Raw genomic sequence first — 227164 nt, 5'->3', positions numbered from 1 at the left:
TCGATACCTTCGATCCCGAACAGTGCCTGAGGTCGCAGCCATGCAATACCAAATGGTCCGTTCAGCAACACACTCTCGGGCATCCACGCAGCCCCCATTCCGGGAAGAAGCAGCGTGTAGATCCACAGCACAAAACCCACGGTCAAACCTGCCAGGGCACCGGTTCTGGTGGCTCCGCGCCAGAACAATCCGCCGACCATCGCGGGCAGGATTTGCGAAATACCGCTAAAGGCCACCAACCCGATCGAGGCCAACGCCGCGCCGCCGCCAGACAGACTGTAGTAGAAATAGCCCAACGCCATGATTGCAGCGATCGAGATACGCCGCGCCATCAATACGATGTTGCGCACGTCACCGGGTACAGCCCCAACTCGCTCATGCGTGTTCAGCCAGATCGGCATCACGACGTGGTTTGACACCATCGTCGACAGCGCCATGGCCGTTACGATCACCATCGAAGTTGCTGACGAGAACCCCCCTATAAAAGACAGCATCGCCAAACCGTCCTTACCCTGCGACAACGGTACAGTCAGAACGAACAGATCCGGGTTGGACCCTTCCGGCAGCATATCAAGCCCGACGACGGCGATTGGGACAACAAACAGGCTCATCAACAGAAGATAGAGCGGAAAAGCCCAGGCGGCGGTGCGAAGATGGCCTTCGTCATCATTCTCAACCACCATCACCTGGAACATGCGCGGCAAGCACACAAAGGCGGCGGCGGACAAGAAAATAAAGGTCGTCCAGCGACCGGCATCCACTTGCCATTTACCAATTTCGGAGGCGTCGATCCGCTCCATCATCGGGCCAAAGCCACCGGCAACGCCCCAGACCACGAAGATACCGACAGCCACCAGCGCAAAAAGTTTGACCACCGACTCGACCGCAATGGCTGTGACCACACCGTGGTGGCGTTCATTGGCATCCAGATTGCGGGTGCCGAACAGGATCGCAAACATCGCCAGCCCAGCCGCCACCCAGAACACGCTGGAGCCTTCGCGATAGAGGCCCGAGGGGTCGGCCTCGGCAAAGATCGAGAAAGACAGGGTAATCGACTGCAATTGCAGCGCGATATAAGGCGTGCCGCCAATCACGGCCAAAATCGTGACGCACACAGCAAGCGTGTTCGACTTACCATAGCGCGAAGACAACAGGTCCGCGATCGAGGTTACGCGCTGGCTGCGTCCGACGCGCACCAGTTTGCGTAGCCCCCACCACCAACTGATCATCACCAAAGTCGGCCCGAGGTAGATTGTCACGAACTCCAAACCCGACCGCGCCGCATTGCCGACCGCGCCGTAAAAGGTCCAAGCCGTGCAGTAGATCGACAGGGACAGCGTGTAGATCAAAGGGGAGCGCAGCCATTTGCCCCGTCCGGCCGCCGCCATCCTGTCTGCGGCAAATGCCACGCCGAACAGCAGAACGACATAGCCCAGACAGACCAGAATGAGGACGTTCAGCGTTGCCATCAGCCCGCGTCCGACTCAGAGCTGTCATCCGCGCCGGTGCGCCGGGCGACGAAGCCAAAAATCAGGCTGATCAGAATCAGACCGATCCAACAGGCGAAGATGTAGAAGATCGCCGACGACAGAGGCACACCGCCAGATTCAGAATCGGCAGCTGGCCACAGCAGCGGCAAGACCAGCAGCGCACCGCCCAGAAATGGCAATAGCCGAGCCGAATCCGCCAACCTGCGCCGACGATAGCTTTGCCGTTCCAGAAACAAAGAGGGCCGCGCACCGCGCGACGTGCGGTCCTGACCCTCGGGCGACGTCATAACTGCGTCGCCTGCGCATGCAGATCGCGTACAGCGGTCAGCACCTCGGCGTTGGAAAACGGTTTGGTCATGAAGCGGCTGACGCCCGCATTCTCGGCCATCTCACGATCTCTGGACTGCCCGCGCGCAGTCAGCATCAAAACCGGCAGGTCCTTCATGTCTTCCAAGGCGCGCAGATCGCGCAGAATGTCCATCCCACTCTTGCCCGGCAGCATTACGTCCAGAATCACCAGATCAGGCTGCGCGCCCTGAATGACCTGAAGCGCATCCGCACCATCGCCATGTGTCTCGACCTGCCACCCCTCGCGAGTCAGCAAGAACCGGATGGCCTCGGCGATGTTGGGCTCATCCTCAATTAACAGAACCTTACGGCTCATTTGTGTATATCCTCCCGATGACTGGCCTCCACCCCGGAACCGGTCTTCGCCAGACTAAGCGGTTGTTCGGGAACCTGTCAAAAGCCTTCGCTGAGAATTGACGGCTCGCGACGAGAACCGCAATCACCGCTTGGGCAAATCCGGCAGCTTGGCCCGACCCGTGTCGCCTCTGGGTTCGGTTCGACTACGACCAGCGGCCGTATCAGCATGGCTGCGCGATACGAAGGTTCCTGATCGTATCCGGACACGCCGTGCGGCCAGGCATAGGCGTGACATTCGAACATTGCGGCGGCACGCCCCTGCTGCGCGACCTGCCGTCTGATCGGAACCAGAGGCCGGTTCAGCGCAGAAAATAACGGCCAATGCGGACATGCCTCGCCGTGGCGTGGCAGTGACAGGCCGGGGACAGGCTTCAGAAACAGGATACTGCCCGAGCCGTCGCAGATCACCAGCCCTACTGGGCGGCTCAACACCCCTTCGGGCAGACTCGCGAGGCGTCGGAACACTGTCGGTAGATCGACCGAGAATCGCTGCGCGAGTTCCAAAGGGTTCGGATCACCATCTGCCAGCGTGATTTTTAGGGCATCAAGCGGCATGGCCTTGGCATCAGCCTCACTCTGCTTAAGCCATTCCCCTGCAAGGTTACGTGCAGCCGAGGTATTCAAGCCCTCTAGATCAATAACCTCTGCCCCTTGCCCGGCGTCGAGTTCTGGAAAGCTATAGCCGCGCGCTTCAAGAAACACCTCAACCTCTTCCAGCGGTGCGCCACGCGGGTCTTTCGACTTGTCGCTTTCGTCCAGGTAGGTCACCAGCGCTTTAGAGCTGTCGGCCAGTCGTTCGGCATCCTGATGAAGGTTCTGGTGAAACCGATCCTGCCACTCGGCGTCGATATCCTGCGGGTCTGCCAGAATCGCTGCTGTCGACCGAATCGCCGCTGCAGTCGACAGCACTTCGTGCATTGAGGCTGCCAGATGCGGGTCATGGGTCAACCGATCCGAAAGCGTTGCAACCGTCCGTTCCAGCGACACCACACGACGATGCATCTGCGCCAAAACCCCGGACCAACCGGGAAAGCGGCCTGCGAATTCCTCAAGCGTATCAATCTCGGCTTGCTGGCCCACCGCATCGGCCGCCGCTTCGCGCAAAGCCGATATCAAGGTTGCTTCGATCCCTTGCGTCAACACGGATGGCTCAACCGCCAGCGCCCCAGCGATATCGACCAGCAATTTGCCCCCAATCCGGCGGCGGTTGTGTTCGATCAGGTTCAGATAAGAGGCCGAGATCCCCACCTGACGCGCAAGCTCTGCCTGCCTCAGACCCGCGATCTGCCGTCTTTCGCGGATCCGGCTACCGGTCAGCAAATCCCGCATGATCAAGGTCCTCAGTCACGTTTAGTTATCTTCGGTTGGCCGTTTTTTCAGTTTATCCTATCATTTTCGTGATGTTATGCATCACTTTTCAGGTTGAGTTGACAAGATTGACAACTTCCGGTCCTCCGCCGCATCACCAGACGCGCTTCGCCCCTTCTCATTTCCTGCATTTACCGCCACCATATGGGTATGAGCGATCCAGCTTTTGAATATGCACCCATCGGCCTTGTCGAATTGGAAAACCGCATCATTCGACGGTGCAATTTGCAATTTGCGCGCACCTTTGGCGGGGATGAAGCCGAATACAACAACATGCCCTTGCTGCATCTTTACCCCTCGGTCGCGGATTGGGAGAGAATCGGGCAACGAAGCCTGCAGGTGATGCGCGATACCGGCTACTACACCGATGAACGGGTGATGCGCCGCCGGAACGGAGACCTGTTCTGGTGCCGCGCGCGTGGACGCTCGCTTACACCTGATGATCCGTTTCGCCATGGAATCTGGAGCTTTTCCGACATCTCGGAGGAGCGGCCGCTGGTGGAACTGACCGTGCGCGAGCGCGAAGTGGCGATCCTATCTTGCCGCGGCCTGTCTGCTAAGGAAATCGGGATGGAACTGGGCCTGAGCTACCGCACGATCGAGGCCTACCGCGCCCGGCTGCTAGAAAAATTCGGCGCCCGCAAACTGCCGGAACTGGTTGCAAAGCTCTCTGGTATGCCCCTGTAGGCACAACTGCCCGTCACAAACCATCCAAACCCCCTATTTTCAGGCATAAACGGCGCTTTCCATGGCTGCTCGCTTGGCTTATAACGCTGCGTAATCAGATCGAAGCCCGCGTAGATACAGACGGGCCAAAGGGGAACCTTCGAGGATACTCATGACAGATACCAAACACGAAGCGGATGTGGCGTTCATCAAAGCCTTGGCCGAACTGCTGCGCGAAAATGACCTGACCGAGTTGCAGGTCAAACGCGAATATGGCGAGGAAGACAGCCTGAACGTACGCGTCAGTCGCGCAACGCAAGCCGTTGCCGCTCCGGTTCAGGTCGCCGTTCCGGCCGCAGCCGCAGCTGCAGTCGCCGCCGCGCCGGCCCCTGCAGCAGCCCCCTCAGCCCCGGCCGCAGACGTGGAAGACCCGGCCAGCCATCCCGGCGCTGTGACCTCGCCCATGGTCGGCACGGTCTACATGCAGCCCGAGCCCGGCGCACCCTCTTTCGTTTCGGTCGGTTCGTCTGTTTCGGAAGGAGACACGCTGCTGATCGTCGAAGCGATGAAAACCATGAACCACATCCACGCGCCCAAATCGGGCACCGTGAAACGCATTCTGGTCGGCGATGGCGACGCTGTGGAATTCGGCACCCCTCTGGTCATCATCGAGTAAGGCGGGCCCATGTTCGACAAGATCCTGATTGCCAACCGAGGCGAGATCGCCCTGCGCGTCATCCGCGCCGCGCGCGAGATGGGGATTAAGACGGTCGCCGTCCATTCCACCGCCGACAGCGACGCGATGCATGTGCGCATGGCGGACGAATCGGTCTGCATTGGCCCCCCGCCCAGCCCGCAAAGCTATCTGTCCGTCCCCGCCATTATCTCGGCCTGTGAGATCACCGGCGCGCAGGCGATCCATCCCGGCTATGGCTTCCTATCCGAGAATGCCGAGTTCGTGCAGATCGTCGAAGACCACGACATCTCCTTCATCGGCCCCACCGCGGAACATATCCGTGTCATGGGTGACAAGATCACCGCCAAGGACACGATGAAGGCGCTGGGTGTGCCATGTGTGCCCGGCTCCGACGGTGGCGTTCCAACGTTGGAAGACGCCAGGCGTATCGGTGAGGAATTCGGCTATCCTGTTATCATCAAAGCCACCGCCGGTGGCGGCGGTCGCGGCATGAAAGTCGCGATGAGCGCGGATGAGATGGAAAGCGCCTTCATGACCGCGCGGGCCGAGGGCAAGGCCGCTTTTGGCAACGATGAGGTCTATATCGAGAAGTACCTCACCACACCGCGCCATATAGAGATTCAGGTCTTCGGTGACGGCAAAGGCAACGCGGTCCATCTGGGCGAGCGCGACTGTTCGCTTCAGCGTCGTCACCAGAAAGTGTTCGAAGAGGCCCCCGGTCCCTGCATCACCCCCGAAGAACGCGCCAAGATCGGCAAAATCTGCGCCGACGCGGTGGCCAAGATAAACTATATCGGCGCGGGCACCATCGAGTTCCTTTACGAAAAAGGCGAGTTCTATTTCATCGAGATGAACACCCGCCTGCAGGTGGAACACCCGGTGACCGAGGGCATCTTCGGCGTCGATCTGGTGCGCGAACAAATCCGCGTGGCCTCAGGCTTGTCGATGTCGTTCGGACAGGATGACCTTGAGATCAATGGTCACGCCATCGAGGTTCGGATCAACGCAGAAAAGCTGCCCAACTTCTCGCCCTGCCCCGGTAAGATCAGCGCGTATCACGCACCTGGTGGCCTGGGCGTGCGGATGGATTCGGCGCTTTACGATGGTTATTCAATCCCGCCCTATTACGACTCGCTGATTGCCAAGCTGATCGTTCAGGGCCGCGACCGCGCCGAGGCTCTGGCCCGCCTGGAACGCGCCTTGGGTGAGTTGATCGTTGACGGTATCGACACCACAGTGCCTCTGTTCCACGCGCTGTTGCAGGAGCCGGACATCCATAGCGGCGACTACAATATCCACTGGCTGGAGCATTGGCTTGCGGAGAATATGGCCGACTAACCCCACAGGGCCGGTTGGCATGCGCCGCCCGGCCCTTGGATGTTCCTCATGAGCCTGTCACCAGAACTTTTGCTGCATGGCTATTCGATCGGCATCTTCCCGATGGCCGAGCATCGCGATGACCCGGACCTGTTCTGGGTCGACCCCAAATTCCGCGGGGTTTTCCCGCTGGACGGTTTCCACATCTCGCGCAGCCTTGCAAGGCGGATACGGAGATGCGGCTTTTCCATCTCGATCAATCAGGATTTTGAAGGCGTCGTCGATGGGTGTGCCGATCGTGCGGACACATGGATTAACGCCGAGCTGCGCGACCTGTATCGACAGGTGTACAACGCAGGCCAAGCACATTCTCTGGAAGTATGGGAAGATGACCAGCTTGTCGGAGGCGTTTTCGGAGTGGTTCTGGGCGCGGCGTTCTTTGGTGAGAGCATGTTCTCACGTCGCACCGACGCCTCGAAAATTGCGCTTGCTTATCTGGTGGACCGCCTGCGACAGACCGGTTTTCAGCTGTTCGATACACAGTTTCTGACCGCCCATCTAGCCTCACTCGGCGCGATCGAAATCCCTCGCAGTGACTACAGAAAAGCGCTGGAAGAAGCGATTGGCGATAGCGCTGACTTTGCAGCTGAGGTGCCTCAGTCCGCCGATGGGGTGATACAGCGGATCACCCAAACGTCATAACGCGAATGATCCAAGGCGTTCAGTGCCGGAGAGGTCGCGATCATCCAGCCGTCAAACAACTGCTCCGCCTTGCCCTGTTCCCAGATTGTCAGGAAGGCAAAGGCATCCCCGGTCGGGTTGTCGACGGGATAGCGGCAATCCCCCAAAGCGACATCCAGACCAAAGATGGCCTGTGTCTGACCAGTCTGCAGCTCAACATCCACGGTCTGACCGTTGACCTTATCCAAGCCGCGCAACATCGCTCCGGGTCCGGACTGAACCGTTTGCTGAGCTGTCGCGGATGTCGCGGCCAGCGCCAACACAAATGCCAAAGCGCGCATCATTCGCTGCCGTCTCCGGCGACGAACTTCACCAGCAACGAGATCAGGCTGACCGCGCCCTGCGTATCTTCGATCTGATCGCCGGGCTCAAAATAGAACGGAGAACCGCCGGGCATCACCTCAACAAAATTGCCCCCCAATAAGCCTTCGGAGGAAATCACGATGGCACTGTCATCGGGCACGAGAACACCATCCGCGACCGAAAAAGTCGTATCAGCGCGGTAGGTCTCAGGGTTCAGGGTCACGTCGGTAACGGTCCCGATTTTGACACCCGCAAGGCGCACATCCGTGCCGACGTTGACCCCTTCCAGCGACCGGAAGGACGCGCCCATCTCATATCCGGCACTGCCTTGCGACAGGCCGGTGGATTGGCTGGCATAAACACCAAACGCGACGGCGCCGGCCAAGACGGCACCGCCGACGAATACTTCGGTCCAGTTGTGGGTCGACATTGCTCGCCTCGTCTTATTCCGGGCTCCAGGCCTCGTAGTCCTTACGCTCAACAGGCTCTGCCCGGCGCAACGACCCTGCAGGGGTGTAAGCAAGCGCGGTACCTGTTAGGTTCTCCTGATGGGGTTTTTCCCAAGCCTTATGAGCCAGCGGTTTGTCTGTAGGCGGCTCATCCCAGGTGCGGTGAAGCCACCCATGCCAATCGGGATCAACCCTGCTGGCTTCGGCTTCACCATTGAAAATCACCCAGCGTTTGCTGTCATCGGCGGTTCTATAGAAGACGTTGCCTTCATTGTCCTCGCCAACTTTAACACCTTTACGAGCAGTGAAAATCTGTGTGTTCAGGGTTGCCCCGTTCCACCAGGTTACAGCCCGCAAAAGAGTGTTCAGGATGCCCATGATCTGCCTCCGGCAATTCGGTCCTGAGAAGGTATGACCCAAAGGCGCGCCAAGGTCCAGTACCCGCCGCGTGACTGCGTCACTGCGGCAATAAAGCGGTCACTTCAATTTCGATCCGGTATTTGGGGTCGATCAAACCGCATTCAATCATCGTCGCGGCTGGAGGATTGGCTCCAAAAACCTCGGATAACACGGGCCAGCAAGGCTCGAACTCGGTCCGGTCGGGCAGCATGTAGGTCACACGAACAACATCGGCGAAACCTGCGCCAGCCTCTACCAATGCTTTCCCAATGACGTCCAAGGCTGATCTGCATTGATCTACAACGCTCTCACCCTGTCCAACAGTGCCGGAAACGTGAACCCACCCTCCGGCCACCACGGCGCGGCAATAGCCCACCTTGCCTTCAAATTCACCACCTGAAGAGATACGCTTGATTGCGGTCACGGCTCATTTCTCCGAGTATTTGAATGTCATGAGATTTTGCGAGGCTCTGCCTCGCGCTCCGGGATATTTTTGGCCAGATGAAGTAAAGGATCCCCTGTTAATCTGGCTGGAAATACCTCGCGGGAGGCGCCTGAAGGGCGGCGGGGGCAGCGCCCCCTTACCCCTTAACCAGCTGACGCAGATTCCGGCACGGCATCCGCATAGATGATCAAGGGCTGCGATTCAGAGGTCACGGCTTCTTCATTTACCACCACTTCGGTCACATTTTTGAGGCCCGGAAGTTCGAACATCGTATCCAGCAGGATATCTTCGAGGATCGAACGCAGCCCCCGAGCGCCGGTTTTACGCTCGATCGCTTTCTTAGCGATCGATTTCAGCGCCTCATCGGTAAAGGACAGTTCCGCGTCCTCCAGCTCGAACAAACGCTGGTATTGTTTGACCAGAGCATTCTTGGGTTTGGTCAGGATGGTGACCAGAGCGTCCTCGTCCAGATCCTCCAACGTCGCCAGAACCGGCAGACGACCGACGAATTCCGGGATCAACCCGAATTTCAACAAATCTTCCGGCTCGAGGTCCTGGAAGATTTCGCCAACGCCACGCTCGTCATTGTCGCGTACGTCAGCGCCAAAGCCCATTGCCGAGCCTTTGCCGCGCTGCGCGATGATCCTATCCAGACCGGCAAACGCGCCGCCACAGATGAACAGGATATTAGTGGTGTCCACCTGCAGGAACTCCTGCTGCGGATGTTTACGTCCACCCTGAGGTGGAACCGAGGCGACGGTGCCTTCCATCAGTTTCAGCAGCGCCTGCTGAACACCCTCACCCGAGACGTCACGAGTGATCGATGGGTTTTCAGACTTGCGCGTAATCTTGTCGACTTCGTCGATGTAAACGATGCCACGCTGCGCGCGTTCGACATTGTATTCGCTGGCCTGAAGCAGCTTCAGGATGATGTTCTCAACATCCTCACCCACATAGCCAGCTTCGGTCAGCGTTGTTGCATCGGCCATAGTGAACGGCACATCCAGAATACGCGCCAGCGTCTGGGCCAGCAGCGTCTTGCCGCAACCGGTCGGACCGATCAGCAGGATGTTCGACTTGGCCAGTTCAATATCGCTGCCCGCTTTCTGGGCGTGGTTCAGACGTTTGTAGTGGTTATGGACCGCAACCGACAAAACCCGCTTGGCGGTGGCCTGACCGATCACGTAATCGTCCAGAACCTCGCAGATATCCTTGGGTGTCGGTACCCCGTCCGAGGACTTCAGACCGCTGGCCTTTGTTTCCTCGCGAATGATGTCCATGCACAGCTCGACGCATTCATCACAGATGAAAACGGTCGGGCCTGCGATCAGCTTGCGCACCTCATGCTGGCTTTTTCCACAAAAGCTGCAGTAGAGCGTGTTTTTGCCGTCACCGCCTGAATTCGTCGCCATGATCTACCTTTCGGGCTTCGTCTCTGCGCCCCTACCTTTGGGGCGCGCTTGCGCATGTTCGTGCAGCTTAGGCCAGCGCTCTGGCGGCTACAATCTCAAAATGGGCCCGCACTTGGCGCGCGGGACGCGTTTCTTAGGCCTCTTCCGTGTCCATCTTGGCACGGTTTTCGACGATCTCGTCGATGTGACCCCAATCCTTGGCCTCTTCGGGACTCATGAAATTGTCACGATCCAGAGCCTTTTCAACGGACTTCTTGGTCTGACCGGTGTGACGTACGTAGATGTCATACAAGCGATCTTTCAGCTTCTGTGTCTCGGCGGCATGGATCATGATATCGCTGGCCTGACCCTGATATCCGCCGCTGGGCTGGTGAACCATGATCCGGCTGTTGGGCAACGAAAAGCGCATGCCCGTCTCACCGCCAGCCAGCAGAACCGAGCCCATTGAGGCCGCCTGACCGATGACCAATGTGGAACATTTAGGCTTGATGTACTGCATTGTGTCGTAAATCGACAAACCGCTGGTCACCACGCCGCCGGGCGAGTTGATGTAGATCGATATTTCCTTGTTCGGGTTTTCCGCCTCAAGATGCAGCAACTGCGCGACGATCAAATGGCTCATCCCGTCGTGAATCGGACCGTTGATGAAGATGATCCGCTCTTTGAGCAGGCGCGAGAAAATGTCATAGGCGCGCTCCCCCCGGCTGGTCTGCTCAACGACCATGGGCACGAGCGTATTCATATAGGTATCTACTGGATCGAACATTCGGAACCTGCCTGCTTTGCTATGGATCGGGACATTATCCCAACAAGAGTTACCCGAGTCTTAGTGTCGCCACTGGGGGGCTGCAAGGGGGGCCGACAAGAACGACCTTGCAAACTGTTCGCAAGATACGGCGGCCCTTGTCTTCGGCTCCCACCACACAGGGGCCGAAAACGGCGCTTTTTTGTTCACCGCTACTCTGATCACAGTATTTTGATGCGTGCATATGGGCGTAAAAGTGCAAAACAAGTAAATTGGATGTACTTATCCGGAAAGCAGTATATGGCTGGCTCCACCCACAGCGGGATAGTAAGGAACAAAGTTTAGATGGCACTCCCCCAAGTAACCCAGGACACCCCTTCAGCAGAGCTTGACGACATGGTCGAAAACGCGGCTAGGGCGGCGAATTTTCTGAAGGCAATTAGCCACGAAGGGCGTCTTATGATCCTGTGCCATCTGGCGTCGGGCGAGAAATCTGTTACCGAGCTTGAGACCTTGTTGTCCGCACGCCAGGCCGCCGTGTCGCAGCAATTGTCGCGCTTGCGGCTGGAGGGGCTGGTGACGCCCCGCCGCGACGGCAAAGCGATCTATTACCGACTGGCCGATGACAAGCCCCGTCGGATGCTGGAAACCGTCTATGAGCTGTTCTGCAGCGAAAACACAGGGCACTAACAGTTTGCCCGGCAGGCCGGAGACGTAGACCCAGCGCGACCCCCGGTAAACCGCAAAAGTGCTAGCCTCCTCAGTAAGATACTGCTACCGAAGGCCTAATCGAGCATGAAGGAGAAAAACATGATCCGCGCAATTCTGATTGGCCTGAGCCTGTTTGCACTGACCGCCTGCGAAACCGCCAAAGGCGCGGGCAAAGACATCGAAAAAGCGGGCGATGCGATCCAAAACGCAGCCTCGGACGTGCAGGAAAACCTCTGATTTACGCCTTCATCTTGCGGATCGCAGGATGACGCACGCAATATGTTGTTGATGCCGTAGGTTGAACTGGCTATTATGCAAGGACAGGTGCATAGACGCGGCATTGCATCGTCTGACGTTAATACGGGGCTCTTTTGCACATGCGAAAGAGCCCCGTTCCCATTCTGACGAGGGGTGGGTGGTAGCCTGCATGAAGCCAGCAAGGGAAAAGGCGTCAGGTGCGCAGACGCGGTCTTTGCATGCGCCCTTGCGGGCAACCCCTGACGCCTTACCCGGACGAAGTTTGTCCTAAGACCACTTCGATCCAGTTGCCCCGGCCCCCGAGGGAACCGCAGCCGCCGCCACAAACTCGAAAGTCGCCGCGACGCACAAAGCCCATTTGAGAAGATGATCCGTCGACCCAAGACACGAAGCCCTAACTCGATGCACCACCCACTGGTAAGCCCTTGCAAAAAAACGTCAATCCTAAGATCAAACTTCCCTGCGTAGACCCCCTTGGCCTTTGCATCCCGCCTTCTGATCCGAGGAACTCCAGCGGTAATACCAATCTTGCATTGCACCCGTAATCGGGCAAGAAAATAGCACTGCAGCATGGAAATCAGACGGGGATAAGTTGTTGATATCTGCCGGGAGGGTATTGTGGATAACTCCGGATTTCTCGAAAACCACGCAGGGTTAGAATTGCAAAACTCTTTTCGCCAAACTCTGACCGGAATATTGCGATTTGCTGCAGGTGCAAACGGCAACCTACGACAAACTGATCGCAAATTGCAGGAACTGACAATGCCGCACCGTCCGCAGAACCGAATCGTTCGGACTGAAACAGGACTAAATACCCTACTTACTTACCTGCGCTGTCGAACATTTGTACGAGACGGTTTTCAGAGCGAGGCCTGCGCCCGGTATTGATCCCTAGGCGACGGTCTAAAAACGCAGGCCCTGTTAAAGTCAGTCGCGGAAGCAGAGCAGGTATGTTCGCAAATGATCGACTGGACAAACCCTCCCAGCAGAGTCTTCGGCATGCTGCGGAAAGGATCCGACATTTCTGAAATGGAGCTTGGACCGGACGGCGAATTTTTCACCGCACGCGACTCCGCGCTGAAGGTTCGCGAGATCCGAATAACCCGGGCCGAGGAACACCGCGTGTTAACCCGGCCTATACTGGATCCTGTCGCGCGCGGCGAAATCACCGTCCGGTCCGCCTCCTCCCTGTGGAGACGAGTTTTCCGATATTGAGAAGCGTTCCGGCCCAGACGGTTTACCTACTATTCTGTCGCATTCAAAATCGTGCGACAGTCTGTACCCCCTACAGTCCGGCCGGGCCGGAAACGCTTCAGTTCACCTGACGTTCCAGAACGGTGCTGTAGGTTGTTCCAGTCCGCAGGCTACGGAAATCCGCGTAAATTCGACCATCCTCGTAGCGCGCGTCGATCAAAGCGTTTACACCAATCGCCGGCTCGGCCGAGCTTTCGACGATCCCGATTTTTCCCGAGCCATCCTGGCTGATGGAACCGGTGGCCTCGTACATCGTCCAGTCATCCATGGCATTGCGACGCCACATACTCGGCCCCCAGAACACATTGTCGTTCTGAGCCTGAATTTCGAGCACCCATTCCGACTGGTTAAATCGTGGAGCATCGCCGGTAGCCGAATTCGACGGCGAAACTGTAGTCTGGCTGGCCGTCCAAATACCGCGCAGATCAGGCGTGGTTTCGGCACCAGCGGCAGTACCAAGGGCTAGGCTCGTGGCCAGAGCGGCTGCTCCGACAGTCATAAATCTGGTCATGGTCTCTTTCTCCCTGAAATCGGTGCCATCTCTGGCTGTGTTCAACAGATTGGGAGGAGTGCGACGGGTTACAACTTTCCTGAAGGAACCTTCATCAAGCGTTCATGCTGTGTTTGATCGTGCAGCCCGCTTTCCGCTCTATACATCCGGCGCCTCACTCGGTAAGGAGTGCCCTTCGACGATCATCCGCGTAATAGACGCTCTGAGGGTGACCGCAGCATCCCAAAGAGCCGAGCCATGAAACAGACACTTCAAGACGCCCTTGATCGCAAAGGGTATGACACGCTGACCCCTGTCCAAACCGCCGTATCCGCGCCCGGCTTGGAAGGCCGAGACATGTTGGTTTCGGCACAGACCGGGTCGGGGAAAACCATTGGCTTCGGCCTTGCCATCGCCCCGACCGTTCTGGGCGACGTGGATGTATTCGATGCGGCTGGCGCGCCTTTGGCGCTGGTTATCGCGCCGACGCGCGAATTGGCGATGCAGGTCAAACGCGAATTGGCATGGCTGTATGCGGATGCAGGCGCGTTCATCGCGTCCTGTGTCGGCGGCATGGATATGCGAGATGAGCGGCGGGCGCTGGCCCGCGGTGCGCATATCGTGGTCGCTACGCCGGGCCGCCTACGCGACCATATCATGCGCGAGTCGATTGACCTGACCGCCGTTCGCGCCGTGGTTCTGGATGAAGCCGACGAAATGCTCGACCTGGGCTTCCGCGAAGATCTTGAGTTCATTCTGGAACAGACCCCGTCTGAGCGTCAGACACTGTTGTTTTCCGCCACGGTTCCCCGCGCCATCGCCTCCCTCGCCGCCCGCTACCAGCGCGATGCCGAGCGGGTCAGCACCGTCAGCGAGCGCACCCAACATGCCGATATCGAATACCGCGCAATGAATGTGGCCCCGCGAGATGGCGAGAATGCAATAATCAACGTGCTGCGCTTCTATGAGGCCCCCAACGCCATCATCTTCTGCAACACCCGCGCCATGGTCAGCCGCCTGACGGCGCGGCTGTCGAATCGTGGATTCTCGGTCGTGGCCCTGTCCGGAGAGCTGACGCAGAGCGAACGTTCGAACGCGTTGCAAGCCATGCGCGACGGACGCGCCCGGGTTTGTGTGGCGACCGATGTAGCCGCGCGCGGGATCGACCTGCCGAACCTTGATCTGGTGATCCATGCAGAACTGCCGAACAGCCATGAAACGCTGTTGCACCGCTCGGGCCGAACCGGGCGCGCCGGACGGAAAGGCGTCAGCGCGCTGATCGTGCCGCCCGCGTCGTTCAAAAAGGCGCAACGCCTGCTGAAATTCGCCAAGCTGACTGCCGATTGGGGGTCTGCGCCCTCGGCCTATGAGGTTCAGGCGCAGGACATGCAGCGGATGTTCAGCTCGGACGACTGGACCCTGGATGTGACCGAGGGCGAAAGTGCTCTGGTCGATGATCTGGTCTCGCGCTTTTCACCGCAGCAACTGGCGGCGGCCTATCTGCGTCAATACGGGCGCAAGCACTCCGCCCCCGAAGAGCTGAGCGAGACGCCGGATGTCGCGCCAAAGCCGAACGTTCCCTTCGGCCCAAGCGTGTGGTTTTCGCTGTCAGAGGGACACAACGAAAACGCCTCGCCCCGCTATCTGCTGCCCATGTTGTGCAAAGCGGGTAAGATCACCAAGGCCGATATCGGCGCGATCCGCGTTGCTGACACCGAAAGCTATATCGAGATTCGCGAAAGCAGTGTCGAAGGTTTCCTGAAGGCCATCGGCCCCGAGATGACGGTCGAAGGCACCAAAACCCTGGTGCAACTGGACGCGCCGCCCGCCCTTTCCAGTGGTGGCCGCAAGGGTCCCAAGCGCGACTTCAAAGACAAGAAGCGCCACGAACGCCCGGCCCGCGCGGCTGAGCCACAGCCCGCAAAACCACGCCGGAAACCGGCCGAGAAACCCAAGCCCGAAACGCGGCCCAAACGGGATGAGACTCCCTCGGGCGATCAGCACAAGAAACCCGCGCGCCGTCCGAAAGGCCCGCCTCCACCCAAAGGCAAGCCAAGCAGCAAGAAAAACCGCGCACGTGCGGCTGCGATGAAGGGTGGCAACGCGATGCCCAAGCGGAAAAAGTAGACCGCCTTAGCGCACGTGGCTGGTTGTGCAAGCGAAGAAATTTGTTTTCTTCGCTACACCATATATTGACAACATGCCACCACCAACCCCAATATGGTGTTGCTTCGGTTCTTTCGATTCCTGTTGAAAGCTAAGAGGGAAACCGGTGAAAAACCGGCGCTGCCCCCGCAACTGTAAGCGGATAGTTCGGCTGAATACGCCACTGAAAGCGAGCTTTTGGGAAGGCCAGTCCGAACATCAATCCGCGAGCCAGGAGACCTGCCGTAAGCAAAGAAAGAAAACCGCGAACGGAGGGTTCGGGGGCGTGTTCAGGGTTCATTTTGCCCGCAGCGTCCTCGGCATTCATTAAAAGGACAGAGGACGACATGAGCATTACCGTATATTCCAAACCCGCATGCGTACAATGCACCGCCACCACCCGCGCGCTGGATGCAAAAGGCATCACCTATGACGTCATCGATCTGACCCAGGACGACAGCGCCATGACCCATGTGACCGAGCTGGGCTATCGTCAGGCCCCTGTCGTTGTGGCGGGCAGTGATCACTGGTCGGGTTTCCGCCCGGACATGATCGCCCAACTGGCCTGATCCATGGCCGCGCCGATCCCGGCGCTGGTCTATTTCTCATCGAAATCCGGAAACACCCACCGCTTTGTCTCGCGGCTGGGCCTGAGTTCTTTCCGCATTCCGAACGGGATGGACCCGCTGCCTGACCCCGGACACCCATACGTGCTGATCAGCCCCACCTATGCCGATGGCGAAGGGCGCGGGGCGGTTCCTAAACAGGTGATCCGGTTTCTGAACGACCCGGACAGACGCACCGGGATCCTTGGAGTGATCGGCACAGGCAACCGCAATTTCGGTGCGACCTACGCTTTGGCCGGTCGCATCATCGCCCAGAAATGCAACGTACCGCTGCTCTACACGTTTGAGCTGGCCGGCACAGAGACCGACATCGCCCGCGTCCGCGCCGGGCTGGAAAAACTAGGGAGAAACCTATGCTCGACAGCAGCGTAAACGAGCAGGACTATCACGCGTTGAACGCGATGCTAAACCTCTACGATGGTGAGGGAAAGATCCGGTTCGATGCCGATCGTATGGCCGCGCGGCAGTATTTCCTGCAGCACGTGAACCAGAATACCGTGTTCTTCCACTCGCTGGACGAAAAGCTTGGGTATCTGGTGTCCGAGGGCTACTACGAAGAGGCCGTTCTGGACCAGTATTCCAAGAACTTCATGCGCAAGATCTGGGACGCGGCCTATGCCAAGAAGTTCCGGTTCCCGACCTTTCTGGGCGCGTTCAAATATTACACCTCTTATACGCTGAAAACCCGTGATGGGCAGCGTTTCCTGGAACGCTATGAGGACCGCGTCGTCATGACCGCGCTAGCGCTGGCGCGCGGCGATGAGGCACTGGCCCTGTCCTTTATGGAGGAAATCCTCGACGGTCGCTTCCAGCCCGCCACCCCCACCTTCCTGAACGCCGGTAAAGCCTCGCGCGGAGAGCTGATCTCGTGCTTCCTGCTGCGGCTTGAGGACAACATGGAGAGCATCGGGCGCGGCATCAACTCGGCCCTGCAACTGTCCAAACGCGGTGGAGGTGTAGCGCTGCTGCTGACCAACATCCGCGAGCACGGCGCGCCGATAAAAGGCATTGAGAACCAGTCCTCCGGCGTGATCCCAGTGATGAAACTGCTAGAGGACAGCTTCTCCTACGCCAACCAGCTGGGTGCGCGGCAAGGCGCGGGTGCGGTGTATCTGAACGCGCACCACCCGGACATCATGCGCTTCCTCGACACCAAGCGCGAAAACGCGGATGAGAAGATCCGGATCAAAACGCTGAGCCTCGGTGTGGTGATCCCTGATATCACTTTCGAGTTGGCGAAAAAGAACGCCGATATGTACCTGTTCTCGCCCCATGACGTGGAAAAGTTCTACGGCGTGCCGTTCTCGGAAATCTCGGTGACCGAGAAATATCACGAGATGGTCGATGACAAGCGCATCCGTAAATCCAAAGTCAACGCGCGTGAATTCTTCCAGACCATCGCCGAGATTCAGTTCGAATCCGGCTATCCCTACGTGATGTTCGAAGACACGGTGAACCGGATGAACCCCATTGCGGGCCGGATCAACATGTCGAACCTGTGCTCCGAGATTTTGCAGGTCAATGAAGCTTCCGAGTTCAACGATGACCTCAGCTATTCCCATCTGGGCACGGATATCTCCTGCAACCTCGGCTCGCTGAATATTGCCAAGACGATGGATGGCGGTGATCTGGGCCGCACTGTCGGCGCTGCGATCCGCGCGCTGACAGCGGTGTCCGAGATGTCGGCGATTGACTCGGTGCCGTCGGTACGTCGGGGCAATGATGAAAGCCACGCAATCGGACTGGGACAGATGAACCTGCACGGGTTTCTGGCACGCGAACATATCCACTATGGCTCGCCAGAGGGGGTCGAGTTCACGTCCGTATACTTCGCGACCGTGGCCTATCACGCGATCCGCACCTCCTGTGATCTGGCACAGGAACGCAAGACATCTTTCAAAGGGTTCGAAGACTCCGAATATGCTTCGGGCATATTCTTCGACAAATACACCACCCGTGACTGGCTGCCTGAAAGCGACAAGGTGAAAGGGCTGTTCGATGGCATGACCCTGCCCACGCGCGGCGATTGGGAAGCGTTGAAGGCAGATGTGATGAAACACGGCCTCTATAACCGCAACCTTCAGGCGGTGCCGCCCACCGGGTCGATCAGCTATATCAACAACTCGACCTCTTCGATCCACCCCATCGTCTCGAAGATCGAAATCCGCAAAGAGGGCAAGATCGGCCGCGTCTACTACCCGGCGGCTTTCATGAGCAATGAAAACCTCGAATACTACCGCGATGCCTATGAGATCGGCCCCGAGGCGCTGATCGACACCTATGCAGCGGCGACCGAGCATGTGGATCAAGGCCTGTCGCTAACCCTGTTCTTCCCGGCCGAGGCCACGACCCGAGATATCAACCGCGCGCAGATCTACGCGTGGAAAAAAGGCATCAAAACCATTTATTACGTACGTCTGCGCCAGGAGGCCCTGGAAGGGACCGAGGTGCAGGGCTGCGTATCCTGCTCGCTGTAAGGGGAAACGATATGAAAGACATGATCCAAACCAAAATCCCCCGCGCCATCAACTGGAACCGGCTGGAGGATGACAAGGACCTTGAGGTCTGGAACCGCCTGACGGTCAATTTCTGGCTTCCCGAAAAGGTGCCGCTGTCCAATGACATCCAAAGCTGGGCCACGCTGACGGATCATGAAAAGCAGCTGACCATCCGCGTCTTTACCGGCCTGACCCTGCTGGACACGATCCAGAACACGGTCGGGGCCCCTGCCCTGATGCCTGATGCCGTAACCCCGCATGAAGAGGCCGTGCTGACCAACATCGCCTTTATGGAGGCGGTTCATGCGCGCAGCTATTCCTCGATCTTCTCGACGCTCTGTTCAACCAAAGAGATCGACGAGGCCTTCCGCTGGTCCGAAGAAAACCCGCATCTGCGGGCCAAGGCCGAGGCGATCCTGAACACATACGCTCCGGGCAACGATCCGCTGAAACGCAAGGTCGCGTCGGTGTTTCTGGAAAGTTTCCTGTTCTATTCCGGCTTCTACCTGCCCATGTACTGGTCTAGCCGCGCCAAGCTGACCAACACCGCCGACCTAATACGCCTGATCATTCGGGATGAAGCCGTTCATGGCTATTACATCGGCTACAAATTCCAGCGCGGCTACGAGAAGCTCTCCGAGGCGGAACAGCAGAAGTTGAAGGACTATGCCTTTGGCTTGATGTTCGAACTTTACGGGATCGAGAACCAGTACACCGAGGAGCTCTATGACGAACTCGGCCTGACCGAGGATGTGAAGGTCTTCCTCCACTACAACGCCAACAAAGCGTTGCAGAACCTCGGGTTCGAGGCCCTGTTCCCACCAGAAGTGTCCGAAGTGAATCCGGCGATTCTGGCCGCCCTCAGCCCGGACAGCGAGAACCACGACTTCTTCTCGGGCTCTGGCTCCTCTTATGTCATCGGCAAGGCCGTAGCGACCGAGGACGAAGATTGGGATTTCTGATGGCAAAGGACACTCTGACCATCGTTCGGGACTGGCACGAAGCCTTCGAAGTGCCGGTCGTGGAAGCACCCGCAATCCCCGAGACGCGCGCACAGATGCGGTTGGCGATCCTCGAAGAGGAAGTCGCGGAGCTGCGCGCAGCGGTGGAGGATGGCAATCTGGTCGAGGTGCTAGATGCCCTGTGTGACATCCAATACGTGCTGGACGGCACCTTTCTGGAATTCGGCCTACACAGTGTCAAACAAGCGGCGATGGAGGAGGTCCATGCCTCGAACATGTCCAAGCTGGGCGCCGATGGGAAACCGGTTCTGCGCGAAGATGGCAAAGTGCTGAAAGGTCCGGCCTTCCGCCGGCCCGACCTCGCCCGCATCCTTGAGGATGGCTAACACCGCCTTGATTGGGACGAAAAGCGATCGGTGAAAATGAACAGGGCGGGGAAATCCCCGCCTTTTTTCACTTCAACTGATTTTCAACCGGATCAGCTGCAGTTCAACGGCACCGCAAAGCCTGAGCTGCGATCGGATGAGCCCTTGCTGTAGACATCTCCTGCAGGCAGGCAACCGGTAAAGCGTTCGGTCTCTCTGCCAAACGCCGCCCCCACAGAGTTATCGACCCGAGTGCTGTTTGAGCGAGTCCGAACAACTCCGAACAGGGTGCCGTTCACATTCACTGTGCTCAGATACAGGTTCTGGCTGCTTCCCGATAGCTCCACCGCGTTTGCAGGCGACTGACCGCCGTTTTCGATCGCCACACCGGCAATCTTATCGATCCCGACCTTGTCGGATAGGACTGAGACAGTCGGCAATTCCGCAAGCTCGGCCGGGACATTGGTCGCTGGCGGTAAGAAGGCGACGGCTCCCGGAACATCGGACACCGTGCGCGGTTCACCATCAATCCCGGTGAACCCGACACCTTGGCGATTGAAGGGGTCTTCACAAGCCGCGAGGGTCAAAACGGCGATTGTCGGTAGCAAGATTTTTTTCATGACGGTCAACATTTTGTGGCGATTTGCTAAACCGTAGCGGTAGCGAGATGCAAAAAGCAAGCCGCGGCAGGTGCGAAGGGGCGTGGCGCTGATGCGTCCCTGCAACGGACCTGTTCCTGTCACACGGCGAAGCCAGCGTTCGCGTCACAAAGAAAAAGGGCTCTGACAATTCAGAGCCCTTTTCAAAATGTCCAATTGGAACGGCAGATTACTTAATCTTGCCTTCCTTGTACTCGACATGTTTCCGAACGACCGGGTCGTATTTACGAATGGTCATTTTCTCGGTCATCGTACGCGCGTTTTTCTTGGTCACGTAGAAGTGGCCCGTGCCCGCGGTCGAGTTCAGGCGGATCTTGATTGTCGTCGGCTTCGCCATGGTTATCTCCTGCGTCCGAAAAGGCAGGGCCTTCCGGTTGAATTCCTATGAGCGTGCGCTTTTACCCCGTCGCGCGCCCGAGTCAACCGGATTCCGCAAGTGAGGCGCACAAAAGCTTAGTTGCTAACTCGCACCGGATTTGGCGCGATCACGCTTTCGTGATATGGTCGCTCAATTCGGAAGACCCAAAAGTCGGCGCCAAGCCCGGCCTTCGAGGCATCCATATCAGGCTCGACCCTAAAACGGCAGATTACGTTTAAGCGTGTTTGGGGGTTAATCATGACAGAATGGAAACTGCAGGCCGAAGAGCTGGCCAATTGTAACTGCAACTTCGGCTGCCCATGCCAGTTCAGTGTTCTACCCACCCATGGCAATTGCGAGGCCGTCGTCGTGTTCGATATTGAATCCGGCCACTATGGCGACACGGATCTTGCCGGTGTGCGGGCAGCGGGCGTGTATCACTGGCCCGGCCCAATCCATGAAGGCAATGGCCAGATGCAGTTGATCATCGACGAAAGCGCCAATGCCGATCAGCGCGCTGCGTTGCAGGCGATCATGTCCGGCGAAGACACCGATGAAATGGCGACCATGTGGTACGTCTTCAGTGCAATGGCGCCCAAGAAACACGAAACTCTGTACGTTCCGATCGAACTGGACTGGAGCCGCGAGGACCGGACCGGCTATGCGAAAGTGACAGGTGTGTTCGATGTTAAAGTCAGACCGATCCCCAATATCGTAACAGGCGATCCACATCGAGCGGCGTTCCATCTGCCCAACGGGTTCGAATATCGCACCGCCGAGGCGGCCTCGGGCTCGGCCCAAACCACGGGTGCGGCGATCAGCCTGGCCTTTGATGCGACCCACGCGCATCTGGCGCATCTCAACATCTCGGGACACGGGGTTCTGGGCGCTTAGGCCGGGTGTCCAATGACTGAATCCCCACCACCGAGCCATTTGGTTGATCGGGTGCTTCGGCATGACCGTAGCGTTGTTCTGGTCTGTGTCGCGCTGATCATTCTTGCGGCGTCATGGTACACGATTGCCGGGGTTGGCATGAACATGACCGCCGTGGACATGACCCGGATGGCCCGCCCGATTGGCAACCCAATGCAGATGGCGACCGAGGTAGATTGGACGGCGCCTTATGCCGTGCTGATCTTCCTAATGTGGTGGGTGATGATGATCGCGATGATGACACCCAGCGCCGCCCCTACTGTTCTGCTGTTCATGGCGTTGAAACGGGTCGGGCCGGACAAGGCCAATACGGCGCGGCTGAGCCTGTTTTTTCTGGCCGGCTATCTGGTGGCCTGGGCCTTGTTCAGCGTGCTGGCAACCGGCGCACAATGGCAGTTGGAAGTTGTTGGACTGTCCGATGGCCCGATGATGACCATCCGCTCTCGGACGGCGGCCGGGTGCGTTATGATCGCAGCGGGGCTGTACCAACTGTCTAGCCTCAAAACCGCCTGTCTACGCCATTGCCGCAGCCCGGCGCGTTTTCTGGCCGACCATAACAGACCCTACGCCTATGGCGCATTCCGCACCGGCGCGCTGCACGGAGCCTATTGTCTGGGCTGCTGCTGGGCCCTGATGCTGCTGCTGTTCGTGGGCGGAGTGATGAACCTCTATTGGATCGTCGGCGTCGCCATTTACGTCGCGTTGGAGAAACTGATGCCGCGCGCCATGTGGCTGGTGCCTGCAACCGGTGCGGCGCTGATCATTCTTGGCGTCTGGCTGGTGGCCGTGCCTTAGCGCACGCCTCGGATCGGATTTCAGGCCAAAGGACCGGCCCAATCAAGGGTCCCTAAACTTCAGTCAGGAGGCATCCATGCCTATTTTTATCACCTATGCATCCTATTCACAGAAAGGCGCGAAGGGGATGGTCGGCAAACCATCCGATCGGACGGACGCCGTCAAAGCGCTGTTGAAAAAGGTCGGTGCCAAGCTTTTGGCCTTCTACATCACGACGGGGGAGAACGACGTGGTTGTCATCAGCGAAGCACCGGACGAGACGGACGCAGTTGCAGTTGGCATGGCGGTCGCCGCCTCTGGCGCGGTATCCAAAATAGAAACCGTAAGAGCTTGGAAAGCGAAGGACTTCGTGGCGGTCCAGAAAAAGGCCGCGAAACTGGTCGGGGCCTATACGCCCCCCGGCAACTGACAATAGGATACGCGCGGAGGGCCTGTAAGCCGGATCTTGTTCCGGGGTTGCCCCCTTCGATGACCATTCCTCTAGGCCGCGCATTGCTGCGCGGCTCAAGCTGCCAACCCGGTCCCTCTCGGCCAAGACGCGCTTAGCGGTGGTATCGGCGGACGCCGACCATCCCGCGCGGGGACCCTATTTGGCATTGCTCCCGGTGGGGCTTGCCGTGCCGCCGCTGTTGCCAGCGGCGCGGTGGGCTCTTACCCCACCGTTTCACCCTTACCTTTGACCGAAGTCGCAGGCGGTCTGATTTCTGTGGCGCTTTCCGTCGGGTTGCCCCGCCCGGGCGTTACCCGGCACCGTTGTCTTGTGGAGTCCGGACTTTCCTCTCGGGTCTTGCGACCCCAGCGGCCATCCGGCCCTCCGCGCAGAGGGGTGGGTATGCTGTGTTCCCGGTCGCGTCAAGGGTGGATGGGGTGGAGGAAGGGGCCAGCCCCTTCTTGGCCTTTGGCCAATTCATCCCCGAGATATTTTTGGCCAGATGAAGAGCGGATCAGGTTGTGCGTGGGGTCGACCTGAGCGCCTTGAAATCGGCAAGTGAGAGCGGACCTGTACCCCAGGGGCGGTATCGTAGGCGGATGGCAGCCAGAAGCGTCTCGTTCGGGACATCGGCAGTGAAACCTGCGGCGCGGGCCAGTGTGCGGAAGTTGTCGCACGTGATGTCTGCCGGGGCGGTTTGGGTTCCGCGTGCGGCGGCCAAACCCTGACGTTCGAGCCGCTGCCAGTCGAACTTTGATCCGGGGTCGCTTTTTCGGCCGGGGGCCATGTCAGAATGGCCAATCACGCCCTCGGGAGGAATCGCCCAGCGCGACATGATCTGAGGCAGGAGGGTTTCCAGTGTTGCCAATTGCAAATTCGAGAAAGGGTGTGCTCCGGTGTTATCCAGTTCGATCCCGATGGAGCGCGAGTTGATGTCGGTCTGACCGTGCCACTCGCCCGCACCGGCGTGCCATGCACGGTCTTCTTCGCGCACCATCTGCCAGAGCATACCGTCGGAACCAATCAGGTAATGCGCCGATACCTCGGCTTGTGGGTCACAGAGGCGCTCCAGCGCAGCCTGAGCGCTATCCATCGCGGTGTAGTGCAGGACAATCAGCGCCGGTGTCAGGCCGTCGCGGCGGGGGCCGAAATTCGGCGAAGCGTGCCAGACCGGCGCAGGCTTAGTTGTTGATGGCACTGCGGAACGGGCTCGGGTCCCAGCTACAGGCATAGCCGTCGCCATCCGGGTCCAGTCCTTTGCGGTCGCGCTGTGGCCCTCCGTTCGATAGGAAAGCGATCTGGGCCTGATCTGGCGAGGGGAATTGCGCGCAGTTGCGCTGTGCTTTGGCCTGCAGGTTGAACCCCGCGCGGCTGTAAAGCTGCGTTCCAACCGGGTTCGATGTACTCAGCGCGTATTGCACGATGTTAGGTTGACCGTCGGTGCCGCGTTCCGGCACGGCCGTGGGTGCGACCACTTCGTAGGTCTGGCGGTTCTGTTCGATTCGAGCGGCATCGGATTCGATGCTGCGGCGTTCGGACACTGCCCCAAAATCCTGTTCGTCCGAGATGCCCGTGTTACTTGGCAAGGGAGTTTGAACGCCTGCGTCGGATGTGCTTGCAAGGGCTGCCGCCGTCTGGTTGGCGATATCGGCGTTCGCGCCAGTGGCAGCAGGCAGCGTCGAGACCGTTCCCGGACTGCCCAAGGTCTGCTCAGAGACATCGACCGGTGCCAGAAGCGGGTTGACGACAGCCCCTTGGCCGGACAGCTGCGCCTCGCGCTGTGCCTGATATTGTGGCGTGTTGAATCCCGGGTTCGAGATGGGCGCGACCGTGTTGCAGGCCGCGAACAGGGCGAAAGCCGGGATCAATGGCAAACAGCGCATCAGGTGACTCCGTTTCTGCTGGCGTCGCGGCTGGAAAGTTACCACCATTGTGCCGGTTTTGCCACAAAGCCTGCCGCGCTTTCCAAAGCATAGGCGGTGTTGAGCAGGTCGCCTTCATCCCAGGGTCGACCGATCAGTTGCAGACCCAGCGGCAGCCCTTGTTTATCAAGGCCTGCAGGCACCGAAATACCCGGCAATCCAGCCAGGTTCACGGTCACGGTGAAGACGTCGTTCAAGTACATTTGAACGGGATCAGCCTCGGTCATCTCGCCCAGACCGAAGGACGCAGACGGGGTCGCCGGGGTCAGAATCGCGTCGACACCCGCAGCAAAGACATCCTCGAAGTCCTTCTTGATCAGGGTACGGACCTTGCGCGCGCGATTGTAGTAGGCATCGTAGAAACCTGCCGACAACACGTAGGTTCCGATCATCACGCGACGCTGGACCTCGTGGCCGAACCCTTCCGCGCGGGTTTTCTCGTACATCTCGGTGATGCCATCGCCCTGCGCCAGTTGCGCGCGCCGGCCATAGCGAACACCGTCGTAACGGGCGAGGTTCGAGGACGCCTCGGCCGGGGCAATCACGTAGTAGGCAGGCAGCGCGTATTTGGTGTGCGGTAGCGAGATATCGACGATCTCGGCCCCTGCAGCCTTCAGCATCTCGGCGCCATCTGCCCAGAGCTTTTCGATCTCGGCAGGCATACCGTCCATGCGGTATTCCTTGGGGATACCGATCTTTTTGCCTTTGATGTCGCCGGTCAGCATCGCCTCGAAATTAGGCACGGCCAGTTCGGCGCTAGTGGAATCCTTGGGATCGTGACCACACATCGTCTCAAGCATGATCGCTGCGTCGCGCACGCTCTTGGTCATCGGGCCCGCTTGGTCCAGCGAGGAGGCGAAGGCCACGATGCCCCAACGCGAACAACGGCCATAAGTTGGCTTGATGCCAGTGATGCCGACAAAGGCGGCGGGCTGTCGGATCGATCCGCCCGTGTCGGTTCCGGTTGCGGCCAGACACAAGTCGGCGGAGACAGCCGAGGCAGACCCACCCGACGAACCACCCGGTGTCAGCGGCGCATCGTCATTGCCGCGACGCCATGGGCTGACTGCGTTGCCGTAGGTTGAGGTTTCGTTGGACGAACCCATCGCGAATTCATCCATGTTCAGCTTGCCCAGCATTACCGCTCCGGCATCTGCCAGTTGCTGCGACACGGTGGATTCATATTCCGGCTTGAAGCCTTCCAAGATCTTCGAGGCCGCCTGCGAGGGCACGCCCTTGGTGCAGAACAGATCCTTGATGCCGATCGGCAGACCGCACATCGAGGGCGCATCGCCCCCCTTGATCCGCTCGTCAGCAGCCTTGGCGCGCGCCAGCGCAAGCTCGGGCGTTTTGTGGACAAAGGCGTTCAGCGCGCCGGCCTCATCGATGGCCGCAAGGCAAGCTTCGGTCAGCTCAACCGAAGTCACATCCCCCTTGCGCAACGCGTCGCGAGCCTCTGCCAGGCCCAGTTTGTTCAGATCGCTCATGTCTTACTCCACCACTTTGGGGACTGCGAAAAAGCCTTCGCGCGCATCGGGGGCGTTGGCCAGAACCTTGTCCTGCTGGTTTCCGTCGGTGACCACATCCTCACGACGTTTCAGGCGCATAGGCTCGACCGAGACCATCGGCTCGACGCCTTCGACATCCACTTCGTTCAGTTGCTCGATGAACCCAAGGATGGTGTTGAACTCGGACGCCAGCGCGGGCAGCGCGTCATCCTCGACCTTGATCCGGGCCAGTTTGGCCACCTTGGCGGCGGTGCTTTGGTCAATCGACATCGGAAAACCTCATATGCGTTAGGGGGCATTTACCCGTCCGGGGTCCGGGTCGCAAGAGCGCGATAGGGTCTGCCCTGGCATCATCTGACATGGCCTCTTTTCCATTTTGCATACCTCCCATGCAAAAAAGTAAACCGTTTAGTTCATTTTTACTCTTGAAAGACTGAACTGAACTGTTCATTTCTATTTCACGGCACAGCCAAAACCCGGAGTAGAGACATGAAACCCTTCCTGATTGCATTTGTAGTGGCCACCACTGTTGTAGCGTCGCAAGCACAGGCTTTTGGCCCAACAATGAATACCCTGACACCTGATCTGACCTTCCCCACTCCTGCCCCCGAGGTTGTCAGCCAGGATCAGGTCAAGACGAACAAGTGATAGACCCCCTGCCCCGGGTCGGGTGATAACTGCCCGGCCCGGACGGCAACAATTGACTGCTGCTCTTTTCGACGCGACCCGCTACGGTAGACCGAGTGATGCGCCGAACCGTAAGGTTGGTTCGGCAAGAACCAACGGAGCAGAAGATGAGCGCGCGCAAGCAAGCCGTTCTGGACGCGATTGATGCGGCCAACAGGCAAGACCCCAACATCGAAGACGGCCAACCGGTCGAGCTGATCTATGGTCAGCGCATGAGCACTGAGATGGACAGGCTGTTCCCTGACGCCTCGGACATGTTGCAGATTGCCGCCCGTGGGCAACACGTTGAACGCTGGAAGCTGGCGCGCAACGAATATCCCGAAGGTCGTGCCGGATATCTGGCCTGGCGCAAGGCGCAGGGTGTCCATCACGCTGAGGTTGTCATGGGCCTGATGCAGCAGGCCGGATACGACGCGGATGACGTCGACGCGACTGGGCGCATGCTACGCAAGCAAGGCATCAAGCGCGATGATGAGGTTCAGGCGCTTGAGGATGTCATCTGCTTTGTATTCCTGAAATGGTATTTTGCGCCTTTCGCCGCAAAACACTCGGCCGAAAAGATTCAGAGCATTGTCGAAAAGACCGCCCGGAAGATGTCAGCCGAGGGTCGCGCGCGGGTTCTGCAGGAGTTCGATCTGCCCGAAAACCTGGCTGCTGCGTTTCAGGACTGAGACGCGCGGGTCAGGTGCCTGCGATAGACCTCGATCATCCAGCCCAGCATGGTTGCGTTCAGGATGTGCCACATGAAATGTGTACCCAGAGGAAGCTGCATGCATAGTGGCTCATCCAAAGCGCGGAAGGTGATCGAGGCGATCAGGATAAACGCGCCAATCGCTAGCCCTCGGGCCGTTTCCGGTGTGCGATTGCGCAGCAGAAACGCATAGATCAGGATCAGCAGCGGCACCGGCGCGTATGCGGCGGACCCTCCCAACCCGGGCACCAGTTGAAACAAAGGCAGGGTCGCGGCGGCATAGGGAATGAAAAGCGCGGTCACCATCGTGGCGGGCAGAGGACGCATCTGCCAGACGTGCCGATTGATCGCAAAGATATAGACCAGAATATACAGAAGGATCGGCGCGACATCGGCCAACGCTGCCCAGACCTGCGCGTGGGTGTGAAACAGATAGCTGCCGATCCCGATCGTGGCGAGGATCACAACCAGCAGCATCGCCAGAGGCATCCCCTGCCCGCGCACCCTGCGCCACATGATGAAAGCCGCGATCAGAAACGCAGCGTTGGTCACCGCGTTGATCGGCTCGGCCCAATAGGCGGGGGTAAGGCGTTCGCAATACCCATCAATTTCCTGAAACCAATCCATGAACTTTTACATAACGGATGCTAGTGTGATGCCAATAGGCATCGCAGGAGGATTTCTCATGAACATCATTTGGTTGGGCCATGGCAGCTTTCGCATTGAAACGGAAGGTCAGGTGCTGCTGGTCGACCCATGGCTGACCGGCAACCCGTCTCTGCCCGAGGATCAGCATGATGCAGCCGTCGAAGGTGCCACGCATATCCTTCTGACCCACACGCATTTCGACCATGTCGTCGACATCCTGCCTTTGGCCAAACACCTGAAGGTGCCGGTGGTCGGTCAGTACGACCTCATGGGTTATTGGGCCGAGGCCGAAGGGATCGAGACCATCGGCTTCAACAAAGGCGGAACTGTCAATCTGAACGGCATCAAGGTCACGATGGTGCCTGCCTCGCACAGCTCGACCTTCTCGACCCCGGACGGGCTGCGCACCGGCGGCAGTGAGGTTGGGTTCATGATCGCAGCCGAGGGGCGTATGCTCTATGTCTCGGGTGATACCGATGTGATGGCGGATATGGATTGGATGGCGGATTACTACAAACCCGATATCGGCATTTTGTCGGCGGGCGGACATTTCACCATGGACATGAAAGCCACCGCCTATGCCGCCAAGCGGTACTTCAACTTTAAAACGGTGATTCCCTGCCACTACAAAACCTTCCCCATTCTTGAGCAATCCGCGCAGACTCTGATCGACAGTCTGCCCGGTGTGGACGTGATCGAACCTGAAGTCATGAAAGCGATCTCTCTCTGATGCCTGCGTCAGATTTCAGCGCGCAGGAATACGCGGACCGTCTGAGCAAGACCCGCGCGGCGATGAACGCGCGCGGGATTGAGACTCTGCTGGTCACCGACCCATCCAACATGGCCTGGCTTACCGGGTATGACGGCTGGAGCTTCTACGTCCCGCAGATGGTGATCCTACCCGCACAAGGCGCGCCTCTGTGGTGGGGGCGCACGCAGGACAAGGCCGGTGCCGCGCAGACCACCTGGCTTGACCGGTCCGACTTGTTGGACTGGCCGGAAGAACACGTCCAACACCCCGATCACCATCCCGTCGACGCTCTGGTTCTCGCGCTGCGTGACCGGGACTGGACCCGAGGGCTGGGCGTCGAGATGGACAATTACTACTACTCCGCCGCCAGCCACCGCATTCTTGAGCGCGCGTTCGGTGAAACGATCGATGCCACGGGTCTGGTGAACTGGCAGCGTGCGGTCAAAAGCGACGCCGAGATCGACATGATGCGCAAGGCGGGCCAGTTGACCGCGCATATGCATGGGGTGCTGCGCGAGGCATTTTGCGAAGGCCTGCCCAAGAACCAACTGGTCGCCCAAGTGCAGGCCGCAGGCATTGCGGGCCTGCCCGGTTTGGCGGGCGACTACTCTGCTATTGTGCCGATTGCTCCTTCAGGGCGTGAGGCCTCGGCGTCGCATATCACCTGGAATGACAGGCCTTTGGCGCGCGGAGAGGCCACCTATTTCGAGATCTCCGGCTGCTACCGGCGCTACCACTGTCCCGCCAGTCGCAGTCTGTTTCTGGGCGATCCACCGGATGACGTCCGCCGGGCCGAAGCAGCGGTTCTGACGGCGATTGAGGCCACTCTGGCAGCCGCCCGACCCGGCACTACATGCGAGGAAATCGCCACTTGCGTCTACGTCAGTTTCGCCCGCGCCGGATATGAAAAAGCCAACCGCACCGGCTATCCCATCGGCCTCAGCTACCCGCCCGACTGGGGAGAACGCACGATGAGTCTACGCCCCGGCGACACCACGGTACTGCAGGAAAACATGACGTTTCACTTGATGCCGGGACTGTGGACTCCGGACTGGGGCCTGGCGATAACCGAAAGCTTTGTGGTGACGCCGGAGGGCGGCCAACCGCTGGCCGATATCCCGCGAGAGATGGTGGTTAAATCCTAATCGCGTTGGCTCGCGAAAAAGCGCCTGAGTAGATCGGCGGCCTCGTCAGCGGCGATGCCGTCATAGACCTCGGGCTTGTGATGGGCCTGCGGGTGCGCAAAAACCCGTGCGCCATGGGCGACCCCACCTGATTTCGGGTCGGACGCGCCGTAGTAGATGCGGCGGATGCGTGCTGCCGCCAAAGCCGCTGCGCACATCGCGCAAGGCTCCAACGTCACATAAAGGTCATGATCGGGCAGCCGTTCCGAGCCCGCCTCGGCACAGGCCGCGCGCAGCGCCAGTATCTCGGCATGAGCGGTTGGGTCGTTCAGCTCTCGCGTGCGATTCCCGGCAGAGGCAACGACCCGTCCGTCGGACGCGACGATCACCGCGCCGACCGGAACCTCCCCCCGTTCGGCGGCCGCGCGGGCCTCGGCCAGTGCCTCGTCCATATGTGATTTGAACACCATGCCCCTGACTGCCTCAGAAACCTGCCTTTCGCAAGCGGGCGGGATGGGGTATGGCCCTGCCATGAGCAACACCCCTCCTCCCGGCGACCGGATCGCCAAAGTCCTGGCCCGTGCTGGCGTTGCCTCGCGGCGCGAGGCGGAACGCATGATCGAAGCAGGCCGCGTCAGTGTGAACGGCAAGGCTATCAAAAGCCCCGCCCTGAACGTGACCGGCAAAGACAGGATCACCGTCGACGGCAAACCGGTGTCGGAACCCGAACCCTCACGCCTGTGGCTGTATCACAAGCCGACCGGTCTGGTGACCACGACCAAGGACGAAAAAGGCCGCGCGACGATCTTTGACGAACTGCCCGAAGGCATGCCTCGGGTGATGTCCGTTGGCCGGCTGGACCTGAATTCCGAAGGGCTGTTGCTGCTGACCAATGATGGCGGCATCAAACGCAAGCTGGAGCTTCCCTCAACCGGTTGGCTGCGCAAATACCGCGTTCGGGTGAACGGACGCCCCAAGGACGAAGACTTCGCCCCCCTGCGCAAAGGTCTTGTGATCAAGGGCGAAAGGTTCCAGCCCATGACCGTCTCGCTGGATCGTCAGCAGGGCGCAAATGCCTGGCTGACCATCGGCCTGCGCGAAGGCAAAAACCGCGAGATCCGCCGCGCAATCGAGGATATCGGCTTTACCGTGAACCGCCTGTTGCGTGTGTCTTACGGGCCGTTCCAACTGGGCGACCTGAAACCGGGTGAGGTTGAAGAGGTCCGCCGCCGCGTGATGCGCGATCAACTTGGTCTGGATGGGGGTGAAAAACCCGAAGGTACGGCGAAACGCGCGACCCGACCGCAGCGCAAACGCCCTCCGATCGGCAAGAAACCCCGCAAGTGATGCGGGTTTAGCAACCTTCCCCCTAGCGCCAAGCCCTCGTATCCCCTAAATTTTCTGTGAGTGCTGCTATTTGGGGGGCTGAATGTCCGGGAGCGGAGTGCAAAAACTGGCCTATGCGGCCCTTCTGGTGCTGCTATTTGGCGTCTGCACTGGCCTGCTTGGGGGTCTGTAGCCATGGCCAAACGGTTCGGTGGCAAATACAGCCCTCAGGGTCAGGACTCGCCAGACAGCCCGCTGCCGCGCGGCCAGTTTGACAATGCTCGGGTTGAACCAGCAGGCGCGCGGGCGAATATCCTGTTCATTCCCGCCATCCCTCTGGTCTTTTTGTCGCTGAACGATGGCGCGATTGGCATGACCATGGGCCTTGTTGCCGCTGGCCTTCTGACCGCTGCCGCGTTTTTGCTGCGCGAGGGGTTGCGGGCCGAGGCCGCCTATAACGCCCGCAAAACCGCGCGTCGCCCGGCCTTCCCTCGCAAGATCTTTGCCAGCGTTCTGACCGGGTTGGGGGCTGCGCTCGCGTCCTACCGTAGCGAGTTTCTGGACGCCGAGACCGCATCACAAGCAAGCCTTGTAGCCCCGATCCTGTTCGGTGCCGCCGCCGCGACCCTGCATTCTGTGTCTTTCGGCCTAGATCCCATGAAAAATAAGGGGATGGAGGGTATCGACACGTTCCAGCAAGACCGTGTCGCCCGCGTTGTCGATGACGCTGAAAAGCATCTGGCCGAGATGACCGATGCTATCAAACGCGCCGGAGATCGCCGGATCGAGGCGCGTGTCGAACGGTTTCAGGATACCGCCCGCGATCTGTTTCGCACGGTCGAAGAAGATCCACGCGATCTGGCGGGCGCACGGAAGTATCTGACCGTCTATCTGCAGGGCGCACGTGATGCGACCGTCAAGTTCGCGGATGTCTACGCCCGCACCCGCGACGGACAGGCCTTGGCAGATTACTCCGCCCTGTTGGATGATCTGGAACAAAATTTCGCCGCGCGTACGCGCAAAATGCTATTGGATGACCGTAGTGATTTGACGGTCGAAATCGACGTGCTGCGTGAAAGACTGCAGCGCGAAGGTGTCCGGCTGGACTGACCGGCCCTTTATATTTGAGCGAGGAACTCCCCTATGTCCGACGAGATCAAGAACAAAGCGGTTGAGGCCGAAACACTGGTACAAGAGGTCACCGCGGTGGCCCTGCCCGAACCGCAGGCCGAGGTCGTCTCGCTTGAAGAGGCCGACGAACCCGTCAGCGCCGAGATCCGCAAGCGGATGGATGAGATCGACATGGGCAACACCAATTCGATCGTCGCCTTCGGCTCTTCCGCGCAGGCCGAATTGCAAGAGATCAGCCAAGCCATGCTGGCGGATGTGCGCAACAAGGATGTTGGCCCCGCAGGTGACAGCCTGCGCAACATCGTCACCACGATCCGGGGGTTCTCGGTCAGTGAGTTGGACGTACGCCGCGAACGCAGCTGGTGGGAAAAACTGCTAGGCCGTGCAGCCCCATTCGCCAAATTCACCGCGCAATACGAAGAGGTTCAGGGGCAGATCGACCGCATCACAGACGATTTGCTGTCTCACGAACATACTTTGCTGAAAGACATCAAATCGCTGGACCTGCTCTATGAAAAGACGCTGGGGTTCTATGACGAGCTGGCGCTCTATATTGCTGCAGGCGAGGAAAAGCTGACCGAGTTGGATAGCCACGACATCCCCGAGAAAGAGGCCGAGGTTCAGGCAGCGCCCGAAGACCAGCAAGTCATGAAAGCGCAGGAGCTGCGCGACATGCGCGCCGCGCGTGACGATCTGGAACGCCGTGTGCATGACCTGAAACTGACCCGGCAGGTGACGATGCAGTCACTGCCCTCGATCAGGTTGGTTCAGGAAAACGACAAGTCTCTGGTGACGAAGATCAACTCAACCTTGGTCAACACCGTGCCACTGTGGGAAACCCAGTTGGCGCAGGCCGTTACCATCCAGCGCAGCGCCGAAGCCGCCGCTGCAGTGCGCGACGCCAACGATCTGACCAACGAGCTGCTGACCTCGAACGCGGCCAATCTGCGCGAGTCGAACAAGATGATCCGCGAAGAGATGGAGCGTGGCGTGTTCGACATCGAAGCCGTCAAACAGGCCAACGCTGATCTGATCGGCACGATCAATGAAAGCCTGGCGATCGCGGACGAAGGCAAAGCCAAACGCGCAGCTGCCGAGCAAGAGCTTCAGAAGATGGAGGCCGAATTGCGCGACACGCTGGCCGCCGCCAAGGCACGGCGTGACGGGACCGGCGACAATGCCGGAACGGCTGTTCCGGGATAAGGTGGGCTGGGCGTGCGGCCTTTGACCTGTCTCAAAACGGGCCTTGGTGCTCTGGGGCTTCTAGCGCTTGCGGGGTGCGAAGAGGCGCTGACCTCTTCGGTCGTTCCGCAGGTGCGGCCTTCGGCTCCGCCGACTGCGGCGAACGCCTATGTGCCACCATCGGCCGCCAGTCAGGACCTCGCGCGGTTCTATCAACGCATCGAGCGGGACCTGCTTACCCGCGGCCTGCTGCGCACCGATGGTGGCGGGCCAGACACCCCTTATGACGCCGACGACCTGAGCCGGAACTTTGTGGCCATCGCCTTCTATAGCGAATATCCTGATCACACTGTCTCGCTCGGGTCGCGGCAAACGGATGGGCAACTCAGCCGCTGGTCGGGGCCCGTTCGTATTCAGACCGAGTTTGGACCCTCGGTCCTGCCTGCGACCCGCACCAGTGACGCGGATCAGGTCCAGTCCTATGCCGCAAGGCTGGCCAAACTGACCGGCCATCCGATCTCGACCGTCAGTCGCAAAGCCAATTTCCACGTGTTTTTCGCCGGCAAGGATGACAGCGCTTATGTTGTTACACGCCTCAAGGAACTGGTACCCAATATCAGTCAGGCCTCACTGGATCTTGTCGCCAACCCGCGCGCGAGTTTCGACTGTTTTGTGTTTGCTTCGGCCACCCGCAACGATCCGAACAAATACGTGCGCGCAGTGACGCTGATCCGGTCGGAACTGCCCGATCTGGTGCGGCGCAGCTGTATTCACGAAGAGATTGCGCAAGGGCTGGGCCTGTCCAATGACAGCCCCGCCGCGCGGCCTTCGATCTTCAACGATGATGACGAGTTTGCTTTGCTGACAAGTCATGATGAGAAACTACTGACAATGCTCTATGACCCGCGTCTTTCGCCCGGAGTGACGGTCGATCAGGCCCGCCCCGTGGTACGGATCATTGCGCGCGAATTGATGGGGCAGCCGCTCTGACCCCAAGGACAGGAGAACCCAAATGGGAATTTTCGATTTTCTGACCGGCGAATTTATCGACGTCATTCACTGGGTCGATGACACCCGAGACACCATGGTCTGGCGGTTCGAACGCGAAGGGCACGAGATCAAGTATGGTGCCAAGCTTACAGTTCGCGAAGGCCAGGCAGCGGTGTTTGTGCATGAAGGGCAGTTGGCGGATGTATTCACACCAGGTCTCTATATGCTTGAGACCAACAACATGCCGATCCTGACGACTTTGCAGCACTGGGATCACGGCTTTCAGTCTCCGTTCAAGTCAGAGATTTATTTCGTCAACACGACGCGGTTCAATGATCTGAAATGGGGTACAAAGAACCCGATCATGCTGCGTGATCCGGAATTCGGACCAACCCGCATTCGGGCCTATGGCACCTATACGGTGCGTGTGAAAGACCCGGCGAAATTCCTGGTTGAGATCGTCGGAACCGATGGTGAATTCACCATGGATGAGATCAGCTTTCAGGTTCGTAACATCATCGTGCAAGAGTTCAGCCGCGTGATCGCTGGATCCGGCATTCCGGTTCTGGACATGGCTGCAAACACCGCCGATCTGGGCAAACTGATCGCGGCCGAGGTTTCGCCCGTGTTGGATGGCTATGGGCTGGAGATGCCTGAGTTCTACATCGAAAACATCTCGCTTCCGCCTGCGGTAGAGGCCGCGTTGGACAAGCGCACCTCGATGGGGCTGGCGGGCGATCTGGGCAAGTTCACCCAGTATTCGGCAGCCGAGGCGATGACCGCTGCGGCCAACAACCCCGGTCAGGGCGGCGGCATGGGCGCGGGTCTTGGCATGGGAATGGGCATGGCGATGGCCAATCAGATGGCGAACATGGCAGCGGGCCAACCGAGCGGCCCGTGGGGATCGCCCGCTCCCGCTGCCCATCAACCATCCGCCCATGCGGCCCCGCCGCCCCCTCCGCCTGTTGAGCATGTTTGGCATATCGCGGTGGATGGGCAGACCAGCGGGCCGTTCTCGAAGGCCAAGATGGGGCGTATGGCGTCGGACGGAGAGCTGACGCGAGACACCCATGTCTGGACCGCTGGTCAGGATGGCTGGAAGAAAGCAGGCGAGGTGCAGGAGTTGGCGCAGCTGTTCACGATCCTGCCTCCACCTCCGCCGGGTGCGTAAGCGGTAGCAGGCGGACGGATGACTGAAGAACACCGCTTTCCCTGCGACCAATGTGGCGCGGACTACCGGTTCAATCCCGGCGATGGCACGTTGACCTGTGACCATTGCGGCCACTCCGAACCCATTGGCTCAGGCCCATGGGGCGGCGCAAGCCTGCGCGAGCTGGATTTTGACGCCGCCATCGCGGACCGTCTGCCCGACAGCGAGATTGAGGAAACGCGGGTTCTGTCCTGTCCGAACTGTGCCGCTCAGGTCGAGTTCGACCCGAATACCCACGCAGCGGAATGTCCGTTCTGTGCCACTCCTGTGGTGACGGATACAGGCGTCAACAGGCATATCAAACCCAAAGGCGTCCTGCCTTTTGCGCTGGATGAACGGTCCGCCCATAAGGCGATGGAGGATTGGCTGGGTCGGCTTTGGTTCGCGCCGAACGGGCTGAAGGACTATGCTCGCAAGGGGCGAAAAATGCAGGGCATATATGTGCCCTACTGGACCTTCGACGCGGACACCAAATCCAGTTATCGCGGCGAACGCGGCACCGTCTACTACGAAACGCGCACCGTCATGCGCGACGGGAAGCGGGTGCAACAACAGGTGGCCAAAGTGCGCTGGAGCCCGAAATCCGGTCGTGTCGCTCGGTTTTTTGATGACGTTCTGGTGTTGGCGTCACGCTCTCTGCCCAAGAAATATACAGACGCGTTGGAGCCCTGGGATCTGCCCGCACTTGAACCCTACCAGCCGCAATACCTGGCGGGGTTCCGGGCCGAGGCTTATTCGGTCGAGTTGCCCGATGGGTACTCCGAGGCGCGTGCGCATATGGCGCGGGTGATCGAACGTGACGTGCGCTTTGACATCGGCGGCGACCGGCAACGTATTCACGCGGTGGACACGGATGTACGCGATGTGACGTTCAAGCATATCCTGCTGCCCATCTGGATGGCTGCCTATAAGTATCGCGGGCAAACCTATCGGTTTGTGGTCAACGGGCGCACTGGCCGGGTGCAGGGGGAACGACCGTGGTCTGCGATCAAGATAACCATTGCGGTGGTCCTCAGCCTGCTGGTGGCGGCGGGCGTGGGGTACGTGATGGCGACGTCGCAGGGGTGAGCCCACCAAAATCACACAGGCAGACGTTTTCCCGAATACTGGCAAGACGCTGGATGACAAGTGGGCCTCCGGCGGCTAAACCGACTGCTGAACGCATGCGATTTTGGGAGAGCGATGCGCGCAATCTTACAACGGATCTCTAGGGCGTCAGTCTCGGTGGATGGAACTGTTGTCGGTCAATCGGGACCGGGACTGATGATTCTCGTATGCGCGATGCAGGGCGACAGCGAAGAGAACGCCTCGAAACTGGCGACCAAAATCTCCAAGCTGCGGATCTTCAAGGATGAGGCCGGTAAAATGAACCGATCTGTTGTGGACATTGGCGGCTCGGCTCTGGTTGTCAGCCAGTTCACCCTTGCTGCGGATACCGCCAGCGGTAACCGGCCCGGATTTTCGCAGGCCGCTGCGCCGGATATCGGAAAACACCTTTATGAAAGTTTTGCCAAGAACCTCGCCGCGTGCGGAATCGCGGTTGAGACAGGGCAATTTGGGGCCGACATGGCCGTTGAGCTGGTCAATGATGGGCCAGTGACAATCTGGATGGAGAATTGATGACCCGCGCTGAACAGGCAATCGCACTCTGGCAAGCCGGAGTCGCGGCGGTAGACGGATACACGGCGACCCGAAAAGCACTATCCGATGTTGCAAAACCGGATCGAATATTGGCCGTGGGCAAACCTGCGGCGGCGATGGCCCGAGCGGCATTGGATCATTTCGGAGACATCCCAACGCTGGTGGTCACCAAGGACGATCATGGGCGCGACCTGCCGGAGGGCGTCGAGGTGATCGAGGCCTCACATCCAGTCCCGGACAGCCGCAGCCTTGCAGGCGGCAGGGCACTGCGCCTCGCGGTCGAGGCAATGCCGCCCGAGGCGCATTTGCTGCTGTTGGTGTCGGGCGGCGCGTCCTCGCTGGCCGAAGACTTGATAGGTGGCAAAACGCTTGAGGATCTGGAGGCGTTGAACAAAAAGCTGCTGTCCGAGGGACTTGATATCGGGGCGATGAATGTGGAACGACGCAAGATTTCGCAGGTCAAAGGCGGAGGATTGCTGTCCCGGCTCAAAGGCCGACAGGTCACGGTTCTAGCGATCTCGGACGTGCCGGGGGATGACCTGAACGTTATCGGCTCGGGCATCGGTGCGCTGCCTGAACAGGTCTCCTACGAGGCCGAAGCGCAGATCATTGCCTCGAACGCCCATGCTCGTGCGGCGGCTGCCGAAGCGGCCGAGGATGCGGGTCTGTCGGTGCTGGCCAATGAAGAGGCCTTGCATGACGATTATCAGGCCGTCGCCACCGCAATCGGTGAGAAGCTAAGGCAGATGGGATCAGGCGTCATGGTTTTCGGCGGCGAACCGACTGTTGTTCTGCCCCCAAACCCCGGACAGGGTGGGCGCAATCAGGCACTGGCACTGGCACTGGCGCACGAGATTTCCGGCCTTGAAGATATCACGGTCGTGGTCGGAGGAACCGACGGAACAGATGGCCCAACCAACGCAGCGGGCGGGGTCGTTTCTGGCGCCACTTGGGCCAAAGGCGCGGATGAAGCGCTGGCCGCCGCCAATAGTGGGGCCTTCCTGGAAAACGCGGGCGCTTTGCTGGTGACCGGGCCGACAGGAACCAATGTCATGGACCTGATTGTCGCAATTCGGGATTAGAATGACGTATTCTCCCGATACCGACCAAAGCAACCAATAGATCATTTTCGGCATAGCGGAGGACGCAAAGACACGGCGCTATGACGGCTTTGATAAACACGGTATTGTCAGGCAAGGCACATTTGCGACACGGAATTCCACTTGCCCGACCCGCTGAAATGCGTCAACGTTGACTCACGCGTCAATAAAAAGCCCGAAAACGGGCGAACACAACCAACTGGGAGCTTCTGAATGAACGAACAACTCACTCACATGTCCAAACAGGTGACGGCAGGCAAACTGACCCGTCGCGAGTTCATGGGCAAAGCCGCCGCTCTTGGCGTTTCGGCAGCCATGGCCAGCACGATTTTTGCCGACGCGGCCCGTGCAGCCGGCCCGAAAAAGGGTGGCGATCTGAAATTCGGCCTGCAGGGCGGCGAATCGACCAACTCGCTGGACCCGGCGACCTATGCAAGCTCGGTCCCGTTCCAGAACGGCAAACAGTTTGGCGACCAACTTGTCGAAGTTGCACCCGACGGCACGATCGAGCCACGCCTAGCCGAAAGCGTCGAAGGCAGTGCAGACGCGAAGGTCTGGACCTTCAAGCTGCGTCAAGGGGTCGAGTTCCACAACGGCAAGACCATGACCAGCGAAGACGTGCTGAAAACCATGCAGCGCCATTCGAACGAAGACTCCAAGTCCGGTGCATTGGGCATCATGAAGGGCATCGAGTCGATGAAGGCCGATGGCGACAATTTCCAGGTCACCCTGTCCGAGCCCAACGCCGACCTTCCCTATCTGATGGCCGACTATCACCTGATCATTCAGCCGGATGGCGGTATGGAGAACCCGGCAGCCGGTATCGGTACAGGTCCCTACAAGCTGGAAGTTGATGAGCCCGGCGTCCGTCACCTGTTCACCAAGAACGAAAACCACTGGAACAGCGATTTCGGCAACTTCGACAGCGTCGAAGTGGTTGTTATCAACGACGCAACCGCCCGGACAGCCGCGCTGCAATCGGGTCAGGTTCACGCCGTGAACCGCGTCGAGCCCAAAGTTGCCGACTTGCTGGGTCGCGCACCTAACCTGACTGTTCATTCGACTGCCGGTCGTGGCCACTACGTGTTCATCATGCATTGTGACACGGCTCCGTTCGACAACAACGAACTGCGCACCGCGCTGAAATACGCGATCAACCGCGCGGATCTGGTGGACAAAGTTCTGCGTGGCTATGGCTCAATCGGGAATGACATGCCGATCAACGCGGCCTACCCCTTGTTCGACGAGACTATCGAACAGCGTGAGTTCAGCGTTGAAAAAGCAGCCGAGCACTACAAGAAATCCGGTCACGATGGATCGCCGATCATTCTGCGCGTTGCAGATGGCGCCTTCCCCGGTGCTGTGGATGCGGCGGCGCTGTTCCAGCAAACCGCAGCTCAGGCAGGTATCCCGCTGGAAATCAAGCGTGAACCCAATGATGGCTACTGGTCGGAAGTGTGGAACGTTCAGCCGTTCTGTGCCTCGTACTGGGGTGGTCGTCCGGTCCAGGACCAGATGTACTCGACCGCGTATCTGTCGAGCGCAGACTGGAACGACACGCGCTTCAAGGTTCAGGCCTTCGACGACTTGCTGTTCGCAGCGCGCGCCGAACTGGACGCCGAGAAACGCAAGGGTATCTACAGCCAGATGGGTCAAATGGTCCGCGACGAAGGCGGCCTGATTTGCCCGATGTTCAACGACTTTGTTGAAGGCATCAGCAACCAGCTGGACGGTTGGGAATCTGATCCTACGCAAGAGATGATGAACGGCAACATCTCGCGCAAGATGTGGTTCGTGTAACTCGGGCAACGGATAATGCATCCTATCATCAAACTGGTTTCCCAGCGCCTTGCGCTGGGACTCCTATTGCTGCTCGGCGCTTCGGCTCTGATTTTTGGCCTGACCGAAGCCCTTCCCGGAGACGCCGCGCAAGCCGTCCTGGGGCAGTCCGCAACCCCTGAGGCCCTTGCAAACCTACGAGAAGAGATGGGCCTGAACCGCCCTGCCCTAACCCGCTATTTCGAATGGTTGGGTGGCATCGCGCAAGGCGATCTGGGGCAATCCCTCACCAATAAACTCGATATCTCCGAGAGTATCGGCAAACGCCTCGGTAATACACTATTCCTTGCTTGCGTCGCTGCGATCGTTTCTGTTCCGCTTGCGATCTTCTTGGGCCTTCTGGCCGTCCGGTTCCGCAATCGCTGGCCCGACAAGTTGATCTCGGCGATCACGCTGACGACAGTCTCAATCCCCGAGTTTCTGATCGGCTACGTGGTGATCTACTTTATCTCGGTTAAACTGGGCTGGTTTTCATCCCTGGCGATGATCAACGATTCCATGACCTTCGGGCAGAAGCTGAATGCAATTGCCCTGCCGGCCTTCGTTCTGACGCTGGTGGTTCTGGCGCAAATGATGCGCATGACCCGCGCAGCAATTCTGAACCTCATGCAATCGGCCTATATCGAAACCGCCGAACTTAAGGGCCTCAGCACTTTTCAGGTCATTGCACGCCATGCCTTCCCCAACGCGATTTCCCCGATCGTAAACGTTGTGATGCTGAACCTGGCCTATCTGGTCGTCGGCGTCGTCGTGGTCGAGGTTGTATTCGTCTATCCCGGCATGGGGCAGTATCTGGTGGATGCGGTGACCAAACGCGACGTGCCCGTCGTTTTGGCCTGTGGCGTTGTATTCGCGGCCGTCTATATCGGCCTGAACATGGTTGCCGATATCGTGTCGATCCTTGCCAACCCAAGACTGAGGCATCCGAAATGATAAAGAACATTCCTCTTTCGGCACTGATTGGCCTCTTGTTCACTGGCGCATATTTCTTTGTGGCCATCGCGGCCCCCCTGATTGCGCCCTATGGAATGGCAGAAGTTGTTGGTGATGTGTGGGAGCCAGCCAGCGCCGAACATCTGCTGGGTACAGACAATATTGGGCGGGACCTACTGACCCGCATGATCTATGGCGGGCGCACGACGATCTTCATCGCCGCCGCAGCCACGTTGCTCAGCTTTCTGACCGGTACGTCTCTGGGTTTGCTGGCCGCTGTTCTGGGCGGATGGGCGGATCAGGCACTCAGCCGGACTGTTGACCTGATCATGTCGATCCCGACCCTGATCCTTGCGCTGGTTATTCTGGCCATCGTTCCGGTGACCGTTCCGATACTGATCCTTGTGATGGGCCTGCTGGACGCAACCCGCCCCTATCGACTGTCGCGCTCGGTCGCGGTGGACATCAATGTGATGGACTACGTCGAAGCCGCGAAACTGCGCGGTGAAGGGCGCGCGTGGGTTATCTTCCGGGAAATCCTGCCCAATGCTCTGTCACCGTTGGTGGCCGAGTTTGGTCTGCGGTTCATCTTCATGGTTCTGTTCATCTCGACCCTATCCTTCCTGGGCCTGGGCGTGCAGCCGCCGCTGGCGGACTGGGGCGGCATTGTGAAGGAAAACAAGGACGGTATCGTCTATGGCATCGGTGCTGCCCTGTGGCCCGCCGTCGCCATCGCGACGCTGGCCATCTCAGTCAACCTTGTGGCTGACTGGGTTCTGAACCGCACCACATCGCTGAAAGGAGGCCGGGGATGAGCGACGATATCCTTCTCAAGGTCCGCGACCTCAAGATCGGCGCGACCGTCTATCCGCCGGGCGAAAAGCCCCATGACATCGAAATCGTGCACGGGGTCAGCTTTGACCTCGAACGCGGCAAGGTACTGGGGCTGATCGGTGAATCTGGTGCCGGTAAATCCACCATCGGTCTGGCCTCGATGGCCTATGGCCGGGGTGGCGTAAAGATTACCGGTGGCGAGGTTTGGGTAAACGGGCGCGATATCCTCAAGACATCTCATGGGGATATCCGCAAGCTGCGTGGAGGTGAGGTCACCTATGTGTCCCAATCCGCCGCCGCGTCGTTCAACCCTGCCAAAAAGATCATGGATCAGGTCGTCGAAGCGGCGGTCGAGCAGAAGAAATTCACCCGCAAACAGGCCGAGGCCCGTGCGCGTGAACTCTTCGCCAAGCTGGGCCTGCCCGATCCGGACAATATCGGCAGTCGCTACCCGCACCAGGTTTCCGGTGGTCAGCTGCAACGCTGCATGACCGCGCTGGCCTTGTGCCCTGAGCCTGATCTGGTGGTGTTCGACGAACCCACCACGGCCTTGGATGTGACCACCCAAATCGACGTTCTGATGGCGATCAAGGAAGCCATTGCAGATACCGGCGTCGCTGCGCTGTATATCACCCACGACCTTGCGGTTGTGGCGCAGGTTAGCGACGACATCATGGTTCTGCGGATGGGCGACACTGTCGAGTACGGCAATACCGATCAGATCATCAACAACCCTCAGGAAGACTACACCAAGGCCCTGGTCTCGGTCCGGTCTATCGAACATGAAGAGAAAAAGCCGACCTCTGAGCCGGTTCTTCAGGTCGACGGAATTACCGCACGCTACAAGGGTCTGAACTTCGATGTTCTGCACAACGTCAATGTTGAGCTTCATCCGGGGCAGACTTTGGCGGTCGTGGGCGAATCCGGGTCGGGTAAGTCCACGTTGGCGCGTGTGATCACCGGCCTGCTGCCTGCACGTGAGGGTGAGATCACCTTCAACGGGCGCAAGCTGAGCTCGGATCTGAAGGGGCGCACGCGCGAAGACTTGCGTGAGCTGCAGATGATCTATCAGATGGCGGACACGGCGATGAACCCGCGTCAGACCGTCGGCACGATCATCGGCCGCCCGTTGGAGTTCTACTTCAACATGCGTGGGGCCGAGAAACGCAAGCGCGTTGTCGAGCTGCTAGATGAGATCGAACTGGGTGAGAAGTTCATCGATCGCTACCCGGCGGAACTCTCCGGTGGGCAGAAACAGCGTGTCTGTATCGCGCGGTCGCTGGCGGCCAAGCCCAAGATGATCATCTGTGATGAGGTCACCTCGGCCCTTGATCCGCTCGTAGCTGACGGCATCCTGAAGCTGCTGCTGGACCTGCAGAAGATCGAGGATGTAGCCTACCTGTTCATCACTCATGATCTGGCGACGGTCCGCGCGATCAGCGACAGCATCGCGGTTATGTATCAGGGTCGCGTCGCGCGCTATGGCTCGAAGTCTCAAGTGCTTAGCCCACCGTTCGACGACTACACCGACTTGCTGCTCAGCTCGGTTCCCGAGATGGAGCTTGGCTGGCTGGAAAAAGTGGTTGCAAACCGCAAGATGGAGGCGGCAGGGAACTGACCCTTGCCCCAACCAACGCTATGAAATCCCGGCACGTGTTACAAACAGGTGTCGGGATTTTGCTATTCGGGGCGGGAATAGGCAGCCCAAGCGCAACGAATCTTCTAGGGTCGCCTGAAACACTCTCGAAAAGGGTCGGATCATGGACCGCAAACTCCTCCTCATCATTCTGGACGGCGTCCCGTGGCGCAACTTCCGCCGGTTGTTCGGCAACCTCGAAGGTTGGGTCGACAGCGGTGAGGCCCGCGTGTGGAAACTCCGCTCGGTCCTGCCATCGACATCGGCCAGTTGCTATGCCTCGATCCACACGGGCGTAACCCCGCAGGAACATGGCTGCACCGGCAACGGCAATGTCTTCCGCCTAAGCCACAAGGACGTGTTCAGCCAGGTCCGCGAGGCCGGAGGCGTGACCGGAGCCGTGACGCACAGTTATTGGTCGCAATTCTTCAACCGCCATCCGTTCGACTATGTGCGCGACGTGGAATACGACGAGCCGGAGAGCCAAACCATCAACCATGGCCGGTTCCACAGCATGACCGGCTATGGCAAGGCCAACCAGATGACGCCCTGCGATGTCGATCTGTTTGCCACTCTGACGAACCTGTGCCTACGCCATGGGTTGGACTATGGCATCCTGCACACCTGCACCTTGGACAGCATGGGCCATCGCTTCTTCCATGATTGCGAGGAAATGGACCACGCCTGCTTCGTGATGGATGAGATGCTGGCCCCCTTCATCCCGAACTGGCGCAAGCTGGGCTATGAGGTCATCGTCACCGCCGATCACGGGCAGGACGAACGCGGCCACCACGGCGGGCGGAGCCCGTTACAGCAGGAAACCGCGCTCTACTACTTTGGCGACGCGGAAGGCCCAGAGGCTGATACCGTGATCGACCAGCTACAGCTTGCCCCTACCATCCTGACCCGAATGGGCGCTCCGCTGGCAGACACGATGAAGGCCAAGCCGTTCTTGAGCTGATCTGGATGCTTTGCTGCCTCAGTCGAAGGCAGGAATGTCCTAAACTTGGAAGGGTATTTCTGCTCTCAACTAGACCCGCGATGGGTTAGTCGTAGGACCAGATCCCCTGCCCCAGCGCCTCAATGGCGATGGAAATCCGTTCAAAACTATCGGCAGCGCGCTTGACCGAGGTTCGAGCGCGAAGATATCCATGGACCAGGCCGGGTTCGTTGATCCATTCTGCCCGTCCTCCGGCGGATTGGATCGTAGCGCAATAATCTGATCCATCATCCCTGAGAGGGTCGCAATCGGCGGTGATGACAACGGTCGGTGGCAAGCTCGAGAAGTTGGTGTCCTGAAGCGGTGCAAAAGTTGGATCGCCGCTCGGGGCTGGCCCCCCGCATCTAACTGTTTCGTAGAACTTGATATCCTGAAGCGTTAGCAACGGCGCATGCGCGTGTTCGATATACGAGCCTTTGGACGTATCACCGCCCAGCCCGGGGTAGATCAGGACCTGCCCCAAGATGTTCTCTAGCCGACCCCGCGCGTGGTGAGCGACAGATGCGGCCAGATTGCCTCCTGCACTGTCACCCGCCAGAATCATCGGGTCGCCAAACTCTTCCGCCGCCCAGTTTGTAGCAGTCCAACAGTCCTGAAATTGCGCCGGATGCACATGCTCGGGGCACAGGCGGTAGTCTACGGCGACAACTCGGTATCCGGTCTGTGCGCAAATCTCGGCGCAGACATCATCGTGGCTATCCAGCCCCCCAACGACGAAACCGCCGCCATGGAAGTAGACGGCGGTTCGTGTCGGTTGCCCTGCGGTATAAAGGCGGACCGGAACGCCATTGGCAGACATGTCCTGCACAGCCACCCCTTCGGGTCGCGGCTGGCGAAAGTCCTGACACATCGCGTCATAAACCTTGCGCTGGTCTTCGATTGACAGATCCACCGCATCGTCAGGATAGCTTTCCGCCGTGCGTTTTATGAACGCCCAAGTTTCCTCATCAATCAGACGTTCATAATCCATGTTCCCTCCCGGTTAGGCTGCCCACTCCCACGGCCGGGTGTACGCGCCCAGCACTTTGCTGACATCGTCCTCGGATGTGCCGTTCGCGTCAAGCTGCGCGACAAGGCCACGCTTCTTGTCGTCGATGACCGAGACGACACGGGCATCAACGCCAGCTTGCTCAAGCGCGCCATTGTAGATCCGGGTGATCGCGTGTTTGCGCAGATCAGGTTTGAACACCTTACCAACGGCAGTCTTGGGCAATTCGGTCAGAATTGTCATGTGCTTGGGCTGAGCCGCGCGTTCATGAACATGGACCTTACAGAACTCCATCAACGCCTCTTCGGTCACCGAAGCTCCCTCCACCAGTTCTACGAATGCGCAAGGCACCTCACCGGAATGGGCGTCGGGCTGACCAATGGCACCGGCAAAAGCCACCGCCTCATGCCCCAGCAGGGCCTCTTCGATCTCGGCAGGGTCAATATTGTGGCCGCCACGAATGATCAGGTCCTTGGCACGGCCAGTGATCCAAAGGTACCCGTCCTCGTCAAAGCGCCCCAGATCGCCTGTGCGCAGATACTTGTCGTAGTGGTACAGGTTCTCGTTCTTTTCCGTTTCGGTGTAGGTATTGCCTGCAAAGACACCGGGGTTTGAAACGCAGATTTCGCCGATCTCATCCACCGCGCATTCCTTTGGACCGTCCGGGCTATCCTGCAGGATTTTGACATCGGTGTAGGGGAAGGGAATCCCGATCGAGCCGATCTTTTTCTCACCATCCACCGGGTTGCACGAGACAAGGCAAGTGGCCTCGGTCAGGCCGTAGCCTTCGACGATGGTCACACCTGTTGCCTCTTCGAACCGCCGGAAAAGTTCGACCGGCAGCGGGGCCGAGCCGGAGAACGCCGTTTTCACCGAGGAAATATCAGCATCCACGGGTCGTTGCATCTTGGCCGAGATCGCGGTGGGCACGGTGATGATGAAACTGACCTTCCAACGTTCGATCAGCTTCCAGAAATTGTCGAACACGCCATCGCCACGATATCCCTGAGGTGTCGGGAAAATTACATGCGCGCCCGAGGACACGGCCGCCATCCAGATCACATGCACGGCAAAGACGTGGAACATCGGCAGCGGGCACATGATGACGTCGTTTTCGTCGAACAACAACGTATTGCCCAGCCAGCCATTGTAGATCAGGCCCGAATATTTGTGCTGCGCCACCTTCGGCATGCCGGTCGTGCCGCCCGTGTGGAAGTAACAGGCCACCCGGTCGTCGGTGCTGTCTGCGAAGGTCAGGGTCGTGGGCTGTTTGGCCAATTCCTGATTAAAGTTCTTATAGTCCGCATGCGCGAGCTTTGCCTTGTCGCCCATTTTTGGCCGCAGGAACGGGACGATCCAGGATTTCGGCGGTGTCAGGTAGCGGTTCAGGTCAATCTCGAGAATGGTGTTGACCTTGGGCGCATGGCGCACGGCCTCTTCCACCTTCTGCGCCACATCCGTTTTCGGGAAGGACTTGAGCGTGACGACAACCTTGGCACTTGTCTCGCGCAGAATGGCGGCGATCTGCTCCGGCTCGAGCAGCGGGTTGATCGGGTTCACGATGCCAGCGACGGCTCCGCCCATCAGGGTCACTAGCGTCTCGTTACAATTGGGCAAGACATAAGCCACCACGTCGTTTTCGCCGATCCCGAGCGAGCGAAATAGGTTGGCCGCCTGATTGACCCGCCCTAGAAGGTTGGACCATGTCAGCGTCTCGGCCTTGTCATTCGGACCTGAAAACAGCTGAAAACTGACCGCGTTGTGGTTTGGAAATTTCTCTGCCGTGCGCGATAGCAGCTGGTGGAACGTCACCGGCAGGTCGCGGTCCTCCCATGCCATTTCCTGTTCAATACGCGCTTTGTCTTCCTTGCCAACAAAGGCCATGTGGCTCCTCCCCGTGTTTTATTCTCCCGCGCGCCACACGCGGAGTGATCTTACCTCAGATGGGATCACAACCTTGGCGGCGCAAGCAAGGGCTTAGCGAGGGAAAAGTTGAAAATGTAGAATGACGCTACGGCGAAACGGCGATTGCCGGAGCGTCACTTTATTCTGCAGCGACGCCGTCAGTGAACTGAAGACGGGCCAAACGGGCGTAAAGACCCCCTTGCGCCACCAGATCGTCATGCGTGCCTTGGGCGACGATGCGGCCGGCCTCCAGCACCACGATGCGGTCTGCCTTCTTCACGGTTGCCAGCCGGTGCGCCACTATCAGGGTCGTGCGTCCGGCGCGCATCTGATCCACCGCGCCCTGCACGGCCCGCTCGCTTTCCGCATCCAGCGCCGAGGTCGCCTCGTCCAGCAACAGAACAGGCGCATCACGTAGAATGGCGCGGGCAATGGCGATCCGCTGTTTCTGCCCACCGGACAGCATCACTCCCCGTTCGCCAACGAAACTGTCATAGCCTTCAGGCAGTGCCGCGATGAAGTCATGCGCGGCAGCGGCGCGCGCGGCGGCTTCGACCTCGGCGCCCGAGGCATCCAGACGACCAAAGCGGATATTGTCACGGGCCGAGGCGGCAAAAATCACCGGATCCTGCGGGACCAGCGCCATATGCTGGCGGAAATCTGCCCGGTTCAGGTTTTGCAGATCCATCCCATCCAGCATCACGCGCCCCGAGTTCGGGTCGTAGAACCGCTGAAGCAACTGAACCACCGTTGTTTTTCCCGCGCCCGAGGGGCCAACGAAGGCAACCGTCTCGCCGGGACTAACCTGCAGGCTGAGCTTGTCCAGCGCCACCACATCGGGCCGCGCAGGATAGCGGAAGGTGACCTCTTCGAACTTGATCTCTCCGCGCACCGGTTGCGGCAACGGTTTTGCTTGGGACGGGTCGATCACCGTGTCTTCGGCATTCAACAGCTCAACCAACCGTTCAGTGGCCCCTGCGGCACGCTGAAGTTCGCTCCAGATCTCGGACAAGGCAGCGACAGAGCCTGCCATGATGACCGAGTAGATGACGAATTGGATCAGAACCCCTTCGGTCATCACCCCGTTGCGCACGTCGTTGGCCCCCATCCACAGCACTCCAACGATGCCTGAGAAGACCAGAAAGATTACGATGACCGTCAGAACGGCCCGCGTCTGGATGCGGCGTAGCGAAACGACATACGAGGTCTCAGTCATGTCGCCGAATTGCTGGCGGCTTGCGCGTTCGTGGGTGAAGGCCTGCACGGTCTGTACCGCCCCCAGCGCTTCTCCCGCGTTGCCTGAAGAGGCCGCGATCCAGTCCTGATTCTCGCGGCTGATGGCTCGGAGCCTGCGGCCCAGCACCAGAATTGGCACCACAACAACGGGGATCAGCAGCAGAACCAGCGCTGTCAGCTTGGCCGAGGTTAACAGCATCAACACCAACCCTCCGACAAACATCAGCAGGTTGCGCAGGGCAATCGAGACAGATGACCCGATCACCGATTGAATCAGCGTCGTGTCGGTGGTGATCCGGCTCAGGACCTCTCCGGTCATGATGCGTTCGTAGAACTCGGGGCTCATACCGATGACGCGGTCAAAGACGGCCTTTCGAATATCGGCGACCACGCGTTCCCCCAGACGGGTGACAAGCGCGTAGCGGATGCCGGTGCCCACGGCGAGAATACCGGCGATACCCAGCGCGGCCAGGAAATACCAGTCCAGCAGCTCTCCGTCCTGAATGCGGAAGTTGTCCACCACGCGACGCACGGCCAAGGGCAAGGTCAGCGTCATACCAGCCGTCAGGACCAGCGCCAGTGTCGCTCCTAGCATCAACAGGCGATACGGCTTCATGAACGGCCAAAGCGATGCCAAGACGCCCAGCTTTTTCGAGCCTGCTCTTTCTTCGCTGGCGCCCGGCGCGGATGCGGTGGTCGTGCTGGCTATCTGTCTCGCCATGTGCGGCCCTTGTGTCTTCACTGTGTCTTCGATGCTGAGTTGCTGTTTCTTGGCGGTACTGGCCCGCAGGGTCAAGGCCGCGCGCAAAATGCCCTGAGGACCGGGCCATTTGACGCAGAGATGTAGGGCTGAGTTGGAGCGGGTAGACGGAATCGAACCGACATAGCCTGCTTGGAAGGCAGGGGCTTTACCATTAAGCTATACCCGCTCAGCGTTTGGGTTGAGTAATCCAAGCATCTGGGGGCGTCAAGAACCGAAATAACGCCGGGGGTGCATTTCCTAGGGGCGGCGCGTCTGTCAGATATCCTCGCCCGGCGGCTCCAGCGCGCCGCCCGGTTCCAGCAAGGCCCGCTCGGACAGCCACGGGTTCAGCTCAAGGGCCGCAGTCAGGGCAGAACGGGCCTCGTCTACCCGTCGCAGGCCCAGCAACGTCAGAGCACGGCCGCTCATGGCCGCGATGTGATTTGGGGATAGCTCCAGCGCCCGATCCAGATCAACCAAAGCTGAAGGGAAGTCTTGCCGCAGGAAATTGACGAAGGCACGTTGGTTGTACCCTTCGGCATATTCCGGGCAGTAGACCACCAGTTCATCTAGCTCTTGCAAAGCGCCCAGAAGATCCGATGCCTCGCGCCGCGCCATGCCACGATCCAACAGCGTCTGAGCGCGCAGATCGGGGGCGTCGGTCCAAAACTCCCACATCTGGTTGGAAATCCCGCGCGCCTCAGACTGCGACTCGGCTTGTTGGATTTGTGCAATCAGCGCGCCCATTCCTTCCGAATGGTCCGGCGCCGACGGGCAGGATTGCGCCAAAGCGGGAGTTGTGAGCCAAAGGGCAATGACAGGGCCTATGAACGTGCGGGTCATAGACCAAGTGTGACGCGCAATCCGCTTTGGTCAAGTTTCGCGGTCGAGGCCGCCCAGCAAACCGGTTTCCTTTACGGCCTCCATCGCAACGAAGGTCGAGGTATTGGCGACATGTGGAAGGGACGAGATTTTCTCGGCGAGTACCGCGCGGTATTCCGACATCGACCCGGTGCGCACTTTCAGCAGATAGTCGAAATTCGACGCGATCATATGGGCTTGCTCGATTTCCGCGATCTTGCGGACGGCGGCGTTGAACTCGGCCAGCGCTTTTTCCCGTGTGTCGGTCATTCGCACCTCGACAAAGGCCACGTGATCTAGCCCCAACCGGATCGGATCCAACATTGCTCGGTATCCTGTAATCACCCCATCTGCCTCAAGCCGCTTCAACCGCGCCTGGGTTGGAGATTTCGACAACCCGATCCGCCGCGCCAGATCCGCGACTGAGATGCGCCCATCTTCGGCTAGAGCCTGCAGAATCGTGCGATCAAAGCGGTCGAGGTTCGGAAAGTCCATTTGCATCGCAACACCGTTAGAAATCAGTTCATTTGACGTGTGTATGTTAAAACTCGGTCCATTGTCCCGGAAAAATACACGTATATTGACAAAAACGCCCGGAGGAACCATGTCTCACAGCCTGCGCACATCCATCGACACCCACACCTATGCGGATCAATCCACCGTTTTGCAGGCGTTGACCGAACAGGCCGCCCTGTCCCAGGCGGACCGTCGCGCCATCTGCAACGCGGCCGCTCAGTTGGTCCGCGATATCCGGTCCAGCACCTCGCCCGGCATGATGGAGGTGTTTCTGGCCGAATACGGCCTGTCCACCGACGAAGGCGTGGCGCTGATGTGTCTGGCCGAGGCGCTGCTGCGGGTACCCGATGCAGATACGATTGATGCGCTGATCGAAGACAAGATCGCGCCCTCGGACTGGGGCAAACACTTGGGGCAGTCCTCATCCTCGCTGGTCAACGCCTCGACCTGGGCCTTGATGCTGACCGGCAAGGTGTTGGATGAAGGCAAAGCCTCGCCCGTCAGCGCCATCCGCGGGGCGATCAAGCGGCTGGGTGAGCCGGTCATCCGCACCGCCGTTGGACGCGCGATGAAGGAGATGGGGCGTCAGTTCGTTCTGGGCGAGACCATTCAATCAGCCATGGATCGCGCCAGCGGGATGGAGACCAAGGGCTACACCTACTCCTACGACATGCTGGGCGAAGCGGCGCGGACCGAGGCCGACGCCGCCCGCTATCACCTGTCCTATTCGCGCGCCATCGCCGCCATTGCCGAGGCGTGTACCCATGACGATATCCGCGCCAATCCCGGCATCTCGGTCAAGCTGTCCGCCCTGCATCCGCGGTATGAACTGGCGCAAGAGGCGCGGGTCATGGATGAGCTTGTCCCCCGCCTGCGCGCGCTGGCCCTGCTGGCCAAGGCCGCTGGCATGGGCCTGAACGTGGATGCCGAGGAAGCCGACCGGCTGTCCCTTTCCCTGCAAGTCATTGAGGAGGTTATGGCCGAGCCCGCCTTGGCCGGTTGGGATGGGTTCGGCATCGTGGTTCAGGCTTACGGCCCGCGTGCCGGTTTGGTTCTGGATACGCTTTACGACATGGCCCAGCGTCATGATCGCAAGCTGATGGTGCGGCTGGTCAAAGGCGCCTATTGGGATACAGAGATCAAGCGCGCGCAGGTCGAAGGGGTCGATGGCTTTCCGGTCTTTACTCAAAAGGCCGCGACCGATGTCTCGTATATCGCCAATGCCCGCAAGCTGCTGGGCATGACTGACCGGATCTATCCGCAATTTGCCACGCATAACGCTCATACTGTCAGCGCGATCCTGCATATGGCCGAGGGGCAGCCGTTCGAGTTCCAGCGCCTGCATGGGATGGGCGAAACGCTGCACGGGCTGGTATTGGACAAACACAAAACCCGCTGCCGTATCTACGCGCCGGTCGGGGCGCATCGCGATTTACTGGCCTATCTGGTCCGGCGTCTGTTGGAGAACGGTGCGAACTCATCCTTCGTGAACCAGATTGTGGATGAGGCCGTGCCACCCGAAGAGGTCGCCACTGATCCGTTCACCGCAGTTGGGACACCGCCCTCGCCTCTGCCCACCGGGCCAGAGCTGTTTTTGCCCGAGCGTCCCAACTCCAAGGGCTTTGATCTGCACCATACGCCAACGCTCGACCAGATCGACGAAGCGCGGGATCAGTTTCGAGAAACCGAGTGGCGTGCGGGGCCGCTCTTGTCCGAGGACGCGAAACCCATGGCTGAAGAGCCGGTGATTAACCCGGCCAAACCACTGGACAAGCCCGGCACAGTTGCACCGACCAGTACTGCGGATGTGGAGCTTGCCCTGGCCTCGGCTAGCCCATGGCAAGCCCCGGCAGAGCAACGCGCCAAAGCTCTGAACGCAGCCGCCGACCTGTATGAGGCCCATTTCGGAGAACTCTTCGCCCTTCTGGCACGCGAGGCGGGGAAATCCCTGCCCGATGCCGTTGCCGAGCTGCGCGAAGCGGTGGATTTCCTGCGCTACTACGCGGCGAACATCCCCGATGCCAAACCGGCTGGGGTCTTCACCTGTATCAGCCCGTGGAACTTCCCCCTGGCGATTTTCACCGGACAGATTTCGGCGGCTCTGGCAACCGGCAACGCCGTCCTCGCGAAACCCGCGCCGCAGACGCCTCTGATCGCGCATCGGGCGGTGCAACTTTTGCATGAAGCCGGAGTTCCTTGCGATGCATTGCAACTGCTGCCCGGCGGACCGGAGGTCGGAGCGGCCCTAACCTCGGATGCGCGCGTTTCGGGCGTGGCATTCACCGGATCAACGGCGACGGCGTTGAAAATCCGCTCGGCCATGGCACAGAACATGCGACCCGGCACACCGCTGATCGCTGAGACAGGTGGTTTGAACGCGATGATCGTGGACAGCACGGCGCTGCCGGAACAGGCAGTGCAATCCATCATCGAAAGCGCTTTTCAATCAGCCGGTCAGCGCTGCTCGGCCCTGCGCTGCCTCTATCTGCAAGAGGATATTGCCGAGGATGTGCTGACCATGCTCAAAGGCGCGATGGACGCGCTGCGGGTCGGTGATCCATGGCTGATCTCAACCGATTGCGGGCCGGTCATTGATGAGACCGCGCGTCAGGGGATCGCAGATCACGTCGCGAAAGCCCGTGCAGAAGGGCGCGTTCTGAAAGAACTCAACACGCCGCCCGAGGGTACATTCATTGCCCCCACCCTGATCGAAATCGGCGGCATCGCCGATTTGGAACGTGAAATATTCGGCCCGGTTCTGCATGTCGCTCGCTTCAAAGGGCAAGAGATCGACGCGGTAATCGCCGACATCAATGCCACTGGCTACGGGCTGACCTTCGGCCTGCACACTCGCATCGACGACCGGGTTCAGCATGTGACCGAGGCGATCCACGCGGGCAATGTCTATGTGAACCGCAACCAGATCGGCGCCATCGTGGGATCTCAGCCTTTCGGAGGCGAGGGGCTTTCAGGCACTGGCCCCAAAGCGGGTGGGCCGAACTACATGGCCCGGTTCTGCGCGCCGGATAGTCAGAGCACCTCTGAGACGTGGCAGACGACTGCAGAGCTGCCCGCGCCGAAAGGGCAGTACGCATCGGTCCGCACCCAAACCCTGCCCGGACCAACAGGGGAATCGAACCGGTTGTCTGAATTTGCGCGGCCTCCGCTGTTGTGTCTCGGCCCCGGCGAGACCGCCGCGCGCGCTCAGGCAGATGCGGTTCTGGCTTTGGGTGGGACGGCGATAGAGGCGACGGGCATGCTCGACCTGCATCGTCTGGAAAACCTCACCGGCTTTGCGGGCGTTCTGTGGTGGGGAGACGAGGAAACTGCCCGTCAGATCGAACAGCATCTGGCGCGGCGCGACGGACCGATCCTGCCTTTGATCCCTGGCCTGCCGGATCGCACGCGGGTCTTGGCGGAACGTCATGTCTGCGTCGACACGACGGCGGCGGGCGGCAATGCGGCGCTGTTGGGTGGTGCGGCATAACCTGACCTTGACGCTGGGCGCGGAAAAGCCCAGCGTCGCGCCATGTTTCCGATCCGAGATCACAACCCCTCGGGGCGCACGCCCTATGTTGTCTACGCCCTGATGGCGGCGAATATCCTGATCTTCATCAGCTATGTCGGGATCATGGACAACGCACGGGTGCTTCAGCAATTCTATTTCGACTACGCGATCATTCCCGCCCGTAGCGCCGAAGGGGTCGCACTCGAGACCTTCGTGACCTCGATGTTCCTGCATGGCGGCTGGATGCATCTGGCGGGCAACATGCTGTTTCTGTGGATTTTCGGCGACAATCTTGAGGACGAAATGGGCCACCTGCCCTTTCTGCTGTTCTACCTTGTCGCTGGGATCGGAGCTGGACTAATCCACGTGATCACCGCACCCGGCTCGGTGGTGCCCACAATCGGCGCATCCGGGGCGATTGCTGGCGTCATGGGCGGGTACCTGCTGCTTTTCCCCAAAGCCCGCGTGGATATTCTGCTGATACTGATCGTCTATTTCCGGGTCTTTAGCATCCCGGCCTTCGTGATGCTCGGGGTTTGGCTGGCCCTGCAGTTTTTTGGCAGTCTCTCTAGCAACCCCGACGAGGGCGGAGTTGCCTATTGGGCGCATACCGGTGGGTTCTTCGTGGGGCTGATCCTGTGCATCCCGCTCTGGCTGAAACGCGGAGGACCAGCGTACTGGGACCGCACGCACGGTCACCCGCCTCACCCCGAGACGAAATATAAGCTGTCGCAATCTCGCATTCCGCGCGTGCCGCGCAAATAAAGGCGTTTAGCCCCGGATTACCTTGGCAAAGTTGTCAAAGATTGGCTCGTTGGCGCAGATGACCTCGCCATCTTCCAGAATGCTGCCTTCAGGGTTCAAGGGCTGAACCAGACCACCGGCCTCTTTCACGATGATGATCCCGGCGGCCAAGTCCCATGCGTTCAAGCGGCGCTCCCAAAAGCCCTCGTAACGACCAGCTGCCACATAAGCCATGTCGAGCGCGGCTGCGCCCCAGCGGCGCACACCAGCACATGTGGGCATCAGGCGCGCCAGATCTTGCAGCGTGGCCGGCAGATCCGAGCGACCGCCAAAGGGCAGACCGGTCGAGAAAACAGACTCGATCATGCGGTGACGGCCCGAGACGCGGATGCGCATATCGTTCATCCAGGCGCCCTCACCCTTTTCGGCAAAGAACATCTCATCCTTGGCGGCGTCGTAGATCACACCGGCGACGATCTTGCCCTTGTGCTCAAGCGCGATCGAAATCGCCCAGTGCGGCAACCCGTGCAGGAAGTTGGTGGTGCCGTCCAGCGGGTCGACGATCCAGCGGCGGGTCGGGTCCTCTCCGTCAATCGCGCCGCCTTCTTCGGCCAGCCAGCCATAGGTCGGACGCGCACCCAGCAGTTCCTCTTTCAGGATGGCTTCTGCGGCGATATCGGCCTTGGACACGAAATCGCCCGCGCCTTTCATCGACACCTGCAGGTTCTCGACTTCACGGAAATCCTTGATCAGAGACCGCCCCGCCTTGCGCGCGGCTTTGATCATGATGTTGAGATTTGCACTGCCAACCATTGTGAAAAGGCTCCTGTCCGGTCAAACCGCGCGTATACTGATGCAATGCGCCCTTGCCAAGAGGAATGATGCGCATAGCAGACCTTAGCGAAACGCCGTTACTGCGCCTGCAACTTTCGCGCCTCGTCCCGCGCCAGTTTGACCAACTCCTGCACGAAGGGCTTTTCCAGATCTTCAGAGCGGACAGCGGCATAGAGACGACGGGTGATCCCTTCTTTTGTCAGCGGGCGGGTGACGTAGTCTGAGTTATACTTGACCTCCCGCACGACCCAATCCGGCAGGACAGAAATCCCCCGATTTGAGGCAACAAGCAGCAGGATCACGGCTGTCAGTTCGACCTGACGGATGTTAGCCGGTTCAACCCGCGCCGGGATCAGCAACTGGCTGAAGACATCCAATCGCGTGCGCTCGACCGGGTAAGTAATCAGGGTCTGACCGCGAAAATCCTCGGCCTCAATGAAGTCTTTCTCGGCCAACGGATGCGAAGATGCGGCGACGAATACCGGGCTATAGTCGAACAATTCCACGAACTCGACACCCGGCAGGTCTTCGGGGTCGGATGATACCACCAAGTCGACCTCCTCCTTCTGCAAGGCAGGCAGCGCGTCAAAGGCCAAGCCGGGGCGAATATCCACATCGACATCGCCCCAGGACTTGCGGAACGACTCCAACACTGGAAACAGCCATTCGAAACAGGCGTGGCATTCGATCGCGATATGCATCCGACCCGTACGGCCATCGCGCAGGGATGAGAACTCATGCTGCGCGGCCTCGACCTGAGGCAGAATCTGCTCGGCCAACCGCAACAGACGCAGACCCGCCGCCGACAGCTTCATCGGCTTGGACCGACGCAGGAACAGTTCGACCCCGGCCTGATCCTCCAGCCCTTTGATCTGGTGGCTCAGCGCCGATTGGGTGATGTTCAGCTGATCGGCCGCACGTGCTAGGCCGCCGCATTCGTGGATTGCCTTGATGGTGCGCAGGTGCCGGAATTCGATATGCATGTGAAGTGGGGCTCATGTTGTTCTTGAGGAATATGAGTTTGTCTCACAATGCGTACCGTGCGACAAGAGCCGCAATTGATCCTGAGAGGCTGCGATGACCAAACCTGAAATCTCATTCGAGTTTTTTCCACCCAAAACGCTGGAGGCCTCGTTTCGGCTGTGGGATACGGTGCAGACGCTGGCCCCCCTTGACCCCCGGTTCGTTTCGGTCACCTATGGCGCTGGCGGCACGACGCGCGAGCTAACGCGCGATGCAGTCGCGACTTTGCATAAGTCATCGGGCCTGCCGGTTGCGGCGCATTTGACCTGCGTCGATGCCTCGCGTCAGGAAACGCTGGATATTGCAGACACCTTCGCCCGTGCCGGTGTGGAGAACATCGTCGCATTGCGGGGCGATCCGCCGAAGGGTCAGGACAGGTTTGTCCCTCACCCCGAAGGTTTTGCCAACTCGGTTGAATTGATTGAGGCCCTCGCAGAAACCGAGAAGTTCAGCATTCGCGTCGGCGCCTATCCCGACATTCACCCCGAAGCACGGGATACGCGGGCCGATATCGACTGGCTCAAGGCCAAACTGGACGCGGGCGCTGACGAGGCACTGACGCAGTTCTTCTTCGAGGCCGAAACCTTCTTCCGGTTCCGCGACGCCTGCGAAAAAGCCGGGATCGACAAGCCGATCGTGCCGGGCATCCTGCCGATCGAAAACTGGAAAGGCGCGCGCGCCTTTGCCCAGCGCTGCGGCACTCGGATACCCGATTGGGTCGATCACGCCTTTGAAAAAGCCCAGCGCGATGATCGCGAGGATCTGCTGGCCACGGCCCTTTGCACCGAGCTGTGTTCGGACCTGCTGGAGGGCGGCGTGGACAAGCTGCACTTCTACACCCTTAACCGGCCTGAGCTGACGCGCGACGTATGTTTCGCCCTTGGGATCACGCCGAAGGCTGAACTGCAGAACGTCGCCTGATCCCTGTCGACAAAAACGAAATGCCCGCGCCGTCCCAAAGCGTGGGCATTTTGCTTTGCCGCTGGAACAATATCTGCGCGGCCAGATCATTGTCCCCTGCAACTGCTTCAATCTTGAGAAGAATTTGACAAAATCGTGATCGTACTCAAACTGGTCTCGTGTACGTTAAAGAGTGTTTTTGAGTATGAAACCTGTCGATAAGATCGCAGCGCGAAACAGCGCGCTGGCGGACCTAGGGTTGTCGCCCTCTGCCAGTTCCGACGAAATCCGCGAAGCTTGGCGCAATATTGCCTTCCGGGCGCATCCGGACCACATGCCGGGTGACTGCGAGGATTTCTCGCGCGCCAAGACTGCCTATGATTTTCTGCGCAAACAAGGGCTGGGCGGAAAAGGCGCATCGGGTCCACAGATGCCGAAACGGCCGCGCCTCAAAAAACGTGTGATCGAGTTGCCGCCCGAAGACATCTCTGCCTGCAAAACCATGCTGAACCCGACGCAAGCACTGCCGCATATGGCAAATTCGCCATCGGCCCGAGACGCAGATGTCGAACCCGCGGTTTCAGACCATGTGCCCGATGCTGTCGGATGCTATGGCCGCCACTTGACCTTTTTCGTGGCAACGCCGGTCACCGAAGGGGCGAACCGCATCGCCCTTCCGACCTCGGTGCTGAGCAACAGACGGCATGTCGAGACCGAGATTCTGAGCTTCAAGTCCAACAACGCCGGCCCGGGCGAGGTGGTGATTCCTGACACCATTTGCGAACGCAAATTTCCGGGGGCAAAGAGTGTCCGTATCCGGTTCGAAGCCAACCAGGACATGATCGACGAATTCTGGCTGGCTGGATAGTCAGCCAGAAAAAAGCCCGGCTCAGTGGAGGGGAGCCGGGCTTAATTTTCTTCATGCTATTGTTGACGCGATCAGTTGCTGACCGGACCTTCCGAGGTGAATTTCGGGATCACGCTGGTCGATGCGTCTGCGCTTTCGATACCGGGCCAGTTGCCTTCGGCCAGGTTGATGTTGCCGGGGATGTCCTCTTCGAAGAAGCCCACAACAACGTCGGTGATATTCAGGTATAGCTTGTCATCAACGATGCGCCACAGGTTCGGGTTTGCCGGAACCTTGCCGCCTTTTGAGACGCCATAGGCGCAATGCCCGTCATACTGAGGCGCGTAGTAGGCCGGGTTCTCAAGAAACTTATCGCGGTTCTCCTCCGATGCAAAAGCCCAAGTTGCGCCGTTGTATTCCGCCGTGATGTCGGCATTGCCGCGTACACCTTCTGGCTGCGACGTTCCCACCGGTGCCTGATCAAGGCCGCGATAGGCGACAACATCATAGCCAGAGACCGCAAATCCGGTTCCGTCGACATATTGGGGGCCTGCAAAAGCAGGAATTGCCAGAGCCATGGCCGCAGCAAAAGACAGGGCAAAACGTTTCATGTGGTCATTCCTTTTTCGTGTATCGGGGGCGCCGTTTGGCTGACACGACAAACAATAAGCGATTCTGAGGCGCTTCGTAGGGCCGCTCGCGCCGGTGTGACCATCAACGAGATTTCGTGAGAGAATTATTACAGTTTCCCGCGTCAAGCGGGGTTGGACTCGGGGAATTGCAACATTAGCTGTTAGCGCATCGGCTTTGCGGCCCTGCGATTTGCAAGAAAGGCATCAGATGAGCGATCAATCCACTTACACTCCCCCCAAAGTCTGGACCTGGGACAGCGAAAGCGGCGGGCGCTTCGCCAATATCAACCGACCCATCGCCGGCGCAACCCATGACAAGGACCTGCCCGTTGGCCGCCACCCCATGCAGCTCTATTCGCTGGCAACACCCAATGGCGTCAAAGTGACCGTCATGCTCGAAGAGCTTTTGGCGTTGGGTCATGAAGGCGCCGAATACAATGCGTGGCTGATCAATATCGGCGAAGGGGACCAGTTCAGCTCGGGCTTTGTCGAGGCGAACCCGAACTCGAAAATCCCGGCGCTCTGGGATCGGTCAGGTGATGCTCCGGTGCGCGTGTTCGAAAGCGCCTCAATCCTGTTCCATCTGGCCGAAAAGTTCGGAGCGTTCTTGCCCGAGTCAGGCCCGGAGCGGACCGAGGTGATGAACTGGGTGTTCTGGCAGATGGGCAGCGCGCCTTATCTGGGCGGCGGGTTCGGCCATTTCTACGCTTACGCGCCCGAGAAATGGGAATACCCGATCAACCGCTTTGCCATGGAGGCCAAGCGCCAGCTGGACGTGCTGGACCGTCAACTGGCCGAAAACACCTATATTGCAGGCGAGAATTACTCGATCGCAGATATGGCGATTTGGCCTTGGTACGGGCAGCTGGTGCTTGGACGTCTTTATGATGCAGCCGAGTTCCTCGATGTTGAATCCTATGAAAACGTCAAGCGTTGGGCCAAGGCGATTGACGCGCGTCCGGCCGTAAAGCGGGGCCGCATGGTCAACCGCGCGTTTGGCGAGCCCCACACGCAGCTTCATGAACGTCACGAGGCCAGCGACTTCGAAACCCGCACGCAGGACAAGCTGGAAGCGGCAGCGGATTAATCTCTTCGAGGTTCGTTCGGGACATTTGGCGCGGTGCAAAAGACTGCACCGCGCTTTTTTATTTAAGGATCGGCGGGTTCTCGGGATCGCTACCGGGCACAGGCCGGGTCAAGTTTCGGGCCTCGGGTTGCGGTAGGTCGAACCGCAAACCAACCTTCGCCAGAGACGCGGCAGCGGGGGCTTCTGGTGCAAAAAAACCGACATCCATCGCTCCGACTTCGATCCCCGAAAAGGTCAGCGCCTCGGACGCGGCCTTGGCCAGCGCCGATTGCGCCCCGTCCAACACCCCGACAAAGCCCAGCAAGTGACCCGAAGCCCCGGTTTCGGATTTGGTGCCGACCAGATAGGCCGCCTTCGCCAGACCGACAGCAGTCGACAGCTTTGTATCCAACGCACGCAACAGGGTTTCCGGCAGGCCGGTCGGAGGCAAAAACTCGGCCAGTTTCTCTTCGACCTCGGCGGGCGCATGTTCCAGCGTTGACGCTAGCCAGCCCAGCGCCTCAGACGGGATCAGCATCGAGGATGGCGCGACCTCGAGGTTCAGGCCCAGACCGATCCCCTGCCCTGCCAGCATCGAAGACAGGATACGCCCCGAAAGCGCCGCATAAGGCACAGGTCGTCCGGCAAACTGCGCCAACCGATCCTCGCGATCAAAGGCCAGTACAAAGCGGCCATCGGCCACGTCAAACAGCTCTGGCGAGATATTCTCGCCCTGCGCCTCTTCCGTCAGCATCAAGAAAAGTTCACTATCGGCCAGCCGCTCAAAAAACCGCAGCCGGGCGGCATCGTCCTGCGGAGCGGCTTCCATCGCGGTATGCGCTGTGTCCAGCGCCGTTGCTTCAGTCATTCAGAACCTCTTGCACCCGTGCCCGCAAGGCCGGCAGCAGGTCGGTCTCGAACCACGGGTTTTTCTTGATCCATGCCGTATTGCGCCAGGACGGATGAGGCAAGGCAAAGATGTGCGGCGCGTGGTCCCGCCAATTGCGGACCGTCTCAGTGACCGAACTGCGCACTCCAAGATGGTACTTATGTGCGTGCCCCCCGACCAACACTGTCAGAGGGACCGGACCAAGCGCCTGAACGACCTGGTCATGCCAGGTTTTACGGCACAAGGCGGGCGGCGGAAGATCCGCTTTGCGGTCGTCATATCCAGGAAAGCAAAACGCCATGGGCACAATGGAAAGACGATCCCGATTGTAAAACACCCCCTCGTCGATCCCCAACCAATCGCGCAAGCGATCCCCCGACGGGTCTGTAAAAGGCCGCCCCGACTCATGAACCCGCGCGCCCGGAGCCTGCCCTGCAACCAGGATCGGAGTGCCAGCGCGGAACCAGACGACAGGACGCGGCGCGTGCTGAGTCGCGGTTTGCGCAAACTTATCCGCACACAGCCGACAGGCTGAGATTTCCTTTTGCAGATCACTCATAGCCGCTGTCTTGCCCCGAAATCATGAGAATCAAAGGATGATAGCCACCCTCGAACTTGCCGCCAAAACATCTTTTCGTGTCGATGTTTGCCACGATGTGATCTGCACTTTGCGAAGGTGCATTGATCATTTGTTTCATAATTCGACATAATGTAGCCAACATGAAACGATAGACTTCGCATCCAAACGCTCACCAAAAAGAGCGATCAAACCAAAGGATTGAGCAGCAGGCCAAGCATGCTTGAGTTCGAGAATGTCAGTAAATCCTTCTGGACGGGGACGCGCCGCAAGGTGATCCTCGACCGGGCTTCGTTCCGGGTCGAACTCGGGACGTCGCTGGGTGTGCTTGCGCCGAATGGGACGGGAAAAACCACTCTGATCAATATGATGGCGGGTTTGGAAAAGCCCGATGAAGGGGTCATCCGGCGTGAGTGCAAGGTGTCTTTCCCGATGGGGTTTACCGGTGGTGTCTCCTCGAAGATGTCCGCGTTGGAGAACGCGCGCTATATCGCCAAAATCTACGGTATGGACCCCGATTATGTAGAAGCCTACTGCAGCTGGCTGTGCGGTCTGGGCGAGTATTTCAACCAACCTCTTGCCACCTATTCGTCGGGCATGAAGGCCAGATTCACCTTTGCGCTGATGCTTGCACTGGACTTCGACATGTACCTGATTGATGAGGGCATGCCCGCGTCAACGGATGTGGAATTCAACCACAAGGCCGGCTCAATCCTGCAGGAAAGGCTGCGCACAACGACGCTGGTCATCGTTTCGCACAGCCCCGCAACACTTGAGAAATTCGTGAAGCAGGCGGCCGTTTTGGTCGACGGCCAGCTGCGCATGTTTGAAACCTTGGAAGAGGCAAAGCAGTTATATGACTACGAAACCCAAGGTTAGAAAATACAACTGGCGTCACAGGGCGCAATCAGGCATCTCGCCCGAGGCCCGCTCGGACGCCATGGCGCGCATCCGCAGCGCCACGCAGGCCTCGTCGGGAGAAACACAGCCCGGGACCGAGCTGGACGATATCAAGCGCGAGGGTCTGACCGGTCGGCAATTGCGTATTGCCCGACGTCTGGCCAACAAACACGGGCTGGCGGCGACTTCGGACTATGACGCGGTGCGCCTGTTGCGCAAGAAAGGCATTGACCCATTCCGGCGCAGCAATCTGCTGGAACTGGCCTCGGCAAATGCTTCGGCGAAAACGGATAGTGACGAAACGGCAGCCGTCCAGTTGCCGCAACCGGTGAGCGAGGCCCCTCAGACTCTGCCGGGACCTGAGATGAGCCCGGCCGAGCGGCGCGATCGCGAAATCGGTCAAATCCAGAAGGACATTGCCCTACGTCGAAAGAAAAAGCTGGCGGCTCTGTTCGCGCGGCTTGCAGTGTTCGTCTTTCTGCCCACGTTCGTTGTCGGCTATTATTTCTATCGGATTGCGACACCGATGTATGCCAGCGACTCGGCCTATTCGATCCTTCAGGCCGACGGCGGTGGTGGAGCGATTGGCGGCCTGTTGAGCGGGACTCAATTTGCAACCGCGCAGGATTCTGTTTCCACTCAAGAATTTTTGGAATCCAAGGACGCTCTGGAACGTCTGGAAAAGGATATCGGCTTTTCTGAAGTCTTCAAAAAGGATTCGATCGACCCGATCCAAAGACTACCAGAAAACGCTAGCTTGGAAGACACTTACAAGCTTTACAGACGCATGGTGACCATCGGCTACGACCCAAGCGACGGGATCGTGCGAATGGAAGTTGCCGCACCCGAGCCCGAAACTGCCGTCGAACTGTCCCAACTTCTGATCTCTTACGCGGAAGAGCGGATCAACAGCCTGTCCGGCCTTAAGCGCGAGGATCAGATGCGCGATGCGCGCGAAGGGTTCGAGGCGGCCCAGTCAGAGCGGCGCAAGGCGCAGGAAGCATTGATCGAGTTGCAGCTGCAGGGTGCCTTGCTGGACCCAGAAAACGTCATCTCCGGCCTACGCGGTCGGATCAACGAGATCGAGGTCGCCATTCAGGATAAAGAGCTGGAACTGGCCGCCTTACAAGACAACCGTCGCCCAAACCAGGCCAAGGTCGATGGCGTCAGTGCCGATATCGCCCGCCTAGAAGTTGTCTTGGCCGAATTGAACGCCGAGATGCTGGACGCATCCGCAGGCGAAAACTCGCTGGCGCGGTTGAGCGTCCGAATCCAGATGGCGCAGGCCGATCTGGCAGCGCGTGACATGATGCTGCAAACGGCAATGCAACAAATGGAAACCACGCGCTCCGAGGCGAACCGCAAAGTGCGGTATCTGACGGTCTCGGTGAACCCCGTTGAAGCGCAGGATCCGACCTATCCCCGAAAGTTCGAAAATACGATTTTGGCTTTCCTGTTGTTTGCTGGTATCTACCTGATGATCTCGCTTACCGCGTCGGTCCTTCGTGAACAGGTATCCTCGTAAGACACATGAAACATGTAAAAATCTCCGACCTGACGGTCGGCAATGACCTTCCTCTGACCATCATTGCCGGCCCCTGCCAGCTTGAGACGGCAGACCATGCCCAGATGATCGCGGGCGCCATGAAAGAAGCCTGCGACGCGGCTGGCGCGCAGTATGTATTCAAGGCGTCTTATGACAAGGCGAACCGAACCTCTTTGTCCGGCAAACGCGGCATGGGGATTGATGCAGGACTGAAGGTTCTGGATGACATCCGCAGCACCATGGGCATTCCGGTGCTGACCGATGTCCACACGGAAGCCCAATGCGCCATCGCGGCCGAGGCCGTCGATATTCTTCAGATCCCTGCTTTTCTCTGTCGCCAGACCGATATGCTATTGGCGGCGGGCGCAACGGGTAAGGCTGTGAACGTCAAGAAAGGCCAGTTTCTCGCCCCTTGGGAAATGGGTAACATCGTCGACAAGATCGAAAGCACTGGGAACCAGAACATTCTGCTGACGGAACGCGGAACCTCGTTCGGATACAACACTCTGGTGGCCGATATGCGCGGCCTGCCGCAAATGGCGAAGACGGGCTATCCGGTCGTGATGGACGCGACGCATTCGGTGCAACAGCCGGGTGGCAAGGGTGGCTCCTCGGGCGGGCAGCGCGAGTTTGCGCCGGTGATGGCGCGCGCCGCCGTATCGCTGGGAATCGGAGCGGTGTTCATTGAAACCCATCAGGACCCAGACACAGCACCGTCTGATGGCCCCAACATGATCCCGTTGGATCAGATGCCCCATCTTGTTGACACATTGATGCGTTTTGATGCTCTGGCAAAAGCGAACCCGATTCAGATTTAACGATTGAGACCTGTAATGACCAAACCCATCCCCGAGGTGACCCCCAACACCTGGAGCTTTCTCCGCGACCCAATGATTAAGCCCACGGGGTTCCGCGAATATGATGCACGCTGGAAATACCCCGATGAGATCAACCTGCCGGGCATGACCGCCCTTGGTCTGGGGATTGGTACTCAGATGCACAAACGCGGCATCGCGCCGGTCATTGCGGTTGGCAATGACTACCGCGACTATTCTCTGGCCATCAAAAACGCACTGATCCTCGGCCTGATGCAGGCGGGTATTCAGGTGAAGGACATCGGCCCTGCCCTCAGCCCAATGGCCTATTTCGCGCAGTTCCATCTGGATGTTCCGGCGGTGGCGATGGTCACCGCCAGCCACAACCCCAACGGCTGGACCGGGGTTAAGATGGGTTTCGACCGTCCGCTGACCCACGGCCCGGATGAGATGTCCGAACTGCGCGACATCGTGTTGAATGGCGAGACTGTGGCGCGCGAGGGCGGCTCGTACGAATTCGTCGACGGCGTGAAAAAGGCTTATATCGACGATCTGGTCGGCGATTTTAAAATGTCCCGCCCGCTCAAGGTGGTTTGCGCCACGGGTAATGGCACCGCCTCGGCCTTTGCGCCCGAGATTTTTGAGCGGATCGGTGTCGAGGTTGTGCCCAGCCACACCGAACTCGACTACACGTTCCCGAACTACAACCCGAACCCCGAAGCCATGGAGATGTTGCATGACATGGCGGATGCGGTGAAATCCAGCGGTGCCGATCTGGCCTTGGGATTTGACGGTGACGGTGATCGCTGCGGTGTGGTCGATGATGAGGGCGAAGAGATCTTTGCCGACAAGGTCGGTGTCATCATGGCGCGCGATCTGGCCAAGCTGTATCCCGGCGCGACCTTCGTGGCCGACGTAAAATCAACCGGCCTGTTTGCCAGCGACCCGGAACTGCAAGCCCATGGCGTCAAGGCAGACTACTGGAAAACCGGCCACAGCCATATGAAACGCCGGGTCAAGGAAATCGGAGCCCTTGCAGGGTTCGAGAAATCCGGCCACTACTTCCTCGCCGAGCCTGTTGGGCGCGGATATGACTGCGGGATGCGCGTTGCGGTGGAAATCTGCAAATTGATGGACCGCAACCCGGGTCAGAGCATGTCCGACCTACGCAAGGCCCTGCCCAAGACGTGGTCCACCCCGACCATGTCGCCCTACGCGGCGGATACCGAGAAATACGATATCCTGCAGCGCCTCGTGGACAAGCTGGTCGCCAAGGCCGACGCAGGCAATAGCTTCGCGGGCCGTGCGATCAAAGAGGTTGTCACCGTAAACGGCGCACGTGTCATTCTGGATAATGGCAGCTGGGGCCTAGTGCGAGCCTCGTCAAACACCCCAAATCTGGTGGTCGTCTGCGAAAGCAGCGAGAGCGAAGCCGAGATGCGGGCGATCTTTGCCGACATCGATGCCGTCATCCGGACAGAACCCGGCGTCGGCGACTACGACCAAACGATCTAATAGAAAGGGGCGTCGATGCGCGCCCCGATCAATCCCCTCCGAACAGCTTGAGCAAACCTTTCTTGGCTTCTTCCTCTAGCTTGTCCTTAAGCACGTCTTCGATTTGATTAGTGTCTGTGATGGTCGAGTCCAGCTCTGACCCGACCTTTTCCAGAACCTTGGTTTTGGCGTCGTTCTCCAGATCTTTCAGCTTTCCTTCAGCCGCCGCCTCGATGACTTTTGTCAGGTCTGGGCGGATCGAAGGGTCGCTCCACGGGCCGACAATACGCACAGGCACAGCGATCCCTTCGCCTGAATTGGCGCGCAGGGCGACCGGCGTGAACAGATAGTCGATATCACGCGCGCCGATCCCTACGCGCCCCGATCCATCCGCCCTGAAATTATCCAGCGACATGAGCAGGTCGTTGTTCGTCAGATTGCCGCCATCCATCGTGAAACTGGCCGTCAGGCTGTTGAACACTGTGGTCCCTCCGGACCCTTCGCCGCGCCCCATTAGCCGGTTCAGGTCGAAGCCGGAGATGACGCCCTTCCCGACCGAAATATCGCCCTTCCCGGACAGCGACCGCATGATCGCATCTTCGGTCTGCCCCACGCCCAGAAACTCCAGCGAGGCCGAGGCCGTTCCCGTCAGCCGTTCAACCCCTCCGAGCGTTGACAGCGCCTGCTGCACGTCGATTCCTTCGGCTTTGAAGTTTCCGCCGACGGACAGGCCGTTACGATTATTGGCCACTACCTGACCGTTCAACTGTCCGGAAAACAGAGTCGCAGGTTGCATTTTCAGAACCGCACGTGATCGGTCGAGGTTGAGCGTCAGGTCACTTTGCCCAAGCGTCATGTCCGGCACGGCGATGGAGGACGCGGTCAGTCGAATCGAGCCATTCGCCAAGCCCAGCGCCGACGCGTCGATAGGTGTCGTCGACCACCCGTCACTGGCAGAAGAGGCCCCACCGCCACCGTAGCCTGTGTCGACGGTGTCTGCGAAGGTCGAAAAATCCAGATCCCCCGCCCGCAAACGCGCTGTGATCTTTGGAGGGTCTGAAATCACGATATCGGCCTCGCCATCGAACCGGTTGTGATCTAGCACTGCAGTCATGTTTCGCAAAGAGATGCGACCGTCCCGCGTGTAAGTCATTTGCCCCGCCACATCTGCCACACGCCCCAGACCATTGGGCACCGCCACGCCCGCCTGCCCGAACGCGGCCAGCATGGCGTCGGTATTGCTGGTCTTGACCTCAGTCTTGCCGTCCATTTCTCCTTCGATGGTCGCGCGCCCGTTGAAGGCGATACGCCCGCCCGGTGCTGTCATCGAAAGCTCCAGAGGTGCCGCGCCGCCCGAGGCGAAGGCTGGCAGGTCAGGCAGCTTCAGATTCACCTGAACAGTGCCACCGGGCACGGCCATATTGGCCTCCATGATCATCGGGGCCGAGACATCCGGCCATTGCGCCGAGAGGTTAACGTCCCGGAAATTCCACTTGGTCGCTCCGTTTTCGATAAAGATCAGGCGCGCGTTGCTCAGCTCCAGCCGATCGAGCGTGATCGGTTGCGTCGCCTGCGGCGCGGGCGCTGTTCCTCCGCCGGTGCTGGCTGCGGAGGTGGGTGCGGTCAGTTCCCAATTGCCCCGACCGTTGTCGTATTCCAGTCGCAGAACCGGGCTGTCAGCAAAAACCCGTTTGATCTTAATCTCGCCCCCCCACAACGCCGCCGCATCCACACCGAAAGACAGGCTTTCAGCGCTCAGCATCGGCTCAGCCCCCGCCCAATCGGCATTGCCGAAGGTCACCGGCCCAGCTTCGAGGCCCAGAATCGGCCAGAAAGAGATCGAAACATCGCCCGAGAAGGTCAGGTCGCGCCCCGTTTCCGCCTTGACCTGTTCGGCCAAAAGCGCCCCCAGTTTATCACCGGGCATCAACAAAAGCGCACCCACGACAAGGCCCACAACCGCCACCAAGATGAACAGGATACGTATCAGCCATTTCATCGAACTGCTCTCCGCCTTTTGGGCTTGTGTTTTTGGTATCATTCAAACCCACGGCCGCATTTGCAAGGGGAACCAATCCAAACTATATGCGGCCGCATGAGTAGCAATCCGCCAAACCTCCGCCCCGACCTTGCCCCGTCTGCCCGGATCACCGACACGCCGCGTTCAGGCCAGCCGACCATCGGTATGGTCTCACTAGGCTGTCCCAAAGCGCTGGTAGACAGCGAGCGCATCCTGACCCGGCTGCGCGCCGAAGGGTACGGCATTTCGCCTGATTATTCCGGGGCCGATGCCGTGATTGTGAACACCTGCGGATTTCTGGACAGCGCCAAGGCCGAATCTCTGGACGCCATCGGCGAGGCTCTGGTGGAAAACGGCAAGGTCATCGTGACCGGATGTTTGGGGGCCGAGCCGGACTATATCCGGGAACACCACCCGCGCATCATGGCGGTCACCGGCCCGCATCAATACGAGCAGGTTCTGGACGCAGTTCATGTGGCGGTGCCGCCTGATCCGGACCCGTTCGTGGACCTGTTGCCCGCCAGTTCGGTGCAGCTGACACCGCGGCATTACAGCTATCTCAAGATCTCTGAGGGCTGTAACCACAAGTGCAAATTCTGCATCATCCCCGACATGCGCGGCAAACTCGCCAGCCGTCCGGCCCATGCGGTGCTGCGCGAAGCCGAAAAGTTGGTCGACAATGGCGTGCGCGAGTTGCTCGTTATCAGTCAGGATACCTCGGCCTATGGGTTGGACCGGAAATACGATGTGAACCCGTGGAAGGACCGCGAGGTGCGCAGCCATATCACCGATCTGGCGCGCGAGTTGGGGCAGCTCGATGCCTGGATTCGGCTGCACTATGTTTACCCCTACCCGCATGTGCGCGAGTTGATCCCGCTGATGGCGGATGCGGGCTGCAATGTGCTGCCCTATCTGGATATCCCCTTTCAGCATGCGCACCCGGATGTGCTGAAGCGCATGGCCCGTCCGGCGGCAGCCGCCAAAACACTCGACGAGATCAAAGCCTGGCGCGAGATCTGCCCGGACATCACTCTGCGCTCGACCTTTATTGTTGGCTACCCGGGCGAGACTGAGGCTGAATTCCAGACCCTGCTAGACTGGATGGACGAGGCGCAATTGGATCGTGTTGGTTGTTTTCAGTACGAAAACGTCGATGGCGCGCGCTCGAACGATCTGCCCGATCATGTGGCCCCCGAGGTCAAGCAAGACCGATGGGACCGTTTCATGGAGAAAGCGCAGGCGATCTCTGAAGCCAAACTGGAAGCCAAGGTCGGTCAGAGGCTTCAGGTCATTGTGGATGAGGTCGATGATGAGGCCGCGACCTGCCGAACCAAGGCCGACGCGCCCGAGATTGACGGCAACCTGTTCATTGATGAAGGGTTCGAAACCCTCAACCCCGGAGACCTCGTGACGGTCGAGGTCGATGAAGCGGGTGAGTATGACTTGTGGGGCAAACGGGTTTGATCGCCCCTAACTATATGATCTAAAAACTACAAATCAATTGGGGCAAGCGTGAGCCGAGTTTATTGGCGCTTGCCCGCCAAAGCCGCGATGCTGAACATGACACGGGTTGGAGGGTTTCATGTTTCGGTTTCCGACGATTTCATCGCATTTCAAAATGCTGGCGGTAGCGGCCATGATGCTGGCGCCTCCGGTGGCGGCGCAGCACGCGCATGGCGGCGCGGTCAAGATTTTGTCAGTCGGTGGCAACAAACTGGTGATTCACAAGCGCAGCAAACACTTTGTTCACCGGCATCACGCCGCTCCGGTCATCAAGCACAGGGTCAAACCGGCCAAACGTGTCCTGCATCCGCGTCGTAAACTGGTTCTCAAGCATCACAGGCCGCGGCATCTGAAACACAGATCATTTGGTCTACGCCACAGGATACATCGCAAGTTTCGTTGAGCCAACCGAAGAATTTCAAGTGTAACTTAAAGCGTGCTAGACTAGGCCAATCAATGCCACCGCCCAGGCAATCCCAGCCGCTATCGCTGTCAACGCAACAGCAGCGCTCGCAGCATCTTTGGCCTGTCCGGCCAGCGGGTGATGGTCCGTCGAGGTATAGTCAACCGCGCGTTCGATGGCCGTGTTGAACAGCTCGGCCACAAGCACCAGGACACCCATGACAAAGACTAACCCACGCTCTGCCCCGCTGATCGGCAGCCACACAGCAAGCACCGCCGAGATCAGGTTGGCATAACCCCAGACGCGAAAAGAGTACTCCTCCCGCCAGGTGGCGGCCAATCCTTGCCAGCTCCATTTGGTGCGGTCCTTGAGGCGGGAAAAGAAATTGAGCATGGGTCCTCGGGCGATTGCTTTCTTGCCGTTTTGAACGGTTGACGCCTGCGGTGCAATGGGCAAGAAAAAACCGCCCCGAGGGCGGCATCCACTCCGTCGAATGTGCAGACGGCCCGCATCGGGGCCGCCTGCAAAACCTTTATTGTATCGGGTCACAGACAGTCTGGCCTGCTTCGGTTGTGGCCAGCTGATACCCGCCCGGGCAGCTTGGTGTGCCAGCTTTATCATAGCTCGGCTGAACGTATACTGGGGTCGGTTCTTCCTGCTGCGCACAAGCAGTCAGGATCAGAGCAAACGCACCAACGGCGGCAAACTTCAGTTTCATGTCCATCATTCCTTTATTACTTTGCTGATATTGCCCAATTTTCGGGGCCACGACCAGAATACGGGCTGACAAGCAATCTGGCAACAGAATCAATCACAAAACCGTGAAACGCAGCGATTCCATGCCAGCATGACCGGCAAATTGCGACCTACTCGCCAAGACAGGCTACCTTTTTCGAAACACAACCCTAGACTTTTTTTAGACATGAGCCAAAGAACGGAGTAGCCAAATGTCTCAATCGCCTACCATCGCCCAAGACTCGCCCATTCCCGTCGAGGTCGAAGAAGGGAAAAGCTATTTCTGGTGCTCCTGCGGCCAGTCCAAGCGGCAACCTTTCTGCGATGGCTCCCACAAAGGCAGCACGTTTGAGCCGGTCAAATACACCGCTGAGGCCAGCAAAAAGGTGTTCTTCTGCGGGTGTAAACATACGTCCAAGCAACCCCTGTGCGACGGATCGCATTCAAAGCTCTGATTGTGAGATCAGGTCCTGAGACTTCAGGCCTGTTCGGTTTGCGCGGCCTTGAGCGCGGCAAATTTCGCCCGATTCGGACAGGTCTGCGGCGCGTCTGCGCCCGCGGCCTGCCGATCCATCCATTCGGGGCAATCCTGCGCAGATGAGCACCCCCGGCAGAACTGGATCATCTCAGCCCATTCCTCTTGGCTGAGCTTGCCGGACCGATGCGCCTGAACAAGATCTGCGCCGGTCGTCTGCCCCATGCGCAGGACCAGACGAAAATGGGTCATGATGTTTCCCAGATGCGGCATCCTACCAACCCGCGCTAGGGCATCAGCTTATGCAGCAAGTCTTTGTTGCGGCAGTATTCAGGGGTCCGGCTTAGAGACGACGCTTGAGCCAGCAGCGTTTGGCAATTGTCGGGACTAGGGCAATCGGTGCAGCGCAGTACTGCGTCTGAAAGCTGGTCCATAGACACATCGCCCCGGATAGTGGCTTCCTCCAGATCGACATCCAGCATGTTTGCCATGTCGTCCACCAAACCGGCATGCAATCGCAGTGATTTCAGGCTGGGCATGTTGCGTCCTTTCCCTGTCGCGCTGGCAAACAGGGTAGCAAGCATGCGCCATAGGACTTTGATTCAGGTCAAATTGGGGCGCTAATCCGGTCCAGATAGGCGCGCGTGGCGTCCTGAACGCGACGAAAGCGGTCTCCGCCCAGTTTCTTGCCGCCATACCAGCGGGTGACGATGATCACGTGATTGCGCAGCTCTTCACGCTCCAACATGCGTAGGATCACCATGCCAGCGCCGCTTTCGCCATCGTCCGCCTTCAACCCGCCCGTCGGCAGAACCGCCGCCCATGTATTGTGCGTGGCCTTGGCATAGCTTTTGTCCGAACGCAGCGCGTCCAGAACCGCATCAATCTCGGCCCGCGATTCGACGTGCGCGCCCGAGACCGCGTATTTCGAGCCCCGGTCCGTCAGGACAACCCCCATCCGCAACACATCCATCATTGGGTCAATCCAAGCTGCCGGGCCGTTTGCTGAACGATTTGCACACGCTGCGCGTTGGGCGGATGTGTGCTGAGGAACTTGTCAGCAGGATCCGGAATGCGGTCGAAGTACTTGGCACCGACCAAGGGGTTATATCCGGCATTATAGGTAATGATGGTTCCCAGTTGATCGGCCTCAAGCTCAAAGGTCTGGACATATGCCTGCACGCCCACTTTAGCACCCAGTTTCTGCGCCTCTTCAATCTCGGCGTCGCTGCCGCCGCGAAGCCGCGCCAAGTCTCCGAATTTCGCGGCACTGGCGCTGGCGTTTTCGCTTTGACGGGCGATATGACTCAGAACGTGATGCGCCGCCTCATGGCCCATGACAAAGGCCAGCTCATCCGCGTTCTGGGCAGACTGGATCATCGAGCGGGTAAAAATGATTACCGGCTGTTTTTTGTCATCCAGTGTTTGAAACGCATTGGCCGGAGCCTTGGGGTTCAAGTCTACCAGAATCCGGAAGTCGCAGTTCTGCCCTTTTGAGGTACGCAGACATTGCGCGCGTGCTTCGTCACCGATTGCCTGGCTCACCTCACGGAAGGTCTCAACCGTCACGGGCGCGTCCGAGGCCTCCCACTCGGCGACGGATTGCTCACGCAGGGTTTCTGCGCTGCATGCCGCCAGAAACAGTGCAATCACCAGAAGAATGAGTCGACGCATCACGTTTCCTTCAAGCGGTCAGGCCTTAAGGGGAACATAGCGCGCGCGTGTCGGCACGACCATACCCGGATCGCGCCCAAACGACTTGCATTGCGAGGCGGTCGCGCGCACTCTGAACTCATGTTTTCGATTGAGCATGAATTCGACTCGACGGTGATTACGCTGGTTGATGAAGGCGACAAGCCTTTGAACGAGGACGTCGTCATCAACAGCTTCGCGGAATGTGTAACGTTGGAGCAATTCGATCCCCGCACCGGTGAGGTCCAGAAAATAACACTGTCGCCTGAACAGGTACGTGATCTGGCAGCCGCGCTGGACCTGCCCGAAGGCGTCTATCAAATTCGCGAAACGCAGGAATAAGGCTCCGATAGCGCGCGCGTGGACGGCGACACGCCGATGCCTTAGATATCGCAAACGTAGCCATTCAAACCCCTTTTTCGCAGGCCGCATCGACCGGGCGAAAAAGACCCAGCGAACTTGCCCCGCCCCTTGAAACCCAAGCCGTGGCAACCAAAATACAAACCGCTGATGTAAAGGAAGTTAACATATGTCCCTGAAAAACCCCGCCGCGCTGGAATTTCTGCAGGTGCGCCGCTCTCGTCCGGCAAAAACGCTGATCGCGCCGGCTCCGACGCGGGATGAGCTGTTGCCTCTGCTGACCGCAGCCGCGCGCAGCCCTGATCATGGCAAGCTTGAGCCTTGGCGGTTCATCGTGCTGGAAAAAGGCGCCATGGCACGTCTGGCCGGCCTGACCGAGGACTGCGGCACTGCTTTGGGCAAAAGCCCCGAAGACATCGCAAAGGCGCGCAGCCAGTTCGATCTGGGACATCTGGCCGTGGCCGTGATCGAGGTCCAGAAACCGTCCGAGAAAATCCCGGCCATCGAACAGACCTATTCGGTGGGCGCGGTCTGTCTGGCGCTGCTGAACGCCGCATTGGCCGCAGGATGGGGCGCCAACTGGCTGTCCGGCTGGCAGACCCATGACCGTGCCTTCTGCCAAAAGGCATTTGGGCTGGCAGACAATGAAAGCGTCGCGGGCCTGATTCACATCGCCACCGAAGGCAGCGCCCCGCCCGAGCGCCCACGGCCTGATGTTGCCGCCCTGACGGACTGGGTCGCGGAATGATCATCCTCAACGCGTTTTTTGCAGCGCTGGGTCAGATCGGAGACCCAAAATTTCGCTCTGTCCTGTTTCGGGGCATCGGGCTGACGATCCTGTTGCTGATCCTCGCCTGCGCGGGCGCGATCTGGTTCATCAATTCGCTGTCTGGAAACGAGATATCACTGCCATTTGTCGGCACGGTTTCCTGGTTGAACGACGTGCTGAACTACTCAGGCATTTTTCTAGTGCTGGTGTTGCCGGTGTTCCTGATGGTGCCGGTCGCCTCGGCCATCACCTCGATCTTTCTCGAGGACGTGGCACAGGCGGTTGAGGACGAGCATTATCCAACCCTGCCCAAAGCCCCAAGGATACCGGTCTCCGAGGCCGTCATGGATGGGTTGGGCTTTTTGGGTGTACTGATCCTAGCCAATATTCTTGCGCTGATCCTCTACGCGATCTTCCCACCCTTCGCGCCCTTCATTTTCTGGGCGATGAACGGTTTCCTGCTGGGTCGAGAGTACTTTACGCTGGCGGCTATGCGCCGCTTGGGCCGTGACGGGGCACGCAAGCTACGCGCCAAACACGTCACCACCATCTGGGCTGCAGGAACGCTGATGGCGATCCCGCTTTCCGTTCCTTTGGTGAACCTTGTGATCCCGATCCTCGGGGCGGCCACGTTCACTCATATTTACCACAAGCTTTCGGACACCTAAGGTCAGCGCGGCTCCAATTGGTTCAACCAGTCGAAGTCGCGCACCGAAATCGCACCCGACAGGATGATCCCGGCGATGATCGCCCATAGAACGATCGAAATGCCGGTGGTGATCCACATTTTCTTTTTCATGTGATGCTCTTCCGGCGCACCCGCATGGGTGCCCGGAACGATATCCCCCAGATCGCCCTGCGTCTTGATACGAATAGGCAGAACGATCAGCAGCGTCATGAACCAGATGACGGCAAACAGAACCAAAGCGGCAGTGATAGTCATGTCAGGCCCTCCGGGCTGGCGTTACACCTGTTCCAACTCGACAAGGCAACCGTTGAAATCTTTGGGGTGCAAGAACAGCACCGGTTTGCCATGGGCACCGATCTTGGGCTCTCCGGAGCCTAGCACACGCGCGCCGGTTTCCTTAAGGTGGTCACGCGCGGCGATGATATCGTCGACCTCATAGCAGACATGATGGATACCTCCGGCGGGGTTCTTTTCCAGAAACCCGTTGATCGGGCTGTCCTCGCCCAAGGGGTACAAAAGTTCAATCTTCGTATTAGGCAATTCGATGAAGACAACCGTCACACCATGATCGGGTTCATCCTGAGGCGCTCCCACCTTGGCGCCCAGCGCATTGCGGTATTGATCCGATGCGGTCTCAAGGTCCGGAACGGCGATGGCAACGTGGTTCAGGCGTCCAATCATGATAGTCTCCTCTGTCCTGCGTTGCTTGGGTTATGGGGGCTGCCCGGCCAAAGAACAAGTGCGCCAAATTGCCCGTTAACCCTGTGTTAGCCAGAAGTTCCTAGCGTGAGGCATCTGCTGGATAGGAGAGCTGCCATGGACGATTCGGGACTATTGACCACCATTGCCACACCCACCGCGACCCGACCGTTGCGGGGACAGACCATTCTGGTTGTCGAAGACAGCCGATACTCCTGCGACGTGATCCGCCTGATGTGCTTGCACAGCGGCGCGCGGATCCGGCGTGCAGATTGCCTGAAATCGGCCCGGCGTCACTTGCAGATCTATCGCCCCTCGATCATCGTCGTGGATATGGGGCTGCCAGATGGCTCGGGCGCCGATCTGATTGCCGAACTGACGCAGGCGACCCCTCGGATCGGCGTAATCCTTGGCATGTCCGGCGATGATTGCGCTCGCGAACAGGCGATACAGGCCGGGGCAGATGGATTTCTGGACAAGCCAATCAAATCCATGGCCTTCTTTCAAAGAACCATTCTCGAGCTGCTGCCCGAAGGCCGCCGCCCCAGCGAGCTACACGCCGTCCGGGATGAGCAGATTCACCCCGACCCCCTCGCCTATCAGGACGATATGGCCCATATCGCCGATGTGCTGGCCGGTCCGAATGATCACCGCACTTTGGACTATGCAGCCCAGTTTCTTGGCAGCGTCGCGCGTGAGGCCAATGATCTGGTCTTGATCAAGGCGGCAAAGGACCTTGCCGCTTCGCGCTCCGAGGGCACGCCGATCACCGCACGCGCCGCACAGGTTGCTGGGATCGTTCAAGACAGATTGCAGCAGAAAGAGGCTATCTGAATTGATCACCGCCTATTTCATCACCGCATCCTTGTTGTGTTTGTGGATGTACCGACAGGCCCGCAACTCGGCTCGGGCCATCCGCGCGAAACGGATCGGGGTGGCCAATCCTCTGGACTAAAGCGTTTCGGGTTTCACCTGAATCATCAAGTGACACGAATGTCCCGAGAACGCTGAAAGCGTGGCAGGGTATTCGTATCACAGGTTTAACCCGAAGCGATCTATGTCAGGTTTGCTTGAAGCACTGAGCGGCACCACGGTCCCGAGAATGTCACAGGTATATCCAGGGATTGAGGTGACGAGACAGAACCGAAACACAAACGCATTCTTGCCCCTAATGATCGGCGCGATCAGGTGATACGCAGCAACTGCTTTGTTTCACCCCCTCAAACGCAAACCGCCCGCTTGATGCGGGCGGTTGTTTATTTATTCCTGCGGGATGATGCGCAGCCCGAGTTCCATCAATTGATCCGAGCTTGGGTCAGAGGGCGCATCCATCATCAGATCTTCGGCGCGTTGGTTCATCGGGAACATCATGACCTCACGGATGTTGGCTTCGTCCGCAAGAAGCATCACGATCCGGTCGATGCCCGCAGCACAGCCACCGTGTGGCGGCGCGCCGTAGTGGAACGCGTTGAACAGGGCACCAAAGCGGGATTTCACTTCGTCCTCACCATAGCCTGCCAGCTCAAAAGCTTTCAGCATGATTTCCGGCTTGTGGTTCCGGATCGCGCCCGAGACCAGCTCATACCCGTTACAGGCCAGATCGTACTGATAGCCGCGCACGTCCAGAGGATTGCCGTTCAGCGCCTCCATCCCACCCTGCGGCATCGAGAACGGGTTGTGTTCAAAGTCGATCGCGCCGGTTTCTTCGTCTTGCTCGTAGATCGGGAAATCCACAATCCAGGCAAAGGCAAAGCGGTCTTTTTCGGTCAGGTTCAGTTCGTCACCGATTACGTCACGGGCTTTACCGGCCACCTTTTCAAAGGCTTTCGGCTTACCCCCCAAGAAGAACGCGGCATCGCCGACGCCCAAACCCAGCTGCTGACGGATCGCCTCGGTCCGCTCAGGCCCGATGTTTTTGGCAAGAGGACCAGCGGCTTCCATCCCTTCGCCCTGATCGCGCCAGAAGATGTAACCCATCCCTGGCAAACCCTCTTTCTGGGCAAAGGCATTCATACGGTCACAGAATTTGCGGCTCCCGCCAGTCGGCGCTGGGATGGCGCGGATTTCGGTGCCTTCTTGCTCCAATAGCTTTGCGAAAATCGCGAAGCCAGAACCGCGGAAGTGGTCGGAGACCACTTGCATTTTGATAGGGTTCCGCAGGTCGGGCTTGTCGGAGCCGTACCACAGGGCCGCATCCTTGTAGGAAATCTGAGGCCATTCCTGATCGACCTTGCGGCCGCCACCGAACTCTTCGAACACGCCGGTCAAAACGGGCTGGATGGTGTCGAACACATCCTGCTGTTCGACAAAAGACATCTCAAGATCGAGCTGGTAGAAATCGGTGGGCGAACGATCCGCGCGCGGGTCTTCGTCCCGGAAGCACGGTGCGATCTGGAAATACTTGTCGAAGCCCGACACCATGATCAGCTGTTTGAACTGCTGCGGGGCCTGCGGCAGTGCATAGAACTTGCCCGGATGCAGACGCGACGGCACAAGGAAGTCGCGGGCGCCTTCGGGCGACGAGGCGGTGATGATCGGTGTCTGGTACTCGCGGAAGCCCTGATCCCACATGCGGCGACGCATCGAGGCCACAACGTCCGAGCGCAGGGTCATGTTCTGCTGCATCGCCTCGCGGCGCAGGTCGAGGTAGCGATAGCGCAGGCGGGTTTCCTCGGGGTATTCCTGATCGCCGAACACCATCAGCGGCAGTTCGTCTGCAGCGCCCAGAACCTCCAGCTCACGCACGTAAACCTCGATCTCGCCGGTGGGCAGTTTCGGGTTCACCAGATCAGCGTCACGCGCTTTGACGGTGCCGTCGATGCGAATACACCATTCCGAGCGCACCTTCTCCAACTCAGCAAAAGCCGCGCTGTCGCCGTCGCACAGAACTTGTGTCACACCGAAATGGTCGCGCAGGTCGATGAACAGCACGCCGCCATGATCTCGGACCCGATGCACCCAACCGGACAGGCGGACGGTTTCACCGACATTGGCGGCGGTCAGAGCGGCGCAGGTGTGGCTGCGATAGGCGTGCATGGAATATCCCTTCGGGCGCAGAATTCGTCGCGCCGATACACCCTGTCAGGCTTGGAAAGTCAAGGCAGGTCGCGCCGTCAAAACGGCCTTTGAACGTTGCCAGAATAGAAATACACGCCCAGACCCACGGCAAAGATGATATTCCCCGCAATCGCGTGCAACAGCACCGCGTAGAAGAAGGACCCTCGTTTGCGATAGGCCCAGCTGAATAGCAGGCCGCCGACAAAGGTCATGACGGCGACAATCCAGCTCCAATACATCAGATGGGCGAAGGAAAAGATGGCCGCGTTCAGGAGGTCGGCCTTGCGACCGTCAGGCAGGATCGCATGGTAGCGGCGGTAAAACAGCGGGCGGAACAACAGCTCTTGCGGTAGCGCAGACAGTAGCGGATAGCCGACCCAGATAAAGGCCAGCATCTCGGGCCGGTGTATCAAAAGGAAAAAGGCGGCGTCCGGGCGGGTCAGGTGGATCAGCGCGGTGCAGAACAGTGCTGTAACAGCCGTGAAAGCAGCCAGTTCGCGGAGCGACCAGTTTGCCCAATTGTAGCGAAGTTCGGCCCATTGGAAGCCCGGTGTGGCATGCAACAGGACAATGCCCAGCCCTGTGAATGCGAACAAGGCCGGGAACATCCAGTTGGGCGGGAACAGGACTGCAATCAGCAGAGGGACCGCAACGAAGAACGCACCGAATTCAAGCCGCAGGCGCCCCATCGCCACAGGGCGGTGGTCCAACGCGCTGTCGTTGCTCATAATGCCACCAGCTTCGCGGGGATCAGGCCACGCAGAGAGTTGCCCATGAATATCGCCTTGGCGGACTTCAGATCATTCATTGTTAGAACGGCCTCGGCCCAACCCTCCTCCAAAAGCTGCTCGCGCAGAATGCCCGGCAAAAGACCGCAGGACACAGGAGGAGTAAGCCTGCGCCCGTCCGGCATTTCAACGAACAGATTGGTGATGGTTCCTTCGCACAGCTCCTCCCGCTCGTTGAAGAACAGCAGCTCGTCAATGCCATCCGGCAGGGAGGCTCGGGCAGTATCATAAACCACGCGGCGCGTGGTTTTGTGCTGCAACCATATGTCGTCCGAGTTCAGCCGGGTCTGAGAAATCCCCAACCGCCAGATCTCAGGATTGCCAGCTAACGCGGCCGTGGTCAGGTCAAACCCTCCGTGGACATCCATGGTCAACCGACACCGCAAGGGGGTATCGCTGGTAACGCCGGACAATATCGCAAGCGCCGCATTGCGGTCGAAAGACAGCGCCAAAGCCTTTGCCGTGCGCACCATGCGGTCAAGGTGCCCGTCGCGCCGCAAGAAACCCTGATCGGGGTGAAAGCCCAGGGTTTCGATCAGGCGGAAATCAGGCTCAACTGGTGGGCGAAGCGGGCTTTCCATAGGGCTTCCTCATATTCAGATGGGGCTGTGCTGTCCCAAACCACGCCGCCGCCGACATTCAGGGTGGCGTTTCCATCGTCCATCATCAGTGTGCGGATGGCGACGTTGAATTCCGACCGGCCATCCGGCGCGGCCCAGCCGATGGTTCCGCAATAGATATCACGCGCCCAGGGCTCCAGCTCGGACAGGATCTCCATCGCACGGATCTTGGGCGCGCCGGTGATGGAACCACAGGGGAACAGTGCCGTCATGATATCGGACAACCCGGCCCCGACCTGCAGCTGCGCCCGCACCAGTGAGACCATCTGATGCACCGTGGCATAGGTTTCAACCTTGAACAACTCGGGCACGTGAACAGAACCGGGCAGCGCCACGCGGCTGATATCATTGCGCAGCAGGTCAACGATCATCAGGTTCTCAGCCCGGTTCTTCTCATCCGAAGACAGGAAATTGCGGCGGCGGGCGTCCTCAGCCATGTCCTCGCTACGCGGTTGGGTGCCCTTCATAGGCCGCGTTTCGATGCGACCGGTTTCATCCGTGCGGAAAAACAGCTCGGGCGAGCGGCTGAGAAGGTCCGGCAAACCGTCCTGTTGAACCAGCGTTCCGTGGCCGACAGGCTGGCCGGATGTCAGCGCCGCGTAGAGCGCCGCACTATCCCCATCGACCGTTAGATCAATCGGGAAGGTCAGGTTCGCCTGATAGATATCCCCTGCCCCGATGGCGTCATGCACCACCTGAAAGGCCTGACTGTAGCGATTTTCGTCCCAACGCGGCTGAAACGCGGATACGCCGCCTTTGGCTTTGGGTAGCGCGCTTTGATCCGGAGCGCCATAAACACCGAAACACAGCAGCGGCAGTTTGCGGTCATTCGGCAGCAGTCCAAGCAGCCGAGGTTCCAGCACATATCCCAGCTCATAGCTGGCATAACCGGCCAGCCAACTGCCCGCCGCGCGCGCGGCATCGAGGGCCGCCAACGCCTGTGGCACCTCGTCCGCGGCATCCGCCCGGATGATGTGGGATGGCCGGTCGAACCGGGTTCCCGGACCGGCAGGTCCCTGATCAAAACGAATACGCAAGTGCATCCTCATAAGCCGTGATGCGCGATATAGAGAATACTCTGCCAAGGGAAAGGGGGGAAAGCGGCAATTTCACCTCTGTTCCCGATACCTCTTGCACCTTTTCGCGCGGTCCCTATAACGCAGGACAATTTGGGCGCTGGGGCGGTGCCCTGACTCGCTGACAATCGAAGGAACAAGGCCATGCCGAGAAGAACCGACATCCAGTCGATCATGATCATTGGGGCGGGCCCCATTGTTATCGGACAAGCCTGCGAGTTCGACTATTCCGGCGCTCAGGCCTGCAAGGCGCTGCGTGAGGAAGGGTACCGGGTCATTCTGGTGAACTCGAACCCGGCGACGATCATGACCGATCCGGGTCTGGCCGATGCCACTTATATTGAGCCGATCACCCCCGAAGTGGTCGCCAAGATCATCGAGAAAGAGCGCCCCGATGCCCTGCTGCCCACCATGGGTGGCCAAACAGGCCTGAACACCTCGCTCGCGCTGGAAGAGATGGGTGTGCTGGACAAGTTCGGCGTTGAGATGATTGGCGCCAAGCGCGACGCCATCGAAATGGCCGAAGACCGCGCCCTGTTCCGCGAGGCGATGGACCGTCTGGGTCTTGAGAACCCCAAAGCAACCATCGTGACCGCCCCCAAGCGCGAAGACGGCTCCACCGATCTGGACGCCGGTGTGCAAATGGCGCTGGATGAGCTGGAAGAGATCGGCTTGCCCGCCATCATCCGCCCTGCTTTTACCCTGGGCGGTACAGGGGGCGGTGTGGCCTACAACCGCGAGGACTACATCCATTTCTGCCGCTCGGGCATGGATGCCTCGCCGGTAAACCAGATCCTCGTCGATGAAAGCCTTCTGGGTTGGAAAGAATACGAGATGGAGGTGGTGCGCGACACTGCCGACAACGCCATAATCGTCTGTTCCATCGAAAACGTCGACCCGATGGGCGTGCATACGGGTGACTCGATCACCGTGGCCCCTGCCCTGACGTTGACCGACAAAGAATATCAGATCATGCGCAATGGCTCGATCGCGGTTCTACGCGAGATCGGCGTCGAGACAGGTGGTTCGAATGTACAATGGGCGATCAATCCCGAGGATGGCCGCATGGTCGTAATCGAGATGAACCCGCGCGTATCGCGCTCATCCGCTCTGGCCTCCAAAGCGACTGGTTTCCCGATTGCCAAGATCGCCGCGAAACTGGCCGTCGGCTACACGCTGGACGAGTTGGACAACGACATCACTAAAGTCACGCCCGCGTCGTTCGAGCCGACCATTGACTATGTCGTCACAAAGATCCCGAAATTCGCGTTTGAGAAGTTCCCGGGGTCTGAGCCCTACCTGACCACCGCAATGAAATCGGTGGGCGAGGCGATGTCCATCGGCCGCACCATCCACGAATCGATGCAAAAGGCTCTGGCCTCGATGGAATCGGGCCTGACCGGCTTTGATGAGATCGAAATCCCCGGCCTGAACGTTGGTGTCTGGGAAGAAGCGGACGACAAGGCTACCGTGATTAAAGCAATCAGCCAGCAGACTCCCGACCGCCTGCGCACCATCGCGCAGGCCATGCGTCACGGTCTGTCCGACGATGAGATTTTCGGCGTTACCAAATTCGACCCGTGGTTCCTGGCCCGCATCCGCGAGATCATCGAGGCCGAGCGCCAGGTCCGCAAAGACGGCCTGCCGGTCACCGAGGACGGCATCCAAAAACTGAAAATGCTGGGCTTCACCGACGCACGTCTGGGCAACCTGACTGGCCGTGACGAAGACAACGTCCGCCGCGCCCGCCGCAATTTGGGCGTAAAGGCCGTGTTCAAACGCATTGACACCTGCGCCGCCGAATTCGAAGCGCAGACACCTTATATGTACTCGACCTACGAAGCTCCGATGATGGGTGAGGTCGAATGCGAGGCACGTCCAAGCGACCGCAAAAAGGTCGTCATCCTCGGCGGCGGCCCAAACCGGATCGGTCAGGGCATCGAGTTCGACTATTGCTGCTGTCACGCCTGCTTTGCGCTAACCGATGCGGGGTATGAGACCATCATGGTCAACTGCAACCCCGAGACGGTCTCGACCGACTATGACACCTCGGATCGTCTGTATTTTGAGCCGCTGACTTTTGAGCATGTGATGGAAATCCTGACGAAAGAGCAGGAAAACGGCACCTTGCACGGCGTCATCGTCCAGTTCGGTGGTCAGACTCCGCTGAAACTGGCCAACGCGCTTGAGGCCGAAGGCATTCCGATCCTCGGCACAACACCCGATGCGATTGATCTGGCCGAAGACCGGGAGCGCTTCCAGGCGCTGGTCAACGAGCTGGGCCTGAAACAGCCGAAAAACGGCATCGCTTCGACCGATGAACAGGCGCTTGAGATCGCAGAAGAAATCGGCTTCCCGCTGGTGATCCGCCCCTCCTACGTTCTGGGCGGCCGCGCGATGGAGATCGTGCGCGATATGGATCAGCTGCGGCGCTACATCAACGAGGCTGTTGTGGTCTCGGGCGACAGCCCTGTTCTGCTGGACAGCTATCTGGCTGGTGCGGTGGAACTGGACGTCGATGCTCTGTGCGATGGCACCGACGTTCACGTTGCAGGCATCATGCAGCATATCGAAGAGGCGGGTGTTCACTCGGGCGACTCGGCCTGTTCGCTGCCGCCCTACTCGCTGTCGAAAGAGATCATCGAGCAGATCAAAGATCAGGCGTTCAAACTGGCCAAGGCGTTGAACGTGGTCGGCCTTATGAACGTTCAGTTCGCGATCAAGGATGGTGAGATCTACCTGATTGAAGTAAACCCCCGCGCCTCGCGTACCGTACCCTTCGTCGCCAAAGCCACCGACAGCGCAATTGCATCCATCGCCGCGCGTGTCATGGCGGGTGAGAAACTGGCGGACTTCCCGAAACGCCCGCCCTACAAGACAGTCGACGACAGCAAGATCGCCGACCAGATGACACTGGCCGACCCGGACATGCCGTGGTTCTCGGTCAAAGAGGCCGTGCTGCCCTTCGCACGCTTCCCTGGCGTCGACACCATTCTGGGCCCGGAAATGCGTTCGACTGGTGAGGTCATGGGCTGGGATCGCGACTTCCCGCGCGCATTCCTGAAGGCACAGATTGGCGCTGGCATGGTGCTGCCCTCATCCGGCCGCGCATTCATCTCGATCAAGGATGCCGACAAAGGGCCGGACATGTTGGAGGCCGCGCGCGTTCTGGTCGATCAGGGCTTTGAACTGGTCGCCACACGCGGCACGCAAACCTGGCTGGACGCGCAGGGCGTACCTTGCGAAGTGGTCAACAAGGTCTATGAGGGACGCCCCGATGTGACTGACCTGATGAAAGACGGCGGTGTTCAGCTGGTGATGAACTCAACCGAAGGCGCACAGGCGGTGGAAGACAGCCGGTCGATCCGCTCGATCGCTCTGTATGACAAGATCCCCTATTTCACCACCGCCGCAGCCAGCCATGCGGCAGCGTTGGCAATTAAGGCGCAGGCCGAAGGCGACGTTGAAGTGAAATCGCTGCAAGGTTGACCTACAGCGCCAAATACAAAAGCAAAACCCCCGGTCGTTGGCCGGGGGTTTTTCATTTAAGCAGCAACCGCTTGCCGTTTCTCATCTCGCTGGAAGAACAGCAGGTAGAAGACCGGGGCCGCGACCATGGTCAGGACCGTGGCAAAAGCCAACCCGCCCATGATGGTGACCGCCATCGAGACAAAGAACGCGTCGGTCAGAAGCGGGGCCATCCCAAGGATTGTTGTAATCGCCGCCAGCATCACCGGCCGCAGACGCGAGACGGATGCTTCGACGATCGACTCCTGCAAGGGTTTGCCCGTTGCGCGGACCAGATCAATCTCTTCGACCAGAACGATGCCGTTCTTGATCAGCATCCCCGACAGGCTGAGCAGGCCCAGGAGCGCCGTAAAGGTGAACGGCAGCCCGGTGCCCAGCAAACCGATCACCACACCGTTCACGGACATGGGCACCAACAGCCAGATGATGACCGGCTGGCGGATCGCATTAAACAAAAGGACCGAGATCAGCACCATGATCAACAGGCTCAGTGGCAATTGCCTGCCAAGGCTTTCCTGGGCATCGCCCGAGTCCTCGAACTCACCGCCCCATTCCAAGCGATAGCCGGGTGGCAGGTCCATCTCTTCAATCGTTGCGCGCACCTCGGAATGCACCTGCGCTGCGGTCACATCGGGCGGGATATCCGCGCCAACGGTGATTGTCAGAACCCGGTTGCGCCGGTGGACCTCGGTGTTGAGCAACTGGTATTCGAACCCGTCCACCATCTGTTCGATGGGTACGAATTGGCCTGACTGATCGGAATACACGACCTGATCGACGATCGAATAGTCACCCTCTGCAGGGCGGCGCAGAATGATCGGGATCAGGCGGTCGCGCTCACGCAGGACGCCTCCGGTGATGCCGTCGGTCGAGAATTGCAGCGTGGCCGCAATATCTTCACGCGAAACACCGGCTGTCTGCGCGCGTTCGGTTGCGTAGATCGGCTGCACCGCCAGCTCTTTTTCGCGCCAGTCATGATGGATGTTCAGCGCGTTTGGCGTAGCCGCCGCCATGCGTTGAACTGCTTCGTCCGCCAACTGCCGTAGCACGGCTGGGTCGCTACCCGAGAAGCGGGCTTGAATCGGGGTGCCTCCACCCGGACCAAAAACCAGACGTTTGGTACGAAACTCGCTTTCAGGGAACTGAGCCACCCCAAAGGCCTCGAGCTCGCCCTGCAGCATTGGGATATCCTCCAGCGTTTCCGTTCGAATGATCATGTGACCGTAGCTTGGGTTCGGGTCCTCTGCGCTATAGGTCAGCATGAAGCGGGTCGCACCCTGCCCTACAAATGTGGTGACGGACACCACATCGTCACGTTCCGCCAACCAATCCTCGACAACGGCCATATCCGCTGACGTACGCGAGATCGGTGTGCCCTGAGGCAGCTTATAGTGGACAAAGAACAGCGGCGTATTCGAGTCCGGGAAGAACTGCTGCTTCATCAGGCCAAAGCCCGCATAGCAGGCCACCGTCACAGCGATCAGCCCGGCCACAACGAGCCAGCGGAACCGCAACGCCCAGCGCAGGATCGCGCCATAGACACGGAACAGAAGGCTGCCATAAGCGTCAACTTCACCCTCTTTCCCCTGCTTGAAGAAGTAATGCGCCAACATCGGTGTTACTGTGATTGCCAGAACCCAGCTGAGCAGCAATGAAATCCCGATAACCGCAAACAGCGAAAACAGGAACTCTCCGGTCGCGTCGGGGCTGAGACCGATGCCCGCAAAGGCCATGATGCCGATGACAGTCGCGCCCAGCAGTGGGATCTGCGTTTTCGATGCCACCTCATCCGCTGCATCGCGCGAGGATTTGCCGCGCAGCATCGAGATCTGCATGCCCTCGGCCACCACGATGGCATTGTCCACCAACATCCCCATCGCAATGATCAGGGCACCCAGCGAAATCCGCTCCATCTCAATCGAGAACAGCGCCATGAACAGCAACGTGCCGACCACAGTCAGTAGCAACGTTGTCCCGACCACAATGGCAGCGCGCCAGCCCATGAAGAGGCCCAGAACAGCGACCACAATGATCACGGACATGGCCAGGTTCACAAGAAAGTCGTTCGAGGCTTGCTCGACCACCACGTGTTGCTGGTAGATGGGCAGAATTTCCACGCCAAAGGGGATTTGCGTATCCAGTTCCGCAAATTTGGCATCTGCGCGCTTACCTACTTCGACGATGTTCTCGGCGGCCAAACCGGCAATGCCCAGCGTAAAGGCCTCGGTCCCATCGAAGCGGATCATGATATCCGGGTCGGTCTGACGGGCGCGGTAAACGTTGGACATGTCAAACAGGTTGATCACCTGCCCTTGCGAGCCGACCGACAACCCTGCGATGGCCGATACACTATCCGACCCTTCGGCTGTCAGAATGGTGGTGCGGTCGTTCTCGGACCGAACCGAGCCGGAGGAGTTGACCGAATCCGCGTTGGCAATCGCCTCGTTGATGGCTTGGATGGGGACGTTCTGGTTCACCGAGATGGACAGATCCGGTTCGATGAAAATCGCCTCTTGCGGCAAGCCCTGAACCTCGACATCGGCAACGCCGTCGACGGTTAACAGTTCACGCCGCAGAAACGTCGCCAGTTCGTGCTTTTCTGCGTCCGAAAACCCCTCTGCAGTGACGGCGTAGAACAAACCGAACACGTCGCCGAAACCATCATTGACGAAGGGCTGGTTTACGCCAGATGGCAGGCCCCGCGCCGCATCGCGCACCTTGGCGCGTAGGCGGGTCCAGATTGCGGGCAATTCGCTGCCGTCATAGGTGGATTTGATCTCAACCTCGATCAGGGATTGCCCCGGCTGGTTCAACGAGGTGATCGTATCCACCTCACCCATTTGCTGGATCGCCGATTCCAGGGGTTCGGACACTTCCAGCGCCACTTGCTCGGCCGTTGCGCCGGGGTATTGCGTTACGATGACCGCGTTTTTGATGGTAAAAGCTGGGTCCTCCAGACGCCCCAGCGAAAGGAAGCCCCATATGCCGCCAAACAGGGCGATCAGAATGATCAGCCACGTGTAAAGCGGCCGGTCGATAGATGCGCGTGCAATTCTCATCAGCCCGCCCCTTAGTTCGAGAAGCCGGTGAAACGGCGCACGCTCTGGCCGTCTGTCAACGCTGAGCCACCTGCGACAACAACCTCATCGCCATCTTCCAAGCCGGTCAGAACACGGACTTCACCGGTCTGAGTTGGTTCGATGGTTACGGGTGCAAGGCGTACCGTGCCCTCATCTGCGCCAGCCGGAGAGAAGACCATCACGCCCAGCGCGCCATCCGCGCCAGCGACGATGGCTGAAGCCGGTAGAACGATCCCCGTACGGCCATCCCTGACATGCACGTTCACCGACACAGACGAGCCGGGAAGAATCTGCAGCCCCTCAGGCGGGGTCAGGCCGAACTGAATGCGAAATGTCTGCCCAACACTCGAGGTCTCGGCGTCGAACTCACGGATTTCCAGCGGGAAAACTTCGTCGCTTACGGGGAATTTGGCCGTGATCGTGATGTCATCCTGCTGACCCGAGCGTTGGAACAGGATCTCGGGGACGTCCACCTCGATCCGAAGTTCCGACATGTCGTGGATGCGCACGATCGGTGTTCCCGCAGACACGGTGGTAAAAGCCTCAACTGCGCGACTTGACACAAGCGCGTCGAACGGCGCCGTCAGCGTTGCGTGTTCCAGCTCGTATTCCGCGTCGCGGAGGGCGATAGCGGCCAGTTGCGCTTCGGTTTCGGAATCATCGACCGCCACTTGGCTGGCGGTTGTGCCGCGCAACCGCGACAGACGCGCGACGGTTCGGTCAGCCTGTTCTTTCTGCAACCGGGCGCGATCCAGCCTGAGTTCGAATGGTTCCTGATCCAGTCGGGCAATCAGACCGTCCTTCGGGATGACGAACCCTTCGGTGACAGGCATCTCAACAATCTGCCCCGGAACCTGAAAGGCCAGATCAACGGTCTGACGCGCAGCGACGCGGCCGAAAAACTGTCGAGTGAAACCCGGTGCCGTTTCCTGCACCTGCATTAGCTTAACCGGTTTCGCGGTCTCTTGCGCGACAAGCGGCGTCGCCAAAACGGCCAACAGAAGGCCCAGAGAAGTCAGCTGTTTCATTTCTTCAATCCCTCGGGAATTCCCGTTTTCAGTACGTTGTCTCGAATCTTGCTCGCCATCCGGGCGAACTCGGCTGTTTCTTCTGCATTCAGGCCAGAGGCCTTGTGAAACAGATCTCCGGCTGCTGACACCAACATATCTCGCGCGCTCTCGCCTTGTTCGGTCAGCACCAGCAACCAGGCACGGCGATCATTGGGATCGCGCTGGCGCGCCAGATAGCCAGCTTCTTCCAGAGCATCCGCAGTGGCCGTAATGGTGGATGGCACGCTGAGCATATCGGCTGCCAAAACACCCATTCTCTTGGGTTCATCCAGCTTGATTAGCATATGGCATTCCGGGTGGCTCAGGTCAGTTTCGATGGTGTCGAAGGTCTCTTCGAGTTTCCAATAGAGAGCATAGACGCCCATGATGGCCTGAATTTCAGGGCTCAGGCGGCCAAGCCTGTCGCTGATACTGTCTGACATTGAAGAGACTCCGAGACGTCGTTGCGGGTCATATACTTCAAATTATGAACTATTCAATAACTGAAGTGGAGAATCATCCTCGGGCCTAGCTTCCCTCGGGTAACCAAGACTTGATCAAATGCCCCTGTGACTGCATTTTGAGCAAACCCAAAACGTTCAGGACTTGCCATGTATATCCCTGCAATCACCGGTACAGGCGTTTTCACGCCCGGAAACGTCATCACCAATGCCGAGCTGGTGCAAGCCTTCAACGCCTATGCCGACAAGGTGAATGCAGAGAACGCCCAGGCCATCGAAGCCGGGGAGATGGAGCCGATGCAGCATTCCTCTGAGGAGTTCATCGTCAAGGCGTCCGGCATCGAAAACCGCTATGTGATGGATAAATCCGGCGTGTTGGACCCCGACACCATGCACCCCGCTTTGCGCCAGCGCAGCGATGACGAGCCGGGGGTCATGACCGAAATGGCGGTGGATGCCTGCCACAAAGCACTGGCGCAGGCTGGTCGGACGGCGGCAGATGTCGATCTGGTGATCTGCGCGGCCTCGAACCACGAGCGGGCCTACCCGGCCATTGCCATCGAGATACAGCAGGCTCTGGGCATCAATGGCTTTGGTTTTGACATGAATGTCGCCTGTTCCTCGGCCACATTTGGCATTCAAGCGGCGGCGGATATGGTGCGGTCGGGTTCGGTTCGGGCCGCATTGGTGGTGAACCCCGAGATCTGCTCGGGCCATCTGGAATGGCGCGACCGGGATTGTCATTTCATCTTCGGCGACGTGGCCACGGCCACCCTGATCGAACGCATCGAAGACGCGCAAGGCCCGCATTTTGAGGTCCTGTCGACCCGCTGCGCCACGAGTTTCTCGAACAATATCCGCAACAATAACGGCTTTCTGCGCCGCTCACGACCTGATGGGATGATCGACCGGCGCGACATGCAGTTCATGCAGAACGGGCGCAAGGTCTTCAAGGAAGTGCTCCCCATGGTCAGCCAGCATATCAGCGACCACATGGAGGCCGAGGGCATCAGCAGCGACGACCTGACACGCCTGTGGCTGCATCAGGCCAACAAGACCATGAACGATTTCATCGGCAAGAAGGTCCTTGGACGTGTGCCCGAGGCGGGTGAGCAACCCAACATCTTGCAGGATTATGCCAACACCTCCTCAGCCGGGTCGATTATCGCCTTCTCCAAATACTCCGACGACCTTGAGGACGGGGATATCGGGCTGATCTGCTCGTTCGGGGCTGGCTATTCGGTTGGGTCCGTCATCGTGAAACGGAAATCCTGATCCGACGCTGTATTGGAGAAGCCGTCAGGTGGCAGCGCAGTCAGTGCGTTCAAACAACGACGTCCAAAAGGCGCCCGATGCCAGCTTTTAACTGACGCTTTCTTCTTCGAGATGCAGTTTCATCTCAATCAGAACCTGCTGCAAAAGGCTGGTTTCCTTGAGCAGGCGCTTGGCTTCGTTGACGGTAATGATCCCGTCTTCAATGGCCGCCTGATACTCGGTCATCAGCATGGCAAACCGCTGGCTTAGGGCGATGACATCCGCATTTACACCACCTGTGCGCGGAGAATCCGTGTTGCGATCCCCGTAAGACAGGGTGATGTTCTTCAAGTCCGCCAGTGCCGAGGTAACATGCGGATAGTTGGCCGCGTTCTCTAGACGTGCCACTGCGTCGACGGGCATGAACCGATCCGCGTGTTCCGAGTTATCCGAGTAGTAGCGGCCGAGCGTTGCCTTTGATTTGCCTGTGATCTCGCACGCGGCTTCGATCCCGACATCTTTCACCAAGGCTTCGGTGTGTTTCTTAAGATAGGCCCCGATATCTGCCATAGTTCTACCTTTGCTACCTGCACGCGCCGCCCCTTCTGTCCGTTTTGGGGGAAAGCACAGGGAAATTTCCCATAACCAAGTCATAATTGAAATGCCATAAATTGACTATCCCTCAGATATGCGAGGGTTTTGTGAGTGAGTGGCGGCCGTTCAGTGCCGGTAATGAGTAATCGTGAGGCAATATTGTTCAGCCTCACTCCGTTTTGGTCACATGTTGACCGACGGCGTCGCTGTTGCATGCGCAAGGTTCCATCCCCAAAGAGCATCTGCTCGGCCTCTGCAATGGTAACGGCGACGTCGCTTCCCCCTCAAAGATTGATGGGTTGTTCGATTGGCGTCGGCGCTTTAGACCCGCCGCATGGCAAAACTGTATTTCAACTACTCGACAATGAATGCGGGCAAATCGACCGTATTGCTGCAGGCCTCGCACAACTACCATGAGCGCGGCATGAAGACCTATTTGATGACAGCTGCCGTGGACGGGCGCGCCGGTGTGGGGCGGATCGCCTCGCGTATCGGGATTTCCGAAGAGGCAGATACTTTCCGCCCAGACGATGACGTTTTTGCCATGATCGAAACGCGCCAGAAGGCCGATCCGATCGCCTGTGTCTTTGTGGATGAGGCCCAGTTCCTGTCCGAGGATCAGGTCTGGCAACTTGCCCGCGCCGTGGATGACCTGAAGCTCCCGGTGCTGGCTTATGGCTTGAGGGTAGATTTCCAGGGCAAACTCTTCCCCGGCTCAGCAGCCTTACTGGCCTTGGCCGATGAGATGCGCGAGGTCCGCACCATTTGCGAATGCGGACGCAAAGCCACGATGGTGATTCGGCAGGACGAAAGCGGCCGTGCCATCACCGAGGGTGCTCAGGTTCAGATCGGCGGGAACGAGACCTATGTCTCGCTCTGCCGCAAACACTGGCGTGAGGCGGTCGGCGACTAGACCGGATTCGGCAAGTCGCGCCCTGAGACGAAGGCGGCCACATTGTCCAACGCCATATGTCCCATGCCGGTCCGAACCTCTTCGGTGGCGGTGCCCAGATGCGGCAGCAGGGTGACGTTCTGCATGTCGCGCAGAGCCTGCGGTACAACCGGCTCGAGCTCGTAGACGTCCAGCCCGGCCCCCGCGATCTTGCCTGCTTGCAGCGCGCTGATCAGAGCGATCTCATCTACCACTTCGCCCCGCGCGATGTTCACCAGTATGGCCGAGGGGTTCATGGTCTCAAGCACTGCGGCATTGATCAGATGGCGTGTCTCAGCCCCGCCCGGAACGGCCAGAACCAAGAAATCGACCGAGGCCGCAAGTGCCGAGAGATCGGGGGTGAACTCGGCCTCAAAATCCAGCTGCTTGGCACTGCGGGATTGGTACGCGACCCGCATGCCGAACCCGAAGTGACAGCGCCGCGCGATGGCTTGGCCGATGCGGCCCATGCCGACGATGCCGACCCGCTTGCCGGTGACATGATGCCCCAGCATTTGCGTGGGATGCCAACCCTGCCAGTTTTCAGCCCGCACCAGACGTTCCCCCTCACCCGCGCGGCGCGCGGTCGAGAGCAACAAGGTCATGGCGATATCAGCGGTCGCATCCGTGACCGCGCCGGGCGTGTTGGTGATAGCGATGCCTAAGGCGCGCGCGGCCTCGACATCGATGTGATTGTAGCCGACGCCGAAATTGGCCAACAGCTTGCAGCGCGGCTCGGGTACTTTGGCAAAGATCTCCGCCGAGAACAGGTCGCCCAGAGTGGGCACAACCACGTCATTGTCCTGCAACGCCCGCACCATCTCATCCTCGGACAGCGGCGTGGTTGCGGGACGAATCTCAACATCGAACTCGGCAGCAGCTCGCTCTTCGACCGCCGGTGTCATCGGGCGCGTGATCCAGAGTTTCATCAGTACATCCTTCCGCCAACGGGGACTTTGCCATCCGGGCCGATCAACACGATCTCACCGTTTTCATCCGGCAGGCCAAGGACCAGAACCTCGGACATGAACTTTCCGATCTGGCGCGGCGGGAAGTTGACCACAGCCATCACCTGTTTGCCGATCAGCGTCGACGGGTCGTAATGCGCGGTGATCTGGGCCGAGGTCTTTCGCTCACCAATCTCGTCGCCGAAATCGATCCACATCTTGATCGCGGGCTTGCGGGCTTCGGGATAGGGCTCGGCGCGGATGACCTCACCGACGCGGATGTCGACTTTCAGGAAGTCGTCGAACGAGATCTCACTCACGGCCCAACTCCTTGGATCGGTCAGTCGCGGCCTTGACGGCGCGGTGCAGCAGATTTGGGAAACCCTCTGCTTCGTGCATCAGAACCTCTAGCGCAGCCTGAGTCGTTCCATTGGGCGAGGTCACGTTGACCCGCAATTGCGAGGGGTCTTCCTCGGCGGCCATAGCCAAGGCGCCGGCGCCTGCAACTGTGGATTTCGCCAGTTTCATGGCCAGCTCATGCGGCAGACCCTGCGCCTGCCCTGCGGCGGCCAGCGTTTCGATCAGGTGGAACACATAGGCTGGGCCTGAGCCGCTGACGCCAGTGACCGCATCTATCTGAGCCTCGTCCGACAGACGCACGGTCTCGCCTATCGCCGAAAGCAAGTTTTCCGCGAGGTCCAAATCGTCACCGGACACATGTGCGTTGCCAATCATCGCCGTGATACCCTGACGGATCGCCGCCGGTGTGTTCGGCATTGCCCGCACAATCGGTGTGCCCTCACCCAGCACGTCCTCAAATGTCGCAATCGAGGTGCCCGCTGCGACGGAAACGAACAAGCTGCCACCGCCACCGAGGGCCTGGATCGCCGGCAGAGCCTCACCCATCATTTGCGGTTTGACGGCCACCAGCACGACTGCGGGGGATTCGGGCAGTGGCGTGTTGATGTTTACGCCCTGCGCTTTCAGCCAGTCCGAGGGGTAAGGATCAATCACCCAAACGGAAGCGGCGGGCAGGCCGTGATCCAGCCAACCCGCCAACATCGCGGACCCCATCTTTCCGCATCCCAATAACACAAGGCCCTGCTCGGCCACGCGCGACATGTCCATCTGTGCCCCTCCCCTATTCAACGGTTCAGGGCAAAGGTTTACGCTCGGCCGTAGGCCTCTGCAATGGCGACTTGCATCGCCTCTTCCGGGTCGCGATTGCCCCAGGTGACCAGCTGAATCGCCGGGTAGTAACGCTCGGCGCTCAACACCGCAGCGTTGATCATCGTGTCGATCTGATCGGGGCTTGCGGTCTGACCGCCCGCCAAAACCAGGCCGTAGCGATAGACCATCAGCTTTTGGTTCGCCCAATAAGTGAACGCGCCCGCCCAGCACTGATCATTCATCTTGTTGAGCAGCTCATACAGCTCACTCTCACGCTCGGCGGGAGGCTCCATCTCGAACGAGCAAACCATGCGCAGCGTTTCGTCATAGTTGGACCAGGCCAGCGTGATCGAATAGGTCCGCCACTGCCCTTCGACAGCCATGGCGATCTGATCGTCGCCGATGCGGTCAAAATCCCAGTCGTGATGTTCGGCCAGATGTTCAACAATATCGATTGGATGAAGGTCTTCTTCGAGAAACTGCTCGGAAAGGGCCATAATGCCACCTCACTACTCTCTAGCATTTCGGGGCTGGCAGCGCCCCAGCGCTAGTTGCCTGCTCTACAAGCCGGGCTTCCCCCGTAGGCCTGTACCAAATATGGTGCGCCGCAAGAGGTGGTCTGGCAACCCCATTTCTTGGGGATAACAGCAATAAGTTGTGGACAGTCGGCAACGACGATCAAAATCTTGGCGTCTCATGCAGCTTTGTCTTGATTAATTTCTGCAAGGCGGCATGATACACCACACCGCACAATCCGACCTTGGATTGCGCGGCGCTAATCTTGCCTAAAAAATTTGAATATGGACGTTACTTGTCCAGTTTCGCCTCAAGTGCGGCGATGCGCGCCTCAAGCGCGGCATTCTCTTCGCGGGCCTTTTGGGCCATGGCGCGCACAGCGTCGAATTCTTCACGCGTGACGAAATCGCGGTCGGCCAGCCAACGGTCGATCATCGACTTCATCGCATTCTCGGCCTCTTCGCGTGCGCCCTGCGCCACGCCCATGGCGTTGGTCATCAGCTGGGAAACGTCGTCGAGGATCTTGTTGCGGGTTTGCATGGCTTTTCTCCGAAATCGCGGTTCTTCCTTATATGGGGAAGGATTGGCGCAGGCTCAAGGTTGACTTGCCCTGCAAACCCCGGGCAATGAGACGCACATGCAGGCTGTTCTGAATTTCCCCGATCTGTCGCCCGAGCTGTTCTCGATCCCACTGTTCGGGATGGAGTTCGCGCTCAGGTGGTACGCGCTGGCATATATTGTCGGCATCCTGATTGCCTGGCGTCTGGCCGTGATGGCCCTGCGGCGTCCTGCTCTGTGGCGCAATGAGACGCCACCCATGAAGCCCGAGCAGTTGGATGATCTGCTGACCTGGATCATCGTCGGTGTGATTCTGGGCGGTCGGCTGGGCTTTGTGCTGTTTTATCAACCGGCCTACTACCTGTCGCATCCGGCGGATATCCTGAAGGTCTGGCAAGGCGGCATGGCCTTTCACGGCGGGTTGCTAGGGGTGATTGTCGCCTCATACCTCTATGGTCGCCGTCACAACATTCCGACCCTGTCGCTAGGCGATCTGGTGGCCTACACCGTCCCGCCCGGCCTGTTGCTGGGACGGCTTGCCAATTTCATCAACGCCGAGCTTTGGGGCCGACCAAGCGAGCTGCCCTGGGCCGTTATTTTTCCCGGCTTCGCAGCGCAGGACTGCCCGGGTGTCGTGGCCGGTATGTGTGCCCGTCACCCCTCGCAACTATACGAAGCCGCGCTAGAGGGTGTCTTATTGGGCGCAGTCCTTCTGTGGCTGGTCTACCGGCGCGGCGCGTTTCGGAAACCCGGCCTGATCATGGGCGTTTTCCTCGCAGGCTACGGGGCGTCCCGCTTCCTGGTCGAGTTTGTCCGTCAGCCCGACGCGCAGTTCATCTCGCCCGGTAACCCGCTTGGGCTGGCGTGGCATATCGGCGGCTACGGCCTGACGATGGGGCAAATCCTGTCCCTGCCGATGATTGCTCTTGGGCTATGGTTCGCTCTGCGCGCCCGGCGAACGGCATGAGCCTGCACGAACTTCTGATCGCCCGAACCCGGCAAGACGGTCCGATGACGCTGGCCGACTACATGACCGAATGCCTGCTGCACCCAACTTTGGGCTATTACTCCACGCGCGACCCGTTTGGTGCTCAGGGCGATTTCACCACCGCGCCTGAAATCAGTCAGATGTTCGGAGAGTTGATCGGGCTGTCACTGGCGCAAAGCTGGATGGATCAGGGGCAGCCATCCACGTTTACGCTAGCCGAACTTGGACCGGGTCGCGGTACGCTGATGGCGGATATCCTACGGGCGACCCGCTCGGTTCCCGGTTTCCATGATGCGGCCAAGGTTGTTCTACTGGAAGCCTCCGAGACGCTCCGAGACGTGCAAAAGGCAACCCTGAAAGATCACAATCCGCAGTGGATCAGCAACGTGGCGGAGCTGCCGGACTTGCCGCTGTTTCTGGTGGCGAATGAGTTCTTTGACGCCCTACCCATCCGCCAGTTCCTGCGCGATGGCGCCGCTTGGTGCGAACGATTGATCGGAGAGACCGATGGCGCGCTGACCTTTGGCCTTGGTCCCGCCGCACCACAAACGGCGCTACAGGACCGGCTGTTAGATACGCGAGACGGGGATCTCGTCGAACTCTGCGCTGCTGCTATTCCGATTCTGACCATCCTCGCCAGCCGAATCGCGCAGAACGGAGGGGCTGCTCTAATCGTGGACTATGGTGACTGGCACTCGCTTGGCGATACGCTTCAGGCCCTAAAGGCGCATGAGCGTGTGGACCCTCTGCAAACCCCCGGTCAGGCAGACCTGACGGCGCATGTGGATTTTGAGCCCCTGGCGCTCGCAGTAAAGACCGCAGGCTGTGCTCATACCCGCCTGACACCACAGGGCATTTTTCTGGAACGTCTGGGAATCACCGCCCGCGCACAGGCTCTGGCCAAGGGTATAGGCGGCTCCAAGCTTGATGAACTGGTGTCCGCACATCGCCGGTTGACGCATCCCGATGAAATGGGAAATCTGTTCAAAGTGCTGGGCCTCTACCCGCCCCAAGCTGCGCCTCCACCGGGACTGGAACCATGACCTTGGAAATTCTCACGTCGGATATGCTGGCCCCTGTAAAACACGGCTTTTTTAGCCGTAGAGGCGGCGCATCCTCGGGTGTCTTTGCTGGATTGAACTGCGGCTATGGCTCGTCCGATCAGACCGAGATCGTCGCCCTGAATCGCCGACGAGTTGCTGACGCGATGGATGTCACGCCCGAGGCGCTGGTTGGTATTCATCAAGTTCATTCGCCCGATGTGCTGACGGTGGATGCGCCCCTTACGGGTGACAAACCCAAGGCGGATGCGCTCGTGACCGCCACGCCCGGGTTGGCTCTGACAATTCTGACCGCGGACTGCCAGCCTGTGCTTTTCTGCGACCCTGACGCGAACGTGATCGGTGCTGCCCATGCTGGCTGGCGCGGAGCTTTGGACGGAGTACTAGAGGCCACATTGGACGCGATGGAGGCATTGGGCGCCACGCGCGAAAACACGCGCGCCGTGATCGGGCCATCCATTTCGCAGGTGGCCTATGAGGTCGGTCCCGAATTTTTGGATGCGTTCATGGCGGAGTCCTCGGAGAACAGCAGGTTCTTCACCAATGGCACCGACGACCGGATGCAATTTGATTTGCCAGCCTTTGGTCTGCATAAACTGCGCCAAGCGGGTGTTGGGCAGGCAGAATGGACCCGGCACTGTACTTATTCCGATCCGGATCGCTTTTATTCGTACCGCCGGACAACACACGCCAAAGAGGCGGATTACGGGCGGTTGATTTCGGCGATCAGATTGTAGACTAGGCCCTAATTAAGGCAAAACCGCCACCTTTCCGCCACATTTATTGTGTTTACCTGACACAGAATCGCAGTGAATTTTGTGCCAGTACTCAGAAGGTTATCTGTCTTTGCCGACAAATGAATGCTGGCACCTCAAACAGAGGAACCGCCAACCTTTATTTTTTGTCCGTTTTTGATCCCGGTTAAGCCTTATCCCTGCCGCAAACCTGCGGCACGTTGAGTCTACACACACGGAACGAGGCTCAGACCTCCGATCGAGCAGGACCAGAAAATGAAACAGAAATCTCGCTTTCTCAGCGCGGTCATTCAGGCCGCACAGGACCCGAAACTGGACATGCCGTGGAAGCGAGTTTCAAGCCATTCTGTCAGGGTTGCACGCCGTCTCGCGACGCGACGCTGAAACAGAAAGCCAACGGAACCAAGCTGCCGGTTCCATTTGGTAGACGCGCACCGGGTAGTGCTCCGGTCCGGTGGGCGTGAGATGCAACGATAACTGCATCCTGAGTTCGGAGCGTGTTTGTGGGCATTTTCGCCCGCGCTGTACGAGTTTGTCTGGGGGGTCAATGGATTGACCAATGGAATGCGAAATTGCTTCGCTGTGCGCTGCGGCCATCGCCGGCGCCCAGGGGTTACCCATTTATTTCAAGACAAAGAACCGAACCGACAGATGGGCCTGCATGGGGGTATGCCCCGTCTGATCCGGTTCTAAAAGGAACGGAATATTAATGACTATTCCAAAATCACTGGCCATTGCTGCCAGAAATGCTGTCGAAACGTCGGCTTTGCTTCACGACACTCCGCGGCCGACAACAAAACAGAAAGCCCAGTTGCGCCGTTACGAAGTGAGCGCCCTGCTAGAAAACGGAGACATCGCGCAAACACGGCATATCGCACCGGCCCTGCCGATGTTCGAGGACGCCTTTTGCGCCTTCTCACGGGGGTCGCTTGTGGAAACCGAACAAGGGCCGATGGCGATCGAGGACCTGCTGCCCGGCGACACGGTACTGACGCAGGACGGGACCTCTGAGACCGTTTTGTGGAAGGGTTCGGTGACGCTGATACCGGGCCGTGAGGACTCCCGCGGGCGCACCCGTCCGCTGACCCGAATTATGGCCGATACGTTTGGTATGCAGAAACCGATGTCCGGTGTGATCGCAGGACCAGCCGCGCGCCTGCTTGGCACGCCTGCCCATTTGCGGCGCCTGCACGGTGGGTCACCGATTCTGACGCCTGTGGCCGAATTTCAGGACGGAATGGGTGTTGTGGAAACAATGCCGCCCACTCCGGTAGAATTGTTTCACATTTGCCTGAAAAAACACTCCGTCATCCGTGTAGACGGCCTGCCCTTTGAAACCTATCATCCAGGTGCTAATGCGGTTCGCATGATCAGCCATTCGTTACGGTCGATCTATCTGAACCTGTTTGCGCATATCGAATCGTTGAGCGATTTTGGCCCGCTGCTCATGCCGCGCGCCGGGGACGGAGAGATCGACGCGATATCGGCGTGAATTGTTAAAGAGTACTGCAGAGTGGGGGCTTTATGCAGATTTTGATAGGATGGGCTTTGACCCTGGCGGTGGTGGCTATGCTGCCGCCCTGCCCAACAGAAACACGACGGATGTGGTTTACGCCGAGCGATTCATTCGGTCTTCCAATACATCGAACGGGACGCCTGGCTCGTCTTTTGCGCCGCGGATAACAAGCGATGTCTTGACGCTGGCCACGTTTGGCGTGGTCAGCAGTTCGCCGGTCAGGAACTGCTGAAAACTGCTGAGGTCGGGCGCGACGCATTTCAGGATGAAGTCGACCTCGCCGTTCAGCATGTGACACTCACGGACCAGCGGCCATAGTCCGCACTGCGCCTCGAATGCGCTGAGCTCCGACTCCGCCTGGCTGTCCAATCCAACCATCGCAAAGACTTGAACCTCGAACCCAAGTTCGCGGGCGTTCACTTCGGCGTGGTAGCCGGTGATATAACCCGATTCCTCCAACGTACGGACGCGGCGCAGACACGGAGGGGCTGAGATACCGACCCTTTTGGCCAACTCCACATTGGTCATGCGACCGTCTGCCTGCAATTCCGCCAGAATCTTGCGATCAATTTCATCCAGCCGGGTCGTGACCATAAAACGCTCCTGATTTTTCGGTTCTTATATCAGCACCTAGCCCACGCGCAATAATGTTTCGTAGCTGCGCAATTTTCTTTGTTTTCAAATCGCTCATTTGCGCAGGGCCATTCCGACAAGGCATATCAGCTTCCCTTCATGAAGGGGCTTTAAGCCCTGCCCGCCCATCGCTATATCCTTGCGACGGGCAAATGGCCCAATTCAGGCAGTTCGAGCGGGGGTACCATGGCCGACACACAACACACCAAGGTTCTGATCATCGGGTCGGGACCCGCAGGCTATACAGCCGGGGTTTATGCAAGCCGCGCGATGCTGGAACCCATTCTGGTGCAAGGGATCGAGCCCGGCGGCCAGCTGACAACCACCACCGAGGTCGAAAACTGGCCCGGCGATACCGAGGTACAAGGCCCCGATCTGATGGTCCGCATGCAGGACCACGCCAAGGCGATGGGTTGTGAGGTCATCGGCGATATCATCAGCGATCTGGATGTCTCGAAACGTCCGTTCACCGCAAAAGGCGACAGCGGCACGGTCTACACCGCCGATGCCGTCATTCTGGCGACCGGTGCGCGGGCCAAATGGCTTGGCCTGCCGTCGGAAGAGAAATTCAAAGGCTTCGGCGTCTCCGCCTGCGCGACCTGTGACGGGTTCTTCTACCGCGGGCAAGAGATCGTTGTAATCGGTGGCGGCAACACCGCCGTGGAAGAGGCGCTGTTCCTGACCAATTTCGCCAGCAAGGTGACCCTGATCCACCGCCGCGACGAGTTGCGGGCCGAAAAGATCCTGCAGGATCGCCTGATGAAGAATGAAAAGATCGAACCGCTCTGGTTCCACGAACTGGACGAGGTCATCGGGACCGACGCGCCCTTGGGCGTCGAAGGCGTGCGTGTTAAAAACGTGAAAACGGGCGAAATCTCTGAGATCCCGTGCAAGGGCGTTTTTGTCGCTATCGGCCATGCCCCGGCCAACGAATTGGTCAAGGACACGCTGGAAACCCATATGGGCGGCTATGTCGTGACCAAACCGGGATCGACCGAGACCTCGGTTCCGGGCGTTTTCGCAGCAGGTGACCTGACGGATCACATCTACCGTCAGGCCGTCACCAGCGCAGGCATGGGCTGCATGGCCGCTCTGGATGCCGAGCGCTTTCTGGCCGAACAGGACTAAGGGCACAGGGTCAAGCCAGACCGGCTTGACCCTATCCCCGCGCGGCCTCACACTGGTGCAAAACATGAGGGTCGCGCGTGGTCACAACGGACAACGCTCTTTGGCGTGGCGGGTGGTCAACCCGGCTTAGAATCGGCAGCGGGCTGGTCCTTTTTGTCTTTGCCTTCTTCCACTTTCTGAACATCGGCCTGGGCCTGTTTCACACCGACTATCTGCATGGCATGCAAGATGGTCGAAAGGCCGTAACCCGCCACGACGCCATGAGCGCGCTTCTCTACCTTGCGCTGATCATACATTCGGGCCTTGCGCTAACGTCGATCATACAACGACGGACTTTGCGCATGCCGTTCAGCTCAGCCCTGCAAATCGTGCTGGGGCTGCTGATCCCGATCCAGCTGATCGTCCACATCATTCACACGCGGTACGCGCATGAGATCTACGATGTGAATGACGAAATGGGCTATATCATCATTCTGATGTGGCCAAGCTCTGCGATTTGGATGCAAAGTCTACTGTTACTGATCGTGTGGGTACATGGTTGCATCGGGTTGCACATGTGGCTGCGGCTGACCACGTGGTGGGGCAAGACCCTGCCCTACCTGATCGGTCTTGCGGTTTTTGTCCCCTGTTTCGCCTTGGCCGGTGTGCTGACCGAGGGGCGCCGGATCTGGGCCGATTTTGCCGATGACTTCCTGCGCGAACAGTATATCGAACACTATAACTGGCCCTCGGCCGAGGCCTTTGAGGCCATGTTCCGCGTCGAAGACAACGCCATGACGGGTTTTTGGGCCGCGCTTGGTGCCACGGCGGCCTTCTATCTTGGCCGCAAGCTGTGGAGACGTCGGCATTCCGTGCAGGTCACCTATGCCCGAGGGCCCGAGGTTTTTGCCGAGAAAGGCATGACGCTGCTTGAGATGTCTCAGGCCAACGGAATTCCGCATGCCGCCCTATGTGGCGGCAAGGGCCGCTGCACCACCTGCCGCGTGATCGTTGAGGATGGCGGAGATCACCTGCCCCCGCCCAGCGAGATCGAAGCCCGCAGTCTGGCCGCCGTTGGGGCCTCGGCCCAGACGCGTCTGGCCTGTCAGATGCGCCCAACCGAGCCGGTAAAGGTCTTTCGTGTTTTCCGCCCCGACGGCAAGCACGACCGGGCTCATGCAAGTCAGGGGCAGGAACGTCAGTTGGCCGTGCTGTTTCTGGATATGCGCGGTTTTACCGCCCGAACGGCGGGGCAACTGCCCTATGATATCGTCTTCCTGTTGAACCGTTTCTTCGACGCGATTGTGCCTTCGATCACCTCTCAGGGCGGGGTCGTTGACAAATATATGGGGGATGGGTTGCTGGCGGTTTTTGACAAACCCGACCCCCGGCAATCCGCACGCGCTGGTCTGAAAGCGGCAATTGAGATGAGTCATGCGCTGGAACAGTTCAACCGACAGCTTTCATCCGAAGACAGCCCGCATATCCGTATCGGCATGGGGCTCCATCTGGGCGATCTGGTGCTCGGTGAAATTGGCGCGGCGGGCCATGCCGCGCAAACGATTATCGGAGACGCGGTGAATGTCGCCAGCCGCCTTGAGGCCGAAACAAAACCGCTGGGGGTTGAGCTTCTTGTCTCAGCCAAGCTGCTAAAGGCCGCCGAGATGAATATCTCGGACGATCGTATTCAGCCCTTCAAGCTGCGCGGCGTGTCCGAGCCCGTTCCAGCCCTGCCGGTGCCCCGCGCCTCGGAACTCGAGAAGGCCTGAGACAACAGGAACACGCATACTTACTGTGGCAAATTTGCGCTAGATTGTCGGAACTTTGATCGCCCGTTTTCCGCCGAATTGGAAAATTCTTCCAATCACAAGAAAAACCGCTCATATCCTCCTTAGTTTTATCTGACCCTGTGGACTCTGACTCAGTGGCGGGGCACATGCCGTTTCAAATGCCAAGATCACACTGGCGTATCATCACATCGACAAGAGAATTCCGATGACAATGTTAAGCAATCTCGCCCCCATTCCCGAACTCTACGTCTCTTATGACTCGGCCCAGAAGCTGAAGGTTGAGGCAGCGGATCTAACCAGCCATGACCTGTCTCCGCGCCAGATCTGCGATCTGGAACTGCTGATGAATGGCGGCTTCAACCCGCTGAAAGGGTTCCAGTCCGAGGCCGACTACGACAACGTGGTCGAGAACATGCGTCTGGCCGACGGCACGCTGTGGCCGATGCCGATCACACTGGATGTGAGCGAAGAATTCGCCGAAAGCATCGAGCTGGGCCAAGACATAGCCCTGCGCGACCAAGAGGGCGTGATCCTCGGCACCATGACCGTGACCGACCGCTGGACCCCCGACAAATCGCGCGAGGCCGAGAAGGTCTTTGGCGCGGATGACGATGCGCACCCGGCCGTAAACTACCTGCATAACGTGGCAGGCAAGGTTTATCTGGGCGGTCCCGTTGTCGGCATTCAACAGCCCGTCCATTATGATTTCCGTGGCCGCCGGGATACTCCGAACGAATTGCGCGCCTATTTCCGCAAGCTGGGCTGGCGTCGCATCGTTGCGTTCCAAACCCGCAACCCGCTACACCGCGCCCATCAGGAACTGACCTTCCGCGCCGCGAAAGAGGCGCAGGCCAACTTGCTGATCCACCCAGTCGTCGGCATGACCAAACCGGGCGACGTGGACCACTTTACCCGCGTGCGCTGCTATGAGGCGGTGCTGGATAAATACCCGGCCTCGACCACCTCGATGTCGCTGCTGAACCTGGCGATGCGTATGGCTGGCCCGCGTGAGGCCGTCTGGCATGGCCTGATCCGCGCCAATCACGGCTGCACCCACTTCATCGTTGGCCGCGACCACGCTGGCCCCGGCAAGAACAGCCAGGGTGAGGATTTCTACGGCCCTTATGATGCTCAGGATCTGTTCCGCAAATACCAGGATGAAATCGGCGTCGAGATGGTCGACTTCAAGCACATGGTCTATGTGCAAGAACGCGCCCAGTACGAACCGAATGACGAGATCCTCGACAAGGACAATGTCACGATCCTGAACATCTCGGGCACCGAACTGCGCCGCCGTTTGGCCGAAGGTCTGGAAATTCCCGAATGGTTCAGCTTCCCCGAAGTCGTGGCCGAGCTGCGTAAAACCAAACCGCCGCGCAGCCAACAGGGCTTTACCGTGTTCTTCACTGGTTTCTCAGGATCTGGCAAATCCACCATCGCCAACGCGCTTATGGTCAAGCTGATGGAGATGGGCGGCCGCCCCGTGACGCTGCTGGATGGTGACATTGTGCGTAAGAACCTGTCGTCCGAGCTTGGCTTCTCGAAGGAACACCGCGATCTGAACATCCGCCGCATTGGCTATGTCGCCTCCGAGATCACCAAGAACGGCGGAATCGCCATCTGTGCGCCGATTGCTCCTTATGCGACCACTCGTCGGGCCGTGCGCGAAGAGATCGAACAGTTCGGTGCCTTCTGTGAGGTTCACGTGGCCACCAGCATCGAGGAATGCGAACGCCGCGACCGGAAGGGCCTCTATAAGCTTGCCCGCGAAGGCAAGATCAAAGAGTTCACAGGCATCTCAGACCCTTATGACGTGCCTCAGAACCCTGAACTGAGCGTCGAGACCGAGAATGTCGAGGTCGACAATTGCGCGCATCAGGTTCTGCTGAAGCTCGAGAGCATGGGCCTGATCGCTGCGAACTAAGCGATTGAGCTAAGCCAGATTGGAAACGGCCTCCGGTCACCGGGGGCCGTTTTTCGTGCAAACCAACGACCGAGATTGACAAAAATGCGGGACCTTGTTGCAGTCGGCCCAGTCAAGTTCTGTACGGCCAATCCAAGATGCGCTCTCTTCCTCAAATCGCCAGCTTCTGGTTTGGTTCCGATCTCAGCTGGCTTGAGGCGCTGTGCATTCAATCCTATCTGGACCACGGCCATTCCTTAACCCTTTATTCGGCGCATGACATCGCGAATATCCCGCCTGGCGTCGACCTGCGGCACGCGTCCGAGGTACTGTGGCCCGCCCCTTTCAAGTTACGGCCCGAAGATCGACTGGGCGTTGCGGTGTTTTCGGACATTTTCAGGCTCAGGTTGCTAGAATGTACAGATTTTATCTGGGTGGATCTGGATGCACTCTGTCTGAAGCCCTTTGATTTTGCGTCCCCTTTTGTCTTTGCCTCCTCTCAATCCGGCAAGTTTCCCAACGGGGTGCTGCGCCTGCCTCGAGAATCTCAAACGCTTGCGCAGATGCTTGCCTTTGTCACCTCGGCCAACCCGACCCAACCATGGCGCGGGTCCAAACTGCGCAGGCGCAACGAGAAGCGTATCGCGGAGGGCGAGACCTGGGGGATCGAGGCGCTGCCATGGGGGTGCTCCGGCCCAAAAGCGCTAGGGCATTTTTTGCGTGAGACCGGAGAGGACATCCATGCTATGCCTGCTGATACTTTCTACCCCCTGGCAAACGAGGCGCTTTGGAAGCTGCACGACCCACGACTTCTGCCATCTGTCATTGAACGGGACGGTGTGCATTCCGTGCATGTCTTTGGGCATCAGAAGAAATTCATGGCCCAACAGACTGCTGGCCTGCCGGTGCGAGGATCGTTTCTCAGCACGCTATGCGCGCGCCATGGAGTTGACCCACAAAACAACCCAATCGCACCGATGGCTTGGATGGGGCTTTAACCGGGCGCGCCCGATAGCTCATGCCGCAGAGCGCGTACTGCCCGCTCTTCGAACCGACCGTAGTCTGCGGCTACGTCCTGAATCGCCTTCAGATGGGGCAGACGCTGGGCATAGTCTTCTTCGGATGCAGACTGGATCGCCTGTTGAATCTCCGCTTGCGTCTCGCAGAGGATCATCCCCGAAGTGTCCATGAAATCCCCGATATTCGGGCAACCCCAGTAAATCGGAACGGTCGCGCACAGGATCGAGTCGATCAGTTTCTCCGAGAAGTAATTCCGCTCTCGCACATTCTCGATCACGACCGAATAGCGGTAAGGGGCCAGCCCATCCGATTTTTGGTCGAAAGGCGTGTATCCGCGCCCCATGATATCCACATCGGCCCCGGTTTCTCGGATCCAGTCGATCACGTCATGGCGCAGCTGGTGGCCCACGAGGTCCCGCTTGGCCGAGGCAATCAGCGAACAGGATTTGACCTTCTCAGCCTGTAGCTCTTGCCAGTCTGGCACCATGGTGACGCCATAGGGCAGAAACACAGCGTTGGGCAGGTTTTCCAGCAGAACATCGTGAAAGGTGAACACCCGAAAGAACCGCCGCCACGTCAGGCGCAACTGTCGGTCATGCTTGGCGTGGATGGCCGAAGGCTCGCCCATCATCAGTGAAATCCGCGCCTTCGTGCCACGCCGCAACCGCCAGTGCACCGTCGAATTGGGATACATGATCAGATGATCCGTCGGCGCGAGGTCACCGACTGTTTTGCCCAGCAAACGATCCGGGCAGCCCTCGTGCCAGATCAGCTCGGACAGAGGCACCTCGGCCAGTTTCGGGCCCAGACGGTGGCCGTAGGGTAAAACAGCAATCGCTTCGGTCATTGATCCGCCTCAGGCAAGTCGACCTGTCCGCGCATCAGAACATAGCCTTGCCCCGCCACCTTGATCCCGGTCATGGCATCGCTCGGACCGACACGCGTCACCGTTGCTTGCCCCGGACGCCCCATGTCGTGACCCTGTTCAGCGATGAATTGGTCTTTCTCCATAAGCCCGTATCTCCAAAGATAGGCCGCCATCGCGCCCGTCGCAGAACCTGTGAAAGGGTCCTCGGGTGGGCTGGGCGGTGCCAGCAGCAGGCGTGAGAACGTATCCCCTTGTGTCGTCGCCCCCTGCAAGGTGACCAAAAACGGCTCGGCCATATCGGAACCAGAAAATCCCGCTTTTGCTGCCACCTCGCGCAAAGGACCTTCGGCCAACCGCGCCGCACGTAACGCTTCGTGATCCCGCAGCACCGTGATACAGAACGGCAACCCGGTAGAGACAAATCGCGGCGGAGAGATGATGGCCTCTTCAGGCAACGAAATCGCGCTGGCAACCAGATCGGCGGGAACATTTGCCCCAAATTCCGGCGCAACCTGCGTCATCTCGATCTCATCACCGTTCAGACGAATGGCGACAAGGCCCGCCCCGGTTTCCAACGTCAGAGAGTCACCCTCAACCAGACCGCGCGACCGAAGCGCTGCGACCGTTGCGATGGTCGGATGACCGGCAAAGGGGATCTCACGACTGGCCAGAAAATACCGCACCCGGATATCGGCAACATCCGACGGGCCTGTAAAAGTACACTCGACCAGAGAGGTTTCGCGCACATAGGCCATGCAGACCTCATCCGACAGGTGGGCCGCGCCATGGACTACGGCGCAGCCATTTCCACCAAAGGCTTTGTCGGTAAAGGCATCCACCCAGTCAAAATCGAACCAGCTCATCCAGCGTTTCCTTACATGAACATGTCATCCCGGATACAATCCGGAGTTTGTGCATGTTTCGCTGGTGTCGGGTGGAATGTCACGCGCAAACGCGTGTGGCTGGGGCCGTTCAGTGAACGGCCACCGGCGAGAGATCGTGCTCGCGGGCCAGCACAAAGGCCAGCTTGCGGTCGGCGACAAGCGCCAGTTGCTGCCCGTCGGAGTCATGTACTGCATACAGCTGATCCAGATCGCCCGCCTGATCGCGTAGATCGCTGGGCAGATCGGCAACCTCAACCGTTTTGACATAAACGATACGGTCGCCTTCGGTGTTGATTTCAATCGGTGTGTTCATTGCTCTTACCCCTTCCGTATGTTGATTGTCTGCACCACGGTTTCCGGCACGGCGCGAGTCAGATCCACATGCAGCAGACCGTTCTCCATGATCGCCTCGCCCACCTCGACACCGTCGGCCAGCACGAACATGCGCTGGAATTGACGCGCCGCGATGCCGCGATGCAGGAAGATGCGCCCCTCGCTATCGTCGCGTTGACGGCCTCGGATCACCAGTTGGCGGTCCTCGATGGTGATCGACAGATCCTCTTCCGCGAACCCGGCCACCGCCAGAGTGATGCGGTAGGAATAGTCCGAGGTTTGTTCGATGTTGTAGGGCGGATATCCTTCGTTGCCAGCCTTTGCAGACCGTTCCAGAAGGCGTTCCAATTGCTCGAACCCCAACAGATGCGGGTATGAGCCCAAAGTAAGTTTTGACACGTGTTCTCGTCCTTTTATGCCAAAGCGACGTATTGGGCGGCCCCGTTCCGGCAACCGCACAAGATAGAATATGGGAAGAAACCCGGATGTCCACAAGGTCTGGCGCGATAACGTCTTGCACACTATCTTGTTGGGTACGCACCACAACAAGCCCGAGTCGCCGATGAACGCGCCCACTGACCTTTCCATGAAATCCGACGAAGTTCTGCGCGTTGAGCTGGAGGTTTTTCGCCGTCAGCACCGTGATCTTGATGAGGCGATCGAGGCGCTGCAGGCCACGGGTACATCCGATCAATTGACGATCAAACGGTTGAAAAAGCAGAAACTGCGGCTGAAAGACATCATCCGCCTGATCGAGGATCGCCTGACCCCCGACATCATCGCCTGACACATTGCCACGCATGCGGATTTGGCTATAGTGCGCGCTCTTTCGAACGGCAGGGACGCAAGCGGATGAGCGATGTGAAAGTGGGGATCATCATGGGCAGCCAATCGGATTGGCCCACGATGAAAGAAGCCGCCAATATCTTGGATGAATTGGGCATCGCGTATGAAAAACGCATCGTTTCGGCCCACCGTACACCTGACCGTCTATGGGATTACGGCAAAACAGCCGCGTCGCGCGGTTTGGATGTGATCATCGCAGGCGCTGGCGGGGCCGCGCATTTGCCGGGCATGATGGCGTCGAAAACGCGCGTTCCTGTGATCGGCGTTCCGGTTCAGACGCGGGCTTTGTCGGGCGTCGACTCGCTGTATTCGATTGTTCAGATGCCGAAAGGGTTTCCTGTGGCGACCATGGCAATCGGCTCGGCCGGTGGGGCCAATGCAGGCTTGATGGCAGCCGGTATTCTGGCCTTGCATGACAGCGCTCTGGCTGAACGGCTGGACGCGTGGCGGGAAGCTCTGTCCGCCTCGATCCCGGAGGAGCCCATTGATGAGTGACGCTCTGCAACCCGGCGCCCGGATCGGAATCCTGGGCGGAGGCCAGTTGGGCCGGATGCTGTCGGTCGCTGCCTCCCGCTTGGGGTTTGTGACGCATATCTTTGAGCCGGGCGCGAACCCGCCTGCGGCGCAAGTCGCCGACCGCGTTACAACCGCGCCCTATGACGACGCCGACGCACTGCGCGCCTTCGCCGGCTCGGTCGATGTCATCACCTACGAGTTCGAGAACATCCCAACCGAGGCGCTGGACCTGCTGGAAGCCCACCGCCCAATCCGTCCGGGGCGTGAGGCGCTGCGGGTCAGTCAGGACCGGTTGACCGAGAAGAATTTCTTGCAAGGTCTGGGCCTCAACACAGCACCTTTTGCGGACGTCACCGATCTGGCAAGCCTGAATACGGCCATTGAGGAAATCGGGACACCCGCGATTCTGAAAACCCGCCGGTTCGGCTATGACGGCAAAGGTCAGGCCCGCCTGCGTGCGCCTGAGGATGCCGAGACTGCTCTGGCCGATATGGCGGGCGCGCCCGCGATCCTTGAGGGGTTTGTGGAGTTCTCGCACGAAGTCTCGATCATCGCGGCCCGTGGGCTGGATGGTCAACTTGCTTGCTTTGATCCCGGTGAGAATGTCCACCGCGACGGCATCCTGCACACCACAACGGTCCCTGCCCGCCTGCGCCCGGCGCAGCGCACGGATGCAGTTCTGCTCGCGGCCAACATCCTGAATGCTCTGGACTATGTGGGCGTGATGGGGGTGGAGCTGTTCGTCACACCCTCGGGCCTGATCGTGAACGAAATTGCACCTCGGGTGCATAACTCGGGCCACTGGACGCAGAATGGCTGCGCCGTCGACCAGTTCGAGCAGCATATCCGTGCCGTGGTCGGGTGGCCCTTGGGAGACGGGCAGCGGCATTCGGACGTGGTCATGGAGAACCTGATCGGCGACGATATGGACCGCGTGCCGGAACTGGCGCAGGAGCGGGACGTTGCCTTGCACCTGTATGGCAAGACCGAGGTCAAGCCGGGTCGGAAGATGGGCCACTTCAACCGCATCGTTCGCTGAGGGAAATCGCGCATACTGCGCGATGCCTCTGGCGGAGGTATTTTTGAACAGAAGAAGGTTAGACGGTCAGGCGAAAAATCTGGCCGCGATGTCGCCCGACATATGGCTGACACGCCCGCCAGCAAAAGTGGCGGCGACGCGGTGGGTTTTTGCGTCCAGAATGACAATATCGGCGCGTTGTCCCGGCATAAATGTGCCACGATCTTTCAGGTCGAGAACCCGCGCGGGACCGGACGAGACCAGCGCCCAGGCCGCCGCAAAATCCAGCAACCCGCTTTTTGCCAACATCAACGCGGCGCGACGCGGGCTGGGGTAGTGGTAGTCCGAGGCCAGAGCATCACACAGCGCCATCGCGATCAGATCCAGCGCGCTGGCGTTGCCTTTATGGGAGCCTCCGCGCACCACGTTGGGCGAACCTAGTATTATGTGATCACCGGCAGCGCGTGCGGCTTCTGCTGCGGCGAGGGTTTCGGGGAATTCAGCGATCGAAACGCCTCGGGTGCGCCACCCTGCGCGGGTCTCAGGCGTGGCATCATCATGGCTGCCCAAGCGCACGCCGCTTTGGATCAACTCAGCGCAAAGCGCGTCAAGTGCGTCAGGGACTTCATCTCTGCGGGCATGCATGGATAGCAGCATCTCAAAATGCGCATCGGGGTTACGCCCCGCTTTCAGGGCCTGCCCCGTCAGACGCGGTGGTTTACGCCCTTCGGCCAGGCGGTCATGCGGCAGGTGATCGTTGAAGACAACATACGGCACCTGCCAATCCGCGATCCTTTGGGCCAGCCCGTCATAGTCGTCTAGCATATGTGTCTCGAACCGCAATTGTGGGATCAGATCCGTGACCGTGCTGTCCTTGACCTCGGTAATCGCCTTGAACACCTGCGAGGCGAAATCCGGCCCGCGCACACCGCCCTCCCAGCTGTAGAACTGGGCCAGAACGCTGGTGGTGATCCCGTTGGCGGCAAGCTCGGCCTCGACCGACAGGATGCCTTCGTTCATCTGCTTCATGGCACCACGGCGCGGGGCAATATGACGTTCAAACCCGTCCCCATGCAGGTCGATGATGCCGGGCAGAACCAGATAGTCAGACAAATCAACCTGTCGCCCGGTCCAGTCGCCCTGCACTACGCCTTCGGCAATTGATAAATCTGCACGCGACAACCCGACCCCCGGCAGCAGAACCTCTGCTCCCGTCAACGTCAGTTCCAATGCGGTCATTCCGTGCGCTCCGAGTCCGGCTCCGAGCAATCCTGCCCGATACAGATCTCGTCAATTACGTCCATCACCCCATCAAGCCAAGTGATTTGCGGGTCGAACTTTCCGAATTCGATGAAGTGCAGTGCTTGGGCCATTACGCGAGGATTGTTCATCATGAAAGTATGCGTCACAGGCAGAACGATATGATCCGCCATACCTTCAACTCGGGTCGTGCGGATCGACACTTTGCCATCGTCAGGCCCGTCTATCATCGACGAAAAGACCGGGTTCAGAGAGTTTTCACCCGCGATCACCCCAAGCTCGAACTCAACCGGGGGCAATTGGCGCGGGATGCCTTCCGGGCCTGTGCCCAACTGCAGCCCTGCCGGACCGTTGAGGTAGCCGAACACCTCCCATGCACCCAATTCATCTACCAACTGGCTGCCCTGATTGGGCGGCCCAAGCATGACAACGCGACCCAAATTCTCTGGTTCGTGATCCTGCAGCCAATAGCGCAACAGGATACCCCCCATGGAGTGCGCCACGACATTCGCGGTGTCGTCCCCGCATTCAGCGAACGCATCAGGTAAAGTTTGCTCGGCCAGTTCCGGGATGCCCAGATCGGTCGACGGGTAACCCGGGCGAATGACCGTGTAGCCATGCACCTCGAACAATTGCTCCATCACCGAAAAGGACGCCTCGGTCCGAGCCAGCCCGTGCAGCAGGATCACGCATTTCGCCTGGGCCGAAGCCGGGAGAAGGAGAAAATATATGGCAAGCAGAACTCTCATACCCGCCAGATAAGGCCTATTTTGGTTCGGGGAAAGATGTGACCTCAGGTTCTACGCTGTACTGCCAGCGCGATCCCGCCCAAAACCAGTGCCGCGCCGATGATCAAGCGCATACTTGCCACTTCACCTAAAAGCAAAATACCCGCAACGATTGCGATGACAGGGACGCTCAGCTGTACGACTGCCGCGACCGAGGGAGCAAGCTGCGGCAACACGCGGTACCACAGCGCGTAGCCAAGGCCCGAGGTCACGCCTCCGGACAGAGCCGCCAGAAAATAGCCAAATCCGGTCATCTGCCACGTGCCGCCCACCACCAGCAAGGCCAAAGCCGTAACAGGCAAGGCGACGACAAAATTGGCCGCCGTGCCCTCCAACGCGTTCGGCTCAGACCGCCCGGCCAAGGAATAAGCGGCCCAGCCAATTCCTGCCGCAACCATCAGTGCAGCCCCCAAGGCGTCCACCTGAACGGTCCCCGATGGCCAAAGCACATAGGCCAACCCGCCCAGCGCAACCGTTGCGCCTGCCATTTGGCGCACCGTCGGGGTCGCTCCGGTCATAGCTCCGACTGCGAACATGGTGATCTGAACGACACCAAATAGGATCAACGCCCCCAACCCGGCGTCCAACGTCAGGTATGCCACAGAAAAGCCAATCATATAGAGAGACAGCGAACCCGCCCCAATGATCCGACGTGGCGACCGAAGCGGCAGAACCCCGCCCTTCAAAAGAACCAACACGGCCAGAACTACCGCCCCCGCGAGAACACGGACAACGGCGAACCCCGCAGGATCACTCACCCCACTCTCAATCGCCAGTCGGTTCAGAATCGAATTGGCCGCAAAGGCGCACATTGTCAGGGAGGTCAGAAGAAAAAGTCTCATGAAACCCGCATAGCGCGTTGCCCCCGCTTTGCACACTCACTTTCCAGCTAAGTGCAACGGCAGCCTTCTTCAGTTCAACAAAACCTCCGCCGGAGGCATGACCGCGCAACGGGCATTCCAAACGCAAACGGGGCCGCCAAAAGGCGACCCCGCTCGTAAGCACTATGGCCTAAGCAGCTTACATCATGCCGCCCATGCCGCCCATGTCGGGCATGCCGCCAGCAGGTGCCGCGCCTTCTTTGGCGGGCTTGTCAGCAACCATTGCTTCGGTGGTGACCAGCAGACCAGCAACCGAGGCCGCATCTTCCAGAGCGGTACGGACAACTTTGGCCGGGTCAATCACGCCGAACGAGAACATGTCGCCATACTCTTCGGTCTGCGCGTTGAAGCCGAACGATACGTCGCCGGATTCACGGACTTTGCCCGCAACAACCGCACCGTCAACACCTGCGTTCTCGGCGATCTGGCGCAGAGGCGCTTCGATTGCTTTGCGAACGATGTTGATACCAGCGTTCTGGTCAGCGTTTGCACCTTCCAGAGTTTCCAGTGCTTTACCGGCCTGAACCAGAGCAACACCACCGCCCACAACAACGCCTTCTTGTACAGCAGCGCGGGTCGCGTTCAGAGCATCGTCCACACGGTCCTTGCGCTCTTTCACTTCAACTTCGGTCATGCCGCCGACGCGGATAACAGCAACACCGCCTGCCAGTTTGGCAACACGCTCTTGCAGCTTCTCACGGTCGTAGTCCGACGAGGTTTCTTCGATCTGAGTGCGGATCTGAGCAACACGTGCTTCGATCTCTGCTTTCTCGCCTGCGCCGTCAACGATGGTAGTTTCATCTTTGGTGATCTCGATCTTCTTGGCGGTGCCCAGCATGTCCATGGTAACGGACTCGAGCTTCATGCCCAGATCTTCCGAGATGACCTGACCGCCGGTCAGGATTGCGATGTCCTGCAGCATGGCTTTGCGGCGATCGCCGAAGCCCGGTGCTTTGACAGCAGCAATTTTCAGGCCGCCGCGCAGTTTGTTAACAACCAGAGTTGCCAGCGCTTCACCTTCAACGTCTTCCGCGATGATCAGCAGAGGCTTCTGCGACTGGATCACCTGCTCCAGCAGCGGAACCATCGGCTGCAGCGAAGACAGTTTCTTTTCGTGCAGCAGGATCATGCAGTCGTCGAGCTCTGCGATCATCTTGTCTGCGTTGGTGACGAAGTAAGGCGACAGGTAGCCACGGTCGAACTGCATACCTTCGACAACATCGGTCTCGGTTTCCAGACCTTTGTTTTCTTCAACGGTGATAACGCCTTCGTTGCCAACCTTTTGCATCGCGTCAGCGATCTGGCTGCCGATTTCAGCTTCACCGTTGGCCGAGATGGTGCCAACCTGAGCAACTTCTGCCGAGTCTTTGACTTCGCGCGACGCTGCCTTGATGCCTTCAACAACCTTGGCGGTCGCCAGGTCGATGCCGCGCTTCAGGTCCATCGGGTTCAGGCCAGCAGCAACCTGCTTCAGACCTTCTTTGACGATGGACTGAGCCAGAACGGTTGCAGTGGTGGTGCCGTCGCCGGCTTCGTCATTGGTGCGGCTGGCGACTTCTTTCACCATCTGCGCGCCCATGTTTTCGAACTTGTCTTCCAGTTCGATTTCCTTGGCAACCGAAACACCGTCTTTGGTGATGCGCGGCGCGCCGAAGGATTTGTCCAGAACCACATTGCGGCCTTTAGGGCCCAGGGTCACTTTAACAGCATCGGCCAGGATGTTCACACCTGCCAGCATGCGGTTACGGGCATCGGTGTCGAATTTGACGTCCTTTGCAGCCATGTCGTTTCTCCTTGAGAAATAAGTTGTAAATGAAGATCAGAGTGAAGCGCGGCGGCTTACTCGATGATCCCCATGATGTCGCTTTCTTTCATCATCAGCAGCTCTTCGCCGTCGACCTGAACCTCGGTGCCCGACCATTTGCCGAACAGGATCTTGTCGCCAGCTTTGACCGCCATCGCGATCAGCTCGCCGCTGTCCTTGCGTGCGCCTTCGCCGGTTGCGACGACTTCGCCTTCGCTGGGCTTTTCTTTTGCGCTATCAGGAATGATCAGGCCGCCTGCGGTTTTCTCTTCGCTTTCTGTACGGCGAACCAGCACACGGTCATGAAGCGGTTTCAATGCCATCTTTGCAGCTCCTTGGGCTCAAAGTTTATCTATCCTCCCCTCGCCGACTGGCGAGGCGTTAGCACTCAAGGGTAGAGAGTGATAACGACGCATAGCTAGGGGGTGCAAATCCCCGAGTCAACAAGCTGTGATGGATTTTTTTTGACCCTGACCCTCAATCAGGCTGGTCCCAACTATAGGCCCAGTGTTTAAGGCCTTCCTGCCCCGCATCCGTCAGGGCATACACACCTTTTTCAATCTTGTCGAACCACCCGTAGTGATTGGTGCGCATCAACCGCGTGGCCTCGGCCACGCCCGTCGACTTCGCGACATCGGCCCCTTTGCAAGCGCCATATTCGGCGAGATGGGCCGCGCATTTCAAAGCATCCTGGCGATAGGCGGTAACAATGCCGTGCCGAGTTGCGCCGCCAGAGTTCGGGTCGCCTTGCAGCCGATCAAACTCGCGCTGCATCCGGCCCGCTTTGGCCTTGTTCTTGCGCGGGGCATAGGGGCCAGGATCGCACTGCACCTCGACCGCTCCATCCGCGCGCACGGTGATCAGGCCCAAGCCCAACCTGCGGCAGAGCGCCAGATTGTCTCGCAACGCACGACGCGCGGTGCGCCCAGTTGGCTTGCTGACGCCCAGATAGACCTGATCCGTGATCCTGAGCCGCGCGACGGCCTGATGGAACAAAGCCAGCGAAAATCGCAGTTTCAACTCGACAATCACCGGCTCAGACCCGTCGCGCACCGCCATGATGTCGGCTGCGCCAACTTCACCTTTCACGGTATAGCCCTGCCTCTCGAACAATGCCTTGATGGGGGGATAAAGATCCTGCTCGCGCTCCATGGCCCAATGCTATGCGTTTCGTGTCGAAATACCAGATGGGTCGCCTTGAATATGCTGTATTTGGATGCCTAAATCTTATGTCGTCTGTTTGACCAACCGAGGAAGGACCGCCTATGCGCCTGATGGCCCTTTTTGGACTATTGCTTCTGCCCCTGACCGCACATGCCGCCTGCGAAGGTCACGACCTGCGGCCCTTGATGTCGGAAGAGGATCAGGCCGCCCTGCAACAATCCCTTGCCTCGGTCCCCTACCCCGAGGGCAATCACTGGATCGCCACCAAGGGCGACACGACCCTGCACCTGATCGGAACACTGCACACCAACGATGCACGGATGGGGCCGGTCGTCGAACGGCTGACACCCATCGTAGCCCAAGCAGACGCGATCTATTTCGAGGTCACCGAGGCCAAAATGGAAGCGTTCGAGCAAGGCCTGGCCAATGACCTGAGCCCCGTGATGATTACCGAGGGCCCCACCCTGATCGACCTGATGAGCGCCGAGGACTGGGCGGCCCTTTCGACTTCTTTGGCCGAGCGCGGCATTCCCAGCTGGATGGCAGCCAAAATGCGGCCCTGGTTTCTGAGCATGATGCTGGGCATCCCGCCCTGCCTGATGCAGAACCCGGATGCGAACCATGGCATGGATGCCCGCCTGACAGACGTGGCCGAGGCGCACGGGATTCCCCAACACTCGCTGGAGCGGATCGAAGACCTGATGGCGATGTTCGACACGCTTTCACTGGAACAACAGGTCGACTCGCTGGTCCGCCTGTCCGGAGCAATGCAGGCCGATGCAAACCACCTCGCCACGATGGCCAATGCGTATCTCGAGGAGAAACACGCGCAGATCCTGCAACTAGCCCGGATTCAGGGTTTTGAAGCCTCCGGCCTGTCGCAAAAGGATTACGACGCCGAATGGGCGCAGTTCGAACAACAATTGCTGGTAGATCGCAATAACAGTTGGATGGACCACATCCTGCGTATTCAAGACCAAACGGCCGTGATCGCTGTTGGTGCCGGGCATCTCAGCCAGACATACGGCTTGCTCTCACTTCTGGAAAGGGAAGGCTACACGCTGACGCGCGCGCCGTTCTGAATTCTCGACATGGCAGACCAACAGTCGCATGGGCCCGCAAGCGGGTGACAAGCCATGACTTGCGCCCTATAAGGCGCGCAAATTTCCAATCCGCAGGACGCTGACATGACAACCCTAGTATTTGGTCACAAATCTCCCGACACCGATTCCACCGGCTCTCCGATCCTGTGGTCGTGGTATCTGAATGAAGTCAAAGGCGAGCAGGCTGAACCCGTGCTCCTGGGCGAGCCCAACACCGAAGCCGCCTTCATGCTGCAGCGCTGGAACCTGCCCAAGCCGCGCATCATCGAAGATGTGGACGCAGACGCTCCGGTTGTTATCGTCGACACCAACAACCCGGCCGAGCTGCCCACCAACGTCAACAGCGCAGACATCCGCGCCATCATCGACCACCACAAACTGGTCGGCGGTCTGGAAACCAAAGGCCCGATCGATATCACCGTGCGCCCTCTGGCCTGCACCGCGACCATCATGGTGGACCTGATGGGCGACGACGCCGCCAAGATGCCCGAGGCCATCAAAGGCGCGGCGTTGACCTGCATCCTGTCCGACACGCTCGAATTCCGCTCGCCCACCACCACCGCACATGACCGCGAAGTGGCCGAGAAACTGGCCGCAGAACTGGGTCTGGATGTCTCGGCCTATGCGGCGGACATGTTCGCGGCAAAATCGGATGTGTCCTCGTTCTCGGATGCCGAACTGATCCGCATGGATAGCAAGGAATACGAAGTTGACGGCACCAAGTTCCGTGTCTCGGTTCTGGAAACCACTGCTCCGGGCGTTGTTCTGGACCGCAAGGACAGCCTCGCCGCGTCGATGGTTGACGTAGCAAAGGAAGACGGCGTCGATCAGGTGCTGCTGTTCGTCGTCGACATCCTGAACGAAGAAGCCACCCTGCTGGTCCCAAATGATCTGGTCAAAACCGTCGCCGAGAAAAGCTTCGGTGCATCGGTCGACGGCGACGCCGTCGTCCTGCCCGGCATCATGAGCCGGAAAAAGCAGATCATCCCGAACCTCAAGGTCTGATACCTTACCCAAAGGCGCCCCAACCGGGCGCCTTTTTTCTTTTTGCGAGGCTGTGCCTCGCGCTCTGGGATATTTTTAGCCAGATGAAGTTTGGATCCCCTGCTTCTTCTGTTCCAAAACACCTCGGAGGAGTCGCAGCTTGCCGGGGCGGGGGCAGCGCCCCCTCTGGCAAAACCTGCCAAGCTCTGCCATAGGCTTGGCTGTCTGCAGACTATGCCAAAGGGAATCCCATGACCCAGATCATCTCCGCCCTCCACGACATCTCCGACCGTTACAAAGTACTTTTTGTCGATCTTTGGGGCTGTGTTCACAATGGGATCACTGCGTATCCAGAAGCGGTTGCCGCGCTGCAGACCTACCGCTCGAAAGGCGGTTTCGTTGTTCTGGTGACAAACTCACCAAAACCGCGCGCGGGTGTCGCCACGCAGCTTTCGCAGTTCAACGTCCCCGCCGACGCCTATGATACCATCGCCACAAGCGGAGACTCAGCCCGTTCCGCCATGTTCCGCGGGACAGTCGGCGAGAAGGTCTACTTCATGGGCGAATGGGAACGTGATGCAGGGTTCTTCGAGCCTCTGAAGCTGTTGGACCATCCTGTTCATATCGAGCGCGTCCCTCTGGATCAGGCCGAGGGGATCGTCTGCTGCGGGCCGTTTGATACGATGGCAGATCCCGACGTCAATCGCCCTGACTTCCTCTATGCCAAGCAAAAAGGCATGAAGCTGTTATGTGCTAACCCTGATATCGTGGTTGATCGAGGCGAAGTACGGGAATGGTGCGCCGGCGCTTTGGCGAAGCTTTACACCGAGATGGGTGGCGAGAGCCTGTATTTCGGCAAACCCCATCCGCCGATCTACGATCTGGCGCGTCGTCGCGTGCAGGAAATGGATGTTGACGTCTCGGACAGCGACATTCTGGCTATCGGTGACGGCCCGCATACCGACATCCTTGGCGGCATGGGAGAGGGAATCGATACGCTCTTTATCTCAGGCGGGTTGGCCGCGGCCGAAACGAAAACGTCGCACCACCCCCACGCAGAATCCCTAAGCGACTATATAGAAAGTGAAAAGATCAATCCCACTTATACAATCGGGCGTTTGCGTTAGTCATTTTTCACTTGATTTTCTGCAGTTGCGAAGTAATAAAGTTGCCAACAGATGGCCGAAGATAGACTTTTATTACTCGGCAAAATTCAAGTGAGGGCACCATGTTGGACAATCTTCCACGCGGAACGATCTGTATTGAAGACATCGAGATGGGCATGTCCCGCCACCTACGCAAAGTGGTGACGGACGAAGATATCGAGATGTTCGCGCAGGTCTCGACCGACCGGAACCCTGTGCATCTGGACGATGACTACGCCCGCGATACGATCTTTGAAGGCCGCATTGCGCATGGAATGCTGACGGCCGGGTTGATCTCGGCCGTGATCGGCGAGCAACTGCCCGGTCACGGGACGGTTTACATGGGCCAGTCACTGAAGTTCCTAGCTCCGGTGCGCCCCGGCGATATAGTCTATGCCGAGGTCAAGGTGATCGACATTGATTTTGCCAAACGCCGCGTGAAGCTGGACTGTCACTGCGCAGTCGATGGCAAGAAGGTTCTGGTCGGCGAAGCCATGGTCCTTGCCCCATCGCGTAAGTTCGACTGAACTAGTGCACACGCACCCCTGCCGCAGAGTGGCTCAATCTCTGCGGCGATTACCGGCGTGATGTAAGGGTCATCGCTGAACCGAATGACACAGTGCCCCTCACTATACGAACGGGTCGAATTGTCCGAAATTCTCGAAGGTCACGCTTGAACATACTGTTGATGAACAGTACCCAAAGCGCATGCAGATCATCCGGGACTTCCAGTATATCGAGCCAGAAGATCGCGGCGCCAGCGTGGCGATCGGGAACTTTGATGGCGTCCATGTGGGGCATCAGTCGGTTATCGAGCAGGCGCGCAATGCGGCTCCGAATGCGTCGCTGGGCGTGCTGACGTTTGAACCGCATCCGCGTGAATATTTTGCACCCGATGCGCCTCCGTTCCGGTTGATGCGGGGGAATGCGCGGGCGCACCGGCTTGAGAAGCTGGGTGTGCAGAAGCTGTACGAGCTGCCCTTCAATGCCGCTTTGGCCGGGCTGACCCCCGAGGAATTCGCGCGCAACGTGATCTGCGACGGTCTGGGGTTGTCTCATATCGTTGTGGGGGCCGATTTCTGCTTTGGCAAAGGTCGGGTTGGAACGGCCCAGGATATGGTGCGCTTTGGCGAGCAAATGGGGTTCGGCGTGACCATCGCCCCCTTGATGGAGCGTTCCGAAAACGTCGTCTCTTCGACTGCTATCCGAACCGCGCTCAGCGAGGGCCGCCCCGGCGATGCGGCGACCATGCTGGGCCATTGGCACCGCATCGAAGGCGAGGTCATCGGCGGCGAGCAGCGCGGGCGCGAGCTGGGCTTTCCCACCGCAAACATGTCGATCGAGGGCCTGCATCCGCCAAAATTCGGCGTCTATGCCGTTCTGGTTGATGTTCTGGACGGCCCCAACAAGGGCTCCTACCAAGGCGCGGCGTCGATTGGCGTACGCCCCATGTTCAATGGTGAGGTCCCCAATATCGAGACCTTCCTGTTTGATTTCTCAGGCGATCTTTATGGTGCAACCCTCTCGGTCGGTTTGGTCGAGTTTCTGCGGCCTGAAATGAAGTTCAATGGTCTGGAAGGGCTGATCGCCCAAATGGATGCCGATTGCGCGAAATCACGCGACATTCTGGCCGCGCGATGAGCGTGGATCCGATCAACCGCACAGGTCTGTCTCCGCGCTTTTGGGAACGCAAACCGCTGCGCAAGATGAACCAGCGCGAGTGGGAGGCCCTCTGTGATGGGTGCGGCAAGTGCTGTCTGAACAAGCTGGAAGACGAAGACACTGACGAGGTCGCGCTGACCTGTGTTGCCTGCCGTCTTTTGGACGATGAAAGCTGCCGTTGCACCCAATATGACATCCGGCACCAGTTCGTGCCCGAATGCATCGTGATGACGCCAGAAAACATCGACTCGCACGCCTACTGGCTGCCCCAAACCTGCGCCTATCGCCTGCTGTGGGAGGGCAAGCCTCTCTATGATTGGCACCCCTTGCTGACTGGTACAGCTGACTCTGTTCATGCCGCCGGTGTCTCGGTTCAGGGGCGTACCGTGTCCGAGTTCGAGACCCCCATGGAAGAGTGGGAAGACTATATCATTGAGGAGCCGACCTGATGTATTTTGCCTCTGACAATTCCGGGCCTGTCCATCCGCAGGTATTGGCAAAACTGGCCGAGGCCAATCAGGGCTATCAGATGGCCTATGGGGCTGACACGCTGATGAATGAGGTCCGGGACCGCCTTCGCAGCATTTTCGAAGCCCCCGGCGCGGCGGTTTATCTGGTGGCGACCGGAACGGCGGCGAATTCACTGGCACTGGCCACCCTCTCCAACCCGTGGGAGACCATCTTCTGCTCTCCGGTCGCGCATATCCACGAGGATGAATGCAATGCGCCCGAATTCTATAGCGGAGCGAAGCTGACCCTGGTACCCGGCTCCGACAAGATGACCCCCGAGGCCCTGCACCGAACGATTTCGGTAGAAGAAACACGTGGTGTGCATGGACCGCAACGAGGACCGGTGTCCATCACACAAGTGACCGAGCGAGGGTCGGTTTATTCGCTGGACGAATTGCAAGCGCTGTGTGCGGTTGCGAAGGAGTATGACCTGCCGGTGCATCTGGATGGGGCGCGGTTCACGAACGCTCTGGTCGCGTTGGGATGTTCACCGGCAGAGATGACATGGAAGGCCGGCGTGGATGCGGTCAGCTTTGGCGGGACCAAGAACGGGTTGATGGGCGTCGAGGCGGTGATTTTCTTCGACGAATCCAAAGCATGGGAATTCGAGCTGCGCCGCAAACGCGGGGCGCATTTGTTCTCGAAACACCGGTATCTGTCCGCCCAGATGGCGGCTTATCTGGAGGACGATCTGTGGCTGACATCGGCGCGCCAGGCGAACGCGAACTGTGCCCGTTTGGCAGAGGGTCTACGCGCCAAAGGAGCCGATTTCCTGCATGAGCCACAGGCCAACATGATCTTCGCCTCCTTCCCGCGCGCCAAACACTGCCAGCTTCATAAGGCGGGCGCGGTCTATCACCTGTGGGGGGCGCAGTTGGAAGGCGCGGATGAGGCAGAACCTCTGCCCTGCCGTCTGGTCTGCGACTGGTCGATCAGCCATGAACAGATCGACCAGTTTCTATCCCATCTGTAGGCTCAGCCTTTCAACTCGGCCAAGTGTTGGTCGAGGTCGTCAAGGCTGTCCTGCCCCCAGAACCGCTGACCATCCGGCGTGATGTAGAAGGGCGCGCCGAAGGCGCCGCTCTCCACAGCCTCTTCCAGATTGGCAGCGTAGGTCTCGGCCCCCACCAACAGGCCGCTATCGGCCAGATCGGCATCGAACCCGGCTTGCGTCAGGCAATCACGGATCACGTCGTCCTGCGCGACGTCTTTCTCTTCAGCCCAACAGGCCCGCAGCAGGGATTGGCATAGTTTACCCACATCCCCCGATCCATCTTTGGCCGCCGCAATCACAGCGTAAGAGGACGGAGCCATATTGGTCGGCCAATGCGCCGGTTTCAGGTTGAACGGTACGCCTAACTTTTTCGCGACCCGCACCAGATTCTGTGCGCGGTATTCAATGCGGGAAATATGCCGGTCTTTTGGTGGCGTGCCGCCCGTGCGCCCGAAAAGCGCCATGATGTCCAGTGGTTTGTAATTGATCGTCGCACCATGCTTGGCTGCGATCTCCTCCAGCCGTGTGCCCGCCAGATAGGTATAGGGTGAAATTGTCGCAAAATAGTAGTCAATCTGGGTCATCTGCACTTTCTCCGCTGCGTTGTCTTTGCGGAACGGTAAGGCCATGCTAAGCGGTGTCAACATCACGAATCTGTCACATTGCCAACGCTGCCCGGGGACTCCAGCCGATGCCGACACTCCACGAACCCAAGCTGATTGCTGGGAACGCTAACCTTCCGCTTGCCGAAACCATATCGCGCCGCATGAGCCTTTATCGCGGCGTTGATCAGGGTCTGGTCGACGCCCGCGTCGAGCGCTTCAACGATGGCGAGATCTTCGTCGAGGTGTTCGAAAACGTCCGTGGCGAGGATATGTTCATTATCCAACCGACCTCAAACCCGGCGAATGACAACCTGATGGAGCTGCTTATCATCGCCGATGCGCTTCGTCGCTCGTCCGCGCAACGCATCACCGCCGTGATCCCTTACTTTGGCTACGCCCGTCAGGACCGCCGCACCAAGGCGCGCACACCGATCTCGGCCAAGCTGGTCGCCAACATGCTGACCGGCGCAGGGATCGAGCGAGTTCTGACGATGGACCTGCACGCGGCCCAGATTCAGGGCTTTTTCGACATCCCGGTGGACAACCTCTACGCCTCACCGATCTTTGCGCTAGATGTGAAAAACCAATTCAAAGACAATATAGACGAGATCATGGTGGTATCACCCGACGTCGGCGGCGTGGCCCGTGCGCGCGAACTTGCCAAGCGGATCGAAGCCCCCCTGTCGATCGTCGACAAACGCCGAGAAAAAGCCGGTGAAGTGGCCGAGATGACCGTAATCGGCGATGTTAAAGACAAGATCTGCCTGATCGTCGATGACATGTGCGACACTGCCGGCACCCTGTGCAAAGCGGCGCAGGTGCTGCTGGACAACGGCGCGAAAGAGGTCCACTCCTACATCACTCACGGCGTCATGAGCGGACCCGCGGTTGAACGTGTGACGAATTCGGTGATGAAATCTCTGGTTCTGACCGACACGATCCAGCCGACAGATGCGATCCTGAAAGCCAAAAACATCCGCATCGTACCGACCGCGCCGATCTTTACCCAGGCCATCCTGAACATCTGGAACGGCACCAGCGTCTCGTCCCTGTTCGAGGACAAGACCCTGACCCCGATCTACGAATCCATGTACCAGATGGACTAATCTGACAGGGCGGCTTGCGATAGCCGCCCTTTTCTTTTCAGCAGCGGCGGATTAGGACGCCTCTGCCCTTTCTCCACCACCATACTGCGGGACAGCGTTCTCATGACTGACACTAAACGCGTCGTTCTTTCCAGCGACCACGCCGCCATCGACCTGCGCCAAGCCCTTGCAGCGCATATCGCCCAAGCCGGGTGGGAGGTCGTCGATATCGGCCCCACAACGCCCGAAAGCACGCATTACCCTCTGCACGGCAAAGCTGCGGCTGAACGTGTAGCCTCGGGCGATTGTACGCTGGGTGTTCTGCTGTGTGGCACAGGCCAAGGGATCATGATGGCCGCAAATAAGGTTCCGGGTATCCGCTGTGGCGTCTGCTCGGATACGTTCTCGGCCCGGATGATCCGCCAGCACAATAACGCCAACATGCTGTCGATCGGCGCACGGGTCATTGGCGAAGGTCAGGCGCTCGACATCGTGGATGCGTTCCTGACGGCCGAGTTTGAAGGCGGCCGCCACGCAACACGAGTGGACATGATCGAAGACTGATCAAAGCACTGGCCCGCATGACATGCGGGCCACAACAGCGCCTTATGAGATGTCCCAATCATCCTCGTGCGCAACCTCACCAATTGCCGTCCATGAGGCGCGGATACGAGCGATCTTCGTATCGGACCATGTTCGAAACACGGCCGTGAACCCTTCGGCCGTGATCTCTTCGGTCTGAACCTCGGCGCGCAGGGCCGAGGATGTATCCACATCCCACAAAGATACTCCGATCTGGATCACCGGGGCTGATCGGAACGGCTGGCTGAATTTCACCGGGGAACGACGCTCACGCGGGCCATTGCCCGTCCACATGTCGCCGCCGTTGGAAAAGTCCGAGAATAGAACAGTCTCGCCTTGGTCAATACCTATGGGATGGGTGCGAAAAATCTTCATGTTTTTATATCTTTAACTCGTAATTACCGGAACTTATTCCACAGTTATCTCACAATCACGACAAAAAAACGGCCCCGCAAAAGCGAGGCCGTTCAATTCTTCTGCAGGTGAACCTGTTACAGGCTCATATGCGTTCCAAGGGCTTCCATATCGGCCAGCAGCTTGGCGGCTTCGTCGACGATGGACTGATCATCTCCTTCCTTGGCCGCGTCATGCGAGGCACGCGCGTCAGCGATCAGGTCATCGAGATGCGACCGGGTCACTTCGGCAACCGGAATGGCCTTTTCGGCCAGAACCGACAGGCCATCACCGTTGATCTGAGCAAACCCACCGGTCACCAGATATTCGCTGGCGCCTTCGGGTGCGTCGACCTTCAGGATGCCCGGGCGCAGCGTGGTGATCGTGGGGGCATGATCGGGCATTGCCGTCATGTCGCCGTCCGCGCCGGGTAGCTGGACCGCGGTGGCCGCGAGCGAAGCAAGGCTCCGCTCGGGGCTGACGAGGTCGAATTGCATTGTGTTTGCCATCAGGGATACTCCTTAGGCGGCTTCTGCGGCCATCTTCTCCGCTTTGGCGATCACTTCGTCGATGCCGCCAACCATCAGGAAGGCCGCTTCGGGCAGGTGATCGTATTCGCCAGCCACAACAGCTTTGAACGATGCGATGGTCACGTCCAGAGGAACCTGAACGCCGGGCGAGCCGGTGAAGACTTCGGCAACGTCGAACGGCTGCGACAGGAAGCGCTCGATCTTACGGGCACGGGCCACGGTCAGTTTGTCTTCTTCCGACAGTTCGTCCATGCCGAGGATGGCGATGATGTCCTGCAGCGACTTGTAGCGCTGGAGGATCTGCTGAACGTCGGTCGCAACCGCGTAGTGCTCTTCCCCAACGATGGCCGGGTCCAGCAGACGCGACGACGAGTCGAGCGGGTCAACAGCCGGGTAGATACCCTTTTCCGAGATCGCACGGTTAAGAACGGTCGTCGCATCCAGGTGCGCAAACGATGTTGCCGGCGCGGGATCGGTCAAGTCGTCCGCAGGAACATAGATGGCCTGCACCGAGGTGATCGAACCCGACTTGGTCGAGGTGATGCGTTCCTGCAGGGCGCCCATGTCGGTGGCCAGTGTCGGCTGGTAGCCCACAGCCGAAGGAATACGACCCAGCAGAGCTGAAACCTCGGAGCCGGCTTGCGTGAAGCGGAAGATGTTGTCGACGAAGAACAGAACGTCGGTACCGGACTGGTCGCGGAACTGCTCGGCCAGGGTCAGACCTGTCAGAGCAACACGTGCACGCGCACCCGGAGGTTCGTTCATCTGGCCGTAAACCAGCGCAACCTGCGATTCCGACAGATTGTCGGGCTTGATCACGTTCGATTCGATCATCTCGTGGTACAGGTCGTTCCCTTCACGGGTCCGTTCACCAACACCCGCGAACACCGAGAAGCCCGAGTGCACTTTTGCGATGTTGTTGATCAGTTCCATGATCAGAACGGTTTTACCAACGCCGGCGCCGCCGAACAGGCCGATCTTACCGCCTTTGGCGTAGGGGGCCAGCAGGTCAACAACCTTGATGCCGGTGACCAGGATTTCCGACTCGGTCGACTGTTCGTCGAACTCAGGTGCGGGCTGGTGGATCGCGCGGGCTTCAGTTGCTTCAACCGGGCCTTTTTCGTCGATCGGCTCGCCGACAACGTTCAGGATGCGGCCCAGAGTTGCGTTACCAACCGGAACCGAGATCGGTGCGCCGGTGTCGGTTACAACTTCGCCACGGACCAGACCTTCGGTCGCGTCCATCGCGATGGTGCGGACGGTGTTTTCACCCAAGTGCTGAGCAACTTCCAACACCAGGCGCTTGCCGTTGTTGGTGGTTTCCAGCGCGTTCAGAATTTCAGGCAACTGATCTTCGAACTGCACGTCGACGACGGCCCCGATGATCTGTGTGACTTTGCCTTTTGCATTCGCCATGTTTCGTCTCCGGTTTTCTTACAGCGCTTCGGCGCCGGAAATAATTTCAATCAGCTCGTTGGTGATCACGGCCTGACGCGAGCGGTTGAACTGGATCGTCAGCTTGTCGATCATCTCACCCGCGTTGCGTGTCGCGTTGTCCATCGCGGACATCCGTGCGCCCTGTTCAGACGCTCCGTTTTCGAGCAGAGCCGAGAAGATCGCGGTCGCAACCCCCTTGGGCAGCAGGTCAGCCAAAATGGCCTCTTCGCTGGGCTCGTAGTCGAAGATGGCACCGCTGTCGTCACCTGCCGCTTCGTCCTCGAACGAGGCGGGGATAACCTGCTGTGCCGTCGGGATCTGTGTCACAACGTTGACGAACTTCGAGTAGAAGATCGTGGCAACATCGAACTCACCCGCATCAAAGCGAGACAGGACGTCCTTCGCAATGTCTTGCGCATTGGTGTAGCCAATACGTTTGACTTCGCTCAGGTCGACATGACCTACGAACAAATCGCCCAGATCGCGCTTGAGCGCGTCGCGGCCTTTTTTGCCGACGGTCAGAACTTTGACCGTTTTGCCTTTGCCGCGCAGCTCTTCCGCTTTGGCACGGGCAAGCTTTGCGATGTTCGCGTTGAAGCCGCCACACAGGCCGCGTTCAGCTGTCATCACAACCAGCAGATGGACATCATCACTGCCCGTACCACGGAGCAGCTTGGGGGCGCTGTCGCTACCCCCGACCGAAGCCGCCAGCCCCGCCATCACGGCATTGAACCGCTCGGCATAGGGGCGCGAGGCTTCAGCAGATTCCTGGGCGCGGCGCAGTTTTGCAGCCGCGACCATCTGCATGGCCTTGGTGATCTTGCGGGTCGATTTGACCGACTCGATCCTGTTTTTAAGGTCCTTCAGACTAGGCATCGGAACCTCCTCTTATGCGAAGGTCGCGGCAAATTCGTCGATCGCTGCCTTGATCTTGTCGGACGCTTCACCTTTGATCTTCGGATCTTCGTCGGTCAGCCATGTCAGCAGGTCAGCATGCTTACCGCGCAGGTGCGCCAGCAGACCGGCCTCATAGCGGCCAACATCCGATACGTCGATTTTGTCGAGGTAACCGTTGGTCCCTGCGAAGATGACGCAGACGATTTCCGCGTTGGTCAGCGGCGAGTACTGCGGCTGTTTCATCAGCTCGGTCAGACGCGCACCACGGTTCAGCAGCTGCTGAGTTGCGGCGTCGAGGTCCGAACCAAACTGCGCAAACGCAGCCATTTCGCGGTACTGAGCCAGTTCCAGTTTCACCGGACCAGCAACCGATTTCATCGCGTTGGTCTGGGCCGAGGAGCCCACACGCGAAACCGACAGACCGGTGTTCACAGCAGGACGGATACCTTGGTAGAACAGCTCGGTTTCCAGGAAGATCTGACCGTCGGTGATCGAGATCACGTTGGTCGGAATAAACGCCGAAACGTCACCACCCTGAGTTTCGATAACCGGCAAAGCGGTCAGCGAGCCTGCACCGAAATCTTCGTTCAGCTTCGCCGAACGCTCCAGCAGACGGGAGTGGAGGTAGAAAACGTCACCCGGATACGCTTCGCGGCCCGGCGGACGACGCAGCAGCAGGGACATCTGACGATAGGACACAGCCTGCTTCGAAAGGTCATCATAGATGATCAGCGCGTGGCGGCCATTGTCGCGGAAGTACTCGGCCATCGCAGTCGCGGCGTAAGGCGCCAGGAACTGCATCGGCGCCGGATCGGACGCGGTCGCGGCAACAACGATCGAGTATTCAATCGCGCCGGACTCTTCCAGTTTCTTCACCAGCTGCGCCACGGTCGAGCGCTTCTGACCAACCGCAACGTAAACGCAGTACAGTTTCTTCGACTCGTCGTCGCCTGCTGCGTCGTTGTAAACTTTCTGGTTCAGGATGGTGTCCAGAGCAACGGCGGTTTTACCGGTCTGACGGTCACCAATGATCAGCTCACGCTGGCCACGGCCGATCGGGATCATCGCGTCAACCGATTTCAGGCCGGTCGCCATCGGCTCGTGCACCGATTTACGCGGGATGATGCCGGGGGCTTTAACGTCTGCAACGCCACGCTTGGTTGCGTTGATCGGGCCTTTGCCGTCCAGCGGGTTGCCCAGACCGTCTACAACGCGGCCCAGCAGCTCGTCACCGATCGGAACGTCCACGATCGAGTTGGTGCGCTTGACGGTGTCACCTTCTTTAATGTCACGGTCAGAACCGAAGATTACGACACCGACGTTGTCGCTTTCCAGGTTCAGGGCCATGCCCATGATGCCACCGGGGAATTCGACCATCTCACCGGCTTGCACGTTGTCCAGGCCGTATACACGGGCAATCCCGTCACCGACGCTCAGCACGCGGCCGATCTCGGCCACTTCGGCTTCCTGACCAAAATTCTTGATCTGGTCCTTCAGGATTGCAGAAATCTCTGCAGCTTGGATTCCCATTTATCCGACCTCTTTCATTGCATTCTGTAGGGAGTTCAGCTTCGAACGGATCGAGCTATCGATCATTTTCGAGCCCACTTTAACGACAAGACCGCCGATGAGGCTTTCATCCACGGTCGCATTGATAGTCACGGTCTTGCCCACACGCTCGGACAGCGTCTTGGACAGTTTTTCCATTTGCGTCTTGGTCAGCGCCTTGGCCGAGGCGACATCGGCGGTCACTTCGCCGCGCTCTTCGGCCAGCATATCGCGCAGGACTTGCACCAGCTGCGGCACCACAAACAGGCGACGCTTCTGTGCCATCAGACCCAGCGTGTTGCGCAGGATGGCGTTTAGGCCCATCTTGTCAGCAACAGCGGCAATGGCGTTTTCCTGTTCGGCGCGGGAAACCAGCGGAGATGCGATCAGGTCGCGCAGATCGGCGCTTTCGCCCAGTGCTGCCGCAAGATCATTGATGCCGGATTCCAGACCTGCAAGGTCTTTGTTCTCTTTTGCGATCTCGAAAATCGCGGTGGCATAGCGCTCGGCGATGCCTGTGGAAATCGAAGCTGGTTCGGACACGTCCACCCTTCCGATACTTAGGCCCCGAAAACCGCGCGCGCAGCCAACCCGGGGGCGTGAAGATACCCCGTCCTTGAAGGGCGGGGATCAAAATCACCGGGGATGTATCAGAGGTGCTTCCACCAAGCAATACGCGATAGCGGTAACTGAATTATCCACAAAACGTTATTTTTCATAGGCTTAACCCAAGTGCGACCGTTTGGACCCCTTGGCGCAGTTGAAAAATGTTACTGATTTGCAGGTTTTTGCGATTCCTGTGGCCTTTTTCCCGCATTTTTTCCCAATGACTGCGCGGAATCGTCACGCCGGCTTCAGCAAACCGTCCAGCGCCTTGATCGGACGTTTCACCTTGTCCTTGGTGACCGTACCGCTTGGCGGGCGGATCAGCTTGCTGACCTCAACCATTAGCACGCCTCCGGCCATAATGGTGGGAATACGCTGGCCGGTTTTTTCGATCAGGCTACCCGATTTTAGCCAGAACCGTCGGAACGAGGGCGGCAGATACAGCGCGGAACAGTGGTTTTCAGGCACGAAATGATGGCTGCGCAGAAGGTTCTCAAGTTGCGTGGCCGAATATGGGTGACCAAATCCGAACGGTGTCCGGTCGGATCGCGACCACAGCCCCGCCCGGTTCGGCACTACAAAAAGCGCCCTCCCCCCCGGCCCCAACACGCGCCAGCATTCCTCAAGCACCTTGCTGGGCTGTTCCGAGGTCTCAAGCCCGTGCATCACCACCAGCTTGTCCACGTGGCCCGTCTCAATCGGCCAGAGCGTTTCTTCGGTCAGGACGGACACATTGGGCATCCCGGCAGGCCAGGGCATCACCCCCTGAGGGCCGGGCATCAAACCGATAACCCGCCGCGCATCGGCGAGGTAGGGCCGCAGAAGAGGGACCGCAAAGCCAAATCCGGCCACCGTTTGGCCCTTCGCCTCAGGCCAAAGGTCGATCAGCCGACCACGAATCGCAGCCTGTGCCGCACGGCCCAGCGTACTGCGATAGTAGAAATTCCTCAGATCCTGCACATCAAGATGCATTGCGGACACCCGGTCAATCGGCTTAGCTGAGGCGCAGTCTAGCAACGAAAGGGCAAAAGGCCATGCCTCTTGAGATCGTAACCATCCCATGTCTCAGCGATAATTACGCGTTTCTTGCGCATGATGCCCAAAGCGGCGCGACCGCGCTGATCGACGCACCCGAAGCCGGGCCCATCCTGGCCGAGTTGAAGGCGCGTGGCTGGACCCTCAGCCATGTCTTTCTGACCCACCACCACTGGGATCATGTCGACGGACTGCCCGGAATTCTTGAAAAACACTCCGCTAAGGTAATCGGAGCCGCCGCCGATGCCCACCGCCTGCCCCCGCTCGATCAACAAGTCAGCGACGGTGAGAGTTTTGAGTTTGCGGGCGAGCCAGTTCAGGTAATGGATGTCTCGGGGCACACTTTGGGTCACGTCGCCTATTACATGCCGCAAAGTGCCGCTGTCTTCACTGCGGATAGCCTGATGGCGCTGGGATGCGGGCGTTTATTCGAAGGCACGCCAGAGCAGATGTGGCGCTCACTCAGCAAGCTTGCGGCGCTGCCAGATGACACGCTGGTCTGTTCGGGCCATGAATACACCCAGTCCAATGCCAAATTCGCCGTCACCGTTGATCCGAATAATGCTGCATTGCAACAGCGCGTCGCCGATATCGACCGCGCGCGCTCTGCAGGTCTGCCCACGGTGCCCTCAACATTGGGTCTGGAAAAGGCAACCAACCCGTTCCTGCGCGCCGATGATCCGGCGATTCTGGCCCATTTGGGCATGGAAGGCGCGGACCCGGTTGCTGTTTTTGCCGAGATCAGGGGTAGAAAAGACAATTTCTGATGCCTATTTGACCATCCTCACGGCCACTCTCACAACAAATGTGACTGTCAAGTGAAAGAAAACCCTTGAAGCCGGGCGTCGATCAACCAAACTCTAATAGTATGAGGACATGGTTGGGATGGGGATCCGGCCGCAAGCCTGCCCCCTTCTGACCCAAGACAGAGGAGCACCCGCGTGCCTTCATTCTCGAGCACTTTGGAACAAGCCATTCACGCAGCTCTGGCAGCGGCGAATGAACGGCGACATGAGTTTGCTACGTTAGAGCATCTACTACTGGCGCTTTTGGAAGAGCCTGACGCGATCCGGGTCATGAAAGCCTGCAGCGTCGATCTGGACGAATTGCGCAGTACATTGGTCGAATTCATTGATGAGGATCTGTCGAACCTCGTCACCGATATCGACGGGTCCGAGGCCGTACCAACGGCAGCATTCCAGCGCGTCATACAGCGTGCGGCCATTCACGTGCAAAGCTCGGGCCGGACTGAGGTCACAGGCGCCAACGTACTGGTCGCCATCTTCGCCGAACGCGAAAGCAACGCTGCTTATTTCCTGCAGGAACAGGACATGACCCGGTATGACGCGGTCAATTTCATCGCGCACGGCGTCGCGAAAGACCCGGCCTATGGCGAAAGCCGCTCGGTCTCGGGCGCGGATCAGGTCGAGGATGAAGTGCAGGCCACCGCCAGCGACGAAGATCAAAAAGAAAGCGCGTTGGGCAAATATTGCGTCGATCTGAACGCGAAATCGCGCGCAGGCGATGTGGACCCGCTGATCGGCCGCGCCGATGAGGTCGAGCGCTGCATTCAGGTGCTGTGCCGCCGGCGCAAGAACAACCCATTGCTGGTGGGTGACCCCGGCGTGGGCAAAACGGCGATTGCCGAAGGTCTGGCGCATAAGATCGTTGCTGGCGAAGCCCCGGATGTACTTTCGAACACCACCATTTACTCGCTCGACATGGGCGCTCTGCTGGCCGGAACCCGCTATCGCGGCGATTTCGAAGAACGTCTCAAAGCGGTCGTGACTGAGTTGGAAGATCACCCAGATGCGGTGCTGTTCATCGACGAGATCCACACCGTGATTGGTGCCGGGGCGACGTCGGGCGGGGCCATGGACGCCTCAAACCTGCTGAAGCCTGCGCTTCAAGGGGGCAAGCTGCGCACCATGGGCTCGACTACCTACAAAGAATTCCGTCAACACTTCGAAAAAGACCGCGCGCTCAGCCGTCGGTTCCAGAAAATCGACGTGAACGAGCCTTCTGTTGAAGACAGCGTGAAGATCCTGCGCGGTCTGAAGCCTTATTTCGAAGAGCATCACGCCATCAAATACACTGCGGATGCGATCAAAACCGCTGTTGAACTGTCGGCGCGCTATATCAATGACCGTAAACTGCCGGACAAGGCGATCGACGTCATCGACGAGGCCGGTGCCGCGCAGCATTTGCTGGCCGAAAGCAAGCGACGCAAGACAATCGGTGTGAAGGAAATCGAGGCCGTCGTCGCCAAGATTGCCCGCATCCCACCGAAGAACGTCACCAAGGACGATGCGGTGGTTCTGAAAGACCTCGAAGCCTCGTTGAAACGGGTGGTCTTCGGACAGGACGACGCCATTGTGGCCTTGGCCAGCGCAATCAAGCTCGCGCGCGCCGGGCTGCGGGAACCTGAGAAGCCCATCGGCAACTACCTGTTCGCCGGTCCGACCGGTGTGGGTAAGACCGAGGTGGCGAAACAGCTGGCCGATAATCTGGGCGTGGAACTGCTGCGCTTCGACATGTCGGAATATATGGAGAAACACGCGGTCAGCCGTCTGATCGGTGCGCCTCCGGGCTATGTCGGCTTCGATCAAGGCGGTCTGTTGACCGATGGCGTCGACCAGCATCCTCACTGCGTCTTGCTGTTGGATGAGATCGAAAAAGCGCACCCGGATGTGTTCAACATCTTGCTGCAGGTCATGGACCATGGTGAGCTGACCGACCACAACGGCCGCACAGTGAACTTCCGCAACGTGGTCCTGATCATGACCTCGAACGCGGGTGCTCAGGAACAGGCAAAGGCCGCCATCGGCTTTGGCCGCGACCGTCGCGAGGGCGAAGACACCGCTGCGATCGAGCGGACGTTTACGCCGGAATTCCGCAACCGTCTGGACGCGGTGATCTCGTTCGCGCCGCTGCCGAAAGAGGTCATCCTGCAGGTGGTCGAAAAGTTCGTTCTGCAGCTTGAGGCGCAACTGCTGGATCGCGGCGTGACCATCGACCTGACGCCCAAAGCCGCCGTATGGTTGGCCGACAAAGGCTATGACGACAAGATGGGCGCGCGTCCTCTGGGCCGTGTGATCCAGGAACACATCAAGAAGCCACTGGCCGAAGAGTTGCTGTTTGGTAAACTCGCCAAGGGCGGTGTTGTTCGTGTCTCCGTCAAGAAAGGCGATCTGCACTTGGATATCCTCGGCCCCGATCAGCCGCGTATTCCGGGCAACAAACCTCCGCTTTTGACGGCGGATTGATCGCAGATCATCGAAGCAGAAAAACCCGCCAGTGTTTGGCGGGTTTTTTTCATGCCCAATGCCTTATGGTAAAAATCCGGTTCTCACTGCCCGGTCTGGATTCGACGCGCTGAAGCGGTATGGGCGACGGCCCATTTGCCCCGAACCGCCCAATAGCCGGATAGCAGGCTGGACGCATAGCGCATTCCTAGCTGACCTTGCGACAAGGCCGACAGCACAGCGATGCTCAGATCGCGGGCTTTGCGAAGCCTCCCCGCTTTGGCCGGCTTAAAGTACTCGAAATCAATGAACCTGATCTGCTGCCCGTCCCAGCACATATCGCGAAAGGCGGGGCGGCCATGGGCAAGATCTAACGCATGAAGCCGCGCCAAAGCCCTTCCCGCCGCGCGGCAGGCCGTTTGTTTGCTGACAAGTTCAAGGGAACGATCCCCGCAAAACCGGGTCAGGCTGAGACCCGCATCCTCGACGGCGATGAAATCCGAACCCTCGGCCAAGATGCGCGGCACCGGCACGCCTTTGTTCCACAAATAGCGATGCGACGTCCGATCCCTGGCAAACGCCGCCTGAGGGCAACCTTTGACCAGCCAGAGATGGGGCGCAAAGCGCTCAACCCGTTTGAGCCAGAACCTGTCTCCGCTTGCGGTCTGGCACAACACCACCCGTCGGTATGATGCTCGCAATGCCGTTTCAACCGTTTGGTACAGGTCTGCTCCCTTCTGGGCCACGCGCGTCTCCTCTTAACCTATGACAGTAATCTAGGTTTGAGACGGGTGTGTTTCATCGGGTGCGGGCGGCAAGTCCAGATCGCAAAGGCGGTTTTTCGCCACGCGAGGGCCTTAGCGCTCGGTCAGTTTCAACTCAATCCGTCGGTTCTGTGCCCGCGCCTCGGGCGTGTCTTCAGGGTTGACCGGCTGGAACTCACCGAACCCGTTGGCGGCCAAGCGACTGGGTGGAATGCCCAGCGCTTCGACCATATAGCGCACGACGGAGAGCGCCCGACCCTGGCTAAGTTCCCAGTTGTCGCGATACCGACCCGACCCGGCTAAGGGCACGTTGTCGGTGTGGCCATCCACCCGGATCACCCAGTTCAGACCTTCTGGGATTTCGGCAGCAACTGTGCGGAGGATTTCAGCGACCTTGGCGACCTCCTGCCGACCTTCCAGCGACAACACGGCAGAGCCTGTGGCAAACAGAACCTCAGAGGAGAACACGAACCGGTCGCCTTCGATCCGCACACCATCCTGATCGCCCAACACGTCACGGAGGCGGCCGAAGAATTCCGACCGATAGCGCTGCAAATCCTCGGCCTGCGCCGCGAGTTCCTCATTCTGTCCGGCCAGTGCTTCGGCCTCAGCCTCAAGGCGTTGACGCTCGGCCTCTTCCAGCAGGCGGCGGCGGCGTTCCTCGGATGCGGCACGAGCCAGAGCCGCATTCAGGTCCTGCCCCAGAGACTGGATTTGGATTTCAGCGGCCGTATTGCGGTCCTCGTAGTCATCCAGCAGAGCCTGTAGCGATCCCAATTGTCCGCGCAACGCTGCGATCTGCTGGTTCAACAAAGCGGCCTCTCGCTGCGCTTTTTCCGAGACCGCCTGTTCCGCCGAAAGCGTCTCGCGGGCTACGGCCAGCAATGCATCGCGCTGTTCGGCCAGGGAACGCTGGGATGCTGCATCTTCCTGCGCCTCGGCCTGTGCTGCCAGAGCGGCCTCCAATTTGGCCTCCAGCTCTTCTGCGTTCAGCTCACCAAACTGTCGTTCCAGTTCTGCGCGGGCAGCATTTGCAGCGGCCAAGAGGGTCAAGGTATCCTCAGCCTCTTTGCGCTGCGCCTCAAGCGCTAGGGTCATGGCGGTCAGTTCCGCATCAGCGTTCTGAAGGCGATCCCTCAGAGCTTTGGCAGCGGCAGCCTCCGCCAGCCTGCCAGCCTCTTCCACACTTAGCTGATCTTCGAGTTGAGCAATCTTCGCAGCGCGTTCTTCGCCGCTTTGTTCCAAATCTGCGACCAGAGCCTCCAGCGCCTCACGGCGGGCTGCAGCAAGGCGGGCGGCTTCGGCTTGCGCGTCAATTTCTTCGCGGCTTTTCGCCAGGGCCTGATTCAGACTGTCGCGTTCGCCCAAAAGATCCGCCCGTTGCGTCTCAAGCGCAGCGATCGCGTCTTGCGCACGCGCCTGATCAGCCAACAGCGCCGCGACCTGAGCCTCGAACCCAGTGATCTGGCTTTGCGCCTCAGCCAGACTATCTTCCGTTTCGGTCAGTGTGGCATTCAAGGCCCCCAACCGCGCTTGCAGACGGCTATTCTCACGCTCTTCCAACCCTAAAGCACCAGCCAGTGCGGCAACCTCATCCGCAAGGGTCGTCAGCTCATCCTCCTGACCCGAGATCGTTTCACGCAGCACGAATTGGATGACCATGAAGATAGTCAGCACGAAGGTCAAAACCATCAACAGACCCGTCATCGCATCGACAAAACCGGGCCAGACCGAGCCCTGGAACCGTTGACCGGTGCGGCGGGAGAGGGCCATGGGTTATTCCCCCTCGTGCGTGGTTCGAACCGCGCCGCGTGGCAGGGTCAGAGCCTTCACTAGCAGTTCGATATCCTTGCGGAATTCGTTCATGCTGTCCTGACGACCGGCGGAGATCTCTTCGAGGATGCGCAGCAACTGAACATCCATCGACCGCAGGCGCATCCGGCTTTCTGCATCGATGCCCTCGCCCGCCCCGTGTTCGCGCATGTGATCCAGCAAGGCGTCCTGACCCAAGGCAACACGCTCCAGCGCGGCGGTAACGCCTTCATTATCCGCCTGACGCTGGTTCATTTGTCTGATGACAGTGACCAATTGACCAAGCTTGTTGGACACGTCGGCCCGCTCTTCCTCCTGCGCCGAGAACAGATCCTGTAGCGCGTTCATCTGATCGGACATGGCGTCAAGAACAGGCGCCAGAACCGCGACCTCAGCCCCGCCATCTTCGCCCGAGGCAAATCCGACCCGGGTGATGCCCGACAGCCATTCCTCAAGCTCGCGGTAGAAACGGTTTTGTCCGTGACCGGCGAAGACCTCCAAAAGGCCCACGATCAATGACCCGGCGAGGCCCAGCAAGGATGATCCGAACGCAACACCCATCCCCTGCAGCTGCGCCTCAAGGCCCGTCATCAAACGGTTGAAGACGGCCAGCCCCTCTTCCCCTTCCTGCGGGTTCAGGCTGCGAATGGTGTCGACAATGGCGGGCACCGTGGTGGCCAGACCGAAAAATGTCCCCAAGAGGCCTAGATAGATCAGAACGTTGGTGATGTAGCGCGTGATCTCACGCTCTTCTTCAACCCGTTCCGCAACCGAATCCAGAATGGACCGGGTCGAGGTTGAACTGATCTGCGACCGCGCACCGCGTTCGCGCAGCAGAGAGGCCAATGGCGCAAGCAACTGAGGGGTGCGCGCATCCTCATGCACCACACCGCCCACAAAAGCCTCGATCCAGCGGACCGAGCCGATCAGCTGCGCGACCTGATAGAAACAGGCGAAGACACCGATGATGAACACCAGCAGGATGAAGCCGTTCAGATAGGGATTGGCAAAGAAGACCGGCAGCACATAGGGCAGCGCCAGAAACACCCCGAGGCCCGACAGGCCGATTGCGATCAGCATCAGAAGAATCTGCCGGATCGGTTGCGAGAAATGCGGTCTCGCGCCCTGTTGTGCCTGCGCCATGCGCGTTATTCCTGGTTCTGCCTGCTCTGGCCTGAATCTAGCGAAAAGACGCCGATGACGCCAAGGGTTTATGCGGTGATGCTGCGCACCCGTTGCGACAACCACTCAAGATCGGGATCGTGCAGGCCGATCTCGGCCAGATGCTCGGTGGTGTTATACAGATATTCTGTGTTTGGACCGCGCCCTCCAACGGCATGGGCGATGATCTGAGCCTGCTCTTCCAATGGCATGCCGCCGCAATACTGTACGTGATCGGCATCAATCACATAGGTTACGGCATTTACGACCTCACCATTGTCCAGATGCACGTCCAGCATCTTTTCGACATAGGCCGACGAGATCAGCTCGCGCTCACGCAGTTCGTGAAGGGTGCGGTCCTCATGCCCAGCTTCCACGGCCAGCGCCAAACCTTTGCAATGCGCCTCAGGCTGTTCGTCCAAAGCCAGCACAAGGCCGGGGTGGTCCTCGGTGCCGCGATGGTGGATCGAACTCATGCAGAAAGAGCGCGCATATCCGTGCAGCATCGCAAGCTCGGTGCGTGCCACGGGAAAGCCCGGGTTCCACAGTAGCGATCCATATCCGAAAACCCACATCGTCATTGCTCTGGTCCTTGCCCGTTTGGGCCTATAAACATCAAATCCAAGGCAGGAAAAAGGGCCAATGCTCATGCGCCGTCTGATACGAGTGTTCATTTTTATCGCCATCGCATGGAGCGCCTATTGGTTCATCGCGGGCTATGGTCTGCGCAATGCGATCACCAGCTGGTTCGATGCCCAGCAGGCGCGCGGCTGGCAAGCCGAATTCTCAGGCGTTGAAACGGCGGGCTACCCGACACATCACACCACCCGCTTAAACAACCCGGCGCTGGCCGATCCAGTCAACGGCACCGCCTGGAGCGCCGATTGGATCGAGTTTCAAAGCCCCGCAATCTGGCCCGGTCGTCAAACCCTGAGCTTTGCCGATACGCCTCAGCGCCTATCCTATTTCGACCAGACCGCGACGATCGAGGCCAAGGCTTTGCAAGCCGAGTTGGAACTACAACCCGGTGTCGCATTGGTGCTTGAGAAGATGGCACTAACCGCTGGTCCATGGCTGATCAGCGAAGACAATGAGGCGCTGGCAGACGGTGGTACCCTCAGCGTCATCATGGAGCAGACCACTGCGCCCGAAGCCTATGCCATCACGGCGCAAATTGACGGATTTACCCCCGGTGAGGATTTGCGTGCGCTGATGCAATCGGCGACCTCGCTCCCCCAGCGGTTCGAGAAGTTGCAGTTGGATATGCTGACCACGTTCGACAAGCCTTGGGACCGGACCGCGCTAGAGGACAGCCGCCCTCAGCCCGTCGCCATTGATCTGAATCTGGCCGAGTTCAAATGGGGCGAGTTACGCCTGTTTGCAGCCGGTGAGTTGGACGTAGACTCGCAGGGCATCCCGACCGGAGAGATTGCAATCAAAGCCGAGAATTGGCGTGACATGATCGCAATGGCGAATGCCGCCGGTGCCCTGCCCGATCAAGCCGTTGACCCGGTGACCCGCGCGCTCAACTTTCTGGCCGGACTGGGCGGCAACCCGAACGCGCTGGACCTGCAACTAAACTTCCGTGACGGATTCGTGGCTCTGGGGCCGCTCCCTCTTGGCCCGGCCCCACGTCTGATCCTGCGTTAACGGCAATAGGACCCGGTGCGATACCGCGCCGTATCCAGATGAAAATGGTCCCGATGATACCTGTCTGAATTGGGTCCCAACACGGTGCCAAACGGCCCGCAAGCCCCGCGCCATATCTTCTTGAGTTGCTTTTGCGAGGGGTTCTTGCGCCAGCCTTTCAGAACGGTCACAACCTCTCCATCCGCCATGACAAAGCCGGAAATATCTATGGCGCGGCCCTTGCCATGCTCAGAGACTCGCGCGCCTTTTTGGTTGTTGCGCGTACGGCAGGCATAGTGCGCGGCAACTTGCAGCTGCACCACAGGACCACGGCGTTTGAAAGTCGGCTTGACGGTTTTGTCGACCCATTTGTTCAACGCGATGGCCGTGCCGCAATCCATCGTCGAAGCCCGGCTCAGCGTCACTCCCGAGACGGAGGTGATTTGAACCGCATCCTTGACCCCGCAGGCCTTTGTTTTGCTGGAGACACGCCCGACAGGTTTGCCTTGTATCGCGATATCACCGCAGACCGAGCCTTTGCGCAGCTTGCGCTTCTTGAAAATCACCTCCTGCTCCAACGATTTGGGTCTGAGGTAGGGCATCAAAGAGGTATCAGGCCCCAGCAGCGGCAAATCCGCCGGGCGCGCTGCTGCGGCGATCAGCTGAGGCGACTCGGGTCGTTTTTCCGGGCGCAGGTTCGGGATGGTCAGAGGCGTTGCTGCCCGGCTGGAGATCGCGACGATGCCAGCAGTTGCGACTGCTCCGGGGCGCGCAATTGGAAACAACGATTGCTCGGGCGCGGCGGCTTGGGTGGATGTGGCCCAAAGCACGGCAACAATCGCGTACCGCAAAACCTGTTTCATGATCCTGCCTTTCCCCGGCCAAAGTCCGGCGCGTCGGTATCCTGACCCGCATCAATAATCCCACGCCGGATCGCACGGGTGCGGGTGAAATAGTCGAACAGATGCTCTCCGTCCCCGGTGCGGATCGCGCGCTGCAGGGCGAAAAGCTCTTCGGTGAAACGGCCCAAAATCTCAAGCGTCGCGTCCTTGTTGGTCAGGAACACGTCGCGCCACATGGTTGGGTCCGAGGCCGCAATGCGGGTGAAATCCCGAAAGCCCGCAGCCGAGTACTTGATGACCTCGCTATCGGTCACCCGACGCAGGTCATCGGCAACACCGACCATCGTATAGGCAATCAGGTGCGGTGCATGAGAGGTCACGGCCAGAACAAGATCATGGTGATCTGCGTCCATCTCATCGACATTGGCCCCCATCCCTTCCCACAAGGCCCGCAACTGGGCGGTGGCCTCGGGGTCCGATCCTTCGACCGGCACCAGCAGACACCAGCGATTGTCAAAAAGCTCGGCGAACCCGGCCTCAGGCCCCGAATGCTCGGTCCCGGCCAAAGGGTGCGCAGGGATGAAATAGACGCCTTCAGGGATATGAGGCGAAACGGCCTCGATCACGCTGCGTTTGACCGATCCAACATCCGTCACCGTTGCCCCCGGCTTCAGCATTGGGGCGATGTCCTGTGCGACCACGCCCATCGCGCCAACCGGAACGCAGAGGACGATCAGATCCGCGCCCTCGACCGCCTCTTGCGCGGTGTCGCAGACCCGGTCACACAGGCCGATCCTGCGGGCTGTGTCGCGGGTGGCCTCAGAGCGTGCATAGCCGGTGACTTCGCCAGCCAGACCTGCGCGTTTGATGGCCCAGAACATGGAGGAGGCGATCAGGCCCAGCCCGATCAGCGCAACACGGTCGTAAATCTGGCTCATGCTGCGCCCTCTTTGAATGCGGTGATGGCCGCGACGACACGGCGGCAGGCTTCTTCATCGCCCACGGTGATCCGCAGCGCGTTTGGCAGGTTGTAGCCCGCAACGCGCCGCACAATCAAACCCTGCGATTTTAGGTAATCGTCGCAGGCCTCGGCCTCGGCCTGATCGGCAAAGCGCGCGAGGATGAAGTTGGTGAAAGACGGGTCCGACGGGACACCGATCTTGGCCAGCTCATCCGACAGCCATGCCCTCAGGCGCGCGTTTTCAGCCTGACAGAAGGACAGGAAGTCGACATCATTTACAGCTGCTTCGGCCGCAGCCAGCGCGGTCAAAGACAGGTTGAACGGTTGGCGCACCCGGTTCAGCACGTCGATGATCGACTGATGCGCATAGCCCCAGCCCACGCGCATGCCGCCCAGCCCATAGACCTTTGAAAAGGTCCGGGTCATGATGACGTTCTCATGGGCATCCACAAGAGACGCCCCGCCATCGAAACCGTCGACAAACTCGGCATAGGCCCCGTCGATGACCATCAGACAGCTATCCGGTAGACCTTGCGCCAAACGCCCCAGCTCCTGCTGCGAGATCATGGTTGAGGTCGGATTGCCGGGATTGGTGACAAACACGATCCGCGTCTGCGCTGTGATGGCTGCCAAAATGGCATCCACGTCGACCTTGCGCTCGCGCTCGGCCACCATGACCGGCGTGGCACCCGCCATCCGAGCAATGATCGGGTACATGGAAAACCCGTGCTCCGTATAAATCACCTCATCCCCCGGCCCTGCATAGGCCTGAGCGATGAATTGCAGCACTTCGTCACTGCCCACACCGCATATGATCCGCGCCGGGTCCAGACCGTGACGCGCGCCCACCGCATTGCGCAGGCTGGCGTGGTCGGTGCTGGGATAGCGATGCAAGGTGGCGGCGCTGTCGCGCACCGCCTCAATCGCTTTGGGGCTTGGACCAAACGGGTTTTCGTTGGAGCTCAGCTTGATCACATGCTCAACACCCGCCACATGCGACTGGCCGCCTTGATACAGCGCAATGTCCATAATGCCGGGTTGAGGGGTAATCTTGGTCATGAGAGGCTCCGTTTATTGGGCCTCTCATACCTGTCTCAACGCTTTCAGAAAAGCAGCAATTCCATCATGCGGCTTTGAAGCGCGCAGTCGCCGGGTCGGCATTGTAGAACGGTGCGAATTCTTCGGTCCGACGGGACAGGTCGTTGACGCTGTCGATGATGAACTGGACCGTTTCTTCGCGCATCAGATACGAGAAGTTCAAACGCACCCAACCGGGTTTCTTCATCTCTTCACCCGCGGACAGAGCGGCGTGCAGCTCCTCTGACGCGGCTCGATCTATGCCCAGGAGCCGATGCGCGTAAGGCCCGGCACAGGCGCATCCTCCGCGCGCCTGAATGCCGTATATGTCGCTGAGCATCCGCGTGAACAGTTGCTGATGCACCGGTTGCCCTGCGTTGTCGCGCACAAGGAAGGAAAAGATCGGCAGGCGATGCGCGTTTTCCACCCCAAGCAAGGTCAGGTTCGGGTTGTCCTTCCATCCCTCCAGCGCCATTTGGTTATATTGCGCCTCGCGGCGGGCGATCTCATCCGTTCCTACGGCATCCTTGACGATGAAGGCGAGTGCGGCGCGGATATCACCGATCACATTGGGCGTTCCCGCCTCCTCTCGCGTTGACAGGTTTTCGCTGTAGTCGTGGCGCCAGGGCGAGACGAAACTCACCGTCCCTCCGCCGGGCCAGCTGGGGCACCGACGCTGTACAACGTTCTGATTCACGACCAGCACGCCCGACGCCCCCGGCCCGCCTGGAAACTTGTGCGGAGACACCACGATCGCATCTTTGCGCGCATCCGCAGGCCCCATGTCCATCGGCAGGTAAGGCCCGCCCCCGGCATAGTCCCAAACGGCCAAAGCGCCATGAGACTTGAGCACACGCGTCACCGGATCGGGATCGGTGATGATCCCCGTCACATTGGACGCAGCTGAAAATGACCCGATCACCAGATCCGCATCGGCGTAAGTGTTCAGCGCCTCCTGCAGCGCGCGCAGATCAACGCCCCCTTCAGCCGCTTCCGGAATCTCGACCACCAGAGCCTTGCTCTCGCGCCATGGCAAGATGTTCGAGTGATGCTCATAGGGACCGATTAGGACAACCGGTTGATCAGCTTCCGCCACCCCGAGCAGACTGACCAACCGGTTGAGCCCCGCCGTGGCACCGGACCCGGTAAAGATCACCGCGTCTTCTCCCCTCGCGCCAACAAGGCGGGCTATCTCATCGCGTGCTTCGCGACGCAGACGGGTCATGTAGGATCCACAGAAGGAGGCCTCGGTGTGGCTGTTGGCATAAAATGGCAACACGTGATCGGCCACAAAGTCTTCGACCTGTCGCAACGCGCGACCCGAAGCAACGTAATCCGCATAGACAAGCGGCACGTCCCCCTGCAGACCCGGGATCAGAACATTCTCTCCGATCAGCCCGTCGCGCAGGTGGGAATTGTGAGTGGTGGAACAGAGATCCGCACGAAATTTGGACAGGGTCATAGCATTGGCTCCTTGCTGTAAGTCCAATGTGATCCATCCAAACTGTGGAAACATTATCGTTCTTTGCATAGTAATCACTAATTTTGTGTCGTATGACTAGATATGAGCCAAAATTTAGATCAAATAGACACCCACATCCTGAGAGAGCTTCAAAAAGACGCCACCCTTTCGCAGCGCGAGCTGGCCGATCGGGTCGGGCTGTCCCAGAACGCGTGTTGGCGTAGATTGAAAGCGCTGAACGAAAACGGGGTTCTGATCGGGTCAACTGCGCGCATCGCGCGCGAGACTTTGGGGCTGAACCTCGTGGTCTTCGTTATGCTGCGCACCCGGCATCATTCAGCCGAGTGGCTGCAGGCGTTTCGCCGCCATGTTCTGACCATTCCCGAGGTTGTGGATTTCCATCGGATCGGCGGTGACTATGACTATCAACTGAAAGTCGTGACCCAGGATATGGCGTCCTACGACAAGGTCTACCAACGCCTGATCGAGAAGGTCGAGCTGGACAGCGTGACCTCTTATTTTGCGATGGAAGCGATCGCCGAAGGGCGACCCCTTCCGATCTGAACTCAGGCCAAACCAAGCATCGCCTTCATGCCGCCGATAAAAGTTGCGTCGTCCAGAGCCTTGCGGTTGTCCAGGTATTCAACGGCATCTTCGCCGGCCCGATAGCGCAAAGTGTCAGTGTCGTCCGTCACCGCGGTCAAAATGACATCGGCGACAACACTTGGCAGCGACGTTCGCGCTGCCATTTCTTCCGAGCCCCACGCGCTGAACAAGGCCTGCACGACAGGTTGATATTCGGCCATGCTCTCGTCATTGACGAAATCAAACGAACGGCCACCAAAATCGGTGGCAATCAGACCAGGCTCGACAATCTTGACCTTGATACCTGCCGCAGCAAGCTCGTAGTGCAGCGACTCTGACAGGCCCTCAACCGCGAATTTTGTGCCATGATAAAGCGCTCCAAGGGGGAAAGTGATTTGCCCACCAATCGAAGAGATATTGACGATGCAGCCCGAACCATTTGCGCGCATATGCGGCAGAACGGCTTTCGTCACAGCCAACAAACCGATCACATTAGTATCGAATTGCCGCCGGATACGCTCCATCGGAAAGGCTTCTAGCGGGCCGTAAGCGCCGTATCCCGCGTTGTTCAAGAGAACGTCAATCTGACCAAACCGTTCAATCCCTTCGGCAACTGCGGCCGCAATTGAACCCTCCTCGGTGACGTCAAGACGTGTGACCAGAACATTCTCGAATTGCGTAAGCTCAGCTTCCTTGCTGGGGTTGCGCATGGTGGCAATGACATTCCAGCCCTGCCTGTGAAACAGCTCAGCCGTAACTCTGCCAATACCCGATGAAGCGCCAGTTATGAGGATAGTCTGTTCCATGGTCATTCTCCGCAATTGTTAGCCTGACCACTAGATAAGTTAGAAAACTGCGATACGCCTGCCGAATTCTCCTCAATATCTGCCTAATTCTCTGGCCGTCAGGATTCTGGCTAGCACTGACCTCTTGCGCAAAATATGCTGAATGAGGCAGTGGAGACACCATGACACAACATGATTTAGTTGAAAAAATCTGCGAAGCTGTGGGCGGACAGGCAGAAGATGCTGCTTTCTACCCGACCGCATTGGACGGTTTCGGCCTTCTTCATGATGTCAAAACGAAATCAATAGAAGCGCAGGTGTATGAACCTATTGTCTGCCTAGTTCTACAGGGGAAGAAAGAAACACGTATCGGCGATCGCCTTGTTCACTTCGGTGCAGGCGACTCTCTGATCGTCAGCCATTCACTTCCGGTTTTGGCCTCTGTCACGGAAGCAAGTCGGGAAAAGCCCTATGTCGGTCTCGTATTCTCGCTGGACCTTTCCATCTTACGCGGTCTCTACGACTCTGTCGGCTCAGAACCTACTGAAATCGAAACAGCCCAAAGCCTTGCCGCATCAAAAGCCTCGCCCGATCTGATCGACGCTATGGCTCGGCTTTTTCGAGCAAGTCAAAACCCTACCGATGCAAAAATTCTCGCACCGATGATAAGCCGTGAAATCCACTACCGACTCCTGCAAGCAGATCACGGTGGCATGCTGCGGCAAATGCTGTGGCGCGATAGCGCCGCCAGCCGTATCGCGCGCGCGATAGACGTCATCCGCGCGGATTTTCGAACAGCCCTGCCCATCTGCGATCTGGCACAGAGCGCTGGAATGAGCGTTTCTGCCTTTCACGCCCATTTCAAAACGGTGACAGCCACCTCGCCGCTACAATACCAAAAAGACCTTAGGCTACTGGAAGCCCGAAGGCTTTTGTCGCACGGTTCGCTGAGTGTATCGCAGGCGGCTTTTGAGGTTGGCTATGAAAGCCCGACCCAGTTTAGTCGGGAATACTCGCGCAAATTCGGAGTGCCGCCTCGTCAGGACATCGGGTCAAAATGCATAGCTTAGAAACTAAAAAGGCCGCGCTGAAAGCGCGGCCTTTGTAATCTCGGGTACTAGCGAAGATTAGTTCTTCGCGTAGAATTCGACAACCAGGTTCGGTTCCATCATGACCGGGTAAGGCACATCGCTCAGGCCCGGTGCGCGTACGAAGGTCGCGGTCATTTTGGAGTGGTCGGCGTCGATGTAGTCAGGAACATCACGCTCAGCCAGAGCAACAGCTTCCAGAACAACTGCCAGTTGCTTGGACTTGTCACGCACTTCGATCACGTCGCCTTCTTTGACACGGTAGGACGGGATGTTGACCCGCTTGCCGTTCACTTTGACGTGGCCGTGGTTCACGAACTGACGTGCAGCAAAGACGGTCGGTACGAACTTGGCGCGGTAGACAACGGCGTCCAGACGGCGCTCCAGCAGACCGATCAGGTTTTCACCGGTGTCGCCTTTTACACGCTCAGCTTCGGCGTAGATGCGACGGAATTGCTTCTCAGTCAGGTCGCCATAGTAGCCTTTCAGCTTCTGCTTGGCGCGCAGCTGCAGACCGAAGTCCGACAGTTTGCCCTTGCGGCGCTGGCCGTGCTGGCCGGGGCCATATTCACGACGGTTGACCGGGGATTTCGGACGACCCCAGATGTTTTCACCCATACGGCGGTCGATTTTGTACTTGGCAGACGTGCGTTTGGTCACGGCTGATCTCCTTTAAAGTGGCATTTCAGCTTGATCCGAAAACCGGTTCCCACTTTTCGGGCCGAAATAGCGTCTCCGCTCGGACCGGGCAGTTCCAGTTCAGACCAGGCGTGGTGCCGGGTTATAAAGGGCGTTGTCCTCTTGAGGTTTCCCCCATGACAGGCATCCCCTTGCGGGGGCCACCAACACCAATGAAGCCGCGCTTATATCTGCAGAACTATCAGAGTCAACACGTCCCGACGGCCCTGCTCAAATTTCTTGAAGGGTTTTTAGGCCAGCGGGTTCAACGCCAGCCAGGTAACCAAACCTATGAAAAGTAACCCGGCGCGGATTTTCCTGGAAAGGCCACCACCTTTGCGGTCGGCTGCGGTACGCTCTGCAGCTCGGCACCGGCATGTGTGACTTCGCTGATCCAGAAATCCTGATCCCGAGGCGGACAGCCAGCGTTAAACACCAGAGTCGGCCATTGTTCGTCATCGGTGATAATCAAATCTGCGGCAAAGCGTTGCGCTCCATTGGTCAATGTGACCGTCCCGCAATGCTCACCCGAAATCTCTTGCGAGGCTGAGAACGCGTCCCGGGTGCGCACAGCGGTCGCACCCATATGTCCCAGTTGTTCAAGATTTTGCTCTGCCACTTCGCCCAACACCAGCGCCTGACCTCGCCAGGACCATGCGGACCCGACCGCCAAAAAGGCCAAAGGCGCTGCCTCAAGCCCATCAAGCTCGGTTTGATCCCATGAAATGGCTACACGACCGTTATATCCGGCTCTCATATACCTGCTCGCACTTATCAACACCCCACCCAGTACTCAACCCGCTTTATCAGGGGAGATTTCGGCGGAAAAGAGACAGAATTTGAGCAAACACGTGAATGTTGCCGAATAGAATCAACTATCCGTGAGAAAACCTGTGCTGCCCAAACTTCCCGAAGCGCGTATAGGGGCAATAAATATATGATATAAATACAAAAATTTTAAAATCTGAAACCGCAGGTGGCCATAACCGTCCTGCAGTTTCAGCCTGAGACTTCCCGTTCACACCTCAACTTCAACCTTGCCGATCGGGTTCGAACAGCACGCCAGAATGTAGCCTGCTGCGATGTCATCCTCGGAGATTCCGCCGTTGTGGACCATGTGAACCTCACCCGAGGTCTTTTTGACTTTGCAGGTACCACAAACGCCAAAAGTACATCCCGAGGCAATGTTCAATCCAACCGCTCGTGCAGCGGCCAGAACCGTATCCGTCTCGGCAACTTTGGCGGTTACACCCGAGGTCACAAACACGATTTCGGCGGCGCTGTCATCGTCTGGAACGATATCATCCAGATCGGGCTGATCCGCTTCGGTCTCAACCGGAGCTCCAAAGCTTTCCTGATTATAGTTGTCCATGTCAAAGCCAAGGCCCGACAGAGCTTCACGGACAGCCTGCATGAACGGCTCCGGACCGCAGCAATAGACCTCACGGTCCAGATAGTCTGGGGCCATCAGGCCCAGCATCAGCTGGTTAAACTGACCCTGGTAGCCGGTCCAGGGGCTGTAACAGTCAGCTTCCTCCACAACAAACTTCAAATCCAAACCCGGCGTCCGACTTGCCATCTGCTCCAACCGTTGACGGAAGATGATCTCGGACGGACGTTTGGCGCAGTTGATGAAGACGACATCCAAATCGCGGCCTTCGTCCCACATGCAGGTCGTCATCGACATCATAGGCGTGATACCCGAACCCGCCGAGATGAACAGATACTTGGCGGCGGCGCTTTCAGCATTGGTGAACAGGCCCGCCGGGCCAATCGCCCGCATCCGCATACCTGGCAGCAGATTGTTCAGCATCCAGCGAGTGCCGATGCTGTCCGGTTGCGCCTTGGCCGTAATCGTGATGGACCGTGGACGCGATGGGGATGACGATATCGTATAGGTCCGATGCACAACGCCTCCCGGCTGCCCCGGTGCCGGAATCTGGAGCGTTAGGAACTGACCTGGATGGTAGGCGAACAAGGCCCCGGAAGGAGCGCGGAACGTAAAGCTGGCGGTGTTTGGCGTCTCGGGCACGACCGAGACGCATTCCAGCGTCTCGTCATCCTGCCAGACCGAGGCAACAGCGTTCAGATCTTTCATCTCCGTCACTCCGCCGCCATCGTGTCAGGTGCAAGGTGACGCGCCAAAGCGCTGCAATACCAATCGGTGAATTGCAGAACACCGGATTCCTGGATCCCAGAATACGGTCCCGGCACATAGGCGGGGCTGTTGATGCCCATCTGGTTGTCTTCCACCACACGGCGATCTTCGTCATTGGTGGCCATCCAGACCTCGGTCAGACGCTTGACGTCATAGTCGACCCCTTCGACCGCATCCTTGTTGACCAGCCATTTCGTGGTGACTTCGGTCTCGGTCGGGCTGACCGGCGTGATCCGGAAAACAATCGAATGATCGGCCAGGAAGTGGTTCCACGTGCTGGGATAGTGGAACTTCAACAACGTCCCCGCATCCGCAAAGGGCGAACGGCCAAGAAAGCGACGCACCGCGGATTTACCGTCCAGAGTGTAGCTTTCCGCCCCTTCCTTCAGCGGCATGCGCGCCAGGCGGTATTGCCCGTCATCATGCAGATAGAACTGCGACGGCATTCCCGCAGCCTCGCAACGGTCGAAGTGAGTTTGCATGAAGGCCGGGGTTTCACCCCCTTCGATACCGGTTACTGAGGGATCATCAGGGAAGGTCCGGCACAGCGAAGGGTGGTTGCCGCCGCAGTGATAGCACTCGCGGTTGTTTTCCCAAACCAGCTTCCAGTTGCCGTTCTCGATGATCGTGCTTTCAAAAGCGACCTTGGCGTTGCCTAGATCATGCGGCTCCAGATAGGGGCGTGCTTTGTTGGCGAAGGTGTCGAAATCAGGCGCTTCATCTGCAAGACAGATATAGACCAGCCCTGCCAGTTCACGGCAGTGAACGGTTTTCAGCCCATGTTGTTTCGGGTCGAAATCAGGCCCCATATCACGGGCCCATAGCAATGAACCATCAAGCTCATATGTCCACTGGTGATAAGGACAGACCAGTTTAGGCGAGTTGCCCTTGGCGGCCTTGCAGATGATCGACCCGCGATGGCGGCAGGTATTGTGGAAGGCCCGAATCTGGTTGTCCGCGCCGCGCACAATGATCACGCGGTATGCGCCCACAGTGTAGGTCACGTAGTCGCCTGTTTTCACCAGTTCACATGCCGGAATGGCAAATAGCCAGTTGCGGTAGTGGATGGCCTCAAGATCGGTCTGAAAGACATCTGGATCGGTGTAGAACGCCTGTTCAAGGGCATAGGCCGGGTTTCGACGCGCCAACAGGCTTCGAACGTTGCTCACTTCTGGCTCTCCTGCCGCGCCCCGCGGCTTAGCTTGGGCAGATGACACCAGAGGCCAGTCCGGAGCCGTGCGAGGATCACGTCCGAAACTTGTGCCCCCACCGCCACCCGCGGTTTGACATATATGCAAGGCTGGTTTCCGGACTTGAAAGGGGCTTACGCCCGGTGTCGACACCTTCCCGGGATCCTCGTCCCAGTGGTCACCTGTCGAACCTGACCTTCCTTACCGTTGCGGGGGCAGCGCCGGAATTGCACCGGCTTCCCAATTCTCTGCCGCCTGAGAATCAGACAGCAGCACCTCACATGCGCAACCTACTCGTGGATGGAATCTCGGCTGAAAGCCTTGCGACATTTCCAGAAACAAAACAGACATGGCCAGCAAAAATGGAGACCTGAAACAGGGCTGCGGTTTGAGGCAAGAACAAAAAACTAAATTCACTCGTGTTGTGATATGTCCCAGAGATGCGCGTGCATGAAGGGCGCAATCGCAAGTGTTTTTCCCCCCAGTTTTTCAACCGATCCTGCAGTGAGCTCAAGCGTCATCCATGCCTCGGGGATCGTCAGAAGGTCAGGATATGGTGTCTCTTTGTCAGTCGGGACAAACCCGAACAAGGGGTAGAAAGTCGGTACTCCCAACACGAAGACAGCGTCTGTTCCAATGGACCTCAAGTGCATGATGCCGGTCTCCATCATCTCTCTGCCAACTCCTAGGCCTTGATACTCGGGGGAGACACCGCAGGGCGCAAGAAGATAGCATTTAACGTCCGGGTGACCCTGGAAGACAAACGGGGTGAACATGACATTGCCCGCGATCTGCCCCTTGCGCCTTATGCTGATTGAAATCGTTTCCGGATGCTCAAGGAGATCTTCGGCGAGTTGAGCGATTTCTTCACCTTCCGCTTCGCCAAAAGCCAGCCTATGCACATTCAAGATAGCATCGGTTTCTGAACGGCTCATGATCCATCCCTATCCTTAGCTAAACAGTTTGCGCCGCGTCATACGGCGCGAGATTACCCAAACGACGCCCCAGAGGTCGCATTGGGCAAGCTTCGGCAAGACGAACCGCTCAGGTCAATATGTTTCTTCGTACAATCGGCAGCGTGCGTCTGTGTCCAGATGTTCGGTTGTCGCAATCTCGGATTGCTTGTGAGCTTGGTACACCTCGGCAAAGCCTGCGGGGAACCAGCCGGTCACAACCGGGTTGGAAACGAACCGGTCGAGCGCATCTTCCAAAGTCTGAGGCAAGCGCACCAGCCCCCTTTGGTTCAGTTCTGCGACGTCCAACAGCGAAAGATCCTCTTCGGTTGGAACGGGCGCGGGTAGCCCCTCTTCGATCCCCTGCGTCCCGGCCATGACAACCGCCGCAAGCGCCAGATGAGGCGAAGCTGCAGCATCCGCCGCACGGTATTCGATGTTGAACTGCCCGGCGATCGAGGCTGGGTCTTTTGCGGTCACCGGGCAAATCCGCAAGGAAGCCTCGCGGTCGCGAAAACCCAGATTGTTGAAAGCCGCAGACCATCGATGCGGTGTCAGGCGTTCATACGAGATCACCGAAGGCGCTGTCAGAGCCAGGATCGCATCCAGATATTTCAACACTCCGGCGGCGAAGGCACTTGTCAGGTCCGACATGCCGCAGGGCCCGTCATCGGCGTAGGTCAGCGGCGCGCCATGATCATCCACAAAGCTCATATGGATATGGACCCCATTCCCAACGCTCGCGACATCGCGAATAGGGGTAAAGGTGGCCCGCTCGCCATAGGCCCGTGCGGTCGCATAGGTCAGTTCGCGCACCATGATGGCCGCGTCCGCCGCGCGAACACCCAGCTCGGGGCCGATGACGACCTCATATTGGTTTGGGCCATATTCCTTCATGATCGAATCCGGCTTCAGACCGACCTGAGAAATCGCGTTGATCAAGGTCTCGCACAGATCCCGCTGCAGGCCAAAGCCCCGGTGACCATAGGCTTCGTTGGCCTGGCTTGGCGGATCTTTCAGCTGGAACTCATGCTCGAACGCAGCCAATAAATTTGCCCCTGAGACCTTGTGCAGCCGCTCCAGCGCCGCCCTCAAAAGACTGCGCGTGCAGAAGTCCCACGGGTCTCCATCCAGCGTGACGATATCGCCCATAAGAAAGTGCAGGCCGGAGTCTTCGCCGAACTCGACCTTTGCCTCGGCCGTGGCGTCCGGGATCAGAAGAAGATCGCCCAGCGCGCCAAACGGGCTTTCGGCAATTCCGTCAAAGCAGTTGATCTGAACATTCGTTGGTGTCCACCCGACCCCGCGCTGCAACCGCTTGTTCAGTTGATCCGCCGGAAAGGCCTTGCCCCGTAATTTACCGGCAAGGTCAGAGGTGGCGACAAACATCAAGGGGGTTTTGGGCATCATGGGTTGGGGTCCTGATTGTGGGATCGCATGGCATCCCAGGCTTCGATGCGGGATTTCGTCTGGTCCCAGTTGTCTTCGGCAATACGCGTCACCAACGCCTCGGTGACGGCAAGGGCCGCTGTGTACGTATCCCAGAGCGTGCCGCTTTCGATCGGAACTGGCAAGATTTCTGCCGCATGCCGTGATATGGGGGACAACCATTTATCCGTCATGAGGACAACGCGAACCCCTCGATCCTGCGCGGCAGTAGCGGCCAATCGCGCCAGCGCAGGTTGGTAGCGGCGAAAATCGACCAGAAACAGGATATCCGCAGGCTTCATCCGCAGCAGGTATTCCGGCCAGACCTCGTTGTTGGCCGGAAGATGATACACGCCGCTGCGGGTTTGGCGCAGGTGAAAGGACAAATGTTGCGCGATGGTGTCACTGATCCGACCGCCCAGTATATAGACATCGCTTTTTGGCTGGCTCAGTACCGAGCATATGCGCTGAAACTGTGCCTCGGTGATACCTTCAGCCGACAGCGCCATCTGGGACGAGGCGCGCGCGATGAAATCACGTAAGAACCCTCCATCAACACTGCGCCCTTCCCCGTGCAAATCGGTGGGCGAGCGTTGGCCTTCTTTCAATTCCGACAAGAGAGCACGTTGGAATTCCTGATAGCCGCCCAGTCCGATCTTGGTGACAAACCGAGAGATAGACGGGGCCGAGACCTCGGCCCGGCGAGCGAGTTCCTGAATCGTGACCAGCCCCGCATAGGGGTAGTCGCTGAGCAATGCAGCGGCCAGCTTGCGCTCGCTCGCGGTCATGTTCTCCGCCTTCGCTTCAATTCTCTGCCTAACAAGCAAGCGGCACCTCCTGATCTGAATGGATCGCATGGAACAAAAATTTCAGTCAATCTATTTTTCATTGACTCTGAAAAAACTTGTTCTCTAACGTGGGCCACATGAATACATCAACCGCAACCCAAGAATTGCTGGTCGCCGGGGATCCCGCCCCGGTGGAATGGGTGAATCGTGAAAGTGATGCAAAGATCGCGCTGCTCTGCGAACACGCCGGGCGCGCGATCCCGCAAAAGCTGGGCGATCTGGGTATCTCGGAAGAGGTGCAGGCCAGCCATCGCGGTTGGGACATCGGGGCCGAGGCCGTGGCCCGGCAATTGGCTGACCGGCTACGGGCCCCTTTAATCTTGCAGCGCTATTCCCGGCTTGTGATTGATTGCAACCGCCCGATCGAAGCGCCGGATTCAATTCCGCCAAACAGCTTTGGAGAGCAGATCCCAGCCAATCTGAACTTGACCGCTGCGGATCGCACAGCGCGTCAGCGCGAGATCATGGCCCCACTGAACGGTGCCATTGAAGATATGCTGGATCGTGCGCCGCGCGTGCTTGCGGTGTCGATCCACTCCTTCGCCGCAAAGGTCGATGGTGAGACGCGGCCCTGGCACGCTGGATTTCTGACGCGCGTTGACCCCAAAACGGGACAAGCCGCTATCGACCATATCTCGGCCCTGCGTCCCGATCTGCACATGGCGTTGAACCAGCCCTATCAGATCGACAGTGAAAGCGACTGGTTCATACCTCGTTTCGCGGAACCTCGCGGACTGGCGCATTCGCTGGTCGAGATCCGCAATGACCTGATCCGCGATGCAAAAGGCGTCGAGGATTGGGCGCAGCTTCTCGCCGAGGCCTTTACCCAAATACTGGAGACCAAGACGTGAGTTTGACGCGCAATGTTCCCCTTGTCCCATCGCAATCCGCGCTGTTGTTCATTGACGTGCAGAACTATTCGGCACATCGCGAAGGCGCCGAATTCAAGGACATGCCTGAAGCCGAATTCAATGAGAAATACGGCTGGTACTTCGATCAACTGGACACCCGCGTGATCCCGAACATGCAGGCCATACAGGCCGCCTGCCGCAATGCCGGCGTCGAGGTCATGTACACCAATATCGAAAGCCTGACGCTCGACGGGCGTGACCGGTCACTGGACTACAAGATCACGGGTTTTCATGTTCCCAAGGGCAGCTGGGACGGAAAGGTCATTGACCAGATCGCGCCCCAAGGGGATGAGATCGTGCTGCCGAAGACGTCCTCTTCGGTGTTTGTGTCCACGCATGTCGACTACATCCTGCGCAACCTTGGCGTTCGTCAGGTTGTTTTGTCCGGCCTTTTGACGGATCAATGCGTCGAAAGCGCCATCCGGGACGCATGTGATCTGGGCTACCTTGTCACTCAGGTCGAAGATGCGTGCCTGACCCACACGCAAGATCGGCACGACAATTCTCTGCGCGCGATCAAAGGCTATTGCCGACAGGTCACCACAAAAGAACTGGTCGAGGAATTGGCCGGTGCTTGATCTGAACGGCATCACCAAGACCTTTGGCGGGGTCCACGCCGTTGAGGATGTGACCATGTCCGTCCCACCGGGCGAGGTGCGCGGTCTGATCGGCCCCAATGGCGCAGGCAAGACGACGCTGGTCAACCTGATCTCTGGGCTGTTAACCCACTCGGCGGGCAGCTTGTCGCTGGATGGCGAGCCGCTGGACAACTTGCGCGCCCACGAACGCGCGGCGCGCGGTGTGGCGCGGACGTTTCAGAACCTGCGGGTCTTTCCAAGCCTCAGCGTCGCGCAAAACATCGACGTCGCCCGCTATTCCGGCCGCGGCGCCGAAATCGTCGACGCCGCGATCCCCGAGTTCGGCCTGTTGGACAAGCTCAACCAAAACGCCGGGTCATTGGCATATGGGCAGCTTCGGCGGCTGGAGATTGTTCGCGCGCTGGCCCTGAACCCGCGTGTCCTGATGCTGGACGAACCCGCCGCGGGGATGAACGAACAGGAAACGGAAGCTCTGGGTCGGTCGCTGACATGGGTGCGGACACATTCGGACTGCGCGATTTTGGTGATTGATCACGATCTTAAATTCATCATGTCGCTCTGCGACAAGATCACCGTTTTGAACATGGGCGCCATCATTGCCGAAGGCGCACCCGAAGAAATAACCAAGAACCAAGAGGTTATCGACGCTTATCTTGGCGAAACCGATGAACGTGCCGCGTGACGCAGGCGGCTTTCAACAGGAGAACAAGTATGAAGAAGTTGACCCTTACGACTCTGACCGCCATGAGCCTCGCCCTACCCGCGGTCGCCGAAGATACGATCAAGATCGGACTGGGCGTACCGATGACTGGTGATCTGGCCATCTATTCCGAATACCTGGGCGCGCGCTGTATGGCCGATATGATTAATGCCGACGGTGGAGCTGGCGGCAAGAAGATCGAAGTTCTGGTTCAGGATTCCGCAGGTGATACGCAGGCGGCGATCTCGTTGGCGCAAAAGTTTCTGGACGAAGGCGTTGTGATGCTGGGGACCACGCCGTTCTCGGACACGATGATCCCGGTGGCGCAGATCGCTCAGCCATACGGCGTTTCCATCTTCCAGCCACAATCCACGCAGGTCGAGATGCATGCGGGCATCGTGGACAACTTCTTTACCGGCGTCTCGCCTGATCCGTTCACGGCAACGGCAGCTGCCAACCACGCGCTTAGCGAAGGGGTCAAGAATGTGGTTCTGTTGACCTCAGACGAAGGCGGGTCGTGGTCCGCGCGTACCCCGCTGTGGTTCGGACAAGTGATCGAAGAGGGCGGCGGAAAGGTGCTGGCGAAGATGAATTTCAGCTTTGGCACATCGGACTGGTCACCTCAGATCGCTGACATGAAAGCACTGGGTGAAGAGATCGACGCCGTTTATATTTCGTCGATCATGCCCGATATTGGTGTGCTGGTTCGACAGCTGCGCAGCGCCGGGATCGACGCTTGGGTGGTCGGCTCGGACGGGTTTGACGATCCATCGCTGGATGCTGTCGCGGCTGATGATCCTGCGATTCTCGACAAGGTGTTCTTTGCCACGCTGGCCCCAAGCCACGACGAAAGCGCCGTGGTCAAGTTCATGGCGGACTGCAAGGATTTGGGCCACGATGTGCCCGGCTTGTTCCCAGCCACCGGTGCCGACACAGTCAAGGCCGTTGCCTGGGCGGTCGAAACCTCAGGCAGCAGCGACCCGGCGGTGATTGCGGAAACGATCCGCACGGCCGAGTCGATCCCGGTTCTGACAGTCGACAGCATTTCGTTCAAGGATACGAAAACCTATGCCCAGCGCACGATCCCTGTGATTGGCTACAAAGATGGCAAGCGGGTTCTGATCTCGAACGAAATTCCCGAAAACACACCGAAAGACTGGAACTGAGCCAAAAGACGGGGGCGGTTCCAGCCCCCGTTTCCAATCCCATGCTGAATGTTGAAAACCTGATAGTTTCTCACGGTCCGATCGAGGCCGTGCACGGCATCTCTTTCGCCGTGGAGAAGGGCCGCTGTGTGTCCTTGCTTGGGCCCAATGGCGCGGGCAAGACCTCGACCATCTCGGCGCTGATGGGGGTGGTCAAGTCCTCGGGCCGGATCACCTTTGAAGGTGCCGATATCTCGGCCCTGCCTGTGGAGGCTCGAGTGCAGGCGGGTATGTCCGTGGCCCCCGAAGGGCGGCGGATATTCTCGAATCTGAGCGTCGAGGAAAATCTGGTGCTCGGCGGCGCCACACGTTCTGACCGAGCGGCCAAGGACACCGATATCGCCCACTGGCTTGAGACCTTTCCGATCCTTGGCGAACGCAGAGATCAACCCGCCGGCACCTTGTCGGGCGGTGAGCAGCAGATGCTGGCCATTTCCCGGGCCTTGATGACCCGACCCAAGATTCTGTTGCTGGACGAACCCAGCCTAGGTCTGGCCCCCAAGATCGTGAGCCAGATTTTCCAGATGATCGAACAGCTGAAAGCGCGGGGAATGACGATCCTGTTGGTCGAACAGAACGCAACGCAGGCGCTGCGCCTGTCGGACTACGCCTACCTTCTGAACAACGGGCGGATCGTGGCTGAGGGCACCAAGGAAACACTGGGCCAAAGCAGCGCGCTTATGGCGGAACTGACGGGGATCGCCTGACATGGAATATGTGGCCCAGCAGATGATGAACGCGCTCGCCTTTGGTGCGGAATATGCGCTAATTGCACTCGGTCTGGCGATTGTCTTTTCGATCATGGGGCTGGTGAACTTTGCCCATGGTGAGGTGATCGCAGTTGGCGGTTATACGATGGTGGCCTTTGCTGCGCTGGCGCTGAACAACCCCTTCATCGTCATTGGCGGAGCCATCGCCGCAGCGATCCTGATGTCCCTGTTGCTTGAACGCGTGGCGTTCCGACCCGTGCGATACGCAGACCCGACAACGGGCCTTTTGACCGCCTTTGGTGTCTCAATCATTCTGCAAAACGTGTTTCTGCTTGCGGTCTCACCACGCCCCGTGGCCGTGACATCGTTGTACTTCCTCGACTGGCCCGTGCAGCTTTTGGGCGTTCAGGTATCTTCACTTCAGGTGTTCGAGGCGGTGACGACGGTGCTGGTGATCGTCGGACTGATGCTGTTTCTAAAACGCACAACACTGGGTCTGGCCATGCGCGCCGCCTCGCTGGATTTTGAGATGGTCCGCATGGTCGGCGTCAAATCCAACAGAGTGTTTGCAGTGGCTTTCATGGTGTCGGGCCTACTGGCCGGGCTGGCCTGTATCTTCATCATGGCGCGGCGCGGGTCGGTCGATCCTCATCTGGGGTTCAACCCGGTCCTCAAGGCCTTCGTAGCCTGTGTCGTCGGAGGGTTCGGCAGCCTACCCGGAGCCGTGCTGGGCGGCTTCCTTCTCGGCGCGATTGAGGTCGCCATGCTGGTCCTGCTACCGCAGGAATATGGCGGCATGAAAGACGCCTTTGTCTTTGGAATCATAGCCCTTGTTCTGGTTTGGAGGCCGGATGGCATCCTGTCACCCCCGACTGAGAAAGGGGACAAGATATGATTCTGAACCCCAGTCAGAAACGCGGGCTGGTGGGCGCTGCGATCCTGGCCGCCGTATTGATCGCGATTGGGCTGATCGTGACCTATTTCGGCTCTCGCTATCAGCTTCGGCTGGTCTACAGCGCCTACGTGAACCTATTGGTTGTTTTGGCCATGCAGGTGTTCATGGGCAATGCGCGCCTGACCAACCTCAGCCACAGTGCATTCATGGGGATCGGCGCCTATGTCGCCGCGATCTGCGTTACGCCAGTGACGGTCAAATCCATCTCTCTTCCGGATGCGCCTTGGGGGTTGAATGCCTTCTCGCTGGACCCGGTCAGTTCGGCGCTGCTTGCCATTGTGATCACCGCCTTTCTGGCCCTAATCGTCGGACTGTTTGTCGTGCGCCTTACAGGGTCTGGAGTGACCATCTTTTCCCTTGCCGTCCTGGTCATCTTGCACTCGGTATTCCTGTACCGCACCGACATTTTTAAAGGAAATCAGGCGTTTTTCGGCATTCCGCAGGTGTTCTCACTGACGTCTATCGTAATCTTGTCCGTATTCGTTGTGTTCATCGTGCGCCTTTTTCGCGAAAGCCGCTGGGGCATCCAGCTGCGTGCTTGCGCCGATGATGAGGTCGGTGCCGCCGCAATGGGTGTAAACATTCGCCGGTTGCGCCTGATTGCCTGGGTCCTGTCGGCCATACTGCTTGCGGTCGCCGGGATTGCCTACGCCTATTTCCTTGGCACGATCAGCGCGCGGCCCTTTTATTTCAACCACGTCTTTCTGACACTCGCCATGCTGATCCTTGGGGGAATGAGAACGGTCACAGGTGCGGTTCTGGGCACGCTTCTGATCTCGTTCGGGTTGGAATGCGTGCGTTGGCTGGAAACCGGCCCGGTCCTGCTGGGCATCGACCTGCCCGAAGTGCTGGGCCTGTCGGGTATTGCTCTGGGAACAGTCATTGTACTGACTATGGCCCTGCGCCCCGGAGGGATCATGGGTGATCAAGAAATCGAAGACCTGGTTCTGAAAAAACAGGAGTAAGTCATGGGTTGCAACCACACTATTCACAAACACAACCACCATTTCGGTTGGGACAACTCCATCGAACCCGTCCTGAGCGTCGACCCCGGCGAGACCGTCGAGGTCGAAACCATCGACAGTTCGGGCGGGCAGTTGAACGCTTCCTCGACCCTGGCCGATCTGGGCAAGCTGTCTTTCGACGCGGTCAATCCGGTCACAGGGCCGATCCACATCAAAGGGGCCGAGCTCGGCGATACCGTTGCCGTGACCTTTCTGGATTTCAAGCCTTCGGGCTGGGGTTGGACCGCCAACATCCCCGGTTTTGGCCTGCTCACCGACCAGTTTCCAGATGCAGCCCTGCATATCTGGAACTATGATTCCAACGCGATGACCCCTGCTCTGTTCGGGCCGGGTGGGAAGGTGCCGCTAAAGCCGTTTGTTGGCACAATCGGACTGGCGCTGGCCGAGCCGGGTCTGCATTCCGTCGTGCCTCCACGCCGAGTTGGGGGCAACTTGGACATCCGCGACAATTGCGTAGGGACAACGCTTTACCTCCCGGTCGAGGTGGCTGGCGGGATGCTGTCTTTGGGGGACACCCATGCGGCACAAGGCGATGGTGAGATTTGCGGCACCGCCATCGAAAGCCCTATGGACGTGGCCATCAAAGTCGACCTCCTCAAAGGCGAGAACCTACCCTACCCGCGTTTTGAAACCGACGGTCCCGTCACCCGCCATTTCGATACCGCCGGCTACAAGGCGACGACAGGCATCGGCGAGGATCTCATGCAAGCCGCCCGCGATGCAGTGGCGGGCATGGTCGACTGGATCTCGGCCACGACGGGGATGTCAGCGCTTGATGCCTACATGCTCTGCTCGGTCTGCGGCGACCTACGGATCAGTGAGATCGTGGATATCCCTAACTGGACGGTCTCATTCTACTTTCCAAAGACCGTTCTGGACTGAAGAATGCGGCAACTTCTGAGTACCGGAGGTCTGCCGTCGATGCCGGAAGCAGTCAGTCGTTCAAAATAAGTCGGAACATAAGCGATCTTTTCAGTAGGTGACCTTCGGCTTCGGTTCTTTCGCCATTGTGACGACCAGCGCAAAGCGTCTCACCAGCGGTTCAACTGCCCGTTTTGTAGTGCGCCATAAACATGGCGATGCAATCGTCCATTACGCCCTCGGGGGTCGGGTTCTCACCAAGGAAAAACTCCGGCCAGAAGAAGAAGTTTTTGACGAGCCCCAAGAGTTGGTTGGTCGCGAAGACCGGATCGGCTTTTCGGATCACGCCAGCGTCCATGGCTTCGCCGATCAACTGCGTCATCGGGTAGTCGTGCGCTTCTGTCTCCGTGAAGAATTTCCGAGAACGATCGAGGTCGCGGATCAGCTCAGAAAGGACCATGCGGTTTAGGCCGATAGCCGTCTCCTCCGTTATGACCGAGATGTACCCCCAAAGAGCGTCTTTCAGCTGCTCAACGAAGTCACGGCTTGGGTCATAGGCAACCGGCTGCATACTCCGGTTCTGCTCCAACATGATTTCTGAGATAGCTTCGAAGAGGGCCTCTTTGCTTTCGAAATGATTGTAGAGCGTGCGACTCGAAACATTTGCTTTTTGGGCGATTGAGGTCGTCCTGGCCCCCAGAAATCCTTGCTCCCGAAACTCATCGATGGCTGCATCGATGATATCTTTTCTTTTCTTTTCAGTACGTTTCACGGATTTAGCCTCAAAAAGTAAAAAAGTGTGTTTACAAACTTCACCTCCTCAACATAAGTAAACAAGACGATTTACTTTAGCAAGGTGCAACCCTGCTCGACCTCGAAAGGACCCAAACCATGACCCCCCATTCTTTCATCGCTGGCAAAAACGCAGTGACCTTTAAATCTTTTGGCTTGGATTTGGCCGGTGATCTCTACCTGCCCGAAGGGTTTGATAAGACAAAGACCTACAAGGCCATCGTGGGAGCCAGCCCGTTCCCGCAGGTCAAGGATCAAATACCTGCGACCTACGGCCCTGAAATGGCGGCACGTGGCTTCATCTATCTCGGCTTCGACTATCTGGGCATGGGCGATAGCCCCGCGCTGCCCAGTGAATTCAAACAATCGCGCTACAATTTCCGCCTGATCGAAAACACCTGGGACGCGGTTTCGTACCTGGGTACGCTACCCTTCGTCGAAGAAATCTATGGCCTGGGCGTCTGTCAGGGCGGTCAAACCATTGCATCGGCAGCGGTGACAGACCACCGTATCAAGAAAATCGCCATGGTGTCGGGCATGATGGCCTCAGACGCGTTCCAGTGGACCGACCGCGAAATGGCCAATCAGATAATCGACGCAGCAAATGCCTCGATGCAGAAGCAATATGAAACTGGCGAGCCAGACTACGTTGCACCGTTCGGCTTGAACGATGAAATGTCTCGTGAAGAGTTCACGGAAGCGGCCGCCTACCCAGACATGGCTGGCGAAACCTATGACTATTACGGCCGTGATGGTGCTAAGGGGCCGGTTGCAGTTCCCAACTATACCAACATGCACATTGCTGATCAGCCCATGCAGTCTTTGTTCTCAATTTGTGAAGCCTATGCGGACAAAATCGTGTAACCCTCGCTGACCATCTACGGTACAAATGCCTCCACAGCGATCTGCTCGACCGCATTTGTCGAGAAACTGACCAATGACCACAAAGAGCTGGCGTTTGATGAATTCAGCCACGTGGACTTTTACTACAAGCCCGAGGCCGTGAAGGCGTCGACCGATGCAGTGGCAGAGTTCTTCAACAATTGACGCGATGAAGTGCTTCGTTTGACTAGGTCCACCGTTCTGTTCGAGAAACGGTGGACCTCGAATGTCGAACAAGAGACTTAAGCAAGAGGAAACAGTTCAGAAGCTGCTGCAAGTTGGCGTGCTAGTCCGTCAGGGAATGATGCCTACAGATGCGATCCGAGCAGCTGGCCAATGTTCTGTTGTTGGTACAAACCACGCGAGATTTCGGTGTGTACTTCCCAGCTCACAAAAAAGGTCTCGGCGATCAAAAAACCCGGCGCCTTTTTTCCCTACAAACCCAAGAGTTTCGGATTGCGGGCGCAAATGACCTTGCGTATGGGCGGCAATACTGACGAGTATGGGTTCGTTTTTCCTTGCCGTTCACACAAACGGGTTCTGCGCGTCACCTCAGCCACATTTCGAGTGACCGCAGCTTCTGCACGTCATGCAGCCTTCTATCATCACCATGTCATACTGCCCACATGACGGGCATGCTTTGCCCCGTGGTGCATCCATGTTGACGACCTGCGCCTGAGGGTCGGACTTTAGCCCCATCCCCTCTCCCTCGAGAAAGCCTATATTGACCATGTGCTGCTCGATCACCCCGCCAATAGCTGCCAGGATCGAGGGGATATACTTGCCCTTCACCCATGCACCACCGCGCGGGTCGAAGACAGCCTTGAGCTCTTCGACCACGAAGGACACATCCCCGCCCCGCCGGAACACGGCCGAGATCATGCGGGTCAGCGCCAGCGTCCAGGCGTAATGCTCCATGTTCTTCGAGTTGATGAACACCTCGAACGGACGGCGGCGGCCTCCGATGACAATATCGTTGATCGTCAGGTAGATCGCATGCTCACTGTCGGGCCACTTCAACTTGTAGGTCGACCCCTCAAGCGACTGCGGGCGGTCCAGCGGCTCGGACATGTAAACGACATCGCCGCCATCGACCTCATGCGGGGCAGCCGCACTTTCGCCCGGCGCCGTATCGGCACTTTCCGATACGGTCAGGACCGAGCCCGTCACATCATTGGGGCGATAGGTCGTACAGCCTTTGCAGCCCTGATCCCAGGCCTGCATGTAGACATCCTTGAAGGCGTCGAAACTGATGTCCTCGGCACAGTTGATTGTTTTCGAAATCGAACTGTCGATCCATTTCTGCGCCGCGGCCTGCATTTTCACGTGATCCGACGGAGACAGCGTCTGCGCATTCACGAAAAACTCCGGCAGGTCCTTGTTGCCAAACTTGTCGCGCCACATCTGCACGGCATAGTCCACCACCTCTTCTTCGGTGCGCGAGCCATCCTTCTGCAACACCTTACGCGTGTAGGCATAAGCAAAAACCGGCTCGATCCCCGACGACACGTTCCCAGCGTAGAGAGAGATCGTGCCTGTGGGCGCGATTGAGGTCAGCAGCGCGTTGCGGATCCCATGCCTGCGGATTTCATCGCGCACATCGTCATCCATCTGCTGCATCGTGCCGCTGGCCAGGAACTTCTCGGCATCGAACAAGGGAAACGCCCCCTTCTCCTTCGCCAATTGCACCGAGGCCAGATACGCGGCGCGGGCGATTGCGTGCAACCAGCGCTCGGTCTGGCGCGCCGCCTCGTCAGAGCCATAGCGCAGGCCCAACATCAAAAGCGCATCTGCCAGACCTGTCACACCCAGCCCGATTCGGCGCTTGGCCTGCGCCTCGGCCTCCTGTTCGGGCAGCGGGAATTTTGACGCGTCCACCACATTGTCCATCATGCGCACAGCGGTGGCGACCAGCTCTTTCAGAGCGTCCTCGTCCAGACGCGCGGCGTCATCGAAAGGCTCGGCCACCAACCGGGCCAGATTGATCGAGCCTAACAGGCACGCGCCATAAGGAGGCAGAGGTTGCTCGCCACAAGGGTTGGTGGCGGCAATCGTCTCGACATAGCTCAAGTTGTTGGCCGCATTGATGCGGTCGATGAAGATCACGCCCGGCTCGGCATAGTCAAAGGTCGCCTGCATGATCTTGTTCCACAGGTCCCGCGCCTGAACGGTGTGATAGACCTTGCCACCGAACACCAGCTCCCACGGGCCGTCGGCTTTGACGGCCTCCATGAACGGGTCAGTCACTAGCACCGACATGTTGAACATGCGTAGACGGGCCGGATCGGATTTGGCCGTGATGAACTGTTCAATATCGGGATGATCGCAGCGCATCGTCGCCATCATCGCCCCCCGGCGCGAGCCTGCGGACATGATCGTGCGGCACATTGCGTCCCAGACATCCATGAACGACAACGGCCCCGATGCATCCGCTGCCACCCCTTTCACATCCGCACCCCGCGGACGGATGGTTGAGAAATCATAGCCGATCCCCCCACCCTGCTGCATGGTCAGCGCGGCCTCTTTCAGCATATCGAAGATGCCGCCCATGCTATCGGGCACGGTGCCCATGACGAAGCAGTTGAACAGTGTCACCTGCCGTGCGGTGCCAGCGCCTGCGGTGATGCGCCCAGCGGGCAGATATTTGAAATCCTCCAGCGCGGCGTAGAACTTTTGTTCCCAATGCTCCGGGTCCGCCTCTACCCGCGCCAAATCGCGCGCAATACGTCGCCAGCTGTCTTCGACCGTCTGGTCGATAGGCGTGCCATCCGCCTGTTTAAAGCGGTATTTCATGTCCCAGATCTGCTCGGCGATGGGGGCGGCAAAGCGGCTCATTGGTGATTCCTATTCAGCTGCGAGGCATACAAGATAGACCAAATTGGCCACCTAGCGCTACTATGACTTGATGCAATAACCCGTTAACCCTACCTTCTTAACCAATTCCTTTGGGGCGACTCTGTGGGTAAACTGTGGATAAATTCATAAACCTCGTCAAACTTTCGGTCGGGTCAGAGAGCGTTGACACGCTGATGGCGTGGCAGGACAGCCGCAAGCCGCTTTATGCAGATGGTTGCCCGCGCCACGTGACGCGGATGTGGCCCAAGCGCGAGGCCGAGATCCTGAACGGAGGTTCGATCTATTGGGTGATCAAAGGCGTGATCCAATGCCGCCAGCGCATCCTGCGCCTTGATGAGGTACGCGGTGAGGACGGCATCCGTCGCTGCGCCATTGTTCTCGACCCCGAGTTGCATCGCACCCAGAACGCTCTTAAGCGCCCCTTTCAGGGATGGCGCTATCTGAAGCCCGAAGACACCCCAGCCGATCTTCCAAAATCGCGTGAGCAGGACGACGCCCTGCCTGACGATCTGAACCGCGCTCTGGCCGAAATCGGCATATTGTAGTCAGCGCAGGCGATCCAAAAGCTCGGACAGAACCGCTTTGTCGCCAGCATCGTAGCTCGCCACACGGCTGCGCCACAGGGTCGCTTGCGATTGCAGGATGAGACCGTCCGAGAGGATCTTCAGGTGATTGGCCCGCAGTGTTTCACCGGTCGAGGTGATATCGGCAACGGCCTCGGCCGTTTCGTTCATCACGGTGCCTTCAGTCGCGCCCTGGCTGTCAACCAGAGCATAGTCGGCCACCCCGGCATCGGTCAGAAACTCACGAACCAAACGGTGGTACTTGGTCGCAATCCGCAGCCGGTGACCATGTGTTCTGCGGAACGCAGCGGCGGCTGCATCCAGATCGTCCAGCGTATCCACATCCACCCAACAAGCAGGCGTGGCGATGATCAGATCCGCCTTGCCAAAACCAAGCGCGGCAACCTCTTCAACTTGCTGTTCCCAGCGCGGCAGCTTTTCCTGCACAAGGTCAACACCCGTGACCCCCAGGTGAATACGACCCGCGGCCAGCTCACGCGGGATTTCACCCGCTGACAGCAGGATCAACGAGACATCATCGATCCCCTCAACCTTGCCCGCATATTCCCGGTCCGATCCACTGCGCGACAGAGTGATGCCGCGCTTTTCGAACCACGAGAAAGTCTTCTCCATCAACCGGCCCTTCGAGGGCACGCCCAGTTTCAGGCTCATTGTGCGTCCTCCTCGATCTCGAGCATCAGGTCGGGGCGGATGACACCGCCAACAGCCGGAATTTCTTCGCCATTGCCCAACTGCCGGGTCAGCGCATCATAGCGCCCGCCAGTCGCGATCGGAGGCAGATCAGGGCGGCCTTCGGCGTAGAAGCCAAAGACGAACCCGTCGTAGTACTCCATCGAGGTCCGGCCATACGCAGCCTCAAAATCCAACCGCTCAACATCCACACCCCGCGCCTGCATCGCTGAGATCCGGGCTTCAAGCCGATCAAGCGCTTGCGTGATCTGCGGCAGGTCGACCGCCACATCGCGCAGCTGTTCCAGCGCAAATGGCATGGTCTCGCGCACATTCAAAAGCGTCTCCAACCCGGCCAGTTCGTTGTCTGAGATGGGCGGCGTGTCGCGATCTTCACGTAAAGCTTCGATCCGCGCCTCGATCTCGGAGGCACGGCGCTTACCGATCATCGGAATGTCGTTGTCCAAAGGGTCTGCGGCATTCAGCAACTCGTCGCGCCCTTCGGGGCCGGGTTTGCGACCTGCAAACCGATCCAGAAGAATGCGGAACCGGCGGGGGCGCCACAGATGCCGCATCAGAGCGGTCTTGCGACGCTCGGTCGTGCGAAGGCCCTCGACGGCTGCGGTCAGAATTCCGATATCCCCGGTCGCCGCCCGCAAAGGCAGACCCCGCAACTGCAACGCAAACAGCGAGAACACCTCGGCGTCCGCGCCGGATGGATCGTCGCGATCAAAGACCTCATAGCCCACCTGGATATATTCATTCGACCGGTCCGGGTCATGCTCCTGACGGCGAAAGACCTCTCCGGAATAGGTATAGCGCGCGGGTTCTGCACCGTCGCTCATGTGCATCTGCACCACCGGCAGAGTGAAATCCGGGCGCAGCATCTGCTCTCCCCGCAGGGCGTCCGACGTGACATAAGCACGTCCGCGGATGTCTTCGCCGTAGAGGTCCAGCAGTGTCTCGGCCGGTTGCAGCAGAGGCGTATCGACCACCTGCGCACCTGCCGCCTCGAACCGGACGCGCATCATCGCGGCGCGGGCCTGTATCTGGGAACGGTTGGCCATGGCTCAGTCCTGACTGTCCAGAATTTCACGGACCTTTGCGATCAGATCACCGCGCGGCACTTCGAACTGGCTGGGGCGTTCTTTCCATTCCTCCAGCGTGGCACTTTCGGCGATTTTGGCGCCAAGGATCAGGTCTTTGATCTGAACGATGCCATTCGTCTTTTCGTCACCACCTTCAATCACCGCGATGGGAGAATTCCGTTTGTCCGCATATTTCAGCTGATTGCCGAAGTTCTTCGGATTGCCCAGGTAGACTTCGGCCCGGATACCGGCATTCCGCAGCTCAGCCACCATCGCCTGATAGTCAGCCATACGGTCGCGATCCATGACAGTGACGACCACAGGACCTGTTGCCTGCGCGCTGAGACGCCCCTTCTCGCGCAGAGCGGCCAACAGGCGATCGACACCGATGGAGACACCAGTTGCAGGCACCTCCTGCCCGGTGAAGCGCTTGACCAGATCGTCGTAACGACCACCACCTGAGACGGAACCGAACTGACGCTTGCGGCCTTTTTCGTCGAAAATCTCAAAAGTTAGCTCGGCTTCATAGACCGGGCCGGTGTAGTAGCCGAGACCGCGTACTACCGACGGGTCGATCTCGATCCGGTCCGAACCGTAGCCGCCCGCATCCAGCAGCGAACCGATCTGTTCCAGTTCAGCAATGCCATCGGCACCGATCTTGCTGTCGCCAACCGCCGCACGCAGGTTCGCGAGCGTTCCGGCGGTATCCGCTGCTTTGGAGGTCAGGAAGGCAAGCACCGGCTCGGCCTGATCATCGCTCAGCCCTACACCGTCGATAAACGCACCAGATGCATCCAGACGGCCCTTGGTCAGCAGCTCTCGGACACCGGCCTCATCGACCTTGTCAAACTTGTCGATGGTGCGCAGAACGTTGTCGCGGGCGGCGGCGTCTTCGCCCAGCCCCATTGCCTCAAGCACACCGTTCAGAACCTTGCGGTTGTTCACGCGCACAAGATAATCGCCGCGCGGAATGCCCACGGTCTCCAGTGTGTCCGACAGCATCGCACAAATCTCGGCATCAGCCGCCATCGAGGCGGTGCCAACCGTATCCGCATCGCACTGATAGAATTGACGATACCGCCCCGGACCCGGCTTTTCGTTGCGCCAGACCGGACCCATCGCGTAGCGGCGGTAAGGCGTCGGCAGGTCGTTGCGGTGCTGCGCATAGACGCGGGCCAGAGGCGCGGTCAGGTCATAGCGCAAGGCCATCCAATCTCCGTTGCCGCCTTCGTCAAATTCCTGCCATGCGAACACGCCTTCGTTCGGGCGATCCACGTCGGGCAGGAACTTGCCCAGCGCCTCGACGGTCTCGACCGCGCTGCTCTCCAAAGCGTCGAACCCATACCGATGATAGACGCCCGCAATCGTCCGCAGCATCTCGGTGCGCTGCGTGACTTCCTCGCCGAAATAGTCTCGGAACCCTTTCGGCGTTACGGCCTTGGGGCGGGGCTGTTTCTTGGGCTTGGCCATCGGGGGCGTCCTTCACGGGTCATGTTCCGCGCGCGGTCTATCCCATGGCCCGCATCGGGGCAAGGCGCGCTTTCGCTGGTCTTGGCTTTGCTGACCCGCTATGACCGTCCCTGAAGGAGACCCCAATGCAGCATCTGGAAGAACAGATCGCCCATATGACCCGCACGGTCGAAGAGCTGAACACCGTCGTCACACGCCAGCAATCCGAGATCGACCGCCTGACCCGCCGCGTCGAAATGCTGCTGCAGCGCGAGGCCGAACGGGCGCAGGAAGGCTCGGGCGGGGTCGTGTTTGGAGACGAACGCCCGCCGCATTATTGAGACAGATTTCGATGTTGCTGCCTGCTTTTCCGGTTCTTGCTGGTCACATCCAATACTAATCACTGGGTTACCTTCCGAAATCTTGTTGGTAGGCTAATACTTTAACATCAGTTCACTGGCAGGAGACGTTCATTGGCCAACAAACTTGCTCTTGTCACAGGTGCCGCGCGTGGCATCGGGCTTGCGACAACAAAACTGTTTCTACAAAACGGCTGGAACGTTGCGATGATCGATCGCGACTCTGAGGCGCTTTCTCTTGCCGCAAAGGATCTAGACGGTGCGGTTGCGTTCGTCGCGGACGTTTCAGATCAAAATCAGGTTGTTAGCCTGGTCAAGGCCGTTCTCACCGAGTTCAATCGCATTGATGCTGTGGTGAACAACGCGGGTGTCGCAGATTTCGGACCAATTGAAGAACACGATTTCGAGGTGTGGCGTCGCGTTATGGAAACCAACCTTGATGGCGTGTTTCTGGTATCCCAGGCGACTATACCGGCCCTTCGCAAAAGCCGCGGTGCTATCGTCAACATCGCATCGATTTCGGGACTGAGGGCCAGCACACTTCGGATAGCATACGGAACGTCTAAGGCGGGCGTCATCCACCTGACCAAGCAACAAGCCGCCGAACTAGGAGAATTCGGTATACGCGCCAATTGTGTGTGTCCAGGCCCGGTCCGTACCAAGCTTGCGATGGCAGTCCACTCGCCCGAAATCATCGCCGCATATCATGACGCTATCCCACTGAACAGATACGGTTCGGAGGATGAGATCGCGCAAGTGATCTATTTCCTTTGTTCGGACAAAGCCAGCTACGTCACGGGTCAGGTGATCGCGTCCGATGGCGGGTTCGAAAGCACTGGCGTGGGTTTACCGGCTCTAAGATCAAGCAACTGAAATTCGGCCACGACTTGCCCGCGTCGGGACGCAAGACAGGATAATTGCGTTCACAAACCCAGCGACGATTTCACCGCATTGTCGACGACCCCGCCCAGAAGGGCGTTTTTATCCGCAGCACAGCCCTCAGACAGAGCGGCGATGAAGGCCTCGCGCAGTTGCGCTTTGTCTTCATCCGTCGCCGCGTGGTCCTCGATATTGACCTGACGATTATAGAGCGACAGGGCAGTCATCTTGCCCACGACATCGACAACAAAGGCCTCATCCCCGTCCGCCTCTTCGGCGATTGAGGCACAGGTGTAGTGCATGACAGGCAAGGCATCCTGCACCATCTGCTGAGCGGCTTCGTCGGCCAAAGCAAAGACCGGAGCCATCAAAAGTGATGCCAACACAACAGGCTTGAGAGTTTTCATCCGCATCGCAATCACTTCCAGTTATGTCCGATAATCGCACCGGCCACACCGCCGATTGCCGCGCCCTTGCCGTCACCGATCAGGGCCCCAACCCCGGCGCCGATCAATGCACCTTCGATTGTCTGTTTCTTCTTTTTGTCATCTGCAAATGCCGCAGTCGCCACAGAAAGCGAGATCGCCGCCGCCAATACCAGCGCTTTGGAGCCCATAGCTGAAAGTGCCAAACCCTAACCCTCCTGTTTCATTTGTCACAGAATGTGCAGTTACAGCCTAGCCGGGGGACATCGCTGTGGCAATAAAGCCGGGATCAGACCTCTTCCACTGACAGAACGCCATCCAGCGACTTGATCGCGCCTTTGATCTGCGGGTTGATCGGGAAGTCCTGCCCCAAATCCATCTCGACATCGCCTGGCAAGCCCGGGTCCATCAGGCACAGCTGGATCGGCCCCTTGGCGGCCCCCTTCGCAGCACTTGCGGCATCCGCCAGCACGGTTGCCACTGTGGGCAGCACCTGCGGCTGATCGACGAAGATGCGCAGGCCGGTCGCGCCCGCCTCGGCCACAACCGAATCCACCGGGCCAACCGAGCGACCCAGCAGTTTCAACTGATCGGCCTCCATTGTCGCTTCGGCGGTCAGAACCACCTGTGCGCCCGTCTCAAGATATTCGCGCGATTTCTCCAGCGTTTCCGAGAACAGCGTGACCTCATACGCTCCAGTTGGGTCCGAAAGCTGCGCAAAGGCAAAGCGATTGCCGCGGGCCGATTTCCGTTCCTGCCGGCCGGCAACAACCCCGGCCATCTTCGCGATCAGTGGGCCAGAGCGCGCCTTTTCCGTCACCTCATCCAAGGTCAGCACCTGTTTGCGTTTCAGCGCAGGCATGTAGTCGTCCAGCGGATGGCCCGACAGGTAGAAACCGATGGCTTTGAACTCTTCGCTCAGGCGTTCGGCAGGCAGCCAATCCGGCGTCGGCGACAGGCGCGGTTCGGGCAGGTCATCCCCTGCCTCACCAAACAATGACACCTGGTTCGAGTTCTTCTGTTCGTGGATCGCCGCCGAATACTGCACAAGCGGATCGAGACTTTCGAACACCCTGCGGCGGTTCTTGTCCAGCTCGTCGAAAGCCCCGGCCCGTGCCAGCATCTCCAACGGGCGCTTGCCGACCTTTTTCAGATCAACCCGGCGCGCGAAGTCGAACAGGTTGACGAAAGGTTTGTCGCCCCGACCATCAACCACAAGGCTCATCGCCTCGACACCCACGTTTTTCAACGCGCCCAGCGCATAGACAAGATGCCCATTGTCCACATCAAATGTGGCCTGAGAGCGGTTTACACAAGGCGGGATGTAAGGCAGGTCCAACCCCTTGCGGACCTCTTCGAAATAGACAGCCAGCTTGTCCGTCAGGTGGATATCGCAGTTCATGACGCCTGCCATGAACTCAACCGGGTGGTTCGCCTTCAGCCAGCCGGTCTGGTAACTGACCACCGCATAGGCGGCCGCGTGGGATTTGTTGAACCCGTAGTTGGCGAACTTGTCCAACAGGTTCCAGACCTCGGTTGCCTTGGCTTCGTCCACATCGTTTTCGGCGGCACCCTTGAGGAACTTGGGCCGTTCGGCATCCATCGCCTCTTGGATTTTCTTACCCATCGCCCGGCGCAGCAGGTCCGCACCGCCGAGGCTGTATCCCGCCATTTCCTGCGCGATCTGCATCACCTGTTCCTGATAGACGATGATGCCCTGTGTCTCGTCCAGAATGTGGTCAATGGACGGGTGCAGAAGGTCGCGCTCACTTAGCTTGTTCTTGACCTCACAGAACTTGGGGATGTTCTCCATCGGGCCCGGACGATAAAGCGCAACGAGGGCAATAATGTCCTCGATACAGTCGGGTTTCATCCGCTTGAGCGCATCCATCATGCCCGAGGATTCCACCTGGAACACCGCTACCGTCTTGGCCGCGGAATAGAGCTTGTATGTCGCCTCATCATCCAACGGGATGGCGTTGATCTGGTTCTCGGCTCCTTCAGCCGGTTCATAAAGCTCGGTCCCGTCGGCCGCCACATGCAAGGGCCGCCCGGATTTGAAGATCAGATCCATCGCGTTCTGGATCACGGTCAGTGTTTTCAGACCCAGAAAGTCGAACTTCACCAGCCCGGCCTGTTCCACCCACTTCATATTGAACTGGGTCGCAGGCATATCGGAGCGCGGATCCTGATAGAGGGGCACCAGTGCGTCCAACGGCCGGTCGCCAATCACAACCCCCGCCGCGTGGGTTGAGGCGTTCCGCAACAGCCCTTCAACCTGTTGGCCGTAGTTGAGCAACCGCTCGACCACCTCTTCATTCCGCGCCTCTTCGCGCAGGCGCGGCTCATCTTTCAGGGCCTTTTCGATGGAAACAGGTTTGACCCCCTCAACCGGGATCATCTTGGACAGCCGGTCGACCTGCCCATAAGGCATCTGCAGCACGCGCCCGATATCGCGCACGGCAGCCTTGGACAACAACGCACCAAAGGTGATGATCTGCCCCACCTTGTCGCGCCCATATTTCTGCTGCACGTAGCGGATCACCTCTTCCCGGCGATCCATGCAAAAGTCGATGTCGAAGTCGGGCATCGAAACCCGCTCTGGATTCAAAAAGCGTTCGAACAGCAAGCTGTAGCGCAACGGGTCAAGGTCGGTGATCGTCAGCGCATAGGCCACCAGAGACCCCGCACCGGACCCCCGCCCCGGCCCCACCGGAATGTCATGATCCTTGGACCATTGGATAAAGTCAGCAACGATCAGGAAGTAGCCGGGGAACCCCATGCCTTCGATGATCCCAAGCTCAAAATCCAGGCGTTCCTGATATTCCTCCGGCGTCACCGCACGTGGGATCACGGCCAGACGTTTCTGCAGACCCTCATTCGCAATGCGTCGCAGCTCAGCCACCTCATCATCGGCAAACTTGGGCAAAATAGGATCGCGACGATATGCCATAAAGGCGCAACGGCGCGCGATCTCGACCGTGTTCTCGATGGCCTCGGGCAGGTCCGCAAACAGCGTCACCATTTCCTGCTGCGACTTGAAATAGTGCTGCGCGGTCAGGCGGCGGCGACCGGCTTGCTGATCGACATAGGCCCCCTCGGCAATACAGATCAGCGCATCATGGGCCTCATACATATCCGAGGTTGGAAAGTAGACATCATTGGTGGCGACCAGAGGCAGGTTCTTGGCATAGGCCATCTCGACATGACCGCGCTCGGTCAGGCGCTCGGCCTCAGGCTGGCCGTCCTCGCCCGGATGGCGTTGCAGTTCGATATACAAACGATCCGGGAACATCCCCGCCAACCGGTCAACGAGAGCCTCTGCCGCCGGGCGCTGAGCTTGCTGCAGCAACATCCCGACCGGGCCCTCCGGCCCACCAGTCAGGCAGATCAGACCCTCGGACCGATCCGCCAGCTCCTCCAACGTGACTTGCGGCAACTGCCCGCCCTTATCCACATAGAGACATGAGCTCAGCTTCATGAGGTTCTCATACCCAACCTCGGACTGCGCCAGCAGCACCAGAGGCGCAGGCGCTTTCGGCTTCTCACCGGGTTGCGGCTGCACATAGGTCAGATCGACCTGACACCCCATTATCGGCTGTATTCCAGCCCCGCTGGCGGCTACCGAAAACTCCAGCGCCGAGAACATCGAGTTGGTGTCGGTCACCGCAACAGCAGGCATTTCGGCCTTCTCGCAAAGACCGGGCAGCTTTTTCAACCGCACAGCGCCTTCCAGCAAGGAATATTCAGTGTGAACGCGGAGGTGAATGAATCGAGGGTTACTGCTCATACCATGCAAGCTATCCCAGTCAGCAACGACGAAAAAGCGGGAACCGACTCTGTTGGCTGCTTAAAAAATCAGCAGCGATTTTTCGGACTTTTTAGAAGGTGCTTCGGGCCAAACTCGGCACCGCTTCAAAAATGGCCTTTATTTACAATTGCTTGACCTCTAAACAACTGCAACATTCACAGGTCGTTCCAGTCCAATGGTACATCATATAGGCAGTTTTTCTTGCCAGATAACGTGCGCTGTTTCTAACATCTGACGGCAAGCACTTCGCCCGCCACTCTTTCTACGTCGCATCGAAGGAGGGCCCAAAGGGCGCAACCGGGTAAGGCGACGGGTTTCACGAATGGACATCACGTTTCTTCTGAACGGAGAGACAGTGCAGCTGTCGGATGTCAGTCCGACGGTCACCCTGCTGGACTGGCTGCGCGAGGAGCGTGGCCTGACCGGCACGAAAGAAGGCTGCAACGAGGGCGATTGCGGCGCCTGCACCGTGATGGTCACCGACGAGGGCAGCGCCAAGGCATTGAACGCATGCATCCTGTTCTTGCCCCAACTGCACGGCAAAGCCGTCCGCACCGTCGAGGGCGCAAGCGGCCCAAACGATGAACCTCATCCGGTCCAGAGCGCGATGGTTGATCTACACGGCTCGCAATGCGGCTTCTGCACCCCCGGCTTCGTGATGTCGATGGTTGCCAGTCACGCAAATGGCGCAACCGACCACGACACCCAACTGGCCGGCAATCTGTGCCGCTGCACCGGCTACGCCCCGATCATCCGCGCCGCGAAAGCCGCCGAACCACATCCCGTCCCGCAATGGATCACTGACGACCAGTCCTTCTCTTGTTCAAAAATACCTCGGGGGGAGGCCGCAGGCCGGGGGGCAGAGCCCCCCTTCCTCCCCACCTCATCCGACGAATTGGCGGAAGTCTATGCCCAGCACCCCGACGCGACACTCATCGCTGGTGCTACCGATGTCGGCCTCTGGGTCACCAAACAATTGCGAGAGCTTGACCCGGTGATCTTCCTCAACGGCTGCGAAGACCTCAAGGAGATCACAATCACCGATGACGAAATCCGCTTCGGAGCCATGGTCGACATGAACCGGATGGGCGAGGCTCTCGCCGACCTCCACCCATCCTACGCCGAAATGATCCGCCGCTATGCCAGCGTCCAGGTGCGCCACGCGGCGACCGTGGGCGGCAATATCGCCAATGGCTCGCCCATCGGGGACAACCCGCCTGCGCTGATCGCTTTGGGTGCAACTCTGTACCTTCGCAAAGGCGACACCCGCCGGTCCCTTCCTTTGGAAGAGTTCTTCATCGACTACGGCAAACAAGACCGCGCGCCCGGTGAATTTGTTGAGGCCGTCAGTTTCCCCCGTCAAGCGGATCGACTGAAGGCTTACAAACTCAGCAAACGGTTCGATCAGGATATCTCGGCCGTGTGCGGGTGTTTCAATATCACCGTCTCAGAGGGCACCGTCTCCGCAGCGCGCATTGCGTTTGGTGGCATGGCTGGTACTCCGAAACGGGCAACCCATGTCGAGGCCGCACTGATCGGCAAACCCTGGACGCGCGAGGTGATTGACGCCGCGCTGCCCGGTTTTGCCGAGGATTATTCACCACTCACGGACATGCGCGCCTCGGCAACCTATCGGCTGGAGACCGCCAAAGCGATGCTGGAACGGTATTTCCTGGAAGATCAGGGCGGAGTGACAAACGTGCTGAAGGTGACAGCATGAGCGTGACCAAACCCCTTCCCCATGACGCGGCACCGCTGCATGTGGCCGGCGCCGCACGCTATGTGGATGATATCCCGACACCAAAGGGCACCCTCCATCTGGCCTTTGGTCTGAGCCCGATAGCCAAAGGCACAATTACCACGATGGACCTGTCGGCGGTGAAAGCTGCGGATGGCGTCGTGCAAGTGATGACGGCCGAGGATCTACCCTTTGCCAACGATGTCTCTCCGTCGATACATGATGAACCATTGCTGTCGGATGGCACGGTTCACTATATCGGTCAGCCCGTGTTTCTGGTCGTCGCCACCAGCCATCTCGCCGCCCGCAAGGCCGCGCGGTTGGGCAAGATCGACTATACCGAAGACACCCCGATCCTGACCATCGAAGACGCTCTGGCCGTCGACAGCCGGTTCGAGGATGGCCCCCGCATCTACGCCAAGGGCAACGCCGACGCCGCAATAGCGAATGCGGCCCATATCATCGAAGGAAGTTTCGAGCTTGGCGGGCAGGAACATTTCTACCTCGAAGGTCAGGCGGCGCTTGCCGTGCCTAATGAAGGCGCGGATATGCTGGTCCACAGCTCCACCCAGCACCCGACCGAAATCCAGCACAAGGTGGCCGATGCGCTGGGCGTTCCCATGCACGCGGTCCGGGTTGAGACACGCCGGATGGGCGGCGGGTTCGGCGGCAAGGAAAGCCAGGGCAACGCTTTGGCCGTGGCCTGCGCCGTAGCGGCGCGCGCAACCGGCAAGGCCTGCAAGATGCGCTATGACCGCGACGAAGACATGATCATCACCGGCAAACGCCACGCGTTCCGCATCTCCTACAAAGCCGGGTTTGATGAGAACGGCCACATACAAGGCGTCTCGTTCCTACACTACGCGATTTGCGGCTGGGCGCAGGACTTGTCTTTGCCTGTCGCCGACCGCGCGATGCTGCATTCGGACAATGCCTACCTGCTGCCAAATGCGCGGATCGAGAGCCACCGGCTCAAAACGAACACCCAATCCGCCACCGCTTATCGCGGTTTCGGGGGCCCTCAGGGCATGGTCGGCATCGAACGCGTGATGGACCACGCCGCGCATTCGCTGGGTCTGGACCCGGTCGAGCTGCGCCGTCGGAACTATTATGAACCCGCCCACAAGGTTGCTGAGGCTGCACCGGCAGAGAAACCGCTGGGCCACCCTGACCCGCATGAAGACCTGACCAGTCGGGGCGCAGTGGCGATTGGCGATGCGCCCGTGCGCCCCCTACCCGCAGGTGGCAACACCACGCCTTACGGGATGGATGTCAGCGACTTCGAACTGCATGGCATCACCAAAGCTCTGCTGATATCCAGCGACTATGCCACACGCAAGGAAGCCATCGAAAAATGGAACATCGAGAACAGTGTGATCAAGAAGGGCATTGCGTTCTCTCCGGTCAAGTTCGGGATTTCCTTCACACTAACCCACCTCAATCAAGCAGGTGCGTTGGTGCATGTGTATCAGGACGGCTCGGTCCATCTGAACCATGGCGGCACCGAGATGGGACAGGGCCTGTTCCAGAAAGTCGCACAGGTCGCTGCGTCGCGCTTTGGCATTCCGTTGGAGATGGTGAAGATCACCGCAACCGATACGGCCAAAGTGCCCAATACCTCGGCCACGGCGGCGTCTTCTGGCAGTGATCTGAACGGGATGGCCGTGAAAGCCGCCTGCGACACGATCAGCGACCGCATGGCCGATTATCTGGCCGAGCGTCATCAGGCCGACCCGTCGACAGTTACTTTCTCGGACGGTCACGTCTCGGTCGGTGCGGAACGCTACACCTTCTCTGAGGCCGCCGCTTTGGCCTATCAGGGGCGCATCAGCCTGTCGGCAACCGGTTTCTACAAAACGCCCAAGATCGAATGGGACCGGATCGCTGGCCGGGGGCGTCCATTCTTTTACTTCGCTTATGGGGCCTCGGTAACCGAGGTGGCCGTAGACACGCTGACCGGCGAAAACCGCATTCTGCGCACCGACATTCTGCATGACGCAGGCGCATCACTGAACCCGGCGCTCGATATCGGACAGGTCGAAGGCGGCTATGTGCAAGGTGCAGGGTGGCTGACGACCGAGGAACTGGTTTGGGATGGCAAGGGCAACCTGCGAACACACGCTCCCTCGACCTATAAAATCCCCGCCTGCTCGGACCGGCCTGATATCTTTAACGTCGCGCTTTGGGATGGCGAGAACCGAGAGAATACGATCTATCGCTCGAAAGCGGTGGGTGAGCCGCCCTTCATGTTGGGCATATCGGCATGGCTGGCCCTGTCGAACGCGGTCGCAGCCTGTGGCGACAGCTATCCGGCGCTGGATGCTCCTGCCACGGCCGAGGAAGTCTGGCGCGGCGTTCAGCGGATGAAGGGAGGCATCTGATGGGATTTGATCTGGAGGCTTTGAGGGAGGCGGTCAAAACCCACGGACAGGTGACTCGTGTGGTCATCGCTGCGATCAAGGGCTCGTCCCCACGCGAGGTTGGCGCCGCGATGTTGGTCTGGCCGGGTGGCCAGAGCGGAACGATCGGCGGTGGCACGTTGGAGTTTCAGGCCACCGAAGCTGCACGGTCCCAATCCCTCCCAAACCGTCTAACCCATCACGCGCTTGGCCCAGACATGGGCCAGTGCTGCGGCGGTGCAGTTTCACTCTTCAGCGAGGTTTTTGATCAAAAGGCGCTTGAAGCTCTCGAAGACACGATCATAGCGCGATCCGCTTCGGAAGACGAAATGCCTCTGTCCGTGAAACGGTTGCTGGCAACTGCGCGCGGTCAGGGGATTGCCCCCGAACCGCAGATGATCGACGGCTGGATGGTTGAGCCGGTCCACATGCCAACCCGAAACCTGTGGATCTGGGGTGCTGGCCATGTAGGCCGAGCACTGGTGGACGTGCTGTCTCCCCTGCCCGACATCGCGATCACCTGGGTCGACACAGGACCCGAACGCTTCCCGGCCTCGGTCCCAGCAGGTGTCACCACAGTTCCAGCGGCCAAACCGGCCGAGCTGGTTCGCCATGCACCGCCCAATGCCGAGCATCTTGTGCTGACTTATTCACACAATTTGGATTTAGAGATGTGCAACCGGCTGCTTTCGCATGATTTCCGCTTTGCGGGGCTGATCGGCTCGGCTACGAAATGGGCGCGATTCCGGTCGCGGTTGGCAGCTCTTGGGCATTCGCCTGAACAGATCAGCCGGATCAACTGTCCAATCGGCGATCCCGCTCTGGGCAAACACCCGCAAATGATCGCCGTTGGCGTCGCCGCGCAGCTTCTGCGTCCGGCCCAACAGACTGAGTTGAAGAAGGACCTGAGCGCGTGACCACTCCACTCTTAAGCCTGCAAGGGCTGACCAAGGCCTATCCCGGCGTCGTGGCCAATGATCAGGTGTCGTTCGACATCGGCGAAGGCGAAGTACATGCGCTGTTGGGCGAAAACGGCGCAGGGAAATCCACGCTGGTCAAGATGATCTATGGGCTGGTGAAGCCGGACAGCGGCACCATGATGTTGCGCGACCAACCCTTTGCCCCAGCGGAACCCCGCGCGGCTCGGGCGGATGGGATTGCGATGGTGTTCCAGCACTTCTCACTGTTCGACGCGCTGAACGTGGCTGAGAATATTGCGTTGGGGATGGAAAACCCACCGCCGATGGGCGATCTGGCCTCGCGGATTCGCGAAGTGTCCGAGACCTACGGCTTGCCTTTGGACCCGTACCGCACGGTCGGCGATCTGTCTGCGGGAGAGCGTCAGCGCGTCGAGATCATCCGCTGCCTACTGCAAGACCCCAAGCTGCTGATCATGGACGAACCAACCAGCGTGCTGACCCCGCAAGAGGTCGAAATCCTGTTCGAGACGCTGAACAAATTGCGGTCTGAGGGCACCTCGATCCTCTATATCTCGCATAAACTCGAAGAAATTCGCACGCTGTGTGACCACGCCACGATCCTGCGCCTGGGCAAGAATGTCGGCGAGTGCATTCCGGCCGAGACGTCCGCACGCGATATGGCCGAAATGATGGTGGGATCAACGTTGCAAACGCCGGAACGCTCAGGTCGTGAGTTCGGCGAGGTTGCGTTGGATGTCAGCGGTCTGTCGGTGCCATCACCTTCGGAGTTTGGAACGGCGCTGAAGAACGTCCATATGACGGTCCGCAAGGGTGAGGTTCTTGGCATCGGCGGTGTCGCTGGCAACGGTCAGGATGAGTTGCTGGGCGTGCTGTCCGGTGAGATTCAAACCCCTGCCGATGCGATCAAATTCAATGGTCAGCAGATCGGCAAACTCGGCCCGACCGCCCGCCGGAAACTGGGTGTGCTGACCGCGCCTGAGGAGCGTTTGGGCCATGCCGCTGCGCCGGATATGAGCTTGACCGAGAATGCTCTGCTGACCGGGTCGGTGCGCGAAGGTTTGGAGAACAAAGGGTTCCTCAAATGGTCCGAAACCAAAAGCTTCGCTGAAAAGATCATCAGCGCGTTTGACGTCAGAACGCCCGGCCCTGAAAACGCGGCACGGTCGCTGTCAGGCGGGAACCTGCAGAAATTCGTGATTGGTCGGGAAGTCTTGCAGAACCCTGAGGTGCTGGTGGTGAACCAACCGACATGGGGTGTGGATGCGGCGGCGGCTGCGTCGATCCGGCAGGCCATTCTGGATCTGGCGGCCAAGGGAACAGCGGTGATCTGCATCAGTCAGGACTTGGACGAGTTGATGGAGATCTCAGACAGTTTTGCGGCCCTGAACGAAGGGCGGTTGAGCGCGCCTCGGGAGACAACAGGCCTGACCGTTGATGAGATCGGCCTGATGATGGGCGGTGCCCATGGCATGGAGGTGGCGCATGTGTGATCTATCGCGTCGCCTACGGCGAGAGTATTGGAAAAAGACGAAGACGGGCGGGGAATAAGTACATGATTGTGTTGGAGAAACGGCCGCAACCGTCGAAAGCGTGGTCCTATGCGACCCCCGTGGTGGCGGTGATTGCCACGATGGTCTTTGGCGGCATCCTGTTCGCCATTCTGGGCAAGAACCCGATTGAAGCCATCGGCACCATCTTTTGGGAGCCCCTGTTCGGCGAGTTCGCATTTTATTACCGCCCACAACTGCTGGTGAAAGGCGCGCCATTGGTGCTGATTGCGATCGGTCTGGCGTTGGGCTTCCGCGCCGGCATTTGGAATATCGGGGCCGAAGGGCAGTACATCATGGGGGCCATCTTTGGGGCTGGGGCCGGCTTGGCCTTTTACCCTATGGACGCATTCTACATCTTTCCGATCATGGTGATCGCGGGCGCGTTCGGAGGATGGCTTTGGGCGATGATCCCGGCCTTTCTGAAGGTGCGCTTTGGCACCAACGAAATCCTTGTCTCGCTGATGCTGGTTTACGTGGCCGAGCAAATGCTGGCCTCGGTGTCGCTGGGCCTGTTGAAGAACCCTGAAGGGTTTGGCTTTCCCGGTTCGCGTAACCTGCAATCCTATGACAGTGCGCACAACGCCGAACTGATTGCCGGATCGGGCATGCACTGGGGTGTCGTGACAGCCCTGATCGCAGTGATCTTTTCCTATGTCCTTTTGAACCGGCACATGCTGGGCTTTCACATCCGTTTGACTGGTGAAGCTCCGCGTGCTGCAAAGTTTGCTGGTGTGAATCCTGCCCGTCTGATCCTGTTTTGTCTGGGCCTGTCCGGCGCTCTGGCCGGTCTGGCGGGGATGTTCGAAGTCTCCGGTCCTTCGGGTGTGGTCAGCATCGACTTTAACGTAGGTTACGGTTTCACAGCGATCATTGTGGCCTTCCTTGGCCGTCTGCACCCGGTGGGTATCCTGCTGGCCGGTGGCTTGATGGCGCTGACCTATATCGGCGGTGAAATCGCGCAGTCTCAGCTCGGCCTGCCTGCCGCTGCCATTCAGGTGTTCCAGGGGATGCTCCTGTTCTTCCTGCTGGCATTCGATCTTCTGACAAACTACCGCATCCGTGCGGCCCGTAGCGAGGTGGCATAATGGACCTTGGTGAAATCAATCCCGTCCTTTTGGTCGCCTCGCTGATGGTGGCTGCAACCCCCCTGCTGCTGGCCGCGATCGGAGAGTTGGTCGTCGAAAAAGCAGGCGTTCTGAACCTCGGTGTCGAGGGTATGATGATCGTCGGCGCAATCAGCGGCTTTGCGATTTCGGTGGAGACAGGCTCGCCCTGGCTGGGCTTTATCGCATCAGCTATTGGCGGGGCAGTGCTGTCTCTGCTGTTCGTACTGCTGACGCAGGTCGCCTTGGCCAATCAGGTGGCGAGTGGCCTTGCGCTGACTCTATTCGGCCTTGGGTTCAGTGCACTTCTGGGCCAAAGCTATGTGGGCGTCAAACCGCCGAGCATGGGGGATATTCATATCCCCCTGATCAGCGATATCCCCGTCATCGGGCCGATCTTTTTCCAACATGACCCGATCCTCTATGTCGGCATTGCTTTGACGACGGGTGTCTGGGCGACGCTGAAATACACGCGGGTCGGTCTGATCCTGCGCGCGGTGGGTGAAAACCACGATGCAGCGCATGCGTTGGGCTACAAAGTCATCAAGATCCGCATCATGGCGATCCTGTTTGGCGGGGCATGTGCCGGGCTGGGCGGCGCCTATATCAGCCTGATCCGTGTCCCTCAGTGGACCGAGGGCATGACCGCCGGTGTCGGCTGGATCGCTCTGGCGCTGGTGGTGTTCGCCAGCTGGAAGCCATGGCGCGCCTTGCTTGGTGCCTATTTGTTTGGCGGCATCACTGTCTTGCAGCTTAATTTGCAGGCAGCGGGCGTTGCCATTCCTGTCGAGTATCTGGCAATGTCGCCCTACATCATCACGATCCTTGTGCTTGTGATCCTTTCGGCCGACAAGAGCAGCGCACCTGCCTCACTGGGCCGGATTTTCCACGCCTCGCACTAGGGGCCAACTGAACCAACTTGGGGAGTAACACATGAAATTCACGACACTTCTGGCAAGCGCCGCCATGGCGCTGGGTCTGGCCTCGGGGGCCATGGCCGCCGACGACAAAACCAAGGTTGGCTTCGTCTATGTCGGCCCGGTGGGCGACGGCGGCTGGACCTATGAACACAACAAAGGACGCCTGGCCGTTGAGGAAGAGTTCGGCGACAAGGTTGAAACCGTCTTTGTCGAATCCGTTCCCGAAGGCCCGGATGCCGAGCGCGTCATGACGCAAATGGCGCTGGAAGGCGCTGACCTGATCTTCACCACCTCGTTCGGCTATATGGATCCGACCATCAACGTGGCGAAGAAATTCCCGAATGTGAAATTCGAGCACGCCACCGGCTACAAAACCGCCGACAACGTCGCGGTCTACTCGGCCCGTTTCTATGAAGGTCGTGCCGTTCAGGGCCATATCGCGGGTAAGATGACCAAGTCGAACATCATCGGCTATATCGGGTCCTATCCGATCCCTGAGGTTATCCGTGGCATCAACTCGGCCTATCTGCACGCCAAGAAGGTGAACCCGGATGTCGAGTTCAAGATCGTTTGGGCTTACACTTGGTTCGATCCCGCGAAAGAAGCTGACGCTGCCACTGTTTTGATCGAACAGGGCGCGGACGTGATCCTGCAGCACACCGACTCGACCGCGCCTCAAGCGGCTGCGCAGGAGGCTGGCAATGTCGTGACCTTCGGTCAGGCCTCGGACATGAGCGAGTACGCCCCGTTCCCGCGCGTATCTTCGATCATCGATGACTGGGCGCCCTACTACATCGCACGGACCAAGGCTGTCATGGACGGCACGTGGGAAAGCGCCAACACATGGGACGGTATCCGCGAAGGCATGGTCGCAATCGGCGAGATCTCAGACGCGGTTCCCGCAGATGTCAAAGAAGAGGCTCTGGCGCTGAAAGCAGCGATGGCCGCAGGTGAATACCACCCCTTCACCGGCCCGATCAAAAAGCAGGACGGCAGCGACTGGCTGGCCGAAGGTGAGGTCGCGGATGACGGCACGCTGGCAGGTATGAACTTCTACATCGAAGGTCTGGAAGGCGAGATCCCGCAATAAGCTGCAGGACGTATCAAAAAACCAAAGGCCCGCATTTAGCGGGCCTTTTTTGTTGGGGCTACATTGCCCAGATCAAGGCTTGAACCTTCAGTGCCCGGTCAGCACCAGCGTATTCACCGGCATCAGGATCAGACGCAACCGCAGACCAGCCGCATGAACCACACCGATCGTGTCGACCACATGCAGGAACGCCTTGTTCCAAAAGCCGAGGCTTTCATCCTCTAGCTTGTGGTGGTTGTCGGTATAGACATTGGCCAGACAGTTGCTGCCCGGAGGGATGTCATCCGCCATGCCCTTATACAGCGGCTCCATATACACCAGAATTGAGCCGGGCACTTTGTTGTGCTGGACGTCCCGCAGTTCGTCCGTGGGTCGGATCTGGCCCGAGGGGATGACGTCCTGCACCTCGACCACAACCATCGGGATCACGGTGAAGGGTTTGGTCATGCAACCCAGTTCTCCAATCATTCCAGGTTTGATGACCTGAGCAGACATCTGGTTGAACGCAGCCTGAAACCGGTCATGGCCCGAGTGCGAAGGCACCAGAATACCCGCCGGGCGCAAAAGCGGGCTGACATAGTCACCAACCTGCAGGCCGAACTGTTCGATCCGACCGGTAACGCCCGCGCTGATTACGGTCTTGTCCAGCTCGGTCAGGGCTGCGTCCAGCTGCGCATTTGCGCTGGCCAGTTGGGCTGGGATAAGCTCCTCGATCTGCTGCACCACGGCAGCGCGCTGCGACTGGGCGGCGGTGACCTGCGCTTCGCGTTCAGCCACCAGATTCTCCAACCGCTCAATCTCGGCCAGACGCACCGCGCTGGAGCCTTCGTCGCGCAGCGTGGTGTTGCGCTCTAGGTCTTCGACAGATTGTGCCAAGGCGGCGCGCGCACCAGCGATCCCGGCATCCGCCTGCGCCAGATCCGTCTCGGCCACTTTCAATGAAGCCTGAACCTGCGCAATCTGTGCATGGGCGGCCTGAACCTGCGCCTGCTGGGTGAAATCCTCGATCCGGAAAATCGGCTGGCCCGCGGTCACCGTATCGTTGTTGCTGACATAGACCTCAGACACCCGCCCGCCCAGTTGCGGCAGGATCGTGACCGTCCGGAAATACGAGGCCGCCGTGCTGGAGGCGGGATGAAAGTAGAAAAGCGTGGTGATCACGGAAAGCGCCAGAATGGCACAGGTGGTCAAGCCCCAGCGCAGCTCGTACCACATGGTGAAAAGGGTGATCTCATGCCCGATCCGCTTGCCTTGGACAAAGCGTCGGAACAGGAAATCCGGCAGCACCGTAATCAGGGCGCAGAGCATCGTTTCGATCATGACTTACTGCTCCGACGTCGTAGAGGTTTGTGGTGCCGGAGGGGTCGGTTCAGCAGGTGCCTGAGGCGCAAGAGACTGTCCAAGTGAGCGAATGGCATCCGCTATGTTTCGCATCGGGGTCGCAAAATCGGGGAATTGGAACCCGGCAACCAGAACGGCTGCGATCCAGAAAATGCCGTTATGCGTAAACAGCGCCAACAACGCCAGAATTCCTACCAACTGGAACTGAGGGTGATTGTTCTCATGCGCCATTTTCTCGGGCACCGAATGCAGCGTCAGATATCCAACACCAATCAACACAACCAGAACGACAAAAAACACGACCATCGCCGAAAAGAGATAATCGCTCCCATCGGCTGCAACGACATATTTTGGGATATGTCCCGTGGCCATAGGATGGAGGTCCGCTGCAGTCACCTTAATCTCCTTCTTTTCTATGATGCGTCTTTGGCCGGGTTGATCGCCAAATTCAAGCCTGCTTATAGTCTCCCGAAATCCAAGCATATTCTTATCACAAGCACCAAGAGCCTTATGACATCTGCTTCTTCACAATCCTTCCCGGTCACCCTGCGATGATCGACTTTCTAATCATCGGCGGCGGCATCGCGGGCCTCAGCGCGGGCGCGCGTTTGTCTGCTCATGGCTCTGTCACTGTTCTCGAGGCTGAGGACGCTCTGGGCTATCATTCATCTGGCCGCTCGGCCGCGATGTTCGAGGAAAACTACGGCCCGCCCTCGGTGGTTGCGCTCAATCAGGTCGGGGTCGATTACCTGCGATCCGCGAACGGAGGTTACCTGACCCCCCGAGGCCTCATGCTGGTTGCAGGCCACGATCAGGCCGACCTGTTTGCCAAAGACGTCGAAGAGCTGAACGTACGCTCTATTTCGCCGCAGCAAGCCATCGACAAAATCCCGATCCTGAACCCGGACGTTCTGGCCCACGCCGCCATCAGTGTGGACGCCTTCGACATCGATGCCGACCGCCTGATGCAGGACTTCGCGCGCGTGATCCGAAGCAATGGCGGCGCGGTCCTGACCCGCCAGGCTGTCACCGATATCCGCAAAAGCGACCATTGGGTCGTTCAGGCGGACGATGTGTTCGAGGCCCGAAACTTGGTCAATGCAGCTGGCGCTTGGGTGGATGAGGTCGCCGCGATGGCTGGTCTGCCGCCTATCGGCATCGTGCCGAAACGCCGCTCCATGGCGCGCATTCCCGCACCCGGAGGGCATGACGTATCCAACTGGCCCATGCTGATGGGTCCGGGGGAAGGTTGGTACGCCAAGCCTGATGCGGGGAAGTATCTGGTCTCGCCCTCCGAAGCCGAGCCGACAACGCCTCATGACGCCTATGCCGACGATATGGTTCTTGCCGAAGGATTGGCGCGGTATGAGGCGATGGTGACAACACCTGTCACACGGCTTGAGGCGAACTGGGCCGGGCTGCGTAGTTTCGTGGCGGATGGTACGTTGGTGCTGGGGCCAGATCCGCAGGACCGCTCGTTCATTTGGTGCGCGGGTCAGGGTGGATACGGGTTCCAGACATCGCCAGCTGCATCCTCCCATCTCGCCAGCCTTGTGACGGGTAGGCCGTCTGAACTACCTCGGGACATCGTCAATCAGTTGCATGTGGAAAGGTTGCGATCATGACCAAACGCGCTCTGCCTTCGAATGCCAGCGTCGCGACACAAGGCGATGGAGCCCGACTGATCGCCCCAGCCGCAAGCCGCAACTCGGACGCGCTATGCGCCTTGCTGGCCAAAATGGCCCCCGCCTCAGGTCTTGCATTGGAAATCGCCAGCGGCACTGGGCAGCATGTTGCCGCCTTTGCGCAGACACTGCCCGACTTGGTTTGGCAACCCACAGAAATCGACCCCGAACGCCGCGCAAGCATCGACGCCTATGCGAGGGGCGTCTCCAACATCCTTCCCGCCACCAATCTGGATGCGACCTCCGCAGGCTGGCATGAGGCATTCCAAGAGCAGGACCTGATCGTTTTGATCAACCTGCTGCATCTGATCTCATGGCCCGAAACTGACACGTTTCTCAGCGAGGCCTCAAAGGCTCTAAGTCCGGCAGGTCGCCTCATCATCTACGGCCCCTTCATGCGAGACGGTGCTTTGACCAGCCCTGGGGATGAAAAGTTCCACGAAGCCCTGGTCTCACAGGATCCAGAGATCGGGTACAAGAACGACAATGAGGTCAAAGCGCGTTTACAGTATTGCGGCTTGCAGCTGGTCCAGTTGGTGGAAATGCCTGCTAATAATCTGGCATTTGTTGCTCAAAGGCCGAAAACCTGATCAGTTGTTTTGCCGATCAAAGCCTGCTGGCGCAGGCTTGCCTCCGGCGGAGGGATTTTTGAACAGAAGAAGTAACGGACGGTTAACTCTGATTTGAGACTGTGGATCTGCGGTACAGGCGGAGGCGCCGATGACCGCAACAGGAGAAGGCCCCCCTTGCCAAAAGCAGGGGGGCTGGATTTTTCACCAGCCCCCGCTTCTTCTGTTTGAAAATACCTCCGCCGGAAGCATGTGTCGCCGCAGGCGGCGCATTCACTCGCGCCGCCACAGTTATCCAAAATGTCAGCCGTCCTTGCGGATGGTTTCGTTTTTCGGGTCGTAGGGGCTGTCGCAGGTGACGACTGCATCCCACAGCTTGTCCTGAATCTTGACCTTCAGTTTGGTGCCTTCAACCGCGAGATCAGGCGTCACATAGCCCATGCCAATGGATTTCTCAAACGCCACCGAGTAACCGCCCGAGGTGAGACGACCCACGCGTGTTCCTTCCGGCGTGTAGAGCGCCTCGCGGCCCCACGGGTCGGCATCGGCTGGTCCGTCAATCAGCAAGGTGCAGCACTTGAAGCGCACACCGGTCTCTTCCAGCTTGGCCTTGCCGTAAAAGTCTTTCGAAAGGTCGACAAAGCGCGGAAGGTCTGCTTCCAGCGGGGTCGCGTCGCGGCCCAGTTCGGTGCCGAAGGCACGATAGGATTTCTCCTGACGCAGCCAGTTCTGGGCGCGGGCACCGACCAGCTTCATACCGTGCTTCTCACCGGCTTTCTCCAGCAGGTCGAACAGGTAGTTCTGCATCTCGATCGGGTGGTGCAGCTCCCAACCCAGCTCACCGGTATAAGCCACACGGATCGCGTTGACCGGGCACATGCCCAGTTCGATCTGGCGGGCCGACAGCCACGGGAAGCGCTTGTTGGACAGCGCGGTTTCCGGATCGGCGTCCTTGATGACCTCTTTCAGAACATCACGCGACTTGGGTCCGGCGATGGCGAAGACGCCCCACTGAGTGGTCACGTCTTGGATTTCGATATAACCGAACTCCTCCATCTTGTCCTCGGCCGCCTTGCGCAGATAGTCGGCGTCGTATTCGGTCCAGGCACCGGCAGAGACGATGTAGTAGTTGTTCTCGCCATTTCGAACGATGGTGTATTCAGTGCGGGTGGTGCCGTGCGAGGTCAGTGCGTAGGTCAGGTTGATACGACCGACCTTGGGCAGCTTGTTGCAGGTGAACCAGTCCAGAAACTGGGTCGCACCGGGGCCTTTGACGACATGTTTGGTAAAGGCCGATGCGTCGATCAGGCCCACGCCTTCGCGGACCGCTTTGGCTTCTTCGACTGCATACTGCCACCAGCCACCGCGACGGAACGAACGGCTTTCCTTGTCGAAATTGTCCGGTGCATCAACAGGGCCGAAATAGTTCGGACGTTCCCAACCGTTCACCCAGCCGAACTGAGCACCGCGCGCTTTCTGGCGATCGTATGCCGGAACGGTCCGCAGCGGGCGGCAGGCTTCACGCTCTTCGTCAGGATGGTGCAGGATGTAGACGTGCTCATAGCATTCTTCGTTCTTACGGGCCGCGAACTCGGTGGTCATCCAGTTCGAGGAATAGCGCTTGGGGTCCAGCGAGGCCATGTCGATCTCGGCTTCGCCATCGACCATCATCTGCGCCAGATAATAGCCGGTGCCGCCCGCAGCGGTGATCCCGAACGAAAAGCCCTCGGCCATCCACATGTTGCGCAGGCCCGGAGCCGGACCAACCAGCGGGTTGCCGTCCGGCGTGTAGCAGATCGGGCCGTTGAAATCGTCTTTCAAGCCGGATTCAGCACAGGAGGGCACGCGCTCGGCCATCGCCATGTACTGGTCTGCGATCCGGTCGATATCCAGCGGGAACAGGTCAGCGCGGAAGCTGTCCGGTACGCCATGTTCAAAGCGCGCAGGTGCACCGTGTTCATAGATACCCAAAATCCAGCCACCGCGTTCTTCACGTGCATAAGACTCGTTGTCGGCATCACGCACAACGGGGTGCTCGGGGTTACCAGCTTCACGCCATTTGACAAGCTCAGGGTCTTTGTCCATGACGATGAACGTGTGCTCGACCGGGATCGCGGGCAATTTGATGCCCAGCATCTTGGCCGTGCGCTGCGCGTGGTTGCCCGATGCGGTCACAACATGCTCGGCGGTGATCACCACCTGCTCGTCGGAGGGAACAAGGTTGCCGCCCTGCTCGATCATCTTGGTGCAGGTGACTTCCCAATGAGTGCCGTTCCAGTGGAAGGCATCCGCCTGCATCTTGCGAACGATGTCGACGCCACGCTGACGGGCACCTTTGGCCATCGCTTGGGTCACGTCAGCCGGGTTAATATAGCCATCCTCGGTGTGATAGATCGCTCCTTTCAGGTCGCCGGTTTCGATCAGCGGCCAGCGTTCCTTGATCTGTTCGGGTGTCAGCCATTCGTAAGCCACATCGCAGGTCTCAGCTGTAGACGCATAGAGCATGTATTCGTCCATACGCTCTTGCGTCTGCGCCATGCGCAGGTTGCCGACCACGGCGAAGCCCGCGTTGAGGCCGGTCTCTTCTTCAAGCTGCTTGTAGAAGTCGACCGAGTACTTGTGGATGTGGGTCGTCGCGTAAGACATGTTGAAAAGCGGCAGCAGGCCCGCCGCGTGCCAGGTCGAGCCCGAGGTCAGCTCATCCCGCTCGATCAACATCACATCATCCCAGCCCGCTTTGGCCAGGTGATAGGCAATCGAGGTTCCGACGGCGCCGCCGCCAACGACCAGTGCTTTGACTTGGGTTTTCATAACCGGGTGTCTCCCCTTGGAATCTGTTGCCACCATATGGCTTGATTCCGAAATCAATCGCGGAAGCCATCCGACCAGTGATATAAGAAAAACGACCCGCACGGGAGATGCAGGTCGTTAAATGGCGACTTACGATCCAGCCGTCAGCCTTCCGAGCGACACCGCTTGGTGTTTCCGACGGTCTTGCACACCAGTTTGCCAGGCGGCTTGGCGGTTTCGGATTCCTGAACTTCCGACGTGCTGTCAACGCTTGCGGGCGCATCCTCGGACCCGCCGGTGAAGGCTGCGATATAGTCGCCTGCACTTAACCCGTCACCCGAGGCTTTCGCTTTCTGGTAGTAATCCAGCCCCGCGACTGCCAGCCCGGCCACCGCGACAAAGCCAGCCAGATATTTTGCACTCATATCGATCACCTGTTCGTCTTTCGCCATAAGACATCACATCACCTAGACGTTTTGTGGGCACAAAGCGGACAAGATCGCGGAAACTGCTAGGTGTGATCGGCCAGTATCTTTCCCGGATTCATGATGTTGTCGGGGTCCAGCGCCGCCTTGATCGCGGCCATGTAGTGTGTTGCCAGCCCCAGTTCTTTCTCAAGATAGGGGCGCTTGCCCTGCCCGATGCCATGCTCGCCCGTGCAGGTGCCCTCCATCGAGATGGCCAGATCGTTGAGCCAACCGACGAACTCATCGGCCCGGCGGACTTCTTCGGCGTCGTCCATGTCGATCAGGGGCAGAGTGTGAAAGTTCCCGTCGCCGACATGCCCAACAATAGGCGCAAGTAAGTCAAGCTCGGCCGCTTTATCCTGAGCGGCCCCTACGGCCTCGGCCAGACGAGAAATCGGCACGCAAACATCGGTCGAGATCCCCTTGGCGCCCGGTCGCAGCTGAAGGCTGGCCCAGTACATGTCGTGACGCGCCTGCCAGAGCTTGTTGCGCTCCTCGGTGGTCGAGGTTGCCGCGAAGTCCGTGCCGCCAAACTCTTCTGCAATCTGGCCAAAGGTCTCGGCTTGTTCGGCGGCGCTGGCATCCGAGCCGTGGAACTCTAACAGCAGCAGAGGCGTTTCGGGCAGGGTCAGGCCGGAATAAGCATTGGCGGCTTTGACGGATAGTTCATCCAACAATTCAATCCGCGCGACAGGTACGCCGTATTGGATCGTCATCATTACTGCCCGGCAGGCAGCATCGACGGTTGGGAAAGAGCAGCGGGCCGAACTGATCGCCTCGGGGATGCCGTGCAGGCGTAGGGTCAATTCGGTAATGATGCCTAGAGTGCCTTCGGCCCCGATAAGCAGCCGCGCTAAATCGTACCCCGCCGAGGATTTCTTGGCGCGATTGCCGGTCCGGATGATCTGCCCATCCGGCATCACCGCCTCAAGGCTCAGTACGTTGTCCCGCATGGTGCCATAGCGCACCGCATTTGTTCCGGACGCGCGGGTCGCAGCCATCCCGCCGAGTGAGGCATTGGCGCCGGGATCAATCGGAAAGAACAGGCCCTGATCGCGCAGATGGGTGTTCAGGTCTTCGCGCGTGACACCGGGTTGCACGACGCAATCAAGATCCTCGGCATGCACCGCCAGCACCTTGTTCATCTGGGTCAGATCGACCGACACGCCGCCTGCAGGAGCGTTCACATGCCCTTCAAGCGAAGTACCCGTGCCAAACGCGATCACTGGCACCTTATGCGCGGCACAGGTTTTCACGATCTCAGAGACCTCCTGCGTGGTGTGTGGAAACACCACCGCGTCCGGGCTTTGATTGGTGATCCAGGTCGTGGTGTGGCCATGCTGTTCGCGGATAGCCGCGCCAGTTTGAAGACGATCCCCAAACTGTTGCTTCAAGATGCCGAGCACCGTTCCAATCCCAGCCTCATTTCTCGGCAAAGCCGTCGCCTGCACCATGCTAACCCTCTCCTGCCCGCCAGATGCACGGGCCTTTCCCAATGTGTCGAAAAGGCCCGCCCGAGCCGGGCAAGACCTAGATTTTATTCTCCCAGCGCGATCCCTTCACGCCGATGGTCCGCCCCACCGCTGAGAGTTTCGCCGATCTCAATCGCATGCAAGCCCGAGGTTAAGTCGCGGGGGTTCACCTCGAACCCGATCTCGATCAGCGCATCCGCGTAGCCTTCGGCCGCAGTGTCCACCTCTACATCATAGGTCCCGAACCGGTTGACCAGATGCGGCAGCGAGATCGCCTGCTGCACATCCATATCCCAATCCGCCCAAGCGATGATCGACTTGGCAACGTAGCCAATGATACGGCTGCCTCCTGGAGACCCGATGGCTAGAACCGGCGCGCCGTCCTGCATGACGATGGTCGGGCTCATGGACGAACGCGGGCGCTTGCCGGGTTCAAGGCGGTTCGCGATGGGCACGCCGTCGCGATGGGTGCGGAACGAAAAATCGGTCAGTTCGTTGTTCAGCAAAAACCCGTTCGTCATCAGGCGCGAGCCAAAGCCGTTTTCAATCGTCGTCGTCATCGACAAGACGTTGCCGTAACTGTCCACGATCGAGATATGCGAGGTCGAAGGCAGCTCCAATGACTCGTCATCAGCCCAGTTCATCGCATGATCAAACTCGGGATTGCCCGGGGAGACCTCGGTCAGTGCGCCCTCAGCGTTCAAAAGCTCCGCGCGCTGCGCCAGATAGTCCAGGTCGACCAGCCCGGTGGTCGGCATCGGCACGAAATCACTATCGGCCATGTACCGCCCCCGATCCGCAAAGGCGAGGCGTGACGCTTCGCCGATCAGGCGCCATGCCTCCATGCTCTCAGGCCCCATCGCGGCCAGATCATAGCTGTTCAGCATACCCAGAATCTGCCCAACGGTCAGCGCTCCGGACGAAGGCGGACCCATCCCGCAGACCTCATAGGCGCGGTAGGCGGCGCAAACCGGATCGCGTTCAATGACCTGATACAGGGCCAGATCGGTGCCAGATAATACGCCGGGATTGCCCGGCGCGGTGCGGACGGTCCGAACGATATCTGACGCGATTTGCCCGCCGTAGAACCCGGCGGCACCGTCCTCAGCCAGAGCGCGCAGTGTATCAGCATAGGCCGGGTTCATCAGGCGTTGGCCCTGTTGCAGCGGTTCACCTTCGGGCAGGAAATATTCAGCCGTTGCAGGGAACCGCGACAGACGTTCGGCGTCGTTGGCGACCAAACTGGCCAGACGAGGCGAGACAAGGAACCCGTCATCCGCCAGCCGGATACCATCAGTGAACAGCCCGGGCCAAGGTGAGCGGCCCCAACGGCGGTGCGCGTCTTCCAGCAAGGCAGGCGTTCCGGGCGTGCCAACGGACAACCCTCCAACGACGGCATCAAAGAACTGCAAAGGCTCGCCATTTTCATCCTGAAACAAGGTCGGCGTCGCATCCAACGGGGCCGTCTCACGCCCGTCCAGTGTAGTAAGCTGTCCCGTGGCGGCATCGTACCAGACCAGAAACGCCCCGCCCCCAAGGCCCGAGGATTGCGGCTCGACCAATCCCAGAACAACCTGCACCGCGACCATGGCATCCGCTGCCGATCCACCCGCCCGCAAGATCTTCGCCCCGGCCTCAACTGCCAAGGGGTTGGCCGCAGCGACCATCCAATTCTCGGACTGTACGGGCACACCGCTTGTTTTGGCCTCAAGCGCCGCGATCAACTCGTCGGTCAGAGCTTGAACTTGACCTTCGCTTGCGCCTTCGGGGGCCACGGAGTCCGCTGTTTCCTGGGCAAAACCCGGAGCGGCAAAGGCTATGGCAGACAGAAGTAATCCTGAAATCCGATTGATACGCATAATGTGCTCCTAGAAAAGGTTACAGCATGGATGGGACCACCTGATCCGGTGGTCTGTGTCCATCCTCGAAAGTCTTGATATTGATAATCACTTTCTCACCCATCTCGATCCGCCCCTCCAGCGTGGCCGATCCCATGTGGGGCAACAACACCACGTTGGGCAGCTTGCGAAGGCGTGGGTTCACCTGTGTACCGTGTTCGTAAACATCCAGCCCGGCACCCGCGATATCACCGGACCGGATCAGCCGCGTCAGCGCGTTTTCGTCGATCACCTCACCACGCGAAGTATTTACCACCACAGCCGAGGGTTTGAGCAGCTTCAATCGCCGCGCATTCAACAGGTGGAACGTTGAAGGGGTCGAGGGGCAATGAACCGAGATCACATCCATCCGTGCCACCATCTGATCAAGGCTTTCCCAATAGGTGGCCTCCAGATCCTGTTCAATCTCGGGGCGCAACCGGCGGCGGTTGTTGTAGTGGACCTGCATCCCGAATGCACTGGCACGGCGCGCAACGGCCTGACCGATCCGACCCATGCCCAGAATACCCAGACGTCGCCCTCCGATCCGACCGCCCAGCAAAGCGGTCGGAGCCCAACCGGACCAATCGCCTTGCTGCATCAGCGCCACGCCTTCAGGGAAACGACGCGTCACCGCCAGAATCAGCGCCATGGTCATGTCGGCCGTATCATCGGTCAGAACACCCGGAGTGTTCGAGACCAGGATGCCACGCTGACGCGCGGTTGAGACGTCGATATTGTCGACCCCTGCCCCGTAATTGGCAATCAAACGCAGCTTTTCGCCAGCTTGCCCCAGCAGACCACCGTCGATTGTGTCGGTCACCGTCGGCACCAGCACGTCGGCCTCTTGCACGGCGGCGACCAGTTCCTCACGGGTCATGGGGGTGTCATCGTCGCGCAGGCGAACATCAAACAGCTCGCTCAGTCGCGTTTCCACGACTTCCGGCAACCGTCGCGTAACAACAACACTCAGACGTTCTCTTGGCACTTCCGCCCTCCCACTGCTTTGCAAACGCGCTTGCGTCATGGCATCGTGGCGCAGGATAAGGCGGGGCACAAGAACCCCAAAGGCATTGAGTCGACCTTTTTTCGAAAGCAGATCAACAGGCACAAGAGCAGGCAGTCAGTGAGTGGTCTTCTACCGGTGAAACGCCTTTGTTTGGCGATCCTATCCGCGTATTTTATTGCGTTCGGCTCTGCGCCGGTCGCAGCCCAAGACGCGCGCGGCCCGGTCACCAATCTGCCCCTTCCGCGCTATGTTTCGATGAAGGCTGCCGAAGGCAATGTGCGTCGTGGTCCTTCCCTGACCCACCGAATCGACTGGGTGTTCAAGCGGCGCGGCATGCCATTGCAGATCACCGCGGAATACGGCAACTGGCGCAAGGTACAGGATCGCGACGGAGCCGGAGGTTGGGTTCACTATGCCCTGCTGTCCGGCGTGCGCACGGTGCTGATCGAATCCGAGATGCTGCCGGTTTATGCCCGACCCGACCCGAACTCGACCGTCAACGCGCATTTCGAAACCGGAGTGGTCGCCCGTCTCGGCGCTTGCTCTCTGGACTGGTGTCGCATTTCGGCGGGGGGCTACAAGGGGTGGACGCTGAAAGCCAACCTCTGGGGCGTCGATCCGTCGGAAATCCGAGAGTAGCCCTTTTTTCAAGCCCCTAGTCAGTTGGCAAAGCCGATATTTCGTTGAGCGCGCCGATGATGTCTTCTGCGTGGTCCGGATCGGCAAACAAGGTTCGAAACAGCGCCGCTAAAGGGTAGCCGGGCCAGGCTTCGTCCAACAACAGGATTGTGGCCCGCGCGCGCTCATCGTCTCCGAGCCGCTGATAGCTTGCCGCAAGATAACCGATCGAGATTGCGCTGACCGGATCACCCAGCCTGACCGCCTCGTTGAACTGGTCTACGGACGCCTGATAGTCCCCCAAGTGATAGCTGGATGAAGCCAACACGCTACGATAAGGAAATCTTCCGTTGGTCGTATTGGCGCCCTGCGCCCGATTGGCGGACGCTATTGCGCGCTGAAAATCCCCACCAAACAACGCGAACAGGGCATCAAAATTCGTGACGTGGATATCATCAGGGGCAAGCCGCGTTGCGCGTGCGGATTGGGCAAGCGCGGCCTCATGCTCGCGTGAGCAAAATGAAGCCAGGGCAAGGGCGGAATGGCTCCAACCTTCGTCTGGCGCCAACTCCAACGCTCGCTGCGCTCGGTTTTTGGCGAGGGTCAGAAGCGCCTGTTTTTCAGCTCCAGGCGGGGTTGTTAAAGCAAGGATGCTGATCGCCTGCGCCGAACCGGCGTAGCCGCCGAAATACGTCTCATCCAGTGCCATGGCGCGCTCGAACATTCCGCGCACGGCTTGCAGCCTGTCACGGTCCAGAACCGGGAACATCAGCAGGCGCGCCTCAATGGCCAGATTAACGGCTTGTAGTTTGCTCGGGTTTGTCGAGAACAGCGCCTCTCTGACAGCTTGTTCCTGATTGGCACTTGACGAGACCGCGACCGGGCTGAGCGGTGACTGGGGCGAGCGGGAAAACAGTATTGCGCCGCCCGCGACCGCCAACGCGCCCAAAACCGCCACTAAGACCCAGACAGTCTTTGAGGGACGAGCTCGGTCTGACGGTATGTCTAGGTCCAAAACCTCAAACCGGGGGACATAACCACCCGGATCTACATGGATGCGCAGCCTCTGATCCTTGCCGGAGTTCGAATAGAAGCTCGCCAATCGCCGACGCATACGCCCCGCATCGACCCGCACGACGGCCATGGGGTCACCCCCGGAATCCAGCGCCCTTCCGTAGACATCCTCGGCGATCGACTTGGCGCGTATATCCTCGGACTGGCCCGCTAGAAGCTTTTGGACAACGTAACTGAGGAAAGACTGCAGCCGCTCGGCCCCATCGAATTCCGGGCTGTCCAGGACCGCCTTCAGTGCCCGCTGAATGTCTTCATCCGAGAGCGTTTTTTGGGCTGGTTCTGACTTTACGCTGGCGTCTGACATCGCTTTCGTTAACCGCTGGCTTGTTTCAAGTCTTTGAAAAATAACATGTTACCCCGTAACATACGTTAAGATACCTGAATGTGTAAATGAATTTCGGACACAATGATTAGCAAAGGAGGGGAACGGACCTCATCGCGGGGGCACAACTGGGTTCAGACACCGTGAGGCTTATGATGGCTTGCTTGTCGATACACTTTCCTGATCAGGCGAATGACATCCGGCGCCTGCGCAGCTCAGACACGGTCTTTGCGCAAATCTGCGCTGACTTTGAAAGCCTGGCTGCTCTTCTTCCCTGCGATGCAAGTGACCCAAGAAATTCTGATCTCATCGACAGCCTCCGAGGGCTTGAGGACGAAATCAAAACTTACCTTTCGTCCCATTCGACCCCGCCCGAAGGCTAATCAAGACGCAAAAAGGCGATTCAAATGTTGGCCAATCTTCTCTTCTACGTCGGGCTCCTCGTGTCGTTGACCATCGGGTTCATGTATTTCCGCGATCTTGGTGACGTCAGCCAGATGGTGCTGAAGGTCAAGCGCAATAACATGATCCGCTTTATCCGGAATGAGAACACCTATCTTGCCGCCGGATTCGCCGGGCTTGCGCTGATGCTTGTCGGGCATTTTCTTGGTGGCGGTCCGGGCTGGCTGTTTTTCCTCGGCGTACCCGCGGTGTCTCTGGTGATCGTGTTCCTATTCGTGTTTCCATGGGTTTGGGTCCATATCGGTCTGCGCAACCAGCAAAACACCGCCCGCTACTACCCGATTTCTGAGGCGCAGCAATTCATCAACCCCTCTGCCAGTGTTCTGGTGATCGAAAACAACGGCCACGCGCGGGCGCATTCCGACGCCCAACTGATGCGCCCTCATCTGGCCGGAAACGATAAGGGGTTGGGCGGCGATGACATCGTTATGACCTATTGCGCCATGGCCAATCTGGGGCAGGCCTACAAACCCGAGATCCACGGCAAACGTCTGGATCTTGAGGTGATGGCCCAGCATGGCAACAACCTGATCCTACGCGACAACACCACCGGAGAGCCGATCCAGCAGATCTATGGCCGCTTCGACAGCGACGCCTCGAAAACAGCGGCAATGCAGCCATGGCCCACCTTTCGGATGAGCTTTCGGGGATTTCAAAAGGCCTATCCAAATGGTGAGGTTTTTCTGAACAAGCCCTCCTCGAACCCGCTTCTCAGGTTGTTCGACACCTTTACTGAAACCGTTTTCTCCTCGGGCATCGCCAAGCAGCACCAAGAAGAAGCGCCCGTCATGGACAACATGAGCCACAGCGACAACCGTCTGCCCAACAAAACCTATGTCTGGGGCATCACGATCGGTGACGACGCAGTTTGCTGGACCGATGATTTCCTGGCCGAAAATAAAGGGCTGATCAACGCCACGGTTGGCGGGCGTGACGTCGTGGTGTCCTACGACCCAATCTATGAAAGCGTTGGCGTCTGGTACAATGACAGCGGCGCGCCCATCACCCATGTCGATTTCTTCGGAAACGCGGATTGCGGCCAACTGACCCGCGTTGAGACCCTTCGATCAGGCATGTTCTGGCATGTCTGGGTCGAGTTCTTCCCCGGCACGGATATCAACCGCTCCGGCCCGCCCAACACCACATCTGACCCCCGCCAGACCCCCGCCCAAAGCGAATGAGGATTGTTGAAATGAAAACCCTAACCAGCCTGTCGGTGCTGTTCTGCCTATCGGCCACGATCTCAACCGCTCAGGACGCGCCGATCATCCATGATGCCGAGTACTACATCCTCGAAGCGCAGAATGCCGAACAATGGGCTGCTGACAATGCCGAGGTTGACCAGTTGCTAGAAGACTTCCGAAGCTCGAACGACGGCAAGCCACCCAACATCATCAATATCCTGATTGACGATATCGGCTTTGGCGATCTTGGTATTCCAGAACTGAACGCGGTGCGCGGGTATTCGACGCCTCATATCAACGCCTTCTCGGACGAAGCGATGCGCATGGTGCGCATGTATACCGAACCCTCCTGCACACCCACACGGGTTGCGATGATGACCGGGCGGCTTCCGGTTCGGATGGGCATGGGCGACACCACCGTGGATATCGCCGGGTTCGGCCTGCCAGCCGACGAAGTCACGCTGGCCGAGATCCTGTCAGATGCGGGCTATGCGACTGTGCATGTGGGCAAGTGGCACATGGGCGATATCCCCGAGGCCTGGCCTCATAACCAAGGCTTCGATTGGGCGGGGTTCCCGGTTCATCAGCAGGGCCAACTGACCATCTACAACGACGATGCGATCAAGGAACAGGTCTCGGTCGGAATCTCGGATTTCGATGACCGTTTCGTTCTGGACGACTTCTTTCGCCCCGACCCTGCCGCGATGGTCACCGGCCTTGAAGCTGAACGCGGGGGTCTTGCGCGCGAAGTTGACATGACCGCAGGCGAGCGCTGGACCGCCGAAAAATATGACGAAATGAACCAGCGCTACCAGGACCAGACGCTTGAAAAAATGCGCGAGCTGGCTGGCGGGGAAGCGCCGTTCTTCCTGCAATATTGGCCACTCATTCCGCTGGACAACACGCGCGCAGGTCGTTCGGGGCCGCAATCGCCGAACGGAGGGCTCTATGTCGACAAGATGCAGCAGCTCGACAGCTGGCTCGGCGATATCTTCAACGAGATGGAGGCGCTTGGCCTGGCCGACAACACCATTGTCATCGTGATGGGCGACAACGGCCATTTCACCAAGTATTCGCCGCAATCAGGGTTCACCCCGATGGTTTTCGCCGGTGGCAAAGGTGATGTGTCCGAGGGCGGCATTCGGGTCGACAGTTTCATCCGCTGGCCCGGCATGATTGAGGCCGATGGCATCGTCGGAGATATCGTCCACGTCTCGGATCTCTATACCACACTCGCCCGGTTCGCCGGAGCCGAAAGCGGCATTCCTCGGGATCGGCTGGTGGACGGGGTCGACCAATCCTCGCTGCTGCTGTTGGGCGAGACAAAAGGACGGCGCGACCACCTGATCGTCTATTCCGTCCACACCCCCCGCGCGGTCATCAAAGATCAACTAAAGCTGCGCATTCCCGGAGCCGGAGAGAGCGCGATTCTAGCCGATTTCTTCGATGTTTACCGCGATACGCATGAGAAATACCCGGTTTCAACCGAGGTTGGGGCTTGGGGCGGGCAAGAGTTCGTCCGTATTCTGGGGCGCCATCTGAAACGCAAGGAGAAATACCCGGACATCGAACCAGCCCGTGGTGTTCCCTATGAAGGCATCGAAAACCTGCGACCTGAAACCGAAGCCGCTGTCGAGGCATTCCTGCTCAAACAGTCTTCTGTTGGCAGATGATCGTATATCCGGACACTGACGGCTTGCAGCAAGGTCGTCGCGCAATTTGAAAGTAAGGAGATTCACCAATGGCTATCAGATCCGCTGCCGTGATGGCAGGCGCCACGGCCCTGTCCTGTTTTCTGTCGAGCGCAGCATACGCCCAGTCCCTGCCTGCGCCGGGTCAGACCGAAGACGGCTGGCGACACACTCTTGGCTTTTACCTGTTTACGCCGCTGCGCACGCATGGAACGTCAACCGTCTCGGGCGTTTCAGCCGATATTGACCTCGATCTTGGCGACGTGCTGGATGTTCTCGATTTCGCAGCGGCCGGGCGGTATGAGGCCTGGAACGGAGACTTTGGTATCATCGTTGACGCCAATTACGTCGGCATCGGAGAGGACACCACCCTCCCCGGCCCGGCCGCCACTGCAGTGGATGTAGATGTGCGCCAAAAATGGTTTGCGGTCATGGGGGCCTATCGCGTGGCGGATGGGACCTATGGTACCTACAACCAGCGCTACACCGTCGATCTGCAAGGCGGCATTCGCTACAACTCGATCCGGCAGGAAATCAGGTTCACGACTCCGGGGCCGACCAATCCGCCCACCCAAGGCGGTGACGAAGGCTGGATTGAGCCCGTTGTGGGTGCCCGGGGCATGTGGCGTCTCAACGACCGGTGGACCACCATCGCATCGCTGGAACTTGGCGGGTTCGGGGCCGGAGGCAACGATCTGCAGGTTGGCGCAAATATCGGCTTTGACTACCAGCCGTGGGATCGGACCGCGATCACCTTTGGCTACAGATATTTCAGCGTCGACTACAGTGATTCAACATCAACCGGCCCCTTCGCCTATGATGTCACGCAGCAAGGGCCCTATGTGGGGCTAAAGGTCTTTTTCAACTAGACTCGACCGCCTTGCAGTGACTCGTGTTTGCCGGGCTCGATCACTCTATGCTCAGAACCAGTTTGCCGGTGGTTTCACCGGCTTCCAAACGACGGTGCGCCTCGGCGGCTTGGGCAATAGGTAGGATCGTCACCTGCGGGCACAGAACACCCGCTTGCAACAATTCAAACACCGTGGCCATATCTGCGCTGAACTGATCGGGGCGGTTAGCGAAATAGGTGTATATGTCGCTTACCCGGACCGAGACCGACTTCTGAAAGTGCTTCGCCAAATCCTCGGCAAAATTACCTGCGGGCGGACCGGCAAGGAACCCGAACAGAACTGCCGTGCCCAAAGGCGCCAGAGCGTCGAGGTCTGATTTGAGGGTTTCACCCGAGATCGGGTTCAGCGTCAGATCAACGCCGCGCCCTTCGGTGAGGTCCAACACCCGCGCGGTGACATCCTCGGTGCGATAGTCGATGACGTGATCGGCACCTTGATCCTTCGCATACCCAACCTTGTCGGTGCTGGTCGAAGCGATCACTGTCATGCCCAGATGCTTAGCAATGTGTAGCGCCATGGTGCCAACACCCCCGGCCGCAGCGTGAACCAGTACAGATTTGCAAGCTGCCGCGCCGCCCAGATTGACCAGCATATGGTAGGCGGTCATCCCGTTGACGGGGATTGCGGCTGCGGTTTCGAACTCGACAGAATCGGCCAACCGGGAGACATAGGGCGCACCGATCACCGACTGAGTGCTGTATCCACAGGCTCCGATCGGCCCCATCCACGCCACGCGGTCCCCGACAGAGAATCCTTCGACCCCCTCGCCCAGCGCCTCAACCACTCCGGCCCCCTCGACCCCAGGTACATGAGGTAGCTCGGGCATCATCCCCTCGGGCATTTCACCGCGACGGATGATCGTGTCGATGAAGTTAACCGCCCCGGCCTTGTTGCGGATCAGGATTTCCCCGGCATTGGGGGTCGGGGTCGCACGGTTGGTTTCGCGCAAAACATCTGGTTTGCCGGTCTGGGCGATTTCAATAGCGAAAGGCATGAGCTGTCTCCTTCTGTTGCGCAGAAGTTAGAGGCCACGTCGCTGGACGATAATAGTTGATATCAGGAGAAATAATCCCAAAATTAGAATAATGATCTACAACGACCTTGCCCTGTTTACCGTCGTCGCAAACCATCTCAGCTTTTCCAAAGCTGCGGGGCGTCTGGGGATCCCGCTCAGCCGTGTCAGCCGCAGGATTGCCGAGTTGGAGGACCATCTTGGCACTAAGCTGTTCGAGCGAACGACGCGGCAGGTGCGCCTAACGGAAGAAGGCCGCCGCCTTCTGGATCTATGTCAGGACCCGATCGAGGCTCTGCAAGGTATAGCGGGCTTTACCGACGACACCAGACGCCAGAGCATCCGCATCACGGCGCCTCCGCTGGCCGCGCGCACGACCATTGGCCCTCGGTTGTTGGATTATGCAGCAGAGAACCCGGATGTGACGTTTGAGATGACCACAACCAATGTCATGCTAGACTTCTTTCGCGACAATATCGATCTTGCCTTCCGCCTCGGCCCCTTGACGGATTCCAGCCTTGTCGCGAAACGGCTTTGGTCAGTTCCCTACTGCTTTTGCGCAGGACAAGGCTTCATTCGAGAGCATGGGTTGGACGGGTCGATATCCAGACCAGACTTTCTTGCTTTGCCCGCCCTGAATGCTGGTCAACCCTGGGTGCTGGAGAGCGGGGAAACACTGCACCCGAAGCACATCGCGCACAGTTTAACCGACCTTGATGTCATTGCGCAGGCCGCCCGTCGCAACCTAGGTGTCGCGATGCTGCCTTCGGATATGTTGGAGGATGAGTTGCAACGGCTTGAGGTCACGGATGCCCAACCAATGACGCGGGACATGTTCGCCGTCTATCCCAGCCGCCGCCTGTTGCCCGCGCGGGTCAGGAAGCTGATTGATTTCATGACGCCCGGCTGAACCTACCAATCAATTGCGACGCCATCGCGAAAGAACCCTCCGGTCGGGCCACCTTTCGGTAAGGTCGCTGCCCAGACAACGCCCCTGGCACCCTCGGAAATCGGACGTCCCCCGCCCCCCATATCCGTGGCAACCCAACCGGGACACACGGCGTTGACGAGAATGCCCTGAGGTTTCAACGCGGCAGCGGTCTTGAGCGTCAGCGCGTTCAGAGCAGCTTTGGATACGCCATAGCCAGGCGTTCCGGCGGACATGCTGGTCAGCGACCCCGCCCCAGAGGACACGTTGACGATCCGGGCTTCCGTGCCTTGTTTTAGCAGTGGCACCGCCGCAATCGTGGTCTCCCACGGGCCGAAAAGGTTCGTATCAAACGCGCGACGCACCCGGTCCAAGTCGGCGAGGTGAACCATCTGGTCGGTGTCATAATCCACGCCCGCGTTATTCACCAAAACATCAAGGCGCCCATAGGCCGATTCAACCATCAAGAAGAAGGCGGCCGCGACAGAATCCGGACTAGAAACATCCAGTTGCAAGGCTTGTGCCCCATATCCGATCTCATCCGCAGCAGCCTGCCCTTTTGCCAGATCGCGCGCACCCATTAGAACCTTCATCCCATGGTCCCGAGCCAATTGGCGGGACACTTCTTTACCAATGCCGCGGTTGGCGCCGGTCACGAGTGCGATACGCTGACTGGTCATGGTCCCTCCTTCAATTCGCCTCGGCAGCGCGCTGGCCGGCAAGAGCCACAAGCGCACGGTCACCGGATTCCCAGATTGCCGTCATGGTCATTGATGTGACAAGCCAGCGGTCGTCTGATTTCTCAAGCTTATAGTCATAGCGGCCACCAAGCACCCACAGGCCATCATCAAGACGATGGGTTGCTGTGAAATCAGCCTGTGCTGTGGCGGATGTATCGGACAGAGAGGTGATGGTGTGATTGGTCACCATATGGTGCGTCGCGTCGAAACCAGGAAGAAAGGCGGACCAGCTCGCTACAAGCTCGTCGGCGGGTTGCGTGACCGGGTCTCCGCCCCAGAGGCTGGTATAATCCGTCGTGACGGTATCGGAAAACGCGCCGCGCACGCGGGTCCAGTCGTGGCGGTCAGCACCTGCCGCGATATCGGTGATTGCGGTCGAGATATCGGCTTGCTGCTCGGCAAACGCTGCGGTACCGATCATTGAGACGGCCGCAAGGGTCGATGTGAGTTTTCTACGCACAAGAATGCTCCGAATAGTTGAGGGTGGACGCCAAACGATTGCTCGGCGTCCAAACAGGGCTCAATTGCTCGAACCGGCGCGGAAGTGGTCAGCGACGGTATCGGCCGCGCGGGTGACATCCTCGGGGTTGTCGTAGAAGTCGAACTGCGTGACATCCTCCAGCCATTTAGCTGTCGCGTCGCCTGCGAAACCGGCAAGGAAGGTCTGCACGCCCTGTGGGATCGCTGCGCTTTCCGAGTGCACAATTGCCAGTGGTTTATCCAAACGCTGCGGATTGTCGGCGGGGTGATAGGTCAACCATCCTTCCCAGCCCGCATTGTTCCACTTGTCGTCATATTCCGGGATCGCGCCCCGGTCGGCCTCATAGTAGTATCCACCGATTGGCATCAGAACGCCCTCGGCACCCTCGGGTCCTGCGGCGGGGATGATCTGACCGCCAGCGGCCTCGGCAGCGTGGGACACCTCGATCAGCCCGGCGACACCTTCTGCGCCGCCATAAACCGCCTCGACGATCTCTTCATTCTGCAACCATGGTGCAACCAAACCCAGCCGCTGAACCAGCGGATTGCCAGAGACCGCATCGACCATGTACCCGGCCGAGGCGCAGATCCCCAGACCGTTGATGTGGTCGGCATCTACTTCGGGTAGGGTCGCAACGAATGCGATGGCCGCTTTGATGTCCGATGTCTTGGCCTCGGGGCTTTCAACGAAGCGCACGTTGTTCGGCAGATCGCCCGATTTGCCCCAACCGCGGAAATCAAAGGTGAAGGCGGCAAAGCCGCGCTCGGCCATTTCTCGGGCATAGTTTGCGGGCATCTGTTCCTGAACAGAGGTCCAGGCCCCGGTCACGACGACAGTCGGCAGAGGCTCGGCTCCGCGCTCTTCCGGCAGGTACAGCGTGCCGGACAGCATAGCGCCTTCGTTCTCGAAGGTAACGGTGCGGGTTTCGACCTGCGCAACAGCGGCTGTCGAAGCCATAAGCGCTGCGGCGGTGTTCAGAGCGAGGGTATTCATAGCGATATCTCCCAAAATCTGTCTGGATGGGCACAAGCCCGATGACACCTGAGATATGCTGCGGTCAGCAGGGATACTTGCACCGGACTGCCGCGTTTTTGAAAGATCCTGCTTTAGACGGCATTTGCTGCGCGGAACGCGCGCGGGGTCTGCCCCACCACCTGTTTGAAACTGCGCGTGAAATGCGCCTGATCCGAAAATCCACAGGCCAAAGCGATATTACCCAGAGGGCGCGTGGGGTCTTCGATCATCTTCATCGCCTGCTCGACCCGGTAGGCCATGACATATTGCATGGGCGTCGAACCCAGCGTTTCCTTGAAAACCCGCGCAAAATGCGAGGGGCTCATGCCCGCCTCAGAGGCCAGTTGATCGACCGTGATCGTTTGGTCCAAACGGTCCTGCACATAGGCCAGCACCCGTTGATAATGCTGAGAGGAAAAGCGTGCGGACAGCTCGACCTCTTCGGCGCGGCGTTTGCCGTATTTTTGCAGCAGTTTGACCAGAAACACCCGGCTCATGGCTTCGAACATCACGGCTGAGGACATGTCGTCGGTTGCCAGCGCATCGCGCAGAATGACACCTGCGGCACATAGGTCAGGATCGGAAAACTGCGGCAGATCGCGAAACTGTTCAGGTGCCAGCAGCATACCCAGCTCAGACTGCGCAAAGTGCTGGACCTTGTCCGGATGCAAGGTGACTACGATCACATCGGACTGCCCGTACCACCGCCAGCCTGACCGCATACCTGCCGGGGTCACGATGACTTCATCTTTGCAAAAGGTGAAATCCCGCAGCGTGCCGTCCCGCCAGTTTTGCACGCGATGCCCCTTCTCCTGCAGGTTCAGAAGGACGTGGTGTTCCGAAAACACCTCCTCTGGCATCCGATCAGGTTCGGCCCGAAAATACCGCACTGACATTAATCCAGCCGCCGAAGGGCGCTGCATCTCATCACTGTTCAGCAACGGTTCTGACGGGTAGATATCAGCGTATCTTAGGGGCAAGGAGCGGCTCCGGCTTGCAATGCTCGATATGTGGGTTCTGCGCGCGCAGGGTCAAACGCTTTGTTGGCGCTTTATGTGGTCGATGAACAGCCTCAGGGGCATCATGGATTTATACTCGCGTGGGAAATACATGAAAATACCGGGGGTGGGGCCCAAGTGGTCCTCAAGAACTGGTGTCAATACTCCGGTATCAATCAGTGGGGCAACATAAGCCCTGAAGGTATAGGCCAACCCTAACCCTCTTTTCGCCAGATCGACGGTTGCAGGAAGGGCGTTCGCGATCAGGTTACCTTGCACATCTACGGCATATTCCTCCTCGCTCGATTGAAAGCTCCATGGGGCAATCTGGCCCGAGGATTGGAACCTGTAGCGGATACAGGTATGCCCTAGCAGGTCAGGCGGTGTTTCCGGTATGCCACGTGCCGTGAGGTAATCCGGGCTGGCGACGACGGTCACTGGAAGCGGTGGCGTCAACCGCACAGCCACCATGTCCTGTGCCACACGATCCCCCAGACGGAATCCAGCATGCAGCTCTTCGCCGAGTATGTCTGACAGGGCATCCGTCAGCGACAGTTCCAGTTCGATCTCTGGATACGCAGCGCAAAAACTTTTGAGGATCGGACCCACGTAAAGGTGGTAGGCAAATTCCGGCATCGCCAGTTTCAACGTGCCCCGCGCGGCGTGACCGGTGCTACGCGCGCTTTCCACGGCCTCGGAGAGTTGATCAAAGGCAGGCCCCGCGCCGCGGATCAGGGCGCGCCCGGACTCGGTCAGGCTGATCGAGCGCGTTGTCCGAATGAAAAGCGCGGTGCCCAACTGGTCTTCCAACGATTTCAATTGATGGCTAACGGTCGATGGCTTGATACCCAGCGCCTCGGCCGCAGCACGCAGCGATCCGTGGCGCGCGATGGCGGTAAAGATTTCAAGCGTGGCGAGTGGCAGGCGCATAGAGTCCCCAAATACACTTATTATTCGATATTATACATGAAAGTAATGCCGAAAGGGTGAATTATCACGACCTACCGGGATTATTATCTTCGTGTCATCGTATTCAGGAGGACACAAGATGAACACTCTGACCAAAGTTGCTGCCCTCACCGCTGCTCTGATCACAGGAGAGACCGCCATGGCCGCATCCCCAGAAGACAATATCAAAGTCGTACAGGACTTCTTCGCCGCCTATGGTGCCAGTGATCTGGACGGTATCGCAGCCGTGATGGACGAGAACGTCAAATGGCACATTCCGGGCCGCCACCCCTTGTCGGGAACCAAGACCGATCGGGACGAAGTTCTGGCCTTTTTCGAACAACTGGGCACCGCTGGTTTTCAGGCAGAACCCATCTATTTCGGGGCCGACGAGACCCATGTGGTTGATATCCACCGTGGCTGGTCAAACGCCGATGGCAAACCAAATGTCGATACGACCTGGGCGCTCGTCTATCGGATCGAGAATGGCAAGATAGTCGAGGCAACCAACCTGTCCGCCGATCAGGACGCGGCAAACACGTTTTTCTGGTCACAATACTCGCTGGCTCCGGTCCCTGAGCGACTGGCCAAGTAAACCATCAACAGGTGATTCAAGTGACCAATTACCCCGAAATCCGCGGTTTCATCGCCGACTGGTTTGCTCGGTTCGACAGGCTGGATCCGATCGACGCGTTCCTGCCTGACCTCCACCCAGATGTGGACTGGGACATGCCTGATGTCGATACCACACTCAGCGGTCATGATCGCGTGCGGGCTTGGTATCGTGACGTGCTTGAAACCTTGCAACGTCCAACGGAACATCACGTCAGCAGGATCACAATCAAGCCCGGTGCCGCCCAGTTCGAAGTTCTGTTTAGTGCCACGACCGTTGCGGGGGGCCACATTGAAGCCCGCGTTAAGGAAAACTGGCGCTTTGAAACCCGACCCGATGGCCGCCCGCTAATCACCCATTATTCCGCAACATTCCTGCAAGAGGCAGATACATGAAAACCCTCGTCCTCACCGCCCATCCGGACCTGAGCAAATCGCGCATCAACCGCGCCTGGTTTGACGCACTTTCAGAAGCCGCCGACGTGACAACCCGCGATCTGACCGCCATTGGCGGCAGTGAGATGCGCTTTGACATCAAAGCCGAACAGACCCTCTTGCTGGCCCATGACCGGATCGTGTTCCAGTTTCCATTCTACTGGTATTCCACACCTCCGGTCATGAAAGCCTGGATGGATCAGGTGCTGAACTATGGTTTCGCCTACGGGCCGGGCGGTGACCAACTGAAAGGGCGTGAGTTCCTCATCCTTGTCTCGACCGGAGGTCCCGAGCACAGCTATCACGCGGGCGGATACAACAACTTTACAATGGCCGAATTTCTGAAACCGTTCCAACAGACGGCGAACCTGGCCGGCATGACGTATCTAAGGCCTTTCGTGGCCCATGGCATGGCGGTGGCCACTCAGGAGCAGATTGAAGAGAACGTGCCCCATATGTTGGCTTATTTGAGCAACCCCGAACTGGACCCCAAGGTGAGACAGGCCCGTTTGCTAAAGCAATTGGAAGACGACCCCTCACTGGCAGCGGCGGTAAGCTGAGGTCAACCTATCTTGCGCCGGACAGAAAAGCATAGGTTTTTCAGCCGGTGCGGGTTCTCTAACGTCCAATGACAGGTAAACTATCAGCGCGGAACAAGGGTGCGAGACCACGATGGCCGAGACTGATCACTTGAACCACTGGTTGATTTCCGATGGTCGCCTGCTGGGCGACGAGAGGCTTATCGTCAAAGGGTATTGCGAAGGATTGACCGCGCTTGGCGTGCCCTTGGCCCGCGCAAGGATCGCACAGAATTACTCTAACCCTTTGCTCAGCGCGTGGGGGATCATCTGGACACCCGAAGAAACACGCCGCTACACCGTACCGACCACAGTTTTGTCGACCAGTGCGTGGCACGGCAGCCCGTTCGAATATGTCGTCACCCTGCGACGCCCACTACGCAAACACCTGACCGATCCAGACGTTCTGGAGGAACATCCGGTCTATGCCGAGCTGGCCGAAGCAGGCGCCACCGATTTTCTGGCGATCCCGCTGGAGCATGGCAACGGCTCGGTTCAGGGCACCAGCTTTACTTCAAACGCAGATACTGGGTTTTCAGACGCGCATATCCGCTACATCGAAGACACGCGATACGCACTTGCCGCGGCTTTGGAACCCATTGCCATGCGCCAGTCGCAAAAGAGCCTTCTTCAAACCTACCTGGGGCACGGCCCCGCCGAAGAAATTGAAGAGGGGCACATAAAGCGCGGAGAATACAGAACCGTTTCTGCTGCAATCCTGTTTGCGGATCTGCGGGGATATACCCAAAAGGCCTCAACCTGGTCCGAGGGCGATTTGCTTGCCATGATGGGTGAGTATTTCGAGATGGTCGTTGCGCCCATCCAAGAACAGGGCGGTGACGTTCTCAAATTCATGGGGGACGGCATACTGGCCGTCTTCAACATTGATGACGATGCGGAAGCATCGTGCAGATCTGCGGTGCAAGCGGCAGAACACGCCCTGACCAACCTGCATCACTACAACGAGACAGCCGCCGAAAAGGGGCACGAGCAAATAGAATTCGTAGTCGGCATTGATTTCGGTCGCGTCACCTTTGGCAACATCGGCAGCCCTGATCGCTTGGATTTTACGGTCGTCGGTCAGGCTGTGAACGTGGCCAGTCGCGTTCAGGAACTGTGCAAGAAACTGGACGAAAAGATACTGGTGACTCAGAGCGTCGCAGAGCACTTGAATGGTAGCAAACAGTCAGCTGGCTATCATTCTATCCGCGGCTTGCAGAAGAAAATCGAGGCTTTTGCGATCCGAACATAGCTATTCCAAGTCGACTTTTCGCCGAATAAAGTTGTTTGTGTCGAACCTATCGCAAGGATTAACCGTTTACACAGCGCAGATAGGGCACATGCCTTTTGGCTTGGACAACACGGGAATAGTTGTTGGTGTGCAAATTTAGCATAAGCGTGCGCGAATCAGTGTTTTCGCGCATAGGTTTTGTAAAAATATCTTTTGAAAACAATATTTTATACAGCAGTAAGTCTGATGAAACATCATAACTGTGCAACGCATGAAGCATAAGCGTGCAAGCCCAAATTTTGGAAGCATAAGCATGCAAATGTGGAACAAAGATCAAGACCACTTGAAGTGCCAGCCCACGCCGTAAATTTCGAAACAACTCTAGACCATCCCAGATTTGACGGGCCTCTGCGAGCGTCGCAGTTCGAAGGATTTTTTGAGAGCTACCTACTGCGCCGAAATCGGATGTTGAGATGTTTCCGGTCAACTTCCGCTTTGCGGGCAAAGAAACAGTACTTTGCCACACAGCATCCCGATAGTACTACGTCAGCGATGCGCAGAAAGAAGACTTTGCAAAGTTCAGCGTGCGGTCAACAGCAACTATAGCTACCGGTTCAAATACGCCGACGCACCTTCATCAGACCAGTCGTTCGTTCTATCCACCAAAGCGAGAGGCGGGCGCACTCGCGATATGGGGGCATCTCATCCAATAGGGTTGAATCCTAGTTACACCCCTGGCGGTCTAAGCGAACCATGAGCGGTTTGCCATCTAAACTAAGTCAACTATTCGGCGCTATACCATATCGGTGACGTGTAAGCACGGTCTTGGACTTCCGCTGGGACAGCTTCAGGCAACGGGATATCATAGAAAGCTGCGTCAATAGTCGTCCAACGTGGCTTTGGAATTTCAATCACTCTCACGTAGTAAAACGCGTTGTTGTCCGGATCAAAATCTGGGTCTTGCCAATACGCGGCGAGTTCCACGGAGCCGATCGAGTTGCTGTATGTCGCGTTTTCAATGTCTACCGTCGAGCCCACTGGTTCGCGGGCGCGACCATCCTCTTCAATTTCTCGTCCATCGGACACGGCCACGTCAAAAATTCGCTCATGAGTTTCGCCACTTTCATCAATCCAGCCTTTGATGATTTGGACACGGTCGAGGTTCGCGCCGTCCGGATCGCGCAGCGCACGGATCAGGAAGCCGGGAGATACCCCATCAGGCGCGTTCTTCAAGTCACCGCCCATTGGCACGCCGTTCTGATATCCATTGGACACAAAATCCGACGCGTACAGATCGTCGGCATCGAAACCCCAGCCGCCAAAGACGCGGACCCGCATTCTCGGCCCGGTTGTAGCGTAGGCTTCCTTGCGCTTGATAGCACCGTGGACTTCTTCGCGTGTGTTTTCACGGGCCCATACAGCCGTGAGACCCGCAGCCGACTCTTGGGCCGTAATGATACGCAATGCCGGGTCTTCGGCAGGGATTACATCGAAGTTGTGACGGTTCGCCGAAGGCTCTGTGTGCTGGTACTTACCAAAGTAGTTGTCCTCCCGCGTGGTCGGCAGCGCGGTGTGCGTGTCCGTCGTACCGTAGAAGCCGAACTTGAACGGGTTAACGCCTGTCTCTCGCTGAACCGCAAGTCCAACCTTCAAAGCGGAGCGCCCATATTCATAGCGAAGCATTTCAGGTTTCTTTGCGACTGTTCCAGAGATATTTGCAACGTCCCAGGTTTCGAAATCCGCAAACTCATCATCAGGTGACAGGAATGGGTGGGTTTCCTCATCACCCTTGATCTGGGTCACCTCATGCATCGGCTCCCAACGAATACGTTTGGCGGCGTATTCTGCGTCCATGGGCGTTCCGTCAAACTTGGTGGGTGCGAACATTATTCCGTTGGATACATTCCCGTTATGCGGAACGGAAATGGCGCTTCCGCCCGTCGCTTCCTCATAAGCAGCCAGATAGTCCCAAAGCGGCTCGGGGTCTTCGCTTTCAAAATAGGTATATGGGCGTGTGCGGCTGGTCTTGTCGGCCCCATCTCCGAAGATCACGACGCGGTGCAGGTTGTCTCCGCGCGGTGTGGATGTCCATTCGTAACCCGCAAGCGATGTAAAGACGCCGGGTTCGTAGTATTCGTCGACCGTTTCTACGATTTGTTGCCAGAGGTCACCGTCCAAATCCAATCCAGCGGTCGGGTCTCGCCCTTCGATTGAAGCGATTTCGATGATATCAGCAAACGCTTCCATCCGACCTTCTTGCCCAGAATTGAACCTTTCGTAGGTCAAGCGACCCCAATCGTCAGCCAAAAGCCGAGGGTCAGCTGCACGAACGGCGGTCGCAAGTCCCAACATTTCCGCGTGTTCAGTAATCGCGAGGAAATCGAGTGGCCTGATGAGCTGTACAGGTTGTCCGGTATTTGAAGTTATCCGCTCCCCTCGCGCCACGCGGAAGGCGTCGTGGATATTCAAGGACGTCCCGACAAGCCCTGCGTCGAACGAGATTTCTGTGTGGAAATGTAAATCACCGAAGAGAACCTGATCGGGATAAGATCGATCAACAAAAGGAGAATATGTTTGCGTAGGAACCGCAGTATCCGGAGGCACTTCGCCTTCGAAGCCAGCGGCTTGTGTTCCCAATGAAAGCGCTAAGGCTGTTGTAGCATACAACAATATCGTGGGTTCAAAATGAGTTCTCATGACTGCTCCCCCAAACACTAAAACTAGCGACGCAGTGTATGGAAAAATATGCAAAAAATCAAATATACGGGTGGGAGAGGCGCGCGCTCCGGGATCCGCACATGGGGTTTAGAGTGGTGAACGTGCACAGCAGTTGGCAAGGCTGCGCGAGGTCAGAACTGGGGATCAGTGACCGTCCCTATATTCACAAAATCAAGTCAAAGCGGTTGATCTTTCAAGAATTCGCGGGCTCGAAATTCATCGCGCCCGCTGATTGGTAACGCATCTTTTTATGCGAATGGAATTGAGTGTTACAGTGCGTTTACAACACCTGCATCGTTCAGCACGGGTGCCGCAAGGAAGTTAGGGGAACGTGAAGTGATTGAATTTTATAGATCCATTTGGAGAACAACGGGACAGCGTCAGGTGGTCAACATCCTTCTGTCGCTGACTATTGCCGCTCTAGCGGCGTTTCCTCTGAACTATCAAAAGGAAATCGTGAACGGTCTGACCGAAAAGAACATTAGCCCCGCAGGATTGCTGTGGCTCGGCGTTGCAATGGGTGGAGTGATCATCCTGAGCCTCGCGCTGAAATGGGTGCTGGGTTACCTATCGAGCGTTCTGGGCGAAGACATGATCCGCAAACTGCGCAAGCGCATTTGCAATCTGTCGCGCGAAATCCCCGCAGGGGCCGAGAAAGTTGCCTATGGTGCCAAGGCCACAATGGTGTCGGCCGAAGCCGAACAAGTTGGAAAGTTCTCTGGTAGCGCTCTGTCTGAACCAATCGTACAGGCCGGAACCCTAGTTGTGATTGTCGGGTATATTGCGGCCAATCAACCCTCTCTGGGGTTGATTGCAATTGGTATGATTATCCCTCAGGTTTTTATTGTTCTTCTCGTCCAGAAGCGCGTGAACTCCCTTGTGTCAGACAGGGTTCACACATTGCGCAAAGCCACCAACTGGCTTGTTGACCCTGATCGCTCGGCCGTAGAAATCGTACCTAAATTTGACGAGATCTACGATACGCGTTCCCGGATTTTCGTTTGGAAGCTTTCTTCGAAATTTGTACTCAGCGCCATTAACGGAGCCGGGACCGTGGGGGTTCTTGTTGTGGGCGGCTGGCAAGTTCTGGAGGGGAATACAGACGTAGGCACGGTTGTCGCAGCGACTGTTGGCTTGGCTCGTCTTCAAGGGCCGACGCGTCAACTAATTGCCTTTTATCGACAGGTCAGCGCAACAGCTGTGAAATTTGAACTGCTGCGAGAAGCGGGCGTAGATATGGCTGACGCGACCAGTTGAGTACTGCAAGGTCGGATTGCCGATCTGTTGTTTCAAAGGGGGTATGGCAATGACCAATGAGGCCGGTTTTGTCTTTGTATTGATTGCCGTCGCTGGCGTGCTGATGGCAAGCAATCGGGTTCGCTACGACTTTGTCGCCTTGATAGTGGTCATCGCACTTGCCTTGAGCGGCACGCTGACAATCGGGGAAAGCCTCTCGGGCTTCGGAAACAGCGTGGTTATCCTTGTGGCGTGCCTTCTGGTGCTGGGGGAAATGCTGGACAGAACCGGTGTGGCACGCGCGGTTGGTGACGCAATCATGCGCTACGGTGGCAGCCGGGAGACTAATCTTCTGATCCTGATAATGGTTAGCACCGCCCTTTTGGGAAGCGTCATGAGTTCGACTGCAGTTGTCGCTATTTTTATTCCAATCATTCTGCGAATTTCCCAACAGACCGGAAACGACAAGGCACGGCTTCTGATGCCGATGTCTTATGCCGCTTTGATCAGCGGCATGCTGACGCTAATCGCTACACCGCCAAACTTGGTCGTCAGCGATGAACTGGTTGCTCAGGGCTATCAGCCTTTGGGTCTGTTTTCCTTTTTCCTGATCGGCGCACTCGTTCTTTTGGTTTCCGTTGTTTTCATCCTTTTTTGGGGCCGGCATCGTCTTCGGTCAGCCTCGGAAGCCCAGGAAGAGGACTTGACGACGACCGGGACAACCCTTGCCGGGATGTGGCAGTCTTTTGATCTCCATAAGCTGTCTGAGACTCTTGTCGTCGCCAAGAAAGTTCCTGCGGAAGACGTCGCCGCGATGATCGGAGCCGAGGCCAATATAGTGATCCGGCTGCGGTTAGGTGCAAAAGGTAGGCTCATCCCTGCGATGTTCCGCACTGGGATGGAGTTGCTACGCGGGGATCGCATCTTAGTGCGCGGCCCGGAGGAGACACTAAAAACCCTCGTGCAGCGATCTGATTTCTCTGAGCGCATAGAACCTGCAAATATGATCGAAGCATGGATTGATGAGATCGGGTTTTCCGATGTTTTGGTTCATCCAGAGTCCCCTTTGATTGGCAAACCTGTGAGCAATGGACTCGGCATAGAGGCGAACGACGTCGAGACCGTCGCGTTGGTCAGAGATGGCGAACCTGTCGAGGATGTATCAGGGACAACCTTGCAATCCGGGGATCGACTACTGATCGCCGGGCCTTGGGACGCGTTGGATCGGGCCGTCAAACGGCACGACTCGCTCGTTCTGCTGTCATTTCCGCAGGAACGGCAATCCATACCACCTGCGGCCTCCGGGTTCTGGGCCGCGATATTTATTATGTCCGCAATGATCGCAGCCACTTTGTTTGAGCTTATTTCGATTACCGCCGCAGTCCTGATAGCCGCCGTTGCAGCAGTTGTGTTGCGTACGCTATCTGCCGAGGACGCCTATCGCGCCGTCAAGCTTCCAAGCCTCGTTCTTATTGCAGGGATGCTACCCTTGGCGGACGCTCTGCAAGTTACTGGTGGATCCGACATAATTGTCGATCAGTTGCTGTACCTTGTCGGCGATGCCAGCCCGCGAGCGGTAATGTCTGCCATCTTCGTGTTGACCGCTTTGCTGGGTTTGGTTCTTTCCAATACAGCGTCCGCAGTACTCGTGGCGCCCATTGCGATTTCTGCGGCTGAGGCACTTGGAATTTCACCCTATCCGGTGGCGCTGTGCGTGTTGATTGCTGCGTCGGCTTCCTTTTCTACACCCATTTCAACGCCCGTGGTCACCTTGGTTGTTGCACCTGGAGGCTACAGTTTTTCCGATTTTCTAATACTTGGTGTACCGCTGACCATACTGACCGGAATAGCCGCCGTGACAATCGCGCCGATACTGTTTCCGTATTAAAGTGATCGACAAAGCTATTTGTCGTCGTCTTCATTGCGATTGCGACCTGGTGCCCGCCACCAAGACATGGCTCCCCAAACCACAAGAAAGAGGTTAACTATTGCGCCGAAAATAAACTCCACACCAAGAATGTAACGGCACAAAAGTTGGTAAAAAATGCCATTTGCCGCTGATGATCTGCCATTCGGCGCAAAGCTGGGTAGACGGCTCTTTTGAAGGTCAATTTGTTTGTAGGCACTGAAAATGATAGTGTTGGTGATCACATTGGAGGCCAGAGATGCAATGTCTGCCAACAACACTGATCCCGACAACAAAGGTTCGCGCCATCGTGCTCCTCTCTTAGGAATGTCTGGAGTGGTCGTTTTCGCCGCTTTGGTATTCGTTGCGTTGTTTTTCTACTTGTTTACGCGCTCTGACGGACCCACGCGTGTCGCACCTGCGGCACCAGAAACAACGCAGAGCGACTGAGATCGCAACTCGGCAATTCGCGAATTCTTGTTTGGTTAAACGTAGATCTTCTTTTGAACCAAACTCCACCAGAAATGCATCTGGGGGCAAACTAAGCTTTGCCTGCTACAGATAGGGAGAGAGTAACCGGGCCAACCCGTTGCGCAATTTGGCCCAAAACGGGAGATCATTGATCTCTTCGAGGCTTATTTCCCGAGCGCCAAGTGCTTTTGAGTCCAGGATAGCATGGAGTTCTTCCGACAGCTCTCGGTGATAGCATTCAACATTGAACTCAAAATTCAATCGCAGGCTTCTGGGATCCCAATTTGTGCTCCCAACAAGAGCCCAGACATCGTCCACGAGCATGAGTTTCGTGTGATCGAACGGTGGCTTGGTAAAGAAAACACGGCAACCATGTTCCATAATTTGCCCGATCTGACCCATGGCCGCCCACTCGACAATCTTCACGTTGTTGTCGGAAGGGAGGTAGATTTCAACCTTGATGCCACGGAGGGCCGCCACTGAAAGGGCTTCTATAAGACGAGAATCCGGCAAGAAGTAAGGGCTAACTATGCGTACGCGTTCTCGCGCGGCCGACAGCGCCGCGAAAATGAGTTTACTGAGCGTCTCGAAATCCTCGTCTGGCCCGTGCGAAATCCCGCGCGACCAGACTGTGCCATGGCGGGTAAGCTCGGGAAACCATGCCGAGCCGCTCAACTGCTCACCGGTGGTAAAGGCCCAATCTGTAACAAATACTTGTTTAAAGTGGCTTACCACTGGCCCCTCAAACTTGAAGTGCAAGCATTGTGTTGGTCCCTCAGGATTGAGGTTCAGGCAATGAGCTTCGCGAATATTGGTTCCGCCTGTGAATCCTATGCAGCCATCTACAACAAGGATTTTTCTGTGGTTTCTCAAATTTGAGAAGCGGCGTGAGGAGAAGCCACTTGTGGGAAGAAAGCTCGCTGCTTCAACCCCGACCTCTTTCAAACGCGTAACCATGTTCTCCTTGCTGTAGCGTGCGCCAACACAGTCAATAAGAACGCGCACCTCTACGCCGCGATCCTTGGCGCGAACAAGAGCATTCAGGAACTTCTCTCCTGCTCGGTCGCTGTCAAAAATATAGCTCAGCAAGCCAACGGAAAACTTGGCGGCATCAATAGCCGCAATCATTTCCGGATAGGCCTCGTCACCGTCCCGCAGACAATGAACCGTGTTTCCTGGTAGAAGCGGCTTTGCGCTAAGCCCTTCCCCTGCGCGGGCTAACCCGGCAATGTTAGGAAGTTGAGCATTAGCCTCTTCGAACAAAACCCTCTCGCTTTCCGAGAGCGAGAAACTGGGAATTTGACGGATAATATCTGATAGGCCCATCCGCGTTCCGGCCCGGTGGATGCGATTAACGCCCAAGACGATATAGGCCAACGAACCCACAAACGGCGCAAGCCAAGCAAGCGCTGACCAGCCGATTGCGGCACGAGTATCTCGCTTCTTCAAAACGGCGTGCACAGTGACGCCAAGAGCCAATGTGATCTGGGCAAGCGTGGCCAGAAATGCCCACAGGTAGACGAGACTCAAGACACGACTCCCCAAATTCAGCTATATCACTTTAAGCTTCACTTTAACTATTTTGATCAGCAACAGCGCAGAAAGTTTGGGTAAATACGCATCGAACCCGCAACTTATGTCCCAGAATTCGCGCTTGACGTAGCTCACACGCCCTATTCGAGCGAATACAAACACCAACTTGGCTCCTATTAAGGATCTGGATGAAAGGTGCTGGGAACGTCCACTATCCGCTCAGCAAACGCAGCGGGCATGTCTGCTTTGGGCTGCCTCCCGTCATCTAAACGGGAGGCAGCGAAGGTCGATTACGAGCCCAAAGCAGATTTTCATGCACCGATGTGATAATACCTTTGCATTGGTTAAAGCAACTGAGAACATTTCATGCTTGAATTCGACGCAGAAACCACGCGGCTTCTCGATAGCGTGTACCAAGGCGCTGATGTGACTCGACGGCGTCATGGGTCCTTTGATGCCCTAAGGCCTGGTCCAGGTGAAACGATCCTTGACGTTGGCTGCGGCAACGGGCTTTTGACCCTTGAGCTTGCCCGGGCGGTGGGAACTAGCGGTCGCATCATTGGAGTGGACTCAAGTGAAGACATGCGTCAGTCGGCTCAACAACGGTGCCAAGGCCAAAGCTGTGTTGAGCTTGCCGCCGGTTCAGCAGACAGTCTACCGGTTTCGTCCAGTACGATAGACAAGGCGGTTTCGGTACAGGTCTTTGAGTACTTGGACGATATCCCTTCGGCGTTGTCTGAAATTCATCGCGTGCTCAAACCCGGCGGTATACTCGTCATCGGCGATATTCACTTTGACAGTCTGATTTGGCACAGCGACGCACCGGACAGAATGGAGCGAATGGTCAGAGCATGGGACCATCATTTCGCCGAACGCCGCGTTCCGGCCCTTTTGCCGCCATTGATGAGGGAGGCTGGCTTCACGGTGGAAAGTGTTACGCCAATTACAATTTGTGATACGCAACTTAAGCCCGATGGGCTGGCTAATATGATGATTGTCTTGATGCGCGGATTTGCCGAAGCCAAGAACCTAGTTCCAGCCGAGGAAGCCACGAATTGGGCGGATGAGCAACGTTTGCTGGCGGACAGTGGGCGTTTTTTCTTTTCGCTAACCCACTTTGTTGTGACGGCACGAAAAGCCTTTTGAAGAAAGCGCAAGAAAGGTTGCTCAGCGACATAAAGGTCCGCAATGCAGAAACAATCCGCACGCAGGAGATTTCAGATATGGAAAATCGAAAGCTCTACCTTGGCCCGCTGACCGACAATAGACGCTGGGATATGGTTCGCATCCGCCCTGACGATGTGTTCGTAGTGACACCTCCAAAATGCGGAACCACCTGGATGCAAACCATCGTATCTCTTTTGTTTTCTGGTGATCCCGAAGTTGAAACGGAGTTGTCCGTCAAAATGCCTTGGGTAGAAATCCGAATCCGAGAGATGCCTGAAGTCGCTGAGCGGCTCGAAGCTATGAAGCATGGGCGCAGCATGAAAAGCCACACGCCCATGGATGGGCTACCTCTAGATGATCAAGCGCAGTAAATCTGTGTGTTTCGTCATCCTTTGGATGCGCATTTCTCCTTTCGCAAACACGTGAAAAACATCCCAATGACCCGGTTTGACTCGTGGTATCCCGGCAACGATGAAGAGGGTATCACGTTCCGCCGCTTTCTGGACGATGGAGCGGAGGGATTTGATGGAGATGCCATGCCACTCGCACACATCATTCGGCATTGCAAAGCCGTTGCGGCAGTTTCCGACCGGCCGAATGTATCGCTTTTCCACTATCCCGATATGACCCGGGATTTGAGAGGTACGTTCTCCAGACTGGCTGACATCTTGGGCACTACCCATTCTGAAGCAGTCATGGATCAGCTTGTTCAGGCTGCGATCTTCGACAATCTGAAGGACAGAGCAGAGCGCTATACTCCTTCAGGTGGTAAGGGGTTCTTCAAGTCGAACGCTGAGTTTTTCCACAGCGGCACGAGTGGCAAATGGCTCGGAAAACTAGCGGACGAAGAACTCGCAAACTACGACGCTATGATGAACAAATATCTCGATCATAAAGACCGAGAGTGGTTGGAGTATGGCTCTCGGGGAAAAGCCGCTGCCTAGACACCCTTGTCCGCCTTTTATAAAAACGTACGCTTTGTCCGCAGAACAGAAATTCGCCCAAACTCAACGAGAGACCGCTTCGAGCCCAAAGCAGAAATTGCATTTCGGAAGCAAAGTCTGCCTTTCTGAACTCTAAATTTGACTTTGACTGATCACCTCCGCCATTACTGCAATTGTAAAATATCCGGTACGCAAATTTTTCTTTTTACCGGCATTTTGTCCGCACCATCCGATCGTTTCAGTCTTTTTGGCCCGTCTTTGACCTTAACCTTCGGCTTAGCCAGCGGGCCTTTTAAAGTCACTGGCCAGGGGCTTTTCGAAAGAGGTTCACCGATTTTGCGGGGTTGTAGATTTAAGTCCAAGGCCTTGCCAGCCAAATCAACAGCGCCGAAGACGACAACCTGGACGTGATCTGTTTCCAATGTGGTTTGTTTCGTCGAAAGGCTTCCATTGGAAAAAATAATCGGCGCTCGCAAACATACAATTGGAGCTACCTTTTGTTTTTCCTTGGTAAACACCCAAGGTAGCACCCCTAGCCCTGCCAGATCCAAAAGCTGGGTCTCGATCGAGCCATCACGCATTGAAACTGTGGCATTGCCGTTCATGCTGTTTGCAAAATGCTTCGGTGAATCGGTTCCTCCGGTCACCGAAAAATCTGCATAGATCGTACCGCTCGCACCTTTTTTGAAGTTCAGGTTGTGAAGAATATCATCCAGCTGCCAACCGCCCGCTTTGCCGGTCAACGTGAGTAGATGCGTGTCGTTCGAAAGATCCATCTGCCCGCTGACGTCGAAATGAGCACCTCCATATTCAAACTTCAAAGGTCCGGCCTTTAGCTCATTTTCGTTGAGCGTCAGTTCGCTCTGCAAACTGCTGATGCCCTTGGCTCCTTCGATGTGACGAAGGTCAACGTGGACATCCATATCCATACCAGACAAGAGAATTGAGCGCCCGATAGGTTTAAGCGTTACATCTCTTAACGCGCCTTGGTCGCCCTCCTCTTCTTTCTTAGTTTCTTTCTCTTCCAGCTCTGGGCCGCCTAGTTTCCGCAACTGTGCGGCAGCCTGAACGATAGTTCGGATCTGATCTATCTTTATCAGGTCACTCTCAATGGAACCCTGCAGTACCGGGTCACTTGTTGCATCATCAAGATCGACCATAACCTGCAAGATAGAGTCGGCGACCTCAACATTGGCACTAGCGTTCCAATCGGTGCCTTCGCTAACGAGGTTGATTTCAAGGCGAGCCTGCCCGGTTTCTACACGTTCAAGCGATAGTGCCTCCAAGAGGTCAGCTCCGGATGGGACTGAGACATCAATTGCTAAATCCAGGTCTTCGAATTTGAGTACATTCTCAACAGTGCCATGCACCTCAAGGTTCCAGACGTCTGTATCGCTTGTCTTTCCATCCAAATTCGACAGCGAAAGCTGATTAATGTCGCCGTTCAAATGGAAGTCACCGGAGAACCTGCCAAGCTGGTCGTCTGGGCCCAACAATTCTGGCGAGATCAAACTGCTTGCCGGTATGTCCATTAGGCCTTCTGCTGATATGCCTTGCAACTGAAGAGCGTCATCGACCGAACCGTTCAAAATGATAAACGGATTGGCAGGGTTCCCAATTCTAAGGTTGATGTTTCCGACTTTTAAGGCGCCTTCTGGTGTTCTGGAAAGCTCGGAGAACTTAATCGGGGGCGGGCCTTCGCCGGACGTGTCCAACGTGAAACCGTTGGTCTTAATGACCATTTGTCGCTGCGGCACCCGACCGGGTACGCTGTCGATAACCATGTCGACTGCGATAAGTTTAAGATCATATCGCGAGGCGGCTGGGGCTGGTTCCGCATCTTCTGGGTACAACCTAATTCGGGTTGTCAGCGATACGTCTTCCGGTTTCCCCAATTCTCCGATCTGCCCCGTCAGCGAAAGGCTTTGCCCGCCATCTAATTCCGCCAATACAGATAGGTCATCAATCCGTGCTACGCCGTCGACTGATGTAAACGTTGCGCTAATACTCCCTGTGCCTTCCAAAACGCGGCTCAGCTTCAGGATATCGAGAAGCTGGCCAAGTTCGGCAATCTCTACGGTCGTTGCCACTTGCAGACCGTTCTCTTGAGGAACTTCCTCGGCGACAATCGAAGTCTGTTCGAAGTTCACCGCCAACCGAAACGGGTCTTCCGTGGGGAATGTCGCGTTCAGATCAAACCTCTCTCCGTTCAGCGAACCGGCCCCGACTGCCGTCGCAACATCAGTTTCCGTATCACGCTTTAAGATCAGCTCAGGAAGCTGCAGGTCCAACTCAAGTCCGTTTAAATTGTTTTTATAAAGAATGGCGATATCAGTCAGATCAATTTTGCGGTCCGTTAGAATTCCCGCCAACAGCGGTGTCGGGGATTTTGTAGGTTTCCCGACTTCAGTTTCCGTTTGGGAAATAGACTGCCAGTTTCCGATGCCATCTTTGTCCGTGATCAGGTTCAGGTGAACACCCGAGAGCGAAAGACCACTCAGTGACATTTTACTGTTCCAGAGGTCGCGTGCGGAAACTTCAAACTCAATCTCATCGATTGCCGCAAGGTTCACACCAGCATTCCGAGAACCGGGTAGTTCCAGCCCTGCCGCTGACACCTGCAATTGCCGACCAATACCCAGACGCACTTCATCTTCAATTCTAACCTCCTGGCCAAGTTTCTTAGAGATCAGATTTTCGACGAAAGTAGTTCTGACCGAGGAAAACAACGCAGAAGACAGGAAAAGCCAAGCTGCAAACACTGCGACAAACGCGACAGCGCAACAAATCAATATACCTTTTGCAACGTATCGCACGTGTTTCTCCTGAATTTTCGATTCATCCAGTGGGCAGCCTAAACCATTTAATCATTTAGTTAATGGAATATATGGTCGGCTAGTGATCTAAAATCTGAATGATCTTGAATACATTGCTGATATTCTCGCCTATTTTGTCGAACCGCTAAGAAGCGGGTAAATGACAAGTGTCCGGCCAATGCTACACGCCCGGTTTCTAAACGGTAGGGTTGAAGTGGGTTAAACTTGTCAAAACGGGCGCGTTGCATTCGTGCTGACTACATCGGTCCGACTAACCCTCCAACCGACAGAAAGCAGGGTTCTTTCGAAACCCTTAGTTCATTCAGTAACTGCTATAATTGAATCCATCAAGCAATGACGACACGACGAGTTCACGAACCAGAAAAACAAGACGGACAGGCTGCGCTTTGAAGGCCGGTAACGAAGGACTATTTTGATCATGATGCCAATTCTTGCCTTAGAGTGTTTTGGAGTAACTTAGATGAACTGTGAGGTCAGTGTTAAAGTTCCCCTTTGCGGCTTCGTCCGCATAGCGGTCGATTGCGGCAACCTTCTATAATGTCCACTTTGCGGACTAGGTAGCTGGACGCCTACGTAGCATGTTGAAGAACTTCGGTGTTAGGCTATTAACTAGAAAGTAGAATACCAGCGCGTTGCTATTTTGATCGCCGGTTGGTTCACGTTCAGCTGCCGTTGTGGCTTGTCGAAGGAAGAAAATGAAAACACGTAAACTAGGCGTGAACGGGCCTGAAATCGGCGCCATTGGTTATGGCGCAATGTCGTTCTCAGACATGTATGGACCTACAAATGAGAAAGCTAGCCACGCGATCCTCGATGCGTGTCGTGACCTCGGCGTCACACATCTGGATACGGCCAACGTCTACGGCATGGGTAAATCAGAAAATGCTATCGGGTCCTATCTGAAGGCCAATCCAAGCGCCCGTGAAGAGTTTATCATTGCGACCAAAGCGACGATTACACGCGACGCTGACGGTAATCGCGTATTCGATAACTCGGCGGAGCATCTGGAGGCCGAGTTGGACAAGTCTCTGCAACGCCTTGGGCTGGACTGCGTTGACCTGTTCTATGCGCACCGCCTCGATCCTCGCCTTACGCCAGAAGAGACTGCAGCCAATCTTGGCCGACTGGTCGAGAAGGGAAAAACAAAAGCAATCGGACTTTCCGAAGTCGCGCCTACGACGCTGCGCCGCGCGATGCAAACCTTTCCAGTCGCCGCCGTCCAATCCGAATATTCGTTGTCGACCCGTTTCCCCGATCTTGGGCTGGTACAGACCTGCGCCGAACTGGGTGTCGCTATGGTTGCGTTTTCGCCTGTCGGGCGGTCGCTACTGACGGATAACCCGATCCCGCGTGAGCGCATCACAAGCCTGCCATTCTTAGCTGGCAACCCGCGCTTTATGGAACCCAACCTGTCTGAAAATCTCCGCATCACAGATGGGTTCCGAAAACTTGCGGCAGAAATGGACACGTCAGCTGCAAGTTTGGCGAATGCTTGGCTTCTGACCCGTGGGCCTCACGTCATACCGATCCCTGGAACGCGGTCTGTAGATCACTTCCAAGAGTGCATCGCAGGTGCAGAGTTGGACCTCACGAACGCCGACCTCGAACGAATAGAAGAAGTCCTGCCCGTTGGCTGGGCGCACGGGGACCGATATTCGGTAGAGCAGTGGATTGGACCAGAGAGATACTGCTAAATGGGTAGTCTGATTAGTCTTAGGCATCGACAATACGAGGATCCGTACTCAAAAACGCCGTGAGCCGACATTCGAGTCGATAAATTCGAAACCCTGGGTAAAAGTCTACTTCGTCCGCACAGCGGTCACTGATGCACGGCGCAGCGAACTACTGCTCTGAGCCCACTTTGACCGATGTTGTGCATTGCACAAGCGGAGGCAATGCGCGGAAAGCGGACTTCTCGCACTCAGGCGAATGCCCCCGTGTGGATAAGGTCGCTCGGGTCTTGTCAGAAGAACTTTGCTTGAGCGGGGCGGGGCGGTTGCATAGCATTTAGGAATGACCAAACCTGCCTCTTTCAAGTACTTTAAAACCAGTCCCGAAATCATTCGTCTTGCGGTGATGCTGTACATCCGTTTCCCGCTCTCGCTTCGGAATGTC

At 58.5% G+C, this 227164-nt stretch carries 224 protein-coding genes, 1 tRNA gene, 1 other RNA gene, 2 pseudogenes and 2 riboswitches (1 of these 230 cut by a window edge); of the genes and pseudogenes, 113 read left to right on the top strand and 115 right to left on the bottom strand.

The window, feature by feature from the left end; genetic code table 11:
- From ACXAH8_RS05265 to ACXAH8_RS05250, 4 genes are all read right to left on the bottom strand, one after another.
- Window positions 1-1469: the 5' portion of an ATP-binding protein gene (locus ACXAH8_RS05265; protein WP_475216640.1), read on the bottom strand. 1210 nt of this gene lie to the left of the window's left edge; only the first 1469 of its 2679 coding nucleotides appear in the window; the start codon lies at window positions 1467-1469; its stop codon lies off the left edge, out of view.
- On the bottom strand, window positions 1469-1777 hold the full coding sequence (locus ACXAH8_RS05260) for a hypothetical protein (RefSeq protein WP_475216638.1): 309 nt from the start codon (window positions 1775-1777) through the stop codon (window positions 1469-1471). Before ACXAH8_RS05260 ends, ACXAH8_RS05265 begins: the two co-directional genes overlap by 1 nt.
- A complete protein-coding gene (locus ACXAH8_RS05255) occupies window positions 1774-2154 on the bottom strand; it encodes a response regulator transcription factor (protein WP_475216634.1) in 381 nt (126 codons plus the stop codon). The genes ACXAH8_RS05260 and ACXAH8_RS05255 overlap by 4 nt, the downstream gene beginning before the upstream one ends.
- A 77-nt stretch (window positions 2155-2231) precedes the next feature.
- Window positions 2232-3524 (bottom strand): helix-turn-helix domain-containing protein, encoded by a 1293-nt coding sequence (locus tag ACXAH8_RS05250; RefSeq protein WP_475216632.1) that lies wholly within the window; start codon window positions 3522-3524, stop codon window positions 2232-2234.
- Between the two features lie 189 nt (window positions 3525-3713).
- Between ACXAH8_RS05250 and ACXAH8_RS05245 the strand changes: the two genes are divergently transcribed.
- The 4 genes from ACXAH8_RS05245 to aat all read left to right on the top strand — a co-directional run bounded on the left by ACXAH8_RS05245 (window position 3714) and on the right by aat (window position 6945).
- Window positions 3714-4250, top strand: coding sequence for a LuxR C-terminal-related transcriptional regulator (locus ACXAH8_RS05245; protein WP_170460784.1), 537 nt, complete (start codon window positions 3714-3716; stop codon window positions 4248-4250).
- Window positions 4251-4401: 151 nt separating this feature from the next.
- Complete coding sequence (gene accB / locus ACXAH8_RS05240; RefSeq protein WP_475216629.1) at window positions 4402-4905, top strand: acetyl-CoA carboxylase biotin carboxyl carrier protein; 504 nt, start codon at window positions 4402-4404, stop codon at window positions 4903-4905.
- 9 nt (window positions 4906-4914) lie between these two features.
- Entirely contained in the window at window positions 4915-6264 is a 1350-nt protein-coding gene (gene accC / locus ACXAH8_RS05235) for an acetyl-CoA carboxylase biotin carboxylase subunit (protein ID WP_475216628.1), read from the top strand.
- A 48-nt stretch (window positions 6265-6312) separates the two neighbouring features.
- Window positions 6313-6945: a leucyl/phenylalanyl-tRNA--protein transferase gene (aat, locus tag ACXAH8_RS05230; RefSeq protein WP_170554070.1), complete on the top strand. Its 633-nt coding sequence runs from the start codon at window positions 6313-6315 to the stop codon at window positions 6943-6945.
- On the opposite strand, the gene ACXAH8_RS05225 is transcribed toward aat, so the two are convergent.
- The 6 genes from ACXAH8_RS05225 to ACXAH8_RS05200 form a co-directional block, all read right to left on the bottom strand.
- Entirely contained in the window at window positions 6900-7268 is a 369-nt protein-coding gene (locus ACXAH8_RS05225) for a DUF2155 domain-containing protein (protein WP_475216625.1), read from the bottom strand. The two genes, aat and ACXAH8_RS05225, sit on opposite strands and share 46 nt — an antisense overlap.
- A complete protein-coding gene (mlaD, locus tag ACXAH8_RS05220; protein WP_475216623.1) occupies window positions 7265-7717 on the bottom strand; it encodes an outer membrane lipid asymmetry maintenance protein MlaD in 453 nt (150 codons plus the stop codon). The genes ACXAH8_RS05225 and mlaD overlap by 4 nt, the downstream gene beginning before the upstream one ends.
- 13 nt (window positions 7718-7730) lie before the next feature.
- Window positions 7731-8114 carry an NADH:ubiquinone oxidoreductase subunit NDUFA12 gene (locus tag ACXAH8_RS05215; protein ID WP_170460766.1) on the bottom strand — a complete coding sequence of 128 codons (384 nt, stop codon included), beginning with the start codon at window positions 8112-8114 and terminating at the stop codon, window positions 7731-7733.
- Window positions 8115-8193: 79 nt separating this feature from the next.
- Complete coding sequence (locus ACXAH8_RS05210) at window positions 8194-8559, bottom strand: RidA family protein (protein WP_170637307.1); 366 nt, start codon at window positions 8557-8559, stop codon at window positions 8194-8196.
- Between the two features lie 164 nt (window positions 8560-8723).
- Window positions 8724-9992 (bottom strand): ATP-dependent Clp protease ATP-binding subunit ClpX, encoded by a 1269-nt coding sequence (gene clpX / locus ACXAH8_RS05205; protein WP_475216621.1) that lies wholly within the window; start codon window positions 9990-9992, stop codon window positions 8724-8726.
- A gap of 133 nt (window positions 9993-10125) precedes the next feature.
- Window positions 10126-10758, bottom strand: coding sequence for an ATP-dependent Clp protease proteolytic subunit (locus ACXAH8_RS05200; protein WP_170468115.1), 633 nt, complete (start codon window positions 10756-10758; stop codon window positions 10126-10128).
- Between the two features lie 324 nt (window positions 10759-11082).
- Between ACXAH8_RS05200 and ACXAH8_RS05195 the strand changes: the two genes are divergently transcribed.
- Window positions 11083-11427 (top strand): ArsR/SmtB family transcription factor, encoded by a 345-nt coding sequence (locus ACXAH8_RS05195; RefSeq protein ID WP_475216618.1) that lies wholly within the window; start codon window positions 11083-11085, stop codon window positions 11425-11427.
- Window positions 11428-11547: 120 nt separating this feature from the next.
- On the top strand, window positions 11548-11685 hold the full coding sequence (locus ACXAH8_RS05190; RefSeq protein WP_170374868.1) for an entericidin A/B family lipoprotein: 138 nt from the start codon (window positions 11548-11550) through the stop codon (window positions 11683-11685).
- A 1333-nt stretch (window positions 11686-13018) separates the two neighbouring features.
- Here ACXAH8_RS05190 and ACXAH8_RS05185 read toward each other — a convergent pair.
- Window positions 13019-13471, bottom strand: a complete 453-nt coding sequence (locus ACXAH8_RS05185; RefSeq protein WP_475216616.1) for a hypothetical protein — start codon at window positions 13469-13471, stop codon at window positions 13019-13021.
- 237 nt (window positions 13472-13708) lie between these two features.
- On the opposite strand from ACXAH8_RS05185, the gene ACXAH8_RS05180 reads away from it, so the two are divergent.
- From ACXAH8_RS05180 to ACXAH8_RS05155, 6 genes are all read left to right on the top strand, one after another.
- A complete protein-coding gene (locus ACXAH8_RS05180; RefSeq protein WP_475216614.1) occupies window positions 13709-15577 on the top strand; it encodes a DEAD/DEAH box helicase in 1869 nt (622 codons plus the stop codon).
- A gap of 88 nt (window positions 15578-15665) precedes the next feature.
- Window positions 15666-15857, top strand: a riboswitch (cobalamin riboswitch).
- An 85-nt stretch (window positions 15858-15942) separates the two neighbouring features.
- Window positions 15943-16164, top strand: coding sequence for a glutaredoxin-like protein NrdH (gene nrdH, locus ACXAH8_RS05175; protein ID WP_170374861.1), 222 nt, complete (start codon window positions 15943-15945; stop codon window positions 16162-16164).
- Window positions 16165-16179: 15 nt separating this feature from the next.
- Window positions 16180-16593, top strand: coding sequence for a class Ib ribonucleoside-diphosphate reductase assembly flavoprotein NrdI (nrdI, locus tag ACXAH8_RS05170; RefSeq protein WP_475217005.1), 414 nt, complete (start codon window positions 16180-16182; stop codon window positions 16591-16593).
- Window positions 16575-18698, top strand: coding sequence for a class 1b ribonucleoside-diphosphate reductase subunit alpha (gene nrdE / locus ACXAH8_RS05165; RefSeq protein WP_475216612.1), 2124 nt, complete (start codon window positions 16575-16577; stop codon window positions 18696-18698). The genes nrdI and nrdE overlap by 19 nt, the downstream gene beginning before the upstream one ends.
- A gap of 11 nt (window positions 18699-18709) precedes the next feature.
- Window positions 18710-19681 carry a class 1b ribonucleoside-diphosphate reductase subunit beta gene (gene nrdF, locus ACXAH8_RS05160; protein WP_475216610.1) on the top strand — a complete coding sequence of 324 codons (972 nt, stop codon included), beginning with the start codon at window positions 18710-18712 and terminating at the stop codon, window positions 19679-19681.
- Entirely contained in the window at window positions 19681-20067 is a 387-nt protein-coding gene (locus ACXAH8_RS05155; RefSeq protein ID WP_475216608.1) for a pyrophosphohydrolase domain-containing protein, read from the top strand. The genes nrdF and ACXAH8_RS05155 overlap by 1 nt, the downstream gene beginning before the upstream one ends.
- A gap of 92 nt (window positions 20068-20159) precedes the next feature.
- On the opposite strand, the gene ACXAH8_RS05150 is transcribed toward ACXAH8_RS05155, so the two are convergent.
- Window positions 20160-20666: a hypothetical protein gene (locus tag ACXAH8_RS05150; protein WP_170374852.1), complete on the bottom strand. Its 507-nt coding sequence runs from the start codon at window positions 20664-20666 to the stop codon at window positions 20160-20162.
- Between the two features lie 208 nt (window positions 20667-20874).
- The gene (gene rpmG, locus ACXAH8_RS05145; RefSeq protein WP_037309480.1) at window positions 20875-21042 is read right to left on the bottom strand and encodes a 50S ribosomal protein L33; all 168 of its coding nucleotides are present in this window, start codon (window positions 21040-21042) and stop codon (window positions 20875-20877) included.
- A gap of 279 nt (window positions 21043-21321) precedes the next feature.
- Here rpmG and ACXAH8_RS05140 point away from each other — a divergent pair, with 279 nt between their 5' ends.
- The 3 genes from ACXAH8_RS05140 to ACXAH8_RS05130 all read left to right on the top strand — a co-directional run bounded on the left by ACXAH8_RS05140 (window position 21322) and on the right by ACXAH8_RS05130 (window position 23200).
- Window positions 21322-21957 (top strand): DUF1326 domain-containing protein, encoded by a 636-nt coding sequence (locus ACXAH8_RS05140; RefSeq protein WP_475216605.1) that lies wholly within the window; start codon window positions 21322-21324, stop codon window positions 21955-21957.
- Between the two features lie 12 nt (window positions 21958-21969).
- Window positions 21970-22791 carry a DUF2182 domain-containing protein gene (locus ACXAH8_RS05135; RefSeq protein ID WP_475216602.1) on the top strand — a complete coding sequence of 274 codons (822 nt, stop codon included), beginning with the start codon at window positions 21970-21972 and terminating at the stop codon, window positions 22789-22791.
- Window positions 22792-22867: 76 nt separating this feature from the next.
- A complete protein-coding gene (locus ACXAH8_RS05130; protein WP_475216600.1) occupies window positions 22868-23200 on the top strand; it encodes a GYD domain-containing protein in 333 nt (110 codons plus the stop codon).
- Window positions 23201-23209: 9 nt separating this feature from the next.
- On the opposite strand, the gene rnpB is transcribed toward ACXAH8_RS05130, so the two are convergent.
- From rnpB to gatC, 5 genes are all read right to left on the bottom strand, one after another.
- Window positions 23210-23609: RNase P RNA component class A (rnpB, locus tag ACXAH8_RS05125), an RNA gene on the bottom strand.
- Between the two features lie 126 nt (window positions 23610-23735).
- Window positions 23736-24452 carry an N-acetylmuramoyl-L-alanine amidase gene (locus tag ACXAH8_RS05120; RefSeq protein ID WP_475216598.1) on the bottom strand — a complete coding sequence of 239 codons (717 nt, stop codon included), beginning with the start codon at window positions 24450-24452 and terminating at the stop codon, window positions 23736-23738.
- Window positions 24403-25104, bottom strand: a complete 702-nt coding sequence (locus ACXAH8_RS05115) for a hypothetical protein (RefSeq protein WP_475216596.1) — start codon at window positions 25102-25104, stop codon at window positions 24403-24405. The genes ACXAH8_RS05120 and ACXAH8_RS05115 overlap by 50 nt, the downstream gene beginning before the upstream one ends.
- 38 nt (window positions 25105-25142) lie before the next feature.
- The gene (gatA, locus tag ACXAH8_RS05110) at window positions 25143-26630 is read right to left on the bottom strand and encodes an Asp-tRNA(Asn)/Glu-tRNA(Gln) amidotransferase subunit GatA (protein ID WP_475216594.1); all 1488 of its coding nucleotides are present in this window, start codon (window positions 26628-26630) and stop codon (window positions 25143-25145) included.
- Between the two features lie 3 nt (window positions 26631-26633).
- Window positions 26634-26921: an Asp-tRNA(Asn)/Glu-tRNA(Gln) amidotransferase subunit GatC gene (gene gatC, locus ACXAH8_RS05105; protein WP_170325838.1), complete on the bottom strand. Its 288-nt coding sequence runs from the start codon at window positions 26919-26921 to the stop codon at window positions 26634-26636.
- 219 nt (window positions 26922-27140) lie between these two features.
- Between gatC and ACXAH8_RS05100 the strand changes: the two genes are divergently transcribed.
- Window positions 27141-27299 (top strand): hypothetical protein, encoded by a 159-nt coding sequence (locus tag ACXAH8_RS05100; protein WP_170460730.1) that lies wholly within the window; start codon window positions 27141-27143, stop codon window positions 27297-27299.
- 146 nt (window positions 27300-27445) lie between these two features.
- Window positions 27446-28009 carry a DUF4202 domain-containing protein gene (locus ACXAH8_RS05095; RefSeq protein ID WP_475216591.1) on the top strand — a complete coding sequence of 188 codons (564 nt, stop codon included), beginning with the start codon at window positions 27446-27448 and terminating at the stop codon, window positions 28007-28009.
- On the opposite strand, the gene ACXAH8_RS05090 is transcribed toward ACXAH8_RS05095, so the two are convergent.
- Entirely contained in the window at window positions 28000-28656 is a 657-nt protein-coding gene (locus ACXAH8_RS05090) for a ceramidase domain-containing protein (RefSeq protein ID WP_475216589.1), read from the bottom strand. The two genes, ACXAH8_RS05095 and ACXAH8_RS05090, sit on opposite strands and share 10 nt — an antisense overlap.
- A 58-nt stretch (window positions 28657-28714) precedes the next feature.
- Here ACXAH8_RS05090 and ACXAH8_RS05085 point away from each other — a divergent pair, with 58 nt between their 5' ends.
- Together ACXAH8_RS05085 and ACXAH8_RS05080 are read left to right on the top strand one after the other, a co-directional pair.
- A complete protein-coding gene (locus ACXAH8_RS05085; protein WP_475216587.1) occupies window positions 28715-29407 on the top strand; it encodes a metal-dependent hydrolase in 693 nt (230 codons plus the stop codon).
- Window positions 29407-30573 (top strand): M24 family metallopeptidase, encoded by a 1167-nt coding sequence (locus tag ACXAH8_RS05080; protein WP_475216585.1) that lies wholly within the window; start codon window positions 29407-29409, stop codon window positions 30571-30573. Before ACXAH8_RS05085 ends, ACXAH8_RS05080 begins: the two co-directional genes overlap by 1 nt.
- On the opposite strand, the gene ACXAH8_RS05075 is transcribed toward ACXAH8_RS05080, so the two are convergent.
- Window positions 30570-31022, bottom strand: coding sequence for a nucleoside deaminase (locus ACXAH8_RS05075; RefSeq protein ID WP_170468152.1), 453 nt, complete (start codon window positions 31020-31022; stop codon window positions 30570-30572). The genes ACXAH8_RS05080 and ACXAH8_RS05075 overlap by 4 nt on opposite strands.
- Here ACXAH8_RS05075 and ACXAH8_RS05070 point away from each other — a divergent pair.
- The 13 genes from ACXAH8_RS05070 (at window position 31021) to ACXAH8_RS05010 (ending at window position 45335) form a co-directional block, all read left to right on the top strand.
- Window positions 31021-31899 carry a pseudouridine synthase gene (locus ACXAH8_RS05070; protein ID WP_475216583.1) on the top strand — a complete coding sequence of 293 codons (879 nt, stop codon included), beginning with the start codon at window positions 31021-31023 and terminating at the stop codon, window positions 31897-31899. The two genes, ACXAH8_RS05075 and ACXAH8_RS05070, sit on opposite strands and share 2 nt — an antisense overlap.
- A gap of 174 nt (window positions 31900-32073) precedes the next feature.
- Window positions 32074-32988 (top strand): 5-bromo-4-chloroindolyl phosphate hydrolysis family protein, encoded by a 915-nt coding sequence (locus ACXAH8_RS05065; protein ID WP_475216581.1) that lies wholly within the window; start codon window positions 32074-32076, stop codon window positions 32986-32988.
- 33 nt (window positions 32989-33021) lie between these two features.
- Window positions 33022-34212, top strand: coding sequence for a toxic anion resistance protein (locus tag ACXAH8_RS05060; RefSeq protein WP_170374831.1), 1191 nt, complete (start codon window positions 33022-33024; stop codon window positions 34210-34212).
- Window positions 34213-34224: 12 nt separating this feature from the next.
- Window positions 34225-35181: a DUF2927 domain-containing protein gene (locus ACXAH8_RS05055; RefSeq protein WP_475216579.1), complete on the top strand. Its 957-nt coding sequence runs from the start codon at window positions 34225-34227 to the stop codon at window positions 35179-35181.
- 22 nt (window positions 35182-35203) lie between these two features.
- Window positions 35204-36352, top strand: a complete 1149-nt coding sequence (locus tag ACXAH8_RS05050; protein ID WP_475216576.1) for an SPFH domain-containing protein — start codon at window positions 35204-35206, stop codon at window positions 36350-36352.
- Window positions 36353-36370: 18 nt separating this feature from the next.
- Entirely contained in the window at window positions 36371-37459 is a 1089-nt protein-coding gene (locus ACXAH8_RS05045) for a TFIIB-type zinc finger domain-containing protein (RefSeq protein WP_475216574.1), read from the top strand.
- Window positions 37460-37573: 114 nt separating this feature from the next.
- Window positions 37574-38011, top strand: coding sequence for a D-aminoacyl-tRNA deacylase (gene dtd / locus ACXAH8_RS05040; RefSeq protein ID WP_475216572.1), 438 nt, complete (start codon window positions 37574-37576; stop codon window positions 38009-38011).
- The gene (locus ACXAH8_RS05035) at window positions 38011-39114 is read left to right on the top strand and encodes a DUF4147 domain-containing protein (RefSeq protein WP_475216570.1); all 1104 of its coding nucleotides are present in this window, start codon (window positions 38011-38013) and stop codon (window positions 39112-39114) included. The genes dtd and ACXAH8_RS05035 overlap by 1 nt, the downstream gene beginning before the upstream one ends.
- Before the next feature lie 231 nt (window positions 39115-39345).
- Window positions 39346-40932 (top strand): ABC transporter substrate-binding protein, encoded by a 1587-nt coding sequence (locus ACXAH8_RS05030; RefSeq protein ID WP_475216568.1) that lies wholly within the window; start codon window positions 39346-39348, stop codon window positions 40930-40932.
- A 15-nt stretch (window positions 40933-40947) separates the two neighbouring features.
- The gene (locus tag ACXAH8_RS05025) at window positions 40948-41904 is read left to right on the top strand and encodes an ABC transporter permease (RefSeq protein ID WP_170374804.1); all 957 of its coding nucleotides are present in this window, start codon (window positions 40948-40950) and stop codon (window positions 41902-41904) included.
- On the top strand, window positions 41904-42719 hold the full coding sequence (locus tag ACXAH8_RS05020) for an ABC transporter permease (RefSeq protein WP_170375341.1): 816 nt from the start codon (window positions 41904-41906) through the stop codon (window positions 42717-42719). Before ACXAH8_RS05025 ends, ACXAH8_RS05020 begins: the two co-directional genes overlap by 1 nt.
- Complete coding sequence (locus ACXAH8_RS05015) at window positions 42716-44356, top strand: ABC transporter ATP-binding protein (RefSeq protein ID WP_475216566.1); 1641 nt, start codon at window positions 42716-42718, stop codon at window positions 44354-44356. The genes ACXAH8_RS05020 and ACXAH8_RS05015 overlap by 4 nt, the downstream gene beginning before the upstream one ends.
- 142 nt (window positions 44357-44498) lie before the next feature.
- Window positions 44499-45335, top strand: a complete 837-nt coding sequence (locus ACXAH8_RS05010; protein ID WP_170643096.1) for an alkaline phosphatase family protein — start codon at window positions 44499-44501, stop codon at window positions 45333-45335.
- 85 nt (window positions 45336-45420) lie between these two features.
- On the opposite strand, the gene ACXAH8_RS05005 is transcribed toward ACXAH8_RS05010, so the two are convergent.
- The 6 genes from ACXAH8_RS05005 to ACXAH8_RS04980 form a co-directional block, all read right to left on the bottom strand.
- A complete protein-coding gene (locus ACXAH8_RS05005; protein ID WP_475216564.1) occupies window positions 45421-46344 on the bottom strand; it encodes an alpha/beta hydrolase in 924 nt (307 codons plus the stop codon).
- A 12-nt stretch (window positions 46345-46356) separates the two neighbouring features.
- A complete protein-coding gene (locus ACXAH8_RS05000) occupies window positions 46357-48246 on the bottom strand; it encodes an acyl-CoA synthetase (RefSeq protein WP_475216562.1) in 1890 nt (629 codons plus the stop codon).
- A gap of 160 nt (window positions 48247-48406) precedes the next feature.
- A complete protein-coding gene (locus ACXAH8_RS04995; RefSeq protein WP_475216561.1) occupies window positions 48407-50224 on the bottom strand; it encodes an ABC transporter transmembrane domain-containing protein in 1818 nt (605 codons plus the stop codon).
- A gap of 134 nt (window positions 50225-50358) precedes the next feature.
- Window positions 50359-50432 (bottom strand) — tRNA-Gly (locus tag ACXAH8_RS04990).
- An 89-nt stretch (window positions 50433-50521) separates the two neighbouring features.
- Complete coding sequence (locus ACXAH8_RS04985; RefSeq protein ID WP_475216559.1) at window positions 50522-51088, bottom strand: tetratricopeptide repeat protein; 567 nt, start codon at window positions 51086-51088, stop codon at window positions 50522-50524.
- A gap of 30 nt (window positions 51089-51118) precedes the next feature.
- The gene (locus ACXAH8_RS04980; RefSeq protein ID WP_475216557.1) at window positions 51119-51607 is read right to left on the bottom strand and encodes an Lrp/AsnC family transcriptional regulator; all 489 of its coding nucleotides are present in this window, start codon (window positions 51605-51607) and stop codon (window positions 51119-51121) included.
- 103 nt (window positions 51608-51710) lie between these two features.
- On the opposite strand from ACXAH8_RS04980, the gene putA reads away from it, so the two are divergent.
- Window positions 51711-55109, top strand: a complete 3399-nt coding sequence (gene putA, locus ACXAH8_RS04975) for a bifunctional proline dehydrogenase/L-glutamate gamma-semialdehyde dehydrogenase PutA (RefSeq protein ID WP_475216555.1) — start codon at window positions 51711-51713, stop codon at window positions 55107-55109.
- 42 nt (window positions 55110-55151) lie between these two features.
- Complete coding sequence (locus ACXAH8_RS04970) at window positions 55152-55895, top strand: rhomboid family intramembrane serine protease (protein ID WP_475216553.1); 744 nt, start codon at window positions 55152-55154, stop codon at window positions 55893-55895.
- 6 nt (window positions 55896-55901) lie between these two features.
- Here the strand turns inward: ACXAH8_RS04970 and ACXAH8_RS04965 are convergent, their stop codons facing one another.
- Window positions 55902-56687, bottom strand: coding sequence for an inositol monophosphatase family protein (locus tag ACXAH8_RS04965; RefSeq protein WP_475216551.1), 786 nt, complete (start codon window positions 56685-56687; stop codon window positions 55902-55904).
- 98 nt (window positions 56688-56785) lie between these two features.
- Window positions 56786-57691 carry a LysR family transcriptional regulator gene (locus tag ACXAH8_RS04960; RefSeq protein WP_475216549.1) on the bottom strand — a complete coding sequence of 302 codons (906 nt, stop codon included), beginning with the start codon at window positions 57689-57691 and terminating at the stop codon, window positions 56786-56788.
- A gap of 94 nt (window positions 57692-57785) precedes the next feature.
- Here ACXAH8_RS04960 and metF point away from each other — a divergent pair, with 94 nt between their 5' ends.
- On the top strand, window positions 57786-58652 hold the full coding sequence (gene metF, locus ACXAH8_RS04955; RefSeq protein WP_475216547.1) for a methylenetetrahydrofolate reductase [NAD(P)H]: 867 nt from the start codon (window positions 57786-57788) through the stop codon (window positions 58650-58652).
- A 184-nt stretch (window positions 58653-58836) separates the two neighbouring features.
- Entirely contained in the window at window positions 58837-59499 is a 663-nt protein-coding gene (locus ACXAH8_RS04950; RefSeq protein WP_475216545.1) for a J domain-containing protein, read from the top strand.
- A gap of 71 nt (window positions 59500-59570) precedes the next feature.
- Here ACXAH8_RS04950 and ACXAH8_RS04945 read toward each other — a convergent pair whose 3' ends face one another.
- On the bottom strand, window positions 59571-60089 hold the full coding sequence (locus ACXAH8_RS04945; RefSeq protein WP_170643114.1) for a YHS domain-containing (seleno)protein: 519 nt from the start codon (window positions 60087-60089) through the stop codon (window positions 59571-59573).
- Window positions 60090-60318: 229 nt separating this feature from the next.
- Here ACXAH8_RS04945 and yghU point away from each other — a divergent pair, with 229 nt between their 5' ends.
- Window positions 60319-61197, top strand: a complete 879-nt coding sequence (gene yghU / locus ACXAH8_RS04940) for a glutathione-dependent disulfide-bond oxidoreductase (RefSeq protein ID WP_475216543.1) — start codon at window positions 60319-60321, stop codon at window positions 61195-61197.
- A 58-nt stretch (window positions 61198-61255) separates the two neighbouring features.
- Here yghU and ACXAH8_RS04935 read toward each other — a convergent pair whose 3' ends face one another.
- From ACXAH8_RS04935 to ACXAH8_RS04925, 3 genes are read right to left on the bottom strand one after another with little or no spacing between them, the layout of a single operon-like run.
- The gene (locus ACXAH8_RS04935; RefSeq protein WP_475216542.1) at window positions 61256-62044 is read right to left on the bottom strand and encodes an SseB family protein; all 789 of its coding nucleotides are present in this window, start codon (window positions 62042-62044) and stop codon (window positions 61256-61258) included.
- Complete coding sequence (locus tag ACXAH8_RS04930; protein ID WP_475216541.1) at window positions 62037-62624, bottom strand: uracil-DNA glycosylase family protein; 588 nt, start codon at window positions 62622-62624, stop codon at window positions 62037-62039. Before ACXAH8_RS04930 ends, ACXAH8_RS04935 begins: the two co-directional genes overlap by 8 nt.
- A complete protein-coding gene (locus ACXAH8_RS04925) occupies window positions 62617-62754 on the bottom strand; it encodes a hypothetical protein (RefSeq protein ID WP_475216539.1) in 138 nt (45 codons plus the stop codon). The genes ACXAH8_RS04930 and ACXAH8_RS04925 overlap by 8 nt, the downstream gene beginning before the upstream one ends.
- Before the next feature lie 107 nt (window positions 62755-62861).
- On the opposite strand from ACXAH8_RS04925, the gene ACXAH8_RS04920 reads away from it, so the two are divergent.
- The 4 genes from ACXAH8_RS04920 to ACXAH8_RS04905 are packed head-to-tail and all read left to right on the top strand — an operon-like array spanning window position 62862 to window position 67418.
- Window positions 62862-63521 (top strand): ABC transporter ATP-binding protein, encoded by a 660-nt coding sequence (locus ACXAH8_RS04920; RefSeq protein WP_475216537.1) that lies wholly within the window; start codon window positions 62862-62864, stop codon window positions 63519-63521.
- Window positions 63499-65067, top strand: coding sequence for a KpsE/RkpR family capsule polysaccharide export protein (locus ACXAH8_RS04915; protein WP_475216535.1), 1569 nt, complete (start codon window positions 63499-63501; stop codon window positions 65065-65067). The genes ACXAH8_RS04920 and ACXAH8_RS04915 overlap by 23 nt, the downstream gene beginning before the upstream one ends.
- 5 nt (window positions 65068-65072) lie before the next feature.
- Window positions 65073-65906, top strand: a complete 834-nt coding sequence (gene kdsA / locus ACXAH8_RS04910; RefSeq protein WP_170689277.1) for a 3-deoxy-8-phosphooctulonate synthase — start codon at window positions 65073-65075, stop codon at window positions 65904-65906.
- Between the two features lie 15 nt (window positions 65907-65921).
- Window positions 65922-67418, top strand: a complete 1497-nt coding sequence (locus ACXAH8_RS04905) for a phosphomannomutase/phosphoglucomutase (RefSeq protein ID WP_475216533.1) — start codon at window positions 65922-65924, stop codon at window positions 67416-67418.
- A gap of 28 nt (window positions 67419-67446) precedes the next feature.
- Here ACXAH8_RS04905 and ACXAH8_RS04900 read toward each other — a convergent pair whose 3' ends face one another.
- Window positions 67447-69396: an AsmA family protein gene (locus ACXAH8_RS04900; RefSeq protein WP_475216531.1), complete on the bottom strand. Its 1950-nt coding sequence runs from the start codon at window positions 69394-69396 to the stop codon at window positions 67447-67449.
- A gap of 96 nt (window positions 69397-69492) precedes the next feature.
- On the opposite strand from ACXAH8_RS04900, the gene rimO reads away from it, so the two are divergent.
- Together rimO and ACXAH8_RS04890 are read left to right on the top strand one after the other, a co-directional pair.
- The gene (rimO, locus tag ACXAH8_RS04895) at window positions 69493-70881 is read left to right on the top strand and encodes a 30S ribosomal protein S12 methylthiotransferase RimO (protein WP_475216529.1); all 1389 of its coding nucleotides are present in this window, start codon (window positions 69493-69495) and stop codon (window positions 70879-70881) included.
- A 118-nt stretch (window positions 70882-70999) separates the two neighbouring features.
- Entirely contained in the window at window positions 71000-71323 is a 324-nt protein-coding gene (locus ACXAH8_RS04890) for a hypothetical protein (protein WP_475216527.1), read from the top strand.
- Between the two features lie 36 nt (window positions 71324-71359).
- Here ACXAH8_RS04890 and ACXAH8_RS04885 read toward each other — a convergent pair whose 3' ends face one another.
- Together ACXAH8_RS04885 and ACXAH8_RS04880 are read right to left on the bottom strand one after the other, a co-directional pair.
- Window positions 71360-71716 carry a diacylglycerol kinase gene (locus ACXAH8_RS04885; RefSeq protein WP_475216525.1) on the bottom strand — a complete coding sequence of 119 codons (357 nt, stop codon included), beginning with the start codon at window positions 71714-71716 and terminating at the stop codon, window positions 71360-71362.
- A gap of 139 nt (window positions 71717-71855) precedes the next feature.
- Complete coding sequence (locus ACXAH8_RS04880) at window positions 71856-72041, bottom strand: hypothetical protein (protein ID WP_425085163.1); 186 nt, start codon at window positions 72039-72041, stop codon at window positions 71856-71858.
- Between the two features lie 229 nt (window positions 72042-72270).
- On the opposite strand from ACXAH8_RS04880, the gene ACXAH8_RS04875 reads away from it, so the two are divergent.
- Complete coding sequence (locus tag ACXAH8_RS04875; RefSeq protein ID WP_170374744.1) at window positions 72271-72513, top strand: CDGSH iron-sulfur domain-containing protein; 243 nt, start codon at window positions 72271-72273, stop codon at window positions 72511-72513.
- Between the two features lie 23 nt (window positions 72514-72536).
- On the opposite strand, the gene ACXAH8_RS04870 is transcribed toward ACXAH8_RS04875, so the two are convergent.
- The 4 genes from ACXAH8_RS04870 to ACXAH8_RS04855 are packed head-to-tail and all read right to left on the bottom strand — an operon-like array spanning window position 72537 to window position 74207.
- A complete protein-coding gene (locus ACXAH8_RS04870) occupies window positions 72537-72806 on the bottom strand; it encodes a DUF6455 family protein (protein ID WP_170767459.1) in 270 nt (89 codons plus the stop codon).
- Window positions 72807-72820: 14 nt separating this feature from the next.
- Entirely contained in the window at window positions 72821-73117 is a 297-nt protein-coding gene (locus ACXAH8_RS04865; RefSeq protein WP_475216523.1) for a DUF6455 family protein, read from the bottom strand.
- Window positions 73118-73140: 23 nt separating this feature from the next.
- The gene (locus ACXAH8_RS04860; protein ID WP_475216521.1) at window positions 73141-73509 is read right to left on the bottom strand and encodes a YigZ family protein; all 369 of its coding nucleotides are present in this window, start codon (window positions 73507-73509) and stop codon (window positions 73141-73143) included.
- Entirely contained in the window at window positions 73506-74207 is a 702-nt protein-coding gene (locus ACXAH8_RS04855) for a M48 family metallopeptidase (protein WP_475216519.1), read from the bottom strand. Before ACXAH8_RS04855 ends, ACXAH8_RS04860 begins: the two co-directional genes overlap by 4 nt.
- 120 nt (window positions 74208-74327) lie before the next feature.
- On the opposite strand from ACXAH8_RS04855, the gene ACXAH8_RS04850 reads away from it, so the two are divergent.
- The 3 genes from ACXAH8_RS04850 to ACXAH8_RS04840 all read left to right on the top strand — a co-directional run bounded on the left by ACXAH8_RS04850 (window position 74328) and on the right by ACXAH8_RS04840 (window position 76022).
- Window positions 74328-74567 carry a hypothetical protein gene (locus tag ACXAH8_RS04850; protein WP_170375333.1) on the top strand — a complete coding sequence of 80 codons (240 nt, stop codon included), beginning with the start codon at window positions 74328-74330 and terminating at the stop codon, window positions 74565-74567.
- Between the two features lie 187 nt (window positions 74568-74754).
- Window positions 74755-75333 carry a nitroreductase family protein gene (locus tag ACXAH8_RS04845; RefSeq protein WP_475216517.1) on the top strand — a complete coding sequence of 193 codons (579 nt, stop codon included), beginning with the start codon at window positions 74755-74757 and terminating at the stop codon, window positions 75331-75333.
- On the top strand, window positions 75330-76022 hold the full coding sequence (locus ACXAH8_RS04840; protein ID WP_475216515.1) for an EI24 domain-containing protein: 693 nt from the start codon (window positions 75330-75332) through the stop codon (window positions 76020-76022). The genes ACXAH8_RS04845 and ACXAH8_RS04840 overlap by 4 nt, the downstream gene beginning before the upstream one ends.
- A gap of 2 nt (window positions 76023-76024) precedes the next feature.
- On the opposite strand, the gene ACXAH8_RS04835 is transcribed toward ACXAH8_RS04840, so the two are convergent.
- Both ACXAH8_RS04835 and mce read right to left on the bottom strand, forming a co-directional pair.
- The gene (locus ACXAH8_RS04835; protein ID WP_170374730.1) at window positions 76025-76297 is read right to left on the bottom strand and encodes a DUF1467 family protein; all 273 of its coding nucleotides are present in this window, start codon (window positions 76295-76297) and stop codon (window positions 76025-76027) included.
- A 21-nt stretch (window positions 76298-76318) separates the two neighbouring features.
- Window positions 76319-76723: a methylmalonyl-CoA epimerase gene (mce, locus tag ACXAH8_RS04830; protein ID WP_475216513.1), complete on the bottom strand. Its 405-nt coding sequence runs from the start codon at window positions 76721-76723 to the stop codon at window positions 76319-76321.
- Between the two features lie 135 nt (window positions 76724-76858).
- Between mce and ACXAH8_RS04825 the strand changes: the two genes are divergently transcribed.
- Window positions 76859-77575, top strand: coding sequence for a response regulator (locus ACXAH8_RS04825; RefSeq protein WP_475216511.1), 717 nt, complete (start codon window positions 76859-76861; stop codon window positions 77573-77575).
- Window positions 77576-78001: 426 nt separating this feature from the next.
- Here the strand turns inward: ACXAH8_RS04825 and aspS are convergent, their stop codons facing one another.
- From aspS to ACXAH8_RS04805, 4 genes are all read right to left on the bottom strand, one after another.
- Window positions 78002-79777 (bottom strand): aspartate--tRNA ligase, encoded by a 1776-nt coding sequence (gene aspS, locus ACXAH8_RS04820; protein ID WP_475216509.1) that lies wholly within the window; start codon window positions 79775-79777, stop codon window positions 78002-78004.
- Between the two features lie 77 nt (window positions 79778-79854).
- Window positions 79855-80526, bottom strand: a complete 672-nt coding sequence (locus ACXAH8_RS04815; protein ID WP_475216507.1) for a CPBP family intramembrane glutamic endopeptidase — start codon at window positions 80524-80526, stop codon at window positions 79855-79857.
- Window positions 80523-81167, bottom strand: coding sequence for an aminotransferase class IV family protein (locus ACXAH8_RS04810; RefSeq protein ID WP_475216505.1), 645 nt, complete (start codon window positions 81165-81167; stop codon window positions 80523-80525). The genes ACXAH8_RS04815 and ACXAH8_RS04810 overlap by 4 nt, the downstream gene beginning before the upstream one ends.
- Window positions 81122-82249, bottom strand: coding sequence for an aminodeoxychorismate synthase component I (locus tag ACXAH8_RS04805; RefSeq protein WP_475216503.1), 1128 nt, complete (start codon window positions 82247-82249; stop codon window positions 81122-81124). Before ACXAH8_RS04805 ends, ACXAH8_RS04810 begins: the two co-directional genes overlap by 46 nt.
- A 177-nt stretch (window positions 82250-82426) precedes the next feature.
- Between ACXAH8_RS04805 and carB the strand changes: the two genes are divergently transcribed.
- Window positions 82427-85771, top strand: coding sequence for a carbamoyl-phosphate synthase large subunit (gene carB / locus ACXAH8_RS04800; protein WP_475216501.1), 3345 nt, complete (start codon window positions 82427-82429; stop codon window positions 85769-85771).
- Window positions 85772-85827: 56 nt separating this feature from the next.
- Here the strand turns inward: carB and ACXAH8_RS04795 are convergent, their stop codons facing one another.
- From ACXAH8_RS04795 to ACXAH8_RS04785, 3 genes are read right to left on the bottom strand one after another with little or no spacing between them, the layout of a single operon-like run.
- On the bottom strand, window positions 85828-88869 hold the full coding sequence (locus ACXAH8_RS04795; protein ID WP_475216499.1) for an efflux RND transporter permease subunit: 3042 nt from the start codon (window positions 88867-88869) through the stop codon (window positions 85828-85830).
- 11 nt (window positions 88870-88880) lie between these two features.
- Window positions 88881-89918: an efflux RND transporter periplasmic adaptor subunit gene (locus tag ACXAH8_RS04790; RefSeq protein WP_425085151.1), complete on the bottom strand. Its 1038-nt coding sequence runs from the start codon at window positions 89916-89918 to the stop codon at window positions 88881-88883.
- A complete protein-coding gene (locus ACXAH8_RS04785) occupies window positions 89915-90382 on the bottom strand; it encodes a MarR family winged helix-turn-helix transcriptional regulator (protein WP_170637450.1) in 468 nt (155 codons plus the stop codon). Before ACXAH8_RS04785 ends, ACXAH8_RS04790 begins: the two co-directional genes overlap by 4 nt.
- Window positions 90383-90550: 168 nt before the next feature.
- Here ACXAH8_RS04785 and ACXAH8_RS04780 point away from each other — a divergent pair, with 168 nt between their 5' ends.
- Window positions 90551-91675: a beta-ketoacyl-ACP synthase III gene (locus ACXAH8_RS04780; protein WP_475216495.1), complete on the top strand. Its 1125-nt coding sequence runs from the start codon at window positions 90551-90553 to the stop codon at window positions 91673-91675.
- Between the two features lie 87 nt (window positions 91676-91762).
- Here ACXAH8_RS04780 and ACXAH8_RS04775 read toward each other — a convergent pair whose 3' ends face one another.
- Window positions 91763-92224 carry a hypothetical protein gene (locus ACXAH8_RS04775; protein WP_170374695.1) on the bottom strand — a complete coding sequence of 154 codons (462 nt, stop codon included), beginning with the start codon at window positions 92222-92224 and terminating at the stop codon, window positions 91763-91765.
- A gap of 358 nt (window positions 92225-92582) precedes the next feature.
- On the opposite strand from ACXAH8_RS04775, the gene ACXAH8_RS04770 reads away from it, so the two are divergent.
- The gene (locus ACXAH8_RS04770; protein ID WP_475216493.1) at window positions 92583-93161 is read left to right on the top strand and encodes a thymidine kinase; all 579 of its coding nucleotides are present in this window, start codon (window positions 92583-92585) and stop codon (window positions 93159-93161) included.
- Here the strand turns inward: ACXAH8_RS04770 and ACXAH8_RS04765 are convergent.
- From ACXAH8_RS04765 to ACXAH8_RS04745, 5 genes are all read right to left on the bottom strand, one after another.
- A complete protein-coding gene (locus tag ACXAH8_RS04765) occupies window positions 93158-94108 on the bottom strand; it encodes a 2-hydroxyacid dehydrogenase (protein ID WP_475216491.1) in 951 nt (316 codons plus the stop codon). The two genes, ACXAH8_RS04770 and ACXAH8_RS04765, sit on opposite strands and share 4 nt — an antisense overlap.
- Complete coding sequence (locus tag ACXAH8_RS04760) at window positions 94108-94446, bottom strand: tRNA-binding protein (RefSeq protein ID WP_475216489.1); 339 nt, start codon at window positions 94444-94446, stop codon at window positions 94108-94110. The genes ACXAH8_RS04765 and ACXAH8_RS04760 overlap by 1 nt, the downstream gene beginning before the upstream one ends.
- The gene (gene proC / locus ACXAH8_RS04755) at window positions 94439-95254 is read right to left on the bottom strand and encodes a pyrroline-5-carboxylate reductase (RefSeq protein ID WP_170460524.1); all 816 of its coding nucleotides are present in this window, start codon (window positions 95252-95254) and stop codon (window positions 94439-94441) included. The genes ACXAH8_RS04760 and proC overlap by 8 nt, the downstream gene beginning before the upstream one ends.
- 38 nt (window positions 95255-95292) lie before the next feature.
- Window positions 95293-95793, bottom strand: coding sequence for a type III secretion system chaperone family protein (locus ACXAH8_RS04750; RefSeq protein ID WP_170468281.1), 501 nt, complete (start codon window positions 95791-95793; stop codon window positions 95293-95295).
- 310 nt (window positions 95794-96103) lie between these two features.
- The gene (locus tag ACXAH8_RS04745; protein WP_050604795.1) at window positions 96104-96352 is read right to left on the bottom strand and encodes an accessory factor UbiK family protein; all 249 of its coding nucleotides are present in this window, start codon (window positions 96350-96352) and stop codon (window positions 96104-96106) included.
- Window positions 96353-96449: 97 nt separating this feature from the next.
- Here ACXAH8_RS04745 and lgt point away from each other — a divergent pair, with 97 nt between their 5' ends.
- The 5 genes from lgt to ACXAH8_RS04720 all read left to right on the top strand — a co-directional run bounded on the left by lgt (window position 96450) and on the right by ACXAH8_RS04720 (window position 100666).
- Entirely contained in the window at window positions 96450-97337 is an 888-nt protein-coding gene (gene lgt / locus ACXAH8_RS04740) for a prolipoprotein diacylglyceryl transferase (RefSeq protein ID WP_475216487.1), read from the top strand.
- Window positions 97334-98401 carry a class I SAM-dependent methyltransferase gene (locus ACXAH8_RS04735; RefSeq protein WP_475216485.1) on the top strand — a complete coding sequence of 356 codons (1068 nt, stop codon included), beginning with the start codon at window positions 97334-97336 and terminating at the stop codon, window positions 98399-98401. Before lgt ends, ACXAH8_RS04735 begins: the two co-directional genes overlap by 4 nt.
- Complete coding sequence (gene pgeF, locus ACXAH8_RS04730) at window positions 98398-99156, top strand: peptidoglycan editing factor PgeF (protein ID WP_475216483.1); 759 nt, start codon at window positions 98398-98400, stop codon at window positions 99154-99156. The genes ACXAH8_RS04735 and pgeF overlap by 4 nt, the downstream gene beginning before the upstream one ends.
- Window positions 99157-99429: 273 nt before the next feature.
- Complete coding sequence (locus ACXAH8_RS04725) at window positions 99430-99558, top strand: hypothetical protein (RefSeq protein ID WP_256439789.1); 129 nt, start codon at window positions 99430-99432, stop codon at window positions 99556-99558.
- Window positions 99559-99883: 325 nt separating this feature from the next.
- The gene (locus ACXAH8_RS04720; RefSeq protein ID WP_475216481.1) at window positions 99884-100666 is read left to right on the top strand and encodes a Hint domain-containing protein; all 783 of its coding nucleotides are present in this window, start codon (window positions 99884-99886) and stop codon (window positions 100664-100666) included.
- Window positions 100667-100783: 117 nt separating this feature from the next.
- Here ACXAH8_RS04720 and ACXAH8_RS04715 read toward each other — a convergent pair whose 3' ends face one another.
- Complete coding sequence (locus ACXAH8_RS04715) at window positions 100784-101284, bottom strand: Lrp/AsnC family transcriptional regulator (protein ID WP_475216479.1); 501 nt, start codon at window positions 101282-101284, stop codon at window positions 100784-100786.
- Window positions 101285-101509: 225 nt separating this feature from the next.
- Between ACXAH8_RS04715 and trxB the strand changes: the two genes are divergently transcribed.
- From trxB to ACXAH8_RS04695, 4 genes are all read left to right on the top strand, one after another.
- Window positions 101510-102451 (top strand): thioredoxin-disulfide reductase, encoded by a 942-nt coding sequence (trxB, locus tag ACXAH8_RS04710; protein WP_475216477.1) that lies wholly within the window; start codon window positions 101510-101512, stop codon window positions 102449-102451.
- A 77-nt stretch (window positions 102452-102528) separates the two neighbouring features.
- Complete coding sequence (locus ACXAH8_RS04705; protein ID WP_475216475.1) at window positions 102529-104199, top strand: adenylate/guanylate cyclase domain-containing protein; 1671 nt, start codon at window positions 102529-102531, stop codon at window positions 104197-104199.
- Between the two features lie 226 nt (window positions 104200-104425).
- Window positions 104426-106144 (top strand): bifunctional sulfate adenylyltransferase/adenylylsulfate kinase, encoded by a 1719-nt coding sequence (locus tag ACXAH8_RS04700; protein ID WP_475216473.1) that lies wholly within the window; start codon window positions 104426-104428, stop codon window positions 106142-106144.
- Between the two features lie 137 nt (window positions 106145-106281).
- Entirely contained in the window at window positions 106282-107121 is an 840-nt protein-coding gene (locus tag ACXAH8_RS04695) for a hypothetical protein (RefSeq protein ID WP_475216470.1), read from the top strand.
- Here the strand turns inward: ACXAH8_RS04695 and ACXAH8_RS04690 are convergent.
- From ACXAH8_RS04690 to ACXAH8_RS04675, 4 genes are all read right to left on the bottom strand, one after another.
- A complete protein-coding gene (locus ACXAH8_RS04690; protein ID WP_475216468.1) occupies window positions 107118-107990 on the bottom strand; it encodes a hypothetical protein in 873 nt (290 codons plus the stop codon). The genes ACXAH8_RS04695 and ACXAH8_RS04690 overlap by 4 nt on opposite strands.
- Complete coding sequence (locus ACXAH8_RS04685; RefSeq protein ID WP_475216466.1) at window positions 107987-108874, bottom strand: PhzF family phenazine biosynthesis protein; 888 nt, start codon at window positions 108872-108874, stop codon at window positions 107987-107989. The genes ACXAH8_RS04690 and ACXAH8_RS04685 overlap by 4 nt, the downstream gene beginning before the upstream one ends.
- Window positions 108875-108983: 109 nt before the next feature.
- Complete coding sequence (locus ACXAH8_RS04680) at window positions 108984-109208, bottom strand: DUF1150 family protein (RefSeq protein WP_170374662.1); 225 nt, start codon at window positions 109206-109208, stop codon at window positions 108984-108986.
- Window positions 109209-109213: 5 nt separating this feature from the next.
- Window positions 109214-109627 (bottom strand): Hsp20 family protein, encoded by a 414-nt coding sequence (locus tag ACXAH8_RS04675; protein WP_170374660.1) that lies wholly within the window; start codon window positions 109625-109627, stop codon window positions 109214-109216.
- 163 nt (window positions 109628-109790) lie between these two features.
- Here ACXAH8_RS04675 and ACXAH8_RS04670 point away from each other — a divergent pair, with 163 nt between their 5' ends.
- From ACXAH8_RS04670 to ACXAH8_RS04660, 3 genes are all read left to right on the top strand, one after another.
- A complete protein-coding gene (locus tag ACXAH8_RS04670) occupies window positions 109791-110015 on the top strand; it encodes a YdcH family protein (protein WP_475217002.1) in 225 nt (74 codons plus the stop codon).
- Between the two features lie 65 nt (window positions 110016-110080).
- A complete protein-coding gene (purE, locus tag ACXAH8_RS04665) occupies window positions 110081-110569 on the top strand; it encodes a 5-(carboxyamino)imidazole ribonucleotide mutase (protein ID WP_475216463.1) in 489 nt (162 codons plus the stop codon).
- Window positions 110562-111629, top strand: coding sequence for a 5-(carboxyamino)imidazole ribonucleotide synthase (locus ACXAH8_RS04660; protein ID WP_475216461.1), 1068 nt, complete (start codon window positions 110562-110564; stop codon window positions 111627-111629). Before purE ends, ACXAH8_RS04660 begins: the two co-directional genes overlap by 8 nt.
- A 66-nt stretch (window positions 111630-111695) precedes the next feature.
- Here the strand turns inward: ACXAH8_RS04660 and ACXAH8_RS04655 are convergent, their stop codons facing one another.
- The 6 genes from ACXAH8_RS04655 to ACXAH8_RS04630 all read right to left on the bottom strand — a co-directional run bounded on the left by ACXAH8_RS04655 (window position 111696) and on the right by ACXAH8_RS04630 (window position 117493).
- Complete coding sequence (locus ACXAH8_RS04655; protein ID WP_475216459.1) at window positions 111696-112847, bottom strand: alpha-D-ribose 1-methylphosphonate 5-triphosphate diphosphatase; 1152 nt, start codon at window positions 112845-112847, stop codon at window positions 111696-111698.
- Window positions 112844-113617, bottom strand: coding sequence for an alpha/beta fold hydrolase (locus ACXAH8_RS04650; protein WP_475216457.1), 774 nt, complete (start codon window positions 113615-113617; stop codon window positions 112844-112846). The genes ACXAH8_RS04655 and ACXAH8_RS04650 overlap by 4 nt, the downstream gene beginning before the upstream one ends.
- 44 nt (window positions 113618-113661) lie before the next feature.
- Window positions 113662-114498: a DMT family transporter gene (locus ACXAH8_RS04645; RefSeq protein ID WP_475216455.1), complete on the bottom strand. Its 837-nt coding sequence runs from the start codon at window positions 114496-114498 to the stop codon at window positions 113662-113664.
- A gap of 178 nt (window positions 114499-114676) precedes the next feature.
- Window positions 114677-116320 (bottom strand): chaperonin GroEL, encoded by a 1644-nt coding sequence (gene groL, locus ACXAH8_RS04640; RefSeq protein ID WP_170643143.1) that lies wholly within the window; start codon window positions 116318-116320, stop codon window positions 114677-114679.
- A 56-nt stretch (window positions 116321-116376) separates the two neighbouring features.
- Window positions 116377-116664, bottom strand: a complete 288-nt coding sequence (gene groES, locus ACXAH8_RS04635; protein WP_170352338.1) for a co-chaperone GroES — start codon at window positions 116662-116664, stop codon at window positions 116377-116379.
- A 154-nt stretch (window positions 116665-116818) separates the two neighbouring features.
- The gene (locus tag ACXAH8_RS04630) at window positions 116819-117493 is read right to left on the bottom strand and encodes a DUF2161 domain-containing phosphodiesterase (RefSeq protein WP_475216452.1); all 675 of its coding nucleotides are present in this window, start codon (window positions 117491-117493) and stop codon (window positions 116819-116821) included.
- Between the two features lie 122 nt (window positions 117494-117615).
- Between ACXAH8_RS04630 and ACXAH8_RS04625 the strand changes: the two genes are divergently transcribed.
- The 7 genes from ACXAH8_RS04625 to ACXAH8_RS04595 all read left to right on the top strand — a co-directional run bounded on the left by ACXAH8_RS04625 (window position 117616) and on the right by ACXAH8_RS04595 (window position 123882).
- On the top strand, window positions 117616-118587 hold the full coding sequence (locus ACXAH8_RS04625) for a TraB/GumN family protein (RefSeq protein ID WP_475216450.1): 972 nt from the start codon (window positions 117616-117618) through the stop codon (window positions 118585-118587).
- Between the two features lie 105 nt (window positions 118588-118692).
- Entirely contained in the window at window positions 118693-119613 is a 921-nt protein-coding gene (locus tag ACXAH8_RS04620) for a manganese-dependent inorganic pyrophosphatase (RefSeq protein ID WP_475216448.1), read from the top strand.
- Window positions 119614-119843: 230 nt separating this feature from the next.
- Entirely contained in the window at window positions 119844-120719 is an 876-nt protein-coding gene (locus ACXAH8_RS04615; protein WP_475216446.1) for a TIGR01459 family HAD-type hydrolase, read from the top strand.
- A gap of 101 nt (window positions 120720-120820) precedes the next feature.
- Window positions 120821-121264, top strand: a complete 444-nt coding sequence (locus tag ACXAH8_RS04610; protein ID WP_170745778.1) for a MaoC family dehydratase — start codon at window positions 120821-120823, stop codon at window positions 121262-121264.
- A gap of 181 nt (window positions 121265-121445) precedes the next feature.
- Window positions 121446-122378 carry a bifunctional riboflavin kinase/FAD synthetase gene (locus tag ACXAH8_RS04605; RefSeq protein ID WP_475216444.1) on the top strand — a complete coding sequence of 311 codons (933 nt, stop codon included), beginning with the start codon at window positions 121446-121448 and terminating at the stop codon, window positions 122376-122378.
- A complete protein-coding gene (locus ACXAH8_RS04600) occupies window positions 122375-122848 on the top strand; it encodes a YcgN family cysteine cluster protein (RefSeq protein WP_475216442.1) in 474 nt (157 codons plus the stop codon). The genes ACXAH8_RS04605 and ACXAH8_RS04600 overlap by 4 nt, the downstream gene beginning before the upstream one ends.
- Window positions 122848-123882 carry a threonine aldolase family protein gene (locus ACXAH8_RS04595; RefSeq protein WP_475216440.1) on the top strand — a complete coding sequence of 345 codons (1035 nt, stop codon included), beginning with the start codon at window positions 122848-122850 and terminating at the stop codon, window positions 123880-123882. The genes ACXAH8_RS04600 and ACXAH8_RS04595 overlap by 1 nt, the downstream gene beginning before the upstream one ends.
- Before the next feature lie 2 nt (window positions 123883-123884).
- Here the strand turns inward: ACXAH8_RS04595 and ACXAH8_RS04590 are convergent, their stop codons facing one another.
- Window positions 123885-124487 (bottom strand): DsbA family protein, encoded by a 603-nt coding sequence (locus ACXAH8_RS04590; RefSeq protein ID WP_475217000.1) that lies wholly within the window; start codon window positions 124485-124487, stop codon window positions 123885-123887.
- A 107-nt stretch (window positions 124488-124594) separates the two neighbouring features.
- Between ACXAH8_RS04590 and ACXAH8_RS04585 the strand changes: the two genes are divergently transcribed.
- A complete protein-coding gene (locus ACXAH8_RS04585; protein WP_475216438.1) occupies window positions 124595-125614 on the top strand; it encodes a ribose-phosphate pyrophosphokinase in 1020 nt (339 codons plus the stop codon).
- A gap of 102 nt (window positions 125615-125716) precedes the next feature.
- Window positions 125717-126157 (top strand): ribose 5-phosphate isomerase B, encoded by a 441-nt coding sequence (gene rpiB / locus ACXAH8_RS04580; protein ID WP_475216436.1) that lies wholly within the window; start codon window positions 125717-125719, stop codon window positions 126155-126157.
- 42 nt (window positions 126158-126199) lie between these two features.
- Here the strand turns inward: rpiB and ACXAH8_RS04575 are convergent, their stop codons facing one another.
- From ACXAH8_RS04575 to ACXAH8_RS04545, 7 genes are all read right to left on the bottom strand, one after another.
- Window positions 126200-126550 (bottom strand): H-type lectin domain-containing protein, encoded by a 351-nt coding sequence (locus ACXAH8_RS04575; RefSeq protein WP_475216433.1) that lies wholly within the window; start codon window positions 126548-126550, stop codon window positions 126200-126202.
- Between the two features lie 116 nt (window positions 126551-126666).
- A complete protein-coding gene (locus tag ACXAH8_RS04570) occupies window positions 126667-127077 on the bottom strand; it encodes a F0F1 ATP synthase subunit epsilon (protein ID WP_475216431.1) in 411 nt (136 codons plus the stop codon).
- A 12-nt stretch (window positions 127078-127089) separates the two neighbouring features.
- Complete coding sequence (gene atpD, locus ACXAH8_RS04565) at window positions 127090-128514, bottom strand: F0F1 ATP synthase subunit beta (RefSeq protein WP_170460468.1); 1425 nt, start codon at window positions 128512-128514, stop codon at window positions 127090-127092.
- A gap of 18 nt (window positions 128515-128532) precedes the next feature.
- Window positions 128533-129411 (bottom strand): F0F1 ATP synthase subunit gamma, encoded by an 879-nt coding sequence (locus tag ACXAH8_RS04560; protein WP_170374620.1) that lies wholly within the window; start codon window positions 129409-129411, stop codon window positions 128533-128535.
- Window positions 129412-129423: 12 nt separating this feature from the next.
- Window positions 129424-130962 carry a F0F1 ATP synthase subunit alpha gene (atpA, locus tag ACXAH8_RS04555; RefSeq protein ID WP_170374618.1) on the bottom strand — a complete coding sequence of 513 codons (1539 nt, stop codon included), beginning with the start codon at window positions 130960-130962 and terminating at the stop codon, window positions 129424-129426.
- Entirely contained in the window at window positions 130963-131523 is a 561-nt protein-coding gene (locus tag ACXAH8_RS04550; protein ID WP_170374616.1) for a F0F1 ATP synthase subunit delta, read from the bottom strand. It lies immediately after the preceding gene.
- A 300-nt stretch (window positions 131524-131823) separates the two neighbouring features.
- Window positions 131824-132558, bottom strand: coding sequence for a class I SAM-dependent methyltransferase (locus ACXAH8_RS04545; RefSeq protein ID WP_170374614.1), 735 nt, complete (start codon window positions 132556-132558; stop codon window positions 131824-131826).
- Between the two features lie 62 nt (window positions 132559-132620).
- Here ACXAH8_RS04545 and gloB point away from each other — a divergent pair, with 62 nt between their 5' ends.
- Entirely contained in the window at window positions 132621-133388 is a 768-nt protein-coding gene (gloB, locus tag ACXAH8_RS04540; RefSeq protein ID WP_475216428.1) for a hydroxyacylglutathione hydrolase, read from the top strand.
- A gap of 174 nt (window positions 133389-133562) precedes the next feature.
- Complete coding sequence (gene clpA, locus ACXAH8_RS04535; protein ID WP_475216426.1) at window positions 133563-135887, top strand: ATP-dependent Clp protease ATP-binding subunit ClpA; 2325 nt, start codon at window positions 133563-133565, stop codon at window positions 135885-135887.
- Between the two features lie 83 nt (window positions 135888-135970).
- On the opposite strand, the gene ACXAH8_RS04530 is transcribed toward clpA, so the two are convergent.
- From ACXAH8_RS04530 to ACXAH8_RS04515, 4 genes are all read right to left on the bottom strand, one after another.
- On the bottom strand, window positions 135971-136612 hold the full coding sequence (locus tag ACXAH8_RS04530; RefSeq protein WP_475216424.1) for a phosphotransferase: 642 nt from the start codon (window positions 136610-136612) through the stop codon (window positions 135971-135973).
- Window positions 136613-136723: 111 nt separating this feature from the next.
- Entirely contained in the window at window positions 136724-138403 is a 1680-nt protein-coding gene (locus tag ACXAH8_RS04525) for a peptidoglycan -binding protein (protein ID WP_475216422.1), read from the bottom strand.
- A 3-nt stretch (window positions 138404-138406) separates the two neighbouring features.
- Complete coding sequence (locus tag ACXAH8_RS04520; protein WP_475216420.1) at window positions 138407-139585, bottom strand: biopolymer transporter ExbB; 1179 nt, start codon at window positions 139583-139585, stop codon at window positions 138407-138409.
- 68 nt (window positions 139586-139653) lie between these two features.
- Window positions 139654-140184: a gamma-glutamylcyclotransferase gene (locus ACXAH8_RS04515; protein WP_170701916.1), complete on the bottom strand. Its 531-nt coding sequence runs from the start codon at window positions 140182-140184 to the stop codon at window positions 139654-139656.
- A gap of 67 nt (window positions 140185-140251) precedes the next feature.
- Between ACXAH8_RS04515 and ACXAH8_RS04510 the strand changes: the two genes are divergently transcribed.
- Window positions 140252-141253: a DUF2125 domain-containing protein gene (locus ACXAH8_RS04510; RefSeq protein ID WP_475216418.1), complete on the top strand. Its 1002-nt coding sequence runs from the start codon at window positions 140252-140254 to the stop codon at window positions 141251-141253.
- Here the strand turns inward: ACXAH8_RS04510 and ACXAH8_RS04505 are convergent.
- The 4 genes from ACXAH8_RS04505 to ACXAH8_RS04490 form a co-directional block, all read right to left on the bottom strand.
- Window positions 141250-142095, bottom strand: coding sequence for an extensin-like domain-containing protein (locus ACXAH8_RS04505; RefSeq protein ID WP_475216416.1), 846 nt, complete (start codon window positions 142093-142095; stop codon window positions 141250-141252). The two genes, ACXAH8_RS04510 and ACXAH8_RS04505, sit on opposite strands and share 4 nt — an antisense overlap.
- The gene (locus tag ACXAH8_RS04500; protein ID WP_475216413.1) at window positions 142092-143012 is read right to left on the bottom strand and encodes a prephenate/arogenate dehydrogenase family protein; all 921 of its coding nucleotides are present in this window, start codon (window positions 143010-143012) and stop codon (window positions 142092-142094) included. The genes ACXAH8_RS04505 and ACXAH8_RS04500 overlap by 4 nt, the downstream gene beginning before the upstream one ends.
- Entirely contained in the window at window positions 143009-144094 is a 1086-nt protein-coding gene (gene hisC / locus ACXAH8_RS04495; protein ID WP_475216411.1) for a histidinol-phosphate transaminase, read from the bottom strand. Before hisC ends, ACXAH8_RS04500 begins: the two co-directional genes overlap by 4 nt.
- Before the next feature lie 64 nt (window positions 144095-144158).
- Entirely contained in the window at window positions 144159-145574 is a 1416-nt protein-coding gene (locus ACXAH8_RS04490) for an aminotransferase class V-fold PLP-dependent enzyme (RefSeq protein WP_475216409.1), read from the bottom strand.
- 102 nt (window positions 145575-145676) lie between these two features.
- On the opposite strand from ACXAH8_RS04490, the gene ACXAH8_RS04485 reads away from it, so the two are divergent.
- Window positions 145677-146138 (top strand): Lrp/AsnC family transcriptional regulator, encoded by a 462-nt coding sequence (locus tag ACXAH8_RS04485; RefSeq protein WP_170374590.1) that lies wholly within the window; start codon window positions 145677-145679, stop codon window positions 146136-146138.
- 2 nt (window positions 146139-146140) lie between these two features.
- On the opposite strand, the gene ACXAH8_RS04480 is transcribed toward ACXAH8_RS04485, so the two are convergent.
- Window positions 146141-146965, bottom strand: coding sequence for an SDR family oxidoreductase (locus ACXAH8_RS04480; protein ID WP_475216407.1), 825 nt, complete (start codon window positions 146963-146965; stop codon window positions 146141-146143).
- A gap of 161 nt (window positions 146966-147126) precedes the next feature.
- Between ACXAH8_RS04480 and ACXAH8_RS04475 the strand changes: the two genes are divergently transcribed.
- Window positions 147127-148014 (top strand): AraC family transcriptional regulator, encoded by an 888-nt coding sequence (locus ACXAH8_RS04475; RefSeq protein WP_475216405.1) that lies wholly within the window; start codon window positions 147127-147129, stop codon window positions 148012-148014.
- Window positions 148015-148071: 57 nt separating this feature from the next.
- Here ACXAH8_RS04475 and rpsD read toward each other — a convergent pair whose 3' ends face one another.
- From rpsD to ACXAH8_RS04440, 7 genes are all read right to left on the bottom strand, one after another.
- Entirely contained in the window at window positions 148072-148692 is a 621-nt protein-coding gene (rpsD, locus tag ACXAH8_RS04470) for a 30S ribosomal protein S4 (protein WP_170374584.1), read from the bottom strand.
- A gap of 307 nt (window positions 148693-148999) precedes the next feature.
- Window positions 149000-149467 (bottom strand): hypothetical protein, encoded by a 468-nt coding sequence (locus ACXAH8_RS04465; RefSeq protein ID WP_475216402.1) that lies wholly within the window; start codon window positions 149465-149467, stop codon window positions 149000-149002.
- 261 nt (window positions 149468-149728) lie between these two features.
- Complete coding sequence (locus ACXAH8_RS04460) at window positions 149729-150808, bottom strand: FAD-binding oxidoreductase (protein ID WP_475216400.1); 1080 nt, start codon at window positions 150806-150808, stop codon at window positions 149729-149731.
- A gap of 5 nt (window positions 150809-150813) precedes the next feature.
- The gene (locus tag ACXAH8_RS04455; protein ID WP_475216398.1) at window positions 150814-152037 is read right to left on the bottom strand and encodes an aromatic ring-hydroxylating oxygenase subunit alpha; all 1224 of its coding nucleotides are present in this window, start codon (window positions 152035-152037) and stop codon (window positions 150814-150816) included.
- A gap of 112 nt (window positions 152038-152149) precedes the next feature.
- Window positions 152150-152353: riboswitch (cobalamin riboswitch) on the bottom strand.
- 118 nt (window positions 152354-152471) lie between these two features.
- Window positions 152472-152993, bottom strand: a complete 522-nt coding sequence (locus ACXAH8_RS04450; protein WP_475216396.1) for a GNAT family N-acetyltransferase — start codon at window positions 152991-152993, stop codon at window positions 152472-152474.
- A gap of 114 nt (window positions 152994-153107) precedes the next feature.
- Window positions 153108-154418, bottom strand: coding sequence for a type I glutamate--ammonia ligase (locus ACXAH8_RS04445; RefSeq protein WP_475216998.1), 1311 nt, complete (start codon window positions 154416-154418; stop codon window positions 153108-153110).
- Window positions 154418-155296 (bottom strand): MurR/RpiR family transcriptional regulator, encoded by an 879-nt coding sequence (locus ACXAH8_RS04440; RefSeq protein ID WP_371811947.1) that lies wholly within the window; start codon window positions 155294-155296, stop codon window positions 154418-154420. Before ACXAH8_RS04440 ends, ACXAH8_RS04445 begins: the two co-directional genes overlap by 1 nt.
- A 68-nt stretch (window positions 155297-155364) precedes the next feature.
- Here ACXAH8_RS04440 and ACXAH8_RS04435 point away from each other — a divergent pair, with 68 nt between their 5' ends.
- From ACXAH8_RS04435 to ACXAH8_RS04400, 8 genes are read left to right on the top strand one after another with little or no spacing between them, the layout of a single operon-like run.
- Window positions 155365-156138: an N-formylglutamate amidohydrolase gene (locus tag ACXAH8_RS04435; protein ID WP_475216394.1), complete on the top strand. Its 774-nt coding sequence runs from the start codon at window positions 155365-155367 to the stop codon at window positions 156136-156138.
- A complete protein-coding gene (locus ACXAH8_RS04430; RefSeq protein ID WP_475216392.1) occupies window positions 156135-156776 on the top strand; it encodes a cysteine hydrolase family protein in 642 nt (213 codons plus the stop codon). The genes ACXAH8_RS04435 and ACXAH8_RS04430 overlap by 4 nt, the downstream gene beginning before the upstream one ends.
- Window positions 156769-157479, top strand: a complete 711-nt coding sequence (locus tag ACXAH8_RS04425) for an ABC transporter ATP-binding protein (protein WP_170767391.1) — start codon at window positions 156769-156771, stop codon at window positions 157477-157479. Before ACXAH8_RS04430 ends, ACXAH8_RS04425 begins: the two co-directional genes overlap by 8 nt.
- 29 nt (window positions 157480-157508) lie before the next feature.
- Complete coding sequence (locus ACXAH8_RS04420) at window positions 157509-158663, top strand: ABC transporter substrate-binding protein (RefSeq protein ID WP_170664703.1); 1155 nt, start codon at window positions 157509-157511, stop codon at window positions 158661-158663.
- 41 nt (window positions 158664-158704) lie between these two features.
- The gene (locus tag ACXAH8_RS04415; protein WP_475216389.1) at window positions 158705-159409 is read left to right on the top strand and encodes an ABC transporter ATP-binding protein; all 705 of its coding nucleotides are present in this window, start codon (window positions 158705-158707) and stop codon (window positions 159407-159409) included.
- Window position 159410: 1 nt separating this feature from the next.
- Entirely contained in the window at window positions 159411-160307 is an 897-nt protein-coding gene (locus ACXAH8_RS04410) for a branched-chain amino acid ABC transporter permease (RefSeq protein WP_170492416.1), read from the top strand.
- Window positions 160304-161332: a branched-chain amino acid ABC transporter permease gene (locus tag ACXAH8_RS04405; RefSeq protein ID WP_475216386.1), complete on the top strand. Its 1029-nt coding sequence runs from the start codon at window positions 160304-160306 to the stop codon at window positions 161330-161332. The genes ACXAH8_RS04410 and ACXAH8_RS04405 overlap by 4 nt, the downstream gene beginning before the upstream one ends.
- A 3-nt stretch (window positions 161333-161335) precedes the next feature.
- A complete protein-coding gene (locus ACXAH8_RS04400; RefSeq protein ID WP_475216384.1) occupies window positions 161336-162274 on the top strand; it encodes an acetamidase/formamidase family protein in 939 nt (312 codons plus the stop codon).
- A 160-nt stretch (window positions 162275-162434) separates the two neighbouring features.
- Here the strand turns inward: ACXAH8_RS04400 and ACXAH8_RS04395 are convergent, their stop codons facing one another.
- A complete protein-coding gene (locus ACXAH8_RS04395; RefSeq protein ID WP_475216382.1) occupies window positions 162435-163025 on the bottom strand; it encodes a TetR/AcrR family transcriptional regulator in 591 nt (196 codons plus the stop codon).
- 119 nt (window positions 163026-163144) lie between these two features.
- On the opposite strand from ACXAH8_RS04395, the gene ACXAH8_RS04390 reads away from it, so the two are divergent.
- Window positions 163145-163909 (top strand): alpha/beta hydrolase, encoded by a 765-nt coding sequence (locus ACXAH8_RS04390; protein WP_475216380.1) that lies wholly within the window; start codon window positions 163145-163147, stop codon window positions 163907-163909.
- A gap of 570 nt (window positions 163910-164479) precedes the next feature.
- Here ACXAH8_RS04390 and ACXAH8_RS04385 read toward each other — a convergent pair.
- The gene (locus ACXAH8_RS04385; protein WP_475216378.1) at window positions 164480-166762 is read right to left on the bottom strand and encodes an adenosylcobalamin-dependent ribonucleoside-diphosphate reductase; all 2283 of its coding nucleotides are present in this window, start codon (window positions 166760-166762) and stop codon (window positions 164480-164482) included.
- 134 nt (window positions 166763-166896) lie between these two features.
- On the opposite strand from ACXAH8_RS04385, the gene ACXAH8_RS04380 reads away from it, so the two are divergent.
- Window positions 166897-167328 carry a DUF1489 family protein gene (locus ACXAH8_RS04380; protein ID WP_475216376.1) on the top strand — a complete coding sequence of 144 codons (432 nt, stop codon included), beginning with the start codon at window positions 166897-166899 and terminating at the stop codon, window positions 167326-167328.
- Here the strand turns inward: ACXAH8_RS04380 and hisG are convergent, their stop codons facing one another.
- Genes hisG through hisS form a run of 3 tightly spaced genes read right to left on the bottom strand, consistent with a single transcriptional unit; the run spans window position 167329 to window position 170594 of the window.
- Complete coding sequence (hisG, locus tag ACXAH8_RS04375; RefSeq protein ID WP_170374507.1) at window positions 167329-168018, bottom strand: ATP phosphoribosyltransferase; 690 nt, start codon at window positions 168016-168018, stop codon at window positions 167329-167331.
- Complete coding sequence (locus ACXAH8_RS04370) at window positions 168015-169103, bottom strand: ATP phosphoribosyltransferase regulatory subunit (protein ID WP_475216375.1); 1089 nt, start codon at window positions 169101-169103, stop codon at window positions 168015-168017. Before ACXAH8_RS04370 ends, hisG begins: the two co-directional genes overlap by 4 nt.
- 3 nt (window positions 169104-169106) lie before the next feature.
- On the bottom strand, window positions 169107-170594 hold the full coding sequence (hisS, locus tag ACXAH8_RS04365; protein WP_475216374.1) for a histidine--tRNA ligase: 1488 nt from the start codon (window positions 170592-170594) through the stop codon (window positions 169107-169109).
- A 125-nt stretch (window positions 170595-170719) separates the two neighbouring features.
- On the opposite strand from hisS, the gene ACXAH8_RS04360 reads away from it, so the two are divergent.
- Both ACXAH8_RS04360 and ACXAH8_RS04355 read left to right on the top strand, forming a co-directional pair.
- Window positions 170720-170914 carry a SlyX family protein gene (locus ACXAH8_RS04360; protein WP_475216373.1) on the top strand — a complete coding sequence of 65 codons (195 nt, stop codon included), beginning with the start codon at window positions 170720-170722 and terminating at the stop codon, window positions 170912-170914.
- A 132-nt stretch (window positions 170915-171046) separates the two neighbouring features.
- Complete coding sequence (locus tag ACXAH8_RS04355; RefSeq protein WP_475216371.1) at window positions 171047-171805, top strand: SDR family NAD(P)-dependent oxidoreductase; 759 nt, start codon at window positions 171047-171049, stop codon at window positions 171803-171805.
- Window positions 171806-171855: 50 nt separating this feature from the next.
- On the opposite strand, the gene ACXAH8_RS04350 is transcribed toward ACXAH8_RS04355, so the two are convergent.
- The 3 genes from ACXAH8_RS04350 to dnaE form a co-directional block, all read right to left on the bottom strand.
- Window positions 171856-172218: a hypothetical protein gene (locus ACXAH8_RS04350; protein WP_475216369.1), complete on the bottom strand. Its 363-nt coding sequence runs from the start codon at window positions 172216-172218 to the stop codon at window positions 171856-171858.
- An 11-nt stretch (window positions 172219-172229) separates the two neighbouring features.
- Window positions 172230-172442, bottom strand: coding sequence for a YMGG-like glycine zipper-containing protein (locus ACXAH8_RS04345; RefSeq protein ID WP_475216367.1), 213 nt, complete (start codon window positions 172440-172442; stop codon window positions 172230-172232).
- 83 nt (window positions 172443-172525) lie between these two features.
- On the bottom strand, window positions 172526-176026 hold the full coding sequence (gene dnaE, locus ACXAH8_RS04340; RefSeq protein ID WP_475216365.1) for a DNA polymerase III subunit alpha: 3501 nt from the start codon (window positions 176024-176026) through the stop codon (window positions 172526-172528).
- A gap of 343 nt (window positions 176027-176369) precedes the next feature.
- Here dnaE and xdhA point away from each other — a divergent pair, with 343 nt between their 5' ends.
- The 7 genes from xdhA (at window position 176370) to ACXAH8_RS04305 (ending at window position 185788) form a co-directional block, all read left to right on the top strand.
- Window positions 176370-177767 carry a xanthine dehydrogenase small subunit gene (gene xdhA, locus ACXAH8_RS04335; RefSeq protein ID WP_475216363.1) on the top strand — a complete coding sequence of 466 codons (1398 nt, stop codon included), beginning with the start codon at window positions 176370-176372 and terminating at the stop codon, window positions 177765-177767.
- A complete protein-coding gene (gene xdhB, locus ACXAH8_RS04330) occupies window positions 177764-180166 on the top strand; it encodes a xanthine dehydrogenase molybdopterin binding subunit (protein WP_475216361.1) in 2403 nt (800 codons plus the stop codon). Before xdhA ends, xdhB begins: the two co-directional genes overlap by 4 nt.
- The gene (xdhC, locus tag ACXAH8_RS04325) at window positions 180166-181101 is read left to right on the top strand and encodes a xanthine dehydrogenase accessory protein XdhC (RefSeq protein ID WP_475216359.1); all 936 of its coding nucleotides are present in this window, start codon (window positions 180166-180168) and stop codon (window positions 181099-181101) included. The genes xdhB and xdhC overlap by 1 nt, the downstream gene beginning before the upstream one ends.
- Entirely contained in the window at window positions 181098-182615 is a 1518-nt protein-coding gene (locus tag ACXAH8_RS04320) for an ABC transporter ATP-binding protein (protein WP_170680276.1), read from the top strand. Before xdhC ends, ACXAH8_RS04320 begins: the two co-directional genes overlap by 4 nt.
- A 62-nt stretch (window positions 182616-182677) precedes the next feature.
- Window positions 182678-183760 (top strand): ABC transporter permease, encoded by a 1083-nt coding sequence (locus tag ACXAH8_RS04315; protein ID WP_475216357.1) that lies wholly within the window; start codon window positions 182678-182680, stop codon window positions 183758-183760.
- Window positions 183760-184680 (top strand): ABC transporter permease, encoded by a 921-nt coding sequence (locus ACXAH8_RS04310; protein ID WP_475216355.1) that lies wholly within the window; start codon window positions 183760-183762, stop codon window positions 184678-184680. Before ACXAH8_RS04315 ends, ACXAH8_RS04310 begins: the two co-directional genes overlap by 1 nt.
- Before the next feature lie 31 nt (window positions 184681-184711).
- Window positions 184712-185788, top strand: a complete 1077-nt coding sequence (locus ACXAH8_RS04305; RefSeq protein ID WP_170374472.1) for a BMP family ABC transporter substrate-binding protein — start codon at window positions 184712-184714, stop codon at window positions 185786-185788.
- An 87-nt stretch (window positions 185789-185875) separates the two neighbouring features.
- Here ACXAH8_RS04305 and ACXAH8_RS04300 read toward each other — a convergent pair whose 3' ends face one another.
- Both ACXAH8_RS04300 and ACXAH8_RS04295 read right to left on the bottom strand, forming a co-directional pair.
- Window positions 185876-187108, bottom strand: coding sequence for an HlyD family secretion protein (locus ACXAH8_RS04300; protein WP_170374469.1), 1233 nt, complete (start codon window positions 187106-187108; stop codon window positions 185876-185878).
- Between the two features lie 3 nt (window positions 187109-187111).
- Entirely contained in the window at window positions 187112-187525 is a 414-nt protein-coding gene (locus ACXAH8_RS04295) for a hypothetical protein (protein ID WP_425085084.1), read from the bottom strand.
- Between the two features lie 155 nt (window positions 187526-187680).
- Between ACXAH8_RS04295 and ACXAH8_RS04290 the strand changes: the two genes are divergently transcribed.
- Window positions 187681-188754, top strand: a complete 1074-nt coding sequence (locus ACXAH8_RS04290; RefSeq protein WP_475216352.1) for an NAD(P)/FAD-dependent oxidoreductase — start codon at window positions 187681-187683, stop codon at window positions 188752-188754.
- Window positions 188751-189404: a DUF938 domain-containing protein gene (locus ACXAH8_RS04285; protein ID WP_475216350.1), complete on the top strand. Its 654-nt coding sequence runs from the start codon at window positions 188751-188753 to the stop codon at window positions 189402-189404. The genes ACXAH8_RS04290 and ACXAH8_RS04285 overlap by 4 nt, the downstream gene beginning before the upstream one ends.
- Before the next feature lie 282 nt (window positions 189405-189686).
- On the opposite strand, the gene ACXAH8_RS04280 is transcribed toward ACXAH8_RS04285, so the two are convergent.
- The 5 genes from ACXAH8_RS04280 to ACXAH8_RS04260 form a co-directional block, all read right to left on the bottom strand.
- Window positions 189687-192194 carry a GcvT family protein gene (locus tag ACXAH8_RS04280; RefSeq protein WP_475216348.1) on the bottom strand — a complete coding sequence of 836 codons (2508 nt, stop codon included), beginning with the start codon at window positions 192192-192194 and terminating at the stop codon, window positions 189687-189689.
- A gap of 143 nt (window positions 192195-192337) precedes the next feature.
- Entirely contained in the window at window positions 192338-192625 is a 288-nt protein-coding gene (locus ACXAH8_RS04275) for a hypothetical protein (protein WP_475216346.1), read from the bottom strand.
- Between the two features lie 59 nt (window positions 192626-192684).
- Entirely contained in the window at window positions 192685-194094 is a 1410-nt protein-coding gene (locus ACXAH8_RS04270) for an FAD-binding oxidoreductase (RefSeq protein WP_475216344.1), read from the bottom strand.
- 83 nt (window positions 194095-194177) lie between these two features.
- The gene (gene ggt / locus ACXAH8_RS04265; RefSeq protein WP_475216342.1) at window positions 194178-195971 is read right to left on the bottom strand and encodes a gamma-glutamyltransferase; all 1794 of its coding nucleotides are present in this window, start codon (window positions 195969-195971) and stop codon (window positions 194178-194180) included.
- Window positions 195972-195990: 19 nt separating this feature from the next.
- Window positions 195991-196977, bottom strand: coding sequence for a 2-hydroxyacid dehydrogenase (locus ACXAH8_RS04260; protein ID WP_170468445.1), 987 nt, complete (start codon window positions 196975-196977; stop codon window positions 195991-195993).
- A 171-nt stretch (window positions 196978-197148) separates the two neighbouring features.
- Here ACXAH8_RS04260 and ACXAH8_RS04255 point away from each other — a divergent pair, with 171 nt between their 5' ends.
- Window positions 197149-197637 carry an SH3 domain-containing protein gene (locus ACXAH8_RS04255; protein WP_475216996.1) on the top strand — a complete coding sequence of 163 codons (489 nt, stop codon included), beginning with the start codon at window positions 197149-197151 and terminating at the stop codon, window positions 197635-197637.
- A 16-nt stretch (window positions 197638-197653) separates the two neighbouring features.
- Here ACXAH8_RS04255 and ACXAH8_RS04250 read toward each other — a convergent pair whose 3' ends face one another.
- A complete protein-coding gene (locus ACXAH8_RS04250) occupies window positions 197654-198994 on the bottom strand; it encodes a tetratricopeptide repeat protein (RefSeq protein WP_475216340.1) in 1341 nt (446 codons plus the stop codon).
- A 425-nt stretch (window positions 198995-199419) separates the two neighbouring features.
- Here ACXAH8_RS04250 and ACXAH8_RS04245 point away from each other — a divergent pair, with 425 nt between their 5' ends.
- From ACXAH8_RS04245 to ACXAH8_RS04235, 3 genes are all read left to right on the top strand, one after another.
- Entirely contained in the window at window positions 199420-200655 is a 1236-nt protein-coding gene (locus ACXAH8_RS04245; protein ID WP_475216338.1) for a DUF3179 domain-containing (seleno)protein, read from the top strand.
- Between the two features lie 11 nt (window positions 200656-200666).
- The gene (locus tag ACXAH8_RS04240) at window positions 200667-202331 is read left to right on the top strand and encodes a sulfatase-like hydrolase/transferase (protein WP_475216336.1); all 1665 of its coding nucleotides are present in this window, start codon (window positions 200667-200669) and stop codon (window positions 202329-202331) included.
- Between the two features lie 68 nt (window positions 202332-202399).
- A complete protein-coding gene (locus tag ACXAH8_RS04235) occupies window positions 202400-203218 on the top strand; it encodes a hypothetical protein (protein ID WP_475216334.1) in 819 nt (272 codons plus the stop codon).
- 40 nt (window positions 203219-203258) lie between these two features.
- Here ACXAH8_RS04235 and ACXAH8_RS04230 read toward each other — a convergent pair whose 3' ends face one another.
- The gene (locus ACXAH8_RS04230) at window positions 203259-204254 is read right to left on the bottom strand and encodes a quinone oxidoreductase family protein (protein ID WP_475216332.1); all 996 of its coding nucleotides are present in this window, start codon (window positions 204252-204254) and stop codon (window positions 203259-203261) included.
- 91 nt (window positions 204255-204345) lie between these two features.
- On the opposite strand from ACXAH8_RS04230, the gene ACXAH8_RS04225 reads away from it, so the two are divergent.
- On the top strand, window positions 204346-205182 hold the full coding sequence (locus ACXAH8_RS04225) for a LysR family transcriptional regulator (protein ID WP_475216330.1): 837 nt from the start codon (window positions 204346-204348) through the stop codon (window positions 205180-205182).
- 2 nt (window positions 205183-205184) lie between these two features.
- Here the strand turns inward: ACXAH8_RS04225 and ACXAH8_RS04220 are convergent, their stop codons facing one another.
- The 5 genes from ACXAH8_RS04220 to ACXAH8_RS04200 all read right to left on the bottom strand — a co-directional run bounded on the left by ACXAH8_RS04220 (window position 205185) and on the right by ACXAH8_RS04200 (window position 209363).
- Window positions 205185-205880, bottom strand: coding sequence for an SDR family oxidoreductase (locus ACXAH8_RS04220; protein ID WP_475216328.1), 696 nt, complete (start codon window positions 205878-205880; stop codon window positions 205185-205187).
- 10 nt (window positions 205881-205890) lie between these two features.
- A complete protein-coding gene (locus tag ACXAH8_RS04215; RefSeq protein WP_475216326.1) occupies window positions 205891-206400 on the bottom strand; it encodes a nuclear transport factor 2 family protein in 510 nt (169 codons plus the stop codon).
- Window positions 206401-206460: 60 nt separating this feature from the next.
- Window positions 206461-207414, bottom strand: coding sequence for an alpha/beta hydrolase (locus ACXAH8_RS04210; protein WP_475216324.1), 954 nt, complete (start codon window positions 207412-207414; stop codon window positions 206461-206463).
- A gap of 113 nt (window positions 207415-207527) precedes the next feature.
- Window positions 207528-208415 (bottom strand): helix-turn-helix domain-containing protein, encoded by an 888-nt coding sequence (locus ACXAH8_RS04205; RefSeq protein ID WP_170722442.1) that lies wholly within the window; start codon window positions 208413-208415, stop codon window positions 207528-207530.
- Between the two features lie 51 nt (window positions 208416-208466).
- A complete protein-coding gene (locus tag ACXAH8_RS04200) occupies window positions 208467-209363 on the bottom strand; it encodes a LysR family transcriptional regulator (protein ID WP_475216321.1) in 897 nt (298 codons plus the stop codon).
- A gap of 118 nt (window positions 209364-209481) precedes the next feature.
- Here ACXAH8_RS04200 and ACXAH8_RS04195 point away from each other — a divergent pair, with 118 nt between their 5' ends.
- The 4 genes from ACXAH8_RS04195 to ACXAH8_RS04180 all read left to right on the top strand — a co-directional run bounded on the left by ACXAH8_RS04195 (window position 209482) and on the right by ACXAH8_RS04180 (window position 212258).
- Window positions 209482-209976, top strand: coding sequence for a nuclear transport factor 2 family protein (locus ACXAH8_RS04195; RefSeq protein WP_475216318.1), 495 nt, complete (start codon window positions 209482-209484; stop codon window positions 209974-209976).
- Window positions 209977-209996: 20 nt separating this feature from the next.
- Entirely contained in the window at window positions 209997-210389 is a 393-nt protein-coding gene (locus tag ACXAH8_RS04190; RefSeq protein WP_475216316.1) for a nuclear transport factor 2 family protein, read from the top strand.
- Window positions 210386-210988, top strand: a complete 603-nt coding sequence (locus tag ACXAH8_RS04185) for an NAD(P)H-dependent oxidoreductase (protein WP_475216314.1) — start codon at window positions 210386-210388, stop codon at window positions 210986-210988. The genes ACXAH8_RS04190 and ACXAH8_RS04185 overlap by 4 nt, the downstream gene beginning before the upstream one ends.
- 112 nt (window positions 210989-211100) lie before the next feature.
- On the top strand, window positions 211101-212258 hold the full coding sequence (locus tag ACXAH8_RS04180) for an adenylate/guanylate cyclase domain-containing protein (protein WP_475216312.1): 1158 nt from the start codon (window positions 211101-211103) through the stop codon (window positions 212256-212258).
- A 762-nt stretch (window positions 212259-213020) separates the two neighbouring features.
- Here ACXAH8_RS04180 and ACXAH8_RS04175 read toward each other — a convergent pair.
- The gene (locus ACXAH8_RS04175; protein WP_475216310.1) at window positions 213021-214934 is read right to left on the bottom strand and encodes a DUF3604 domain-containing protein; all 1914 of its coding nucleotides are present in this window, start codon (window positions 214932-214934) and stop codon (window positions 213021-213023) included.
- A gap of 405 nt (window positions 214935-215339) precedes the next feature.
- Between ACXAH8_RS04175 and ACXAH8_RS04170 the strand changes: the two genes are divergently transcribed.
- Window positions 215340-216212, top strand: a complete 873-nt coding sequence (locus ACXAH8_RS04170) for an ABC transporter transmembrane domain-containing protein (RefSeq protein WP_475216308.1) — start codon at window positions 215340-215342, stop codon at window positions 216210-216212.
- A gap of 49 nt (window positions 216213-216261) precedes the next feature.
- Window positions 216262-218079, top strand: a complete 1818-nt coding sequence (locus tag ACXAH8_RS04165) for an SLC13 family permease (protein ID WP_475216306.1) — start codon at window positions 216262-216264, stop codon at window positions 218077-218079.
- Window positions 218080-218093: 14 nt separating this feature from the next.
- Here the strand turns inward: ACXAH8_RS04165 and ACXAH8_RS04160 are convergent, their stop codons facing one another.
- A complete protein-coding gene (locus ACXAH8_RS04160) occupies window positions 218094-218372 on the bottom strand; it encodes a hypothetical protein (protein WP_475216304.1) in 279 nt (92 codons plus the stop codon).
- A gap of 280 nt (window positions 218373-218652) precedes the next feature.
- Window positions 218653-220098 carry a phospholipase D-like domain-containing protein gene (locus ACXAH8_RS04155; RefSeq protein ID WP_475216302.1) on the bottom strand — a complete coding sequence of 482 codons (1446 nt, stop codon included), beginning with the start codon at window positions 220096-220098 and terminating at the stop codon, window positions 218653-218655.
- Between the two features lie 369 nt (window positions 220099-220467).
- On the opposite strand from ACXAH8_RS04155, the gene ACXAH8_RS04150 reads away from it, so the two are divergent.
- The gene (locus ACXAH8_RS04150) at window positions 220468-221247 is read left to right on the top strand and encodes a methyltransferase domain-containing protein (RefSeq protein WP_475216300.1); all 780 of its coding nucleotides are present in this window, start codon (window positions 220468-220470) and stop codon (window positions 221245-221247) included.
- 77 nt (window positions 221248-221324) lie between these two features.
- Window positions 221325-222212: pseudogene (locus ACXAH8_RS04145) on the top strand (sulfotransferase domain-containing protein).
- Window positions 222213-222376: 164 nt separating this feature from the next.
- On the opposite strand, the gene ACXAH8_RS04140 reads toward ACXAH8_RS04145, so the two are convergent.
- Window positions 222377-225028: an AsmA family protein gene (locus tag ACXAH8_RS04140; protein ID WP_475216298.1), complete on the bottom strand. Its 2652-nt coding sequence runs from the start codon at window positions 225026-225028 to the stop codon at window positions 222377-222379.
- A gap of 716 nt (window positions 225029-225744) precedes the next feature.
- On the opposite strand from ACXAH8_RS04140, the gene ACXAH8_RS04135 reads away from it, so the two are divergent.
- Complete coding sequence (locus tag ACXAH8_RS04135; RefSeq protein ID WP_475216296.1) at window positions 225745-226743, top strand: aldo/keto reductase; 999 nt, start codon at window positions 225745-225747, stop codon at window positions 226741-226743.
- Window positions 226744-227062: 319 nt separating this feature from the next.
- Window positions 227063-227164: pseudogene (locus ACXAH8_RS04130) on the top strand (IS6 family transposase); the annotation flags it as partial.

This window comes from Ruegeria sp. ABV3_008 (assembly GCF_056161185.1).
The sequence above is the reverse complement of the archived record's forward strand: the minus strand, read 5'-3'. Positions and strand labels throughout refer to the sequence as shown.

Excerpts from the sequence above, each read along its gene's own strand:
- ACXAH8_RS05260 (WP_475216638.1), bottom strand. The coding sequence starts at position 1,777 with ATGACGTCGCCCGAGGGTCAGGACCGCACGTCGCGCGGTGCGCGGCCC.
- ACXAH8_RS05255 (WP_475216634.1), bottom strand. The coding sequence starts at position 2,154 with ATGAGCCGTAAGGTTCTGTTAATTGAGGATGAGCCCAACATCGCCGAG.
- ACXAH8_RS05250 (WP_475216632.1), bottom strand. The coding sequence starts at position 3,524 with ATGCGGGATTTGCTGACCGGTAGCCGGATCCGCGAAAGACGGCAGATC.
- ACXAH8_RS05245 (WP_170460784.1), top strand. The coding sequence starts at position 3,714 with ATGAGCGATCCAGCTTTTGAATATGCACCCATCGGCCTTGTCGAATTG.
- accB (WP_475216629.1), top strand. The coding sequence starts at position 4,402 with ATGACAGATACCAAACACGAAGCGGATGTGGCGTTCATCAAAGCCTTG.
- accC (WP_475216628.1), top strand. The coding sequence starts at position 4,915 with ATGTTCGACAAGATCCTGATTGCCAACCGAGGCGAGATCGCCCTGCGC.
- aat (WP_170554070.1), top strand. The coding sequence starts at position 6,313 with ATGAGCCTGTCACCAGAACTTTTGCTGCATGGCTATTCGATCGGCATC.
- ACXAH8_RS05225 (WP_475216625.1), bottom strand. The coding sequence starts at position 7,268 with ATGATGCGCGCTTTGGCATTTGTGTTGGCGCTGGCCGCGACATCCGCG.
- mlaD (WP_475216623.1), bottom strand. The coding sequence starts at position 7,717 with ATGTCGACCCACAACTGGACCGAAGTATTCGTCGGCGGTGCCGTCTTG.
- ACXAH8_RS05215 (WP_170460766.1), bottom strand. The coding sequence starts at position 8,114 with ATGGGCATCCTGAACACTCTTTTGCGGGCTGTAACCTGGTGGAACGGG.
- clpX (WP_475216621.1), bottom strand. The coding sequence starts at position 9,992 with ATGGCGACGAATTCAGGCGGTGACGGCAAAAACACGCTCTACTGCAGC.
- ACXAH8_RS05200 (WP_170468115.1), bottom strand. The coding sequence starts at position 10,758 with ATGTTCGATCCAGTAGATACCTATATGAATACGCTCGTGCCCATGGTC.
- ACXAH8_RS05195 (WP_475216618.1), top strand. The coding sequence starts at position 11,083 with ATGGCACTCCCCCAAGTAACCCAGGACACCCCTTCAGCAGAGCTTGAC.
- ACXAH8_RS05190 (WP_170374868.1), top strand. The coding sequence starts at position 11,548 with ATGATCCGCGCAATTCTGATTGGCCTGAGCCTGTTTGCACTGACCGCC.
- ACXAH8_RS05185 (WP_475216616.1), bottom strand. The coding sequence starts at position 13,471 with ATGACCAGATTTATGACTGTCGGAGCAGCCGCTCTGGCCACGAGCCTA.
- ACXAH8_RS05180 (WP_475216614.1), top strand. The coding sequence starts at position 13,709 with ATGAAACAGACACTTCAAGACGCCCTTGATCGCAAAGGGTATGACACG.
- nrdH (WP_170374861.1), top strand. The coding sequence starts at position 15,943 with ATGAGCATTACCGTATATTCCAAACCCGCATGCGTACAATGCACCGCC.
- nrdE (WP_475216612.1), top strand. The coding sequence starts at position 16,575 with ATGCTCGACAGCAGCGTAAACGAGCAGGACTATCACGCGTTGAACGCG.
- nrdF (WP_475216610.1), top strand. The coding sequence starts at position 18,710 with ATGAAAGACATGATCCAAACCAAAATCCCCCGCGCCATCAACTGGAAC.
- ACXAH8_RS05155 (WP_475216608.1), top strand. The coding sequence starts at position 19,681 with ATGGCAAAGGACACTCTGACCATCGTTCGGGACTGGCACGAAGCCTTC.
- ACXAH8_RS05150 (WP_170374852.1), bottom strand. The coding sequence starts at position 20,666 with ATGAAAAAAATCTTGCTACCGACAATCGCCGTTTTGACCCTCGCGGCT.
- rpmG (WP_037309480.1), bottom strand. The coding sequence starts at position 21,042 with ATGGCGAAGCCGACGACAATCAAGATCCGCCTGAACTCGACCGCGGGC.
- ACXAH8_RS05140 (WP_475216605.1), top strand. The coding sequence starts at position 21,322 with ATGACAGAATGGAAACTGCAGGCCGAAGAGCTGGCCAATTGTAACTGC.
- ACXAH8_RS05135 (WP_475216602.1), top strand. The coding sequence starts at position 21,970 with ATGACTGAATCCCCACCACCGAGCCATTTGGTTGATCGGGTGCTTCGG.
- ACXAH8_RS05130 (WP_475216600.1), top strand. The coding sequence starts at position 22,868 with ATGCCTATTTTTATCACCTATGCATCCTATTCACAGAAAGGCGCGAAG.
- ACXAH8_RS05120 (WP_475216598.1), bottom strand. The coding sequence starts at position 24,452 with ATGCCTGTAGCTGGGACCCGAGCCCGTTCCGCAGTGCCATCAACAACT.
- ACXAH8_RS05115 (WP_475216596.1), bottom strand. The coding sequence starts at position 25,104 with ATGCGCTGTTTGCCATTGATCCCGGCTTTCGCCCTGTTCGCGGCCTGC.
- gatA (WP_475216594.1), bottom strand. The coding sequence starts at position 26,630 with ATGAGCGATCTGAACAAACTGGGCCTGGCAGAGGCTCGCGACGCGTTG.
- gatC (WP_170325838.1), bottom strand. The coding sequence starts at position 26,921 with ATGTCGATTGACCAAAGCACCGCCGCCAAGGTGGCCAAACTGGCCCGG.
- ACXAH8_RS05100 (WP_170460730.1), top strand. The coding sequence starts at position 27,141 with ATGAAACCCTTCCTGATTGCATTTGTAGTGGCCACCACTGTTGTAGCG.
- ACXAH8_RS05095 (WP_475216591.1), top strand. The coding sequence starts at position 27,446 with ATGAGCGCGCGCAAGCAAGCCGTTCTGGACGCGATTGATGCGGCCAAC.
- ACXAH8_RS05090 (WP_475216589.1), bottom strand. The coding sequence starts at position 28,656 with ATGGATTGGTTTCAGGAAATTGATGGGTATTGCGAACGCCTTACCCCC.
- ACXAH8_RS05085 (WP_475216587.1), top strand. The coding sequence starts at position 28,715 with ATGAACATCATTTGGTTGGGCCATGGCAGCTTTCGCATTGAAACGGAA.
- ACXAH8_RS05080 (WP_475216585.1), top strand. The coding sequence starts at position 29,407 with ATGCCTGCGTCAGATTTCAGCGCGCAGGAATACGCGGACCGTCTGAGC.
- ACXAH8_RS05070 (WP_475216583.1), top strand. The coding sequence starts at position 31,021 with ATGCCCCTGACTGCCTCAGAAACCTGCCTTTCGCAAGCGGGCGGGATG.
- ACXAH8_RS05075 (WP_170468152.1), bottom strand. The coding sequence starts at position 31,022 with ATGGTGTTCAAATCACATATGGACGAGGCACTGGCCGAGGCCCGCGCG.
- ACXAH8_RS05065 (WP_475216581.1), top strand. The coding sequence starts at position 32,074 with ATGGCCAAACGGTTCGGTGGCAAATACAGCCCTCAGGGTCAGGACTCG.
- ACXAH8_RS05060 (WP_170374831.1), top strand. The coding sequence starts at position 33,022 with ATGTCCGACGAGATCAAGAACAAAGCGGTTGAGGCCGAAACACTGGTA.
- ACXAH8_RS05050 (WP_475216576.1), top strand. The coding sequence starts at position 35,204 with ATGGGAATTTTCGATTTTCTGACCGGCGAATTTATCGACGTCATTCAC.
- ACXAH8_RS05045 (WP_475216574.1), top strand. The coding sequence starts at position 36,371 with ATGACTGAAGAACACCGCTTTCCCTGCGACCAATGTGGCGCGGACTAC.
- dtd (WP_475216572.1), top strand. The coding sequence starts at position 37,574 with ATGCGCGCAATCTTACAACGGATCTCTAGGGCGTCAGTCTCGGTGGAT.
- ACXAH8_RS05035 (WP_475216570.1), top strand. The coding sequence starts at position 38,011 with ATGACCCGCGCTGAACAGGCAATCGCACTCTGGCAAGCCGGAGTCGCG.
- ACXAH8_RS05030 (WP_475216568.1), top strand. The coding sequence starts at position 39,346 with ATGAACGAACAACTCACTCACATGTCCAAACAGGTGACGGCAGGCAAA.
- ACXAH8_RS05025 (WP_170374804.1), top strand. The coding sequence starts at position 40,948 with ATGCATCCTATCATCAAACTGGTTTCCCAGCGCCTTGCGCTGGGACTC.
- ACXAH8_RS05015 (WP_475216566.1), top strand. The coding sequence starts at position 42,716 with ATGAGCGACGATATCCTTCTCAAGGTCCGCGACCTCAAGATCGGCGCG.
- ACXAH8_RS05010 (WP_170643096.1), top strand. The coding sequence starts at position 44,499 with ATGGACCGCAAACTCCTCCTCATCATTCTGGACGGCGTCCCGTGGCGC.
- ACXAH8_RS05005 (WP_475216564.1), bottom strand. The coding sequence starts at position 46,344 with ATGGATTATGAACGTCTGATTGATGAGGAAACTTGGGCGTTCATAAAA.
- ACXAH8_RS05000 (WP_475216562.1), bottom strand. The coding sequence starts at position 48,246 with ATGGCCTTTGTTGGCAAGGAAGACAAAGCGCGTATTGAACAGGAAATG.
- ACXAH8_RS04995 (WP_475216561.1), bottom strand. The coding sequence starts at position 50,224 with ATGGCGAGACAGATAGCCAGCACGACCACCGCATCCGCGCCGGGCGCC.
- ACXAH8_RS04985 (WP_475216559.1), bottom strand. The coding sequence starts at position 51,088 with ATGACCCGCACGTTCATAGGCCCTGTCATTGCCCTTTGGCTCACAACT.
- ACXAH8_RS04980 (WP_475216557.1), bottom strand. The coding sequence starts at position 51,607 with ATGCAAATGGACTTTCCGAACCTCGACCGCTTTGATCGCACGATTCTG.
- putA (WP_475216555.1), top strand. The coding sequence starts at position 51,711 with ATGTCTCACAGCCTGCGCACATCCATCGACACCCACACCTATGCGGAT.
- ACXAH8_RS04970 (WP_475216553.1), top strand. The coding sequence starts at position 55,152 with ATGTTTCCGATCCGAGATCACAACCCCTCGGGGCGCACGCCCTATGTT.
- ACXAH8_RS04965 (WP_475216551.1), bottom strand. The coding sequence starts at position 56,687 with ATGGTTGGCAGTGCAAATCTCAACATCATGATCAAAGCCGCGCGCAAG.
- ACXAH8_RS04960 (WP_475216549.1), bottom strand. The coding sequence starts at position 57,691 with ATGCATATCGAATTCCGGCACCTGCGCACCATCAAGGCAATCCACGAA.
- metF (WP_475216547.1), top strand. The coding sequence starts at position 57,786 with ATGACCAAACCTGAAATCTCATTCGAGTTTTTTCCACCCAAAACGCTG.
- ACXAH8_RS04950 (WP_475216545.1), top strand. The coding sequence starts at position 58,837 with ATGAAACCTGTCGATAAGATCGCAGCGCGAAACAGCGCGCTGGCGGAC.
- ACXAH8_RS04945 (WP_170643114.1), bottom strand. The coding sequence starts at position 60,089 with ATGAAACGTTTTGCCCTGTCTTTTGCTGCGGCCATGGCTCTGGCAATT.
- yghU (WP_475216543.1), top strand. The coding sequence starts at position 60,319 with ATGAGCGATCAATCCACTTACACTCCCCCCAAAGTCTGGACCTGGGAC.
- ACXAH8_RS04935 (WP_475216542.1), bottom strand. The coding sequence starts at position 62,044 with ATGACTGAAGCAACGGCGCTGGACACAGCGCATACCGCGATGGAAGCC.
- ACXAH8_RS04930 (WP_475216541.1), bottom strand. The coding sequence starts at position 62,624 with ATGAGTGATCTGCAAAAGGAAATCTCAGCCTGTCGGCTGTGTGCGGAT.
- ACXAH8_RS04925 (WP_475216539.1), bottom strand. The coding sequence starts at position 62,754 with ATGATCAATGCACCTTCGCAAAGTGCAGATCACATCGTGGCAAACATC.
- ACXAH8_RS04920 (WP_475216537.1), top strand. The coding sequence starts at position 62,862 with ATGCTTGAGTTCGAGAATGTCAGTAAATCCTTCTGGACGGGGACGCGC.
- ACXAH8_RS04915 (WP_475216535.1), top strand. The coding sequence starts at position 63,499 with ATGACTACGAAACCCAAGGTTAGAAAATACAACTGGCGTCACAGGGCG.
- kdsA (WP_170689277.1), top strand. The coding sequence starts at position 65,073 with ATGAAACATGTAAAAATCTCCGACCTGACGGTCGGCAATGACCTTCCT.
- ACXAH8_RS04905 (WP_475216533.1), top strand. The coding sequence starts at position 65,922 with ATGACCAAACCCATCCCCGAGGTGACCCCCAACACCTGGAGCTTTCTC.
- ACXAH8_RS04900 (WP_475216531.1), bottom strand. The coding sequence starts at position 69,396 with ATGAAATGGCTGATACGTATCCTGTTCATCTTGGTGGCGGTTGTGGGC.
- rimO (WP_475216529.1), top strand. The coding sequence starts at position 69,493 with ATGAGTAGCAATCCGCCAAACCTCCGCCCCGACCTTGCCCCGTCTGCC.
- ACXAH8_RS04890 (WP_475216527.1), top strand. The coding sequence starts at position 71,000 with ATGTTTCGGTTTCCGACGATTTCATCGCATTTCAAAATGCTGGCGGTA.
- ACXAH8_RS04885 (WP_475216525.1), bottom strand. The coding sequence starts at position 71,716 with ATGCTCAATTTCTTTTCCCGCCTCAAGGACCGCACCAAATGGAGCTGG.
- ACXAH8_RS04880 (WP_425085163.1), bottom strand. The coding sequence starts at position 72,041 with ATGAAACTGAAGTTTGCCGCCGTTGGTGCGTTTGCTCTGATCCTGACT.
- ACXAH8_RS04875 (WP_170374744.1), top strand. The coding sequence starts at position 72,271 with ATGTCTCAATCGCCTACCATCGCCCAAGACTCGCCCATTCCCGTCGAG.
- ACXAH8_RS04870 (WP_170767459.1), bottom strand. The coding sequence starts at position 72,806 with ATGCCGCATCTGGGAAACATCATGACCCATTTTCGTCTGGTCCTGCGC.
- ACXAH8_RS04865 (WP_475216523.1), bottom strand. The coding sequence starts at position 73,117 with ATGCTTGCTACCCTGTTTGCCAGCGCGACAGGGAAAGGACGCAACATG.
- ACXAH8_RS04860 (WP_475216521.1), bottom strand. The coding sequence starts at position 73,509 with ATGATGGATGTGTTGCGGATGGGGGTTGTCCTGACGGACCGGGGCTCG.
- ACXAH8_RS04855 (WP_475216519.1), bottom strand. The coding sequence starts at position 74,207 with ATGCGTCGACTCATTCTTCTGGTGATTGCACTGTTTCTGGCGGCATGC.
- ACXAH8_RS04850 (WP_170375333.1), top strand. The coding sequence starts at position 74,328 with ATGTTTTCGATTGAGCATGAATTCGACTCGACGGTGATTACGCTGGTT.
- ACXAH8_RS04845 (WP_475216517.1), top strand. The coding sequence starts at position 74,755 with ATGTCCCTGAAAAACCCCGCCGCGCTGGAATTTCTGCAGGTGCGCCGC.
- ACXAH8_RS04840 (WP_475216515.1), top strand. The coding sequence starts at position 75,330 with ATGATCATCCTCAACGCGTTTTTTGCAGCGCTGGGTCAGATCGGAGAC.
- ACXAH8_RS04835 (WP_170374730.1), bottom strand. The coding sequence starts at position 76,297 with ATGACTATCACTGCCGCTTTGGTTCTGTTTGCCGTCATCTGGTTCATG.
- mce (WP_475216513.1), bottom strand. The coding sequence starts at position 76,723 with ATGATTGGACGCCTGAACCACGTTGCCATCGCCGTTCCGGACCTTGAG.
- ACXAH8_RS04825 (WP_475216511.1), top strand. The coding sequence starts at position 76,859 with ATGGACGATTCGGGACTATTGACCACCATTGCCACACCCACCGCGACC.
- aspS (WP_475216509.1), bottom strand. The coding sequence starts at position 79,777 with ATGCACGCCTATCGCAGCCACACCTGCGCCGCTCTGACCGCCGCCAAT.
- ACXAH8_RS04815 (WP_475216507.1), bottom strand. The coding sequence starts at position 80,526 with ATGAGCAACGACAGCGCGTTGGACCACCGCCCTGTGGCGATGGGGCGC.
- ACXAH8_RS04810 (WP_475216505.1), bottom strand. The coding sequence starts at position 81,167 with ATGGAAAGCCCGCTTCGCCCACCAGTTGAGCCTGATTTCCGCCTGATC.
- ACXAH8_RS04805 (WP_475216503.1), bottom strand. The coding sequence starts at position 82,249 with ATGCACTTGCGTATTCGTTTTGATCAGGGACCTGCCGGTCCGGGAACC.
- carB (WP_475216501.1), top strand. The coding sequence starts at position 82,427 with ATGCCGAGAAGAACCGACATCCAGTCGATCATGATCATTGGGGCGGGC.
- ACXAH8_RS04795 (WP_475216499.1), bottom strand. The coding sequence starts at position 88,869 with ATGAGAATTGCACGCGCATCTATCGACCGGCCGCTTTACACGTGGCTG.
- ACXAH8_RS04790 (WP_425085151.1), bottom strand. The coding sequence starts at position 89,918 with ATGAAACAGCTGACTTCTCTGGGCCTTCTGTTGGCCGTTTTGGCGACG.
- ACXAH8_RS04785 (WP_170637450.1), bottom strand. The coding sequence starts at position 90,382 with ATGTCAGACAGTATCAGCGACAGGCTTGGCCGCCTGAGCCCTGAAATT.
- ACXAH8_RS04780 (WP_475216495.1), top strand. The coding sequence starts at position 90,551 with ATGTATATCCCTGCAATCACCGGTACAGGCGTTTTCACGCCCGGAAAC.
- ACXAH8_RS04775 (WP_170374695.1), bottom strand. The coding sequence starts at position 92,224 with ATGGCAGATATCGGGGCCTATCTTAAGAAACACACCGAAGCCTTGGTG.
- ACXAH8_RS04770 (WP_475216493.1), top strand. The coding sequence starts at position 92,583 with ATGGCAAAACTGTATTTCAACTACTCGACAATGAATGCGGGCAAATCG.
- ACXAH8_RS04765 (WP_475216491.1), bottom strand. The coding sequence starts at position 94,108 with ATGAAACTCTGGATCACGCGCCCGATGACACCGGCGGTCGAAGAGCGA.
- proC (WP_170460524.1), bottom strand. The coding sequence starts at position 95,254 with ATGGACATGTCGCGCGTGGCCGAGCAGGGCCTTGTGTTATTGGGATGC.
- ACXAH8_RS04750 (WP_170468281.1), bottom strand. The coding sequence starts at position 95,793 with ATGGCCCTTTCCGAGCAGTTTCTCGAAGAAGACCTTCATCCAATCGAT.
- ACXAH8_RS04745 (WP_050604795.1), bottom strand. The coding sequence starts at position 96,352 with ATGCAAACCCGCAACAAGATCCTCGACGACGTTTCCCAGCTGATGACC.
- lgt (WP_475216487.1), top strand. The coding sequence starts at position 96,450 with ATGCAGGCTGTTCTGAATTTCCCCGATCTGTCGCCCGAGCTGTTCTCG.
- ACXAH8_RS04735 (WP_475216485.1), top strand. The coding sequence starts at position 97,334 with ATGAGCCTGCACGAACTTCTGATCGCCCGAACCCGGCAAGACGGTCCG.
- pgeF (WP_475216483.1), top strand. The coding sequence starts at position 98,398 with ATGACCTTGGAAATTCTCACGTCGGATATGCTGGCCCCTGTAAAACAC.
- ACXAH8_RS04725 (WP_256439789.1), top strand. The coding sequence starts at position 99,430 with ATGAAACAGAAATCTCGCTTTCTCAGCGCGGTCATTCAGGCCGCACAG.
- ACXAH8_RS04720 (WP_475216481.1), top strand. The coding sequence starts at position 99,884 with ATGACTATTCCAAAATCACTGGCCATTGCTGCCAGAAATGCTGTCGAA.
- ACXAH8_RS04715 (WP_475216479.1), bottom strand. The coding sequence starts at position 101,284 with ATGGTCACGACCCGGCTGGATGAAATTGATCGCAAGATTCTGGCGGAA.
- trxB (WP_475216477.1), top strand. The coding sequence starts at position 101,510 with ATGGCCGACACACAACACACCAAGGTTCTGATCATCGGGTCGGGACCC.
- ACXAH8_RS04700 (WP_475216473.1), top strand. The coding sequence starts at position 104,426 with ATGACAATGTTAAGCAATCTCGCCCCCATTCCCGAACTCTACGTCTCT.
- ACXAH8_RS04695 (WP_475216470.1), top strand. The coding sequence starts at position 106,282 with ATGCGCTCTCTTCCTCAAATCGCCAGCTTCTGGTTTGGTTCCGATCTC.
- ACXAH8_RS04690 (WP_475216468.1), bottom strand. The coding sequence starts at position 107,990 with ATGACCGAAGCGATTGCTGTTTTACCCTACGGCCACCGTCTGGGCCCG.
- ACXAH8_RS04685 (WP_475216466.1), bottom strand. The coding sequence starts at position 108,874 with ATGAGCTGGTTCGATTTTGACTGGGTGGATGCCTTTACCGACAAAGCC.
- ACXAH8_RS04680 (WP_170374662.1), bottom strand. The coding sequence starts at position 109,208 with ATGAACACACCGATTGAAATCAACACCGAAGGCGACCGTATCGTTTAT.
- ACXAH8_RS04670 (WP_475217002.1), top strand. The coding sequence starts at position 109,791 with ATGAACGCGCCCACTGACCTTTCCATGAAATCCGACGAAGTTCTGCGC.
- purE (WP_475216463.1), top strand. The coding sequence starts at position 110,081 with ATGAGCGATGTGAAAGTGGGGATCATCATGGGCAGCCAATCGGATTGG.
- ACXAH8_RS04660 (WP_475216461.1), top strand. The coding sequence starts at position 110,562 with ATGAGTGACGCTCTGCAACCCGGCGCCCGGATCGGAATCCTGGGCGGA.
- ACXAH8_RS04655 (WP_475216459.1), bottom strand. The coding sequence starts at position 112,847 with ATGACCGCATTGGAACTGACGTTGACGGGAGCAGAGGTTCTGCTGCCG.
- ACXAH8_RS04650 (WP_475216457.1), bottom strand. The coding sequence starts at position 113,617 with ATGAGAGTTCTGCTTGCCATATATTTTCTCCTTCTCCCGGCTTCGGCC.
- ACXAH8_RS04645 (WP_475216455.1), bottom strand. The coding sequence starts at position 114,498 with ATGAGACTTTTTCTTCTGACCTCCCTGACAATGTGCGCCTTTGCGGCC.
- groL (WP_170643143.1), bottom strand. The coding sequence starts at position 116,320 with ATGGCTGCAAAGGACGTCAAATTCGACACCGATGCCCGTAACCGCATG.
- groES (WP_170352338.1), bottom strand. The coding sequence starts at position 116,664 with ATGGCATTGAAACCGCTTCATGACCGTGTGCTGGTTCGCCGTACAGAA.
- ACXAH8_RS04630 (WP_475216452.1), bottom strand. The coding sequence starts at position 117,493 with ATGGAGCGCGAGCAGGATCTTTATCCCCCCATCAAGGCATTGTTCGAG.
- ACXAH8_RS04625 (WP_475216450.1), top strand. The coding sequence starts at position 117,616 with ATGGCCCTTTTTGGACTATTGCTTCTGCCCCTGACCGCACATGCCGCC.
- ACXAH8_RS04620 (WP_475216448.1), top strand. The coding sequence starts at position 118,693 with ATGACAACCCTAGTATTTGGTCACAAATCTCCCGACACCGATTCCACC.
- ACXAH8_RS04615 (WP_475216446.1), top strand. The coding sequence starts at position 119,844 with ATGACCCAGATCATCTCCGCCCTCCACGACATCTCCGACCGTTACAAA.
- ACXAH8_RS04610 (WP_170745778.1), top strand. The coding sequence starts at position 120,821 with ATGTTGGACAATCTTCCACGCGGAACGATCTGTATTGAAGACATCGAG.
- ACXAH8_RS04605 (WP_475216444.1), top strand. The coding sequence starts at position 121,446 with ATGCAGATCATCCGGGACTTCCAGTATATCGAGCCAGAAGATCGCGGC.
- ACXAH8_RS04600 (WP_475216442.1), top strand. The coding sequence starts at position 122,375 with ATGAGCGTGGATCCGATCAACCGCACAGGTCTGTCTCCGCGCTTTTGG.
- ACXAH8_RS04595 (WP_475216440.1), top strand. The coding sequence starts at position 122,848 with ATGTATTTTGCCTCTGACAATTCCGGGCCTGTCCATCCGCAGGTATTG.
- ACXAH8_RS04590 (WP_475217000.1), bottom strand. The coding sequence starts at position 124,487 with ATGACCCAGATTGACTACTATTTTGCGACAATTTCACCCTATACCTAT.
- ACXAH8_RS04585 (WP_475216438.1), top strand. The coding sequence starts at position 124,595 with ATGCCGACACTCCACGAACCCAAGCTGATTGCTGGGAACGCTAACCTT.
- rpiB (WP_475216436.1), top strand. The coding sequence starts at position 125,717 with ATGACTGACACTAAACGCGTCGTTCTTTCCAGCGACCACGCCGCCATC.
- ACXAH8_RS04575 (WP_475216433.1), bottom strand. The coding sequence starts at position 126,550 with ATGAAGATTTTTCGCACCCATCCCATAGGTATTGACCAAGGCGAGACT.
- ACXAH8_RS04570 (WP_475216431.1), bottom strand. The coding sequence starts at position 127,077 with ATGGCAAACACAATGCAATTCGACCTCGTCAGCCCCGAGCGGAGCCTT.
- atpD (WP_170460468.1), bottom strand. The coding sequence starts at position 128,514 with ATGGCGAATGCAAAAGGCAAAGTCACACAGATCATCGGGGCCGTCGTC.
- ACXAH8_RS04560 (WP_170374620.1), bottom strand. The coding sequence starts at position 129,411 with ATGCCTAGTCTGAAGGACCTTAAAAACAGGATCGAGTCGGTCAAATCG.
- atpA (WP_170374618.1), bottom strand. The coding sequence starts at position 130,962 with ATGGGAATCCAAGCTGCAGAGATTTCTGCAATCCTGAAGGACCAGATC.
- ACXAH8_RS04545 (WP_170374614.1), bottom strand. The coding sequence starts at position 132,558 with ATGCATCTTGATGTGCAGGATCTGAGGAATTTCTACTATCGCAGTACG.
- gloB (WP_475216428.1), top strand. The coding sequence starts at position 132,621 with ATGCCTCTTGAGATCGTAACCATCCCATGTCTCAGCGATAATTACGCG.
- ACXAH8_RS04525 (WP_475216422.1), bottom strand. The coding sequence starts at position 138,403 with ATGGCCCTCTCCCGCCGCACCGGTCAACGGTTCCAGGGCTCGGTCTGG.
- ACXAH8_RS04520 (WP_475216420.1), bottom strand. The coding sequence starts at position 139,585 with ATGGCGCAGGCACAACAGGGCGCGAGACCGCATTTCTCGCAACCGATC.
- ACXAH8_RS04515 (WP_170701916.1), bottom strand. The coding sequence starts at position 140,184 with ATGACGATGTGGGTTTTCGGATATGGATCGCTACTGTGGAACCCGGGC.
- ACXAH8_RS04510 (WP_475216418.1), top strand. The coding sequence starts at position 140,252 with ATGCGCCGTCTGATACGAGTGTTCATTTTTATCGCCATCGCATGGAGC.
- ACXAH8_RS04505 (WP_475216416.1), bottom strand. The coding sequence starts at position 142,095 with ATGAAACAGGTTTTGCGGTACGCGATTGTTGCCGTGCTTTGGGCCACA.
- ACXAH8_RS04500 (WP_475216413.1), bottom strand. The coding sequence starts at position 143,012 with ATGAGCCAGATTTACGACCGTGTTGCGCTGATCGGGCTGGGCCTGATC.
- hisC (WP_475216411.1), bottom strand. The coding sequence starts at position 144,094 with ATGACCAAGATTACCCCTCAACCCGGCATTATGGACATTGCGCTGTAT.
- ACXAH8_RS04490 (WP_475216409.1), bottom strand. The coding sequence starts at position 145,574 with ATGACCCTGTCCAAATTTCGTGCGGATCTCTGTTCCACCACTCACAAT.
- ACXAH8_RS04485 (WP_170374590.1), top strand. The coding sequence starts at position 145,677 with ATGAGCCAAAATTTAGATCAAATAGACACCCACATCCTGAGAGAGCTT.
- ACXAH8_RS04480 (WP_475216407.1), bottom strand. The coding sequence starts at position 146,965 with ATGGAACAGACTATCCTCATAACTGGCGCTTCATCGGGTATTGGCAGA.
- ACXAH8_RS04475 (WP_475216405.1), top strand. The coding sequence starts at position 147,127 with ATGACACAACATGATTTAGTTGAAAAAATCTGCGAAGCTGTGGGCGGA.
- ACXAH8_RS04465 (WP_475216402.1), bottom strand. The coding sequence starts at position 149,467 with ATGAGAGCCGGATATAACGGTCGTGTAGCCATTTCATGGGATCAAACC.
- ACXAH8_RS04460 (WP_475216400.1), bottom strand. The coding sequence starts at position 150,808 with ATGAAAGATCTGAACGCTGTTGCCTCGGTCTGGCAGGATGACGAGACG.
- ACXAH8_RS04450 (WP_475216396.1), bottom strand. The coding sequence starts at position 152,993 with ATGAGCCGTTCAGAAACCGATGCTATCTTGAATGTGCATAGGCTGGCT.
- ACXAH8_RS04445 (WP_475216998.1), bottom strand. The coding sequence starts at position 154,418 with ATGCCCAAAACCCCCTTGATGTTTGTCGCCACCTCTGACCTTGCCGGT.
- ACXAH8_RS04440 (WP_371811947.1), bottom strand. The coding sequence starts at position 155,296 with ATGCGATCCATTCAGATCAGGAGGTGCCGCTTGCTTGTTAGGCAGAGA.
- ACXAH8_RS04435 (WP_475216394.1), top strand. The coding sequence starts at position 155,365 with ATGAATACATCAACCGCAACCCAAGAATTGCTGGTCGCCGGGGATCCC.
- ACXAH8_RS04420 (WP_170664703.1), top strand. The coding sequence starts at position 157,509 with ATGAAGAAGTTGACCCTTACGACTCTGACCGCCATGAGCCTCGCCCTA.
- ACXAH8_RS04415 (WP_475216389.1), top strand. The coding sequence starts at position 158,705 with ATGCTGAATGTTGAAAACCTGATAGTTTCTCACGGTCCGATCGAGGCC.
- ACXAH8_RS04410 (WP_170492416.1), top strand. The coding sequence starts at position 159,411 with ATGGAATATGTGGCCCAGCAGATGATGAACGCGCTCGCCTTTGGTGCG.
- ACXAH8_RS04405 (WP_475216386.1), top strand. The coding sequence starts at position 160,304 with ATGATTCTGAACCCCAGTCAGAAACGCGGGCTGGTGGGCGCTGCGATC.
- ACXAH8_RS04400 (WP_475216384.1), top strand. The coding sequence starts at position 161,336 with ATGGGTTGCAACCACACTATTCACAAACACAACCACCATTTCGGTTGG.
- ACXAH8_RS04390 (WP_475216380.1), top strand. The coding sequence starts at position 163,145 with ATGACCCCCCATTCTTTCATCGCTGGCAAAAACGCAGTGACCTTTAAA.
- ACXAH8_RS04385 (WP_475216378.1), bottom strand. The coding sequence starts at position 166,762 with ATGAGCCGCTTTGCCGCCCCCATCGCCGAGCAGATCTGGGACATGAAA.
- hisG (WP_170374507.1), bottom strand. The coding sequence starts at position 168,018 with ATGAGCCTGAAACTGGGCGTGCCCTCGAAGGGCCGGTTGATGGAGAAG.
- ACXAH8_RS04370 (WP_475216375.1), bottom strand. The coding sequence starts at position 169,103 with ATGGCCAACCGTTCCCAGATACAGGCCCGCGCCGCGATGATGCGCGTC.
- hisS (WP_475216374.1), bottom strand. The coding sequence starts at position 170,594 with ATGGCCAAGCCCAAGAAACAGCCCCGCCCCAAGGCCGTAACGCCGAAA.
- ACXAH8_RS04360 (WP_475216373.1), top strand. The coding sequence starts at position 170,720 with ATGCAGCATCTGGAAGAACAGATCGCCCATATGACCCGCACGGTCGAA.
- ACXAH8_RS04350 (WP_475216369.1), bottom strand. The coding sequence starts at position 172,218 with ATGAAAACTCTCAAGCCTGTTGTGTTGGCATCACTTTTGATGGCTCCG.
- dnaE (WP_475216365.1), bottom strand. The coding sequence starts at position 176,026 with ATGAGCAGTAACCCTCGATTCATTCACCTCCGCGTTCACACTGAATAT.
- xdhA (WP_475216363.1), top strand. The coding sequence starts at position 176,370 with ATGGACATCACGTTTCTTCTGAACGGAGAGACAGTGCAGCTGTCGGAT.
- xdhB (WP_475216361.1), top strand. The coding sequence starts at position 177,764 with ATGAGCGTGACCAAACCCCTTCCCCATGACGCGGCACCGCTGCATGTG.
- xdhC (WP_475216359.1), top strand. The coding sequence starts at position 180,166 with ATGGGATTTGATCTGGAGGCTTTGAGGGAGGCGGTCAAAACCCACGGA.
- ACXAH8_RS04315 (WP_475216357.1), top strand. The coding sequence starts at position 182,678 with ATGATTGTGTTGGAGAAACGGCCGCAACCGTCGAAAGCGTGGTCCTAT.
- ACXAH8_RS04310 (WP_475216355.1), top strand. The coding sequence starts at position 183,760 with ATGGACCTTGGTGAAATCAATCCCGTCCTTTTGGTCGCCTCGCTGATG.
- ACXAH8_RS04305 (WP_170374472.1), top strand. The coding sequence starts at position 184,712 with ATGAAATTCACGACACTTCTGGCAAGCGCCGCCATGGCGCTGGGTCTG.
- ACXAH8_RS04300 (WP_170374469.1), bottom strand. The coding sequence starts at position 187,108 with ATGATCGAAACGATGCTCTGCGCCCTGATTACGGTGCTGCCGGATTTC.
- ACXAH8_RS04290 (WP_475216352.1), top strand. The coding sequence starts at position 187,681 with ATGATCGACTTTCTAATCATCGGCGGCGGCATCGCGGGCCTCAGCGCG.
- ACXAH8_RS04285 (WP_475216350.1), top strand. The coding sequence starts at position 188,751 with ATGACCAAACGCGCTCTGCCTTCGAATGCCAGCGTCGCGACACAAGGC.
- ACXAH8_RS04280 (WP_475216348.1), bottom strand. The coding sequence starts at position 192,194 with ATGAAAACCCAAGTCAAAGCACTGGTCGTTGGCGGCGGCGCCGTCGGA.
- ACXAH8_RS04275 (WP_475216346.1), bottom strand. The coding sequence starts at position 192,625 with ATGGCGAAAGACGAACAGGTGATCGATATGAGTGCAAAATATCTGGCT.
- ACXAH8_RS04270 (WP_475216344.1), bottom strand. The coding sequence starts at position 194,094 with ATGGTGCAGGCGACGGCTTTGCCGAGAAATGAGGCTGGGATTGGAACG.
- ggt (WP_475216342.1), bottom strand. The coding sequence starts at position 195,971 with ATGCGTATCAATCGGATTTCAGGATTACTTCTGTCTGCCATAGCCTTT.
- ACXAH8_RS04250 (WP_475216340.1), bottom strand. The coding sequence starts at position 198,994 with ATGTCAGACGCCAGCGTAAAGTCAGAACCAGCCCAAAAAACGCTCTCG.
- ACXAH8_RS04245 (WP_475216338.1), top strand. The coding sequence starts at position 199,420 with ATGTTGGCCAATCTTCTCTTCTACGTCGGGCTCCTCGTGTCGTTGACC.
- ACXAH8_RS04240 (WP_475216336.1), top strand. The coding sequence starts at position 200,667 with ATGAAAACCCTAACCAGCCTGTCGGTGCTGTTCTGCCTATCGGCCACG.
- ACXAH8_RS04235 (WP_475216334.1), top strand. The coding sequence starts at position 202,400 with ATGGCTATCAGATCCGCTGCCGTGATGGCAGGCGCCACGGCCCTGTCC.
- ACXAH8_RS04230 (WP_475216332.1), bottom strand. The coding sequence starts at position 204,254 with ATGCCTTTCGCTATTGAAATCGCCCAGACCGGCAAACCAGATGTTTTG.
- ACXAH8_RS04225 (WP_475216330.1), top strand. The coding sequence starts at position 204,346 with ATGATCTACAACGACCTTGCCCTGTTTACCGTCGTCGCAAACCATCTC.
- ACXAH8_RS04220 (WP_475216328.1), bottom strand. The coding sequence starts at position 205,880 with ATGACCAGTCAGCGTATCGCACTCGTGACCGGCGCCAACCGCGGCATT.
- ACXAH8_RS04210 (WP_475216324.1), bottom strand. The coding sequence starts at position 207,414 with ATGAATACCCTCGCTCTGAACACCGCCGCAGCGCTTATGGCTTCGACA.
- ACXAH8_RS04200 (WP_475216321.1), bottom strand. The coding sequence starts at position 209,363 with ATGCGCCTGCCACTCGCCACGCTTGAAATCTTTACCGCCATCGCGCGC.
- ACXAH8_RS04195 (WP_475216318.1), top strand. The coding sequence starts at position 209,482 with ATGAACACTCTGACCAAAGTTGCTGCCCTCACCGCTGCTCTGATCACA.
- ACXAH8_RS04185 (WP_475216314.1), top strand. The coding sequence starts at position 210,386 with ATGAAAACCCTCGTCCTCACCGCCCATCCGGACCTGAGCAAATCGCGC.
- ACXAH8_RS04180 (WP_475216312.1), top strand. The coding sequence starts at position 211,101 with ATGGCCGAGACTGATCACTTGAACCACTGGTTGATTTCCGATGGTCGC.
- ACXAH8_RS04175 (WP_475216310.1), bottom strand. The coding sequence starts at position 214,934 with ATGAGAACTCATTTTGAACCCACGATATTGTTGTATGCTACAACAGCC.
- ACXAH8_RS04165 (WP_475216306.1), top strand. The coding sequence starts at position 216,262 with ATGACCAATGAGGCCGGTTTTGTCTTTGTATTGATTGCCGTCGCTGGC.
- ACXAH8_RS04150 (WP_475216300.1), top strand. The coding sequence starts at position 220,468 with ATGCTTGAATTCGACGCAGAAACCACGCGGCTTCTCGATAGCGTGTAC.
- ACXAH8_RS04135 (WP_475216296.1), top strand. The coding sequence starts at position 225,745 with ATGAAAACACGTAAACTAGGCGTGAACGGGCCTGAAATCGGCGCCATT.